The 230,686-nt window shown below is 55.3% G+C and carries 225 protein-coding genes, 7 tRNA genes, 4 other RNA genes and 15 pseudogenes (2 of these 251 only partly in view); 82 read left to right on the forward strand and 169 right to left on the reverse strand.

Features of this window, described 5'->3' with window-relative positions:
• On the forward strand, positions 1-709 hold the 3' portion of the coding sequence (locus GTU79_RS18990) for an O-antigen ligase family protein (protein WP_214513268.1). It extends 179 nt beyond the left edge of the window; 709 of the gene's 888 nt are visible here — the last part of the coding sequence; its start codon lies beyond the left edge, outside the window; it ends in the stop codon at positions 707-709.
• Positions 710-913: 204 nt separating this feature from the next.
• Here the strand turns inward: GTU79_RS18990 and GTU79_RS18995 are convergent, their stop codons facing one another.
• From GTU79_RS18995 to lrhA, 30 genes and pseudogenes are all read right to left on the reverse strand, one after another.
• Complete coding sequence (locus GTU79_RS18995) at positions 914-2,182, reverse strand: nicotinamide mononucleotide deamidase-related protein YfaY (RefSeq protein WP_203523479.1); 1,269 nt, start codon at positions 2,180-2,182, stop codon at positions 914-916.
• 64 nt (positions 2,183-2,246) lie between these two features.
• Complete coding sequence (gene menE / locus GTU79_RS19000; RefSeq protein ID WP_203523480.1) at positions 2,247-3,626, reverse strand: o-succinylbenzoate--CoA ligase; 1,380 nt, start codon at positions 3,624-3,626, stop codon at positions 2,247-2,249.
• Between the two features lie 38 nt (positions 3,627-3,664).
• Positions 3,665-4,667 (reverse strand): annotated as a pseudogene (gene menC / locus GTU79_RS19005) (o-succinylbenzoate synthase).
• Positions 4,667-5,524: a 1,4-dihydroxy-2-naphthoyl-CoA synthase gene (menB, locus tag GTU79_RS19010; protein WP_132927270.1), complete on the reverse strand. Its 858-nt coding sequence runs from the start codon at positions 5,522-5,524 to the stop codon at positions 4,667-4,669. Before menB ends, menC begins: the two are co-directional and overlap by 1 nt.
• A gap of 11 nt (positions 5,525-5,535) precedes the next feature.
• A pseudogene (menH, locus tag GTU79_RS19015) lies at positions 5,536-6,305 on the reverse strand (2-succinyl-6-hydroxy-2,4-cyclohexadiene-1-carboxylate synthase).
• Positions 6,302-8,006, reverse strand: a pseudogene (gene menD / locus GTU79_RS19020) (2-succinyl-5-enolpyruvyl-6-hydroxy-3-cyclohexene-1-carboxylic-acid synthase). The pseudogenes menH and menD overlap by 4 nt, the downstream one beginning before the upstream one ends.
• A gap of 148 nt (positions 8,007-8,154) precedes the next feature.
• On the reverse strand, positions 8,155-9,519 hold the full coding sequence (menF, locus tag GTU79_RS19025) for an isochorismate synthase MenF (RefSeq protein WP_420854194.1): 1,365 nt from the start codon (positions 9,517-9,519) through the stop codon (positions 8,155-8,157).
• A gap of 193 nt (positions 9,520-9,712) precedes the next feature.
• A pseudogene (gene elaB / locus GTU79_RS19030) lies at positions 9,713-10,034 on the reverse strand (stress response protein ElaB).
• A 115-nt stretch (positions 10,035-10,149) separates the two neighbouring features.
• Positions 10,150-10,452 (reverse strand): c-type cytochrome, encoded by a 303-nt coding sequence (locus tag GTU79_RS19035; RefSeq protein ID WP_132927262.1) that lies wholly within the window; start codon positions 10,450-10,452, stop codon positions 10,150-10,152.
• Positions 10,449-10,961: a TlpA family protein disulfide reductase gene (locus tag GTU79_RS19040; protein ID WP_132927260.1), complete on the reverse strand. Its 513-nt coding sequence runs from the start codon at positions 10,959-10,961 to the stop codon at positions 10,449-10,451. The genes GTU79_RS19035 and GTU79_RS19040 overlap by 4 nt, the downstream gene beginning before the upstream one ends.
• Positions 10,939-11,664: an ABC transporter ATP-binding protein gene (locus GTU79_RS19045; protein WP_132927258.1), complete on the reverse strand. Its 726-nt coding sequence runs from the start codon at positions 11,662-11,664 to the stop codon at positions 10,939-10,941. Before GTU79_RS19045 ends, GTU79_RS19040 begins: the two co-directional genes overlap by 23 nt.
• 3 nt (positions 11,665-11,667) lie before the next feature.
• Positions 11,668-12,780: an ABC transporter permease gene (locus GTU79_RS19050; RefSeq protein ID WP_165934308.1), complete on the reverse strand. Its 1,113-nt coding sequence runs from the start codon at positions 12,778-12,780 to the stop codon at positions 11,668-11,670.
• 49 nt (positions 12,781-12,829) lie between these two features.
• Positions 12,830-14,119, reverse strand: coding sequence for an ABC transporter permease (locus tag GTU79_RS19055; RefSeq protein WP_214513269.1), 1,290 nt, complete (start codon positions 14,117-14,119; stop codon positions 12,830-12,832).
• Between the two features lie 3 nt (positions 14,120-14,122).
• Positions 14,123-15,514 carry a Fe-S-containing protein gene (locus tag GTU79_RS19060; RefSeq protein WP_214513270.1) on the reverse strand — a complete coding sequence of 464 codons (1,392 nt, stop codon included), beginning with the start codon at positions 15,512-15,514 and terminating at the stop codon, positions 14,123-14,125.
• Between the two features lie 101 nt (positions 15,515-15,615).
• Entirely contained in the window at positions 15,616-16,140 is a 525-nt protein-coding gene (locus tag GTU79_RS19065; RefSeq protein ID WP_132927250.1) for an iron transporter, read from the reverse strand.
• Positions 16,141-16,263: 123 nt separating this feature from the next.
• Positions 16,264-18,216 (reverse strand): FTR1 family iron permease, encoded by a 1,953-nt coding sequence (locus GTU79_RS19070; RefSeq protein ID WP_214513271.1) that lies wholly within the window; start codon positions 18,214-18,216, stop codon positions 16,264-16,266.
• A 321-nt stretch (positions 18,217-18,537) separates the two neighbouring features.
• Positions 18,538-19,995: an NADH-quinone oxidoreductase subunit NuoN gene (nuoN, locus tag GTU79_RS19075; protein WP_214513272.1), complete on the reverse strand. Its 1,458-nt coding sequence runs from the start codon at positions 19,993-19,995 to the stop codon at positions 18,538-18,540.
• Positions 19,996-20,001: 6 nt separating this feature from the next.
• Positions 20,002-21,537 carry an NADH-quinone oxidoreductase subunit M gene (gene nuoM, locus GTU79_RS19080; RefSeq protein ID WP_132927244.1) on the reverse strand — a complete coding sequence of 512 codons (1,536 nt, stop codon included), beginning with the start codon at positions 21,535-21,537 and terminating at the stop codon, positions 20,002-20,004.
• Between the two features lie 147 nt (positions 21,538-21,684).
• Positions 21,685-23,529 (reverse strand): NADH-quinone oxidoreductase subunit L, encoded by a 1,845-nt coding sequence (nuoL, locus tag GTU79_RS19085; RefSeq protein ID WP_132927242.1) that lies wholly within the window; start codon positions 23,527-23,529, stop codon positions 21,685-21,687.
• On the reverse strand, positions 23,526-23,828 hold the full coding sequence (nuoK, locus tag GTU79_RS19090) for an NADH-quinone oxidoreductase subunit NuoK (RefSeq protein ID WP_132927240.1): 303 nt from the start codon (positions 23,826-23,828) through the stop codon (positions 23,526-23,528). The genes nuoL and nuoK overlap by 4 nt, the downstream gene beginning before the upstream one ends.
• On the reverse strand, positions 23,825-24,385 hold the full coding sequence (gene nuoJ / locus GTU79_RS19095) for an NADH-quinone oxidoreductase subunit J (RefSeq protein ID WP_132927238.1): 561 nt from the start codon (positions 24,383-24,385) through the stop codon (positions 23,825-23,827). The genes nuoK and nuoJ overlap by 4 nt, the downstream gene beginning before the upstream one ends.
• Positions 24,386-24,395: 10 nt before the next feature.
• The gene (gene nuoI, locus GTU79_RS19100) at positions 24,396-24,938 is read right to left on the reverse strand and encodes an NADH-quinone oxidoreductase subunit NuoI (protein WP_203523487.1); all 543 of its coding nucleotides are present in this window, start codon (positions 24,936-24,938) and stop codon (positions 24,396-24,398) included.
• Positions 24,939-24,952: 14 nt separating this feature from the next.
• Positions 24,953-25,930 (reverse strand): NADH-quinone oxidoreductase subunit NuoH, encoded by a 978-nt coding sequence (nuoH, locus tag GTU79_RS19105; protein ID WP_132927234.1) that lies wholly within the window; start codon positions 25,928-25,930, stop codon positions 24,953-24,955.
• Positions 25,927-28,656 (reverse strand): NADH-quinone oxidoreductase subunit NuoG, encoded by a 2,730-nt coding sequence (gene nuoG / locus GTU79_RS19110; RefSeq protein ID WP_203523488.1) that lies wholly within the window; start codon positions 28,654-28,656, stop codon positions 25,927-25,929. The genes nuoH and nuoG overlap by 4 nt, the downstream gene beginning before the upstream one ends.
• Before the next feature lie 106 nt (positions 28,657-28,762).
• Positions 28,763-30,112, reverse strand: coding sequence for an NADH-quinone oxidoreductase subunit NuoF (nuoF, locus tag GTU79_RS19115; RefSeq protein WP_203523489.1), 1,350 nt, complete (start codon positions 30,110-30,112; stop codon positions 28,763-28,765).
• The gene (gene nuoE / locus GTU79_RS19120; protein ID WP_243701539.1) at positions 30,109-30,642 is read right to left on the reverse strand and encodes an NADH-quinone oxidoreductase subunit NuoE; all 534 of its coding nucleotides are present in this window, start codon (positions 30,640-30,642) and stop codon (positions 30,109-30,111) included. The genes nuoF and nuoE overlap by 4 nt, the downstream gene beginning before the upstream one ends.
• Positions 30,643-30,644: 2 nt before the next feature.
• Positions 30,645-32,444 (reverse strand): NADH-quinone oxidoreductase subunit C/D, encoded by a 1,800-nt coding sequence (nuoC, locus tag GTU79_RS19125; RefSeq protein WP_132927228.1) that lies wholly within the window; start codon positions 32,442-32,444, stop codon positions 30,645-30,647.
• Positions 32,445-32,541: 97 nt separating this feature from the next.
• A complete protein-coding gene (locus GTU79_RS19130) occupies positions 32,542-33,222 on the reverse strand; it encodes a NuoB/complex I 20 kDa subunit family protein (protein ID WP_132927226.1) in 681 nt (226 codons plus the stop codon).
• Positions 33,223-33,237: 15 nt separating this feature from the next.
• Positions 33,238-33,675: an NADH-quinone oxidoreductase subunit A gene (locus tag GTU79_RS19135; protein WP_132927224.1), complete on the reverse strand. Its 438-nt coding sequence runs from the start codon at positions 33,673-33,675 to the stop codon at positions 33,238-33,240.
• A gap of 656 nt (positions 33,676-34,331) precedes the next feature.
• Positions 34,332-35,273 carry a transcriptional regulator LrhA gene (lrhA, locus tag GTU79_RS19140; protein WP_132927222.1) on the reverse strand — a complete coding sequence of 314 codons (942 nt, stop codon included), beginning with the start codon at positions 35,271-35,273 and terminating at the stop codon, positions 34,332-34,334.
• 1,029 nt (positions 35,274-36,302) lie between these two features.
• Between lrhA and GTU79_RS19145 the strand changes: the two genes are divergently transcribed.
• Both GTU79_RS19145 and yfbR read left to right on the forward strand, forming a co-directional pair.
• Positions 36,303-37,523: a pyridoxal phosphate-dependent aminotransferase gene (locus tag GTU79_RS19145; protein WP_214513273.1), complete on the forward strand. Its 1,221-nt coding sequence runs from the start codon at positions 36,303-36,305 to the stop codon at positions 37,521-37,523.
• 9 nt (positions 37,524-37,532) lie between these two features.
• A complete protein-coding gene (yfbR, locus tag GTU79_RS19150) occupies positions 37,533-38,135 on the forward strand; it encodes a 5'-deoxynucleotidase (RefSeq protein WP_132927218.1) in 603 nt (200 codons plus the stop codon).
• A gap of 90 nt (positions 38,136-38,225) precedes the next feature.
• Here the strand turns inward: yfbR and GTU79_RS19155 are convergent, their stop codons facing one another.
• From GTU79_RS19155 to yfbV, 4 genes are all read right to left on the reverse strand, one after another.
• On the reverse strand, positions 38,226-40,058 hold the full coding sequence (locus GTU79_RS19155) for an SLC13 family permease (RefSeq protein WP_203523491.1): 1,833 nt from the start codon (positions 40,056-40,058) through the stop codon (positions 38,226-38,228).
• Between the two features lie 148 nt (positions 40,059-40,206).
• A complete protein-coding gene (locus GTU79_RS19160; RefSeq protein ID WP_253073373.1) occupies positions 40,207-40,824 on the reverse strand; it encodes a sugar phosphatase in 618 nt (205 codons plus the stop codon).
• A gap of 61 nt (positions 40,825-40,885) precedes the next feature.
• On the reverse strand, positions 40,886-41,380 hold the full coding sequence (locus GTU79_RS19165) for a YfbU family protein (protein ID WP_132928069.1): 495 nt from the start codon (positions 41,378-41,380) through the stop codon (positions 40,886-40,888).
• A 157-nt stretch (positions 41,381-41,537) separates the two neighbouring features.
• Positions 41,538-41,993: a terminus macrodomain insulation protein YfbV gene (gene yfbV, locus GTU79_RS19170; RefSeq protein ID WP_132927212.1), complete on the reverse strand. Its 456-nt coding sequence runs from the start codon at positions 41,991-41,993 to the stop codon at positions 41,538-41,540.
• A 354-nt stretch (positions 41,994-42,347) separates the two neighbouring features.
• Here yfbV and GTU79_RS19175 point away from each other — a divergent pair, with 354 nt between their 5' ends.
• Positions 42,348-43,550, forward strand: a complete 1,203-nt coding sequence (locus GTU79_RS19175; protein ID WP_214513275.1) for an acetate kinase — start codon at positions 42,348-42,350, stop codon at positions 43,548-43,550.
• Between the two features lie 81 nt (positions 43,551-43,631).
• Positions 43,632-45,779 carry a phosphate acetyltransferase gene (pta, locus tag GTU79_RS19180; RefSeq protein WP_203523494.1) on the forward strand — a complete coding sequence of 716 codons (2,148 nt, stop codon included), beginning with the start codon at positions 43,632-43,634 and terminating at the stop codon, positions 45,777-45,779.
• Positions 45,780-46,217: 438 nt separating this feature from the next.
• Here the strand turns inward: pta and yfcD are convergent, their stop codons facing one another.
• Both yfcD and yfcE read right to left on the reverse strand, forming a co-directional pair.
• Positions 46,218-46,790, reverse strand: coding sequence for an NUDIX hydrolase YfcD (yfcD, locus tag GTU79_RS19185; RefSeq protein WP_203523495.1), 573 nt, complete (start codon positions 46,788-46,790; stop codon positions 46,218-46,220).
• A gap of 87 nt (positions 46,791-46,877) precedes the next feature.
• On the reverse strand, positions 46,878-47,429 hold the full coding sequence (gene yfcE, locus GTU79_RS19190; RefSeq protein ID WP_203523496.1) for a phosphodiesterase: 552 nt from the start codon (positions 47,427-47,429) through the stop codon (positions 46,878-46,880).
• A 170-nt stretch (positions 47,430-47,599) separates the two neighbouring features.
• Between yfcE and GTU79_RS19195 the strand changes: the two are divergent.
• Positions 47,600-48,221 (forward strand): annotated as a pseudogene (locus GTU79_RS19195) (glutathione binding-like protein).
• 183 nt (positions 48,222-48,404) lie between these two features.
• Positions 48,405-49,310 (forward strand): TIGR01777 family oxidoreductase, encoded by a 906-nt coding sequence (locus GTU79_RS19200; RefSeq protein WP_203523497.1) that lies wholly within the window; start codon positions 48,405-48,407, stop codon positions 49,308-49,310.
• Positions 49,311-49,326: 16 nt separating this feature from the next.
• On the opposite strand, the gene hisP is transcribed toward GTU79_RS19200, so the two are convergent.
• The 14 genes and pseudogenes from hisP to pdxB form a co-directional block, all read right to left on the reverse strand.
• Positions 49,327-50,100: a histidine ABC transporter ATP-binding protein HisP gene (gene hisP, locus GTU79_RS19205; protein WP_132928068.1), complete on the reverse strand. Its 774-nt coding sequence runs from the start codon at positions 50,098-50,100 to the stop codon at positions 49,327-49,329.
• Between the two features lie 29 nt (positions 50,101-50,129).
• On the reverse strand, positions 50,130-50,834 hold the full coding sequence (locus GTU79_RS19210; protein WP_214513276.1) for an ABC transporter permease: 705 nt from the start codon (positions 50,832-50,834) through the stop codon (positions 50,130-50,132).
• On the reverse strand, positions 50,831-51,517 hold the full coding sequence (locus tag GTU79_RS19215; RefSeq protein ID WP_132927196.1) for a histidine ABC transporter permease HisQ: 687 nt from the start codon (positions 51,515-51,517) through the stop codon (positions 50,831-50,833). Before GTU79_RS19215 ends, GTU79_RS19210 begins: the two co-directional genes overlap by 4 nt.
• A 76-nt stretch (positions 51,518-51,593) precedes the next feature.
• A complete protein-coding gene (gene argT, locus GTU79_RS19220; protein WP_203523498.1) occupies positions 51,594-52,376 on the reverse strand; it encodes a lysine/arginine/ornithine ABC transporter substrate-binding protein ArgT in 783 nt (260 codons plus the stop codon).
• A 344-nt stretch (positions 52,377-52,720) separates the two neighbouring features.
• Positions 52,721-53,296 (reverse strand): UbiX family flavin prenyltransferase, encoded by a 576-nt coding sequence (locus tag GTU79_RS19225; protein ID WP_132927192.1) that lies wholly within the window; start codon positions 53,294-53,296, stop codon positions 52,721-52,723.
• 147 nt (positions 53,297-53,443) lie between these two features.
• Positions 53,444-54,961, reverse strand: coding sequence for an amidophosphoribosyltransferase (gene purF / locus GTU79_RS19230; protein ID WP_214513277.1), 1,518 nt, complete (start codon positions 54,959-54,961; stop codon positions 53,444-53,446).
• Positions 54,962-54,994: 33 nt separating this feature from the next.
• Positions 54,995-55,481, reverse strand: a pseudogene (gene cvpA / locus GTU79_RS19235) (colicin V production protein).
• A 190-nt stretch (positions 55,482-55,671) separates the two neighbouring features.
• Positions 55,672-56,487, reverse strand: coding sequence for a cell division protein DedD (gene dedD / locus GTU79_RS19240; RefSeq protein ID WP_203523500.1), 816 nt, complete (start codon positions 56,485-56,487; stop codon positions 55,672-55,674).
• The gene (gene folC / locus GTU79_RS19245; protein WP_203523501.1) at positions 56,477-57,745 is read right to left on the reverse strand and encodes a bifunctional tetrahydrofolate synthase/dihydrofolate synthase; all 1,269 of its coding nucleotides are present in this window, start codon (positions 57,743-57,745) and stop codon (positions 56,477-56,479) included. The genes dedD and folC overlap by 11 nt, the downstream gene beginning before the upstream one ends.
• 72 nt (positions 57,746-57,817) lie before the next feature.
• Complete coding sequence (gene accD, locus GTU79_RS19250) at positions 57,818-58,738, reverse strand: acetyl-CoA carboxylase, carboxyltransferase subunit beta (protein WP_132927183.1); 921 nt, start codon at positions 58,736-58,738, stop codon at positions 57,818-57,820.
• A 209-nt stretch (positions 58,739-58,947) separates the two neighbouring features.
• Positions 58,948-59,601, reverse strand: coding sequence for a DedA family protein (locus GTU79_RS19255; RefSeq protein ID WP_203523502.1), 654 nt, complete (start codon positions 59,599-59,601; stop codon positions 58,948-58,950).
• 41 nt (positions 59,602-59,642) lie between these two features.
• Complete coding sequence (gene truA, locus GTU79_RS19260; RefSeq protein ID WP_132927179.1) at positions 59,643-60,464, reverse strand: tRNA pseudouridine(38-40) synthase TruA; 822 nt, start codon at positions 60,462-60,464, stop codon at positions 59,643-59,645.
• Positions 60,464-61,474 carry an aspartate-semialdehyde dehydrogenase gene (locus GTU79_RS19265; RefSeq protein ID WP_203523503.1) on the reverse strand — a complete coding sequence of 337 codons (1,011 nt, stop codon included), beginning with the start codon at positions 61,472-61,474 and terminating at the stop codon, positions 60,464-60,466. The genes truA and GTU79_RS19265 overlap by 1 nt, the downstream gene beginning before the upstream one ends.
• Positions 61,475-61,491: 17 nt before the next feature.
• A complete protein-coding gene (pdxB, locus tag GTU79_RS19270) occupies positions 61,492-62,625 on the reverse strand; it encodes a 4-phosphoerythronate dehydrogenase PdxB (protein ID WP_203523504.1) in 1,134 nt (377 codons plus the stop codon).
• A 303-nt stretch (positions 62,626-62,928) separates the two neighbouring features.
• On the opposite strand from pdxB, the gene flk reads away from it, so the two are divergent.
• Positions 62,929-63,963 (forward strand): flagella biosynthesis regulator Flk, encoded by a 1,035-nt coding sequence (flk, locus tag GTU79_RS19275; protein ID WP_203523505.1) that lies wholly within the window; start codon positions 62,929-62,931, stop codon positions 63,961-63,963.
• A gap of 99 nt (positions 63,964-64,062) precedes the next feature.
• On the opposite strand, the gene fabB is transcribed toward flk, so the two are convergent.
• Positions 64,063-65,274: a beta-ketoacyl-ACP synthase I gene (gene fabB / locus GTU79_RS19280; RefSeq protein ID WP_203523506.1), complete on the reverse strand. Its 1,212-nt coding sequence runs from the start codon at positions 65,272-65,274 to the stop codon at positions 64,063-64,065.
• A 155-nt stretch (positions 65,275-65,429) separates the two neighbouring features.
• Here fabB and mnmC point away from each other — a divergent pair, with 155 nt between their 5' ends.
• Positions 65,430-67,448, forward strand: coding sequence for a bifunctional tRNA (5-methylaminomethyl-2-thiouridine)(34)-methyltransferase MnmC2/FAD-dependent 5-carboxymethylaminomethyl-2-thiouridine(34) oxidoreductase MnmC1 (gene mnmC / locus GTU79_RS19285; protein ID WP_203523507.1), 2,019 nt, complete (start codon positions 65,430-65,432; stop codon positions 67,446-67,448).
• 16 nt (positions 67,449-67,464) lie between these two features.
• On the opposite strand, the gene GTU79_RS19290 is transcribed toward mnmC, so the two are convergent.
• The 7 genes from GTU79_RS19290 to prmB form a co-directional block, all read right to left on the reverse strand.
• Entirely contained in the window at positions 67,465-69,528 is a 2,064-nt protein-coding gene (locus tag GTU79_RS19290; protein WP_214513278.1) for a TonB-dependent copper receptor, read from the reverse strand.
• Positions 69,529-69,846: 318 nt separating this feature from the next.
• Positions 69,847-70,122 carry a YfcL family protein gene (locus GTU79_RS19295; RefSeq protein WP_132927165.1) on the reverse strand — a complete coding sequence of 92 codons (276 nt, stop codon included), beginning with the start codon at positions 70,120-70,122 and terminating at the stop codon, positions 69,847-69,849.
• Positions 70,123-70,132: 10 nt separating this feature from the next.
• Positions 70,133-70,708 (reverse strand): elongation factor P hydroxylase, encoded by a 576-nt coding sequence (locus GTU79_RS19300; RefSeq protein WP_214513279.1) that lies wholly within the window; start codon positions 70,706-70,708, stop codon positions 70,133-70,135.
• Positions 70,709-70,722: 14 nt separating this feature from the next.
• Positions 70,723-71,523 (reverse strand): sulfite exporter TauE/SafE family protein, encoded by an 801-nt coding sequence (locus GTU79_RS19305; RefSeq protein WP_203523510.1) that lies wholly within the window; start codon positions 71,521-71,523, stop codon positions 70,723-70,725.
• A gap of 95 nt (positions 71,524-71,618) precedes the next feature.
• Complete coding sequence (gene mepA / locus GTU79_RS19310) at positions 71,619-72,446, reverse strand: penicillin-insensitive murein endopeptidase (RefSeq protein ID WP_214513280.1); 828 nt, start codon at positions 72,444-72,446, stop codon at positions 71,619-71,621.
• Positions 72,447-72,451: 5 nt separating this feature from the next.
• A complete protein-coding gene (gene aroC, locus GTU79_RS19315) occupies positions 72,452-73,537 on the reverse strand; it encodes a chorismate synthase (RefSeq protein ID WP_203523512.1) in 1,086 nt (361 codons plus the stop codon).
• 83 nt (positions 73,538-73,620) lie between these two features.
• Positions 73,621-74,553, reverse strand: a complete 933-nt coding sequence (gene prmB, locus GTU79_RS19320; RefSeq protein ID WP_132927155.1) for a 50S ribosomal protein L3 N(5)-glutamine methyltransferase — start codon at positions 74,551-74,553, stop codon at positions 73,621-73,623.
• 180 nt (positions 74,554-74,733) lie between these two features.
• On the opposite strand from prmB, the gene smrB reads away from it, so the two are divergent.
• Positions 74,734-75,264, forward strand: coding sequence for an endonuclease SmrB (smrB, locus tag GTU79_RS19325; RefSeq protein WP_203523790.1), 531 nt, complete (start codon positions 74,734-74,736; stop codon positions 75,262-75,264).
• Between the two features lie 27 nt (positions 75,265-75,291).
• Here smrB and sixA read toward each other — a convergent pair whose 3' ends face one another.
• From sixA to ccmA, 12 genes are all read right to left on the reverse strand, one after another.
• Positions 75,292-75,774 (reverse strand): phosphohistidine phosphatase SixA, encoded by a 483-nt coding sequence (gene sixA / locus GTU79_RS19330; RefSeq protein ID WP_214513281.1) that lies wholly within the window; start codon positions 75,772-75,774, stop codon positions 75,292-75,294.
• A 1,191-nt stretch (positions 75,775-76,965) separates the two neighbouring features.
• Positions 76,966-77,262 (reverse strand): YfcZ/YiiS family protein, encoded by a 297-nt coding sequence (locus GTU79_RS19335; RefSeq protein ID WP_132927151.1) that lies wholly within the window; start codon positions 77,260-77,262, stop codon positions 76,966-76,968.
• A 155-nt stretch (positions 77,263-77,417) separates the two neighbouring features.
• A complete protein-coding gene (mlaA, locus tag GTU79_RS19340) occupies positions 77,418-78,176 on the reverse strand; it encodes a phospholipid-binding lipoprotein MlaA (RefSeq protein ID WP_132928066.1) in 759 nt (252 codons plus the stop codon).
• 34 nt (positions 78,177-78,210) lie between these two features.
• Positions 78,211-79,422 (reverse strand): c-type cytochrome biogenesis protein CcmI, encoded by a 1,212-nt coding sequence (gene ccmI, locus GTU79_RS19345; RefSeq protein ID WP_203523791.1) that lies wholly within the window; start codon positions 79,420-79,422, stop codon positions 78,211-78,213.
• The gene (locus GTU79_RS19350; RefSeq protein WP_203523514.1) at positions 79,422-79,886 is read right to left on the reverse strand and encodes a cytochrome c-type biogenesis protein; all 465 of its coding nucleotides are present in this window, start codon (positions 79,884-79,886) and stop codon (positions 79,422-79,424) included. Before GTU79_RS19350 ends, ccmI begins: the two co-directional genes overlap by 1 nt.
• Entirely contained in the window at positions 79,887-80,441 is a 555-nt protein-coding gene (locus GTU79_RS19355; protein WP_203523515.1) for a DsbE family thiol:disulfide interchange protein, read from the reverse strand. It lies immediately after the preceding gene.
• Positions 80,438-82,402, reverse strand: coding sequence for a heme lyase CcmF/NrfE family subunit (locus GTU79_RS19360; protein WP_132927145.1), 1,965 nt, complete (start codon positions 82,400-82,402; stop codon positions 80,438-80,440). Before GTU79_RS19360 ends, GTU79_RS19355 begins: the two co-directional genes overlap by 4 nt.
• Positions 82,399-82,911 carry a cytochrome c maturation protein CcmE gene (gene ccmE, locus GTU79_RS19365; protein WP_214513282.1) on the reverse strand — a complete coding sequence of 171 codons (513 nt, stop codon included), beginning with the start codon at positions 82,909-82,911 and terminating at the stop codon, positions 82,399-82,401. Before ccmE ends, GTU79_RS19360 begins: the two co-directional genes overlap by 4 nt.
• The gene (gene ccmD, locus GTU79_RS19370; RefSeq protein ID WP_203523517.1) at positions 82,908-83,153 is read right to left on the reverse strand and encodes a heme exporter protein CcmD; all 246 of its coding nucleotides are present in this window, start codon (positions 83,151-83,153) and stop codon (positions 82,908-82,910) included. Before ccmD ends, ccmE begins: the two co-directional genes overlap by 4 nt.
• Entirely contained in the window at positions 83,150-83,887 is a 738-nt protein-coding gene (locus GTU79_RS19375; protein WP_203523518.1) for a heme ABC transporter permease, read from the reverse strand. The genes ccmD and GTU79_RS19375 overlap by 4 nt, the downstream gene beginning before the upstream one ends.
• 45 nt (positions 83,888-83,932) lie before the next feature.
• Positions 83,933-84,592 carry a heme exporter protein CcmB gene (ccmB, locus tag GTU79_RS19380; RefSeq protein WP_203523519.1) on the reverse strand — a complete coding sequence of 220 codons (660 nt, stop codon included), beginning with the start codon at positions 84,590-84,592 and terminating at the stop codon, positions 83,933-83,935.
• Positions 84,580-85,221 (reverse strand): cytochrome c biogenesis heme-transporting ATPase CcmA, encoded by a 642-nt coding sequence (gene ccmA, locus GTU79_RS19385; protein WP_203523520.1) that lies wholly within the window; start codon positions 85,219-85,221, stop codon positions 84,580-84,582. The genes ccmB and ccmA overlap by 13 nt, the downstream gene beginning before the upstream one ends.
• A 340-nt stretch (positions 85,222-85,561) precedes the next feature.
• Here ccmA and GTU79_RS19390 point away from each other — a divergent pair.
• Together GTU79_RS19390 and GTU79_RS19395 are read left to right on the forward strand one after the other, a co-directional pair.
• Positions 85,562-85,636, forward strand: a tRNA-Arg gene (locus tag GTU79_RS19390).
• A gap of 165 nt (positions 85,637-85,801) precedes the next feature.
• Positions 85,802-86,971 (forward strand): tyrosine-type recombinase/integrase, encoded by a 1,170-nt coding sequence (locus tag GTU79_RS19395; protein WP_203523521.1) that lies wholly within the window; start codon positions 85,802-85,804, stop codon positions 86,969-86,971.
• A gap of 5 nt (positions 86,972-86,976) precedes the next feature.
• Here the strand turns inward: GTU79_RS19395 and GTU79_RS19400 are convergent, their stop codons facing one another.
• The 11 genes from GTU79_RS19400 to GTU79_RS31515 form a co-directional block, all read right to left on the reverse strand.
• Positions 86,977-87,360 carry a HumD family translesion DNA polymerase gene (locus tag GTU79_RS19400; protein WP_203523522.1) on the reverse strand — a complete coding sequence of 128 codons (384 nt, stop codon included), beginning with the start codon at positions 87,358-87,360 and terminating at the stop codon, positions 86,977-86,979.
• 259 nt (positions 87,361-87,619) lie between these two features.
• Positions 87,620-89,737, reverse strand: coding sequence for an SGNH/GDSL hydrolase family protein (locus tag GTU79_RS19405; protein WP_214513283.1), 2,118 nt, complete (start codon positions 89,735-89,737; stop codon positions 87,620-87,622).
• 122 nt (positions 89,738-89,859) lie between these two features.
• Entirely contained in the window at positions 89,860-90,114 is a 255-nt protein-coding gene (locus GTU79_RS19410; protein WP_214513284.1) for a prophage tail fiber N-terminal domain-containing protein, read from the reverse strand.
• A 14-nt stretch (positions 90,115-90,128) separates the two neighbouring features.
• On the reverse strand, positions 90,129-93,326 hold the full coding sequence (locus GTU79_RS19415) for a TipJ family phage tail tip protein (RefSeq protein WP_203523524.1): 3,198 nt from the start codon (positions 93,324-93,326) through the stop codon (positions 90,129-90,131).
• A gap of 56 nt (positions 93,327-93,382) precedes the next feature.
• Positions 93,383-93,979 (reverse strand): tail assembly protein, encoded by a 597-nt coding sequence (locus GTU79_RS19420; protein ID WP_203523525.1) that lies wholly within the window; start codon positions 93,977-93,979, stop codon positions 93,383-93,385.
• Positions 93,916-94,659: a C40 family peptidase gene (locus GTU79_RS19425; protein WP_203523526.1), complete on the reverse strand. Its 744-nt coding sequence runs from the start codon at positions 94,657-94,659 to the stop codon at positions 93,916-93,918. Before GTU79_RS19425 ends, GTU79_RS19420 begins: the two co-directional genes overlap by 64 nt.
• A gap of 310 nt (positions 94,660-94,969) precedes the next feature.
• Positions 94,970-95,440: a hypothetical protein gene (locus GTU79_RS19430; RefSeq protein ID WP_214513285.1), complete on the reverse strand. Its 471-nt coding sequence runs from the start codon at positions 95,438-95,440 to the stop codon at positions 94,970-94,972.
• Positions 95,441-95,538: 98 nt separating this feature from the next.
• Positions 95,539-96,243 (reverse strand): phage minor tail protein L, encoded by a 705-nt coding sequence (locus tag GTU79_RS19435; protein ID WP_203523528.1) that lies wholly within the window; start codon positions 96,241-96,243, stop codon positions 95,539-95,541.
• A gap of 27 nt (positions 96,244-96,270) precedes the next feature.
• Positions 96,271-96,489 (reverse strand): DUF1327 domain-containing protein, encoded by a 219-nt coding sequence (locus tag GTU79_RS19440; protein ID WP_203523529.1) that lies wholly within the window; start codon positions 96,487-96,489, stop codon positions 96,271-96,273.
• Between the two features lie 602 nt (positions 96,490-97,091).
• Positions 97,092-97,373, reverse strand: coding sequence for a hypothetical protein (locus GTU79_RS19445; protein WP_214513286.1), 282 nt, complete (start codon positions 97,371-97,373; stop codon positions 97,092-97,094).
• 631 nt (positions 97,374-98,004) lie between these two features.
• Positions 98,005-98,265 carry a toxin-antitoxin system HicB family antitoxin gene (locus GTU79_RS31515; RefSeq protein WP_214513287.1) on the reverse strand — a complete coding sequence of 87 codons (261 nt, stop codon included), beginning with the start codon at positions 98,263-98,265 and terminating at the stop codon, positions 98,005-98,007.
• Between the two features lie 170 nt (positions 98,266-98,435).
• Between GTU79_RS31515 and GTU79_RS31520 the strand changes: the two genes are divergently transcribed.
• From GTU79_RS31520 to GTU79_RS31530, 3 genes and pseudogenes are all read left to right on the forward strand, one after another.
• Positions 98,436-98,537, forward strand: a complete 102-nt coding sequence (locus GTU79_RS31520; protein ID WP_420854195.1) for a hypothetical protein — start codon at positions 98,436-98,438, stop codon at positions 98,535-98,537.
• Positions 98,538-98,567: 30 nt separating this feature from the next.
• Entirely contained in the window at positions 98,568-98,774 is a 207-nt protein-coding gene (locus tag GTU79_RS31525) for an ORF6N domain-containing protein (protein ID WP_420854114.1), read from the forward strand.
• Positions 98,775-98,830: 56 nt separating this feature from the next.
• Positions 98,831-98,971, forward strand: a pseudogene (locus GTU79_RS31530) (ORF6N domain-containing protein); the annotation flags it as partial.
• An 837-nt stretch (positions 98,972-99,808) separates the two neighbouring features.
• Here the strand turns inward: GTU79_RS31530 and GTU79_RS19460 are convergent.
• Positions 99,809-100,291: a hypothetical protein gene (locus GTU79_RS19460; RefSeq protein WP_203523533.1), complete on the reverse strand. Its 483-nt coding sequence runs from the start codon at positions 100,289-100,291 to the stop codon at positions 99,809-99,811.
• A gap of 119 nt (positions 100,292-100,410) precedes the next feature.
• On the reverse strand, positions 100,411-100,743 hold the full coding sequence (locus GTU79_RS19465; RefSeq protein ID WP_203523534.1) for a phage tail protein: 333 nt from the start codon (positions 100,741-100,743) through the stop codon (positions 100,411-100,413).
• A 68-nt stretch (positions 100,744-100,811) separates the two neighbouring features.
• Between GTU79_RS19465 and GTU79_RS31535 the strand changes: the two genes are divergently transcribed.
• On the forward strand, positions 100,812-100,985 hold the full coding sequence (locus GTU79_RS31535) for a YnfU family zinc-binding protein (protein WP_214513288.1): 174 nt from the start codon (positions 100,812-100,814) through the stop codon (positions 100,983-100,985).
• A 147-nt stretch (positions 100,986-101,132) separates the two neighbouring features.
• On the opposite strand, the gene GTU79_RS19475 is transcribed toward GTU79_RS31535, so the two are convergent.
• From GTU79_RS19475 to GTU79_RS19550, 16 genes are all read right to left on the reverse strand, one after another.
• Positions 101,133-104,354, reverse strand: a complete 3,222-nt coding sequence (locus GTU79_RS19475) for a phage tail tape measure protein (protein ID WP_203523536.1) — start codon at positions 104,352-104,354, stop codon at positions 101,133-101,135.
• A gap of 42 nt (positions 104,355-104,396) precedes the next feature.
• Positions 104,397-104,627: a phage tail assembly chaperone gene (locus tag GTU79_RS19480; RefSeq protein ID WP_203523537.1), complete on the reverse strand. Its 231-nt coding sequence runs from the start codon at positions 104,625-104,627 to the stop codon at positions 104,397-104,399.
• A gap of 20 nt (positions 104,628-104,647) precedes the next feature.
• A complete protein-coding gene (locus GTU79_RS19485; RefSeq protein ID WP_203523538.1) occupies positions 104,648-105,094 on the reverse strand; it encodes a phage tail assembly chaperone in 447 nt (148 codons plus the stop codon).
• Between the two features lie 38 nt (positions 105,095-105,132).
• A complete protein-coding gene (locus GTU79_RS19490; protein WP_214513289.1) occupies positions 105,133-106,074 on the reverse strand; it encodes a phage tail tube protein in 942 nt (313 codons plus the stop codon).
• 5 nt (positions 106,075-106,079) lie between these two features.
• Positions 106,080-106,490, reverse strand: a complete 411-nt coding sequence (locus GTU79_RS19495; protein ID WP_203523540.1) for a phage tail terminator-like protein — start codon at positions 106,488-106,490, stop codon at positions 106,080-106,082.
• A gap of 9 nt (positions 106,491-106,499) precedes the next feature.
• Positions 106,500-106,958: a hypothetical protein gene (locus GTU79_RS19500; RefSeq protein WP_203523541.1), complete on the reverse strand. Its 459-nt coding sequence runs from the start codon at positions 106,956-106,958 to the stop codon at positions 106,500-106,502.
• Complete coding sequence (locus tag GTU79_RS19505; protein ID WP_203523542.1) at positions 106,959-107,315, reverse strand: hypothetical protein; 357 nt, start codon at positions 107,313-107,315, stop codon at positions 106,959-106,961.
• The gene (locus GTU79_RS19510; protein WP_203523543.1) at positions 107,315-107,797 is read right to left on the reverse strand and encodes a DnaT-like ssDNA-binding protein; all 483 of its coding nucleotides are present in this window, start codon (positions 107,795-107,797) and stop codon (positions 107,315-107,317) included. The genes GTU79_RS19505 and GTU79_RS19510 overlap by 1 nt, the downstream gene beginning before the upstream one ends.
• Before the next feature lie 43 nt (positions 107,798-107,840).
• A complete protein-coding gene (locus GTU79_RS19515; protein WP_203523544.1) occupies positions 107,841-109,049 on the reverse strand; it encodes a major capsid protein in 1,209 nt (402 codons plus the stop codon).
• 15 nt (positions 109,050-109,064) lie between these two features.
• Positions 109,065-109,835, reverse strand: coding sequence for a hypothetical protein (locus GTU79_RS19520; protein ID WP_203523545.1), 771 nt, complete (start codon positions 109,833-109,835; stop codon positions 109,065-109,067).
• Between the two features lie 80 nt (positions 109,836-109,915).
• A complete protein-coding gene (locus GTU79_RS19525; protein WP_203523546.1) occupies positions 109,916-110,980 on the reverse strand; it encodes a phage minor head protein in 1,065 nt (354 codons plus the stop codon).
• Positions 110,964-112,370, reverse strand: coding sequence for a DUF4055 domain-containing protein (locus GTU79_RS19530; RefSeq protein WP_203523547.1), 1,407 nt, complete (start codon positions 112,368-112,370; stop codon positions 110,964-110,966). Before GTU79_RS19530 ends, GTU79_RS19525 begins: the two co-directional genes overlap by 17 nt.
• Positions 112,370-113,932, reverse strand: a complete 1,563-nt coding sequence (locus GTU79_RS19535) for a terminase (RefSeq protein ID WP_203523548.1) — start codon at positions 113,930-113,932, stop codon at positions 112,370-112,372. The genes GTU79_RS19530 and GTU79_RS19535 overlap by 1 nt, the downstream gene beginning before the upstream one ends.
• Positions 113,929-114,579: a hypothetical protein gene (locus GTU79_RS19540; RefSeq protein WP_203523549.1), complete on the reverse strand. Its 651-nt coding sequence runs from the start codon at positions 114,577-114,579 to the stop codon at positions 113,929-113,931. The genes GTU79_RS19535 and GTU79_RS19540 overlap by 4 nt, the downstream gene beginning before the upstream one ends.
• 55 nt (positions 114,580-114,634) lie before the next feature.
• Complete coding sequence (locus tag GTU79_RS19545; protein WP_214513290.1) at positions 114,635-115,051, reverse strand: hypothetical protein; 417 nt, start codon at positions 115,049-115,051, stop codon at positions 114,635-114,637.
• The gene (locus GTU79_RS19550; protein ID WP_214513291.1) at positions 115,002-115,415 is read right to left on the reverse strand and encodes a hypothetical protein; all 414 of its coding nucleotides are present in this window, start codon (positions 115,413-115,415) and stop codon (positions 115,002-115,004) included. The genes GTU79_RS19545 and GTU79_RS19550 overlap by 50 nt, the downstream gene beginning before the upstream one ends.
• 231 nt (positions 115,416-115,646) lie before the next feature.
• On the opposite strand from GTU79_RS19550, the gene GTU79_RS19555 reads away from it, so the two are divergent.
• Complete coding sequence (locus GTU79_RS19555; RefSeq protein ID WP_203523552.1) at positions 115,647-116,042, forward strand: hypothetical protein; 396 nt, start codon at positions 115,647-115,649, stop codon at positions 116,040-116,042.
• A 54-nt stretch (positions 116,043-116,096) separates the two neighbouring features.
• Here GTU79_RS19555 and GTU79_RS19560 read toward each other — a convergent pair whose 3' ends face one another.
• The 24 genes and pseudogenes from GTU79_RS19560 to GTU79_RS19675 form a co-directional block, all read right to left on the reverse strand.
• Positions 116,097-116,303, reverse strand: a complete 207-nt coding sequence (locus GTU79_RS19560; RefSeq protein ID WP_203523553.1) for a hypothetical protein — start codon at positions 116,301-116,303, stop codon at positions 116,097-116,099.
• Positions 116,304-116,358: 55 nt separating this feature from the next.
• Entirely contained in the window at positions 116,359-116,931 is a 573-nt protein-coding gene (locus tag GTU79_RS19565; protein WP_203523554.1) for an Ig-like domain-containing protein, read from the reverse strand.
• Complete coding sequence (locus GTU79_RS19570) at positions 116,928-117,464, reverse strand: lysis protein (RefSeq protein ID WP_203523555.1); 537 nt, start codon at positions 117,462-117,464, stop codon at positions 116,928-116,930. The genes GTU79_RS19565 and GTU79_RS19570 overlap by 4 nt, the downstream gene beginning before the upstream one ends.
• Positions 117,439-117,735, reverse strand: a complete 297-nt coding sequence (locus GTU79_RS19575) for a hypothetical protein (protein ID WP_203523556.1) — start codon at positions 117,733-117,735, stop codon at positions 117,439-117,441. The genes GTU79_RS19570 and GTU79_RS19575 overlap by 26 nt, the downstream gene beginning before the upstream one ends.
• On the reverse strand, positions 117,735-118,361 hold the full coding sequence (locus GTU79_RS19580) for a glycoside hydrolase family 19 protein (RefSeq protein ID WP_203523557.1): 627 nt from the start codon (positions 118,359-118,361) through the stop codon (positions 117,735-117,737). The genes GTU79_RS19575 and GTU79_RS19580 overlap by 1 nt, the downstream gene beginning before the upstream one ends.
• Complete coding sequence (locus GTU79_RS19585; RefSeq protein WP_203523558.1) at positions 118,358-118,636, reverse strand: hypothetical protein; 279 nt, start codon at positions 118,634-118,636, stop codon at positions 118,358-118,360. Before GTU79_RS19585 ends, GTU79_RS19580 begins: the two co-directional genes overlap by 4 nt.
• Positions 118,633-119,025: a hypothetical protein gene (locus tag GTU79_RS19590; protein WP_203523559.1), complete on the reverse strand. Its 393-nt coding sequence runs from the start codon at positions 119,023-119,025 to the stop codon at positions 118,633-118,635. The genes GTU79_RS19585 and GTU79_RS19590 overlap by 4 nt, the downstream gene beginning before the upstream one ends.
• A gap of 852 nt (positions 119,026-119,877) precedes the next feature.
• Positions 119,878-120,711, reverse strand: a complete 834-nt coding sequence (locus GTU79_RS19595) for an antitermination protein Q (protein ID WP_203523561.1) — start codon at positions 120,709-120,711, stop codon at positions 119,878-119,880.
• The gene (locus tag GTU79_RS19600; protein WP_214513292.1) at positions 120,708-121,349 is read right to left on the reverse strand and encodes a recombination protein NinG; all 642 of its coding nucleotides are present in this window, start codon (positions 121,347-121,349) and stop codon (positions 120,708-120,710) included. The genes GTU79_RS19595 and GTU79_RS19600 overlap by 4 nt, the downstream gene beginning before the upstream one ends.
• Positions 121,346-121,783, reverse strand: coding sequence for a recombination protein NinB (locus tag GTU79_RS19605; protein WP_203523563.1), 438 nt, complete (start codon positions 121,781-121,783; stop codon positions 121,346-121,348). Before GTU79_RS19605 ends, GTU79_RS19600 begins: the two co-directional genes overlap by 4 nt.
• Positions 121,784-121,899: 116 nt before the next feature.
• Positions 121,900-122,151 (reverse strand): hypothetical protein, encoded by a 252-nt coding sequence (locus GTU79_RS19610; protein ID WP_253073375.1) that lies wholly within the window; start codon positions 122,149-122,151, stop codon positions 121,900-121,902.
• Between the two features lie 303 nt (positions 122,152-122,454).
• Positions 122,455-122,928 carry a hypothetical protein gene (locus GTU79_RS19615; RefSeq protein WP_203523565.1) on the reverse strand — a complete coding sequence of 158 codons (474 nt, stop codon included), beginning with the start codon at positions 122,926-122,928 and terminating at the stop codon, positions 122,455-122,457.
• Entirely contained in the window at positions 122,925-123,350 is a 426-nt protein-coding gene (locus GTU79_RS19620; RefSeq protein WP_203523566.1) for an HNH endonuclease, read from the reverse strand. The genes GTU79_RS19615 and GTU79_RS19620 overlap by 4 nt, the downstream gene beginning before the upstream one ends.
• On the reverse strand, positions 123,347-125,596 hold the full coding sequence (locus GTU79_RS19625) for a DNA cytosine methyltransferase (protein ID WP_203523567.1): 2,250 nt from the start codon (positions 125,594-125,596) through the stop codon (positions 123,347-123,349). Before GTU79_RS19625 ends, GTU79_RS19620 begins: the two co-directional genes overlap by 4 nt.
• 275 nt (positions 125,597-125,871) lie before the next feature.
• Positions 125,872-126,341, reverse strand: a pseudogene (locus GTU79_RS19630) (class I SAM-dependent methyltransferase); the annotation flags it as partial.
• Positions 126,338-126,550: a hypothetical protein gene (locus GTU79_RS19635; protein ID WP_203523568.1), complete on the reverse strand. Its 213-nt coding sequence runs from the start codon at positions 126,548-126,550 to the stop codon at positions 126,338-126,340. The gene GTU79_RS19635 and the pseudogene GTU79_RS19630, both read right to left, overlap by 4 nt.
• Positions 126,540-126,836, reverse strand: a complete 297-nt coding sequence (locus tag GTU79_RS19640; RefSeq protein ID WP_203523569.1) for a MarR family transcriptional regulator — start codon at positions 126,834-126,836, stop codon at positions 126,540-126,542. Before GTU79_RS19640 ends, GTU79_RS19635 begins: the two co-directional genes overlap by 11 nt.
• 21 nt (positions 126,837-126,857) lie before the next feature.
• Positions 126,858-127,397 (reverse strand): replication protein P, encoded by a 540-nt coding sequence (locus GTU79_RS19645; protein WP_203523570.1) that lies wholly within the window; start codon positions 127,395-127,397, stop codon positions 126,858-126,860.
• Complete coding sequence (locus GTU79_RS19650) at positions 127,309-128,283, reverse strand: DnaT-like ssDNA-binding domain-containing protein (protein WP_203523571.1); 975 nt, start codon at positions 128,281-128,283, stop codon at positions 127,309-127,311. The genes GTU79_RS19645 and GTU79_RS19650 overlap by 89 nt, the downstream gene beginning before the upstream one ends.
• Positions 128,284-129,021 (reverse strand): GIY-YIG nuclease family protein, encoded by a 738-nt coding sequence (locus GTU79_RS19655; protein WP_214513293.1) that lies wholly within the window; start codon positions 129,019-129,021, stop codon positions 128,284-128,286.
• Complete coding sequence (locus GTU79_RS19660; protein WP_203523573.1) at positions 129,021-129,758, reverse strand: DUF1627 domain-containing protein; 738 nt, start codon at positions 129,756-129,758, stop codon at positions 129,021-129,023. Before GTU79_RS19660 ends, GTU79_RS19655 begins: the two co-directional genes overlap by 1 nt.
• Positions 129,759-129,877: 119 nt before the next feature.
• A complete protein-coding gene (locus GTU79_RS19665) occupies positions 129,878-130,027 on the reverse strand; it encodes a hypothetical protein (protein ID WP_214513294.1) in 150 nt (49 codons plus the stop codon).
• 38 nt (positions 130,028-130,065) lie between these two features.
• Positions 130,066-130,626 carry a toxin YdaT family protein gene (locus tag GTU79_RS19670; RefSeq protein WP_203523574.1) on the reverse strand — a complete coding sequence of 187 codons (561 nt, stop codon included), beginning with the start codon at positions 130,624-130,626 and terminating at the stop codon, positions 130,066-130,068.
• A 2-nt stretch (positions 130,627-130,628) separates the two neighbouring features.
• Positions 130,629-130,859, reverse strand: coding sequence for a transcriptional regulator (locus GTU79_RS19675; RefSeq protein ID WP_203523575.1), 231 nt, complete (start codon positions 130,857-130,859; stop codon positions 130,629-130,631).
• A 102-nt stretch (positions 130,860-130,961) separates the two neighbouring features.
• On the opposite strand from GTU79_RS19675, the gene GTU79_RS19680 reads away from it, so the two are divergent.
• The 22 genes from GTU79_RS19680 to GTU79_RS19785 all read left to right on the forward strand — a co-directional run bounded on the left by GTU79_RS19680 (position 130,962) and on the right by GTU79_RS19785 (position 142,650).
• Positions 130,962-131,360, forward strand: a complete 399-nt coding sequence (locus tag GTU79_RS19680) for a helix-turn-helix domain-containing protein (protein WP_203523576.1) — start codon at positions 130,962-130,964, stop codon at positions 131,358-131,360.
• An 81-nt stretch (positions 131,361-131,441) separates the two neighbouring features.
• Positions 131,442-131,765 carry a hypothetical protein gene (locus GTU79_RS19685; RefSeq protein WP_214513295.1) on the forward strand — a complete coding sequence of 108 codons (324 nt, stop codon included), beginning with the start codon at positions 131,442-131,444 and terminating at the stop codon, positions 131,763-131,765.
• Positions 131,737-132,066 carry a hypothetical protein gene (locus tag GTU79_RS19690; RefSeq protein ID WP_203523578.1) on the forward strand — a complete coding sequence of 110 codons (330 nt, stop codon included), beginning with the start codon at positions 131,737-131,739 and terminating at the stop codon, positions 132,064-132,066. The genes GTU79_RS19685 and GTU79_RS19690 overlap by 29 nt, the downstream gene beginning before the upstream one ends.
• An 889-nt stretch (positions 132,067-132,955) precedes the next feature.
• Entirely contained in the window at positions 132,956-133,228 is a 273-nt protein-coding gene (locus GTU79_RS19695) for a hypothetical protein (protein ID WP_203523580.1), read from the forward strand.
• Positions 133,229-133,316: 88 nt separating this feature from the next.
• Positions 133,317-133,445 (forward strand): host cell division inhibitory peptide Kil, encoded by a 129-nt coding sequence (gene kil / locus GTU79_RS19700; RefSeq protein ID WP_253073376.1) that lies wholly within the window; start codon positions 133,317-133,319, stop codon positions 133,443-133,445.
• On the forward strand, positions 133,442-133,627 hold the full coding sequence (locus tag GTU79_RS19705) for a DUF1482 family protein (protein ID WP_203523581.1): 186 nt from the start codon (positions 133,442-133,444) through the stop codon (positions 133,625-133,627). Before kil ends, GTU79_RS19705 begins: the two co-directional genes overlap by 4 nt.
• 65 nt (positions 133,628-133,692) lie before the next feature.
• On the forward strand, positions 133,693-134,163 hold the full coding sequence (locus GTU79_RS19710) for a hypothetical protein (RefSeq protein WP_253073377.1): 471 nt from the start codon (positions 133,693-133,695) through the stop codon (positions 134,161-134,163).
• Complete coding sequence (locus GTU79_RS19715; protein ID WP_203523582.1) at positions 134,160-134,309, forward strand: hypothetical protein; 150 nt, start codon at positions 134,160-134,162, stop codon at positions 134,307-134,309. Before GTU79_RS19710 ends, GTU79_RS19715 begins: the two co-directional genes overlap by 4 nt.
• A complete protein-coding gene (gene exoX / locus GTU79_RS19720) occupies positions 134,293-134,952 on the forward strand; it encodes an exodeoxyribonuclease X (RefSeq protein ID WP_203523583.1) in 660 nt (219 codons plus the stop codon). Before GTU79_RS19715 ends, exoX begins: the two co-directional genes overlap by 17 nt.
• 1 nt (position 134,953) lies before the next feature.
• Positions 134,954-135,622 (forward strand): P-loop NTPase family protein, encoded by a 669-nt coding sequence (locus GTU79_RS19725; RefSeq protein ID WP_203523584.1) that lies wholly within the window; start codon positions 134,954-134,956, stop codon positions 135,620-135,622.
• 7 nt (positions 135,623-135,629) lie between these two features.
• Positions 135,630-136,325, forward strand: a complete 696-nt coding sequence (locus tag GTU79_RS19730) for a hypothetical protein (protein ID WP_203523585.1) — start codon at positions 135,630-135,632, stop codon at positions 136,323-136,325.
• A gap of 66 nt (positions 136,326-136,391) precedes the next feature.
• On the forward strand, positions 136,392-138,092 hold the full coding sequence (locus GTU79_RS19735; RefSeq protein WP_203523586.1) for an exonuclease family protein: 1,701 nt from the start codon (positions 136,392-136,394) through the stop codon (positions 138,090-138,092).
• The gene (locus GTU79_RS19740) at positions 138,089-138,340 is read left to right on the forward strand and encodes a DUF4060 family protein (RefSeq protein ID WP_203523587.1); all 252 of its coding nucleotides are present in this window, start codon (positions 138,089-138,091) and stop codon (positions 138,338-138,340) included. Before GTU79_RS19735 ends, GTU79_RS19740 begins: the two co-directional genes overlap by 4 nt.
• Positions 138,337-139,596, forward strand: coding sequence for a hypothetical protein (locus tag GTU79_RS19745; RefSeq protein WP_214513296.1), 1,260 nt, complete (start codon positions 138,337-138,339; stop codon positions 139,594-139,596). Before GTU79_RS19740 ends, GTU79_RS19745 begins: the two co-directional genes overlap by 4 nt.
• Positions 139,589-140,464: a hypothetical protein gene (locus tag GTU79_RS19750; protein WP_203523589.1), complete on the forward strand. Its 876-nt coding sequence runs from the start codon at positions 139,589-139,591 to the stop codon at positions 140,462-140,464. The genes GTU79_RS19745 and GTU79_RS19750 overlap by 8 nt, the downstream gene beginning before the upstream one ends.
• Before the next feature lie 4 nt (positions 140,465-140,468).
• The gene (locus GTU79_RS19755) at positions 140,469-140,819 is read left to right on the forward strand and encodes a hypothetical protein (RefSeq protein WP_203523590.1); all 351 of its coding nucleotides are present in this window, start codon (positions 140,469-140,471) and stop codon (positions 140,817-140,819) included.
• Positions 140,816-141,061 carry a hypothetical protein gene (locus GTU79_RS19760; protein ID WP_203523591.1) on the forward strand — a complete coding sequence of 82 codons (246 nt, stop codon included), beginning with the start codon at positions 140,816-140,818 and terminating at the stop codon, positions 141,059-141,061. The genes GTU79_RS19755 and GTU79_RS19760 overlap by 4 nt, the downstream gene beginning before the upstream one ends.
• Entirely contained in the window at positions 141,058-141,396 is a 339-nt protein-coding gene (locus tag GTU79_RS19765) for a hypothetical protein (RefSeq protein ID WP_203523592.1), read from the forward strand. Before GTU79_RS19760 ends, GTU79_RS19765 begins: the two co-directional genes overlap by 4 nt.
• Entirely contained in the window at positions 141,393-141,809 is a 417-nt protein-coding gene (locus tag GTU79_RS19770; RefSeq protein ID WP_203523593.1) for a hypothetical protein, read from the forward strand. The genes GTU79_RS19765 and GTU79_RS19770 overlap by 4 nt, the downstream gene beginning before the upstream one ends.
• A 2-nt stretch (positions 141,810-141,811) precedes the next feature.
• A complete protein-coding gene (locus tag GTU79_RS19775) occupies positions 141,812-142,195 on the forward strand; it encodes a DUF7446 family protein (RefSeq protein ID WP_203523594.1) in 384 nt (127 codons plus the stop codon).
• Positions 142,182-142,379, forward strand: coding sequence for a hypothetical protein (locus tag GTU79_RS19780; protein WP_203523595.1), 198 nt, complete (start codon positions 142,182-142,184; stop codon positions 142,377-142,379). Before GTU79_RS19775 ends, GTU79_RS19780 begins: the two co-directional genes overlap by 14 nt.
• A 55-nt stretch (positions 142,380-142,434) precedes the next feature.
• The gene (locus tag GTU79_RS19785; protein ID WP_203523596.1) at positions 142,435-142,650 is read left to right on the forward strand and encodes a helix-turn-helix transcriptional regulator; all 216 of its coding nucleotides are present in this window, start codon (positions 142,435-142,437) and stop codon (positions 142,648-142,650) included.
• Positions 142,651-143,555: 905 nt separating this feature from the next.
• Here the strand turns inward: GTU79_RS19785 and GTU79_RS19790 are convergent.
• From GTU79_RS19790 to GTU79_RS19800, 3 genes are all read right to left on the reverse strand, one after another.
• Positions 143,556-143,918, reverse strand: coding sequence for a hypothetical protein (locus tag GTU79_RS19790; protein ID WP_214513297.1), 363 nt, complete (start codon positions 143,916-143,918; stop codon positions 143,556-143,558).
• Positions 143,915-144,589, reverse strand: a complete 675-nt coding sequence (locus GTU79_RS19795; protein ID WP_214513298.1) for a hypothetical protein — start codon at positions 144,587-144,589, stop codon at positions 143,915-143,917. The genes GTU79_RS19790 and GTU79_RS19795 overlap by 4 nt, the downstream gene beginning before the upstream one ends.
• Before the next feature lie 150 nt (positions 144,590-144,739).
• Positions 144,740-145,012, reverse strand: coding sequence for a hypothetical protein (locus GTU79_RS19800; RefSeq protein WP_214513299.1), 273 nt, complete (start codon positions 145,010-145,012; stop codon positions 144,740-144,742).
• Between the two features lie 1,458 nt (positions 145,013-146,470).
• On the opposite strand from GTU79_RS19800, the gene GTU79_RS19805 reads away from it, so the two are divergent.
• Together GTU79_RS19805 and GTU79_RS19810 are read left to right on the forward strand one after the other, a co-directional pair.
• Positions 146,471-146,965, forward strand: a complete 495-nt coding sequence (locus GTU79_RS19805; RefSeq protein ID WP_203523601.1) for a hypothetical protein — start codon at positions 146,471-146,473, stop codon at positions 146,963-146,965.
• Between the two features lie 1,368 nt (positions 146,966-148,333).
• On the forward strand, positions 148,334-148,831 hold the full coding sequence (locus GTU79_RS19810; protein WP_203523602.1) for a trypsin-like peptidase domain-containing protein: 498 nt from the start codon (positions 148,334-148,336) through the stop codon (positions 148,829-148,831).
• 46 nt (positions 148,832-148,877) lie between these two features.
• On the opposite strand, the pseudogene istB reads toward GTU79_RS19810, so the two are convergent.
• The 3 genes and pseudogenes from istB to GTU79_RS19825 all read right to left on the reverse strand — a co-directional run bounded on the left by istB (position 148,878) and on the right by GTU79_RS19825 (position 152,033).
• A pseudogene (gene istB / locus GTU79_RS19815) lies at positions 148,878-149,657 on the reverse strand (IS21-like element helper ATPase IstB).
• The gene (gene istA, locus GTU79_RS19820; RefSeq protein WP_203524015.1) at positions 149,657-150,835 is read right to left on the reverse strand and encodes an IS21 family transposase; all 1,179 of its coding nucleotides are present in this window, start codon (positions 150,833-150,835) and stop codon (positions 149,657-149,659) included. Before istA ends, istB begins: the two are co-directional and overlap by 1 nt.
• Positions 150,836-151,136: 301 nt before the next feature.
• Complete coding sequence (locus tag GTU79_RS19825; RefSeq protein ID WP_214513300.1) at positions 151,137-152,033, reverse strand: LysR family transcriptional regulator; 897 nt, start codon at positions 152,031-152,033, stop codon at positions 151,137-151,139.
• A 536-nt stretch (positions 152,034-152,569) separates the two neighbouring features.
• Between GTU79_RS19825 and GTU79_RS19830 the strand changes: the two genes are divergently transcribed.
• The 5 genes from GTU79_RS19830 (at position 152,570) to frc (GTU79_RS19850) (ending at position 158,772) form a co-directional block, all read left to right on the forward strand.
• Entirely contained in the window at positions 152,570-153,892 is a 1,323-nt protein-coding gene (locus tag GTU79_RS19830) for an OFA family MFS transporter (RefSeq protein ID WP_214513301.1), read from the forward strand.
• 54 nt (positions 153,893-153,946) lie between these two features.
• A complete protein-coding gene (gene oxc / locus GTU79_RS19835) occupies positions 153,947-155,692 on the forward strand; it encodes an oxalyl-CoA decarboxylase (RefSeq protein WP_203523603.1) in 1,746 nt (581 codons plus the stop codon).
• A 19-nt stretch (positions 155,693-155,711) separates the two neighbouring features.
• Positions 155,712-156,989 (forward strand): formyl-CoA transferase, encoded by a 1,278-nt coding sequence (gene frc, locus GTU79_RS19840; RefSeq protein WP_203523604.1) that lies wholly within the window; start codon positions 155,712-155,714, stop codon positions 156,987-156,989.
• Positions 156,990-156,994: 5 nt separating this feature from the next.
• Positions 156,995-157,432, forward strand: coding sequence for a PAS domain-containing protein (locus GTU79_RS19845; RefSeq protein ID WP_203523605.1), 438 nt, complete (start codon positions 156,995-156,997; stop codon positions 157,430-157,432).
• Between the two features lie 92 nt (positions 157,433-157,524).
• Positions 157,525-158,772, forward strand: coding sequence for a formyl-CoA transferase (gene frc, locus GTU79_RS19850; protein WP_203523606.1), 1,248 nt, complete (start codon positions 157,525-157,527; stop codon positions 158,770-158,772).
• A gap of 1,171 nt (positions 158,773-159,943) precedes the next feature.
• Here the strand turns inward: frc (GTU79_RS19850) and GTU79_RS19855 are convergent.
• Positions 159,944-160,285, reverse strand: coding sequence for a hypothetical protein (locus tag GTU79_RS19855; protein ID WP_203523608.1), 342 nt, complete (start codon positions 160,283-160,285; stop codon positions 159,944-159,946).
• Positions 160,286-160,533: 248 nt separating this feature from the next.
• On the opposite strand from GTU79_RS19855, the pseudogene GTU79_RS19860 reads away from it, so the two are divergent.
• A pseudogene (locus GTU79_RS19860) lies at positions 160,534-161,012 on the forward strand (carboxymuconolactone decarboxylase family protein).
• A 202-nt stretch (positions 161,013-161,214) separates the two neighbouring features.
• Positions 161,215-161,271, forward strand: a complete 57-nt coding sequence (gene azuC, locus GTU79_RS31540; RefSeq protein WP_420854196.1) for a stress response protein AzuC — start codon at positions 161,215-161,217, stop codon at positions 161,269-161,271.
• Positions 161,272-161,445: 174 nt separating this feature from the next.
• Here the strand turns inward: azuC and iraP are convergent, their stop codons facing one another.
• The 3 genes from iraP to alaC all read right to left on the reverse strand — a co-directional run bounded on the left by iraP (position 161,446) and on the right by alaC (position 164,419).
• On the reverse strand, positions 161,446-161,748 hold the full coding sequence (iraP, locus tag GTU79_RS19870; protein WP_203523611.1) for an anti-adapter protein IraP: 303 nt from the start codon (positions 161,746-161,748) through the stop codon (positions 161,446-161,448).
• A 380-nt stretch (positions 161,749-162,128) separates the two neighbouring features.
• Entirely contained in the window at positions 162,129-162,989 is an 861-nt protein-coding gene (locus tag GTU79_RS19875; protein ID WP_214513302.1) for a CPBP family intramembrane glutamic endopeptidase, read from the reverse strand.
• A gap of 188 nt (positions 162,990-163,177) precedes the next feature.
• Positions 163,178-164,419, reverse strand: coding sequence for an alanine transaminase (gene alaC, locus GTU79_RS19880; protein WP_203523613.1), 1,242 nt, complete (start codon positions 164,417-164,419; stop codon positions 163,178-163,180).
• Positions 164,420-164,897: 478 nt separating this feature from the next.
• On the opposite strand from alaC, the pseudogene GTU79_RS19885 reads away from it, so the two are divergent.
• Both GTU79_RS19885 and GTU79_RS19890 read left to right on the forward strand, forming a co-directional pair.
• Positions 164,898-166,573, forward strand: a pseudogene (locus GTU79_RS19885) (LytS/YhcK type 5TM receptor domain-containing protein).
• 36 nt (positions 166,574-166,609) lie between these two features.
• Positions 166,610-167,343, forward strand: a pseudogene (locus tag GTU79_RS19890) (LytR/AlgR family response regulator transcription factor).
• 621 nt (positions 167,344-167,964) lie between these two features.
• Here the strand turns inward: GTU79_RS19890 and glk are convergent.
• Together glk and GTU79_RS19900 are read right to left on the reverse strand one after the other, a co-directional pair.
• Positions 167,965-168,927, reverse strand: coding sequence for a glucokinase (gene glk, locus GTU79_RS19895; RefSeq protein WP_214513303.1), 963 nt, complete (start codon positions 168,925-168,927; stop codon positions 167,965-167,967).
• A gap of 146 nt (positions 168,928-169,073) precedes the next feature.
• Positions 169,074-169,775, reverse strand: a complete 702-nt coding sequence (locus GTU79_RS19900; RefSeq protein WP_203523617.1) for an aspartate/glutamate racemase family protein — start codon at positions 169,773-169,775, stop codon at positions 169,074-169,076.
• A gap of 226 nt (positions 169,776-170,001) precedes the next feature.
• On the opposite strand from GTU79_RS19900, the gene mgrA reads away from it, so the two are divergent.
• Positions 170,002-170,991: an L-glyceraldehyde 3-phosphate reductase gene (gene mgrA, locus GTU79_RS19905; protein WP_132927087.1), complete on the forward strand. Its 990-nt coding sequence runs from the start codon at positions 170,002-170,004 to the stop codon at positions 170,989-170,991.
• An 81-nt stretch (positions 170,992-171,072) separates the two neighbouring features.
• On the opposite strand, the gene GTU79_RS19910 is transcribed toward mgrA, so the two are convergent.
• Positions 171,073-172,308 (reverse strand): Nramp family divalent metal transporter, encoded by a 1,236-nt coding sequence (locus GTU79_RS19910; protein ID WP_132927085.1) that lies wholly within the window; start codon positions 172,306-172,308, stop codon positions 171,073-171,075.
• 383 nt (positions 172,309-172,691) lie between these two features.
• On the opposite strand from GTU79_RS19910, the gene GTU79_RS19915 reads away from it, so the two are divergent.
• Complete coding sequence (locus GTU79_RS19915; RefSeq protein ID WP_132927083.1) at positions 172,692-173,876, forward strand: NupC/NupG family nucleoside CNT transporter; 1,185 nt, start codon at positions 172,692-172,694, stop codon at positions 173,874-173,876.
• Positions 173,877-174,057: 181 nt separating this feature from the next.
• Here the strand turns inward: GTU79_RS19915 and GTU79_RS19920 are convergent.
• The 3 genes from GTU79_RS19920 to gltX form a co-directional block, all read right to left on the reverse strand.
• Positions 174,058-174,133, reverse strand: a tRNA-Ala gene (locus tag GTU79_RS19920).
• Between the two features lie 44 nt (positions 174,134-174,177).
• A tRNA-Ala gene (locus tag GTU79_RS19925) sits at positions 174,178-174,253 on the reverse strand.
• Positions 174,254-174,380: 127 nt separating this feature from the next.
• A complete protein-coding gene (gene gltX / locus GTU79_RS19930) occupies positions 174,381-175,790 on the reverse strand; it encodes a glutamate--tRNA ligase (protein ID WP_132927081.1) in 1,410 nt (469 codons plus the stop codon).
• A 249-nt stretch (positions 175,791-176,039) separates the two neighbouring features.
• On the opposite strand from gltX, the gene GTU79_RS19935 reads away from it, so the two are divergent.
• From GTU79_RS19935 to GTU79_RS19975, 9 genes are all read left to right on the forward strand, one after another.
• Positions 176,040-176,115: transfer RNA gene (locus GTU79_RS19935), tRNA-Val, on the forward strand.
• 52 nt (positions 176,116-176,167) lie between these two features.
• Positions 176,168-176,242, forward strand: a tRNA-Val gene (locus GTU79_RS19940).
• A gap of 42 nt (positions 176,243-176,284) precedes the next feature.
• Positions 176,285-176,360: transfer RNA gene (locus GTU79_RS19945), tRNA-Val, on the forward strand.
• A gap of 16 nt (positions 176,361-176,376) precedes the next feature.
• A tRNA-Lys gene (locus GTU79_RS19950) sits at positions 176,377-176,452 on the forward strand.
• Positions 176,453-176,496: 44 nt separating this feature from the next.
• Positions 176,497-176,623: non-coding RNA, RtT sRNA (locus GTU79_RS19955), on the forward strand.
• Positions 176,624-176,667: 44 nt separating this feature from the next.
• Positions 176,668-176,794, forward strand: a non-coding RNA gene (locus GTU79_RS19960) — RtT sRNA.
• A gap of 44 nt (positions 176,795-176,838) precedes the next feature.
• A non-coding RNA gene (locus GTU79_RS19965) (RtT sRNA) lies at positions 176,839-176,965 on the forward strand.
• A 44-nt stretch (positions 176,966-177,009) separates the two neighbouring features.
• Positions 177,010-177,136, forward strand: a non-coding RNA gene (locus GTU79_RS19970) — RtT sRNA.
• Positions 177,137-177,512: 376 nt separating this feature from the next.
• The gene (locus GTU79_RS19975) at positions 177,513-178,529 is read left to right on the forward strand and encodes an alpha/beta hydrolase (protein ID WP_203523618.1); all 1,017 of its coding nucleotides are present in this window, start codon (positions 177,513-177,515) and stop codon (positions 178,527-178,529) included.
• 188 nt (positions 178,530-178,717) lie between these two features.
• On the opposite strand, the pseudogene GTU79_RS19980 reads toward GTU79_RS19975, so the two are convergent.
• The 14 genes and pseudogenes from GTU79_RS19980 to GTU79_RS20045 all read right to left on the reverse strand — a co-directional run bounded on the left by GTU79_RS19980 (position 178,718) and on the right by GTU79_RS20045 (position 194,779).
• Positions 178,718-180,237, reverse strand: a pseudogene (locus GTU79_RS19980) (DHA2 family efflux MFS transporter permease subunit).
• Positions 180,238-180,249: 12 nt separating this feature from the next.
• On the reverse strand, positions 180,250-181,464 hold the full coding sequence (locus tag GTU79_RS19985) for an HlyD/EmrA/EmrK family protein (protein WP_203523794.1): 1,215 nt from the start codon (positions 181,462-181,464) through the stop codon (positions 180,250-180,252).
• A 20-nt stretch (positions 181,465-181,484) separates the two neighbouring features.
• Positions 181,485-182,948 carry an efflux transporter outer membrane subunit gene (locus GTU79_RS19990; RefSeq protein WP_214513304.1) on the reverse strand — a complete coding sequence of 488 codons (1,464 nt, stop codon included), beginning with the start codon at positions 182,946-182,948 and terminating at the stop codon, positions 181,485-181,487.
• A gap of 15 nt (positions 182,949-182,963) precedes the next feature.
• Positions 182,964-183,347, reverse strand: coding sequence for a MarR family winged helix-turn-helix transcriptional regulator (locus tag GTU79_RS19995; protein ID WP_214513305.1), 384 nt, complete (start codon positions 183,345-183,347; stop codon positions 182,964-182,966).
• Positions 183,348-183,864: 517 nt separating this feature from the next.
• Positions 183,865-184,593 (reverse strand): 4'-phosphopantetheinyl transferase family protein, encoded by a 729-nt coding sequence (locus tag GTU79_RS20000; protein WP_203523621.1) that lies wholly within the window; start codon positions 184,591-184,593, stop codon positions 183,865-183,867.
• 66 nt (positions 184,594-184,659) lie between these two features.
• Positions 184,660-185,511 (reverse strand): ethanolamine ammonia-lyase subunit EutC, encoded by an 852-nt coding sequence (gene eutC, locus GTU79_RS20005; protein ID WP_203523622.1) that lies wholly within the window; start codon positions 185,509-185,511, stop codon positions 184,660-184,662.
• Entirely contained in the window at positions 185,508-186,905 is a 1,398-nt protein-coding gene (locus GTU79_RS20010; RefSeq protein WP_203523623.1) for an ethanolamine ammonia-lyase subunit EutB, read from the reverse strand. Before GTU79_RS20010 ends, eutC begins: the two co-directional genes overlap by 4 nt.
• Positions 186,906-186,918: 13 nt before the next feature.
• A complete protein-coding gene (eat, locus tag GTU79_RS20015) occupies positions 186,919-188,304 on the reverse strand; it encodes an ethanolamine permease (protein ID WP_203523624.1) in 1,386 nt (461 codons plus the stop codon).
• 261 nt (positions 188,305-188,565) lie between these two features.
• Positions 188,566-190,077 (reverse strand): ABC transporter substrate-binding protein, encoded by a 1,512-nt coding sequence (locus tag GTU79_RS20020; RefSeq protein ID WP_214513306.1) that lies wholly within the window; start codon positions 190,075-190,077, stop codon positions 188,566-188,568.
• 11 nt (positions 190,078-190,088) lie between these two features.
• The gene (locus tag GTU79_RS20025; protein ID WP_132927063.1) at positions 190,089-191,099 is read right to left on the reverse strand and encodes an ABC transporter ATP-binding protein; all 1,011 of its coding nucleotides are present in this window, start codon (positions 191,097-191,099) and stop codon (positions 190,089-190,091) included.
• Positions 191,100-191,103: 4 nt separating this feature from the next.
• On the reverse strand, positions 191,104-192,093 hold the full coding sequence (locus GTU79_RS20030) for an ABC transporter ATP-binding protein (protein WP_203523626.1): 990 nt from the start codon (positions 192,091-192,093) through the stop codon (positions 191,104-191,106).
• Positions 192,090-192,935: an ABC transporter permease gene (locus GTU79_RS20035; protein ID WP_132927059.1), complete on the reverse strand. Its 846-nt coding sequence runs from the start codon at positions 192,933-192,935 to the stop codon at positions 192,090-192,092. Before GTU79_RS20035 ends, GTU79_RS20030 begins: the two co-directional genes overlap by 4 nt.
• On the reverse strand, positions 192,932-193,870 hold the full coding sequence (locus GTU79_RS20040) for an ABC transporter permease (protein WP_132927057.1): 939 nt from the start codon (positions 193,868-193,870) through the stop codon (positions 192,932-192,934). Before GTU79_RS20040 ends, GTU79_RS20035 begins: the two co-directional genes overlap by 4 nt.
• Positions 193,871-193,879: 9 nt before the next feature.
• Entirely contained in the window at positions 193,880-194,779 is a 900-nt protein-coding gene (locus GTU79_RS20045; protein WP_203523627.1) for a proline iminopeptidase-family hydrolase, read from the reverse strand.
• Positions 194,780-194,995: 216 nt separating this feature from the next.
• Here GTU79_RS20045 and GTU79_RS20050 point away from each other — a divergent pair, with 216 nt between their 5' ends.
• Together GTU79_RS20050 and GTU79_RS20055 are read left to right on the forward strand one after the other, a co-directional pair.
• On the forward strand, positions 194,996-195,754 hold the full coding sequence (locus GTU79_RS20050; RefSeq protein WP_132927053.1) for a LuxR family transcriptional regulator: 759 nt from the start codon (positions 194,996-194,998) through the stop codon (positions 195,752-195,754).
• Positions 195,755-195,847: 93 nt separating this feature from the next.
• A complete protein-coding gene (locus GTU79_RS20055) occupies positions 195,848-196,747 on the forward strand; it encodes a proline iminopeptidase-family hydrolase (RefSeq protein ID WP_203523628.1) in 900 nt (299 codons plus the stop codon).
• A gap of 119 nt (positions 196,748-196,866) precedes the next feature.
• On the opposite strand, the gene GTU79_RS20060 is transcribed toward GTU79_RS20055, so the two are convergent.
• Complete coding sequence (locus GTU79_RS20060) at positions 196,867-197,277, reverse strand: hypothetical protein (RefSeq protein WP_132927049.1); 411 nt, start codon at positions 197,275-197,277, stop codon at positions 196,867-196,869.
• A 117-nt stretch (positions 197,278-197,394) separates the two neighbouring features.
• Between GTU79_RS20060 and GTU79_RS20065 the strand changes: the two genes are divergently transcribed.
• Genes GTU79_RS20065 through GTU79_RS20090 form a run of 6 tightly spaced genes read left to right on the forward strand, consistent with a single transcriptional unit; the run spans position 197,395 to position 202,205 of the window.
• Entirely contained in the window at positions 197,395-198,426 is a 1,032-nt protein-coding gene (locus tag GTU79_RS20065; RefSeq protein WP_253073378.1) for a putative B6 ABC transporter substrate-binding protein, read from the forward strand.
• Positions 198,427-198,480: 54 nt separating this feature from the next.
• Positions 198,481-199,746 carry an ATP-binding cassette domain-containing protein gene (locus GTU79_RS30700; protein ID WP_253073379.1) on the forward strand — a complete coding sequence of 422 codons (1,266 nt, stop codon included), beginning with the start codon at positions 198,481-198,483 and terminating at the stop codon, positions 199,744-199,746.
• Positions 199,725-199,940 (forward strand): hypothetical protein, encoded by a 216-nt coding sequence (locus GTU79_RS20075; protein ID WP_214513307.1) that lies wholly within the window; start codon positions 199,725-199,727, stop codon positions 199,938-199,940. Before GTU79_RS30700 ends, GTU79_RS20075 begins: the two co-directional genes overlap by 22 nt.
• Positions 199,934-200,179 carry a hypothetical protein gene (locus GTU79_RS20080; protein WP_214513308.1) on the forward strand — a complete coding sequence of 82 codons (246 nt, stop codon included), beginning with the start codon at positions 199,934-199,936 and terminating at the stop codon, positions 200,177-200,179. The genes GTU79_RS20075 and GTU79_RS20080 overlap by 7 nt, the downstream gene beginning before the upstream one ends.
• Positions 200,176-201,273: a putative B6 ABC transporter permease subunit 2 gene (locus tag GTU79_RS20085; RefSeq protein ID WP_203523629.1), complete on the forward strand. Its 1,098-nt coding sequence runs from the start codon at positions 200,176-200,178 to the stop codon at positions 201,271-201,273. The genes GTU79_RS20080 and GTU79_RS20085 overlap by 4 nt, the downstream gene beginning before the upstream one ends.
• Positions 201,273-202,205 carry a putative B6 ABC transporter permease subunit 1 gene (locus GTU79_RS20090; RefSeq protein ID WP_203523630.1) on the forward strand — a complete coding sequence of 311 codons (933 nt, stop codon included), beginning with the start codon at positions 201,273-201,275 and terminating at the stop codon, positions 202,203-202,205. Before GTU79_RS20085 ends, GTU79_RS20090 begins: the two co-directional genes overlap by 1 nt.
• An 89-nt stretch (positions 202,206-202,294) precedes the next feature.
• On the opposite strand, the gene GTU79_RS20095 is transcribed toward GTU79_RS20090, so the two are convergent.
• Positions 202,295-203,209 (reverse strand): LysR family transcriptional regulator, encoded by a 915-nt coding sequence (locus GTU79_RS20095; RefSeq protein WP_214513309.1) that lies wholly within the window; start codon positions 203,207-203,209, stop codon positions 202,295-202,297.
• A gap of 165 nt (positions 203,210-203,374) precedes the next feature.
• Between GTU79_RS20095 and GTU79_RS20100 the strand changes: the two genes are divergently transcribed.
• Positions 203,375-204,601, forward strand: a complete 1,227-nt coding sequence (locus GTU79_RS20100; protein WP_214513310.1) for a YbfB/YjiJ family MFS transporter — start codon at positions 203,375-203,377, stop codon at positions 204,599-204,601.
• Here GTU79_RS20100 and GTU79_RS20105 read toward each other — a convergent pair.
• The 3 genes from GTU79_RS20105 to zipA form a co-directional block, all read right to left on the reverse strand.
• Complete coding sequence (locus tag GTU79_RS20105) at positions 204,587-204,802, reverse strand: DUF3820 family protein (protein ID WP_132927044.1); 216 nt, start codon at positions 204,800-204,802, stop codon at positions 204,587-204,589. The genes GTU79_RS20100 and GTU79_RS20105 overlap by 15 nt on opposite strands.
• A 20-nt stretch (positions 204,803-204,822) precedes the next feature.
• Positions 204,823-206,853 carry an NAD-dependent DNA ligase LigA gene (gene ligA, locus GTU79_RS20110; RefSeq protein ID WP_203523633.1) on the reverse strand — a complete coding sequence of 677 codons (2,031 nt, stop codon included), beginning with the start codon at positions 206,851-206,853 and terminating at the stop codon, positions 204,823-204,825.
• 91 nt (positions 206,854-206,944) lie between these two features.
• Positions 206,945-207,922, reverse strand: coding sequence for a cell division protein ZipA (gene zipA / locus GTU79_RS20115; protein WP_203523634.1), 978 nt, complete (start codon positions 207,920-207,922; stop codon positions 206,945-206,947).
• Positions 207,923-208,143: 221 nt separating this feature from the next.
• Here zipA and cysZ point away from each other — a divergent pair, with 221 nt between their 5' ends.
• The 5 genes and pseudogenes from cysZ to crr all read left to right on the forward strand — a co-directional run bounded on the left by cysZ (position 208,144) and on the right by crr (position 213,026).
• Positions 208,144-208,905, forward strand: coding sequence for a sulfate transporter CysZ (cysZ, locus tag GTU79_RS20120; protein WP_203523635.1), 762 nt, complete (start codon positions 208,144-208,146; stop codon positions 208,903-208,905).
• Between the two features lie 126 nt (positions 208,906-209,031).
• A pseudogene (gene cysK / locus GTU79_RS20125) lies at positions 209,032-209,984 on the forward strand (cysteine synthase A); the annotation flags it as partial.
• Positions 209,985-210,405: 421 nt separating this feature from the next.
• Entirely contained in the window at positions 210,406-210,642 is a 237-nt protein-coding gene (locus GTU79_RS20130; protein ID WP_253073380.1) for an HPr family phosphocarrier protein, read from the forward strand.
• A 70-nt stretch (positions 210,643-210,712) separates the two neighbouring features.
• Positions 210,713-212,439, forward strand: a pseudogene (gene ptsI, locus GTU79_RS20135) (phosphoenolpyruvate-protein phosphotransferase PtsI).
• A 41-nt stretch (positions 212,440-212,480) separates the two neighbouring features.
• Complete coding sequence (gene crr, locus GTU79_RS20140) at positions 212,481-213,026, forward strand: PTS glucose transporter subunit IIA (protein WP_214513312.1); 546 nt, start codon at positions 212,481-212,483, stop codon at positions 213,024-213,026.
• Positions 213,027-213,094: 68 nt separating this feature from the next.
• On the opposite strand, the gene GTU79_RS20145 is transcribed toward crr, so the two are convergent.
• The 8 genes from GTU79_RS20145 to GTU79_RS20180 all read right to left on the reverse strand — a co-directional run bounded on the left by GTU79_RS20145 (position 213,095) and on the right by GTU79_RS20180 (position 221,179).
• On the reverse strand, positions 213,095-214,429 hold the full coding sequence (locus GTU79_RS20145) for an ATP-binding protein (RefSeq protein ID WP_203523637.1): 1,335 nt from the start codon (positions 214,427-214,429) through the stop codon (positions 213,095-213,097).
• Positions 214,429-215,109, reverse strand: coding sequence for a response regulator transcription factor (locus GTU79_RS20150; RefSeq protein WP_132927024.1), 681 nt, complete (start codon positions 215,107-215,109; stop codon positions 214,429-214,431). The genes GTU79_RS20145 and GTU79_RS20150 overlap by 1 nt, the downstream gene beginning before the upstream one ends.
• Before the next feature lie 237 nt (positions 215,110-215,346).
• Positions 215,347-216,225, reverse strand: a complete 879-nt coding sequence (gene cysM / locus GTU79_RS20155) for a cysteine synthase CysM (protein ID WP_203523638.1) — start codon at positions 216,223-216,225, stop codon at positions 215,347-215,349.
• Between the two features lie 158 nt (positions 216,226-216,383).
• Positions 216,384-217,475 (reverse strand): sulfate/thiosulfate ABC transporter ATP-binding protein CysA, encoded by a 1,092-nt coding sequence (cysA, locus tag GTU79_RS20160; RefSeq protein WP_203523639.1) that lies wholly within the window; start codon positions 217,473-217,475, stop codon positions 216,384-216,386.
• Positions 217,472-218,341: a sulfate/thiosulfate ABC transporter permease CysW gene (gene cysW, locus GTU79_RS20165; protein ID WP_132927018.1), complete on the reverse strand. Its 870-nt coding sequence runs from the start codon at positions 218,339-218,341 to the stop codon at positions 217,472-217,474. Before cysW ends, cysA begins: the two co-directional genes overlap by 4 nt.
• Positions 218,341-219,174: a sulfate/thiosulfate ABC transporter permease CysT gene (cysT, locus tag GTU79_RS20170; RefSeq protein WP_203523798.1), complete on the reverse strand. Its 834-nt coding sequence runs from the start codon at positions 219,172-219,174 to the stop codon at positions 218,341-218,343. The genes cysW and cysT overlap by 1 nt, the downstream gene beginning before the upstream one ends.
• Entirely contained in the window at positions 219,174-220,199 is a 1,026-nt protein-coding gene (locus tag GTU79_RS20175) for a sulfate ABC transporter substrate-binding protein (protein WP_203523640.1), read from the reverse strand. Before GTU79_RS20175 ends, cysT begins: the two co-directional genes overlap by 1 nt.
• A gap of 389 nt (positions 220,200-220,588) precedes the next feature.
• A complete protein-coding gene (locus tag GTU79_RS20180; RefSeq protein ID WP_203523641.1) occupies positions 220,589-221,179 on the reverse strand; it encodes an RpoE-regulated lipoprotein in 591 nt (196 codons plus the stop codon).
• 202 nt (positions 221,180-221,381) lie between these two features.
• Here GTU79_RS20180 and GTU79_RS20185 point away from each other — a divergent pair, with 202 nt between their 5' ends.
• Entirely contained in the window at positions 221,382-221,774 is a 393-nt protein-coding gene (locus GTU79_RS20185) for a YgiW/YdeI family stress tolerance OB fold protein (RefSeq protein WP_203523642.1), read from the forward strand.
• A 38-nt stretch (positions 221,775-221,812) separates the two neighbouring features.
• Here GTU79_RS20185 and GTU79_RS20190 read toward each other — a convergent pair whose 3' ends face one another.
• A complete protein-coding gene (locus GTU79_RS20190; RefSeq protein ID WP_203523643.1) occupies positions 221,813-222,238 on the reverse strand; it encodes a GNAT family acetyltransferase in 426 nt (141 codons plus the stop codon).
• Positions 222,239-222,579: 341 nt separating this feature from the next.
• Between GTU79_RS20190 and amiA the strand changes: the two genes are divergently transcribed.
• From amiA to tkt, 5 genes are all read left to right on the forward strand, one after another.
• Positions 222,580-223,455, forward strand: a complete 876-nt coding sequence (amiA, locus tag GTU79_RS20195) for an N-acetylmuramoyl-L-alanine amidase AmiA (RefSeq protein WP_253073381.1) — start codon at positions 222,580-222,582, stop codon at positions 223,453-223,455.
• A 94-nt stretch (positions 223,456-223,549) separates the two neighbouring features.
• The gene (gene hemF / locus GTU79_RS20200; protein WP_203523645.1) at positions 223,550-224,473 is read left to right on the forward strand and encodes an oxygen-dependent coproporphyrinogen oxidase; all 924 of its coding nucleotides are present in this window, start codon (positions 223,550-223,552) and stop codon (positions 224,471-224,473) included.
• Positions 224,473-224,922, forward strand: coding sequence for a YaiI/YqxD family protein (locus GTU79_RS20205; protein ID WP_132927004.1), 450 nt, complete (start codon positions 224,473-224,475; stop codon positions 224,920-224,922). The genes hemF and GTU79_RS20205 overlap by 1 nt, the downstream gene beginning before the upstream one ends.
• A 146-nt stretch (positions 224,923-225,068) precedes the next feature.
• Positions 225,069-226,019 (forward strand): transaldolase, encoded by a 951-nt coding sequence (tal, locus tag GTU79_RS20210; RefSeq protein ID WP_132927002.1) that lies wholly within the window; start codon positions 225,069-225,071, stop codon positions 226,017-226,019.
• A gap of 14 nt (positions 226,020-226,033) precedes the next feature.
• Positions 226,034-228,028, forward strand: a complete 1,995-nt coding sequence (gene tkt, locus GTU79_RS20215; protein ID WP_203523646.1) for a transketolase — start codon at positions 226,034-226,036, stop codon at positions 228,026-228,028.
• A 4-nt stretch (positions 228,029-228,032) separates the two neighbouring features.
• Here tkt and GTU79_RS20220 read toward each other — a convergent pair whose 3' ends face one another.
• Positions 228,033-228,740: a phage antirepressor KilAC domain-containing protein gene (locus GTU79_RS20220; RefSeq protein WP_243701535.1), complete on the reverse strand. Its 708-nt coding sequence runs from the start codon at positions 228,738-228,740 to the stop codon at positions 228,033-228,035.
• 250 nt (positions 228,741-228,990) lie between these two features.
• Positions 228,991-229,569, reverse strand: coding sequence for a GDP-mannose pyrophosphatase NudK (gene nudK, locus GTU79_RS20225; protein WP_203523647.1), 579 nt, complete (start codon positions 229,567-229,569; stop codon positions 228,991-228,993).
• A 302-nt stretch (positions 229,570-229,871) separates the two neighbouring features.
• On the opposite strand from nudK, the gene acrD reads away from it, so the two are divergent.
• Positions 229,872-230,686, forward strand: the beginning of a protein-coding gene (gene acrD, locus GTU79_RS20230; RefSeq protein WP_203523648.1) for a multidrug efflux RND transporter permease AcrD. 2,353 nt of this gene lie beyond the right edge of the window; only the first 815 of its 3,168 coding nucleotides appear in the window; its start codon is at positions 229,872-229,874; its stop codon lies off the right edge, out of view.

Consider the following 230,686-nt stretch of genomic DNA (forward strand, 5'->3'; position numbering starts at 1 on the left):
TGCGTTAGCCTTTGTGCTGGCTACCGGTTATGGTCTTTATCAGATTCATCACGGTATGGACCGCATTGCCCTAAGCACCAATCGCGCAACCATTGCGGCCTATATTTACTCTGCATTGTCTATTCTTCTTATTTATCTGCTTCTGATATTCAAGAAAACCGTCAATCACCATATGACATTAATGGCGGTGATCACCATCTCCTTCCTGGTTATCATCATGATGGGCACCCGCGCCGCAATACTTGCGCACCTGTTAATGATTTCGCTGATGATGTTGTTCCATTTCCGCAAGATTTACCTCAAACCCCTGCTGATCGTCATGGTGCTGCTGGGGTTTGGCGTGGGTATGTCTTATGGCAAATACATCAAGCCGAAGATTGAACAAACCGACAGTGAAATAGCGCTTTACCAAAACGGTAACGACCAATCATCACTGGGCTCCAGGTTCTCGTTATGGTATGTCGGCCTGAATATATTCTCTCAGCATCCTTTTGGCAATACCGTTGAGGGGCGCCACATGCAAGCCGCGGAGATCATCGTCCACGATCCGGGTAACAGAACCGCGATGGAATATATCGACACGCACCTGCACAATGAACTGCTTGAAGCCGCCTCGCTGCAAGGTATTGTCGGCCTGCTGACCGTGGTGCTTTTTATGTTTATATCATCAGTCAGTCGCTGGTGGGAAAGAATACGCCAATGCTGCTGATTGGCTGCTGCATAATCGTTTACGGTCTGTCGGATGTCTTGTTAGTCAGCTCAGAATCGATACTGTTTTTCATGGTATGCATTGCCCTATTTACAAAAATGCCGCCGGTGAAAGCAAGCGCGGCACCCAACCCCGTCAGCAGCAGATTGATTCGGCACGCCAACTGACGGGGTTATAGCATCTATAATTGAATACAGAAAAAAATTACGCCAGGGTATCGGTCGTTCGTATCCAGCCGTGATCGGCGTAGACCGGCCAGCCATTGAGCCAGCGGCGCAGCATGTTCAGCGCCATCAGCGAGACCACTTCCTGCCGGGTTTTGAGACCGTGCCGCTGTATATTGATGGTAAAAGTGACCGTTTGGGCATAACTGCGATCGGGAGTGTGCAGCGCCAGGCTAAGCCGTTCCTGTTCCAGGTTACCTACCGCCAGCGCCAGCTGCGCGCCATGTCGGGCGGCCAGGTCTTGCGCCTGCCGGGCCAGTTTTTGCAAAGGAGAAGCTTCTTCTGCGGAAGATTGCCGCGCCCCGGCCGGATTCCTATCCGCACTCTTATCGGCGCTATCGGCGCCCAGGGAGGACAGCCATTCACCGCTGACCACCGGCATGCCGGCGCTTTGGCACTGCCAGGTCAATAAGCCGGCGGTGAAATGTTCGCCGATGGCCAGAGTCAGTCCGAGCTGGCGCAGCCGTCCGGCCAACTGGGTGGGTAAATCGTCGGTGCCTTCGTATATCGCGCTTTCACCGGCCACCGCCCTGACCTGTTGCCAGGCCAGCTCCATTGCTTCCCGCTCGTGGGCCGGGCCGGTGAGTTTCAGTTCGATGATCGGCATGGAGGAACGGTAGCCCAGAACCACCTCTTCAGGTAGCGGCATGCCGTCGAGCTGGCTGGCCAGCTCGCTTTCCGCGCGCCCGAAAGTGGTTAGCCGCAGGCACAGCGGCGGATCGGGCAGGTCGAAACGCTCACGCAGCCGCGGCACAATCTCTTGCGCCACCATCACTTTGAATTCAGACGGCACGCCGGGGGTGAAAAACATCAGGCAGCGATTCAGCTGCAACGCAAACCCGCATGCGGTGCCCACCGGGTTGTCGATCATCTCCGCATTGGCGGGGATCAGCGCCTGCTTGCGGTTGCTGGGGGCCATGACCCGTCCCCGTTCGGCAAAATAGGCTTCTATTTTCGCCAGCCATTCGGGATGCTCCACCAGTTCTTCCCCGGCCGCCGTGGAGGCGGCCAGCGCGCTCAGATCGTCGCTGGTGGGACCCAGGCCGCCGTTGACAATGAGAATATCCGCCCGCAGGCTGCGTTCGGTCAAGGCCGCCACCAGTGCGGACAGATTGTCGCCCACGGTCATGCGTGCACTCATCGGCAGGCCCTGTTCAAACAGATAATTCGCCAGCCACGCCGCATTGGTATCGACAATCTGTCCATGCAGAACTTCATCGCCGGTGCACAGCATTTCTACCCTAAGCATTATCTTCTCCTGTAAACCCCATACCGTCACTTTAGAAAGCCGGACCGATAAACACAACCTTTCTTTAGGGATTTATGGTGAATTGCGCCGCGACCCAATCCATGATACTGCGGCGGGAAATTTTAATGCCGCCGCCGCCAAGGGTGTCAGGCAGCGTAAAATAAGCCGCCGGTCGCTGCCAGGGCGCCAGTTGCGGATCCAGCCAGGCGCGCAATTGTTCAAAGGGCGTATCTCCTTCCACCACCGCCACCGGGCGCTGGCCGAATTCCTCGTCCGCCACCGGCACCACAAAGGCCTGGCGCACGCCGGGATGAATAGCCAGTACGCGTTCAATGTCCTCCGGCTGGATACCCTCGCCGCCGCAGATAAATAAATTGTCCAGCCGGCCGGAAATATGCAGCTCGCCGTCCACAAACCTGCCCCGATCCCGCGTATGGAACCAGCCGTCGCTGTCGGTAAAGGGAATCAGCCGTCCCTGCTGCCAGTAACCCGACGCTATGCTGCCGCCGCGCAGCCACACTTCGTCATCCACCAGCCGCAGCTCCCGTCCCGTCAGAGGCATGCCTACACCCGGCGAGGCGTCGGCGCGTTTGGCGCAGACCGTCGAGGCGAACTCGGTGAGGCCGTAGCCGCACCAGCAGCGGATCCCCAACGCTTCGGCCTGCCGGGTAAGGTCCGGCGGGATCATCGCTCCGCCCAGTAAGACGTCTTGCAGGCTGAGGCCGGCCATGTCGCCCTTTAACAGGCGCCACAGCTGGGTAGGTACCAGAGAGGCGTGACTGCAGCCCGCCAGCGCCTGCTCCAAAGGCATATCGTCCGCCACTACCAGCGTGGCGCCGGCCGCCAGGGCGCGCCAGACGATACCCTGGCCGGAAACATGGCACAGGGGCAGCGAGAGCAGCCAGCTGTGGCGATGCTGAAAATTCATCAATGACAGGACACCCTCCGCGCTGGCCAGATGGGCGGCGAAGGTGTGGGCCGCCGCTTTCGGCAGGCCGCTGGAGCCGGATGTGAGGGTCAGCGTGGCCAGGCGATTGATCTGCCAGGGGATCCTGGCGGGGGAGCCCACGGACGACGGGCTTATGGCCAGAGGAGTGATACCGTCCGGCCAGGAAAAATGCGCCCCGCACCAGCCAAAATCAATGTTCAGGCCGGGCAGCAGCCGGGCCAGCAGATCCGGCGGCAGCTGGGGGCTGAGGGGAATGACCCGGGCGCCGCACTGCAGAACGGCCAGATAAGCCAGCACCAGCTCCAGCCGGTTTTTTCCCCGCAGGGCCACGCCGCAGCCGGCCGTGACGCCGGCCTGCTGCCAGGCGGCGGCCAGTTCATTGATCCGTTGCGCCAGTACGCGCCAGCTCCATTGAGCGGCAGGGGTACGCAAAGCGATGCTGTGCGGAGTATGGTGCGCCCAGTAATGCCAAGGCCAGTTATCAAAGCTTGTCATGGTGTTATTCATCTTGATTCATGAAGAAAACCGCTCCCTCAGGATGCGCGGGCGATAGTGTGCAATTGCGCGGGGGACCGCAACGGCAGCAGGCTGCCGGGCCAGCGGCGCAGCAGTTGCGCTCCCAGCAGCGACAGCGTATCAAGCCCAGGGGGGACGCCGGGAGTCAGAACTTGCGACAGACGGGCCAACTGGGTCAGGCCCAGGCTTGATTCAATGGAAGAACTTATCACCGCCGTTAAACCCGCCTGCCGGGCCTGGTGGATTAAACGTTCGCATCGCCGCAGGCTGCCTGTGAGAGTGGGTTTGATGATAACCGCCGCCACGCCCGGCTGCGGCCGCAAAGAAAATCCCTTCGCGCACCGTCTCGTCCCAAGCGATAGGGATGCCGCTGTCGCGGGCAAACGCCAGAGATGCGGCGGGAGTGGCACAGGGCTCCTCGATGAAATCAATCCGCCCCCGTAAAGACGGGTCTAATCCTGCGGCAAAGGCGGCGGCGGCGGCGGCGGTCCAGCTGCGGTTGGCATCCAGGCGTAAATGCAGCCCGGGCAGCGCCGCCAGCATGCCGTTCACCTGGCGGCTCTCTGCACCGCCGTCCGTCAGGCCCACCTTGACCTTGGCCAGCCGGCTGTCCGGCAAAGCGGTCAAACGGCGGATGAATTCATCGCTGTCGCCGCTGCATAAAGGCACCGCAATAGAGGGAGCCTGCGGGGGAAGGCAGTCTTCCAGCTCCGCCAGGGCACAGCTGAGGCCGAATGCCACCGAGGGCGCAATGCGCTGCGCGATGTCTTCGCCGCCTGAGAGATCCGCCAGGATGGAGGCGCCGGCAACCCAGCGCCGCATCAGCAATAGCGCCGCCTCGGCGGCCTGAGGGAGGGTCTCCCGGCTAAAGCCGGGCAGCGGCGCTATCTCTCCGTCGCCGGTGCGGTGATCCTCCTCAAGGCGCACCACCAGACCGTTGCGCTGTCGCTGATGCTGTCCGCGCAGCACCACGCCGGCATGCAGCGGCAGGCTATAAGCCAGCAGCGTCCCGCGGCGCATCAAGGGTTCCGTTTGAACCTGGAGAAATCCGGCTGCCGTTTTTCCACAAAGGCATTACGGCCTTCCTGGCCCTCTTCCGTCATATAAAACAACATGGTGGCGTTGCCCGCCAGTTCCTGCAGCCCTGCCTGTCCGTCGCAATCCGCATTGAGGGCGGCCTTCAGGCAGCGCAGCGCCATGGGACTGTTTTGCAGCATTTCACGGCACCAGCGCACAGTTTCCTTCTCCAGTGAAGCCAGCGGCACTACGGTATTCACCAGCCCCATGTCCAGCGCCTGCTGCGCGTCATACTGGCGGCACAAGAACCAGATTTCCCGAGCCTTTTTCTGGCCGACGATGCGGGCCATATACGCCGCGCCCCAGCCGCCGTCAAATGATCCCACCCGGGGACCGGTCTGGCCGAAAACGGCATTATCCGCCGCCAGGGTGAGATCGCACATCATATGCAGCACATGGCCGCCGCCGATGGCATAGCCCGCCACCATCGCCACCACCGGCTTCGGGCAGGTGCGTATTTGCCGTTGGAAATCCAGCACGTTCAGGTGATGCACGCCGCTGTCATCTTTATAACCGCCATAATCCCCCCGCACTTTCTGGTCGCCGCCGGAGCAAAACGCCAAATCCCCTTCTCCGGTGAGGATAATCACCCCGATCCCGTCATCATAGCGGGCGTCCGCCAGGGCCTGGAGCATCTCCTTGACCGTCAGCGGGCGGAAGGCGTTACGCACCTGGGGACGGTTTATCGTGATTTTGGCGATGCCGTCGGCGGATTTCTGATAACGGATATCCACGAAGTCACCGCTGCAATCGCGCCAGTCCACCGGGGCATACCATTGTTCTTCACTGGGTTTAAGCATAAAGCGTTCCTTTAGTATAACGGGGCAAGCAGGGATAAAAGTTCTGCGGCAAAAGCCGCCGGCTCGGCCCGGTGGGCATTATGACCCGCACCGGGCACCAGGGAACAGGGCAGGCCGCCCTGCCGTGCCAGCGTGGAAAATTTGGCGTCCCGTTCGCCGCACAGATAGCCGAAGGGCAAACTCAGGGTCTGGAGCGACGGCATTAAATCGGGCTGGCGCGCCAGCGAAGTGGCGTCCAGCATGGCCGCGATGGCGGTTCCTGGTTATGGCGGCGCAGCGCCACCAGTTCCCGGCGCTGCGCGTCGGATAAATCGGCGAATACCGGTTGTCGATACCAGTCGTCCAATACCTGCCCCAGGGGCTGCTGGGCAAAACGCTGCGCCCAGGCGCGATCGTGTCGCAGACGGTCTGCCCGGGCTTCCGGGCTGGCCAATCCCGGATGCGCCCCTTCCACAAACACTCCGCGCAACCCCGCCGGACGATCCCGGCAGGCATGGTAAAGGGCGATACGGCCGCCAAGAGAGTAGCCGATAAGAATATAGCGTTCGATGTCCAGGGAAGCCAGCGTCTGCGCCAGCCCCTGCGTGACCTCGGCGAAACCTTCCGGCGACATGGAACAGGACGCGCCATGGCCCGGTAAATCCGGCGCCGCCATCGGCCAGCCATCAAAATAGGGTAACACCGGCGCCCAATCATCGCCACTGCCCAGCAGACCGTGCAGCCAAACCAACCAGGGCCGCCCGGCCTCACCGGGCCGCAGGCGATTCACGGCCCACTTCATACCGCCGCCATCCCGGCCACCAGGCTCCGGAACCGGTCGGCTCCCTCATGGGGCGGCACCGCCAGTTCAATCAGCGTGGCGGCGCTCCCGGCCGGCTGCCGCCAGGCATCGGCCAGGCAGCTTTGCAGCGTGGAGAAATCCGGCGGGCTGGCATAATTCAGGCCGAACAATGCCGCGGCGTGGCGGAACTCCACCTGCTGCGGCATAACGTAATAATGTTCCCGTACCGCTTCATGGGTCGGCAATAGGGAGAATATCTGGCCACCGTTATTGTTGACCACCAGGATGACCGCCGGCGCGGTGGTGTGGCGAAACAGCGCCAGGGCATTCAGATCGTAAAGCGCCGATAAATCCCCCACCACGGCCAGCAGCGGCCCGTCGCCGCCCCGCAATACGCCGGCGGCGGTGGAGAGCAAACCGTCGATACCGCTGGCGCCGCGGTTGCCGAATACCGGATAGCACGCAGGCAATTGCCCCAGGGCGTCCACCAGCCGAACCGCCAGGCTGTTGCCGATGAACAGCCGGCCGCCGGCGGGCAGCAGCTCCGCCAGACGGTGCGCCAGCTGAATTTCCCCAGGGCTTCGGTCATCGCCGCCCGGATATGGCGGTGCGCCCGGCGGCTTAACGCTTCCAGCGGCGCGGCCCAGTTCTTGTTGTCCCGTGAGGACGGGGCCGGGAAGGATGGCAGTCGAGCCAGGCGCCGACGGGTGTATGAAAACGCCGGCCGCGGTGATGCGCCGGATCCAGACGGCCCGGCAGCGGATCCACCAGCCAATACTCCCGCGGCCGGCACTGAGCCTGCCACTGCAGCAGGCGCTTGCCGGTCAGGCTGCCGCCGAACTGAATCACCAGTTCCGCCTGTTGCAGGCACTCTCCGGCGGCCGGGTCGGCCAGCCACAAATCGGCAAACGGCAGCGGCTGCCCGGTTTGGGACAGGACATCGCCAATCAGCGGCCAGCCCAGCTCAGCGGCCCAGGTCGCCAGACGCCCCCCCTCCTCCGCCGGTATACGCCCGGCGACAATGACCCCTTTGCGCCGGCGCCAGCCTTCCCAGTCATCCTCAGGCGAGGTCTGGGCCTGCGCCGGGAGCGGCACCGACAGCCAGGGCCGGTCATCCTGCCACCACTCCCCCAGCGCCGACGACCAGGGATCCTCATCGTTCTCTTCGGGCCCGTACAGAGGTTCGGCAAACGGACAGTTGACATGGACCGTTTCACGGGCAGACAAGGCCTGATCGAGGGTGGATGCCAGCCAGCCCGCCGGAATATCCGGCGTCGGACGGGGCAGGTTTACCGACCGGCCGGCAAATCCGGCAAACAAGCCGGGTTGGCGGATGGCCTGGTTTGCGCCGCAATCAATCAGTTCCGGCGGCCGATCGGCGGTGAGCATAATCAGCCGTTCGCCGGTGAGGCTGGCTTCGATCAGCGCCGGGTAGAGATTGGCCGCCGCGGTGCCGGAAGTGACGATAACCGCCACCGGCTGGCCCGTGGACTTGGCCAGTCCCAAAGCCAGATGTCCCAATCCGCGCTCATCGAAATGAGTGTGGCGGACAAGCCGCGGATGCCCGGCGGCGGCAAGGGTCAGCGGGGTTGAACGGGAACCGGGCGCAATGCAGATATGCCGCACGCCGTGGCGGGTCAGGGTTTCCAGCACTACTCTGGCCCCGCGCCGGGTTAATTTGGTGGATGACGCTGCGGGCATCGCGGTTTTTTGTCAGGAAAGAAAAACGACCCAAAGGAAGGAAAAAACCGTCCCGCCGAGGTGGTCAGGACATAAGGGGGACAGGATTGGTATTCCCGGCCTCCCGGCAAGCCGCCATTATAAGCACGTACCGCCGGCGGGGGGGTAGTTAAAAAAAACACACAAACCCCCCCCCCCGCGGGTGCAGGGGCCGCGGCGGAGAGCGGGGTGCCCTGCCCGCGGCTTTATTTTCAATTTCCCGCCACTCTTGATCCGCATCGGATCCTTCCACGATACCGGCGCCGGCATAGAGCATGACGGATTGGTTCTCCACCTGAGCGCAGCGCAGGGAGACGCAGAACTCCGATTGCGCCAGGGAAAGATAGCCCGCCGATCCCGCGTACCACTCCCGCCCGAACGGCTCATGGCGGGCAATAAAGCGCCGGGCGGCGTCACGGGGCAGCCCGGCCACCGCGGCGGTGGGCTGCAGCATGGACAGGCAGCGGACATCGTCCCGGCAGTTGAGCTGCGCCATAATGGTCCGCCGCAGGTGCTGCACGGTGCGCAGGCTGATGATCTCCGGCGGCGTGACGTCAAGGGAAAGAGCGGCCGGATGCAGCCGTTGGCAGATATCATCCACCACCAGCAGATTTTCCCGTTGATTTTTATCGTCGTTCATCAGCCAGTCCGCCAATTCGGCGGCGGATGACGAAGGCCCGCCGGCGGCGACGGTGCCCGCCAGCGCTTCGGTATCAAGCCGGTTTTCCCGCCGGCGGTAGAGCCGCTCCGGGCTTGACCCCAAGAACGCCCGCCCGGGAGACCAGCACAGCATGTAGTGATAGCAGTGATGGTTAACCGCCTTGCTGGCGGCCATCAGGGCGGCGGAGCGAAGCTTGCCGCTCAGCACCAGACGGGTGCGGCGCGCCAGCACCACTTTGGCGAATTGCTGTTCCCGCAGAGCCGTCAGCGCCCGGGCGATCATCTGCCGCCACTGGGGACGTTCAGGCTGATGAGCGGCGCTGATTTCACCGGCGGCAAAGGGGTCCAGTGGCCCGGCGCCAGGCAATCGGGCCAATTGGGCCAATTGGGCGGCACACAGCCGGGCATCCTCCAGCAGGGAGCCGTCGCTGGCCAGATTGAGGATTAACTGATGGGATTGCCGCTCGCGCTGCCAGGTAATCCGGGGCAAAAACAGATAGCTCTCCGGTTCGCCTTCTCCATGACCGAAGGCGTTCAGGCCCCAAAGGCGCAGCGTATCGCGGGCCGGATGGGCGGCTAAAAAGGCCTGTGCCGGCGCCAGGCGGTTGAATATCTTCACGCCGCCGCACGCCGCCGCCTCCAGCTCGCCGTCGCGATGCTGCCAATAGCATTGGGGATAAAGGGGCACGGCGTTCAGCCAGTCCAGCATGGGCACGTGCACGCCGGGCGTCCAGGGCAGGCTGATGGAATAGACCCCCGGTACGTCGGGTATGGTCCCCGCATCCATATGCTGTTGAAGAGCTGATTGAAGTAACGGCAGCATAAGCACCCGCATAATTATTCCCATTATCCCTCACGTTGCAGCCGTGCCGGCGGCAACCCGAAAGCTATTGGGTATATTAGCTAATTATATGAGTATGGATTATACGGTCGGTCATGCCAAAAACGAAAGGAATGCTGGTAGATATGCATCGATTAGCAGGTATTTACATGAAGGCGGCTGGCTCTTTCAGCCAGCCGGCGGAACGTTAGCGGCGGGCCAGCAGCAAACCCAACACCACGACCTATCGACGCGCCGATACCCACGCCACGCCAGGGATTTTCCTGCACGTATTCATCGGCGCGGTAGACCGCCTGTCGGGCCCGATAATAATAATTATCCGACGCGCGGCTGATGCGCTTCTTGACCTCGTCCAGCGCCGCTTCGGCACGGGTCTTCAACTCAACATATTTTTGGTCCGCCTTATCGCCGGAATAAGCCAAAACCTCTTCCAGGGTATCGGACAACAATTGCACGTCGTCGTCCACATGTGTTTCATGTGGTTGAGTGGGATCTGTTGGGTTAACCATAACTGTTCTCCGTGTTCTGATGAAAGACCGATGCTATAACTATAGTCAAGTATTTCAATAACCGAGGAACATTTCCTGCCGGATCATTCTTAAAATCAACCCGCTATGGCCGCCGTCAATGTTTAAGGGTTTGAATGTAATCAGCCAGCCCCTGGATATCCTCATCGGTCAGGGTGGTTTTGGCCTGATGTTCGGCGCCGCTGGTTTCGATTTTGCCGTCCCGGCGGTCGGTCAAGCCGGATACCAGCTGGTCGCGGGATAAGGAAATCAGCGGCGGCGCCTTGCCGAATGCCTGCCGGTCAGCCTTGCGGCCATGGCAATCGGCGCAGCTCTGGCTGTATTTCAGCGCCCCGTCGACGGCTGAGAAGGCCGGCGCCGCCGCGCAGCACAGCAGCGCGACAGTAATGATTTTTTTCATGATTTTCCTTGTTGCGCCTGCCGGAACATGGCCGCCAGCGCCGGTTCACCCTGCATGCCCTGGTGTACTTCCACCACCTTGCCCTGCCCATCGATAAGATACGAGGTGGGCGTACCAATCACCTGATAACGTTCTTTGGTAATGCCGAGCTGGTCGCGCACCACCGGATAGCTCAGATGCAGTTGGCCGAGAAAAGGGGCGATGTCCGTCTGCTGCGGATCGGTATTCACCGCCACCACCACCAGGCCGCTGCCGTTGCCATAGCTGTCGGTCAGCTTTTGCAAAGCCGCCAAATCCGCCGCGCATCCGCCGCAGTCTGCCGCCCAGAAGGTTAAATATACCTGTTTACCGTGCCATTTTTCCAGTGCCGCCGGCTGCCCGCGTAAATCAAACGCCGCCAGGGACGGAGCTTTAGCGCCAATGGCCACCTGCTGTTGGTCTTTGCAGCCGCCCAGGGCCGCCGCCAGCGCCAGCAGGCAAAACAGATTAACCGCGCGACGCCAATTCATGATGATTATTCTCCTCGCCAAGATATTTACCGTGCTGCAAGCGGATGATGCGATCGGCGAAACGCCCCAGTTCCGGATTATGGGTCACCATGACGATGGTCCGGCCCTGACGGTGCAAATCCGTCAGCAAATCCAGCACCCGCTGTTCATTTTCTTCATCCAGGTTGCCGGTGGGCTCATCGGCGAAAATAACCGGCGGCTCATTAACCAGAGCCCGGGCGATACAAACCCGCTGCTGCTCGCCGCCGGAGAGCTGGCTGGGCAGATGATCCACCCGCGCCCCCAGGCCCACTTGCTCCAGCACCGCCCGGGCGGCGGGTTCGTCCACCACGCTGTGGTAGTGCTGCGCGAGCATGACGTTTTCCAATGCGGTGAGAAACGGAATCAGGTGAAACTGCTGGAATACCAGGCCTATCTTGTCGGCGCGGAAATTGCGCCGCCCTTCTTCGTCCAGCGCGGCGGCATCCACGCCGTCCAGCAGCACCTGCCCTTCGCTGGCGGTATCCAGGCAGGTCAGGATATTCATCAGCGTGGTTTTGCCGGAGCCCGAGGCCCCCATAAAGGCGACAAATTCACCCCGGCGGATGCGGATATTGATATCTTCCAGCGCCGTGACCTTGCCAAAGCGCTTAAAGAGATGCCGCGTCTCGATAACATAATCCGCCGCGGGCTGAGGTTGTATCAACCGGATGGTTGAAGCCATGTTCTATTCTCCTTTCAGGACCAGAGCCGGGACGACATGCAAAGCACGCCGCACCGGGACAATGGCCGCAACAGCCGCCACCAGCAGGGACAACACCAGGGTCAGCGGAAAAACCGGGGCGCGCAGGGCAATGGATGCGTTGAATACCGCATGGCCCAGGATCTGCGCCAGCACAAAGCCGATAACCACGCCGCAAATCACCGCCGCCAGCGCGATAATGCCGGTTTCCGCCAGCATTTGCAGGGTAATATCCCGGGCGCTGGCGCCCAGGGCCTTTTGCAGGGCGAATTCACGGGAGCGTTCCCCCACAATGGCCATCAGCGTGGTATTGACGCATAACGACGACAGAATCAGGATCACCGCCGATACCAATCCCATCAAGCCTTTGATCTTATCCAGCACCTGGCCTTCGGACGCCGAGACCTTCAGGATCGGCCGCACGTCCAGCTCCGGGTGCTGCCGTTGCAGCCGGCGCGCGAAAACATCCACCTGGCCGAGATCGTTGTTGACGCTGAACATAGCATCGCTGATGGCTCCCGGCTGGTGCAGCCACTCCTGCGCCAGATCCAGATTTAAAATCAGCATATTGTCGGTGGCGTCGCCGGCTTCAACGATGCCTTTGATTTGCAGGCTCTTGCGCTTATTGCCTTCCACCAGGGTCACGGTATCGCCGAGCTTGACGTGCAAAATATCCGCCAGTTTGATACCGATCATGGCATGGCGATCGTCAAAATTGACGCCAATCCAGTCCCCTTTGACCTGCCAGTAGGGCACCAGCTGCTGTAGGGAATCGAACCAGACCCCCATCAGCACTACTTTTTGCAGTTCGGTGCGCGCCATGCCGTACAAATAGGGGCTGGCGGCATTAATCAGCCCCGGCGGCGCACCGTCGATAACCGGTTGCAGTATCGACGCCGGCAGGCTGTCGCCGTGACCGGGGCCAAGATAAAAATTCGCGCCGAAGGTGCGCAGTTCCTGGCTCATTTTGGCGTTGATATCAAAATACACCGATGCCATGGCGGTAACGATGGCCGCCCCTACCGTCAGGGCGGCGAACACCACCGCCACCCGCTGCAGGCGAAGCCTCAGGGCACGCAGCACCAGCAGCCAGAACATGGAACCGCCTAGGGCGGATTTGCGCGCCGCCGGCCTGGCGAGGGCGGAATCAATTGCCATACAGCACCTCCACCGGATACATCTTGCCGATGCGCCGCGCCGGGAACCAGGTGCCGATGACCGCGATCAGAATGGCGATCACCAGCACGCACGGCACCACCACCCAGGCAAAGCTCAGCGGGACGCCGAACAGCATCAAGCCGATGGCTTTCGCCAGTCCCCAGCCGGCAACGCAGCCCAGCAGGCCGCCCAAGGCGCCGCTCATCACCGCCTCCAAATAGAACAGCAGCATAATCTGCCATTGATGCGCGCCAAGCGCCTTCATCAGGCCGATTTCCCGGGCGCGCTCCATGATGGTGCTGGTCATCAGCGAGGCAATGCCCATCGCCGAGGCCGCCAGCGCCGCCAGCGTCACCACCGCCAGCAGCAGTTGGATTTTTTCGATAACCACCCCTTCCGAGGCCGCCACCTGCCAAATGGGATGCACCACCGAGCCGGAAATCGCCTCTTCCAGCTGATGAGCGATGGAGGAGACGAAGGCGGTGCAATACCAGCGGTCATAATCCGCCGCCGACAGGCCGTCAAGATTGTCCCGCGCCCGCCGGGAGAGCGCGTTCTCCGGCCCCGTCAGCGCCGACCCCCGCACCGCCTGCACCTTGCCCGGTAATCCCAGCAACTGCTGGACCACCGCCAGCGGCATGACCAGGCGGCCCTCTTCATCGCCGCCGCTGGTCAATACGCCGCTGATGCGCACCGTCACCGCCCCGTGGCTACCCTTGAGGGATAAGACGTCGCCGGTTTTCCAGCCGCTGCGCTGAGCCAGCTGTTTGCCTATCAAGGCTTCCGGCTGCCGCCCCGCCGCCACCGGTTCGTGGGGATACTGCCCCGCCACCCGCCAGTAGGGACTGATGACTTCCTGTCCGGTATGGTAATCCATCTCATCCGGCACGTTTACCGGCTGTGAGAAGAAGGTGCCCAGCACCGGCACCGCGGTATCGTTAACCGTCACTTCGCCGTTGAGCAGCGGCGCGAAGCCGACGATATTGTTACGCCAGAAAATATCCTTGATACTGGGCAGTTCGGACTCATCGATCAGGTCCTCCCCGGACAGCGGCACGGCGCGCTGGCCGAACATTACCGGCAGCGCCGCCTGGCCCGCCGGTTCGATCAGGATATTGGCGCCATAGGATTTCAATTCCCGCGCCATCTTGTCGCCGATATCAATAGAGACCGCCAGCAGCGCCGAAATCAGCCCGGCGGCGAGGAATACCGTCAAAACCGCCAGCGATTTGCGCCGGATATTTTTACACCACGACTGCCGCAACATACGCCACAACATAGGCTAATCCTCCGCCGCGCCGCTGCCGGTGGCCGCCGGCACGAATAGGGTCGGTTGCCCACGGAAACGGTTGTAGTTCGCTTCGCTGGCGAAGAAGTACATTTTCCCGCCGTAACTGTATTTGTATTCAGCCTGAGTATTGGTCAGTTTGCTGCCGTCCACCGGGTCGGACACATGCAGCGTCATCACGGTGGTAAAGTAATTCACCCCCGCCACCAGCGCCGGTTTGCCGATGGTCAGTTCTTTATCGTCATTACGCCAGTGGGCGATGGGAATAGGATTGCAGCCCCCCGATTTACCGATGGAGGGAATGAAGATATGCACGCCGCAGGCGACGCACACCACCTGGTTGCCTTCCATCACATACCCCTGATCGCCGCACAATAGGCAGGCGTCAAAGACGACCCCGAGCCGCAGCCTGTCGGGATAACGGTTAATGACCAGAAAGCGCACCGCTTTCCCGTCGTCCGCCACCCAGACAAAACGGTGCAGCTTGCCGTCCCGTACCTGTTGCAGGGGGATATGCACCAGCCCGTCGGCGGCCAGCGTCACCGGCACCGCTTCCGATAAACGCGGCGGCTGGGAGGCCACAAGATCCCAGTACAGCTGGCCGGCCACCACCAGCACAGCCGCCGCCAGCAGGCTGCCGGCGGTGCGGCGGGCGTTGCGGTAGCGGGCAATCCCCTTGCGGCGAAGAATAGGCTCGACCTGACGACGGTATTCACCACGCAGGCGCACCAGGATCGGCAGGTAGCCGGCCATCAGCAACGCCATCGCCGCCGCGCTGAGATAATTCAGCCAGGGCGCGCCGTTGGTGACATGGGCGACAAAGCTCAGACGGGGTTTCGTCAAGCCGATGGTTTCCAGCTTCATCAACAGCAGAACGCACTCGCCGCTCAGGGGCAGCAGCAGCAGCAGCGATAATATTACCAGCAGCGGCCAGCGCCAGGCCGCCAGCCGCCGCACCACCATGGCGGTCATGATGGCGCTCAGGGCCAATACCACCACGGCGCACGCCACCGCGCTGAGATTCAACAGCAAATCAGTATTGATGACCCCTGAAGACGTCAATGCGCTGAGATTGGGATCGGCGCCCCAATTCAATGCCGCACCGGCCGGCAGCAGAAACTGCCAACCGTAGCCGATACGGGCGGAATAGGTGAACTGACTCGCCAGGAACAGCAGCAGTAAAATAAATTGCAGCACGGCGAGGGTCAGTTGCAGCGGCTGGCCGGCGCGCAGGTAAATCCCCGCCAGGGTCCCGGCCGCCAGGGCCAGTAAATTTACCCATACCAGCCCGCGCAGGGAAGGCGTTGGCCGACGGACCCAGTTCAAACCGCAGAGCAGAGCCACCGGCAGGAAAGCTTGTAATACGGTAACGAAAAAATAGTTCATGAAGCCTACTCAGAACCGGTAATCATTGTGCGGTGGTCCGGCAGGCCACTGCGACAGCGAAAACAGAACACGACCGCCAAGGCGGTCGTGACTGGAGAGTATTATTTCAAGCCGACGTATTTAAACGTATAACTCACGTCGAACGGTTTCCACCACGGACCGACACCGGTTTCAGCGTCGGTATGGCGGTACATGCCGGCCTTCGGCGGCGGCTCGATATGGAAAGTCACTTTATAATTACCCACGCCCATCATTTTGACATTTTGGCCGTAATGCGGACCATCATTGGCCACCATTGCCATAAATGTACCGTCTTGTTTCGCACCGGTATCGGTGTTCACCAAAGAGTAGCCAATGGTCAGGTAAGGCATCCATTCACCGGCGCCAAAACCGTTCTGATTGCCTTTCACCGCGTGGATATCGGTTTCAAGATGGACATCGGCCTTGGCCGCTGGCAAGCCCATGCCGCGAGGCTCCATCTCGATGGGTTGTAAATAAACCGCTGCGATTTCCATGCCGTTCATGGTGATAGGTTCACCGGCCGGATGCTCGGCGGCCATTACCGCCGGGGCGACTGTAAAACCGGTAATAACCATCGCGGTTATCAACCCTTTGTTCATCATCATCTATCTCATCCTCAAGTCATATCCGCCATATTTCTGGTTGCAGCTGCGTTGGCTTTCCTGCAACTCGAAGTATTTAGGGTAAATACCCGTTACTTCAATTGGGTATAATTGTTATAAATTGCTCTACACTGCTTCATGCCCGGGTATCTCGGTACGGGAACGGCGACGCATCACCCAGAGGGCGAACAGCGCGGCCAGTACCAAAACTGCTTGCGGAGCCAGAGTCTCCAGATAGGGGTAAATCCCCAACAGACTAATTTGCGGCATATTCTTTAATAGGGTCGGTTCGAATAATTTTCCTTCGATCAGCTCCAGAACCCCCTGGCCGGCAAATACGAACGCCATCAGATACATAAAACCGCCGGTAAACATAAAAAACGGCTTAAGCGGCAGTTTCACCACCGTATAACGCATCAGCACAAATACCAGCAGCACCACGACGCATCCCCCCAGGAATCCGACCAGTATGGACATAGGGCCCGCCACGCCGGCGGAGTCACCAATCAGCGCGTAATAGAACAGTACGGTTTCCGCTCCTTCACGGTACACCGCCAGAAAACTGGTAAACCACAGGCCGGCCAGTGAGCCGCTGGTTAGAGACAAAGAAAGCTTGCCTTCCAGATAGGCCTTCCAGTGCCGCGCCTCCACCTTGGAGAGCAGCCAATAACTCATAAAGAACAGGGTCACCACCGCCACCATCATGGTGCCGCCTTCCAGCAGTTCCCGATTGGCGCCGGAATTGGCGAACATCCACTGGAAAAGACCCGCGGTGACGAGGCTTGCCAGCAATGCCACCCAGACCGATTGATTGATCATCGGCAGTTTGTCCTGATGTTTGTTTTTCACCAGGTAAGCAATAATTGCCGTTACGATTAACAGCGCCTCCAGCCCTTCCCGCACGATAATCAGCAGGCTGTAGATAAACAGGCCCCAATGGCTTTCCTGCCCGGCCCCCAGCATATCCACTGCCTTGGACAGGTTCTGGCCCAAGGCATCGGCCTGCTGTTGCACCTGATCCAACGGCGCTCCGGCCTTCATCAGGCTGACCAGACGGGTAAAATAGCCTTCCAGGGCGGTTTTGAACGCCGTATCGCGGGAGCCGATTTTATTTTCCATGCCGCTGGCTTCGAAGTGATCGAAGTACGCGTCCTGAATCGCCATCATGCCCTCTTTGCCTTGCCCCGCCCGGTATTGGGCGATGGCGGCGGCTACCGCGGAATTGATATCATCGCTCACCTGCCGCCAGTTGGCATCCGGCGCCGCGTCCGCGCCAGCGCTTGCCGCCGCGCTGCCAGCGGCGGCCGGTACCGGCGCCGTTACCGGCTGATCCGGACGGGTGGTGGGCAGGCCCGGCAGAAGATCTTCGATATTCTGCAGCAGCGTGGTGTCGGCGTAGGCCATGGCGGTCATCTGATCAGGCTGGGTCGCCAGGGTGATCAACGCGGAAAATTGCTGATTGATATCGGCGGCCTGCTGCGATGAGCGGTTATTACGCACCGACATTTCCATTTCTGAGTTTTTAAAGCCCTGGAAAAAGGCTTGCTGCACGCTTTGACTGGCGGCGTCATACTGACCCTGCTGGTACTGCGTCACCGCGTTCGCCAGAAAATCGTCAATGACCTTGAATTTTTGCTGCCAGTAAAGGGCAATCTTGTCGTTACCGTAGACCGAGTTCTGCGCCGTGGCCACCAAGGGTTTCCCGCCGGTCAATATGGGCAATACATCCGCCAGCTCGCCTTTAAGGGTCTCGATTTTCCCCTGCACGTCGGACAGCGGCTTGCCGTCGCTGATCATCTGGCGGATTTCGCCAAACTGGCTTTCCATTTGATAGCTTTTCTGCGCTGAGGTATTAATGCGAATCGGTCCTTCCAGGTTTTCGAAAACCTCGAAATAGGCCATCTGCACTTCACGGCGCGCGGCATCTTTCTGCTGCTGCTGATAAAGTTGGGCGGTAGTATCCAGACGACCCTGGATATCGGTTATCCAGGCTTTGTAATCATCCGCCGACCAGGCGCACGTAACACCGAGCAGCCAGATCAGGGCACACAGCAAAAATTTCGGCAAGGAGGTGAACATTGAACCAATACCAAACGTCAATGAGATTTATTTGCATTATCACCGAACCGCACGAATAAACAATGATTAGGGTCAAGAAAGGTTTTTTTAACAAAAATTTTTTGAAGGGAATTGTATCTGAATGCGGCAGGCCCGCCGCATGCCGGGCTGACAGCGCAATTCACTAAAGCTGAACCGTGCGTGTTAAAGGGAAACCGTGCCGATGGGGTCGAAGCGGGCGTGGTTTTACCGCCCGCCCGAGCGCCCCATGGCGCGGTAAGCCCGCTATCACCGTACGTGCAGCGAGCGAAAAGCAATCCCGCGCCGCAGGCGCGGAACTCATCACATTATCGGCTGCGCCAGCCGCACTATCGCTATCAGCGGCTGCGGGTAGATCCCCAACAGCAGCACCAGCAGCGAGGAGATCAACACCACCACCCCACCGGCGGTCAACGCCCAGTTGCTCGGAGTATCGCGGCGTAATCTTTCCGGCGGGCTCAGATACAGACTGACCCTCACCCGCAAATAGTAGTAAAGGCCGATGGCGCTCCCCCCCACCACCGTGCCGGTCAGCCACCATAAGTGGGCGCTGACGCCGGCGGCGATAATATAGAACTTGCCGATAAATCCCAGCGTCATCGGAATCCCCGCTAATGACAGCATCATCACGGTCATCACCGCCGACAGGATGGGCTTATGCCAGAACAGCCCGCGATAGGAGAAAAGCGAATCGGCATCCGGCCCGGTGTAAGGACTGGACATCAGGCTGACCACGCCGAAGGCGCCCAGGCTGCTAAAGAGATACCCCGCCAAATAAACCCCGATGGCCTCCATGGAAAGCAGATGCGCGTTGACCGCAATCAGCCCCACCACCATATAGCCCAGGTGGGCAATGGAGGAATACCCCAACAGCCGTTTGATATTGCTTTGACCCAGGGCCATCAGGTTACCGAACAGGATGGAGAAAAAGGCGATAATGCCCAGCACCAGCCGCAGCGCGCTGCTGTCGGTGACCGGCGCGTACAGGAACAGCCGCATCAGCACCGCAAAAATCGCCACTTTGCTGGCGGTGGCGAGAAACGTGGACACCGGCGCCGGCGCCCCCTGATACACATCCGGCGTCCACAGATGAAACGGCACCAGCGAGAGCTTAAAGCCGATACCCACGATCATCATGCCCAGCCCCGCCAGCAGCAGCGGCTGTTGCAGCATGGCGGCGTTGAGCTGATGGCCCAGGGCGACGAACGACAGGTTGCCGGTATCGGCATACACCAGCGCCATGCCGAATAACAGAAAGGACGAGGCCGCAGCGGACAGCAATGTGTATTTGATACTGGCTTCAAACGGCCGTTTTTGCTGGTAGGCATAGCCAATCAGGCCGAACAGCGGCAGCGAAAGCAGTTCAATGCCCAAGAACATGGACGCCAGATGGGTGGCGCCCGCCAGCAGTATGCCGCCCATGGCGGCGATCAATACCAGCAGATAGAACTCGTCGCGGTTACCGGGATAACCCGCCAGCCAGGGATAGGCAAAGGTGCTGGTGGCCAGGCTGGAAAACAGCACCAGCGCGGTATAGAACACCGAATAGCCGTCCGAGCGAATCAGCGGCGTGACGTCCATGGCGCCGGCATAACCGACGAAAAAGAGTGAAAGCAATGCCACGTTGAGGCCGATGACCGTCAGGGTGGCGTTGACGAAATGGTTGCGTCGCCACGCAATGCACAGCATCACAACCACCACCGTCAATCCGACGATCAACAGCGGCAACAGTGCGATCAGTTGTTGAGGAGTTATTGTCATGGCGAATTACGGCCTTGTTGTTGTAAAAGTTGAACCAGCTTCGTTTATCGAGAACCAGTGCTGTACGTTGCCCATTGCCGCCTGAGAGGTTTGCAGCACCGCCTGCGGGAATATTCCCAGCAGCACCAGCAACACCGCCAGCAGCAGGATGATCGACAGCTCGCGCACCGTCATTCCCGGCAGGATGTCGGTGGATTTGGCCGGACCGTAATAAGCGCGCTGCATCATAATCAGCGAATAAACCGACGCGAACACCAGGCCGAAGGTGGAAATCACCGTGATAACCGGTACCACCGGGAAGCTGCCGAAAAGAATCAGGAACTCGCCGACAAAGTTACCGGTTCCCGGCATACCCAGGGTGGCCACCGCGAAGAACAGCGACAAGGCGGGAATCAGCTTCAGGCGGCCCCACAACCCGCCCATTTGCCGCATATCGCGGGTATGCAGGCGTTCATAAAGCTGTCCACAGATGATAAACATCCCGGCGGCGGAGAGGCCATGGGCAATCATCTGCACCACCGCCCCCTGATAAGCCAATTGGCTGCCGCTGTATATCGCTATCAGCACGAAACCCATATGGGACACGCTGGTATAGGCAATCAGGCGTTTGATGTCGGTCTGGATGAATGCCATCCAGGCACCGTAGAAAATACCTATCACCCCGAGCCACATGGCGATGGGGGCGAATTCATGGGAAGCATGGGGAAACAGCGGCAGGCTGAAGCGCAGCAGACCGTAGGCCGCGGTTTTCAGCAGTATGCCCGCCAGGTCGACGGAGCCGGCGGTGGGCGCCTGGCTATGCGCGTCCGGCAGCCAGCCGTGCAGCGGCACCACCGGCATCTTTACCGCGAAAGCCAGGAAGAATCCCAGCATCAGCAAATATTCCACCTGGGAAGACATGGGGGTATGCAGCAGATCTTCGTAATTGAAGGTCCAGACGCCGGTGGCGTTGTAATGGACGAACACCAGCCCGATGATGGCCACCAGCATGACCAGTCCGCTGGCCTGGGTATAGATAAAGAATTTGGTGGCGGCGGCGATACGGGTTTTGCCGTCCGATGCCCGATGTCCCCACAGGGCTATCAGGAAATACATCGGCACCAGCATCATTTCCCAGAAGAAGAAAAACAGGAACATGTCGATAGCCAGGAACACACCGATAACGCCGCCGAGGATCCACAGCAGGTTAAGGTGGAAGAACCCCTGGTAACGCTGGATTTCACGCCAGGAACAGAGAATGGCCAGCACCCCCAGCAGCGCGGTCAGCACCACCATCAGCAGGGACAATCCGTCCAGCGCCAGATGGATGGAAATACCGAAGCGCGGTATCCACGGCAGCACATATTCAGATTGCCACTGGGGCAGCCCCTGCGCTGAAACCAGTGAATAATTGCCTTGCAGCCACAGCTGCAGGGAGAGCGCCAGTGTCAGCCCCATGGAGATCACGGCAATCCAGCGCGGTACCTTGGTACCGAATCGCTCGCTTTGCCAACACAGCAGACCGCCAATGAAGGGGAAAAGTATTAGCCAAGGTAGTAGCATGGCGTTATGCGTCCCTAAATTGAAAAAAACCCGAAAACTTGCTGTCGAACGAGAAGGTGTTCTCCCCTCCCGCTCCGCGCATGTCGTCATCACCATTTATTTGTCAGACGACTTTCCGTTAACCGATAAAGCGTTATCCGGACAGCATCAAACGAAAATCAACAGCGCCACCACAATCACGGCGCCTAAACTCATCGAGGCCGCATACCAGCGCACCTGGCCGTTTTCACTCAGCGTCAGGCCGCGGCCGCCCCAGCGCGCCAGCACCGCCGGGGTATTCATCAAGGCGTTCAGCGGATCGCGCTGCAGCAGTCTGGCAATGCCCAGATAGGTTTGCACAAACACTTTGTCGTACAGCCAATCGAAGCCCCAGGCGTTAAACCACCACAGGGTGAGCAACCGCCCCGGCGCGCTGGCGGCGATGGATTTCACCAGCCGGCGCTCGCCGAGATACAGCCAGGCGGCAATGAGTATACCGACGATCACCAGCAGACCGGAGACGATTTCCAGCGTCATTTTGCCGTCCTCGCCGCCGCGGATATCCGGCAGAACCCCCGCCAGCGGCGGCGTAATCAGCGCGCCGATAAAGGTGGACAGCACCAGCAGCACCAGCAGCGGCAGATGGTGGCTAATGCCTTTGCCGGCATGGGCCTTGATTTGCTCTTTACCGTGAAAGACGATGAAAATCATGCGGAAGGTATAAATGGAGGTCAGAAACGCCCCCACCAGGCCCGCCAGCATCAGGTTGTTATTGCCGTTGAGCAGGGCGCCCCAAAGGATTTCATCTTTACTGTAGAAACCCGCGGTGACGATGGGCAGCGCCGACAGCGCCGCGCCCCCCACCAGAAAGCAGATATACACCAGCGGAATGGATTTGCGCAGTCCGCCCATCTTGAAAATATTCTGCTCGTGGTGACAGGCCAGGATAACCGAGCCCGACGAGAGGAACAGCAGGGCTTTGAAAAACGCGTGCGTCATCAGGTGGAAAATAGCCGCATCCCAGGCATGTACCCCAAGAGCCAGGAACATGTAGCCTATCTGGCTCATGGTGGAATAGGCCAGGACGCGTTTGATGTCGGTTTGCACCAGGGCGGCGAACCCCGCCAGCACCAGGGTGATGGCGCCGACGATGCCCACCAGGTGCAGCACCTCGGGGGCCATCAGGAACAGGCCGTGGGTGCGGGCAATGAGATAAACCCCGGCGGTGACCATGGTGGCGGCGTGGATCAGCGCCGAGACCGGGGTCGGACCGGCCATGGCATCCGCCAGCCAGGTCTGTAACGGCAGCTGCGCCGATTTACCCACCGCGCCCCCGAGCAGCATCAATGTCGCCAAGGTGATGGCGGTTGAACCCGCCGCCATATGCTGCGGCGCCAAGACCACCATTTCGCGGAAATTCAGCGTGCCCAGCTGGGTAAACAGGATAAACAGGGCAAAGGCCAGCAGCACATCGCCCACGCGGGTGACGATAAAGGCTTTCATCGCCGCCGCGCCGTTTTTCGATTCGGTGTAATAGAAGCCGATGAGCAGATAACTGCACAGCCCCACCCCTTCCCAGCCGAGATACATCAGCAGCAGGTTATCCGCCAGCACCAGCAGCACCATGCTGGCGATAAACAGGTTGGTATAGGCAAAAAAACGCGAATACCCCTCTTCCCCGCGCATATACCAGGCGGCGAACAGATGGATAAGAAAGCCGACGCCGGTAACCACCGACAGCATGGTGAGGGACAATCCGTCCAGGCTCAGGGTGACGGCGATATTGAAGTTATCCACCGACATCCAGGTCCAGAGCGGCTGGTTGAACACCGCCGCGCCGTCGCTGCGGGTGCCGAGGAAATCAATGGCCACCCACAGGGTGGTCAGCGCGGCCAGCAGTATGGTGCCGACCCCCACGATAGCCGAAGCGTTTTCTCCCCAGCGTCCACGGGAAAACGCCAGCAGCAGGAATCCCAGCAGGGGAAACAGAATGGTTAAGTAAAGTAGGTTCATCCGTGCATCTCGCTGACTTTATCAATATTCAGGTTTTGACGGCGGCGATGCAGCTGTAGCAGCAGTGCCAGGCCGATGCTGGCCTCGGCCGCGCCAAGACTGATGGCCAGAATGTACATCACCTGTCCGTCGGCCTGTCCCCAATAGCTGCCCGCCACCACAAACGCCAGGGCGGAGGCGTTGATCATGATCTCAAGCCCCAGCAGCATAAACAGCAGGTTACGGCGAATCAGCATGCCCGTTAAACCGAGAACAAACAGAATGGCGGCCAGAATGAGTCCGTGGGAAAGCGGGATCATGCTTGTTCCTCCGATTTTCTTTTTATGGCGTCGGTGATTTTCGGACCCTTGGACAGGGCATCCACGTCACGGTCTTCACGTCCCAGATGGAAGGCCACCACCAAACCGGCCAACAGCAGCATGGAAGCCAGTTCCACCGCCAGGACGTAAGGCCCGAACAGCGTGATGCCGACGTTTTTCGCACTGATCATCTCGCCGCTGATGCCGTGATCGGCAGCGCCGTAAATACCCCGGATGAGGGTCCACAGCAGCAGCAGCGACAGGATTCCCGGTCCGATCCAGGCCGAGGGCGCCAGCCAATCGCGCTCCTGCCGCGCCGTGGACGCCCCGAGATTGAGCATCATCACCACGAACACGAACAGCACCATGATGGCGCCGGCGTAGACAATAATTTCCAGCGCCCCGGCAAAGTAGGCGCCCAGCGTAAAAAACACGCAGGCGATAGCCAGCAGCGATACGATCAGATACAGCAGTGCGCGTACCGGATGGGTGTGGGTAATCACCCGCAGCGTGGCCAATATGGCCACCAGACCGGCTACATAAAAAGCGACTTCCATGCTTAACTCCTTAGGGCAGCAAACCTTTGACGTCGATGGGTTTGGCTTCGTTTTCCGCGTCGCCTTTATCTTTCCCGCCAATCGCCATGCCGGCCATCCGGTAAAAATTATATTCCGGATACTTACCCGGCCCCGAAATCAGCAGATTTTCTTTTTCATACACTAAATCCTGACGCTTGAACTCGCCCATTTCAAAATCCGGCGTCAGCTGGATTGCCGTGGTGGGGCAGGCTTCTTCACACAAACCGCAGAAAATGCAGCGGGAGAAATTGATACGGAAAAATTCCGGATACCAGCGTCCGTCCGCGGTTTCCGCCTTTTGCAGCGAAATACAGGCCACGGGACAGGCCACGGCGCACAGGTTACAGGCGACGCAGCGCTCCTCGCCGTCGGGATCGCGGGTCAATACGATGCGGCCGCGGAAACGGGGCGGCGGATTGACCGGCACGTCGGGATACATTTGGGTTTCGCGTTTGCTGAACGCTTGCATGCCAATCATCCAGATACTGCGTAACTGGGTGCCGCAACCAAAGACCAGCTCTTTTAATGTCATGGTTTTTTCACCCCTTATTGAGCGTTGTACAAGATGACCGCCGCCGTCGCCAGCAGGTTCAGCAGCGTCAACGGCAGGCAGAATCTCCAGCCGAAAGCCATCACCTGGTCATAACGCGGACGGGGTAGCGCCGCGCGGATCAGGATGAACATCATCATAAAGAAGCCGGTTTTAATGGCGAACCAGATAAAGGAGGGTAAAAACGGTCCCTGCCAGCCGCCGAAAAACAGCGTGACTATCAGGGCCGACACCGTCACGATACCGATGTATTCCCCGACAAAGAATAAACCGAACTTCATGCCGGAATATTCAATGTGATAACCGTCCGCCAGTTCCTGTTCGGCTTCCGGCTGGTCGAAGGGATGACGGTGGCACACCGCAATCCCGGCCAGCACGAAGGTGGCGAAACCGAAAAACTGCGGAATGATATTCCACAAATGCGCCTGGGAGGCGACGATGTCCCCCAGTTTGAAGGACCCGGCCCGCGCCACCACGCCCATGAGCGACAGTCCGAGGAAAACCTCGTAGCTCAGGGTCTGCGCCGAAGCGCGCATGGCTCCCAGCAGAGAGTATTTGTTATTGCTCGACCAGCCGGCGAACAGCACCGCGTATACCGCCAGACCGCCCATCATCAGAAAGAACAGCACGCCGATATTGAGATCCGCCACCACCCAGCTGGAACTCACCGGCACGATGGCGAAGGAGAGCAGCAGCGCGGTAAAGGCAATCACCGGCGCCAGGGTGAATATCATTCGGTCGGCGAAGGGCGGGATCCAGTCCTCTTTAAAGAACATTTTCACCATGTCCGCCACCAGCTGCAGCGAGCCGCCCCACCCTACCCGGTTCGGTCCGTAGCGGTTCTGGAACAGCCCAAGCAGCCGGCGTTCGCCAAAGCTCATGAACGCGCCGCAGGACACCACCACCAGTAAAATCACAATCGCTTTCAGCACGGCAATAATGGCGTCAATCACATCCGGTGTTAACCAACTCATAGTGCGGCCTCCCGCAGATTTTCAACGGTTTGTCCCAACCACACCGGCGGTATGCCCGGCAAACCCAGCGGCAGGCCAATCTGACCGACGGTCAGGCCTTCGCTGAATCGTACCGGCAGACGCACCGACTGGCCGGCGCAGGTAAACTCCAGCAGCGTGCCGCTGTTGACCCCCAGATGCTCGGCGTCTCGACGGTTGAGCGCCACATAAGGCGCCGGCATCCGCTCCTGGATAACGGCCGACCGCTGCGAGGTTTCTTCGCTGCCGAACAGATGATAATAAGGCGCGATACGCCACCGTCCGTCGGATGGCGGGGAGAATGCCGCCGGAACGTCAGTGAAGTAAGCCAGCGCGCCGTCGCCGGGTTCCAGCAAACGCACGCCGGGATCGCCGTGGCGCAAATGGCCGCCCACTTCATCCTGGAATTTATTCCAGGCCTGCGGCGAGTTCCAGCCCGGCGCCCAGGCGAAGGCCACCTGTTTGCTGTTGCTGTTCGGGCCGCTGCTGCCTTCCATGGAGAAGGCAAACATGGTGTCCTGATCCTGCGGCTGACGGGGTTCGTGCACGTCGATATTGGCGCGCATGGCGGTCCGTCCGCTGTAACGGTGAGGCTCGCGGGCCAGTTTTTGGCCCCTGACGCGGAAACTGGCGTCCGGCGCGGCCTGGACGATACCCGCCAGCTGCGGCAGCGCTTCGGCGCAGGCGGCGATGATGTGGTCGAACTGAGTCCAGTCCACGTGGCGATTCAGATAAGTGGAGTGCAGAGAGTGCAGCCAGCGCCAGCTTTCCAGCATCACCGTCTGGCTGTCATAATAAGCCGGATCAAACACCTGGAAGAAGCGCTGAGCCCGGCCCTCCTGATTCACCAGCGTCCCGTCGCTTTCGGCGAAACTGGCCGCCGGCAGGATCAGATCCGCCTTATCCATAATGGCGGTACGCTGGTGGTCCACCACAATCAGGTTAATGGCCTTCTCCAGCGCGGCGTCGATACGCGAGGCCGCCCCGTGGCGATAGAGATCGTTTTCCAGCACGATAACGCTGTCCGCCCCACCGCTTTCCAACTGCTCCAGCGCGTCGTCCAGGGAACCGCCGCCCATCATCGCCAGTCCCATGCTGTTGGCGCTTGGGGCGACAAAGGTAATGCCGACATCGGCGCCGCGGCCTTTCAATGCACGGGCGATATTGGCGGCGGCGGCGATTACCGCTTCGCTGCCGGAGCTGCCGCCGGAAATAATCAGCGGCTTACGGGCGCCGGCCAGGGCCTGCACCGCAATGTCGATTTTGGATTTCAGTCCGTCGGCGAGATCGGTCACAGCCGGCGCGCCGTCATCCAGGGCATGGGCAATGGCGAAACCGAGCCGGGCCTGATCTTCCGCCGGCGCGCAGTAGGTCCAGGCAGAGAGATCATCGAGCTTGGTGCTGTCGACATTGGTGACGAACAGCGGATAGCCGGCGCGCTGACCGATGGTTTGGATAGCGGCAATCTGCCAGTCGGCGACTTTCTGCGCCGCAGCCATCTCGCGGGACTTGCCCTTTACCGCCTGGCGCACGGCCAGGGCGATGCGGGCGCCGGTCTGGGTCAGGTCTTCCCCGAGCACCAGCACCGCGTCGTAGCTCTCGATTTCACGCAGCGCGGGAGTACGGATGCCGCTGTCGCGCAGCACCTTGAGCATCAGCGCCAGGCGGCCCTGTTCAGCGGCGGAAACGCCGCTGTAAAAATTCTCGGCCCCCACCAGCTCGCGCAGGGCGAAATTGCTCTCTACGCTGGCACGCGGCGACCCGATACCGATCATCTTTTTGGCCTGCCGCAGCGCGTCGGCCGCACCTTGCATCGCCTGCTCGGCGTTCAGGGCGATCCAATCCTCGCCGCGGCGCTGCAGCGGCTGGCGGGGACGATCTTTCAGATTAACGTAACCGTAGCCGAAACGGCCGCGATCGCAGAGGAAATAGTGATTGACGCTGCCGTTATAGCGGTTTTCGATACGGCGCAATTCGCCGTAGCGTTCACCGGGGCTGGTGTTGCAGCCGACGCTGCATTGCTGGCAGATGCTGGGAGCGAACTGCATATCCCATTTGCGGTTGTAGCGTTCGGAATGGGTCTTGTCGGTAAATACCCCGGTCGGACAGACTTCCACCAGATTGCCGGAGAATTCGCTTTCCAGCGCCCCATCCTGGGTACGGCCGAAATAGACGTTGTCATGGGCGCCATAGACCCCGAGATCCGTACCGTCGGCATAATCTTTATAAAAGCGGACACAGCGGTAACAGGCGATACAGCGGTTCATCTCATGGGAAATAAACGGCCCGAGATACTGGTTGCGATGGGTCCGTTTGGTAAAACGGTAGCGGCGGAAATTCTGCCCGGTCATCACCGTCATGTCCTGCAGGTGGCAGTTGCCGCCCTCCTCGCACACCGGACAGTCGTGGGGATGATTAATCATCAGCCACTCCACCACGCTCTGGCGGAAATTTTTCGCTTCGTCATCGGCAATGGAGATAAAGGTGCCGTCAGACGCCGGCGTCATACAAGACATCACCAGCCGGCCGCGGGTGTCTTCGGCGTTTTGGTATTGCTTGACCGCGCACTGGCGGCAAGCTCCGACGCTGCCCAGCGCCGGATGCCAGCAAAAATAGGGAATATCAAGGCCAAGCGACAGACAGGCTTCCAGCAGGTTGTCCGCCCCGTTAACCTCATATTCCTTGCCGTCTACATGAATGGTAGCCATAGTCAGCATGCTTCCGTGTGGCCCGTAAAACCGCGGGCGTTAATCAAAAATGCGTCTTGTGCATAACAGGGTCGCCCATGCCCTTTGGCGGACAACCTCTGCAGGGTTACCAACGCGCTTTCAGCAAATTTGGCTGTACACCGGCAATAGCGCGGGTATTACCGATATGCTGCGGTGCAATTCCCGCTTCGAATTCTTCCCGGAAATATTTAATGGCGCTTTGCAACGGTTCCACCGCACCCGGCGCATGGGCGCAGAAGGTCTTGCCCGGGCCGAGGAAACGGCAAAGCTGCTCCAGGGTTTCGATATCCCCCGGCTGCCCCCGGCCGTTTTCCAGCGCCTGCAGCAGTTTCACGCTCCAGGGCAGGCCGTCGCGACAGGGCGTGCACCAGCCGCAGGATTCGCGGGCGAAGAACTCTTCCAGGTTGCGCGTCAGGGACACCATATTGATTTCATTGTCCACCGCCATGGCCAGCGCCGTACCCAGGCGGCTGCCCGCTTTACCGATATGCTCGAAGTCCATGGGCAGATCAAGATGATTCCCGGTAAGGAAATCGGTGCCGGCGCCGCCGGGCTGCCAGGCTTTAAGGGTCAGGCCGTCGCGCATGCCGCCGGCATAGTCTTCCAGGATTTCCCGCGCCGTAATGCCGAAGGGCAGTTCCCACACGCCGGGATTTTTAACCCGGCCGGAAAAGCCCATCATCTTGGTGCCTGTATCGCTGCTTTTGCCCGCCGTAATGCCCTTGTACCATTCAACGCCGTCGGCAACGATGGCCGGTACATTGCACAGGGTTTCCACGTTATTGACGCAGGTGGGTTTACCCCAGGCGCCGGACGTGGCCGGGAACGGCGGCTTGGAACGCGGATTGGCGCGACGGCCTTCCAGCGAGCTTATCAATGCGGTTTCTTCTCCGCAGATATAGCGGCCGGCGCCGGTATGCACCATCAGCTCGAAATCAAACCCGCTGCCCAGAATGTTCTTGCCAAGATAGCCGGCCTCGGTGGCCTCGGCGATGGCGCGGCGCAGATTGGCCGCCGCTTCGATATATTCGCCGCGCAGGAAAATATAGCCGCGATAGGATTTCAGGGCGAAGGCGGCAATGAGCATGCCTTCCACCAGCAGATGGGGCAGCTGTTCCATCAGCAGCCGGTCTTTATAGGTACCGGGCTCCATTTCATCCGCATTGCACAGCAGATAGCGGATATTCATGGAAGGGTCTTTGGGCATCAGGCTCCATTTCAGCCCGGTGGAGAAGCCGGCGCCGCCGCGCCCTTTCAGGCCCGAATCCTTTACCAGGGCGACAAGATCGTCCGGCGATATCCCCTTCAGCGCCTTTTCCGCGCCGGCATAGCCGTTCTTGCCGCGGTATTCGTCCAGCCAGACCGGCTGGTGGTCGTCCCGCAGGCGCCAGGTCAGCGGATGCGTTTCAGCAGTTCGTATAATCTGTTTGGTCATCGATACTGCTCCAATAGCGAACCGATACCTTCCGGCGTCAGATGAACGTGCGTATCATCGTCGATCATCATGGTCGGCCCCTTATCGCAATTCCCCAGGCAGCAGGTGGGCAGCAGGGTAAAACGCCCGTCCTCGGTGGTCTGGCCCGGCTTGATATTGAGGGAGTGCTCCAGCGCGGCCTGAATGCCCTGGTAACCGGTGATATGGCATACCACGCTGTCGCAATAGCGGATGATATGCCGTCCCACCGGCTGACGAAAAATCTGGCTGTAAAAGGTGGCGACCCCTTCCACATCGCTGCCGGGGATGCCCAGCACCTCGGCGATGGCGTCAATGGCGCCGTCCGGCACCCAGCCTCGCTGCTTTTGCACAATCTTCAGCGCTTCGATGGAAACGGCGCGGGCATCTTCGTAATGCTGTTTTTCATGCTCGATGGCATCGCGCTCGAGGGCGCTCAGCACAAAAACCTCGGCCGCGGCCGGCTGGCCGGATGCAACGGCCTGTTCATGGGTGGCTTTAGATTCTGGCATAATTAGCGGTCCACATCTGACATAACAAAATCGATACTGCCCAGGTAAACGATGAGATCGGACACCAGGCTGCCGCGAATAACCGAGGGTATTTGCTGTAAATGCGGGAAACTCGGCGTGCGGATACGGGTCCGGTAGCTCATGGTGCTGCCGTCGCTGGTCAGGTAATAGCTGTTGATCCCCTTGGTGGCCTCGATCATCTGGAAGGATTCATTGGCCGGCATCACCGGTCCCCAGGACACCTGGAGGAAATGGGTAATCAACGTTTCGATATGCTGCAACGTGCGTTCTTTGGGCGGCGGCGTAGTCAGGGGATGATCCGCTTTAAACGGCCCCTCCGGCATATTATCCAGGCATTGCTGAAGGATGCGCAGGCTCTGGCGCATCTCCTCCACTTTGAGCATGACGCGGCTGTAGCAATCGCTGATGCCGTCGCCCACCGGCACTTCAAAATCAAAATTTTCATAGCCCGAATAGGGCCGCCATTTACGCACGTCGAAGGAGATACCGGTGGCGCGCAGCGCAGCGCCGGTAACGCCCCAATCCAATGCCTCCTGGGCATTGTAGGCGGCGACGCCCTCGGCCCTGCCGCGCAGCACGCTGTTCTTCAGCGCCGCTTTCACATAGGAGTCCAGGCGTTTGGGCAGCCAGTTGAGGAAATCGCGCAGCAAGCCGTCCCAGCCGCGGGGCAGGTCGTGGGCCACGCCGCCGATGCGGAACCAGGCCGGATGCATGCGGAATCCGGTAATGGCTTCCACCACGTCATAGATTTTCTGGCGATCGGTAAAGGCCAGGAACACCGGCGTCATACCGCCGATATCCTGAATATAGGTACTGATGTACAGCAGATGGCTGTTGATGCGGAACAGCTCGGAGAGCATGACGCGAATGACGTTTACCCGGTCCGGCACCACAATACCGGCCAGTTTTTCCACCGCCAGCACGTAAGGCATTTCATTGACGCATCCCCCCAGGTATTCCACCCGGTCGGTGTAGGGAATGTAGCTGTGCCAAGACTGCCGTTCACCCATTTTTTCCGCGCCGCGGTGGTGATAACCGATGTCGGGAACGCAGTCGACTATCTCTTCGCCGTCCAGCTGCAAAATGATGCGGAACGCCCCGTGGGCGGAGGGATGGTTCGGACCGAGATTCAAAAACATGAAGTCTTCGTTCTCCCGGCTCCGCGTCATTCCCCACTCCTCGGGTTTAAAGGTCAGCCCTTCCATTTCAAGATCCTGCTTCTGCTTGGTGAGCGTGAAGGGATCGAATTCGGTGGCCCGCGCCGGATAATCCTTGCGCAGCGGGTGGCCTTGCCAGCTTTTGGGCATCATGATACGCGTCAAATGGGGATGGCCGTCGAAGGTCATGCCGAACATTTCCCAGGTTTCACGTTCATACCAGTTGGCGTTGGGAAAAATCTTGGTGACGGTGGGCAGGTGCAGATCGCTTTCCGACAGCGCCACCTTAAGCATGACGTCCCGGTTCCGTTCAATGGAAATCAGGTGATAAAACACAGTGAAATCCGCCGCCGGCAGGCCTTCGCGGTGAGAGCGCAAACGCTCGTCCACGCCGTGGAGATCGTACAGCATCACATAAGGCTTCGGCAGTTTTTTCAGGAACAGCAGGACGTCGAGAATCTGCTCGCGTTTGACCCATACCACCGGGATACCGGTACGGGTGGGTTGTACGGTGAAGGCTTCCGGGCCGAAACGGTCACGCAATTCGCCGATAACCGGATCATCAAGGTGATCGCGGGTTTGCCAGGCCGGCTGGGCGAGGTTTTGCGTCATCAACTCTGTCATAGTTTTTTTCACCAAATTAAGGCTATACCGGCGTCATGCCATTGTGCGCGCTGACTGATTATGGCCGACAAATGTCGTGTTGATTCGCGCTTTAAAACTAAATTTCGTCGGGGGAACGCAGGTTGGTCACCGCGATTCTTTCACCCTGCTTACGATCGCGCTCCGCCTGCATATTGGCGCGATAGACCCCCTGGTCACCCACCACCCAGGACAAGGGACGCCGCTCTTTGCCGATGGATTCCTTCAACAGCAGCAACGCCTGGATATAGGCCTCGGGACGCGGCGGACAGCCGGGAATGTACACATCCACCGGCAGGAATTTGTCTACTCCCTGCACCACGGAATAAATGTCATACATGCCGCCGGAGTTGGCGCAGGCACCCATGGAAATCACCCATTTGGGCTCCAGCATTTGATCATAAAGGCGCTGGATAACCGGGGCCATTTTGGTGAAAGGCGTACCGGCAATGACCATGAAGTCCGCCTGGCGAGGAGAGGCGCGGATAACCTCGGAACCGAAGCGCGCCACATCGTGCACCGCGGTGAAGGAGGTGGTCATTTCCACGTAGCAGCAGGAAAGGCCGAAGTTATAGGGCCAAAGAGAATTACCGCGGCCCCAATTCACCACATCGTGCAATACCGTTTCAAGCTTGCCGAGAAAGACGCTGCGATTGACCTGACCCTCCATGGGATCGGCGACAATTTCCTGTTTTTGCAGCGGATAGCGGTCATTCCCGTTATCACCGTCCGGATCAACCCGGGTAAGTGTATAATCCATTTTTTTGCCTCGCTGTTACGGCTGTCGACGTTGGTTTTCGGCGATGGGGCCGGACCGGCGCAGACGCAGGGAACGCTCTGGCGTCCAATCCAGCGCGCCAATCCGCACCAGGTAAACCAACCCCGCCAACAACACTAAAATGAAAACGGCTGCTTCGCAAAAGCCGCCCCAGCCCACTTCACGGATGGAGGTGGACCAGGCGTACAAATACAATGCTTCCACGTCGAAAATGACGAAAAACATGGCAACCAGGTAATATTTGGCCGAAAGCCGCAACCTTGCGGTTCCAACGGGATCGATACCGGATTCAAACGGGACGTTTTTCGAGCGGGCATGGGCTTTTCCGCCCAGTAGGTAACCGCCGGACAACATAAAACAGCAGAGACCGGCGGCGCCAACGAAAAATACGGCAAGCGCCCAGTAATGGGCGGTGACTTCAGTGGTTATTGACATTCTCTTTGCTTACTCATCAAAAGTGGCGTTTTGCAGCCTGCTCTTTAACGGCAGTTCGACTCACCACATCGATTTATGGGAAGGATTTAAAAAACCGCATAGTGCTGCAGCCACCGGCAAACACAGTCATTATGTGGGGTTTTACTCCTTTGCATAACCTTTGTCAACTTGGACAAAGGAAACTTCATAGTAATTTACACCTGCAATATCTTATTAACATTTGATGCGTATGCTCGCCGCTTAATCGAGTCAGTAAACGACACGAAAAGGGAATCCCTTGTTCGGCGATTGCGTAACCTGAAAGACACTATACCATTTTCACGAGAAATCATGTTATTCCGCGTTTTGGTAAGGGCAAAATATGATCCAGGACACAATTTTGCAACTTCCAGGAGTGAAAGTTGCACCATATGTGCGCCTTGCAACGATTTTTTTTTCAGAAACAACGTTTTGATTTTTATTTGCATGAATAAAGGGATGCTTAACATTGCCGACGCAACAAAATCCGGTGCCGGAATGCCGCAAGGATAAATTAGGTAGAGAAAAGTGGAGGTAATAAGCTTTATAATCAAATAAAAATATATAATTGATATTTTAATAAATTTTAGTAGATTAAGCCCCATTAATCAGGGGCTTAATTAGACTACTCAACACAGCTACTCATCACTGACGGTAAAGCTTTCTCCCTTCCCTTCCCCGTTCACTGCCCGTGGCAGAACAGGACTATAAGAACCGTTGCCGGCATTGATCGCGCTGAAAATCGCCATAGCCAGCTCATTTTCGCATTGAGGATTTTTACAGAGCACATACTGAGTGTCGGGCAAAGACGGCAATCCGTCGCTTTGCCCCAGTACCCGTAAATCCGCGCTCATCATCTCCACCGGCCGCGCGGTGACGCCGAGACCCGCTTTAACCGCCGCGCGGATAGCCGCCAGGGTAGACGCACTGTATGCGATACGCCATGGGATACCCGCATCTTGTAGAAACTCTATAGCCTGGGTCCGAAACGGGCTTGGCTCATCGGAAACCACCAGCGGGATCACATCACCGGGACTGAAACGGTAATCGGCGGCGCAATACCACAGGGTGGGAGAAGTACGCAGAGTGACATGGGAATGTTTTCCTTCACCCAGCGTAGTGATAGCCAAATCCACTTCTCCGCTGTTAAGCATTTCCTGCATCTGCGGGCCGCGTTTGACACAGACATCGATTGACAGCTTAGGGTATATCCTGGTGACCCTGCTGAGCAGGAAAGGCAGTATGGAGTCAGCCGTATCGTCCGATGCGCCGATTGTCAGCGAACCTTGGATATTACTGTACATAAGCGACGTACAGGCCTCGTCGTTGTAAAGTAAAATCTTCCTGGCATAACCAAGCAATTGAATCCCGTGTTCGGTCAAAAGCTTGTTCCGACCATGACGGGCAAACAATTCTTTTCCGACAAGCTGTTCTAATCGTTGCATCTGCTGGCTGACGGCCGATTGTGTTCGGCATACTGAAGCTGCTGCGGCCGCAAAGGTGTTGAGATCAGCGACGGCAACAAACGTTCTCAATAAATCAAGATCTAGATTGAGCACTGGACGATTTGCATTGGTCATAATATTGTCTTCACTTATGAATTCTAATTACACACTACTACCCTGGCGTTCAAAAATCGCATTTCCAAGCTATTACTGTTATGCACGTATCCCCACAGCCTTAACAGCAAAATCCGGGGTCGTTTCGATAACCGATACGCACTTTAATCTTGCGGAGACTTTGCGATTTACATGCAAAGTTCACACATATATAAATGGTAGCCAGCATCGTTGAAACATAGCGCCCATAGTGGATAAAAGGCTAAATTTCGCAAGGATATCATCTACATAAAGCTAAATGTAAAACAAAGAAAGGCTTAACGTTAAACTAAAACTTAAATGTAATTAATTAAATGGCATGCTAACTTCAATTTCAAATGTTGAATATTAGTGGCTAGGTCCAATTTTTTATCCCAACCCGCTTTATTTACATAAATTTTTCTTAACTATTGTTTCTTCGGTAAAATATATCTCATGGCAAAATTTTCTTACTGGTAAATGTATACCATAAATAGCTACCTTAAACGAAACAACAATAATTTGTAAGCATCAAAAGTTGACCTTTATTTTTCAATGGGAAAGTGCTCACATGCCGATGAAGTAGAGATACTTTACTTGGGTGAAAATGTGATAAGTATCATGATACCTGGCTTCATCTCGACCCTTTGCGCTAAAAGGAATGCGAAAGGGATATTTACGCAATTTTTCTTAACATCTTAACCGCTGGTAACTAGACCGGTCGCCAACCGACCTCTTTTATCAGAGTAGACCCTATTCGCCATCATTAGTATATAAAATACTCAAACCGTGAAACCAAACGGAATGTAAAGATTATCACATCAGAATAATATATCTAATGATTAATATTTTATGGCTTTTTAACTGAAAAAACGGTTAATGTAAAATTCTCTGTTGACATCCTGTTTTCAGCCTGAACATTACCGCTATTGACGCCCTGAAACCTTCAAAAGGACAAACCAGTGGAGTACATTATGCAGAATGCGCGATTTCCCGGTTAAAATACGTTTTCCCTGCATAAGGCATAATATCGTGAGCACTAGCGTTGAAAAATCCAGTAAATTGGAAAATGTTTGTTATGACATTCGGGGCCCGGTGCTCAAAGAAGCCAAGCGTCTCGAAGAAGAAGGTAATAAAGTCCTTAAGCTAAATATCGGTAATCCCGCTCCGTTCGGTTGTGAAGCGCCGGACGAGATGTTAGTGGATGTGATTCGCCATTTGCCCACCTCGCAGGGCTATTGTGATTCAAAAGGCCTCTATTCGGCCCGTAAAGCCATCATGCAGCATTACCAGGCACGCAATATGCTGGATATCACCGTTGAAGACGTGTATATCGGCAACGGCGTATCCGAGCTCATCCTGCAATCAATGCAGGCGTTGCTTAATACCGGTGACGAAATGCTGATACCCGCCCCTGATTATCCGTTATGGACCGCGTCAGTAGTGCTGTCCGGCGGCAACGCCGTACATTATCTCTGTGACGAAGGCGCCGGTTGGTTTCCGGATCTGGACGATATCCGCAAAAAAATTACGCCGCGCACCCGGGGACTGGTGATCATCAATCCCAATAACCCCACGGGGGCGGTCTACAGTAAAGAAATGTTATTGGAATTGGTAGAGATAGCCCGTCAGCATAACCTGATTATCTTCTCGGATGAAATCTATGACAAAATACTTTATGACGAGGCGCAGCATCATTCAATAGCCGCCCTGGCGCCCGATCTGCTTACCTTGACCTTTAACGGCCTGTCAAAGACCTATCGTGTCGCCGGCTTTCGCCAGGGCTGGATGGTACTGAACGGACCGAAAAAACAGGCCAAAGGCTATATTGAAGGACTCGAAATGCTGGCGTCCATGCGGTTATGCGCCAATGTGCCGATGCAGCATGCCATCCAGACCGCGCTGGGGGGCTACCAGAGCATCAGCGAATTCATTATGCCTGGGGGACGGTTATACGAACAGCGCAACCGGGCCTGGGAACTGATTAACGATATTCCCGGCGTATCCTGCGTCAAACCCAGCGGTGCGCTTTATATGTTCCCTCGCATCGATGCCCGTCGTTTCAATATTCTTGACGATCAGAAATTGGTACTGGATTTGCTGCTGGAAGAGAAAGTGCTGCTGGTCCAGGGCACGGCGTTTAACTGGCCGTGGCCCGATCATCTGCGCATCGTCACGCTGCCAAGGGTGGATGTGCTGGAAAGCGCCCTCGGCAAATTCAGCCGTTTTTTGCAGAAATACCATCAGCAATAAGAGCGAGTTATGAACCAAAGCCATTTTTTTGCCCATCTGTCCCGGTTGAAGCTGATTAATCGCTGGCCGTTAATGCGTAACATCCGCACCGAAAATGTATCTGAACACAGCCTGCAGGTGGCGTTTGTGGCCCATGCCCTGGCGGTGATCAAAAACCGCAGGTTCGGCGGCCGGCTGAATGCCGAACGCATCGCTTTGCTGGCGATGTATCACGATACCAGCGAAGTACTCACCGGCGACATGCCGACGCCGATTAAATATTTCAATGCGCAGATTGCCCATGAATACAAAAACATCGAGAAAATCGCCCAGGGAAAGCTTATCGAGATGCTGCCGGAAGAGCTGAGGGAGGATTTCCGGCCGCTGATTGACGAGCAATACTATGCCCCGGAAGAGAAAGCAGTGGTGAAACAGGCGGACACCCTTTGCGCCTATTTAAAGTGCCTGGAGGAGATTTCCGCCGGCAACAATGAATTTACCCCGGCCATGGCGCGGCTGGAGAAAACCCTCGAAGAGCGTAACAGCCCGGAAATGGACTATTTTATGACGGTGTTTATTCCCAGCTTCAGCCTCTCCCTGGACGAAATCAGCAACCACGATTCGCCGCTGTAACGGCTATGCCGGCCCGGCCGGCATAAATCTATCGGGAATGCATTGCGTGGCAATGGTGGCCGGAATGAAAGCGTCTTGAGCAAGCCTTAATCAGAAGGGAAAGAGCACCGGCACCAGCAGCACGCTCGCCGCCATCACCAACAGGGTGAAAGGGACGCCGAGGCGGAGAAAGTCGCCGAATTTATAGCCTCCCGGCGCCAGCACCAGGGTGTTTACCGGCGATGAAACCGGCGTCATGAAAGCCGAGGAGGCGGCGATAGCCACAATCATGGCGAAGGGATACGGGGACACCGACATTTCATGGGCGGCGGCCACCGCGATGGGCGCCATTAGTACCGCCGTGGCGGTATTGGAAATGAACAGTCCGATGACCGCACAAAGGACAAACAGGCTCAAGAGCATCATATGCGCTCCCGCCCCGCCCGATATGTCCATCAACAAACGCACCACCAGCTCGACGCCGCCGGTCTTTTGCAGGGCCAGGGCGAACGGCATCATGCCGACGATAAGAATCAGGCTCGGCCAATGGATGGCGCGGTAAGCGCTTTCCATATCGATACAGCGGAACTTTCCCATCAGTACACAGGCGATAAGGGCGGCGATGGGATTGGGGATCTGATCGGTGAGCATCATCGCCACCATCAGCGCCAGGCAAAATAACGCATGGGGCGCCTGGCTCACCGCAGGTGCCACGTCGTCTACTTCTGCCGGCAAATTGAGCACGATAAAATTGTATTTTTGCATCTGCAGCTGGCGGATAAGCTTCCAATCGCCGATCACCAGCAAGATATCCCCTAGCGTCAGCTCTTCGTCGATGAGTTTACCGGTCATCGCCTCGCCGCCACGGCGGATACCCACCACGTTGAGCCCGTATCGGCTGCGAAAGCCCACCTGACGCAGGCTTTTGCCCAGCAATGCGGAGTCAGGAATCAGGCTGACCTCCGCCATGCCGACGTCCCGCGCCTGTTCGGAAAAATATTCGCCCCGCAGGATCATCGGCTCCAGCAGCTGTTCGCTGCAAAATTGCCGTAGTCCCGCCTCGTTGGCTGAAATATCCACTAACAATACATCGCGCTGCTGCAGCTCGGTATTACCCCCGGCGCTGATCATCACCCGGCGGAATTTGCGCCAGCGCTCTATACCCACCACGTTGGCACCGTAGCGATCGCGCAGCCGGAGATCGTCCAGTCGCTGCCCGATCAATGGCGAACCGGGCCGCAGCGCCAGGCGCCGCGCGCGTCCGCTCAGTTTGTAATCATGGATGAGATCGCGGAATGTCCGGCGTTTCCACCGCTCACGCTCCGGGTCGCTGTTGTTGCCGTTTAGCCAAAAACGCGCTACCAGCATGTAGCCGATACCCATGATCAACACCATGATACCGATGGGAGTAACGGCGAAGAAACCAAATCCCCGCGCGCCGTCCCTTACCAGTTCGCTATTGATTACCATATTGGGCGGCGTCGCCACCAGGCTCATCATGCCGCTGATAAGGGCGGCAAAACTCAAGGGCATCATTAGCCGGGCGGGGGACGTTTTCATGCGCGCCGCGACGCTCAGCACCACCGGGATGAAAATAGCCACCACGCCGGTGGAACTCATGAACGCCCCGAGGGCGGCCACGGTGATCATCAGGAAAATCAGCATGCGGGTTTCGCTTTTGCCCGCCGCCCGCATCAGCCACTCCCCCATTTGATAGGCTATGCCTGTGCGCACCAGTCCTTCGCCGATGACGAACAGGGCGGCGATAAGCAGCACGTTGGGATCGCTGAAACCAGCGGTGGCTTCCGCCAGCGTCAGCGTGCCGCTGAGCACAAAGGCGATAATCACCAGCAGCGCCACTACATCCATGCGCACTTTGCCGGTGGTAAACAACAGGATGGCGATCAACAGCAGGACGAGCACCCAGATGAGTTCATTAGTCACGACATTGTCCCTGATGATGTCGGTATCTCACGTGTTTCAGTCAGCGCGCTCTCCCTTTAACAGGCTCGTTGCACGTTCGGTGATAGCGGGCCTAGCGCGCCGTGGAGCCCTCGGTTGGCTCGACCCCATGCCGCGGACGGGGATTTCGTCAGGCAATGAGGCTGACCCTGGCGCCGTCGGCTTCACGCTCGATTCGCAGCTGCTCCAGGGAAGTGAGCAGCATGCCCACGGCATCCTTTTGCGGCGTTTGGGCCGGCGGGTTAACCGCAATCACTGGACAACCGGCGGCCAGTGCGGCCTGGATGCCGGCGATGGCGTCTTCCACCACGATGCATTCACGGGGCGCGAACCCCAGCTTTTCCGCCCCCAGCAGATAGGCGTCCGGCTGAGGCTTGCCCCGCGCCACCTGCTCGGCGGTAATCAATACCGCCGGAGCCGGCAGATTGCCGGCCCGGATGCGGGCGGAGGCCACCGGCATCGTTCCCGATGTCACGATGGCCCAAGGAATATCCAATTCATTCAGGCGGTTGAGCAGCGCCACCGCGCCAGGCAACGCCGTCACGCCGTCGATACACTCCGCTTCAAATTTTTCCAGGGCGAGGAATTCAGCCCGCAGCGTCTCCTCACTGGCACCCGGCATAAAATGACGCAATGAGGTAATCGCCTGTTTCCCATGGATAAAGTCAAATACGTCCTTAACGGAAACGCCTTTGCTTTTGGCCCAGTTACTCCAGGCTAACTCCACCACCGGTAATGAATCAATCAAGGTTCCATCAAGGTCAAACAAAAACCTCTACAAAGCACTGGCATATCTCCGGATTAAGCCGTCAGGCATTGATGATTTGCGTAATTTCAACCGCGCTCAAATGGTATTGACGCGGGCAGGATTGCCAAACGGCGAGCATGCGCAGGTATTTATCCCACATTTTGGTCTGGGCATTAAATCCGTGCGTGCCGGAATCGAAGTGGGTGTAGCGCCCTTCGGTAAAGACCATAAAACGAACATAGGCCAGGTAACGGGATTCCGTGGCGGCATCGAAACCCAGGAATGATAAACGCCGTTCATCAATATCCTGGCGATCTTTCAGATTGCCCCAGGACACCTGCAGGGCGTGATGCATTTCCATAATATCGATAATCGTGCGGCAGACATCTTCGCTTAATTGACCGAAATCCCGGTCCAGTTCGGCCATCTGCAAGCCGTATCCGCGCTCCACAATGGTCTGCTGGCGGCGGTAACGCTCGGCATTATCCGGATCCAGCATGATCATGATTTTATACTGGTTCGACAGAATAAGCCGCTGGGCGTTTGTCATCTCCATCATCCACTCCTGATTTTGTACCTTGAATCGCCTAAACTATCCCGTCGTTAGCATGTCATAATGCTGGCGGCGACGGTATCGGAAGCCGGCGCTTTTTTTGATTTAAGACAGCCGATGATGAAATATCGGCCCGCTGTAACAAGAAGCGGGCACGAGGTTATAAATCGTCTAAAAAAGCTTTGTCGAGCAGCTTGAAGGCGCGTTTGAGAACATCCGCCAGCATCTGATAGGTGGGCGCGCCTTCCACCGGCGCCATGGCCTGCCCTGCTTCGGTAAGCTGGTGGCGCACTTCGTGGAACCAGTGCAGCAGGGTCGGCGGCAGCGGCGTGACCGAGCGCTTGCCCAGCCACCAGAGCCCTTGCATCGGAAGGCTGCAGGCGAAAACGGCCGTCGCCACCGCTGGACCGAGCTGTCCGCCGAGGGCGATTTGCCAGCTTAGCGTGAAGACGGCCACCGCCGGCATAAAACGCACGGCGAAACGGGTGGCGGTGATCATCCGATTTTCCGGAAAAAGCGGCGCCAGGCGTTTGTCGGTCGGCCAGGTTTTCATATAGTCTTGTCCGCGCTGGAAGATTTTATACCAGCTTACCGAACCGGAGGGGATTGTCGCCATAGCGGACCTCAACTTTACGAATAAAAATTAAATTTTTTGTGCAAAAACACAAGATAATTTTAGAACATTTAAATATATTTTGTCTTTGCTGCCGGCAGTCGTTATCCTTGTTGCCGTCTCGCGGCGGGATAAACCGGCCCCGGACTGCAGGCTTTCAGTATCCTCCGCCGGCGGCGGCGAGGGAATAGGTAAAATTACGTTTCAAAAAAAATTGATTAACTTCAACTATTTTCGATTTCATGTCAAAAAAATGACCTTTGGCATGATGTTAATCATAAATCTCAATGGGCTAATGCGCTACGCTTTAAGACTGATTGATGATTTATTAACCATGCACAACACATAGGTACTTCCATGTCGAGTAAGCTAGTACTGGTTCTTAACTGTGGCAGTTCATCCCTTAAATTTGCCATTATCGATGCTGCAAGCGGTGAAGAATTCCTTTCCGGCCTCGCTGAGTGCTTCAACCTGCCGGAAGCGCGCATCAAGTGGAAGATGGACGGCGCCAAACACGAAGCTGAATTGGGCGACCGTGCCGCACACAGCGAAGCATTACGCTTTATAGTTAATACAATTCTGGCGCAAAAACCAGAATTATCGGCACAAATCACCGCCATCGGCCATCGCGTCGTCAATGTCGGCGAAAAATATACCAGTTCCGCCGTCATCACGGACGCGGTGTTGCAGGCAATCAAGGATTCCATCCCGTTTGCGCCGCTGCATAACCCCGCCCATATCATCGGCATTAACGAAGCACAGAAGAACTTTCCGAAACTGGCGAAGAAAAACGTGGCGGTTTTTGATACCGCGTTCCATCAAACCATGCCGGAAGAAGCCTATCTTTATGCCCTGCCGTATTCCATCTATAAGGAACACGGCATTCGCCGCTACGGCGCCCACGGTACCAGCCACTTTTATGTGACCCGTGAAGCGGCCAAATTCCTGGGCAAGCCAATGTCGACGGTTAACCTTATCACCTGCCACCTGGGCAACGGCGGTTCGATCACCGCGGTGCGCAATGGCGAAAGCGTGGATGCCTCCATGGGACTGACTCCGCTGGAAGGCCTGGTGATGGGCACCCGCAGCGGCGATATCGATCCCGCCATTATGTTCTATCTGCATAATGCCATGGGGATGTCGGTTGATCAAATCGACCATATGCTTACCAAGGAATCCGGCCTGCTGGGCCTGACCGGCGAAACCAGCGATATGCGCTGGGTCATCGATAATTACGCCGCTAAACCGGAAGCCAAGCGTGCCATGGACGTGTTCTGCCATCGGCTGGCAAAATACATCGGCTCTTATACCGCGCTGATGGACGGCCGTCTCGATGCGATTATCTTCACCGGCGGCATCGGTGAAAACGCGGCGATGGTCCGCGAGCTGACCCTTAAGAAACTGTCGCTGCTGGGCTTTGAAATCGACCAAAAACGCAACGAGGCCGCCCGTTTCGGCAACAGCGGCATTATCACCACCGATACCAGCCGTCCGGCCATCGTGATCCCGACCAATGAAGAGTTGGTCATCGCCCAGGATGCCGCCCGTCTGACCGCGTAATGATTTCACCGTTCCGCCGCAGGCCTTCCCCGGCGGAACACTTGTTTGACCAACGAGCAACCGTATAAAAGAGGTTTAGCCGTGTCCCGTACAATCATGTTGATTCCCACCGGCACCAGTGTCGGACTGACAAGCATCAGCCTGGGTGTCATTCGCGCCATGGAACAAAAAGGCGTGCGACTCAGTGTCTTCAAACCGATCTCACAGCCCCGGTCCGGTGACGATGCACTTGATGCCACGACCAATATCATCCGCGCCAATTCCACCATTCCCTCCGCAGAACCGCTGCGGATGAGCCATGTGGAATCGCTGCTGGGCTCCAATCAGCAGGATGTGCTGATGGAAGAGATCATTGCCCGCTATCATGACAATACCAAAGATGCGGAAGTGGTGCTGGTGGAAGGGCTGGTCCCGACCCGCAAGCATCAGTTCGCCAACGCGCTGAACTATGAAATCGCCAAAACCCTGAATGCGGAAATCGTTTTTGTGCTGTCATTGGGCAATGATTCTCCCGATCAGCTGAAAGAACGGATTGAACTGGCCCGTTCCAGCTTCGGCGGCAGCAAGAATAAAAACATCATCGGCGTTATCGTCAACAAGCTGAACGCGCCGGTGGACGAACAGGGCCGGACCCGTCCTGATTTGTCCGAAATATTCGACGACTCCAGCAAGGCCAGCGTCACCAATATCGATGTCAAGCAGCTGTTCGACAACAGTCCTTTACCGATACTGGGCGTCGTACCCTGGAGTTTTGAACTGATCGCCGTGCGCGCCATCGATATGGCCAAGCATCTGGGCGCCACCATTATCCATGAAGGCGACATCCAGACCCGCCGCGTCAAATCAGTAACGTTCTGCGCCCGCAGCCTGCCGAATATGCTGGAACATTTCCGTCCGGGTTCGCTGCTGGTGACCTCCGCCGACCGTCCCGATGTCCTGGTGGCGGCCTGTCTGGCGGCCATGAACGGTGTGGAACTGGGCGCCATCCTGCTGACCGGGGGCTATACAATCGATCCCACCATCAACAGCCTGTGCGAACGCGCATTCCAGACCGGCTTGCCGATGTTCAAGGTCAATACCAATACTTGGCAGACGTCCCTTAATCTGCAAAGCTTTAGCCTGGAAGTCCCCGCTGACGACCATAGCCGTGTGGAAAAAGTGGCTAACTACGTGGCCGGCCATATCGACAATACGTGGATAGAATCCCTGACCGCCAGCTCCGAACGCTCACGCCGCCTGTCACCGCCTGCTTTCCGCTATCAGCTTACCGAACTGGCCCGCGCGGCCGGCAAACGTATCGTGATGCCGGAAGGGGACGAACCCCGCACCATTAAAGCCGCAGCCATTTGTGCCGAACGCGGTATTGCTCACTGCGTGTTGCTGGGCAACCCGGATGAAATCCATCGCGTGGCCGCCGTGCAGGGCGTGGAACTGGGCAAGGGCATCGAAATCATCGATCCGGAAGTCGCCCGTGAGCGTTATGTGCCGCGTCTGGTTGAGCTGCGCAAGAGCAAAGGCATGACTGAAGTGGTAGCGCGCGAACAGTTGGAAGACAACGTTGTGCTGGGCACCCTGATGTTGGAACAGGGGGAAGTGGACGGGCTGGTTTCCGGCGCGGTCCATACCACCGCCAACACCATTCGTCCGCCGCTGCAGTTGATCAAGACCGCCCCGGGCAGTTCGCTGGTATCCTCGGTGTTCTTTATGCTGCTGCCGGAACAGGTTCTGGTTTACGGCGACTGCGCCATCAACCCGGATCCCACCGCGGAACAGCTGGCTGAAATCGCCATTCAGTCCGCCGACTCCGCCGCCGCTTTCGGTATCGAACCCCGCGTGGCGATGATTTCCTACTCCACCGGCACCTCCGGCGCCGGCAGCGATGTGGAAAAAGTGCGCGAAGCCACCCGTCTGGCCAAGGAAAAACGTCCTGATCTGGTGATCGACGGTCCGCTGCAGTACGATGCGGCCATTATGGCCGATGTGGCGCTGTCCAAGGCGCCGAATTCGCCGGTAGCCGGTAAAGCCACCGTGTTCATCTTCCCGGATTTGAACACCGGCAACACTACCTACAAAGCGGTTCAGCGTTCCGCTGACCTTATCTCCATCGGGCCGATGCTGCAAGGCATGCGCAAGCCGGTGAACGATCTGTCCCGCGGCGCCCTGGTGGACGATATCGTTTATACCGTCGCCCTGACCGCCATTCAGTCAAAACAGGCTGAAAGCAAGTAAACGCAGTTGCCATGACATGACGCCGGCGCAAGCCGGCTTTTTTTTTGCCGGGCGTTCCCTCAACAGGTTCGCTGCACGATCGGCGATCGCGGGCCTACCGCGCTGTGGGGCGCTCCGGCGGGCGGTAAAACCACGCCCGCTTCGACCCCATCAGCACGCTCTCCCTTTTACACGTTCGCTGCACGATCGGCGATCGCGGGCCTACCGCGCTGTGGGGCGCTCCGGCGGGCGGTAAAACCACGCCCGCTTCGACCCCATCAGCACGCTCTCCCTTTTACACGTTCGTTGCACGATCGGCGATCGCGGGCCTACCACGCTGTGGGGCGCTCCGGCAGGCGGTAAAACCACGCCCGCTTCGACCCCATCAGCACGCTCTCCCTTTAACACGTTCGCTGCACGATCGGCGATCGCGGGCCTTGCGTGCGGTGTCGGCGACGGTTATTGTTCGGCGGGCTTTTCCTGCGTCGGGGAAGGGGTGAGGGGCTTGCCGTGGCTTTGCTGGTTATTGCGGCTCATCCACAGGGAAAGGGCTTTGAGCGAGTCTGGGGTAAACTCATCGCAGCGGGCGGTGATCTCTTCCGGACGCAGCCATTTCACCGCTTCCACTTCCTCGGCCTGCAGGGCGAAAGGACCATGGGAAACGCAGCTGAACAGCGCGCCCCATACCCGGCAATGCTCGTTTTCAAAGTAGAATACGCCGTGCTCGGCAAAAGGAACGCCGGCGATGCCCAGCTCTTCCTCCGCTTCGCGGCGGGCCGATTCCAGCATATTCTCGCCGCTTTGCACCACGCCGCCGGCGGTGGCGTCAAGATAACCGGGGTAGAAATCCTTGGTCTCGGTACGGCGCTGCACCAGGATATTGCCGGCGCCGTCATGGACCACGATATAGCTGGCACGATGGCGCAGGCGTTCGGCGCGCATCTGCTGACGGCTGGCCTGGGCAATGACCTCATTCTCTTCGTTGACGATGTCAACCCATTCAATACCCGCAGCCTGACTCTGTTGCACCATCTTTCGAATCCCTTGTTATAAGACGCGGAAGAGCCGCGCACCTTTTGTAAAAATTTGAAAAAAAATCCTACCGAGATCCGTCATAAATTAGTGGTTAATCGCGACTTGCGCAATAGTTTCGCTCGTTTCCAATGAAACTACCCGCAAAGTGCCGTTTTCCAGCAGGCCGTAGCTGGGGGGAAAACCGCCCTTGGGCAAACTCACCGACCCGGGATTAAAGCAGATTATCCCTTCGGCTTCTGCGGCCTGGGGAATATGGGTATGGCCGTAGGCCAGTACATCGCCCTGGCGCATCGGCGGACGGGCGTCGGGATTATACAAATGGCCATGGGTTAAAAACAGCCGGGTCCGCTCCAGCAACACCTGCTGCCATGGAGCGGTAATGGGGAAGTTCAGCAGCATCTGGTCGACTTCGCTGTCGCAATTGCCGCGGACCGCGATAATCCGGTCAGAGTAATTATTTAACAGGGCAGCCACATCCGCCGGGCGATACTCTTCCGGCAGCGCGTTGCGCGGGCCGTGATAAAGCAGATCCCCCAGCAGTATCAGCCAATCGGCCCGGCTGGCGTCATAGGCAGCCAGCATTTGCCTGGCGCCGGTCAGGGAACCGTGTATATCGGCGGCGAACAGCAGTTTCATTTACCTCTCCTCACGCTTGATGACAGGACAAGACAGTTATTATGGCCTAGCTTAACAAACTTCTCGGACCGGGTAACGATTCGGTTGTGAATGCCTTTAGGATGCGTTCCAGAGATATTTGTTTTAGAGTGTCTAGCGTTGATGTCAATACACGGCGACAAGGAGGAAATATGATTGACCTGTATTACGCCCCTACCCTAACGGCCATAAAATCACCCTTTTTAGAAGAAACCGGCCTGCCTTATCAGATTCACCCCATCAATATCTCGGCAAATGAACAGTTTTCCCCGGCATTTCTCGCCATATCCCCAACAACAAGATTCCGGCCATTGTGGACCGTGATCCGCCGACGGCGGCGAGCCGCTGAGCCTGTTTGAATCCGGCGCCATTTTGCTTTATCTGGCGGAAAAAAGCGGCTTATTGCTGTCAAAGGATCTTCGGGAGCGGCAATCCACTCTGCAGTGGCTGTTCTGGCAAGCGGCGGGATTCGGTCCGATGCTGGGGCAAAACCACCATTTCAATCACTTCGCCCCCAAGCCGGTGCCCTATGCCATTGAACGTTACCAGGTGGAAACCGCGCGGCTGTATGGTGTTCTCAACCGGCAGTTGCAGCAACATCCCTACCTCGCCGGCGAGCACTACAGCATAGCCGATATCGCCACCTATCCCTGGGCGGCGTCCCATCAGCGTCAGCGCATCGATCTGGCGGACTATCCTGCGGTGCGCCGCTGGTTCGACCTTATCAAATCCCGCCCCGCGGTGGAACGGGCGTACCGGCTGGCAACCAGATAAAACATCTCCCTCGCGTTTCGTCCCCTGCCGGAACGCGTCATTTACCTGATCGGCGGTCGCTTTTTCCCGCCGGGGGGTAGCTAAATTCTCAATTAGCGGTGACGAAGCACTCATTTCTGCCGCAATATGTCCTATGATTGAACCATAACGGTATGGCAGAACCGGTGCGACAGGGGAGCGAAGATGAAGATATTGGTTACCGGAGGAACCGGATTGATCGGGCGGCATCTGATAGTCAGACTGCTGGCGTTATCACATCGGATTACGGTGTTGACCCGCGATGCGCCCCGCGCCCATCAAAAACTGGGCTCGCATATTACCACGCTTACTTCCCTTACGTCCTGCGGCAACCTGGATGAATTCGATGCGGTTATCAATCTGGCCGGCGAGTCCATTGCGGAAAAACGCTGGACCCCGGAACAAAAGGACCTGCTGTGCCGCAGCCGCTGGGATATTACCGAGCGGCTCAGCCAGTTGATAAACCAAAGCGATAATCCGCCCTCGGTCTTTATCTCCGGGTCCGCCGCCGGCTTTTACGGCAATCAGGATCAAATACTGGTCACCGAAGACGAGCCGCCGGCGGATGAGTTCTCCCATACCCTGTGCGAACGCTGGGAGGCCCTGGCGCTGGCGGCGCAAAGCGACAAAACCCGGGTGTGCCTGTCGCGCACCGGCGTGGTGCTGGCTCATGACGGCGGCATGCTGAGCAAACTGTTGCCGCTGTTTAAAATGGGGCTGGGGGGGCCGGTGGGCGACGGACGCCAATTTTTATCCTGGATTCATATCGAGGATATGGTCAATGCCCTGCTGTTTTTGCTCACCACGGATAATCTGCGGGGTCCGTTTAACCTGGTATCCCCCTATCCGGTGCATAACGAACAGTTTGCCGCGACGCTTGGCGAGGTATTGCACCGGCCTGCGGTGATGCGCGCGCCGGCGAGAGCGGTGAAACTGCTGCTGGGAGAAGGCGCGACCCTGGTACTGGGGGGACAGCGCGCCGTGCCTAAACGCTTGGAGCAGGCCGGGTTTGTCTTCCGCTACAGCGAGCTGCGCGCCGCCCTCGAAGAGATCGTCGCCTCGGCGGCCTAGCCGCGCCGCCGGGACGTTATTTCAGCGCGCCGGAAAGGAACTGCTGCAGGCGCGGGCTTTTCGGATTACCGAACACCTCGGCCGGCGGCCCCTCCTCTTCGATAACCCCCTGATGCAGGAAAATCACGTGACTGGAGACGTGCCGGGCAAATTCCATTTCATGAGTCACCACCACCATGGTTTTACCCTCCTCCGCCAGTTTTTGCATGATACGCAGGACTTCCCCCACCAGTTCGGGATCGAGCGCGGACGTCGGTTCGTCAAACAGCAGTACATCGGGCTCCATCGCCAGCGCGCGGGCAATGGAAACCCGCTGCTGCTGTCCGCCGGAGAGATTGATGGGATATTTCGCCCGGGCGCGCTCGTCTATACCCACTTTATCCAGGTAGCGGACCGCCCGGTCATGGGCTTCCCGTTTGCTCAGGCCCAGCACCTGCACCGGCGCTTCCATGACATTTTCCAGCACCGTCATGTGGCTCCACAGGTTGAAATGCTGAAACACCATGGTCAGGCGGGTACGCAGCAGCTGCAGCTGCTTTTTATCGAAAACCTTGAGCTGGCCGTCATGGTCGCGCACCATGTGGATATCGACGTTATTGACGCTGATAGACCCTTCGCTGGGCTTTTCCAGGAAATTGATACAGCGTAAAAACGTGCTTTTACCGGATCCGGAGGATCCGATAATGCTGATGACATCCCCTGCCCGCGCTTCCAGGGAAACCCCCTTGAGGACTTCCTGATCCCCATAGCGCTTGTGCAATTCTTGAATCAATAACTTAGTGTCTTGCATATCGTTACCCATAGTCAGCGCCTTAGGGATTATTGCGGCTTAACGTGTCGCAGCCAGCGTTTTTCCGCCTGTTTGAACAACCCGATCAGCACGAAAGAGATCATCAAATATATCACCGCCGCAATGCCGAACGCATAAAACGGTTGGTAAGTCGCCGCATTGATATCCCGGGCGATTTTCAGCACGTCGGGCACGGTGGCGGTAAACGCCAGCGCCGTGGAATGGAGCATCAGGATCACTTCATTGCTGTACGCCGGAATGGCCGAACGCAGGGCCGAAGGCAGAATGATGCAGCGATAGAGCTTGAACCAGGTAAAGCCATAGGCCCGGGCCGCCTCGATTTCGCCGCTGGGCACGCCGCGGATAAATCCGGCGAAAATTTCCGTGGTATAGGCGCAGGTATTGAGGGTCAAGGCCAGGACGGTACAGTTCAGGCCGCTGCGAAAAAACGTATTGAGGAACTCCGTGCCGCGGATAAAGTCCAGACTGTACATGCCGGAGTAGAACACCAGCAACTGTACATAAAGCGGCGTACCGCGAAAGATATAGGTAAACAGCCAAACCGGAAACCGGAGCCACGGCAGCGGCGATACCCGCGCGACCGCCAGAAAACCGCCAGTATCCCCCATGACCACCGAAGAAACCAGTAGCCAAAGGGTAATGGCCAGACCGGTGAAACGATAGCCGTCGCTCCACAATAATGCATGGCCGTATTGTTGAAGAATCTCAATCATAGTTCGGCCTTTTTAACACCGTGGGAGTAGCGGCGCGTCAGCCACAGCAAAACCCCGTTAGACAACGTGGTAAATATCAGATACACCACGCCGGCCACAATGGCGAAATAGAACGGATGGAAAGTGCCTTTACCGGCCAGCTGGGTGGTTTTCACCACGTCTTCCAGGCCCAGCAGGGACACCAGGGCGGTGGCTTTGAGGATAACCTGCCAGTTGTTACCGATGCCGGGCAAGGCAAAACGCATCATGGCGGGAAACATGATGCGGCGGAAAATTTGCCGGCTGGACATGCCGAAGGCCGTAGCCGCTTCGATTTGCCCTCTTGGCACCGCCATGAAGGCGCCCCGGAAGGTTTCGGTGAAATAGGCACCGTAAATGAAGCCCAGGGTAATGATGCCCGCCGACATGGGATCGATATCGATCTGATCCATGCCCACAGCCTCGGTCACGCTGTTGAGGGCGATTTGCAGGCCGTAGAAAATCAGCAGCATCAGCACCAGATCGGGCACGCCGCGGATAAGCGTGGTATAGCCTTCAAAGATGCCCGCCAGCACACGGCTTTGGGATAGCTTTGCCCCCGCGCCGAAAAGACCGATAACCACCGAGAGCAAAACGGAGCTTATCGCCAGTTCGAGGGTGACCAGGGCACCGTTAAAAATAAGTTGTGCGTAGCCATAAAACATCGATCATATCCTGTCCTGGCGGAGGATAAAAACAGATATGCCCGCAGCGCTGGCGGGCATACCGCGTATGACAGGATTAACCGCCGTAAACGTCGAAATCAAAGTATTTCTTGGCAAACTTGTCGTATGTGCCGTCTTTGCGCATATCGGCAAAAGCTTTATTCAACGCGGCTTTCAGATCCGTTTCATCTTTACGCAAGCCCATACCGGTACCCACGCCAAAGAATTTATCGTCTTTCACCGACGGACCGGCAAAAACATAGCCTTTGCCCGCGGGCTGTTTCAAGAAGCCTTCGCTAGCGGCCACTTCATCCTGGAACGCCACATCGATACGGCCGGCGGCGAGATCGGCATAAATCAGATCCTGGTTCGCGTAGGCCACCACATCGATACCTTTGGGCTGCCAGTTGGCGTTGGCGTACGCTTCCTGGGTCGAACCCTGCAATACGCCCACGCGTTTACCCTTCAGGGAATCCAGCGTCGGGGTGATATTGGTGCCGGCTTTGGCAATCAGGCGCGCATCGGCGGCATACAGTTTGTCAGTAAAATCAATTTCCTGCTGGCGTTTTTCGGTAATGGACAAAGAGGAGATGATGGCATCGATTTTTTTGGCTTTCAAGGAGGGAATCAAGGCATCGAAATCACTTTCCACAAAGGTGCACTTTGTTTGGATACGCTTACAAAGTTCTTTCGCCAAATCGATATCGAACCCCACCAGCTGACCGCTGGAATCCTTGGATTCAAACGGGGCATAGGTGGGATCGGTGCCTATCTTGATGCTTTTTGGTACCGCCGCGAAAACGCTTCCGGCGCAAGCCATTGCCAATATAAGAGGAAGAACTTTAACCAGCTTATTCATACATTACCCTCTGAATTTTTTAATTAGATAGACCCTGTGATGTTTTCAGGCTTTTCCAGGCTTTTCAGGCTGATTAACTGCACTTTCCGTGCCATTTTAATCATCGGCGCCGCCGCCCTAGACAGGGCGGCGTAAAGAGACCTTCCGTCTCCTTTTCGACGGCATCCTGACCGGGAATAGCGCAAGCCGGTTCCGGATTGCCTAAAAAGACATCACACTTTGCACCATGATTATACACAGCATGATCATTATTGGTGCAATGTTATAAGAACGCGCCATCAGGCAGCGTCCGCGGCAAAAGCCAAGGCCGTAAAATGGAACCGTCGGCCAGCTGGCGCGGCGGTTCAGGAGCCCTGCCAGCGGGCAAACAGGTCGTGGGGAAGCTCAATGTCAAATTGATCCAGCACCCGGTTAACCGTTTGATCGATAATATCCTGCAGGGAAGAGGGTCGGTGATAGAACGCCGGCACCGGCGGCATGATTACCGCCCCCATTTCCGCCGCGGCGGTCATTAAGCGCAGGTGGCCCAGATGCAAAGGCGTTTCGCGCACGCAGAGCACCAGGGTGCGGCGTTCTTTTAATACGACGTCCGCCGCCCTGGACAACAGGCCGTCGGTGTAGCTGTTGACAATGGCGGACAGGGTTTTCATCGAGCAGGGCAGAACCGCCATGCCGGCGGTTTTAAACGAACCGGAACTGATACTGGCGGCGATATCGCGGCTGTCGTGCACCTCGTCAGCCAAGGCCTGCAGATCGCGCACGCTATAATCGGTTTCCAGCGCCAAAGTCTGGCGCGCGGCGTTGCTCAGCACCAGATGGGTCTCGACACCCTCAATCGATTTCAGCACTTGCAGCAGCCGTACGCCATAGATTGCCCCGCTGGCCCCGGTAAGGCCCACAATCAGTCGTTTTTTCGTCATACCGGAAGTTGTCCCCATGGCGTGTGCCCTAAATAAAAACACCCGGAGCGTTTAACCGCCCGGGTGCGTGAAATTTTGCCCTCTCCGGCGGCACGGTATGCCGCATGGTAGGGCAGTCTTTAAGCCAATGCACCGGGAAGGCGTGGATCAACCTTCGTTATACATTTCCAGATTTTCCACTTCATTCTGCATCCGGACCGCTTTGGCGTCATCATTACGCAAGGATTCCAGATAGTCCAGATAGCGCTGATCCACATCCTTGGTGACGTAAATGCCGTTGAACACCGAGGATTCAAACTGCGCAATATCCGGGTTATCCTCGCGCACCGCCTGTTCCAGGTCGCTAAGATCCTGGAATATCAACGCATCGGCGCCAATCAGCGTGCGGATTTCATCCACCTCGCGGCCGTGGGCAATCAGTTCGGTGGCGCTGGGCATATCGATGCCGTAGACATTGGGAAAACGGATTTCCGGCGCGGCGGAGGCCAGATAGACGTTACGGGCCCCAGCCTCCCGCGCCATTTCCACGATTTGCTCGGAGGTGGTGCCCCGGACGATGGAGTCATCCACCAGCAGCACATTCTTATCGCGGAACTCGGCGCGATTGGCATTGAGTTTGCGGCGCACCGATTTGCGGCGAACCTGCTGGCCCGGCATGATAAACGTCCGGCCGACATAGCGGTTTTTCACAAACCCCTGACGATAGGGCAGATTCAGGATGCGGGCGATTTCAAGGGCGATATCGCAAGACGTTTCCGGAATCGGGATCACCACGTCGATATCCAGATCTTCCCATTCGCGGGCGATTTTCTCACCCAGTTTCTGGCCCATGCGCACCCGCGCGCTATAAACGGACACTTTATCGATAAAAGAATCCGGGCGGGCGAAATAGACATATTCAAACAGGCAGGGATGGTTCTGCGGGTTTTCAGCGCACTGGCGGGTAAACAGCTGGCCTTTTTCGGTGATGTACACCGCTTCGCCAGGAGCCACGTCGCGCAGGAATTCAAAACCCAGGGTATCCAGCGCCACGCTTTCCGACGCCACCATATATTCGTTGCGTCCGTCGGCCAGGGTGCGTTTGCCGATCACCAGCGGACTGATGCCGTTGGGATCGCGGAACGCCACCAGCCCGTGGCCGATGATCATTCCCACCACGGCATACGCGCCGCGGATCTGCTGATGGGTCGCGGCCACGGCGGCAAAGATATTGTCCGCTTCCAGGGGATAATCCGGAAACCGGTCCAATTCGCTGGCGAAAATGTTCAGCAGAATTTCCGAATCGGACGTGGTATTGATATGCCGGCGCCCTTTATCGAACAGCTTGGTACGCAGCTCATGGGCATTGGTCAGGTTGCCGTTGTGGGCCAGGGTGATGCCGAACGGGGAATTGACATAAAAGGGCTGGGCTTCGGAAGCGCTGGAACTGCCGGCCGTGGGATAACGGACATGGCCGATGCCCATGTTGCCTTGCAGCCGTTGCATATGCCGGGCTTCAAAGACGTCTTTCACCAGGCCGTTGGCTTTGCGCAAACGAAAGCAGTTCAATGCATCGATGGTGACGATGCCCGCGGCGTCCTGCCCACGATGCTGAAGCACCGTTAACGCGTCATAAATCGACTGGTTGACCGGCATAAAACCGGCGATACCGACAATACCGCACATGTAGTCATTTCCTCATCAGCGTTACCGGAGCGATTAATGCTTCGGTAAAAAACTCGACGTGCTTGCCAGATAGTCAAAAAACCATCTGATGATACCGCTGAACTGCGGTATCAGCTCCGACTGATGCCAGTCAGCGCTTTGGGCAAAGCCGGTGAAGGTGTCCAGAAAGAACAGGATCGCCGCGACGATCAAGATGCCCCTGAGTGCGCCGAAACACACCCCCAGCACCCGGTCAGTGCCGGATAACCCGGTCCGCTCCACCAAAGAGCCAATCACGTAATTGACGATTGCCCCGACTATCAGGGTCGCCACGAACAACAGGGCAATCGCGATACCGTTGCGAACAAGCTGATCTTCAAAGCGGGTAAAATAGACTGCGAGATATACATAATAGTGGCTGGCGACAAAAAGCACATCCCCAGGTTATTAACGATAACGCTTCCCGGATAAACCCGCGAATCAGGCTTACCAAGGCTGAAAAGGCAATGATGCCGATGATGACATAATCAACCCAAGTCATGCGTACATCCCATGATAATCCGCCCCGACAACTGGTTCGCGGCGAATTCTATCAGAAAACGAAAACGTTTGCGCACCGGAATTCCGTCCTGTCATTAAATAAATAACGGCGATTAAAAAAAGCCGCCCGCCGCAGGAAGATAGAGCGGAACGGTGAAAAAGCCGGCATTTTTGCTCCGCTCCTCCCACGGTTAACGTACCTGATAGGCACGCAGCTGGCCGCTCAGGCCGCTTAGCTGATTCATTTCCGGCAGCGCGCCCTGCAGCTTATCCTTTGAGGCGTCCGGTCCGACAAAGATCCGGGTAATCTGGCCCGCCACCGGTTGGGACGGCACGGTATAGACCCGATAACCCGACAGCCTCAGCTTGGCGGTGATTTCAGTCACCTTGGCGGCGTTTTTCAACGCCCCCAGCTGTACCACCCAGGCCTGGCCCTTCGGCGCCTGTTCGGTGGTTTGCTGTGCTTCGGGCTTCGGCGCCGGCGCGGCGGGTTTCGGTGCCGCGGCCACGGGCCTGGGCGCCGTATCCTCCGCGGAGGGCGCCGGCTTGCTTTCCGGTCTGGCGATTGGTTTCGCCGGCGCCGTTTGAGCCGCCGGGGACGACGGTCTGTTTTCCGGCTTCACCGCCGGCTTGGCCTGCGCCGGACGGGGCGCCGGTTTCACCTGCTCCTGACGCGCGGCGGGCGCATCGGGCTTTGGCACCACAATGGCGGGTTGTTCAGGGGCATCGGGGACCGGCGTCGCCGACTGCGACTCCCCTGCCGGGGCGTTGTTAGCCTGCTCCACGGCAGCCCCCGCCCCTTCCGGCGGCTGGCTGGGCAACGCCTGGTTGGCCTGGGGAGACACCTCGGTTTCATCGGTATCCCCCGGTTTGGGCACCAGGGGGATGGCGGCGAATTCATCCTGATAATGCTTCTTTTTGCCGTCCAGCAGGCCCGGCAGCACTATAACTCCCAGCGCGACGATGATAATGGTGCCCACCAGGCGGTTTTGAAATTTACTCGCCACGTTGTTTCTCCGCGTTAACCACCGCCAGGACCGGCGCAACGGTATGAAACGACCCGAACACCAGTATGCAATCCGCCGGATCGGCGTCCTGCAGCGCCTGGCGCCAGGCATCGACCACGTCGTCGAACCGGCGCGCCCTGTCCAGATGGGCCGCTACCTGAGCCGCGCTGGCGCCGCGCGGCCCGTCCAGGCCGGCGCAGTACCATTCGTCCACCTGTCCGCGCAGGCAGTCCAGGGTAGCGGGAATATCCTTGTCGGCCAGCATGCCCACCACCGCCCGGACTTTACCCGCTACCGCCAGCTGCGAGAGCTGGGCGGACAAATAGCCGGCGGCATGGGGATTATGCGCCACGTCGAGGATACATAAAGGATGCCGCCGCACAATCTGGAAACGGCCCGGCAGGGACGCCGTCTCGAGTCCATGGCGGATGGCCGCCTCGTCGTACTTGAGAGACGAACGCCGCAGGGCGGCCAGGGCGGTGGCGGCATTGGCCAGCGGAATCGCCGGCAGCGGCAGGCCGGTGTATGAAACTTCTTCGTCACGCCAGCACCAGCTGTCCTCATTCCGTTCATACCACCAGTCGCGATCGCGGCAGTACAGCTTCGCCCCCACGGTTTGTCCGTAGAGGTCGATAGAGGACGGACGGTCCGGCTCACCGATTACCGCCGGTTTGCCGCCGCGCAGGATGCCGGCCTTTTCCCGGCCGATGCTTTCGCGATCCGGTCCCAATAATTCAGTGTGGTCAAGACCGATGCTGGTGATGACCGACACATCCGCATCGACGATATTGGTAGCGTCCAGGCGTCCGCCCAGCCCGACCTCGAGGATAACCACGTCCAGACGCGCCTGTTTAAACAGCCACAGGGCCGCCAGGGTGCCGAATTCGAAATAGCTGAGGGAGATGTCGCCGCGGCCTGACTCAATAGCCGCCATGGCCTCGCTGTGCCGCGCTTCGGGCAATTCTTCGCCGCGGATACGCACCCGTTCGGCATAATGCAGCATATGGGGCGAGCTGTAGACGCCGACGCTATAGCCCGCGGCCTGCAAAATCGTTTCCAGGAGACGGCAGGTGGTGCCTTTGCCGTTGGTGCCCGCCACGGTGAAAACCCACCGCGCGGGCCGCAGCAACTGCAGGCGGGCGGCCGCCGATCCTACCCGTTCCAGGCCCAGATCGATGGTTTTGGCATGCAGGCGCTCAAGGTAATAAAGCCACGCGGCCAGCGGCGACGTGGCTTGAGGAGTAAGAAGCTTTTCCATACGTCCCGTTCATTGACTGTACTTATTTACTAAAAAGCCCCGGACCGATTGCAGCGGCGGGCTGAGTCTCGGTTATACCCCGTCCTGATGCTCCTCGGGAATGAATTCTTGTCGCGGTTCCGGCATATGGGTGGCTTCCGGCTGGGGCCGGTGGGTAAATTTGGCCAGCAGACCGGCCAGTTTCAGGCGCAGCTCCGGCCGGCGCACGATCATGTCGATAGCCCCTTTTTCCAGCAGGAACTCGCTGCGCTGGAAACCGGCCGGCAATTTTTCCCGTACCGTCTGCTCTATCACCCGCGGACCGGCGAAGCCTATCAGCGCTTTCGGTTCGGCGACGTTCAGATCGCCGAGCATGGCCAGGCTTGCCGAAACGCCGCCCATGGTGGGATCGGTCATCACGGAAATATAGGGTAAACGCCGGGCCCGCAGTTTTGCCAGGGCGGCGCTGGTCTTCGCCATTTGCATCAGCGACAGCAGCGCTTCCTGCATGCGGGCGCCGCCGCTGGCGGAAAAACAGATCAGCGGACATTCGTCTTCCAGCGCCTGCTCCACCGCCCGGACGAAACGCGCGCCCACCACTGACGACATGGAGCCGCCGATAAAGGCGAATTCAAACGACGCGGCCACCACCGGCATACCGTATAACGAGCCTTTCATGACCACCAGGGCGTCTTTTTCGTTGGTGGCCTTCTGGGCCGCCGCCAGGCGATCCTTGTATTTTTTCGAATCTTTGAATTTGAGAATGTCCCGCGGTTCGAGCTCGCTGCCCAGCTCCACTTCGCTGCCTTTATCCAGGAAGGAGAGCAAACGCGCGCGCGCGGTCATACGCATATGGTGATCGCATTTGGGACAAACCTCCAGGTTGCGCTCAAGCTCCGCACGATATAAAACCTGGCCGCAGCTATCGCATTTCGTCCAGACGCCTTCAGGGATATTCGCCCTGCGCGCCGGGGTGATAGTGCTCTTATTGAGAATTCGTTCAATCCAGCTCATCGATAACCTTTCTGTCTGAACCTGGCAAGCGCCAGTCCGCTATTCATAGTAAGACCACTGAGCGGGCATAACATTCGCCGCCATCTTCCGCAGGGGAAAGGAATGGTCTTTGAAAATGTTGCCCATTAAACCATAACCGCCAACGAGTTGGGATAGAAAACTCTGCCCGATGCGTATAATTCACGCCTAACGCAGCGGTAAAAAGCGCATTATCCTCGCCGTGCGGCCCGCCGGTGCCGCCACACTTCTATCAGACCGGGCAATACGGACAGTACGATAATGGCCACAATCAGTAAATTAAGATTACTCTGCACCACCGGCAAATCGCCGAACAGATAGCCGGCATAGGTGAACAGGGCAACCCATAACACGCCGCCGGCAATGTTGAACAGGGCGAAATGACGATATGACATATGTCCCATGCCGGCCACAAACGGCGCGAAGGTGCGGACGATTGGCACAAAACGGGCCAGGATAATGGTTTTGCCGCCGTGGCGGGCATAAAACCCGTGGGTTTTATCCAGATAGCTGCGGCGGAAAATCCTGGAATCGGGACGGCTGAACAGCTTTTCGCCGAACAGCCGTCCGATGGTGTAGTTGATCGCATCCCCCAGCACCGCCGCACAGGCCATCAACAGCGCCATCAGATGCACATCCAGGCTGTTGGACGGCAAGGCGGCCAGCGCGCCGGCGACGAACAACAGCGAGTCTCCCGGTAAAAAAGGCGTCACCACCAGGCCGGTTTCGCAAAACAGAATCAAAAACAGGATGGCATAAATCCAGATGCCGTACTGCGCCACCAACTCCGCCAAATGAACGTCAATATGCAAGATAAAATCTACGACAAAATGGATCAATTCCATATATAACCGTCCCCGGACGCGAAAAAGGTATCAATAAAATGTTATTCCGCCAAAAACAACGGTCCCAAGGCCGGCACGGGCAAAGCAAAGCTCGCCGGATAATCCACCGCCACCAAATATAAGCCTTCCGCTTTGGCGGTAGCCGCCGCCAGGGTTCTGTCGCGGGCCGCCAGCAGCTCTTCAATCCAGCCCTCCCCCTGGCGCCCGCACCCCACTTCCATTAGGCTGCCTACAATATTACGAACCATATGATGCACGAAAGCATTCGCTTTAATATCCACCACCACATAAGCGCCCTGACGGGTGACCGTTAAATGTTTAACATTGCGCCACGGGGTGCGGGATTGGCACTGCATTGCGCGAAATGACGTGAAATCATGCTCTCCCAGCAGGCAGCGCCCGGCCCGTTCCATTTTATGTTCATCCAGCTGATGATAAAAATGCGTCACGCCGCGGGACAATATGGCCGGGCGATAAGGATGATTATAAATAATATAGCGATAACGGCGGGCCGTGGCGCTAAAACGCGCGTGAAATTCCGCCGCCACGCCGGACACCCAGCGCACCGCCACGTCCGCCGGCAAATTGGCGTTCACTCCCAGGGTCCAGGCGGCATCCTCGCGACGGGCGCGGGTTTCAAAATGCACCACCTGGCCGGTGGCGTGCACGCCGGCATCGGTGCGACCGGCGCAAAACACCGTCACCGGTTCGTCCGCCACCTTGGACAAGGCCTGTTCCAGGCAAGCCTGGATGCTGACCACCTCCTGCTGCCGTTGCCAGCCGTAAAAACGGCTGCCGTCGTACTCAATGCCCAGCGCGATTTTCATCGGCGCCGAGGCGAATCCCGATACCGCCTGCGACATTAATTCAAATACTCCGTTACCAGAAGCTCCGCGGTGAGCAACGCCATCAGCGCGCCGCCGAAGCGGACATTATCCGCCACCGACCAGAATTGCAGCAAATCCGGCATACCGTAATCGTTGCGCAAACAGCCGATGCTCAGTTGCACCTGTCCGGACGCATCCTCCACCTGGGTAGGGTAATCCTGCTCTTCGCTGACGCTCAGATGTTCACCGCTGTCCAGCAAATCGCGAGCCTCCCCCGCCCCCATGGGACGCTGGGTTTCCATATGCACGATTTGCGCGTGGCCGTAAAACACCGGGGCCTGGACCGTACCCACTGAAATGGGCAGCCCTTCGTCCAGCCATATCTTGCGGACCTCGTCCACCAGGCGGCGCTCGGTTTGCACGCTGCCTTCTTCATCCGGCAACAGCGGCAGCAGATTAAAGGCCAGCTGCCGGCTGAAAAATCCCGGTTCGGTGGGCAGCCCGTTCAGTAAACGCGCGCTCTGCCCAGCCAGGGCATCCACCGCCGATTTGCCCTGCCCGGACACCGACAGCAGGTTTACCACATTCAGACGCGCTAACCCGGCCTGTTCGGTCAAGGGCTTGATGGCCAGCAACAGCTGACTGGTCAAACTGTCCGCCACCGCCACCAGGTTGCGGTTGCGATAGTCCGCCAGCACCTGGTCGTTCACGCCGGGCACCACCAGCGGCACATCCGGCTCAAGGGCATACAGGCCGCTGCTGTCGATAACCAGGCAGCCCGCCGCCGCGGCCTGATCGGCATAGCTTGCGCTGGCGGCGCTGCCGGCGATAAAAAACGCCAGCTGCGCCTGCGACCAGTCGAACTGCGCGGCATCTCCCACCAAATAGCTTTTGCCGTCATAACGCAGCGTCTCGCCGGCGCTTCGCTCACTGGACAATAAATAGAGTTCCCCTACCGGAAACTGCCGTTCCTGCAATAATTCCAGCAACGCAGTACCCACTGCGCCCGTCGCACCCAGTAGGGCGATATTCCAGCCGTCAGACATGATGTTCTCCAGAAAGGTTAAGAATCCGCGGGGACGGCGTTAAAACCGAGATCCCGTAACAGACCGATACTGACGGGGTCATCGCTTTCCACCCGCAGCGACGACCACTCGCGGCGCTCCTGATACTGCCGGCGCAGCCGATCGAATTCTCCCGGCACGGCCGCTTGGCGCCGCAGCGGCGCGTCATCGCGGCGCACATCATACACCAGATGCGCCAGCCGCCTTAGCATCCCTTCGTCCACGGGCCCGTGTATCCGCACCCGTTCAACCGCCGGAGCCGGCAGCAGCCGCTCCAGCGGGGCATGCATCGGCGTGCCGAGAAATTGGCTGTAAGCCTCGTAAACCTGGGTGGTGCCGCGCGCTTTGCCTTCCAGAGAGTAGCCGGCGATATGGGGCGTGCCGATATCCACCCGGCCAAGCAGCGGCAGAGACAGCGCCGGCTCCGGTTCCCAGACATCCAGGATAACGCTCAGCTTCTTGCCCCGTTCCAGGGCGGCCAGCAGGGCGGCATTATCCACCACCCCGCCGCGGCAGGCATTAACCAGGATCCGTCCGTCCGGCAGGGCCGCCAGCAGCTCATCGTCCACCTGATGCCAGGTCTGATAGGGCCCGGAACGGTTCAGCGGCGTGTGGAAGGTCAGCACATCCGCTTGCGCCACCAGTTTTTCCAGCGGGTAAAACGGACCGGCGGCGCCGCTGGCGGCCAGGGGCGGGTCGCACACCAGGGTACGTACGCCCAGTGACATTAAACGACGGTTCAACCGGCCGCCGACATTGCCCGCCCCGATAATGCCGATGGTTTTATCCTTCAGGGCAAATCCGTCCCGCTCCGCCAGCCACAGCAGCGAGGAAAAAACGTACTCAACCACCGCCACCGCGTTACAGCCCGGCGCCGCGGAAAAGCCGATGCCGGCGCCGGTAAGCCACTCCTCGTCCACATGATCGGTGCCCGCGGTGGCGGTGCCGACAAATTTCACCCCGCTGCCCTGCAGCAGGCCGGCGTTCACCGGCGTAACGGAGCGCACCATCAGCGCGTCGGCCTCCCGCAGCTCCTCGGCGGTGATGTGACGCCCGGCAACCGGCCGCACCTCCCCTAACCGGCTGAACAGCTCTTGGGCGTAAGGCATGTTTTCGTCCACCAGGATTTCCACATCGGGCTCCGTCAGCCATGAACAGGCTGTCATTGAATATAAAAAAGGAGAATATTCTGCCACTGAAAGCCATGGAAACCCAATGCTAACATGCAAAATTTCAGCACAACCTGTTACCGAGAGCGCTGCATGAAGCGGTTTTTTTTTCGACGCCGCACCCATTAACAGCAGAAAATGCCTTCCTGACGCTTGCTGCTACCCTATAATTGTGCGACTTGTTATTATTCGCCGCACTATTTTCAGACGCCCGCCGATATGACCGGGTTGAATGGCAGCAACCCTCTCTACGAAAGGATGAGTCATATGCAACCTCTACAAGGTCCCGGCAACCCGGTCCCGGGGGAACAGCCACAGGGTCGGATGGGCGCTCCGTCTGTTGTGCGGGACGCTGACAGCCCGCTCAGCACCGCGCAACGCACCGCGCTTGAACGGCTGATAGTCAAAATCATGGCGCTGAGCAGCAGCAAGTCGCCCGAAATCTGGGCCGCTCTACGCCATCAGCTGAATATATCCGGCGAGGGAGAACTGACCTCAGGTCAATTCCTGCCCGCGGAACAATTGCTGCAAGGGCGTCTCGATCAGGCGCAGCAGACCCATGCCGGCCGGCAGTTGATGCAACAGTTAACCGACCTGCTGCCACAGGGCAACAACCGCCAGGCGGTGAGCGATTATATCCGGCGGGAGTTCGGCCATACCGTCCTGAGCCAGCTGGATCCCGAACAGCTGCAGCAGGTAGTGGAACTGTTGCAACAGGGCCGGCTGGACATTCCCAAACCGCAGCAGGCCGCCATCTCGGACCGGACTCTGCTGCCCGCCGAGCACAGTGCTTTGAATCAGCAAGTCATCCGGCTGGCGGCGGTAACCGGCGAATCGCCGACGGATACCTGGCAGAGCCTGATGACCATGATGGGGTTGAAGGCCGGCGATCCTATTCCGGCTCGCCATTTTCCCCTGCTGATGCAGTTTGTCCAGGGCCATGTGACACTGTCACAACAAGCCTCACCCACCCTGGCAACGGTACAGGCCACCCTGAAACAGCCCACCAGCAACGATGAGCAGCAGGCGATTGAAGCCTACTGCCTGCAGCATTTCAACGCCACCGCGCAAAGCGTGCTGACGCCCGCCCAGGTCAGCGCGGTGATGCAGTTCCTGTTTATCTACCGCCTGTCGCGTACCCAAAGCCAACACCAAACCACCGACGGTCGCCTGCTGCAACCGGCCATGAATCCCCTGATCGCCACCGAACCAAGGGAACACACCGTGGGTATCGCCAAAAGCCGCTGGGCGGTGGTGCTGGCGCTGCTGGCGGTATTAGTGCTGATTTGGCTGCTGATTTAGCGCCGGGCGATTGTTCCTGCCATAACAAAAAACCACCTTCGACCGGTGACGGTATCCAGGTGGTTTAGGTTTGATGCCGGTGGAGGAAAGCCGACCGGTTTATTGATATTTACGCATCACCAATGTGGCGTTAGTGCCGCCAAAACCAAAGCTGTTGGTCATCACGGTGGTCAATCGGCGTTCGGTGGGCTCGGTGATAAGATTCATGCCTTCCGCCTGGGGATCCAGCTCCTCGATATTAATGCTCGGCGCAATAAAATTATGCTCCAGCATCAGCAGGGTAAAAATGGTTTCATGCACCCCCGCCGCCCCCAGCGAATGACCGGTCATGGCTTTGGTGGATGAAAACGCCGGCTGGTTGCTGCCGAAGGTTTCGCGAATGGCCCACAGCTCTTTCACATCCCCTACCGGGGTAGATGTGCCGTGGACATTCAGGTAATCAATGGGCGTATCGACATTTTTCAGCGCCATTTTCATACAGCGAATCGCCCCTTCCCCGGACGGCGCCACCATATCGGCACCGTCGGAATTGGCGCCGTAGCCGATCACTTCGGCATAGATATGCGCACCGCGGGCCAGCGCATGCTCCAGCTCTTCCACCACTACAATGCCGCCGCCGCCGGCGATGACGAAACCGTCGCGATTGACGTCATAGGTGCGCGAGGCTCTGGCAGGGGTTTCATTATAGCGGGTGGACAGCGCGCCCATGGCGTCGAATTCACAGGCCATTTCCCAGCACAGCTCTTCACCGCCGCCGGCAAAAACCACATCCTGCTTATCCAACTGGATCATTTCCACCGCATTGCCGATGCAATGAGCAGACGTGGAGCAGGCGGAACTGATGGAGTAGTTGACGCCGCGGATTTTAAACGGCGTCGCCAGACAGGCGGACACGCCGGAACCCATGGCTTTGGTAACCATATAGGGGCCGACGCCGCGCAGGCCGCGAGCGCGCATACCGTCCGAACCGGCCACCTGATTACGCGGCGAACCGCCGCCGGAACCCACGATAAGGCCGGTGCGGTCGTTGGAAACGTCTTCGGGACTCAGTCCGGAGTCCTGGATTGCCTGTTCCATGGAGAGATAAGCATAAATTGAAGCATCACTCATAAAGCGTGCAATTTTCCGATCGATGAGCCCGGTAGTATCGAGTTTGATATTGCCCCAGACATGGCTGCGCATGCCCGAATCCTTCAATTCCTGAGAGAAAGTGATTCCGGAGCGGCCTTGTTGCAGGGAGGACAGAACTTCTTTCTGGTCGTTCCCGATACTCGATAAAATTCCCAGGCCGGTAATCACTGCACGTTTCATTTAATACCTCTTGTATTTATATATGAGATTCTGTGTGGCACTTTAGCTTACAGTTGTACGCTGAACAAGTCCGATCAGACGAAGTTTGCAAAATTTGCGCCCCGAAGCACACATGGTTAGAATCGCTTCACTCCTTGATAAATGAGGCTATCGCCTTGAATCCCGCCCCTATCGGCCATGCGGTGCTTAATTGGAACGAACAGGGTACACCTGTATCCCGACAATTTGATGACGTTTACTTTTCCAATCAGGACGGGCTGGAAGAAACCCGCTATGTTTTTCTGCGGGGCAACGGCCTGCCAGCGCGTTTTACCGGGCATCGCCGGGCGTCTTTTACCGTGGCGGAGACCGGTTTCGGCACCGGTCTGAATTTTCTGGCCCTATGGCAGGCATTCCATCGGTTCCGCCGGGACAATCCTGACGCAATCCTGCGGCGGCTGCATTACGTCAGCATTGAGCAATTCCCTCTGCGGGTCGCCGATCTGGCGCTGGCCCACGAACGCTGGCCGGAATTGGCCGATTACGCATCCCCATTGCGTGAATCATGGCCGCCGGCCATCGCCGGCTGTCACCGGTTGATCCTGGACGGCGGCGCGGTGACGCTGGACCTGTGGTTCGGCGAGGTGAACGAAGTACTGCCGGGACTGGACGACAGCCTGAACGGCCAGGCGGACGCCTGGTTCCTTGATGGCTTTGCTCCGGCGAAAAATCCCGCCATGTGGAGCGATAGGCTTTTTCAGGCCATGGCACGCCTGGCCGGGCCGCAGGGAACTTTTGCCACGTTTACCGCCGCCGGGTTCGTCCGGCGGGGATTGCAGGCGGCGGGATTCAAGGTCGACAAGCTGACGGGTTTCGGTCAAAAACGGGAAATGCTGTCCGGACAGCTTTCTGCCGTCGCCCCCCGGATCAACGGCACGCCCTGGTATCACCGGCACAGTCCGGCCGAGCCGCAGGAAGTGGCGATAGTCGGCGGCGGTATTGCCGGCGCGTTATGCGCGGCGGCATTGCAGCGGCGCGGAGCAAGGGTTACCCTCTATTGCGCCGACGACGCCCTGGCTATGGGTGCCTCCGGCAACCGCCAGGGCGCGTTGTATCCCTTGCTCAATATTGAGGACGAGGCGCTGACGCAATTTTTCGCCGCCGCGTTCCCCTTCGCCAGTCGCTGCTACCGGGAATTCGCGCGCCAGGGCATTTCGTTTGAACATCAATGGTGCGGCGTAACGCAATTGGCCTATGATTCGCGCAGCGCCCGCAAGCTGCGCGACATCCTGGCGCTGGGTTTGCCCGAAACCCTGGTGCGCGGCGTGGAGAGCGGGGAGATGGAGCAGTTGACCGGACTGGCTACCGGTACCGGCGGCATCACCTATCCCCAGGGGGGCTGGCTCAATCCGGCGCAGCTGATAGCCGGTATAGTGGAAAGGGGCCGGCAATACGGCATGAGTATCCATTACGGGCACCGTGCAGAACGTTTGGAGCCCACCGCCACCGGCTGGCAATTGCAGTTCGCTCATGGCGTCTTGGCCAATCATGCCGTGGTGGTGCTGGCCAACGGCCATCATTTGCTGCAGTGGCCGTTCACCAGCGCCCTGCCCCTCACCAGCGTGCGCGGGCAGGTGAGCCATATTCCCGCCGTACCGGCGCTGAACGCCCTGAAACAGGTGCTCTGCTATGACGGCTACCTGACGCCCGCCAGCCCCGGCTACCAGACCCACAGCCTGGGCGCCAGCGCGGTGTGGCATGATGAAAGCACCGATTTCAGCCCCGCCGAGCAGCGGCAGAATCTGGACCGGCTTACCGCCTGCCTGCCGCATCAGGCATGGACCGGCAGTGTGGATATCCATCATGACCAGGCGCGCTGCGGCGTGCGCAGCACCGCGCGGGACCATATGCCCATGGTGGGCAATGTGCCCGATTATGCCGCTACGCTGGCCCATTACCGGCACCTTCCCCAATTGCTGGAGAGCGGCGGCGCCATCGAACTTGCCCCCCACCACGCGAATCTCTTTATGCTGGGTGCCCTGGGCTCGCGGGGACTGTGCTCAGCGCCGCTGGCGGCGGAAATCCTGGCGGCGCAAATCTTCGGCGAGCCGCTCCCCGTTAGCCGGGAGCTGTCGGCGGCACTAAGCCCCAACCGCTTCTGGGTAAAAAAGCTGTTGAAAGGGCGTGAGCTTTGAGCCAACGCCATGAGGTTCAAAAAGAGACGTTCAGTTTCGCCCATACCGTTCGGCCCGGTTCATTCACCGGCTCGTTGGCGGAATAACCGAAACCGCTGTTGCCCGCCAGGTTCAAGTGCTCGCTATAGCGTTTATTAAAGATATTGTCGATGCCGCTGCTTATCTTCACCTGTTCGGTCAGCTTGAACGCGACGTTGGCCGACAGTACGCCGAAACCGGCACCGGCATCAAAGTCCTTCCCCACCACGTTGCCTTCATTCAAGGCCACCCTACGCTGGGCGCTGACAACGCGCCATAACCCGGCGGCGCTCCATTGCTCTCTTTCATATACCAGGCCCACCCGCGCCTCCAGGGGCGGCATCTGCGGCAACGGCCGGCCGTCACGGCTATTTTTGCCCCATGAGTAGGCCAGCGCGGCATCGGCTTTCCACCGTTCGGTTAACGGATATTCCAGTCCCACTTCCCCGCCCATAATGACCGCATCGGTATTATCGGCCTGGCTGCGGTTGGCGTTTTGCGGATCGTATTTGATAAGGATGAAGTCGTTGACCCGCCCCAGGTAAGCCGAGATCCATCCATTGTATTTTGCTCCGCTGTAGTGGGCGCCGATATCAATCTGGCTGGTCTTTTCACTTTTCAAGTTAGTGAAAGGGGCGCCGCCGCCGGGCCCGGCAGAGGGAGAAAACAGCTCCCAATAGTCCGGAAAGCGCTCGATATAGCCCAATCCGGCATAAAACATGAACGGCAGCGCCGCCGGCCGGTGTTCGTAACGGACAAAACCGGCGGGGGTAGCGGCAGATCGGGATTGCTGGTTTTCAAAACCGTATTTTTTCCCCCGGTGCCGATCGATACGCGCCCCGCCGACATAGCGGCTCGTCTCGCCGGCAAACCAGGTCAGTTCGCCAAATGCGCCGTAATGCGCAAATTGCGCGTCTTTGAACCAGGTCCGGTCGGTTTTGCCGCGGTGGCTATCGGCTTGCATATCCACGCCCGATTGCAGCTTGAGGTCCTGCCATAGCCAGTCGGTGACGACGCGCCCGCCGACGGTGCGCCGATCCAGGTTTTTGCGTTTGGCGGCGCTCACGGCATGCCGCATTGATTTGCAGCAGCAAGCCGGTGGTTTGGCGGGGGTACGCAGGGTGGTATTGTCCATAGCATGGTGGGCATAGCCGTAGTAGATCTGCGCGTCCAGTTTGTCCAATATCCGGCCGATGTCATGCTTCTCGAAACGGGCGCCGAGGCGCTCATGCCTGAACTGCGAACCGTCCATGCCACGGCCGGCATAGCTGGCCTCGCCGTCGCCCTTGCCGCCGCTGAACTCCACCAGCGTGTCGGCATCCGGCGTCCAACCCAATACCGCGTCCCCGCTCCATTTATTCCAGCGGGACGGAACACGCCGATACGCACCGTCCCTATAATCCCCGGCCCGCGACTGCGTGCCGATCAACTGCAAATAGCCCCGATCGCTCCCCAGGCGAGCATCGATATTTTTATCGAGGCGCCGGTTGGATCCTGCCAGCAGGCCGGCATCGGCCCCGGCCATGCCTTGATCAAAACGGGGACGGGTCCGTTCGAATCGCACGACGCCCGCCGAGGCGCCGGGACCCCATAACACCGTTTGCGGTCCTTTTACCAGGGTCAAGAGGTCAAAGCTTTCCGGTGAAATATAGGCGGTAGGCGCATCCATGCGGCCGGGACAGGCGCCGAGGACTTCCGCTCCGGAGGCGAGTATCTTCAAGCGCGAGCCGAACATGCCGCGAAAGACCGGATCGCCGTTGGTCCCGCCGTTGCGGACCTGGGAAAATCCCGGAACGGTTTTAAGGTAGTCAGCGCCATCGCTGGCGGGAACCGGCTGGCGCGGCGTTCTGGGCGAGGTAACCACCGTCAGGGGAGAACCCCGCGGAGCGGTAACCGTCATGACCTCCGCATCCCTGTTTTTCCGCCGCGGATCGTCGCGCTCTTCCGGCAAGACGGGCTGTGCGGCGGCGCCATTGAGCGCCGCCAGGGTGAAAATGGGCACCAGACGGACAAAACCGCGATATCCGGGCAGGTTTTTAGGGAGAGAGAATTTGATAAACATCAACTTTCCTTATTTGTAAACGTCCTTTGACCAACGGTCGGTGGATACAGGCCGAAGAGATAATGGCAATGCCGGGGAAAGAAGCCGGTTCGCCAGGCGGAAACTCCGTTCCGGCCGTTTTCAATCAGCGGAAGAGCCGCCTGGATAACCTGACCACAGCTGTGGTCAGGCGTGTTAAGGCGAATCGCGGGACAAGGGATCGGGAAAGATGAAACCGGCCGGCAAGAAAGCGCTAACCACAGGGTGGGAATTTTACGTGATTAACGGCGCCGGCGGGCTAAAAACTTCAGTTTCGTTTACCTTTGGTAAGCGCAATGTTCAGATTTTTGCGCGCTCATACAGCTTGTGCCACATACCCAGCACCAATGCCTGATCCGGCGGCGACAGTTCACCGTTGCCGATGGCTTTGTTGATACCGCCCTGTACGCGCTCATGCAGGGCCTCCAGGGTATGCTCATTGTTCTCTTCGGCTTCAGCGACCGCAAGCGTCAGATGGCCTCGCAGGTAGCCGCCGGCAAACAACTCGTCATCACTGGCGTGCTCCACCATATCGTCAATTATCGCCAGGATACGCGCTTCAAAATCTGCGATCATCAAATGTCCTCTATTGATTATTCTGCGCCGAAAACGCCGCGGGATCGGCGGGATGGCGAAACAGCGCCGGTGTCAGCGGCCGGGTATGGTAAAACGACTGCAATGCCCCGATAAAACGCCCTGCCCGCCGCGGGGTACCGCGGGACAGATAGTCCATGACCTGATGGTGCACCCGGCCCTGGAAAGCGATGCGATCCGGTTCACAGTCGCCACTGAGATTATCGCAGCTGACATTGAAGGGAAAGTCCGCCGCGACACAAAACAGCCACTCCAGCGCCTGCGGCCTGATTTCCACCTGCTCGAACCGCTGCTGGGTCGGCGCGTCCCGTCCGTCGGGACAATACCAATAGCCGAAATCCACCTGCAGACGGCGGGACGCCCCGGCAATGCACCAATGGGAGATTTCATGCAGCGCGCTGGCATAATAGCCATGGGCGAACACAATGCGGTGATAGGGAATCAGTTCATCGGCAGGCAGGTAAATCGGCTCCTCATCGCCCTTGATCAGACGGGTATTGAGGCTGTCGGCGAAACATCGATTGAATATCTCAATCAGCTGCTGGAAATGATGGGTTTCGGTTTGCATGATCTCGTTATGTTTTACCAATGGGAAGTCAGCCACAGCATGATGTCGGCGCCATGGCTGTCATAAAGGAGCTTCAGGCTCATTAAAAATGATACTGCCACAATCATCGGGCGAATCAATTTTTGCCCTTTGGTCAAAACCATGCGGGCGCCCAGCCGGGCCCCGAAAATCTGGCCGGCCAGCATGACAAATCCTACGCTCCACACCACTTTACCCGCAAGCATAAACAGTATCAGGCCGCCAAGGTTGGAGGTGAAGTTCAATACCTTGGCATGGGCGGTGGCTTTGGCCAGATTAAAACCACTCAGGGTCACATAGGCCAGGGCATAAAACGAACCGGCGCCAGGGCCGAAAAATCCGTCGTAAAAGCCTACCCCGCAACCGGCCACGAGGGCGAACGGCCAGGCGGACAAGCGACGCTGCCGATCCTCCTCGCCGATACGCGGCATCAGCAGAAAATAGAGGCCGATGCCGATGACCAGCAGCGGAAGGATCTGGCGCAGCAATCCGGCCTGCAGGTGCTGAATCAGGATAGCGCCGGTCATGGAGCCGAGGAACGTCATGGCGATGGTCAGTTTTTGCCCGCCCAGATCCACCGCCCGTTGACGAATAAAATAGAGGCTGGCGGAGAAAGAGCCGCCTACCGATTGAATTTTATTGGTACCCAGCGTTTGCGCCGGCGAGAGTCCCACTGCCAGCAGCGCCGGCAGTGTGATTAATCCGCCGCCGCCGGCAATGGAATCAATAAACCCCGCGAAGACCGCCACGCCGAACAGCAATATCAATACCGGGGGTGAAACCGCTAACCAATCCATGTTTTTTCCGTGACTCTTTTTCCAAGCCGGCAGCGGCCGGCGATACCGCCGGCCGTCTGAAAACGGCACGGCGCCGGCGCGCCGTCGGCAGCAAATTATTCCGCTCCCAAGGGGTTATCCAGCAGTGCCTGACACGACGGCGGTAGCGGCGGCGGCGCCTTTTTCACCGGCGGCTTGCCGGGTTTGGGCGGCAGGAACCAGCTTTCCAGTTCGGCGCCGCAACCGTCGCCCGCCGGCGGCGGAGCCTGATCCTGGCACTCCCGGCTATCGGCAGGGCAGCGCAGGCGCACATGCATATGGGCACGGTGGCCGAACCACGGCCGCACCTTGTTCAGCCAGGCGCGATCCGGCCCGGCGACACGGCACAGCTGCTTTTTAATAGCCGGATTGACAAAAATACGCGTCACATCGCTGTCCTGGGCCGCCAGCTTAATCAGCATCATGGTTTGCGGCTGCCACAGGCGCGGATTGACGTCCCGTCCGTTGGCCGCCACCAAATCCAGCGGCTGCGGTTTTAGCAATTCCTGCGCCGTCCAGCGCTGACGCGGCGTCTGCAGCCAGATATCCGCATCCAGCCCTGACTGATGGCTGGCATGGCCGCTGCTGAAGCGGCCGCCGGCCGGCATCGCCATGTCCCCCACCAGTACTTCCCCCAGCCCCAGATTCCGGACCTGGTTGCTTAACCGCACGATAAACAGCAGCAGATCGGGATGGCCGAAGTAACGACGCTGATCCGGGCGCAGCACCTGATAGTTCGACGCCTCCAGCTGCAACGGCCGGGCGCCGACAATACAGCCGTTGGCGAAAGCGCCGATAGCCTGCGGACTGCCGGCCACCGGTTGGGTTATTTTTTGCCAGGGAGTGGGAACGGCCAACGCATTGAAAGCCAGCGCAGCCAATAACCCGACTATCCATTGTCGCATTTCATTTACCACCGGGGCAGGGTTGGGACGACATCGCCGTTTTGCGCGCGCTGCCGTAACAGATGATCCATCAGCACGATGGCCAGCATGGCTTCGGCGATGGGCACCGCACGGATGCCGACGCAGGGATCGTGGCGCCCGCGGGTCACCATTTCCACCTGTTCGCCCTGGCGGTTGATGGTACGGCCGGGCACCATGATACTGGAGGTGGGTTTCATCGCGATATGGGCAATGATGGTTTGCCCGCTGCTGATTCCACCCAGCACCCCGCCCGCATGGTTACTGACAAAACCCGTCGGCGTGATTTCATCGCGGTTTTCGCTGCCGCGCTTGGTGACCACGGCGAAACCGTCGCCGATTTCCACCCCTTTTACCGCATTGATGCTCATCAGGGCATGGGCCAGATCGGCATCCAGACGATCGAATACCGGCTCACCCAGGCCGGCCGGCACCCGCTCGGCCATTACCGTTACCTTGGCGCCGATGGAATCGCCGTCTTTTTTCAGGTTGCGCATCAGTTCGTCCAGCGCATCCAGCTTATCGGGATCGGGACAAAAAAACGGATTTTGCTCCACCTGTTGCCAATCTTTCAGCTCACAGCGGATATCGCCGATTTGCGCCAGATATCCCCGCACCAGGATGCCGTGTTTTTGCGCCAGGTATTTTTTCGCAATCGCCCCCGCCGCCACCCGCATAGCGGTTTCACGCGCCGAAGAGCGGCCGCCGCCGCGGTAATCCCGCAGGCCGTATTTCATTTCGTAGCTGTAATCCGCATGGCCCGGACGAAACAGATCCTTGATGGCGCTGTAATCCTGGGAACGCTGATCGGTGTTTTCAATCAGCAATCCGATACTGGTGCCGGTGGTGACCCCTTCGAACACCCCGGAGAGGATCCGCACCTGGTCCGGCTCGCGCCGCGCCGTGGTATAGCGTGAGGTGCCGGGTCGCCGCCGGTCGAGATCGTGCTGCAAATCCGCTTCCGTCAACGGAATGCCGGGCGGAACGCCGTCCACCACGCAGCCCAGCGCCGCCCCGTGGGATTCACCAAAGGTCATGACGCGAAATAATTCGCCAATACTGTTCCCTGCCATCGGGACTCCTTTGTTTAACCAGAATAAGTAATCAACCTGAGCTGCACGTTTATCAGTAATCTGTCAATAAATACCGATACCTATCAGTCCCTATACAGTGCAAAGGTTTCGCTGCAGGCCGCCAGCTGCGCCCGGGTCAGCATAAAGACGCCGTCGCCGCCGTTGTTGAATGTCAGCCAGGTGAAAGGAATGTCCGGATACTGCTCCAAAAGATGGACCATGCTGTTGCCCACTTCGCAAATCAGTACACCGTCTTCGCTCAGGTAGTGCGGCGCGGCGGAGAGAATACGGCGCACCAGCTTCAGACCGTCGCTGCCCGCCGCCAGGCCTAACACAGGTTCCGCCCGGAACTCCTGCGGCAGGTCGCTCATGTCCTCTTCATCCACATAAGGAGGATTGGTGACGATCAGATCGTACTGTAACGCCGGCAGCTCACGGAATAAATCGGAACGAATGGGCGTGACCCGCTGATCCAGGCCATAGGATTGGATATTCATTTCGGCCACCGACAGCACATCGCCGGAAATATCAACCGCATCCACCTCCGCTTCCGGAAAAGCAAATGCGCAGGCGATGGCGATACAGCCGCTGCCGGTGCACATGTCAAGAATATGCGTCGGCGGTTTGGGGAGCAACGCCTGGAATCGATTGTCTATCAGTTCGCCGATGGGGGAACGGGGAATCAGCACACGCTCATCCACATAAAACTCCAGTCCGCAAAACCAGGCTTTATTGGTCAGATAAGGTACCGGGATACGCTCGTTAACCCGCTTGACCACCCGCTCCACAATACGGTAACGCTCACTGGAGGTCAGCCGGGAGTGGTACATCTCCTCCGGAAAATCCAGCGGCAGGAACAGGCTCGGCAGGACCAACAGTATCGCCTCGTCCCAGGAATTATCGGTGCCGTGACCGTAAAAAATCTGCGCGGCGTTAAACCGGCTGACCGTCCAGCGCAGCAGATCCTGTATCGTATGCAGCTCGGCCGCCGCTTCATCCACAAAAATTTTGTCCAATTTGCTCTCCGCAAGGGCGATGTCATCTTATCTGCCGGTTAGTTTGCCATGAAGCGCCTCACAAAGCAGCAGGCACAACCGTCCCTGGACGGGTCGCAACGCACTTTTTTGCCGGAAATTTTCGCCGTTAAGGGAAAAGAGAGGGTAGACTTGCTAAAAATAGCAATTGCAGAGTGGGGAATGAAAAAAAGATATCAACTGGCCGAAGAGGAACGCCATCTGTTTCGCGAGTCCATAACCGGTACCAAACCCTTGCGGCAGGATACCGTTAAACCGCCAAAGCCTCGGCTGAATACCAATCATCTCCCCGCCCGGCGATTGCTGCATGAACAGGTGGACGCCAGCTTTTATTTTTCCGATGAGTTCCAGCCGCTGCTGGAGAGCGAAGGTCCGGCCCGCTATATGCGTCCTGACGTCAGCCCCTATGAAGTGAAAAAATTACGGCGGGGTGATTATATACCTGAATTATTTCTCGACCTGCACGGCATGACCCAGGCCGAAGCCAAGGAAGAACTGGGCGCCCTGCTGGCCGCCTGCCGGCGAGAACACGTACACTGCGCCTGCGTTATGCATGGCCACGGCAAACATATCCTCAAACAGCAAACGCCGCTGTGGCTGGCGCAGCATCCGGACGTCCTGGGTTTTCATCAGGCGCCGAAAATGTTTGGCGGCGATGCCGCGCTGCTGGTGCTGATCGAGCTGGACGAATAGCGCCGACCCGGTAGGCTACAACCGGGGTCAGACCTTCGCCAGTAATTGCGCCGGGCTGATTTGCCAGTTCAATACCCCATTGCCGTCCGCCGGATCCAACTCCACGCAGGCCACCGCCGAGGTGGCAAACATCGGCGCCTGCTCCGTGGGACACAGATCGGCCACCAGGTAACCCACCAGCGGCAGATGAGAAATCACCAGCACGGTGCCCAGTCCTTCGTTGGCCAGCGCCTGCAAATAACAGCAAATCATGGCCACATCGCCGCCCGGCGTCAGCTCCGGCAGGGTCTCTTCACCGTCGGGCAGCACCAGTTCCTCCCGCACGACATCCAGCGTTTGCCGGGCGCGCAAATAAGGGCTGACCAAAACACGATCGGTATCGATAATCTTGCTACTCAACCAACTCGCCATCAGGTGTGATTCATCACGGCCACGAACAGTTAAAGGTCTTTCAGCATCACTGGCGGCTTCTAACGCAGCGTCGCCGTGCCGCATAATCAAAACTTGCATAGTGCACCGTTGTTGTTTGACAAAAACGCCATGGGGAAACAGGTTTTACCGTATTAAGCCATGCTGTCGCTAAATCTAGATCCTATGACAACCTGAAATACGCATAGCTAACCGTCCCCCCGAAGCGACCGGGCATTGAGAGCTCGAAATCACGTAATAAAACGCTGCTTTTTACATCAATACCCACTAGGTAGTCAACACATCGAACACAGATGCCCCTCCCGAAAACAAAATGTCATAACAAAAACGTCTACTGAGTGTAATGGCTATTAGCATAAGACAACGCTTTCAGACAAAGGTGCGCGTTAAGTAACAGTTTTGCAATTGACACTTGCCGACGCCCCCTGGACGCCCTTTCGGCCCATCGCAACCCGGCCGCGGATCAAACCGGCTCCGGCCGGGAAGAGGTTTCGGTTGCATGGCGATATTTAATATTCATAAAAAACAATCTGCGGACAAACGAGCACAGCCGGCAAAGATGCCTGTCCGCCCGGCGCCGGTACGTATTTTTATTGTATTGCTAATTAACTTGACGCAATAATCTGACCTGTATCAGTCAAGTTTTTATCGCCGACACCATTTTGTCAATAACGTCAACTTGCAATAAATAACATTCATGACTAACGATACGGGGCTTTATCGGACCAGGCCAGGCGCATATTATACCCGCAGGCTTCTATTGCTATTTCATCCTTTCAATTGCCGTAAAGGCATAATTCAAAATATAGCATGCCGTCGATAACCTGCATCATTCTCGATCCATTGTGGCTGGCCGAGGCGTCTTTACCGTTTCGCTTCCCACCGGCCGGTACTTCTCCGGTACTTCTCCAGTACTTCTCCGGTACTTCTGCCGCCCCGTCGCTTTTTCGGGTATATTCATTCGCCGGCGCCGGACGTATTACATCACGGCATAGCAGGCCCGCTATTTCGAATAACGACTTAATTATCTTTATTAGGAATTGAATCATTTTATCCGCACGGTAAAACATATCAATAATTTTTCAAGCGCTGTTCACCAGACACTCTATAGAATTTCAAGTGAGTGAAATAGCGGGCATGGGATTTTAGTGATCGGTAAGCAAACTTACGAAACTCACGGGACTTGATATTGCAGATATAACATTAAAGCTGAAAAAATAATAAGGTAAATCCGATAATCGCGGTCCGTTTGAGGACCGCGATATCAGGAAATTAGCGCAACCCGAGCTGGAATATCAGGCTTTCAGCCTCACAGCTGAAGTTAAAATCGGCCGTTAACGCCACACCGCCTTCAGCAGGCTCGATGCGACTGGTTATCTGGCAAGGATCGGATTCCACCGCGCGGGCTTTTTCCGTCAGTTTTGCCAGCATGGCTTCAGCCTGGTGGCGGTCCGCATAGACCTGGCTGAAAGATGCCTTGCGATCTTCGTTGTCGATAATGGTGCCGACATCGACACAACAGCAGGCGGCCGTTTCTTCAGCGCTGCATTTATTGATTGAATGAGCCATCGTTTTTTCTCCACAGGATAAACCTGTCTGACAATAATAACCTTACAAAGTATCTGTGCTTGATTATACGCTTCCCGGCAAGATGATAACAGGGATAAACCCACCGCCCCTGGCTTATCGCCGTTGCATTAAGGGCGGAGGCCGGACCTTATCCGCTACGGCGCATCGATACTCTTCAGATCGCCTTGTATCGCCTGCGCGTTCGGGTTTTCCTGCGGCACCAGACGGCCGCCGCTGGCCAGGAAATCGTGCCGCTGGAAATAAGCCGCGCGCACCAGGGCGTACGGGTCGGCGGAGTTACGCAGCAGACTGTCCGAATCCAGCAATTCGGCGCGGGTTTCGATGCCCTGGAAGACAAATTTGCCGATGCTCATCCACCAGGTAAGATAACTTAGGGCCGGATAGAAATTATCCGCCAGGCCGCCGATATCTTCCCGAGGCGTAAAGCTGCCGTAAGCGGGCAGCACCACATACGGACCGTATCCTACGCCGTAGGTGCCAAGCGTCGTGCCAAAGCGCCTGGGCTGCTCCTTGGCCAGCTTGGGATTCGCCATGGAGGCCACATCAATCAGCCCGCCCATGCCCAGCAGGGTATTGAGGAAGAAGCGGTTAAAATGAATCATGGCTTCGTACGGCTTGCCTACGGCGAAGTAGTTTACCATGGACGCCGGTTCTTCAAGGTTGCTCAGGAAATTGCTCAGTCCGTTACGGGCCGGCATCGGCACATAATCGCGCCAGGCCACCGCCGCCGGACGCACCACATAAGGATCAAGGACATTGTAGTTGAAATTGAACATTGTCCGGTTGAACCCTTCCAACGGATCAGATCGTTTCTGAGCCGACTGATCGGTTTTACTGGCGCACCCCAGAATCAATATAGTGGCCAGCGCCACGCCTGACAGGCGGTAATTCATCATTCGACTCCGTTTTAATTTATTATGCCCGCCTCTAGGGCACTTGTTGATCGATTTGCACGGCAATCCGGCCGGCGCCATTGAAATCCTGTACAGCACTCTCGCCAAACCACTCTCCCGGTTTCGCCTCGGCGGTACCGTCTAAAGAGAGTCTGACCCGTACTTTCAGCTGAACCTGGGCGGAAAGTAAACGCTCCGGCATCATGGCGTTGCCGTCGTCGAGAGATAACGATAATGGAAAGCGACTCAGCGGTAACGTTTTTATCGCCACCGGCTGCGGACTTTTACCGTCGGTAACCGAGATAATCACGACGCCCCGCAGCGGTAATCTATCGGCTATCGCCGGCGCGGGCGTAACGGTAACATCGAGTTTAGCCGTCTCCTGGCCGGTTTGCTCACGGGCCAGGGCGATACTGTGCTTGATAGCCTCCACATGAACATCGCCCGCGGGCAATAATGTCAACAAACGCTGCCACAGTATAATAGCCTGTGAGAAATTATTCTGCTGATACTCACTGACGGCCAGCAGATCCAGCGTCGGGATATCGTCCGGATGACGCTGCGCCATCTGCCGCAGTAGCCGATTGCCGTCCAGGTTGTCACCCGCATCGGCGGATCGGGTCAGCACATCGGCATAATCGAGCTGGATGCCCTCGTCGTCCGGCGCCAATCGCCAGGCCCGCTCGAAAGCATGGGTGGCCATGGACGCGTCCTTCAATACCACCCCGATCCGCCCGAGAATCAGCCAATCCTGCACATTGTCCGGCCGCCGCTGCAGCGACGCGCGCAACCCCACCGCAAAATCCGACAGCTCGCCGGGCGTCAACTGCCGGGCCCGGGGGTCCATGATGCGGGCGCGCAGCGCAGGCAGTTCAGCCACCGTTTGCCGCCAGCGCCAAAGCTGCCCCAAACCACCGGTACCCGCGTAAAGACCCAGCGTCACCACCACCAGCGCCACCACTCCAGGTAGCAGCGCCCAGGCGCTCGACGTGCGCCAGGGCGCTTGCGGTACCGGCGGAATATCCGCCAGCAGGTTTTGCTGTAAATCTTCAATATGACCGGAGCGGTGGTCGATCACGCCCTCCGCTTCCTCATGGGCCAGCTCGTCCAGGCGCCGCCGGTAAAACAGCGTATTCTGACCGTCTCGGGTCAACGCGCCGGGACGGGAACCGTGGCGCAGGGCCGGCCATACAAACGCTCCCCCCGCCGCCGCCAGCAGGACCAGCATGGCCACGCCCAATGCTATCATGATTGCTTCCCGTCCGGTTTATCCAGCAACTGCTCCAGGCGCCGCCGCTCATCGGATGACAGCGGTTCTGCGCGGCCGCCGCGCCGCGCGGCCTGTAATACCACCGCCAGACCGCCTAACATCACCACCAGCAGAGGGCCAAGCCATAACATCAGCGTCAGGGGATTTACCGGCGGCTCATAGCTAACAAAATTACCGTAGCGCGCCACCATATAATCGATAATCTGCCGTTTAGTCCGGCCCTGCAGCATCAACTGGTAGACCTTGGCGCGCATTTCGGCGGCGATAATCGCATCCGAATCGGCAATGCTGTTATTCTGGCATTTCGGACAGCGCAGCTGCTCGGTTACTTCGCGATACTGCTGCTCTTGCGCCACGCTGTTAAAGTGCCGGGCATCAATGGCGGCGCCGGCGGCGGTGCTGCACAGCAGCAGAACCGTTAACAGATTGCGCAGGATCATTCAGGCTCCCCCGGCATATTTTTCATAGAGCGGCCGCACTTCCCGCTGCCAGACCCCGGCATTCATATCCCCGGCGTGCCGATAGCGGATAATACCCCGTCCATCAATCAGAAAGGTCTCCGGCGCGCCATACACCCCCAGATCCAATCCCAGCATGCCGTCGCCGTCATACAGGCTCAGCGCATAAGGATTGCCCAGGGTATTGAGCCAGTTCACCGCTTTGAGCCGATCGTCTTTATAATCCATGCCTACCACCCTAATACCTTGTGCCGCCAGAGTATTAAGGAATTGGTGCTCTGCCCGGCAGGTGGGACACCAGGTGGCCCAAACGTTCAGCAGCAGCGGCTTACCGTCGCGCAATACCGATTGATCGTATTGCTTCGCCGGATCGTCCAGAGACTGCAGAGTGAAAACCGGCACCGGCTTGCCGATAAGCGCCGACTCCAGCAAAGTTGGGTCATCGCCATGGGCGTTGCGGGTCAACTGCACAACAAAGCTCGCCGCCAGCGCCAAAAACAGGAGCAGCGGGACCAGCAGCAGCAATCTGGTTTTCATTGCTCACCCGACTCGGACAACCGGGACTTTTTCTGGGCGCGATAACGGGGATCCGCCAGGCAGCACGCGCCGCCGGCCGCCATCAATAAACCGCCCAGCCAGATCCAGCGGACAAAAGGTTTGTAATAGAGCCGGACCGCCCAGGCGCCGTCATCCATTTCCTCACCCAGCGCCGCATACAGGTCGCGGGTTAAACCACCGCTGATGGCCGCTTCAGTGGTGACGGTCCGGCTCACGCTGTAATAGCGTTTTTCCGCCTGCAGCCTGGCCTCCGGCTTGCCGTTATGCGTCACGTCGAAGACCGCCGCCGCGCCGGTGTAGTTCGGCCCGGTCAGGCTTCGTAAAGCCTGGAAACTGAACCGGTAGCCGCCGATGTCCGCCAGATCGCCGGTTTTCATCCGTATATCCCGTTCCAGACTGTAATTCTGGCTGAAGGTGATGCCTATCACCGTGACCGCCACCCCCAGATGGCCGAGCACCATGCCCCAGTGGCTAGGGGTCAGATGAGCCAGACCTCGCCAGAACGAGCGGCGATGGCCGGCGCGCTCCCGTAACTCCATCAGGGTCAGAGTCATCACCCAAAGGGACATCATCAGACCGGTTACGGTCATGCCGCGAATGTCATCTCCCATCAGCCGGGGCAACAATAACGACATGGCCAGGCAGCCCGCGAACGCCCATGACAGGCGCTTGATCCATTTTTTTGCCTCATCCCGCCGCCAGCGGATAAGCGGACCAATCCCCATCAGCAGCGCAAACGGCGCCATCAGCCAGGTGAACATACTGTTAAAGAACGGCTCGCCGACGGAGATACTGCCCATGCCTAACTGTTTATGGATCAGGGGCAGCAGCGTACCCAGTAGTACCACCAGCATTGCCGCCATCAGCAGCACGTTATTGCTCAGCAAAAAGGTCTCGCGGGAGAACAGCTCGTTTTGCGCCCGGCTGCGTACTTTGCCGCCCTGAATGGCATACAGCAGCAGCGAACCGCCGATCAGCAGCACCAAAAATGCCAGGATAAACATCCCGCGCGCCGGATCGGAGGCAAAGGAGTGTACCGACACCAGCACCCCGGAGCGCACCAAAAACGTCCCCAGCAGACAGAGGGAGAAAACGGTAATGGCCAGCAGCACGGTCCATGATCTGAAGGTGCCGCGTTTCTCGGTCACCGACAGGGAATGCAGCAGCGCCGTGCCCGCCAGCCAGGGCATAAACGAGGCGTTTTCCACCGGATCCCAGAACCACCAACCGCCCCAGCCCAGTTCGTAATAGGCCCAGGAGGAGCCGAGCACGATGCCTAAGGTCAAAAAAATCCAGGCGGCCTGAGTCCAGGGACGCGACCAGCGCGCCCAAGCGGTGTCCAGACGACCGGCGATAAGAGATGCGATGGCGAAGGAAAACGCCACGGAGAATCCCACGTACCCCATATACAGCAGCGGCGGATGAAAGATTAACCCGATATCCTGCAGCACCGGATTCAAATCGTGCCCGTCAATGGGATAATCCGGCAGGGTACGGCTAAAGGGATTGGAGGTGAGTAAAATAAAGGCGAGAAAACCGGTATTTATCATCCCCATCACCGCCAGCACCCGTGCCACCGCCTCGTCGGGCATACGGCGGCTGAACAGCGCTACCGCCAGCGTCCAGCAGCCCAGCAGCAGCACCCACAGCAGTAACGACCCCTCATGGGCGCCCCAGGTGGCGGCAATGCGGTAATATAGCGGCAGGCGGGTATTGGAATTATTCACCACGTAAATCAAGGTAAAATCATTGACCACAAACCCGTACACCAGACAAATAAAGGCCCCGCTGATGCACACAAACAGTCCGCAGGCCAGCGGACGCGCTGTCGCCATGAGCCTTGCATCCTGACGCGCCGCGCCCCACAGCGGATAGATGCTCAATAACAGCGCCAGCGCCATAGCCAGGCAGAGCAGGAAATCACCCAATTCGGGAATCACGGCGTCACCTTCGTTTGGATAATACTGAAGCTGCCGGAAGCGGAGCGCGAGCCAACGGAAGGAAGAATGGCCGAACTTTTCACGTCTTCCGCCACTTCGGGCGGCGTGTAATTTTCATCGTGTTTCGCCAGCACCTCCTTCGCCTGCACCAGATTACCGGCCTCCAGCACACCCTGCGCCACCACTCCCTGCCCTTCCCGGAACAGATCCGGCAGGATACCGTCATAACTTACCGTAATCGCACCGGCGGCATCATAAATTTTAAAGGTCACTTTCAGGGTTTGCGCATCCCGCCGCACGCTGCCGGGCATGACCAGGCCGCCGATGCGTAGACGCTGGCCGATATGCGGCAAAGCATGCTGCTCGCCTTTACCCAGCAGCATCTCACGCGGGGTATAAAACAGGTCGATATTGGAACTCAGCGCATACAAGAAAAGCGTCACGGCAAGCGCACCGCCCGCCAGCATGCCGAACAACAGATAGAGGCGGTTTTTACGGCGAGGATTCACTGGCTATTCCCCCGTTGCGGGGCGGCGGCGCTGTGCGGCCCGGGGGCTGATGCGCTCTGGCGGATACGCCGCAGGCGCGCCTGCCGGCGACGGATTTCCGCCAACAGGGCCCGGCGCTGCCACAGGGTATGCACGATTAACGCCGCCAGCGGCGCCAACGTCGAGGCCACCGCCAGCCAGACATAGAAAGCATACCCCCCCATGGCAAAAAAAGCCGTCCAGGAACTGAATGCGGGGTTCATGACGCACGTCCCTTTGTCGCCAATGCCACTACCCAGGGACGATGGCATTCTTGCCGCAGTATCAGATTGCGCAAACGCATCAGCGCTAGTGTCAAGAAAAACAGCAAATAACCGAGGATGGCCCAGCGCAGCGGGGTACGCATACTGGGATCAATGCTTTGCTGCATATGGCTAGAACCCTGATGCAGGGTATTCCACCACTCCACCGAATAATGAATGATGGGAATATTCACCACGCCCACCAAGATCAGAATACCGGCGGCCCGCCCGGCCAGGCGCCGATCTTCAAAAGCGTTATATAACGCGATGACGCCCAGATATAAAAACAGTAATACCAGCTCAGACGTCAGGCGGGCATCCCATACCCACCAGGTACCCCACATAGGCTTGCCCCAGGCGGAGCCGCTCACCAGCGCAATAAAGGTAAATACCGCGCCCACCGGCGCCATCGCCGCCGCCGCCAAGTCCGCCATCTTTATTTGCCAGACCAGGCCAACAGACGCCGCCAGCGCCATCGCCATATAAATTCCCATCGACCACATGGCGGCGGGCACATGTACATAGATGATGCGAAAACCATTACCCTGCTGATAGTCCGCCGGCGCAAAACCAAATCCCCAGACCCAGCCCACTATCAATGAGCCCGCCGTGGCCAGCGCCAGCCAGGGAATCAGACCGCCGCACAGCCGGTAAAGCCGCTCAGGCCTGCTCAATTGATGCAACAATTTCCACATGCAACATTGTCCACTGTCAAAACCATCCAATCGCCGCGGTGAAATTCATTGCAACGTTACGCGTAACGCCGCGGCGGCGGCAACAGGCGCCAACATGACGCTTAATACCAGGAATGCACCCAAGATCGCCAAAAAACCGTCAATGGGTAAACCCTGCGCCGCGTTATCAATGGCCGCGGTAGCGAAAATCAACACCGGAATAAACAAGGGTAACAATAATAAACTCAGCAAGACACCGCCTTTGCGTAAGCGGAGGGTTAATCCCGCGCCCACGGCTCCCACCAGGCTCAGCGTCGGCGTACCCAGCAACAATGACAGCGCCACGGCCCGCCATGTGGCCAAATCCAGGGACAGCAGCAGCGCGGCCACCGGCGACAGCAGCAGCAGCGGCAAACCGGTCACCAGCCAGTGCGCGCAGACCTTGCCCAGCACCGCGATGGGAAGAGGCAACGGCAACAACAGCAGTTGCTCAAGGGTGCCATCATGAAAATCCTCCCCAAACAGGCGCTCCAACGATAAGAGACAGGCCAGTAAGGCCGCCACCCAGATGATACCGGGGGCGATACGACGCAGTAATTGCGGTTCCGGCCCGATCCCCAAGGGAAACAAGGTTATCACAATCAGAAAAAACCACAGCGGATTGATAATATCGCTGCGGCTGCGTAATGCCGAGCGCAAATCGCGGCGAACAATCAGCCAGAACATGGCGTCTCCCGTACCGGCATCAAGGCTATCTTGCGTATCGCCACCGACGCTGGGGGAAGCGCCTGATGGGTGGTAAGCAAAACCATACCCCGGGCCGCGCTGTGGCCGGCGAACAAGGACATCAGCTGCGCGGCGCCCTGTTTATCAATGGCGGTGAAAGGTTCGTCCAGGATCCACAAACGGGCCGGACTCAGCCATAAACGCGCCAGCGCCACCCGCCGCTGCTGGCCGGCTGACAAGCCGGCGGACGGCAGTTCCTCGTATCCCAGCAATCCCGCCTGCTCCAACGCCTGCCAAACGGCTTTTTCGTCCCGCTGACCGCCGCTGGCCGCCTGGTAAAACGCCAAATTCTCAAAAGGCGTCAAAGCAAGTTTGATGCCGGCTTGATGCCCGATATAAAGCAGATCCCGATGATAGATTTCACGCACCAGGCTGATATTTTCTTGCCCCCAGCAAACCTCCCCGCGCTCCGGGCGGGCGAGTCCTGCCAAAATACGCAGCAGGGAGGTTTTGCCGGCACCGTTGCCGCCTTCAATCTGGAGAATGTCCCCCGGCTCGACCCGAAAGCATAAACGGGAAAAAAGCTCGCGATCGTCGCGGATACAGGCCAGGTTTCTTGCTTCCAGCATCGGAAACTCAGCTCTTCATTAACAGGAACGCCATCATAGCACAGGCAACCGAAGCGGGAAGTTCGCCATCGATGTAATCACTTCAACCAAGAGGCTTATTGAATGAAATCAATAAATGCATCGAAGGCAATCCCACCCTGCCTGGCCGGCACTCTACTTGATTTACCCGCATAAATGGCTATGGCGCGTAACGCCCGGCCCCCTGATAACCGGCCGGCGCCAGCCGGTTATCAGGGGGCGGAAAATGTTTTTTTCACCGCCATTGACGACGGAATAAGCAATCGAATCGTTAAGTGCTTATTTTCGGGACCGAATCGGGTATAATGCCGTCCGCTATACGGTCCTCGTAGTTAAACGGATATAACAAGCCCCTCCTAAGGGCTAGTTACAGGTTCGATTCCTGTCGGGGACACCACTGATAGCTCAACTGACATCTACCCACATCAACTAATTCTCTTCAAACCCCCGTTGCACCTGAAATCAAACTCAACCGAACTCAACTGAAATAACTTCCAATCAACAATCATGTGGGGGTATTATCCGGGGTATCCCAAAACACCCCGCCCCAGGATACCCCCACATGCCCTTATCAGTACGCCAAATTGAGACCTTAAAACCTCAAGAAAAGCCTTATAAGCTGGCAGACGGTGGTGGCTTGTTTTTGCACATCACCCCCACCGGAAACAAATCCTGGCGATTAAAATACCGCTTTGAAGGAAAAGAAAAGCTGATGACGTTCGGTCTTTTCCCGGCCATCACGCTTGGTGAAGCGAGAAAACAGAGAGATAAAGCGCGGGCGTTACTTGCTGCTGGAGTTGATCCGTCTGAAGAAAAGAAGTCGCGCAAAGCTGAATCGCTCGTTACGTCAGGCAACACGTTCAAGTCGATTACCCTGGAATGGTATGACAGCCGTAAACGCACTTGGTCAGAGAAATACGCTGGCGAAATGATTAGCATGTTCGACAAAGACATATTCCCGTTTATCGGAGACACGCCAATTACCGAAATAAAGCCTCTGATGCTGTTGGGGGTATTGCGAAAGTTTGAAGAGCGCGGGGCAATGGAGCGGGCAAGGAAAGCCCGTAGGCGATGCGGTGAAGTATTTAGATATGCCATTGGTACGGGCAGGGCTGATTATAATCCAGCTCCAGACCTTTCAATAGCTTTGGGTGCGCCAAAGCCTGGGCATTATCCATTCCTCCTTGAATCGGATTTGGGGGTATTTAACCAGGCACTGGCAGCATATGGTGGGGGTATTTTGGTAAAGGTCGCCACACAAGTTTTGCAACTCACCGGCCTTAGAACAGTGGAACTTAGAGAGTCTCGTTGGTCATTTATCGATTTCGAGAATGCAATATGGGAGATACCCCCAGAGTTGATGAAATCGCGCCGCCCGCACATCGTTCCAATGTCCCGGCAGGTGATCGCGCTTCTTGAATTCCTGAAGCCTATCACGGGTAATTATTCCTATATTTTTCCAGGACGTAGCAATAAGAAAAGGCCAATCAGTGAAAACTCAGTACTAGGAGTAATAAAACGGATCGGATTTGACGGAAGAGCCAGCGGCCACGGTTTCCGTCACACTATGAGCACTATCTTAAACGACCATGGGTTCGACTCCGACTTGATAGAGCGCCAACTCGCGCATATTGACCGCAATAAAGTCCGGGGTATTTACAACCACGCACAATACCTCGACAAGCGCCGGGAGATGATGCAATGGTACGCCGATTACCTCGACGGGCTTTAATAACCTCACATCCCCGGACAATCATCAAACTCCTCTCTCATCATATCGTTGATCACATACGTCACCACACCCCAGCACTGCAACCCCTCATCATCAGGTTCAGGCATCGGCAGCAGCACTCCTGGAGCATCCAGTTTCTCCAAGCCGCGTTCCGGGTAGATTTTAAACCGGCGCACTGCTAATTCTCCGGTAAGCTCAACGACCACGATTGTGCCGTCTACGGGAGTCAAGGAGCGATCAACGACTAGAATTGCACCCTGGTATATCCCGGCACGGTAAGAGCCCTCCTTGGCTCGCATGAAGTACGTGGCAGCGGGGCGGGCGATGCACAACTCATCCAAGCTGAGCGATTTTTCTTCATAATCTTTTGCGGGTGATGGAAAGCCCATAACGCATGCCTCTAGTACTGTTCATGCATACAGTATAAGCAGTAAATTTTAAGCATGTAAACAGGCCAAACAGCAGTTAAACGCAACGCATTGAGCGCTGGGAGATTTTAGTTTTGCGGAGCTTTTCGCATTGTCGTGAACACGACTGGACGCAGCAGAGGATATTTATTAATGTCCGGACCGTGCATAACGCACGAAAATTTCTCTTATTTTTTCCATTGCATAGTCATCAACTACGGGCCTACCCTGGCCCGCTTTTTTAATTGAAATACACTGATTGTCCGTTAGCCTGAGCGGTTCCCCACACCACCTTATATGTACCCGCGACGGTAAACAACTGCTGAACGACTGCGCCACCAATTGTGACTGTGACATTATTTGCTGTCAGTGAAACAATTGCTTTCCCGCTGACGATTGTCACGGTTACAGCAATGGCAGGCTGGGTAGCGATTGAGCCATTTGTCACCGAATAAAGCGATGATAATATAGGATTGTAGACGGCCGCGACGTTATTCAACGTCGAGTCATTACGAGCAATAAATTTTAAACTGTACTGGACTGCGGCACTAAAACCAGTCGTTGACGTTGTCACGGTTAGATCGAACAGAACCCCCAGGCCAACCTTTCCCAGCCCAATATTGAGCGCAGGCGTAGCTAAATGTACGCCCCACGTCAGAGTAAATGTCGCACCAGTCCCCGCGCCAGGTGTGGATGATTGTGATACAGGATTGGTTGGTAATGAACTGGATGATACGCTGCCGGCACTGGTGACCGAAACTGCGGTAATAACGCCCGAACTAACCGTTGTTACTGTCAGAACGACGCCATTCCCCAGGCTGATGGTGTCGTTGACGGCATAACCCGATCCACCGGCAGCAATGGCTGCGGCGCTGACACCGCTTAGCCCGGCCACGATTGAGAGTGGTACATCGCCAGCATTGTCATAAACAGGCGTTCCGCCCCCACCCGCAAATGCTACCGGACCCGGATCTGGCAATGAGCATGGGACGCCCCAGCTTTCAGCATAGAATTGCGCCAGTTTTGCGTTACCCGTTGCGTTCGGGTGAACCCCGTCCGCCATCCAGCCTGCTGCATTGGCATACGCATAATCTCCCAGCGCGTTTCTAACATCGACAAAAGCGCAACCCTTCGCGAGTGCGACCGCTTTCTTGATGGGGTAAAAATTTGGCAGGTTGGTAGTGGCCCAATCTGACGATTCGTTTGACTGAATAATCATATTAGCCATGGTCGGAACCGCTGCCTGATTTGCTGTGATGATGGCTTCGATTGCTGCCTGATGTTGTGCAGGTGTCTGCCCTGTTCCAATAACCCTATCGTTCATGCCGCCATTCAGCATATAGGCGGCCGGTGCGAGCAGAGACAACCACTGCTGGCGAATCGACATATCTTGCGCAGCGACATCAGCAAATTTACGGCCACCAAGAGCAAGACTTCCTTGTAGATACCCACGTGGATAAGATGAATTTTTAAATAGTCCGCCGAAAACGCAGGTTGGCTTACCATCAGCGGTGGTGTAAACCACTAAGTCAATTTGTGATGTAACTAATACTGATATATCAACATGGCCTATAAAAATTGATGTGGCTGGGGTAGAGCCGTTATAAGCGGTTTTACTGGTATCGACAATTATCGTGGAGAAGGCACCACCTGACCCGGTTATAGTAAAAACACCGCCCTCAGGCTGGATCCAATACAATATTCGCGTTTCAGTCCATTTATTCAACGGGCCATATCTGAAAAACTCCGCACCGGTCCCAGATTGACAATACTGTCCATAGCCACCGGGGGCATATTGTCCATAAATGCCATCTGCTATCGAAATCGTAGACCAACCGGAGTTTTGATAGTTCGCACCCTGATCGACCGAGTAACTATAATCAAAAGCCTGATACCCTGGACCGCCATCACCAAATGCCGCGCGCATAATTTTCTGAAAATGTGTTCTCCATGTGGTGCCGTAGGCTCCTTCGCTTAGGGAGTCTGCCTCCATTATGCATAGCCCACCAGAGTTAAAAGGAATTGGCTGATATTTTAGGGTCGGAATGCCACGAAAAACATTCAGACTGGAATCTATTCCAACGGCACTATACCAAACACGCCCGGTATCAGTAGCTACCCCACCAACATTCTGGAAAATGTTAAATGTATAATCAGTATTCGTAGAGAAAACATAGCATAACCCATCAACCGATATAGTCCCGGCTGTTATAGCAGCCTGAGCTAGAGCAGAGGTTGCAAATGTATTGCGAGCTGAAATTTGTGCTGATTCAGAATAAGCTTGGGCGGAATCAACATATGGCTGAGCAATAACTGAAATTGTTGAAGGTAATGATGTAAATAACCCATCAATTTGCATTTTAGTGTTCACCACACTATCTGCATATTCTTTTGCTTGACTGACATAAACATTGGAAAGATTAGCTATTATATCTTGCAGTGTTTGCAGAGTTGCTCCACCCTCTAGTAAAAGAAAATTATTCAGGGGCCATCTGGCGAATCTGGATATATATTTATGTTGCCAACAATAGCACTCGGTTGTCCATATGCTGAAATTGAGACCTGATACTGCCCCACTTCTGCCGAAATAGAATAATTACCGTTGGCGTCCGTTACGGTTTCCGATTCGAGCTGAGCGACAACAGCCGATGAAGTCGCAAGGGCTTTCAAGTTAATGCTAACGCTGGGCAAAGCATTGCCGTCAGGCGCGGTTAATACGCCAGAGATTACTGTCATGAATTGACTCCAAATTAATATTGAGCTGACCAGTCCGAACCGGTATCACGGCATGCGACCATTATTGCAGGACCGGCAATCATTGTTCCCCGATTGACTTTCGTAACTCGTATCATGATATCCATTTCCGTTCCGGCTGGGACAGAGACAATCGCACCGAAACAGCCGTTTGCTGAACTAGCCTGGCTATTTAAATATGGCGTTTCGATTGTTGCTGAGCCGATACTGACGTTATTGGCAAATATTTCGACAGATAATGAACCCGGACCTAATGCTGCCGCGCCAATACTCATCGGGCCGACGATAGTCAGCACTCGGTTAACATATTGATTGGCAGTTAAATTTCTATGAAAATCCTGCGTATGCGTTGAATTTCCGTTCGGGTCAGTAATACCAGTTAAATCTATTGCATTATTGGCTGCGGTACCTCCCGATATTTGTGCGGCGGTCAGTGTCCCCAAGATAGTGCAGTTTTGCGCAATGGTGACGTTCTGGAATGTACCCGCTATGGCATTGACTTCACCGCTAATAACCAAGCGATTATTATTGCCATCCCAATAAAGTTTTCGCTGTAATGTACTCGGGTCGGTAACGGCAAACCAATTCGCTAGAATATCTACCACTGAAGAGCCAGGCGATGTGGAAATCGCTATGCCGGATATTTTCCCCTCGTTATTAACCACCAGATAGGCGCGGTCAGACAACAGGCCGACAGCAGAGGTATTCACCGCGACTTCCTGTGACAGATCACGCGCCCATTCGATATCGGGAATGGCATCACTAATGACCGTCATGATGTCAGTGGCGTCTTTTTTGGTAGCAATGCTGCCGGTCACCAGGGCTGAGCGCCCGACATTATTAACGGCCCTCACTGCGTACCAGTAGGTCGTTAACGGCGACAGGCCGTCGTCCAGAAATTCATAGCCCTGCCCGACATAGTTCGCCATGGCGAGAGCCTCGCTTTGGCTCGCGCCGCGGTAGAACTGATACCGGGTGCCCAGCGTCACCACACCATCAACGACCGGAACAATCTTGATGCTGAAGTTCGTGCTGTAGAGCGACAAAGATGACGGAACCAGCGGCGGCCCGATGGTCATATCGACTTCGGACTCTTCTCCAAGCTGGCCGGCGGCGTTCATGCCGCGAATAAACACCGAATAGCTGCCCAGCGACAGGTTGCCGACAGTGTATTGCATGTCAGCCGTATTGGCCTTAAGCACAACCACATCGCCGCCGGCATCATGGCGGACCAGTCTCAGGTTGAACGTGATGCCAGTATAGATTTTTGCCACATCCCAGGTGATGCGGATCTGGTAAACATCATTCGCCACGGAATCATCGATGGCGATATGTTCCGGAGCTGGAATTGAACTGCCGTATAGCGTCGTAGTGGGAGTATCGAACTGCTCGCCCAGATCCACTTCGGCTTGTTTGTTCGGGTCATGCTGCAATGCGGTAATGCTGTATGTGCCATCATCAACATTATCGGTTATCGCCAAACAGCGGAATAACCGGGTCGAAAGGCTGCTTTTGGAAATGGTGAATATGCCCCATTTGCGCAGCCCGGCCGGCGCGCTGGCCAGAGTTATCTGGCTGCCTGCAACGGGTGCGGCAATCTGGATTTTCACCATAGCGGCCGCGTCGTTCAAATAGGAAAAATAGGCCGTTTCAGTTTCGGCAATTTCCACCGGCGCGTCGAGCGTGACTGACGTACCCGAAAACGCTATCACGCGGCCACCCATGCGGGCGCCGGCATAGTCATTGTCCGCCACGGTAATGATGTCGCCGGGCAGGTTATTAAGCCCGTCTCGGCCCACATCAAACGTGACCGTTTGGGTTTCGAGCTGCTCAGTTTTGAGGATCCAGCGCCCTACCCGGTTCGCCTGGCCTCGAGAGGTGCAGCCGAAAGCCGTCACCTGTGACACATTCAGGCCATAGCGGGCAATCAATGAATCGTCAGAGACGTACTCGATATCTGAACCCCAGTCGTTGTCCGGGTTGACCCAACTGACTTGTATCGCCGTGTGGCGCGCTTTACGGGCGCTGGAGGCGTATTTGAACGAGCCGTCAACCACGTTGGCGTTCGTGTAGGCCCACACCGGGTCGACGGGCCTGTCCTGAACGACAGTCATCTGCAAGCCGTCCCAGATTGGCATTCCTCGGAACGAAGAGGCCAGATCGTTCAGGACGTCATAGGCCGCCCGCTGGTCAGTGATATACAGATTGCAGGCAAAGCGCGGCTCTTGGCCCCCGAAGCCATCATCAACCAGTTCATCGCAGAATTGCGCGATGGCATACATCGCCCATTTATCACAGCCGAACTGTCCGAGACGCTTTCCCAGGCCATATCGGGTATTGGTGACCAGGTCGTAAAATACCCACGCCGGGTTATCTGTCCAGGCGTTTTGAAAAGTCCCATTCCATAACCCGGCATACGTGCGGGCCACCGGGTCGTAATTGCTCGGGACCTGGACGATAAGCCCTTTCATGTCGTAAGTGCGGGCCGGGATGCCACTGAACTGGCCGGTATAGTCAATCGTCGTCCCGACTATAGCGCTGTTCGGATAGCTCAGTTTGGCGTCAATGATTTCGGTATAGCTGCTGAAATAGGTCCCGTTTTGCAGCTTCGTTGAAGTGCTATCTACCTCCTGGCGCACCACTCGGAAAGACCAGGGCGTGTGTCCGGGCGCGTTGATGATGTGCGATTCGAGATACTGGCTGGTCGTTTTGCCGGTAATAGTGATGTTGTCTACGGTGTCCCATGCCTCAGCAGTGTTTTGTATCTGGATCTGCATATGAACGGTGGCATAATTCAGATCGCCGTCATCATCTTGCGAAAGCAGAGAGTCAACACCCAGGGTCAATCGCACCCGGTTAACATCCGCGTCCGTCACAGTCTTCACGATGGGCGTTGCATAAACCAATTCCGTGCTGACGCCGATTTCGTTCTCGACGTCCGAATAGCCGGCCAGGTACGCCTGATCCTGCGTTCCCGAGGTCCATTTGGCATCGACGCCGGTAAAATTGGCATTGCCGTTGGAATCAAGGACGGGAGTGCCGTTCTGGTAGAAGGATTTCATCCCATCCACCGGGCCATAAATCGGTCCTACGGAAATCAGGTCGATAATCTGTAGGCGCTGTTTCGTTTTAAGATTGTCCGCCTGCTCTGTCGGCGTATGCGCGCTGCCACCACTACTACTGCTGCCGCCCATGGATTACTCCCATAACAAAGGCCCGCCGAAACGAGCCCGATAAATGCCTGAAAAGATTAACTGCTGGTCACGTCAGTGATTAAGCCCTGCGAGATTACGTGCGAGCCGACGCGCATCCGGCCATAAAGCAACGGTACCGGATCGCCCTGGCCCACCACGTTTTCAAGGGATGAGAAGTAGTTATTGGCCGCGCCATTATCAGCGCTGGATGATGAGCTTGTTTTGGGCGTTTTGGCGAGCATCTGGGCGACGCCGCCTAGCATCATTGCTCCGCCGATCTGCATCGCGTACGGCCCCCACGCCGCACCGCCTAATGCCTGTCCAAATGGTGTAAATGTGCCTATTGCTCCAATAACTACCAACGCCGCGCCAAGGATGGTCTGAAACAAACCACCATTTTTCGCGCCGGCGACAACCGGCGTAATGCGGATTTCCGTTTTTCGCTTCAGGCGGGCGTGCATTCCCTTATCCAAGGTATCCATATCGAGTTGCTTCTCACCGACGCGGACCTTGTAGCGACCTTGGCTGATGTGCTGGCGTAGCCCTGGGATCTGGATGAGCAATGCCCTTAGCGCTTCCGCCCCGGTCTCTACCTCGAGTTTGAACTCGCTGCCAAATCGTTTAAGATCCCCGTAAAATCTGACTTTTGCCATTTTTGATACCTCCAGGTGGAATGTGTGATTTTTTGCCAAAAGCCGCCGAACACGTCGCGCTTACTGAGCGCGTTGGGACGTTGGTGCAAAATTTGTTGATTGCCGATATAGATTGCCGAGTGGGTTGCTTTGGGAACGTTCTGGCCGGCCAGGTCCAGGCACATCAGGAAAACATCACCTGGTAATATCTCGGCATCATCGCCCAGCCGGACGAAGCCGCCGTCGGCCATGTTCTCGAAATATAAGTCCTGCCCGTTCGCCCACCAGTTGTCTTGCCGGTCAAAGTCCGGCAAATCGTGGCCGCACAGGTGATAGGCGTCGCGCATGACCGTATAACAGTCCATCACGCCATGCTCAAACTTACGGCCCAGCAATGGCGGCACGCAGCGAAATTTGTGGACGGCGCCGTCGCAGACTAACCACCAGGGCAAGCCGGATCGGCATTGTGCGATACGGTCGGCTTCGCTCAGGAACGGAACGCCGCCTGGATGACTATGCACTACCGCCGTGATCTCGCCTTTGTCCTCGCAATCGGACCAATCGTCCGGATGGATTTCAAAGCTTGATTCCGGTGCGCTGGCCACGTTCCGGCACCGGACATACTCGTCGCCCACCACCAAGCCGCAGCACTCTGCCGGAGCGCATGCCAAGGCATGAGCCAAAATGTCATCTTCTATCATGGGAGTCCTGTAACAAAAACCCGCCGAAGCGGGTTCTCTTAAATTATGATATTGAGATTCTTATCGACTTTTTCCGTAGTGTTTTGGTGCTTAACTCAAGGATTTTAGCGGCATCTTTCGTTGATAATTTTGACCGTTTAAGAGAACATATGGATTTCGCCGCCGCACTGGTTTTGCAATTGCCTCATCCACTTCCGAGCCTGCATTCAAACGGTTGTAAAGCGTTGATTCTTTGATATTGTATTGTTGCCACGCATCACTTATTGTCATGGTTTGTCCAAACGCAGTGATGCGATGATTATTCCTTTATTTATCCCTGCTCTTTGGCGGACGCCCACCGGCAGTTTGATGGTTCGTAATTTCCGTTTACATCTATCCTTTCGATAGTACACCCATCTGGACGGTCACCCATATCCTCTGCGAATAATAATGAATCCTTCCACCGCTCACATACTTTTATCCCACTTCCACCATAATAAGGATAGTCTTTGCACTTTTCATTATTACAACGTTGTTGGATTGATCTCCATGAATGATAGCCGGAATATTTCTGAATTGATTTTCCTCTATATTTTTTAGATTTTATTTCTTTGAGAAGGCATCCACAGGATTGCCTATTTCCAGATTTTATTACACAAAGCATAACAATTCTTTCATTACCGCATTCGCACCTGCACAGGACATATCTTTGTGGGTTCGGTTTTAGATGTATTGGTTGTGGCACTTCTTTTATGACCGTGAGTCGTCCGGATACCAAGCCAACTATAAGTTGCTGCTTCATTTAACCTCCGTAGTAGGTTGCGTAGATTTGGTTCCGGCAATACAGTCTACGTCTGTACTTTCGGGAGCGACCCTAGCCGGAGCGTCCATTATTTCAGTTTATTTCACTTTGTTCGCAGCAGGATAGCCCCCGTACGGTAAGACGCCCGCGCTGCCAAACCGAAGTTTGCATGACGCCAATCGCTTGCCGCACTTATCTTTGCTACTGTCAGATGTCGGGATATCGAATTCATCCGCCACCGGGCCGCCCGTGTAGCTGCAATCAGCAGACCGGTAAACCCATGAACAAACGTCGGCCAGAATTGTCCGCGTTGGCAGCAACGCGCCGTCACTTTCTGATGGCAGGCAAAGCGTGTAGGAAACGAACTCAGTTTGCAGGTTGGCGCACTGCTCAATCACGTAGCGCGTTACTGATTCCTGCGTCGGATCGGCCTGTGGGTTGCCGTTGGGATAGTTCACAACATCGAGGTATTGCTCGTACACCTGGCGCCGGGTAACGATAGCGCCCACCGCATCGTCATAATCCTGGTTTATGCCAGTTATCAGGCCGCTGATATTGGCAAGGGTGAGCGTTGGCCGATTACTCGTACCGGTACCGCTTACCTCAAAGCCTGACGCCTCTACCGGGTATGGCTGGTAGGTTTCGCCCTGCCACACCACCGGCTGCAGGCGGCCGTTCAGCCCGGAGTGGAACCGGTAGATATCGCCGCCGAATTCCGTTAGATCGACTTCGAATAGTTCCAATAGTGCGGGCTGCTCAATCTGTGTGACGTCGATTCGCATCGAGTCTGGGATGTCACGCATATACTTTCCTTCACGTCAGGCTGCTTTCTACAATTCGCTCGCTATTTCTTTAATAAGCCCTTTGGCTGCTTTAATGGATTCTTCTTCATAGAATTCCATGCTTTTCCCTTCTGTGCGATCAATTACAATTTGGAGATTGGCAACCGACAGTAGTGGTAATTTGCTATAACCTATTGCAACGCTAACCTCAATATGGTCATCATTTGGATTTATTAAACCTATTGAAAACTCAAATTTTTGTTCCATGATTATTCCTGCCTTTCGGCTTTGGTGATAAAAACCCGGCGCGGTGGCCGGGTTCATTGATGACTGGACTTATTATTTACAAGTAGTGATAGCATCATCTATCTTGTGCGGCGTTAGATATGGTGCTCGTTCATATAATTTATATGTAACGCCTTTCTCTGTGGCCGTAATATCAACAACGGCATCAACGCCAGCCGTAGAGTTTGGGAGCATGATAGCTATACCGTTTTTATTGGAACTGACGTTACAGAATAATGTGTCTCGCCCCATTTCCCGGCAATACAAGCAGCATAATCATTGGCTGATTTGCTACTTTCGCCAGTAAGTATCGGTGTACCCCTCGCAGGTCACTTACCGTTGCGCAGGAAGTTAGAAGGGTCATGAAAGCGATGATCGGAATTTTTTCATTACAGTTTTCATAACAAAAATCCTTTAATAGTAAATCAATATTGACACATTTCGCTTTACATAAATGTCATATCTATTTTGCATTTATTTTGCTCTTATGAGGCCATATAGTTTAAGCATATCGGATAGAGATGTTTTATCTTTATCATCAAACGTTTCGTCAGAATAACTATCTTTCCCATAAAATCTAACAGTTATTTCTTTATCCTTAGTGAATTTTTCAAAAAATTCAACAAATCGTCATTCTTTATTGGGGAGTATGTTTCAATGGTATAGCCAGCAACGACATGTCTGTCAAAATCAACAATTGATGACTGATACTTATCGCTGCCTGATAAAATTGTAAACTTGTTCGCAAAGAGCCACTCTGTATTCATATATTTAACAAATAGAGAAACATCTACTCTTGAATCTTTAACTATTAACGTAGCGCTAAGTGGTGCTGCTTCTAGTGGATTTCTATCTACCTGCAACACATATATAGCATTATCAAATTTATCGTATTTAATAGATTTATTTTTAGCAATTTTGATATTTCTAAATCATCCTTACTGTCATCAATAGCTTTCAATAACACAACAAGTGACTGTAATTCATCTTCTCTATATTCAATTTCATTGTTTAACAAAATTGTTATGTATCCATCTTTAATTTTTATATTTTTACTTGAATATTTGAATTAGAGAATAAAGGTTTGCCAATAGATTTTTAAATTCTTCTAATTTTGTTTGACTGTAAAACCCCGTAATTTACAGGCTCCTTATTTACCACATGTAATAATAGTTTTCTCCATTATCTACCACTACCTTTTATAATCTTTATCATCAGATGACAATGTTATTATTTCGTCACCATCAATATAAAATTTTCTGTTTTGTATTTTTTGTTGTTACAACTCCATCGCATCGATCGCCTTTGCGAAAACAAAATTCAGTATAACCAAGATCGTCAGCTAACGGCCTTGCAAAACAAATATCTCCGCTCCGTTAGAATTAAACTTAGGTTTCTGGGTCTCGGAAGAGGCTAGTGGTGAAAATAGGAACAAACAAATAAATAACATAGTTGAAAATCTACGCATCACATCCCTTAATGTTGCAGAATGTGACATCATATCATCGCTGTAGCGCAAGTGAACGCAAAACTACTTATCTGCAAGCTTTTTTCAAGACGATCAAGGCGCTTAAGGATCTCTGTGTACTGAGAATCTACTATCACCTCATAATCATAGGGATGATAGCTATCCACCATAGCCTCTATAGCCTCAACAACATAAGCATTTACGGATTTTCGATTTATCTCCGCTGCCTTTTGAAGCCTAGTTTTTAGGTCAGGCGGCAATCGGATGTTTATCTGTGGATCTCGCGCCATATTTCACCATCTTTGGAAGTTATTGACATGGTAGCCAATGGCTATTAGATTATCAATGGTAGCCACTGTCTACCACACTAAGGAGGAGTTATGACGCAAGGTCCCCGACCGCCCCAAGTAAACATCAGGATGCCTGATTCTCTCAAGAAATCATTGCGTTTACTGGCAAAATTAACAATAGGTCCACAAATTCTGAAATCGTACAAGCATTAAGCGAGTATGTATCACGTAATAGCGAAGCCCCGACTACTGGTAATAGCCGGGGCCTCTGATTTGTCCGGATCCAGCAAAGGAAAACGAACATGACTAATTTAGCAAAAGCCACAGCAAGTAGCACGCAAACTGCTGATGTTTCGTTGGCAAATTTGCCATCTCTTACCCATAACACCGTTCCGGTTTTAACAACAGAATTGCTTGCGAAGCTTTACGGCACTGATGCTGTTCGCATTCGGCAAGGGTATTCACGCAATGTTTCTCGATTCATCGAAGGAAAGCATTTTACAAATTAACTGGTTCAAAATTAAGGGCCTTTAAGAACGAAGTATCTTTAAACGACTTCGTTAAAATTGCGCCAAAAGTTAACCACTTACTTCTCTGGACCGAACGCGGCGCAGCTCGCCACGCCAAGATGCTGGAAACCGACCAGGCGTGGGACGTCTTCGAAAAATTGGAAGATTGCTACTTCAGCCAGAAAGAAAAGCCGACGGAAGAACCCGTATCAGCCAAAACGCGCCAGTCCACATCAACGCAACTGATCCCACTTCGCCAGACCGCCGAACGGCTGATTGCCACCGGCCTGGGCAATATTTATCCCGACATCTGGAAACTGGTCCATCAGCGCTTTGACGTTGAACACATCACTCAACTTTTGCCAGACCAAATCGGTGAAGCCATCGACTACCTCAATGCGTTGGAAGGTGACTATATCAAGCGCGAAAAAGCCCCGGTCAAATCTAAAGGCAGTATATCGCCGCGCATGGACAGGCGCGTGTTGCTTTATCTGGACGCTAATGGCGCCGTGGTTAATACGCTTCCTCTGCGAGACGATGAAATCACGCTGACATTGAACTCATTCACAGAGTTGATGCGCCGCAGCGGCTGGATTGTCTGCCGCCGGGAAGACTTTGCGGTAAAGCTCTCAAACCTTTTGATCTGAATATCTCGCGGGCCCTTCGGGGCCTCTTTTGACACACGGGAATCGCCCCGGAACGCAAATCGTGAGACGTCAACGAAAAAACCCGCGGTTAAGTGGACTATGGTTTTCTGTCGATTTCTTTGTGAGTACCGACTAGCCTAAGTAAGGCGACGTCACCCTCGATTTCAAAGCTCATCTTATGGCTATGGTTAGGGGTGATATGGATTGTGTAAACTGGAGGCTTATTATTTCCCTGAAGTTTTTCTAACCTTAATCGCTTGGGCTGCGGATTTTTGACCAGATCTTTCAGGGCCGACTTGAGGTGTTCTTTGATGCCTGGGGCAAGCTTCTTAGCGCTTGCCCGAAATGAATTGTAATAATCCAAGTCAACTGCCCGAATTGTCTTGATCATAATGATGTGAAAAAGGCATCAATCTCCTCAGAGGAGGAAATGGGGTTGCTTTTCCCCTTCGGCAGCATGTCAACGTTGTGCTCCATGACGGCCCACCGGATAGATTCTTGCTGATCAAAAATTTCTTTAAACGTCTGGATTGCCTCTTCAAGCACAACCGGAAGATTATCATGCTGCTCGCAACCAGCGTTGACAGCGGGCTGGCACTCAACAAGGCTATGGTACATCTTGGAAAGCATTTCCTGAGCTTCGTCAATCAAAGATAGGACGCTCTCGTCAATTACATGTTTAGCTTTGCCGATTTCAATAAGAATAGTTTCACCGTATTCGAGCTGCGCTCTTACTTCGTTGGTGATGCGTTTTAACTCGGATTCAGCTGCATCTAGTTTCTTCAAAAAATCCAGTGGCCGAGCTGAATCTACATCAGGCGCAGATGCATAAAAGCTGATTTTTCCAGCAATATTGTTACCTGTATGCATAGTGACCTCCTAGCCGGGCTGTGGAGTTTACACCCAAAGTATAGCCACGGCAATCAGCCAACTGTCAAGACATGTCGTTCGTAAATTGTGAATCTTCTACACAGCCTTTTCGGTCCAGTCTAAGCAACAACCTCCTGAAATGTAGCCGTGAGCGTTTCCCAGAGCCCATTAATGGTGCGCGTCCAGGTTGCGCACTTAAAAGTACGGTTAATCCATTGATCCTGCGCTTTCCACGTGAACGCCTCGACGGCCCCGCGGTCAGTTAGGAATCGCTCAATCTCATCAACATATTCACGTTCACCGGTAAACGTCAGCGAGTACGAGCGCAGGTCATGATGGATGCCGTTCTTCTGGCGCTGCTCATAACCGTCGCCGTAGCTCACTACCCTGACCAGCGGCGCGGCGGTGCCGGTAAAATTGTCCTGGTCAGGTAGCCATTTAAATTCGTACATCCGATCACCTTCCCGAGTTTAGGCCGCTGATATCTTTTAGGCTCTCACGCATAAAAGAAGGTGCTCCTATGAAATTAGGCGATATCGGCAAGTGGGCAGGTAAGATTGAGACCCCGATCACGTGTCCGAAGTGCGGACATCAGTTCAAAGTAAAGCTTTCTCGGGTGGCAGGATTGAATAATTTCACTTGCCCCAACTGCAACGTCTTGTTCGAATTCGAAGATAAGCCCGCAGGAAAGTAACGCATAGACCGCTTCGTTTAGTTTTCATTGCCAATGGGTTCGAGTAAGGACACAAGCTCATCGACCTGTTCCTGGAGTTTATCGTACCCGACAAGTTTTACATGACATTCCATAATGCCTCCGAGGGCGCTATCTGCGCCCTATCTGTTATGCCAGCAGGCCACCATCACGTTTCTGGTTCACCAATGCGCTGTTTATCCGGCTATCGACCATCTTTTGCAGCGTCTTTAGCAGAGTGGCGTTGTTCTGCTGTTGCTGGTCATTCGTATTGCCGCGCTGATCAACATTGAGGGTGATCGGTGCGTTGATGGTTGTGCCTGAGGCGTTACTACTGCCCTTCGCACGAACGCCCAGAGAGCCATCCGAGCCACGAGAAAGCGGCAAGATTGCTTCCGGCCCAGCCTCGCCCATGACGCCCCCGCCGGCGGCGAAAGCGAATAGCGTTGGCCGGTCAACCACACGCCCACTGTAAGCACTCAGGCTTGGCGAGTCATAAACGCCGCCTTTGGCGTTCAGGCTAAGGCTCTGATTGGCGCTGCTGGAAATTGCCGTGCCCGCGTTAGCGCCTGACGAAGCGCCACCAGCACCGCCGAATAAGCCAGACGCGATGCTTACCACACCTTGCAGGAAAGAGGATTCCGCGCTTTTGATGGCGATCCGCGCCAGGTCATTCAGGACTGACGTGGCGAAGCTGGAAAAATTCAGCTTACCGGTAGTGACAAACGAAACCAGCGCATCCTCCATGCCGCTGAATGCGTCGGTGAAGGCTGTTTTCGTCTGGCCGGCGATATCTTTGGCCGAGTCGAGATAATTTTGATACGCCTCGCTTGCGCCGACACTCCATTGGCTTTGTAATTCGTCAAGCTTGGCGTAAGAATCACTCTGGAGTTTCAGCCGCGCCGCCAATTGCGTTTTAATATTGGCAGTCTCTTGCTTGTATGCGTCAGAATCCAAGGCATCCTTAGGCGTGGCCTTATCAAGCTGTTCCTGGTAGCGCTGATATTCCGTATAAATACTTTTAGTGCTATCTACCCGCTGCGCCTCTTTATCTCCAAGGCCAACCGCGGCTATTTGTCGAGCATATTGGTCAGCTGCGCCATTATAGGCCGATGCCATGGTGTCGTTGAGCTGCGCGGCGCGCTCTTGCAGCTTGATAATATCCTGTTGCTGCTTGGCCTGTTTTTCCAAGGCGGCCAGCTTATCAAATTCAACCTCAAGGCCCGCTTGATTCGCCAGAAGACTCTTTTGATCTGCGGTGAGGATAGATTTGCCTTGCAGATCGGCGATTAACTGAATGAAGGCGAGCCGCTTTTGTTCCCATGTACCCAGTTTGCTTTCTGAATCAACCTGGCCTTGCAGAGAGGCTTCTTGGCCCTGCATTTCCAGCAGCATGCGCGTGGCTTGATTATCAGTGACCGCCTTTGCTTTTGGTGTTTTTGGATCTTTATACTTATCGTTGATCTGCTGGACCATGTCGTCATAGGTGAGTTGCTTACCAAAGGGATCGGTTGGCAAAACGCCATGGTTCTGCATGTTTTTATTTAACTGCTCAATGTCTTTCTGGCGCTGCTGGGCTTTAGTCAGCACCGCGGTATAGAGAGCATCGTTAGATTTGGTGGCCTGTACCGCCTGGTCGTTATAATACGCCGTGGCTTGATTGCTGGCGGCCTTGTTCAGGTCGCGCTGGTTGGTCAGCAGCGCGCTGCTCAAATCGTTCTGGGCAGCGATCAACTGCTCTTTCAGCCTAGCCTTTGCGTTGGCGACGCCGCCGGTCAGCATGCCGCCCTGCGAGGTATCAATCGAGTCCAGGCCGGCCAGGCTTGATTGAATGTTGTTGACGGTTGCGGTGGCAGTTTTGATTTTATCCGCCGGCGTTTGGGCCCGGCCGATATCCATCATAGCGTCCCACGCGCCCTTAGCCGCCCGGGCGACTGCATCCCATGCAGATTCGAGCGCGCCCATGTTGTTCTTCACATCATTGGCGGCATTCAATTCTGCGGTGGCGTACGCGCTGACAGCGACAGCAGCCGCCTGCTGGGTATTGCCCTGGCGCTCCAGTGCGGTGATCTGCTCATATACCGCGGCGGTCAGGTAGTGATATTGGTTGTTCAGAGATTCAGATGCGCTGACCGGGTCCTGCTCTAACCGCTGAAACTCGGCGATGGTCGCATCAATCGCTTTGCCGGTTGCATCCTGCATCGCTACGGCCGCCTGGGCGACCGATTTCAATTGCCCGCCGCTGAACTGACCAGAAGACAGCGTATCGGACAGCGCTTTGGCGGCCTGCGACGTGGTGCCAACATTCGAGCTGATGGATTTGGCCATGTCGGCCAATTGGTCAGCGGAAACGCCGGCATACCGCCCGGTAGTGATGATGGCCTGGTTATAGCCATCCATTTCAGCGTTGCCCTGCTTAAACGCAATGGCCAGTGCTGTGGATCCGACAACTGCTGCTGTTATCGCAACCGTGAGAGGATTTAATGCTGCGACTAACCCTATTGCATACCGGCCAGCTGCTGCGAATGCGTTGCCAATCCCGCCGAACGAATCCTTAATCTGACCGCCTTGCTGAATCGCGATGAGCCATACCGGCATTCCTGATGCCAGGGAGGTGACCACGTCCGTGATCTGCATCGGCAGATAGCGTAATGCCTGAGAGTACTCTTTGGCGCTGAGTGTGGCGGCTTTCACCGTCCCGTCCTGCTGGGTCAATTTCTGGATATAAGGGGCAACTTCAGCGGTAACGCCGAGCTGCGCGGCCTTGTACTCCAGCAACTGAGCCGTGGTCATGCCCATCGTTTCAGACTGTTCTTTCAGTCTGGCGATGAAGGACGCTTTGGTTGCCTGCTCCTGCATTTCAGCCTGGGCGGCTTCTCGCGCGGCGGCAGCTTCAGCCTTATGGCCCGTTGTCGCAGCGGCCGAGGCTTGTTCAAGCTGGATGCGATAGGCGTTAATTTTGTCGGTATAGTTATCGTATTCTTCTTCCGGGAGTAAACCAGACGCATTGAATCCCTTCAATTGCTCCTGCATTGCTTCGAGGCGAGCATACGCGCCAACGACAGGATCAATTCTTCCTAACAAGGACTCCAGGGCTGCTTGTTGGTCGGCTAAATTTGAATTAACTGCTTTAGCTGTCTTTGCCGCATCCTGAGCGCCGCGGTTCATTGCCGCTGTCTGGTGAGTATAGATGTCTGTACCATCAGCTGCGAGGCTCGCTGATTTGTAAACATCGGCAAATTCAGATGATAACGAATTAACGGCGGTCTCGGCCGAAACGCTGGCAGCGGTCAGGTTATCCAAAGCATCAGCCGCTTTCGCTACGCCATCCTGCGTAACCTTGATTATCAAGCTGCCTGTTTCTTGCGGCATGTGCTTATCTCCGGGCGATAAAAAGCCCGGCGAGCGCCAGGCTTATAACTTGGGAATGTCTTTCATGACCTCGAAGGCCATGTCCATGATGATCTCGATTTCCGCCGGGGTCGGCCGGTTGCCGGTTAACTCCGTCCAGGCCTTCACTTCGGAAAACGTCAACTCGCCGCCGGACCCGCGCATCAGGTCGATAAACCAGCCCCAGAGATAACCGGTTCCTTCAGGCAGGTCAGGCGGGTCAATCATGGCGTCCGGCGTGATGCCTAATTTCATCGCGGCGTGGTAATGCTCCCTTAGGCTTTTGCCGTCTTTTTGCCGCTTGTCGAGCTTTCGTTGGAAGGCGGTGTATCGGACGAGACCGGCGGCTTTTTTTTGAAAAACTCCGCCCGGTTGGCGGCAAAATTATTCACGCGCTCTTTGATGTTTGGCGATTCAGTAAGCAACAGGTTGAGATTATCCGGCGTGAATTCTTCTTCCAGTGACCAGCCGATGATTAGCGCCTGGAATTGCCTGAACTCAGCGTCTTCGTCAAATTTCTTAACAAAAGCCTTGTCCTCCAACTGCGCTTTGGTCAGCTCAAATACAGCCCGACTGCCGGCGGTCTTTGCGGCGCGGAATTCGTCGCTATCGATGCCCCGCACCAGCAAATATTCCTCGGTGGGTGTGCCGTCCGGCAGCAGCAGGAACAGCTTTTTGCCTTCGTTGGCTTCGCCGCGGGTGGCGAAATCGCTTAATTTCATTGAATGCTCCAGTGAGCCCGGCGGTACCGGGCAATCGATTAGGCTTCCACTACGGGAACGCGGGTGATCTGCAACAGAATGCCGGTGTCTTTGGTTGCGAAAGCGGTGTAATTGAATGTCAGCGCCTGGAATGCGTCGGCTTCCGCCAGCGCCTCGGACGTGAATTTGATGCGCGGCAGCAGGAACGTATACGCGCCGGCCGCACCGCTTAACGTGAACTCCAGGGAAATGTCCGCGTTGTCATAGAACATCTGGGACAAGTCCTCGTCCTGGTAGAGGAACGTGATTGACCCGGTCGTGGCCGCATTGGTTGAACCGCTGGCCGCAACGCCGCGCTGGCCGTAGACATGCGACTGAGAAATCCCGTTATCCATATTGAGCGATACGGACGTGACCGCATTGCTGGCAACGCCATTCACTAAAATGGTCGCGGTCAGCGTGGCGTTTTCGCCGGTAGAATCGAACGGATCGTTATTGGCCGGCTCGGTGTAGGTCGCTCCGGTAATGGCGGTCGCGTCATACAGCACCGATGCGCCCATGATGCCGAAATCAGCCGTCACGATGGCGTTGGGCGTGGCCGTCAGTGCCAGCGTATTGACCAGGCAGCCCGGGTAACGGCGCAGCGTGTTGATATCCGATTGCTTGTGCTCAATCGTGAACGGCTTTTTGGTAGAGCCGATAACCAGGACATCCGCGTCCCACGAACTGAACATTAGGCTTTGCAGCAGATAATCGAAATCCGCATAGGCAAATTCAGTGTTCAGCGTGCCGGATGAGCTTTCCGAACCACGGCCCGAAAATAACGTTTTACGGTTATTTCGCACCTGGTTCGAGCTCAGCGCATCGCGGGTCAGCGTTAATTCACCAGGTGTTTTCGGTATGCGGATGAATGCGGGCGTCGCCGGGGTTGTGCCTTCAACAACTTCAGGCACCATCCAGTAATCGACCTGTTTGGCGCCGGCGGCAGTGATCATAGCCATAATTCTTAGCTCCGTGTTTCGTATGATGACCAGTAGAACGTCAGATGAGCGACCGCCCAGCCATCTTCAGGCTGCGGATCGGTGTAGTCGCGGTTTTTGATAGTGACGCGGGTGTTGTTGTAAGTGAGAACGGTGCCGATTTTGAACTGCGCCCGCAGCGTGTCGAATATGGCCAGCATGGCGCCGCTGACGCCCGCGCGGATTTTGCAGACGACATCAACCTGGAAAAATCCCGATATCGAATCCAAACCGCCCGGGCCATACGACAGCGCGTCATCGCCCGCAGGTGAAAAGAAGAAACGCAGATAATCGCCATCAGGCGGATCGAATGCTTCAAGCGGCCAGGCCACCGGCAGAGACAACGCAGCGGCCGCCGCTATCATGCGCGTGCGCAGAGCTGATGAGATGTCCTTCACGGGTTTCCCTTACTTTATGAGAACCATAGCCTTGTTGAGGTTGGTGTTGATGCGCGCCATATTGCGACGAACCATGCCTGCAGGCGCTTGGGTGGAATACCCGCCGATGGTGTGCGGCCCGTTTGCCGGATTGCCGTCTTTGTCCTTCCATTCGCCATACTCTGCAACCTGCGCGTAAGGTAGGTTATTCGCCAGATAGACGGTGAAATCCATTTTCTGAGCCAGCACAACGGTTGTCATTTTTTCGACGGTTTGCGAGCCATCAGGATCGACGCCGTCAAGCTGCGCTGATGAAGGGGAATCAGCTGTAGCCAGCCAATTGGCCCGCAATCGTCCGCCGCCAATCTCTTGCACTGGCGTATCAAGGATAACGCCGCGAAACAGCGCTATAGTGGCCTGCTTGCCAACGTTTTCAGTGCGCTGGATAGTCTCGCCAGCCCATTTGCCTATCGAAGCGGAGAATCCCATTTAGCGCCTCACTTGCAGCTGATAGCAGAGCGTCACGTCAGCGGGTGTTTTGTCGCTGATATTGATGATCCGCCATTTGGTTGTGCCGTCTTGCAGGGAATCGCCGATAAGCGGGGCGGTCGCCGCGGTGATGGTGACCTTCTTATCGCTGGCCAGGATGAGGGTGCCGTCGACTTCCAGCCGGTTGAAGTCCTGCACCACGCCGATAACCGGCAGCGATTGCGGCGGCGAAGTAGTAGCATCGCCGGTCACCGGGTCGATAACGGAAGTGCCGGCGCGCTCCAGGGACATCGTTTTGCCGTACTTCGTCAGCAGCCGGGTGTCCAAGGCTTGCATGCGGGTATAGAAAGCGGCCATCAGGAACGACTCGCCGTCGCGTTGATGGCAAATCCATTCCCCATTGCCAGCCCGCGCAATATCGCCATCACAGCCGGATACGTTGGAGTGAAAGAGGTGTTATCAGCTACAGCATATGTCACCGACACCACACCTGATACAGCCTCTGATTTCACCGCAGCCTCACGATTCGCGCCGAGCAGATCCCCGGCTACAGCTTCGACAGCTAACATGCATTGAGCGGTGATCAACTGTCGTGGAATCTCTGTTTCAGGGTAGTAATGCCCATCGAATAAAACCCCAGAGCGCGGCCACGGTAACGGCTGGCTAAGGGTGGTGCGATCCCCATACCAATTCATCCCGTTCAGATAATCCATTGCCTGCATCAGCAATGGTTCGGGACTTGCTGGGGCGTTGATGCCCCGGCTGGATAAGAATGAGGTTAAATCATCCGCGGCGGCATAGCTGTTAAAATCCGGGGATGTTGGGTCGGTGATTAACATCTAAGCCTCCAAATGAAAGGGGCCGAAGCCCCTGAGGTAAACTTTACGCAGCGACTACAGTCACCGCACAGACTGCCGTTTTGCTGCCGTCAGTCGTGGTCACGGTGATGTTCGTGGTGCCTGTTGCGACGCCAGTAACAACGCCCGTAGTCGGGTCAACCGTAGCCTTTGCCGGTGCGGAAGAAGCGAACGTTACAGCCTTGTTGGTCGCGTCTTCCGGCGAAACGGTCGCAAACAGTGTCATATTTGCGCCGACAGCGATGGACGCCGTGGACTGGTCCAAGGTAACGCCGCTGACCGCAACAGGCGCGACAGTCAACTGGATCATTACGCCAGCGGTAACTTTGTTGCTTGTGGCGTATTTCTTCCAACTATTGGCCGTACCAATCTTCGTCAAATCAGGATTAGCCCCGCCCTGGACTGTATCCCAGCTATAGCCCAGCAGATCGATATTAACGGTGCCTTCCGCCCGGTAGCCGATGCCAAGGTTTTCCTCATCGTTTATGGGATAAGAACGAAAGCCAGGCGCCTGCGACTCGGTAATAACGACCGCGTTCGGCAGCAGGCCAAATATCGCATCGATTGGCGCGGTATCGGTGACCAGTACCGGCTTGCCCAGGGTGCCAGGCTGCCCACCATATACAACGACGCCCGCTTCTTCATAAACCTTCTCAGCGATAGCCTGATCGATAATGTCGAAATACGTCGCGGAGTGCATGACGAACAGGGCAATGCGGCCAAACTTATCGCCATACTTGCGCATACCCTTGGTCAATGTCTTCTTGCCATCGGTTTCAATATCGGCTGAAACGACCATATCCGCATTTGCGCCGATCGAAGCGCTAAGTGCCTGGATGGCGTATTTTACGAATCCTTCCAGGGTGGCATCGGCAACATCAACGCCTACCACTTCGGAGAATTCAGATACGTCACGCCCGCGGCGCTTGAATGCCTCTTCCGTGGTCTGGTAAGGGCCATATTTCCACGGCGCTTTAACACCGACAGATTCGCCGGCGCCGATTTTCTTACCGGCGACCTTGCCGGTGGAATTCACATCACGATGTTCAATCGTGCCGCCGAGCTGATAAAAAGCACGTTTACGGAAATCGCCTTCGATTAAGGTGTTATCCAAGACAATGGCGCCATTCGATGAGGCGTTGAACACGTCGAGGTTATCCTGTCGGCGCTCCAGGTATGCCGTTTGAGCCAGATCATCATAAATGATCAGGTCCGAGTTAACGGTGGTAGTCATGGTTTCTGTTCCTTGTTACTTGGGAAGCCTGAGAAATTCCTGCTGTCCGTGCTGCCGGATATAGTCGGCTTTATCGGACGAGGACATCGCTGATCGTTTGAGTTGCCCGCCTGATGGTTTGTTATTTCCCGCCCCGGTGCCTTGCGCCGGTGGCCAGAGGTGAGGAGCAACATCTTTTAGGGATTCCACCCATTCACCAGGTGACAACGGCGTTTTGCCGTCTTTCCCCAGCAGAGCGGTCCCTTCTTTATCAACGGCTACGGCCTCGCCTTCCTCGTTGACGGTAAATAAACTTTTGGCGCGAAGGATTATGTCATCCGCCGCACCGGGTAATGCTCCAGCCTTTATCGCAGCAGAGCGAATGGAATCGCCCAGAACGCGATCGCTGAATTTCTTTGCGAAGGACTCAGCTTTTTCAGCCCGGTCATTCGCGGCTTTGAGCTTTTTATCAACATCACCGCGCAAACGCTCGGTGCGTTTATCCAGCACTTCGTCGATTTTCCCGGCCGCGATAAGCTTGGCTTCTTCGTCGTCGGAAAATCGTTGCAGGATGGTTTTAACCGCATCCGGATCGATGCCGTCAAACCGTTTCAGATTGTCGCCTTGCTCTTTGAGCTTGCCGAGCAATTCTGAATTTTTGGCCTTCAATCCTGTGACGGACTCATGGATCTTCGAGTCGATGATGGCCTGTATTTCCGGAGTGATTTCGGGTTCGGCTGCGCCACCGCTCCCATCACCTTCACCGGCTGCCGCATAGTATTTGTAAAACATATTTCGGAATAGCATGCTGTCCCCTTGGGATTGTTGCGGGGCCTTGCCCCATAAAAAAAGGCCGCACAATGGCGACCTTACAAAAATCGGATTAATTAGATTCCGGCGCGGTTAAACGCTTCGGGCGCCAGTTGCCGCATCTGATCCAGGGTAAGTGGCTCAAAATTCTTGTCGAGCTGCAGCGCTGCGAATTTCTCAGCGCTTAGGCCGCCATCACGCAGCAACGTGGCCCGGGTCTTGCCTATGGCGTTATCTTGATAATCATCAGGCTGGCGCTCCAGCCACTGATAATACGTTTCACTCGACGGGACATAGCCATTGGCCGAGGCCCGCGTCTCGCCCTCAGTCAGGATGTCATTGAGCGCTGAATCTGCCAGCACAGGAACAATTTTTGAACGGCATCTAAGGTGCATGGGCGGGCGCGGGCCGACATTTATCAGGTATACCGTTCCATCCAGTGAGCGACAAATTACTGTCGTTTTGTTATCCAGGGTCGCAACGAATTGGACCTTCTCGATTACATCGCCGTTTGCCGCGAAAAAAGCTTCGCTGGCCACAGACGATGTGTGCTGTATCGCCGTCCTGGCTATCGCGTCGGCGTTCTGGACGTACTGGCCGATGATGCCGTCGGCGCCGTTAAGCTTTTTCGTGCCGCGAAGCGCCGTAGTCAGTTGCTGTATCGTCTGGCCTTCATTCCACGCTCGCAGCACCGCGTTATTCGCCGCGGTGAGCGTTACCGTCTCCCAGTCTTTGATGAAGGGGTCCAGCAATAACTGGCCACGCCAGTTCCGGACGGACATCGGCGTATTGTCGAGCAAGCGAATGATTTTATCGGTATCGGGGATAACCAGTTTCGGCATGCCGGCAATCGACATCAGCGACTGATATTCAAGATTGGCCACTTCGCCGGAAATCTGGTTGCACAGATCGCGCAGCTGCTGGCCGTACGCATCAACCGGCAGCGCCATGGCCTTAGCCAGTAATTTCGATATCTCGTCGCGCTCGCCCATCGTGCCGATGATGCCGTCATAGTCCTGCAGCACATCGCCGGCGGCAGAGCGCAAATCCTTCAGCAGCGTTTGCAGCTCTTTCCCTTGCCCGGCTTTGACGCGCTCAATCAGCGACTGAATAAGAACGGCATTGTCATGTAGTTGTGTCACTGACAAAGCCTCCTAACCCGGGCGCCTCCTGGCTTATCTCATCCAATACATCTTGTGGACTAATTGACGGATCCACGACATCCATAAGCTGCAGCGAGTGAACCATGTCGACACCGCGAATTGCCCGACTCTGCCATGCGGCCACGAGCGCCGTAATGAGGTTGGAGTCAATGACTTTAGCGATGAATTCCTGACTGATCTGATAGCTGACTTTGGCGTCTTTCTGGCCCATGTAGCGAGCGCACCAGATGAGCGCCTGGGTGTAAGCCTCGGAAACGTTCGAGCAGCACATCCCAAGTACAGACGTCGCCGCTGTCTGGTCGCCGGTGGCCTGCGTTGCCGTTTTCACAGCGCTGTTTTGTTCTACCAGCCTGGCGCCGAGCGCCACCATGTAATCACGCTTGCTGTCCATGCCCTCTTTTGCCAGCATATTCGGCTCAGCCTGCGCATACGCAAAGACGCCATCCAGCGGCAGCATAATAGGGTTGCGAGAGCCCAGCTTAACGCCTGATTTTTCAAGGTGATCCCGCCACTCGGTATCGAGGCCCGAAAGATACGGCTGAACCTGCCCGCAGAAAAATAGGCTGTCTTCATAATCCGCTGAATTACGGTAATGCCCGAGGTTGATTTCAGTCAGCGGATACAGCGGGGAGTCATCTATTGTCGGGTCATTGTTTTGCGCGCCGACGAACGTAAACGGGATTTCGTCCCATGCGCCGCCAAACAGTCTACCGGGAAAATATTCTTCCGTAATGGCGTAAACACCGGTTACGTCAGTGCCCGTTTTAGTCCAAACCCGACATACAAAATTGCCGTTTTCTATGGCTAATTCACGGTATTGAATGCGGTCGACAAATCCGTACCCGTCCGGTTGCTCAATGCATTCCCTCAACACCACCAGGATCAGCTGGTCTCGGCCATTAACGCGAGTGGTGCGCCAGTTGATAATATTCTCTGTTGGATAGCTCAGAATAATGGCGCCGCTCAAATCTTTGCTGTAATCGACATAAAGCCCATGCCGTCCGGTTTCCAACACCGATTCCAGCGTTGATTGTGATTGCTGATAGACGCTGCCACCCGCGCCATCGGCATTCGTTTTCAGATACTCCATTTTATCGGACAGCGTGACGGCCGGTTCTCGGCGGTAGGCCATGCCGATCATGCCGTTTTTAGTATGGCCAGTGATGGCATAAAAGACGGCGCGTTTTAGATAATCCTCGTTGCGCCGCTTATTTCGGGCCGATTTGTCTGTCGGGTCAATTTCGGGCAGATATTTGCGCCCTTTCGCCTTAACCGCTTCCGGGCCTTTGCAAACATCACGCACCGTTTCCCAGAGCGGAAGTGCCGCCTTATATTCCGGGCGGATGAAGGTAATGTCGTTATTGGCCATTAGAATGTGGTTTCCATATTGATATCAAAAGCCGGCTTAGGCGGATTGTGCAACACGCGGTAACGGGTGCCGTCCCAGTCGTGGTCTTCCTGGTCGGTATCAACGTCATCAGAATTTTTGTCATCGCGAACCAGGACGGGAATGCGGCTGATCCAGCCACGGCAGCAATCAAAGACGTAAAAAGCGGGTTTTTCCGGCATGCCTGATTCTGTCGTTTTGCCCTCTACCACCGCTTCGAGCATGTCAGCGAACAGGGAAGCGCCGTTAATTCGTGACCCGGGTTTTTTATTCGCCTCTACCCATTTAACGCCCTGGTGCTCCATTTTCTGCGCGATGGATAACTCTTCGTCGCCGGTGTTATAAATTGCACCATCCGCGGGGCCAGGAATTACTTTATTGCAGATTCCGGGGACAATATGCATTTGCCCTTTCCCGCGCGTTTCTTCCGGTTCCGGCAGGTCCTGGCCGGCCAGCCGCGCATCGACCCATTTCACGCCTTTGGCGACGTTGGTCGATGACATATTTAGGCCTTTATTCAGTTCGTCAGGCGGACAGCCGTACCATTCACCAATGAGGATCAGTGAGCCTGCCGGCGGGCAGAATTTCTTTCCATCCGGCAACGTTGCTTCGGTCCCGTCCGTCTGCGCCCACCAAAGATTCGAAAATGGTTTCGATTCGCCCCAGTCGTGCGAGCGATCGACTGTCCATGAATCTGGTATGTGAAACGGCCTGATAACGTGCAGCGCGGCATCCCATAAATGGTCGAACCGGCCGCCGCTGGTTACATCCCATGAGCCCTCGACCCATGCCTTGCGTTTATTTGGGTCCTTGATATTCATCAGGCCGGCGATATAAACCGGATCGAGGTAGGGATTTTCTTTAAACGAGCCGTGGATAGCGACGCGCGTCAGGGTGATCGGCTCTTCCTGGCGCGTCTGCGGGTTTGGGACCATCTGCGTCTGGCGCACTATCGTTCCGCGCGGCGCCGGGTCGATGAAGCGCTTTTTGACCCACGTATGGCCGATGCCAAACGGGTTCGTTGTGCTGAAAGTCTCCAGCGGGATATTGGGCAGCAGCGAACCGTCTTTACGCGGATAGTTTTCTGGCCGGAATGATGACCGCCGGCAGGAAAACATCGATTCGTAGAAATCGGAATTTGGCTGTTTTGTCAGCTCATTGAAACCAATGAACGGGAATTCCTGCCCGTGGTAATCCCAGTAATCAGCCTCTTCCTTGCCGAACCGGAATAGCAGCTCTTCGCCGGTTGGCCATATCCAGCGCAATTCTGATGCCGACGCGAGGAAGCGGGCGCCATCCTGAAATAGGCGATACATGCGCTTCGACTGGGTAATGATATCCGCGAGGTTCTTATATTCCGTATCGAAGATGACACCGCGCCAAAACGTGCCGTATCCAAGCCCGACAATGCGCCGGAAGCGGGCGAGCTGCGCCGCTGTCTTGCCGGGCCCGCGCGTTCCTTCGAAGAGGATTTCATCACAGGGGCAACTCAACGCCAGCGACTGCGATCCGGGCAAAGGCTTCCAGACAACGTGATAACTCATTTGCCTAGAACCTCGCTTTGCTGTTTCTGAGCGGCTACCTCCCATTCTTCTGCGCTATCACAGCTCGGTACCGGCATGATGTTGTGAACGCCGTTCTTATCGCCATCGTCGTGATCGATGCCGTAAGCTTGCCGTTCGAGTGCGACCAGGTTCTTAAGCGTGTCGGAAAGGTCTTTCATCGACTTGACGCGCCCGGGCATGCTGATGATTTTCTGATAAAGGTCATTGAGCTTATCGGTGCCGTTGTCGTCCGGAGTACGCATCAACTCGCCCAGTTCTGCCAGCGCTGCAGTATCACCGGTTTCTATTTCAAGTTCGTCAAGCAGCATATTCGCCAGGCGGCGAGCGCGGGAAATATCGCCGCGGTGCTCCATGCGAACACTGGCAACTATCTCGGCATTAGCCTCAATAAGTACGCGTTCTGAAAGTGCGCTTTCACTGCGTACCTGACTGCGTACCTCTTTTTTGCGTACCAAATCATCGGCACGACTTTTAATCTTTGCTGCCAAATCTCGGGACCAGTCGTCCCGCTTAGCGCGCTTACGAATAGCGCCTTCACTGACACCATGGGCAGCACCGATCTCCCTTAAGGACAGCAAGCCAGCCCGGTAAGCCGACTCGATGGCCTCCCAATCTGGTTTGGTCATTGTTCGTTCCTTTATTTCTCTTTGCTGGCTTCATAGTGGTCCACCATGAAGTCGTTCACCTGCCGTGCTTGGCCTTAATCAGCGGCAGGAATCTTTCCACTATGCGCTGAACCAGATAGCAGAAGGTCTCGTTTGTCTGGTCATTCGGTGTCGGTAGGCCAACGATGCTGCATATCTCAAATGCCACATGGGACGCCTCATGCGCCAGGGTGGCCGCCGAACCATTGAAGACACCCAGCATGATTGTCCTGCGGTCTTTTGCTCCACGCTCCAACTCAAAGCCGTCATAGCCGCTAAAATCAAATTCTTCGCCTGTCAGCTTTTGATGTACTTCGTCGCCTGTTCTCGGTCTCGTAGCAGCACGATACGGGCGCAATTGAACAGCGGCGTTCGCATTGATGGCGGTTTTGATTTCTTCATGGTTACCACGCTTTGTGAGTAATAAAAACCGCCCGGAGGCGGTTGATTTCAATCAATAGGGCTAGGTGGTGGATCTGCTTTTTGATTTCCTCATCAACATTGAACGCGGATAGCGGCTCAGTCGATGCGACCATGAAGTATTTTCCGTCTTTGGTTTTGTGCTTGGTGATGAAGTAGGCATCATTCAATGGGAGCGTAATCTCTGCTTCAGTATCGCGCCCATAAAATTTAGCCATACGCTGGCTCTTGGCTGGTAATTGTAAAATAACATCTTCCTTCAGGCCATTCCAGACTTCGCCATGCCTTATGCCGCCCAAGATAAGGTAGTCAACATACTCTTCTTCCTGCATTTGCATTCCTTTAATAGATATAGGTATAAGCACAATACCACTGGCAATGGGCATTACTTTGTTCATGCGCACATTCTTCTGCCATGGCCTGCGCAGCCACTATGAGCCTGTAACTGGCGGCATTCGCTGTTTGCTGAAATCCCGCGCTCAGCAGAATAAGAGGAGCTGCGTCATGGCTAACGGGGTACGCGTTCGACAGCGCGGCGATGAGTAGGGTAGTGATATAATTTTATGATTAAAGTGTAAAATTCGGTTTATGATGCAGGGAATCAACTTACATAAGCTAAGGAAGACAGTATGAAAACTGCCACCTATCTTTTGTTGTTACTCATTCCCTTCGGGTCAATATCAAAATGCTTGGTAGTAGGTAATTTCAAAGGAATGTCAGCCACTATTTATTCGTCACCACCAGGGAGTCAGTATAGATATTCAGAAGATGGCATGACCAAACAATATTTTGCTGTCAACACTGACCCCAAAAATCCAAGCGTTACGCCCGGTGATTTAATTTATGCGCAACTGAGCGAAAACGCGGTTATAGGATTAGTCACAGGAAATAATCAAACAAATATTGAGACTTGGGTCATTTCGACCGATCAAAAGCATGTCTACTATACGCAATCCCGCTCTGGGTTTGGTGATTTCGATGGTTCGAAGTCTTTCATAGGGGATGTAGTTGGCCCATGTAAGTAATCACTGTCAGAGCCCATCAGGAAAAGGTGATGGGCTCTTGCGGTGACTACCGCTTTATTCGGCAGGCGTGAAATCAACGAAGTAATCTTTACCTACCTCAAATTGTTCCAATGCCGGCGGGTTGCTGATGGTCATCGAAATCTGACCGCTGGGCGTCCATTTTGACCACGATTTGTTACCTTCGCCCATTACCGCCGTTAATGTAACGAGCTGCGTATTGGGGTCAGCAGCGTAACAACGGAACTTTGCACGTACAGCCATGAGTTTCCCCTTGTAGATTTTTAGTTGGCGCCCATGAGCAGACGCGGTGGAGTGATTACAGGAATTTATCTTTCAGCGCCACCAGTGTGGCCTCGGCATTAGCGCCCAGCACAGACACGCCATGCTCAACGAAAGCAGCGAATGCCTCAAAATCAGCCCGCGCTTTTTCGAGAGGCGACAACGCCGGAGCGGCGGGCGCCTTGGTACCATTTATAGCCGCGGCGTCAATAGTCCCGACGATAGTGGTATTGCCAACCTCAACAACGCGTTTCGGCACCTCCGGCACGGCCACGAATTCCAGATTAACGGATTGCGACGCGGTTCCATCGGCCAGGGTTGCGGTGAACGTTATCGGGCCGGCTGCCGTGTTGGTAATGTTGACGGTGATCTGGCCGTTCGCGTCGGTCTGAGCGGACGCCGGCGTAACGGTACCGGCATTCACGCCAAAATTGACAGCTACTCCAGCAACCGGCGTTCCGCCGCTACCGGCGACATTAACCTGAACGGAATTGGCGGCAACGCCGTCAGCGACCTGCCCGTTGAGCAGCACAGCAAGAATTAATTGAGGCATTGGTTTATCCTTCGAATCGTTGAAGAGGCGTTTCAGCCCGGCTAAGAATTTATTCATTTCGTTGCGCCCTGGAGGCAAACATTCCGGATATAGGATTGCAGTCCGCTTACTTGGCTGGTGAGAGTGCTGAGTCGCTCGGTGAGAGTGAAATAATCCCGTTGAGCGGCGTCATCCAGTCGGGCGGTGGCTGCATCAGTTCCGCCGGCGGCGGTGGCGGGGTCGGACACTGACTTGCTATTACCTGCGGTACAGGTGGCGTGGAGCTGCAACTTACGCCTGCCAGCGGCAAGATCAGCGCGCAGAGCATCATTCTGAGTTTTCGCATTCGCTAAGTCCTGGTGATATTTCGTGTCGATGCCCGCTGCGGCCTGTTCCGCCGATTGCTGCTTTGCGAGCGCCTGGGCTAATTGAGCAGTCGCGGCATCGTCCACGGCTTTTCTGTAGTCGTCGGATGCCTTTTGAAGCGTGGCGATGTCCTGGTCTTTGCGAAGGCCCTCAACATACCAGCCCCCAGCGAACGCCACACACATCAGCGCCAGGAATACCCACAGCCGCCAATACGTTTTAAGGGTGAGAAATATTGCCGTCATGGAGTCCGCCCGGGGTTTGTGGTGTCATTGCATCGCTGACCGTGTCGATTCGTTTCTTTTCGAGGTCGTGGTGTATGCTTTGCCGCTTGCCGATCTGGTCGTTGGCGATGACCGCTGCAAAATAGGCAATGAGCATAGTGTCGGTCAGGGTGCCCTTGTACGCTTCCCAGCCAAGTACAGCGGTCACCGTGATGAAGCCAAGGCCCTTCATCCATTTGCTTAATGAGGGGCGCTCATCACCGGAGCTGTTGAATATGTCGAGCATGGGCATCAGAGGAGCGCCTTCCTCGCGATTTGATATCGGGCCTGGCGGTCCGGTAAGCCATTCAGGCCGCCATTAATCCGCCTGGTAAGGCCAATCATGTCGCCGATATCAGCGTACCCGTTGCACTTATTCGCCTGCCAGAACCAGCCGGCGGAGCGGGCAGCATTGACATCCTGCAGCAGCAAATCCGGATCCCCGACGACATCCACGTCCAGCGCGGCGGCGCATTCAAAATAGTTGTCATAGAACGTGACTTGTTTCAGCCCACGCCCGCGGTAAAGCCAGCCGTCGCCATCATGGGTATTCCCATAACGGCCGCCGTAAACGATGTTGGCAATTTGCTGCTGGCGCTCGAGGGGTACCGTTTTCTCTCCGGGCTGCCGGCCCAGGGTGGCGCGCTGTGCGTCGGTGAGCCGGGTGCCGAATATCGCCAGTCCGGCAATGGAATAATTGAACGACTCGGACAACTGGCTGAATCCGCCTGACTCGGTACCGATTTGCGCAATGAAGGCAGCCTGGCGCAGGGCGGTATCGATACCAAATTCCACCATTGCGTCGGTGAGCGGCTGAAACCAGCGCGCAGCTAACCCGGCGCTGAGATTAGCCGCCTGTTGAAATTGATCGGATGTCATTTTTTATCCTTCGATGCGTCTATCTTGTCATCGACCTGACCGACAGCCTGCTTAATCTGTTCGACCTTTGCATCCCGCTTATCGGCTCGGCGCGAGTAATCAGCGCGGATGGCTGAAATCTCAACAGAGGCTCTGTTGCTGGCAATAATCAGCCCAACGGAGAAACCACCGAAAAAGCCGGCGGCGGCTATTAACGACAAAACAAACCAGGTTTGCCAGTGGCGCTTAAATTCTTTCTTTGCGTCTTCGGTGATAGTGTTCGCTGTTCCGGTCATTGATTGGCCTCCAGCGCCGTGCGCAAGCGGCTGACCTCTTGCGTGAGTGATTGATTTTGCTGTGTCAGTAAATCGACTTGTGCGGTCAGGCTGTTATTCTGCTTGGTTAGAATTTCAACCGAGTTTTGAATTATCAGTAGCCGGGCGTCCATTTCGGCTATTTGCCGCCATTGCCCTATGCGTTCTTTATTCGCTGCGTCCCGTTCTTCTTTTAATGTTTTATTTTCTTCTTTCAGCTCTGCGAGCATTTCAACTTCCGCCTTGCTGCCTGCAATATCCGCTGAATCTTTCGCCCGCTGTTTCACGAACCACATGCCGCCGGCTACCAGGGAGACGAAAGCCGTCCCAATACTGGCCCATATGCCCGCAGTAGTTTGAATGTCGGCCATAGGGTGCCTTATGCTGATATTGTGATGTCCACCCGGAGGCGGTGAGGAAAAGGGATCGTCTGCGCTGCCGTAGGCGCAATAGGTGTGAGTGGTTGTACGTCAGATTTGGCGACGCAGACGAAAATGATAATTAATCCTATATTCCAAGAAATTTACTGTGCAAATATCAGGATTTCGCATGTACTGTAAGTTAGCTATGTTTGGAATTCAGCCCATACGAATGCCGGTACGTGCACTTAGAATCAGCTTGTACGGCTGTTTATCTCTATAAAGGAAAAATCATGTCTGAACTTGAAAATGATGTTATTTGGTTAAAATTCTCGAACGAGTCAAAGATTCAAATATTGGCAGTGAGGCTTTACAGGAATCACTGATAAATACTCTAATAATCAATCAAATACTCAGATATTTTAAAAATAAGCCGGAAACATCAGATATTGTTAATCACATCTTTGCTCAGATACAAAAATCAGTTACTAAAATGGAAAAAGGGCAAATAACAACTGACCCGCGTATAAAAAAGCTTTTGAATCAACTTTAGAAATACTCAAACCATTAAAGAATTAACATTTTCTTAGAAACCGATTTATTTTTGTTGCAATTAAGTTGAAGTCAACATTTCCAGGAGAGTTAAATGTCATATTTAGCTCTTCAAATTTTCCCAGTATCTGGATCAGCTCTAAAGAGTAATGGTTTTCTTAGTCCCTTAACCATAAGGCCGTACCGTATTGCCGCCCTTAAAATGCAAAACCCCACCGGAGCGAGGTTTAGAATTTCTATGCTGTTCAACGGGCTTTAAAATCCCATCGTTGGCGTTACGTTAGTCCATTTCACCCAAAGCTGCAATAGGTTTTAACGGGTTATGTTTTCGAGCGCAGCGCCCGCTTCGCTCTCCTCCTTATGGCACTGCGTTATCAGGTCCTCATAAAATGGCTTTAATGTGCGTGACCAGGTTTGTTGCGGTATGTCCAGGCCGATGCCGGCGAGCGCGCGGCGAACTGTTTCGGCGGGAATGCGGGAATAACCGCGGCCCTGGCATTTGCTGCAGGTCTTGTATGCGGGGATCCCGCCCTGCTCCGCTGTTTTCTCTTTGTCCACCACCTCGCCCCGACCGTTGCAGCGGCAGGAATTGCTGACCACTTTTTTACCGTTGCAGGTCGGGCATACCCGGCGGGTGATATCGTAATAGTTGAGCTTTGCCAGCATTTCACGGCCCGGCATCTGCTCAATGCTGGCGGGCAAATCCCCGCGCTCAAACATTGATACTGTTTCCCGCGTTGCGGCAAGCTTGTTCATGACAAACTGTCGTTCTTCAAGAAAGCCCTCCCCGCCGCAACTTTCGCACGTCCGGACGCTGGCCGCACTGCGGGCGTAGTCCTGATAGGCATAAATTGCCAGTAATCGCAGAGCCGGGCGCTTAACGTCATCCGAAAGCTTTTCTACTGCCCGGCACCGGTGGGCCTGAGATAGTGCGTAATGGTAAAGGTATTCCAGTGCGCCATCCGGCTTGCTGATACCCTCCTTGGACAAAAATAATTCGATACCCGGGCGAGCCTGCAGCCCGACCAACCCCAGGGAGGCCATGACATCAGTGATTGTGAGCGAATCGGAAGCCGTGGCCCTGGAGGTATCGCCAATGTGCATGCTTTTAGGTGAAAAAAACTTTGGTAATGATTCGAGTTTCAAGCGGCATCCTCCCGGTTCGCCATGAGAAATTTACGTTTTGCCTTATACTCGTCCCGGATCCGCTGGTAATCTTCAATGCGATAGCGCTTGGGCTCATGCGGACCCTCGAGCCAATCGACATAATCCTGGCCGAATTCGGCGATAAGATTTTCACGGTATTGCTGGCTGACGGTGTGATTTTTGCGTGTGTAGTGCCCGGCGCCGCCATTGCACCTTTTGCATTGCCTAAAGGCATTTTTTTCTTCGAAGCGCAGCTCTGGATGTGAGCCGACAGAAAGGAAATGGCCGCAATCCCATTTGCCGCCATGCAGGTCTGGCGGATTGATGTCACCGCAGCTGATGCAGGGGCGGTCAAAATCGCGCTCACGGATATAAGCATTGAATTCGTCTTGTGCCCTCTTCATCCATTCCGATTTTGTCGTTAATTTGTCCTTTCGTTCCCGCCAGGCGGCGCGCTCTTCTTTCTGCTGGTCGCGCTGACGCTGCTTTGCAAGCTGCGCGGCTTTCGCCCGAGCCTTTTCGGTTTGCGCCCGGCCATATTCCGCCGCACAGGTGTAAGTGCAGACAATTTGCCCCTCGCGCACCGGAGGGACCCATCCACGGCACCATGCGCATTTCCGACGAGTGGGTTTTTTCATGCCATCCGCCCAAAATAATCATTCGTATAGCGCACTTCGCGCAGCCGAACGCCATGGCCAACCGCCCACGCTTGGGAGTATTCAATCAGGCTGTTCATACGACGGATGCCCATTTGAGCGGTGCTCTCGCGGATCGGGACTAATTCGCCCTCGATGCCGGTAATCACTTCGCCGGGTTTGCCGGTGGCCACTGCATGGCCTGAGACCAGAATGGCTTTCCAGGAGACAAGCGGCCTGGTCTGGCTGGCAAAAATGATGTGCTGTTTTTCCAGGTCGCCGCATAACGCATGAAACAGGCTGTTTTGTGGAAGCGTGCGATCGGGATCGGAGAATTTCACCACCAGGGGGAAATTGGCATCCGCCGGCAGCGCTTTGATGTACTCGATGAGGTTGCGGCGGACATTGTCGTCGCGCAGATAGAAGGTTGCCTTCATGCGTCACCGCCAGGGGTAACCGCAGAATGCAAAAAATCGCTGGCGTCGTTAAACGTCAGTCGCTGGGGATTTATGCTTTGTGACTGCGCCATGGTGTTCTCCAGTGGCGCAGCAGGTCAGGCTTGTTCAGGGCCTTGATTTAATAGTATCAGAAATTTAAGTGACTTTGTAACCGGCTTTTCAAGCATTTTCGTGAAGAGCGTTGGAGTGCCGATTACCTCATCATCCCGGAGCGGCAGGAACAGTATTTTTGTAGCATGACGGTACATTACTGACCTTTCGCAATCAGGAAAATCAGCGAAAGTGGCCACAACGGTTTTATCGACGCAGCGCACTACGGCATACCCAGAGTCTGGTAAATCATCCATAAGAGGCACAATAATCACCGATTAACTGTATAAATATACAGTAATTATTATCGCCAATTCATTGCAATTGCAACGAAAAATTACCCTTTCCTTAACCTCTTTGGCGACAGAAATCACTTTTACTGATCGAAATTATGCATTTACGAAATCGAAGGTTGTCCGGTCATGGCACAGATCCTTCAATAACTTTTAGCTTTTCCCCGACCGGGATAATGGGGTCTAACGGGTCCGCGACACTGCGACGGCCCGCCGCGAAACGGGCATGGCAGCATTGACATAACATGGGTAACTTGCCGTCATAAATCATTTGCTGCTACCCCTGAGCGCCTTCACTTGCTCAAGCCTTTCAGTTAAAAAAGCCAATTCCTGACCAGCCTTATAAATTTGTGCACTCAGATCGCTTAATTTGAACTGTTGAGTTCTCACCCGTGCCCGGCAGTTGAGTTCCTCCTGTTTGAGCTTTTCCAGTCCAGTGCGGTGATCAGTAATTTCCCGGCGTAATGTTTGCAGCTCCCAGTCAACCTTCGTCTCTCCGTCTGTGACGGAATTGATCCAATCAAACGGATCAACCACAGCGCCGCATGAGCGGCACGTTAATGTGCGAAGATGATCGTCAACCAAAATCTTTGGATGGGTACACCAGCGATTTTTGCTTTTCGCGTCTGGCGCTTTTACAAAATTGCGCATTTCCTTGATGTCGGCATTGGCATCAAATCGCTTTGTGAAAACCAGTACGTTATCGCTGTCGTCTGGAGGTAAATCGGATTCATCGCTCATGCGGCCTCCGATTTGGCTTTATATCGCTCGAACCAGAAAACAACTGGCGACGGAGTTACTTGAATTTGCCCGAAGCGTTCAGCGGTGCGGAAATTGACGGAATATGCACGGGCGCGTTCAGCTTGAGCGAAAATTTCATGCCTAAATTCTTCGAGACTGAACCCGCCCTTAAATAAATTGCAGGGTGCGCATGCCGGAAAGAGATTTTCAAATGTATCCAGATGCTCATTCATCAATTCGCCAGTAGCCCGGAGTTTCCATACCCCCTTTGCGCGGGCTTTTTGGTCTATTTCAAGTATCCGCCCGACTTTTTCAACGTGGTCTGCGTGCCACCCTTTCTCGGATAACTTGCAACCGCAATAAGCGCACCGGCCACCGAATTTTTGCTTAAGTTCTTCCCGCTGCTTTTTTGATAGCTTCATGCCGCTTCCTCGGCCTTGGCCTGGCAGAGCTCTGGGATATTAGCCCGGACTAAAGCTTCAGCAAACGGCGGCGGGACGGCGTTGCCGCAGCGGGCGACCTGCTGCTCTTTCGTGTATTTTTTGCCTTTGTAATCCTGATCGATGACGTACCACGCCGGAAATCCCTGGGCGCCATAGAGTTCGGGCGGTTGCAGCATACGTAGGGTGATATCCACCAATGCCCACCAGGCACCCTGATAGCTCATCAAAACCGTATCGGCCGGTTCGGGGAAATGCTCGGGCAGGTATTTATGCAGCAGATCTGCGCACTGGCGGGCCTTTTCCCGGTGCTCCGTTGACAGGCAATCGGCCGGCACATTGACGACCTGCACTACCCCCATTCGGGCTTTGGCTGTAAGGGTGTGCACCGGTTCATCAACGCCCTGCGACTGGCCGCCGCAACTGTAATATTTGACGACGTAGGCTGTTACAAGCCGCTGATTGCTGCCGGCCGACGTTATTGTGGACATCGGCGCGTCGGCCGCGTGGCCATCGCCATCGTAAAACCCGCCATTAGCCTGCTCGAAGAATGCGGAAGTTAACGCGCTCGGTACGCTGCTGGCGGTTACTGTATTTAGCGGGGTATCGAGAGAGCGGACACCGTCACTCCAGCGTTTGGCGCCGGTACCGCACTGCTCGCCGTGGCCCATGTCTACTAGATTGCCGCAAATCAGGGCCTGTTCCCCGCGGTGCGCAGCCGTTATAGTTGGCAGCGGATCTGCTGGGGTGGTGCCTGGCCGGTCGCCGTGATGGGTCAAATGTGCCAAGTGTGCGGACACAAGGGCATGCTTATTGGCAGCAACGACAGTTCCCAGCGGAGCATTGATGTCCTGCGCCCGCGGTTGCTGGCCTTCGCGTTCGCCGTAGCCGATAGTTATCAGATGGGCGCCGACCAGCGCAGATTTTCCGCCACCGCCAGCCGTAACCGTGCCCAGCGGTTCATCGGCGCCGTGCCCTACGCTATTCCCCATGTCACGCTGGATATGCGCAGTGACCAATTCAGCGCCGACGAGCGCATGGTGCCCACCGCCAGCTGTAATTGTTGATAGCGGTTGGTCTATATCGTGGCCGGTGAGGTGTGCGTCACTGGTGCCGTGAAGGGAAACCAGCGACGGCGCAACAACCGAGAAATGTCCACCTTTGACCTGGGCGCAAAGCGTCCGCAATGGCTCATCCACCGGCATCGTCCGCTGATTGCTGGCATTGGCGTGTTCATTCAGAAACGGCGCGAGCACAGGTTTCACGACGGCGCGATGATTTTCCGTGGTAAGCGTGCCGATTGGCTGATCTACGGGGGCCGGTTTACCGCTATATTCCGAACCGCCCGCGCCGACGATGAACGGCTCTGTGTTAGTCAGGACATGGCGCCACAATCCTTTTGCGACACGACGTAGAGTATTATCGGCCAGCGCCTTTTTGCGTTCGAAAATACTCGGGCTCGGGATTTTCCAGTCAATGATTTCAGCTGCAGTGTGGAACGGTTGAAATTTTCCGCTTCGAACTTCTGGCGATTTTCTGTCACCATGCGTTTGTTTCGGCCAAGCAATCGGCCGCCCATCACAACGCATCACCATAAAGAACCTTTCCCTGATAGTCGGCGTCCCCAGATGACTGGCGCGCAATTCCCGATATTCGACGTCATAACCGAGTCCGGCAATGAGCCGGCGTCGATCCTCACTATCTGCGGCAATACCGAGGACTTCGCAACATTCATCCAGTGCAGGATGATCAGCGGCAATGCCGGTCGTCAGCATCGCTACAAATGCCGCAAAGGTTTCACCTGCCCGGGCCGGGTCAGGTCTGTGTGTACCGTCAGCCATGGTCAAAAGTGGGCCCCAGGTTTTAAACTCTTTGACGTTTTCGAGTATGCCCACCCGAAAATGGGTATCTAACGCCCAGCGAACAGAGACCCAGGCCAACCCCCTGATTTCTTTTTTGACGGGAGTGGCGCCCTTTGCCTTGCTAAAATGGCGACAATCAGGCGAAAACCAGACCAGGGCCGGGCGCCGGCCGCCGCAGGCAACCACGGGATCAACGTCAAAAACGTTTTCGCAGTAATGCAACGTGTCGGGGTGGTTTGTCATATGCATATCGATCGCGTTTTGGTCGTGATTGATTGCAATGTCCACGCTGCGCCCGATCGCCATTTCTATACCCGTACTGGCACCGCCACCACCGGCAAAATTATCAACAATAATTTCTCTCACGCTGTTGCTCCCATGGCTGCGGTTAATTTGACGGTCTGTTGGATGATGGCGTCGGTGGTCATACCGTCTAATTTCATGCGATTAATGTGACTGCGGATTTTGTTTTGCAGATCTGCCGGGAGACTGCCGGCAGCCGGTACCTGGTCGAACAGGAAATGGACCTCGGCCGGCCAGACGGTTTCCGGTACATCCGGTTTCAGTAGCGATTCAAGTTCGATAATGCGTCTGGTGGCGTATGCCAGCAGGGGATCGGATTCGGGTTTTGCTGTAGATTCGTCCTTGAGAAAGGTCATCCAATGGGTGTCTGACCTCTTGCCGGACTTATGCCCCACCACCGGCTTATGGTCAGTCAGCGCGAGAATATGACTCACCGAAATATGTGTTTCGTTCCATTTAAATATCAGTACGCCGCCGGGCCGCAGCACCCTGAACGCCTCACAAAATCCGGCGCGCAGGTCCGCCTGCCATGTCTCCTTATTCAGCACACCGTATTTTGCTCTCATCCAACTACCCCCCCTGCGCGGGCCATATGCGGCGGGTCAAACACCACCAGGCTGAAAGTGGAATCGGCGAAAGGAAGATGGCGAAAATCGGCTATCAGGTCAGGGCGAATCTCCAGGGCCCGGCCGTCACAGAGTGTATGACTTTCGGCCCTGATATCGACGAATACGGCCCGGTCATCATCATGATCAAACCAGAAGGCACGGCCGCCGCAGCACATATCAAGAATTGGCGGATTTTTCATAAGTCATTTGCCGCCTGAGTGAAAGCGCGATCGATTTTATCAATCGCTGCCACGCATGCCGTACGAACGGTTTTCTCGTAACCTTCGGTCATCTTGACGTTCGATATGTCAGAACGCATGCCGATAGTCACTTCGCCGATGAATACCTCTTTGACGTCGCCCTGGATTGAAACCCTGACAACGACTTTCGGATCGAGATTATTTGGCATGCTCGCCCCCTTCCCTCACCAGGGATATTCGGCGGTTGAAAAAGTCCACCATGCGGTTAACGCCATATGCTTCTTGTGGAGATTTATCCTCAATGATCCCCGGATAAATTTGCTGACGATTACCATCCAATCTGACGGAAATTTTTCCATCTTCCTTCAGCCGTTTAATCGCCTCATTGACAGCAGATTTACACAGACCGAGTCCTCGGGAAATTTCTGCGGAAGTAGAACCTTCATGGCTTTTTATAAAACGTGTTACGCGCTGTTTCGTTGATAGTTCGGTCATTGGTCAAATCTCGATTTTTGGTTATTTACAAAGCCCTGCTGCTTTGCGACGCAAATATTCCGCATATAGCAATTGCGCCGGCGTCGGCCCTTCCGGATGCCGGGGCGGAGCTATCTGGCGCCGAATTGGCGGCACGCTCAGCCCGTTTTTAATATGCTTAATCCACTTAGTGAGGAGTTTTTCCGCTAGCCGCTCAAGTTCTCCCTCGGTCATGCGTCGGCCGGCGCGCTGCATTTCGATGCAGATGTGATAGAGCACAGGATGGCGCCAGGGATATTCATCTGCTCCGCCGTAGCGATAAGATTCTTTGACCCATTTTTTGTGCTCTGACAAAATACCGTAGACAGTGAGCCCAAGCGGGTTCGCACCGGTAGCGGCAACCAGCGAAACGAATTCAGCTAAGTCAGGCGGCCAGGTATTGCCGGCGGCGCATTTTTCGAGGCAAGCCTGAACGACTTGACCAATCTCATTTTCAGTCAGATGACCAATCGTCGCTGCCCAGGTCGATGTAGGTATCGCCCCGTTCTTGGATATCCACCGGTCGCTGTAAATCTCGACCATGGCCTGCCACAGCCTGGACAAAATCATCTCCGTGTCGCTCGGCTGTGGCCTGCCGGAATTTCTGCATTGCTCGAGATTCACCACTGTGCTGGAGGGTTGCCTGGTTCGGTTTTCCATTGGGTGCCCCTTGTGATTTTTGGTTGAGTGCTTGACGGCGTTCGTACAGCACACTGTCGGCGAATTTCTGTTCCCACTGAACGTGGTGGAATACCTTGCCCTCGGCTTGCCAGTACGTCACGAAGCGAGAGAGCTCGGCGTCTGTGTAACCTGGATCAGGTCCGTCAAGGATTCGGTTCCAAACCCCGGCCCGTCGCCGAAAATCCTGAGAGGGTCTCCAGGCAGTGTGCATGGAGAATTTACCGATGGGTTCATCGACCTCAGGAATAAACTCCGGCTGAACAGGTTTGGGGGGTGGGGTTGGATCTTGCAAAACATCCCCATCGGTTAAAATTTTGACTTCGCCAGAGAGAGTGGTTTTATCCTTTCCCTGATCCATTCCCTGATCCATTCCTACAGGTACTTGTCCGGTATCAGTACCGTACTCATACGGTAATAACTCTAACTCTTTGATTTTACTTTCTTTACCTTTATTCACCACTTGGTGTTTTGTGAAATTTTTAATTAACCCAAAATGCTTGCCGTCAGGAGCTGAAAACATGGATAAATAACCATGGTTTGAAAGCTCCCGTATCATTACGGTAATAGGAACGGAAGGTTCCCGTAGTGGGAAAACGGCAGCCTTTATGAGTTTTGGGTTTGCGTTGAAGTATCCTTCATCGTCAGCATAATTCAGCAAACCAATTGCCAATAAGCACGCACATTCCGACGCTTCAGCCAAATCCTCGTCTGTCCAAAATTCCGGTTTGATTGTGCGTATACGAGCCATTTAGAACTCTCCGGATTGTTTTGAATCGTATGTTTGGTTATTTTTGTTTCTCTGACTCCTGTAAAGGTATTTTTCATATCGTTGGTAAAGCTCGCTAACAATCATCTGGGCGTTTCCGTTATGCAGAACAAGGGAACGACCATCAATATTTTGTCTCTTGAGGATTAAGGCAGATAATCGAATAAGCCCTTCCGCTGCAGCATCCGCGTTTCCAAAAATCTCTATCCTCAATTCTTCAAATAAATACCGTAGATTCAGTTTTGAGGGTTTATCAAAAGTAATGATCTGATAATTATCAGCTAACGCCTCTACATTTGACTTTCTTTCTAAAAGCCCAACATCAATGAAGGCCGTGTTAATTTCTTCAATTGAGCATCGAAAAAATTCTCTTGATTGATTAATCCTTGCCGAACTCAGATGTTCGTGAATTCTTTCCTCGTCACTGCGGGGATCATTAGAGAAAAAAGCTAATTCGACTTTATAGGGCAAAGGAACGCCCGTGCCGTGCGATATTTCTGCCGCCCTGGATTCCGGGTCGGTTGTGGTCATCCCTATTTTATAAAGCCCAGGCATAGCTTCATTGCTAAGGACGTACACCCACCCGCAAAGAGTAAAGCTATCCGGAATGGGCAAGGTGGTGGCGCATTCAGTAATATAATTAATCGGTGCAATAGGCTCAAAATGATGATTTTCTTCATCATCGTTTTGAGGGAACGGATTTGTGTCAAAGAAATCCATTACTCGCCATCCTTAGCGTCAACTGATGGCGCCGGGCCGGCCGCCATCGCCGCTAATGTGCTCTTGTAATTATTCAGTACCCGCAATGCTGCTCGGCACTTCTCCAAGCGCGCAAGGCGGTTCTTGGTGCGCGAAATTTCCTTCCCGAGCTCGCGCAATGTTGGGACTTCTATGGCCACAGAGGGTTTCACGAAAACGGGAATCGAATCGATAAATTCCGCCTCACTTTCACCCGGGCCGGCTGGCTGTTCATCAGGGATTTTTGCCGTGATTACTATCGGCGGCAGTTCGACAAAGCCAGGGGGGATATCGGGTGCTTCGGCTGGTTGCTCTGGTTGCTGTTCAGGCAGGCAGTAATAAAATTTGCCATTGTCGTTTCGGCGCAATACCTGGCCCCGGTTGAGAGCCACTTCAAGAATTGAGGCTATCCGCCTGGCGGTTGTGCCAGTCATCTGCGCCAAACTCTCTGCAGTTTGCGGTCCTTCACGGGTAATAATTGTAATGAGGTTATTGGCCGTAATCGCTACTTGTTCAATACGTTGCAAGGGAATTGGTGCAGAAACAGGTATTTCGGCAATCGGCAATTGCCAAAGACCATTCACCTGACAGATTTTCCCAAGGTCTTCGTGTTCGCGCAGCATTTCAAGCGCGGGGCGAATATCTATCTGCATTCGGGCGGCGATGTCCCGCGTGGTCGCCTTTTCCATCTTCCCGATGACATCCAGTAAAGTTTCCATTGGATCCCCTGTTGTTTATTTATTGGCGCCGGCGCGGTGCAATTGCCGCTTTGGGCTTTTGCTTTCTTGCCGGCAGGCCGTATTTTTCTGCCCACAAACGCGCATGCCTGAGCACGTCGTCATAGATGCGCCCTTTCCCGCTGCCCTGTGACATGCGCCGATAGAGGGCGATAGCTTCGTCTGCCCCCCCCCTGCGCAATTGCCGGGGTGTAGCCCTGCTTGACCAGGGCTTCGCGGACGTTCTTTTCGATAAAGGATTCCCAACTCATTGGATGGTTTCCTCGTATGGTTTTTGGTCAAAACTCGATTACAAACAATTTCCGAACAGGGCCGCGACGCTGGCCATTACCACGCTCCATCGCTCTTTTGGCGCCAGGCGGACGAGCGACTCTATGCCCTCCCGGATTTCTTTCTCAAGCTCGCGAACGGGCGCGCCCAGCAAAGATGCCCTGCTCGCTTCGGCGCATTCTTTCGTAGCCTCGGCGACGCGCACCAGGCGGTCATCCGGCTCAATGATGTCGGCGCGAAATTCAAGCGGGAGCACCTCGACAATGGCCGGCGTGAGCATGGCGACATAACGGCGGTACCGCGGGGAATCGCCGTCTATCCAGCGAAAGATTTTTTGGGCGTTGCGCTGGTGATTTTCATGGAACCGAATTTCCTCGCCTCCCTGCTCCCGCCAGGCGATGACAATCTCGGCCGCCACCGCTTCTTTGCTGCGCCACTTCGCCGCCCATGCACGAACAGCGCAGCGGATCTTTTCGTGCGTGACGCCGTGACTTTTGGTGATGGGTGTTGCAGTTTTCTGATTGCTGTAAATCAACCTTGTCAGGCGGTTGTCGTTATCATTCAATGGGCTGGCGCGCATAGCTATGACTCCTGTTGTTGTGGAACCCCGTCAGTAGAATTGGGGTAAAGGTCTGGGCGTAGCTCATGAGGAGTTACACCGGTTAAATGAAAAATCGGGAAGACGTGGTCTGATGGAATTACACCGTTGTAACGGTTCTTCCAGTGGCTTATTGCCATCGGTGAAAGTCCGAGTTTTTCGGCCAGCCGGCTGGCATTACCCGCTTTGCGTATGGCCTTATCTAATGCATTCATACTTCACTCCCATGGGTAGACATCGAGATTAAACAATATGTTTATATAAATGTCAACTTTATGAGATTTCTACGATGTAAACTTTTGGTTTAAACTCACGGCATGAAAGAAAATAATCACCAGACAGATCATCCGCAGATAAAGCGACTAAGCGAACTGATGGAGTTGAAGGGTATCTCTAAGGCTGAGATGGCCCGAATCGCTGGTGTCAGCCCGCAATCAGTCAACAATTGGTTCTCTCGAGGAACCGTTGGCAAAAGCTCAGTTCTGAAACTGTCTGATGCACTTGGTGTTTCTGTTGGCTGGCTGTTGGGTGAAGAGGTTGATGAAGAAAACGGCCTTAGGCCCCGCGAACTGAAAATGCTGGAACTCTTTCGCCAGCTACCTGACACTGAACAGGACCGCATGATCGATCTGTTCCAGCTCAGGTTAAAAGAACTGGATGAATATATGGAGAAATATCTGCGGGGACGGTATAAGCCGGTAGGCGATGAGTTATAGTCATCGAGACCAAGATACGGCTGGTGAAGATGGGGATAGCGGGATTTTTAGGAAATGACAAACAAAATTTAGGGTAATAAAATGAGCAAAGAGCTAAAATTAATGAAGAAATCAGATAATTTTATATCTGCTATTGTCGATTCAACGTTCACTATCCCAGCAAAAATGGGTGCCGAAACTTTCTGCACTATACATTTCGTCAAACACGTAATGGATCTCAACTTGGATGACAAAGGTGACTTTGTTGGTAATGTTTCTTTAAATAAAGAAATCATCGCCTCAATGACACTAACAAGGTCTCATGCGGAAGAATTATCTAGCATAATCACTGCCCAACTTGCCATCCTAGATGACGAAGTAGCAAAAGAGGCTCATAATGTACTCAATATATGGTCCTATTGGTAGCGCGGGAACGAAAAGTATTATTGTTCCATTCAACATTAACCTCTATGCTGGCAGTGATCATAGAGCATCTGTTACCTCGGCTCACTCTAACGCTCAGACTGACCATTCAGTCGTTGTTACCAAGCACACAGGGGCATCAATGGATATGTTTTTCGTTCCGCCCGAACGCACTTCTGCTCAATTCAACTTTGATCTTGTAAGGATGAAAGCCCACGTTGAAAGTGACAATTTACAAATTCCTGATAACATTCATTCTGTTGAAGAACTCGATGCTTGGTTGATGGGGCTTGATCTTGAATGATTGTCACGTTCGGCGTCTTGTTTGCAAAGGAACTACAAAATTTCCCACCCGAGGATAGGAAAAAATACTTATCTTTGTATCTCATGTTAGACATGTAGGAATGGTTAATCTCGAGGGAAGAAATAAATCCTCTGAAGATGTAAGTAAAAATGACTTTAATTTCGTTTCAAAAGTTAAATATGCACAAATGTATTGTTTGTGGCATTACCATATCGGTATAAAATTTTACGATAAAACAAATAGATATGGTGATAGAACATCAGAATATGTATTGCATTATAGGAAAATAACTTCAGAAGAAATGAAGATAGTCGATTTTCAGTGCATCCCCCTTTTCGACCACCAGGCGCTAGCTATTTAATCTAACCCACACACATAAGCCCGCCCTCGCGCGGGTTTTTTATGCCTTAAATCCTCCCCCCACTTCATCCAGCCTATCTGCCGCCAGAAAAAGCGACTCTTGTCTTTCCATGCAAATTTAAACTCATTATGTTGACATTATTATAAACATTGTGTTTAATAACTTTCAACGCAGTAACGAGTCATCCAGGCAGGACGCCCACGCAGTAGCTGCCGGCGGCACACGAACCACCGGATGAGATGGCAGACACAAACGCGCAGCAGGTCAAAACAATGTTCCGCCAGCCGGGCGACAACGGCCAGAGGGGAAAATGGCAAATTTTCTAATGCTCCATCAGTGCTGTGTCACTCATGACGACGATTCGCTGGGCGGATCCCATATTGAACTGGAATGCATTTTTGTTAATGCCGATCTCATTGAAACCATCACAACCGGGATCAATTCGAATCTTCAAATGGCGTCGGGGGAATGTTTGGAAGTGAAAGAGAAACCCGGCGAAATCATCGAACTAATCCATGGATCGCGGCCATGAGCAAACTCCGTTTTTTCGCATATTGCCCAGACGATGGTTTTGATGTCTTCGAAACGGCTAAACAGGCAAAAGCCGCCGCTGAGCAATGGATTGATTCTTATCGCGGAGATGCCGTCGACGGCTGGTCGGAAGAAGTCGATCAGGTCTGCTGGGGCGAGATTAGAGAAAAGGCCACTCAAGTTGGCCGCCGTCCAGCAACCGAGGAAGACGCTACCTCTTGCGATTACTTTTGCGACTACCAGCTTCAACGAGTGGGGAGAAGGTCATGAGCCGCAACGGCTGGCATTCCCTGTCCATTCTGATGCTCATCATGACAGTGGTTTATATCGCGCTGGGGATGATGGTCTGGTGGCTGAAATGAAGGGCAAAGCGGCCATGGCCGCCGCTGCGCGCAACAAAGCGGTTATCGCCCGGTTTTTGGGTGATGAAAAAATGTGGCGAGAAGCGCTGGTCAAATTAGGCCAGGCGATGCGGAGAGTTCAATGAATACGTTATTCGCACTGGTTATCAGCATTTGCAGTACGCATGGCGCCTGCACTGACGCTGTTGTCGATGTCTACCCGTCCGAGGCTGTTTGCCGGCAGGCGGCGTATGAGCAGCGCATTAATGGTGCCTGCTATCCGGTCGACGGCATTATGCATCAGATAGACGAGCAGCCGACCCAATAACGCAAAAACGCGCCGAAGCGCGTTCTTCCGCCGGTCAGCCGACCAAAGCTTTCCGGAATCGAGTTTTGACCAATAACCACACCCAAAGGCGCATTCACTGGCTAAGGGGATTCTACAACCTGTTGGAGGGAAATGCCACCATGCAGCCATACCAAACATTAACCCGGGAACGCCTCGCAGAGCTGCCGACCGGCGCAAAGCTGAAGCTGGGCACGTACGTTGTCGAATTCATTCGCCGCGGCGCCATGCAGTTCCCGGACGGCCACGAAGAAACGTTCGTGGAGTACATCGACAGCCGGGGAATCGCCGGCAGCTTTGAAGAAAGCATTTTCCTGCAGTCCGCTACTGAGCACCTCGACGCCGTACGCTGCGCAAACTGCAACGCGCTGCGGGCGAAAGCGGATTGCATCACTCGCGTGATCGCGTTTTATCGCGATATCCGTTATGTCCAATTTTGCGCTGACAGCGATTGCGCAAAAAGCTATTTCGCTCGCCATCCCGGACAGGTCCCCACGCCGCGCCGGAGGATTTCATGAACAGCGATGTCATGGTGCTGATCGCCCTGCTCTGCCTGCGCAACAGCGTGACGCCACGGGAACTGGATGAGCTGGCGCACCAGCTCGCCGCATTCGATGCAATCAACGATGCCCGAACCGGGAGGGAATATGTTGCGTGTAATTGACACAGAAACGACCAGCCTTGAAGGCGGCGTGGTGGAAATTGCCAGCGTCGATATCGTAAATGGCGTCATCTGTAACCCGATGAGCGACCTGGTTAAGCCGCCTGAACCGATTTCGTTCGAGGCCATGGCCATTCACCATATCACCGAGGATATGGTAGAGAACGCCCCGCTAATCAGCGATGTCATCGACCGGTACCTGGGCGCCGACGCGTACGTTGCTCACAATGCAAAATTTGACCGTTCTAAACTGCCGCAAATCGATGCGCCCTGGATTTGCACCCAGAAGCTGGCCCGCAAGCTTTTCCCGGCCCACGCCAGCCATAGCAATCAGTACCTGCGATACAGCTTGGGCCTCAAGCCGGCGGTACCGGAAGGCCTGTATGCCCACCGCGCGCTCTATGACTGCTACGTCACGGCCGAACTGCTGATTTATATGGGCAGCCTGGCGAAGTGGACCATGCGCCAGATGCGCGAAATCTCCAACGCGCCATCCCTGCTGCATACCCTGCGGTTCGGCAAGCACAAGGGGAAGTCCTTCGACGAGATTGCCGTTATCGATCCGCAGTATCTGCGCTGGTTGCTGGGCTCCAGCGATCTAGACGAAGACCTGCAGTTCACCATTCGCCATTGGCTGGGGGCGTGATATGGGTACTCCCGTTTTAATCCTGGGTGATTCCGGCGCCGGCAAAAGCTACAGCCTGCGCAATTTCAAACCGGATGAAGTGATCTTGCTGCAGTGCATACCCAAGATTTTGCCGTTCCGCGCCACCGGCTGGCACCTGCACGGAAAGCTGTTGCCGGATGGCACAAAGCAGCGCGGTAACGTTCTGCGTATGGATGACTGGGAACAGGTCCAGGACACCATCAACCGGATGGTGCTTTCGAAGACACGCCAGGTCCTGATCATTGATGATTTCCAGACCGTCATGCAGCACGAAAATATGATGCGCGCTTACCAGACCGGATACGGGAAATTCACCGAAATGGCCGATCACATATGGCGAATCATCATGGCGGCTACGCAGCTGCCGGACGGATACCGGGTCTATTTCCTCGCCCACACAGAGGAGACGGAAGGAAAGATCCGAATGAAAACGACCGGAAAAATGCTAAATGAAAAATTAACACCCGAGGGCTATTTCTCTATCGTCCTGCGCGCCATCAAGAAAGACGGTAAGCACGTCTTTTTAATCAAGGGCGATGACAACGACACCGCCAAAGCACCGCCCGACCTGTTCCCGGGCATGACCGAAATCGACAACGATCTGAAAGCGGTCGATGTCGCCATCACTGAATTTATGACTGAACTGTGAGGAAACCATGAATCAACCTATGAGCTTTGCTTGGAACCCCGAAGGCGCCGAAATGGCGAAGAAGGCCGGCGCCGCCAGTGGCATCAGCGAAACTGGCGCCTACGAAGGCACCATAACTTCCGCCATATATACGTTTGGCAAAGACGGAAGCCAATCGCAGGCGCTGGAATTGAGCTTCGACTCAAACGGTGCCAAGGCTAATTATCTGCGCATAAATTTTGTGGGTAAGGATGGTCAACCGACTTTTGGGATGGGGCTGATTTACGCGCTGATGTGGGTCGTTCAGGTTAAAAACCTGCAACCCGTCCAAGTGCAGGGTGAGCAAGGTACTGAATGGACCTGCCCCAACATCATCGGTAAAAAGGCCGGTCTCTTCCTTCAGAAAACCCTCTACACCAAAAATGACGGTGCCGACGGCTACCGGTTTGAGATCCGTAACGTCTTCCAGCCCGGTACACGTCGCACGTACGCGGAACACTCCGAGAATGCGCCGGCGGAAGATATCGCCGCTCTCGAGGCTTCAATGAAAGACCGAGACGAACGGCTGAAAACTCCGCAGCACTCAGGCCCCCGCGGCAACGTTCAGGGCAATCCCTATGCTGCACAAAATGGAGTCCCGCAGTCGCGACTGCAGCAGGCCGCAAATCAGCACACGGCGGCCGCCGGGCAGATGTCTGAGTTCGACGACGATATTCCCTTTTAACTTATTGATTTTAAAGTATTTAAATTGAATAAATCGAGTATTGACCAATAAACATAGGAACACCAAATGCCTACATATTCATTTCTCATCAAGGGCCGGGCTAAATCTGAAAAGAAAAGCCTGTTCTGCTGGTTCGAAAGCAAATCTGATTCCCGCGCCGAGCGGGAAATTATGAATATCTTGGAAGATGCCGACATTGCCACCGGCCGCGGTGCTGATTATCAGTTGCCGGTCCGTATTGATTTTCCGGTTTTCGATGACCTCCCAGTTGAGTATTCACTCGATGAAACGTGGTTCGATCGATACGACTTAGCTGAGGACGGTCGCACCTGCCGTAAAATTATGGTAATGCCGGCGGCACCAGCGGTATCGGCAGTACCCACGGTTAACGACGCGCCTTCTGTACCGGAGGTGCCGGCATTCGCTCAAAACATGGCAGTGCCGCAGGATGAATCCAGCGCGCCGGCCGCCAGCCGCCATATTGTCACGATCACCGCACAAGATGCGACTTTTGTTCAGCGCGTGCTCGGCGCGTGGCTCTACGGGGCGTTCACTGAAATACACACCGATCAGTGTGTGGCTATTACCAGCCTGCAGCACGACATGGAAGCCACATATCCGCAAAATGTTTTGTTGGCGTTAAAAAACATCCCTCAATTGCTGCACTGTTTCCCTGAGACAATTTTCGATCTGGTAGATGCCATAAAAACAGTCTGGCCAGCAAGCGATAAATCGCCAGAGCTCGCCCATCTATTGTCGTTCGCTACTGAATGGGTAAACTCGCACAATAACGCTCATGAACTAAATACGGGGAAAGTGCCCACTCGCGACGATATCACCGCGCGCTGGATTGAAAAGCAAAAAACCACAGCACCTGTAACGCCTGCGTATCCTGCCGCGCCGGTGCCCGCAGCGCCCAAACTGGACCGGCCAGCCGGGTTCCCGTTCACGCTCGACTCGCTGGATATTGAGATCGCCTGCGCCCTGTTGCCGATGGATTTTGATATCCACGAAATTCCGGGGCCGATTGCGCGCCGCGCTAAAGAAATGGTAGCCAATCGCGAGGAACCGTGGCGGCAATGGAGCCAGAAATTGCGCAAAGTCGATGGCATTCTCGATCACTCGAGAGAAACTATTTTCTCGCTGATCCGCGACGCTGTTCCAGACGTTCATCTAATGCCTGGATCTCATCAGGCATGGATTGATTACCGATTAAGTACAGAGTCCGCCATCAACGAAGTCAGCAATAGCGTGAATACCTTGCTGGATAGCCCTGTTTTCACCACCGACGGGCCGGCTGCACAGCCGGAGGTCAAAAACCTGGGCGACGGTAAATTTTCCGTTGACGGTTTGGCAGAGCCAGAACGCGAAGGCCCCTTCTATCTGAAAAACCCGAGCACCGGGAAATGCCGCCAGATTTATAACCAGGTCAATCTGCGCACCCTACTTGCAATGGGCTATATCGAGATCACTTTTGAGGAATACCTCGATGTGTCGTTTACCGGTGAGGTAGAAGAGATTGAGAGCGCCCCTAATGCGGAGAACACCGGCAATGTGCAGATGGAAAAGACGGATAGTCCTGAAGGCGAAAATGGCTTTCAATTGCCGGCTGGCGAAAGTAATGATGCGCAGCAGGAAGTGCCGGCCCTCCCCCTGATCGCGCTGGACAATCTTGAGCACCGGATCGCCCTGGTTGAAAAGAAACTGGCGTACCTGGGCAATATCGGCATCGAGTTTCAGCACATCGAGCTGGAGTCGTTCGAATGAAATTAATCATCCGTGACACCAAGTCACCTCTCGCCCGGCGCGCATGCCGGGCGGCGCTGGCCGAACACCACGACAAGTTCGGCAATTACGGTCTGCAGAAGGTCCATACGGAATATCGCGTGGAGGTGGACGGCATGATCATCACCGTCGAGGTTGTTAATCGCTATGCCAGCTACGTGGCCACCGCGCGGAATGGATTCCGCCGGCTGCGCAACCTGCCGGGCCAGGCATTCATGGGGGCGTTATGAGAAAAACTTTAACTCCAGAAGAAATTGAAAAATTACGCACTGGTGCAAAATGGGATTGCACTTTTGGACGAGTGACGATGACCAAATTACTCGACCACATCGACTCCCTGGATAACGCAGACAAAATCCAAGTGAGGGCCATCGATAATTTGAAGGCGAAAATTGATGGCCTAGAGGTTGAACTCGCACACCGAAATACGCCGTCGGGTGACCCTGTGGGGTACTTTGCATATAGCGAAGATGGCGGCTATGAGGAATTCGCTACTCAAGAAGAGGCTATAGCGTGCGCCAAAGGCGATATCGATACCGCTCGCGGGGATTCTTGCGATGGCTGGCCTGACAGCGTTAACTCCATTGTCTGGGGTGTCGTCATGCAGCGCGCCACGCAAACCGGGCTGCGTGAAAAAGACGATAACGATAATGTGGCGACTTATATTACTGAGGTTTGTGATTATGATCTGCTCCCGGCCATCACTTCGACCCCGCAGCCGATTAACGCAACGCACGACCTGAACGTGCATGAAAAAATGCGGCTGATTGAATTCGCTGAGAAATATATTCAGCGGCAAAGCACAATAATGTCAAAACTGCCGACAGACATCTGCCAGGAAAAATTGATCGGCATTGCCCTGGAGGCACTGAATGCGCCGCCAGCACCAGCCACCGGCATTAACGCAAACCACAGCGACCCCGATTTATCGCCCGGTGATTATTCCGTAAATATCAGCACCAAGGGCGGCGCGGTGATCATAAATGGAGCGCCTGTAGCATCTGTCTTGCTGGATACCGCCAAGATTCTCGATACCCCATTCCTTGAAGGTGATTCGATTTATTGGCAATTGGTGACCGGATTGGTCGACCAAGAAAATGAGCAAAGAGAGATATTCGCCGCTGAAATAGTTAGGGCCATTATCAATGCCGCTGGTATGCAACCGGTTAGCGCGGTGCCCGTTGTTTTCACCCCAATTCTCACTGAACTCGAACGCGCCATGCGTAAATTCCCCACATGGCCGACTGATCCCATCCATGCAAGCAAAATTCTTGATGAGGAAGTTGGAGAGCTGAGCAAGGCGGTTTTGCAGGCTACTTATGAGCCGCACAAATCCGGACCTGCAGAAGTTAGGGCCGAGGCGATTCAGGCTGCAGCAATGGCTATTCGGTTTATCGCCAGCCTGCATAAGTACCAATATGTCCCATCGGCGCAGCATGAACAGCCGGCATTAGCCAACGGCGATAAGGCGGTGGACCATGTGTAAGCAAAAGCTGATTGGGCAGTGTCAAGGTGTTATCGCTTTCTTTGAAGCGCATGTTGCATTGAGTACAGAACAACAATTCTTACTTGATGTAACTCGCGTCGCCCTCGCCTCGCTGACGGCTGAGTCCTATACATATCTCGGCGCGAACGTAGCTGAGCGTTTGGAAAGCATGGCTGATGATCAGCGCCCTGGTTCGGAGGCTCAAAGAGATTTGCGAGCAGCTGCGACAGCCTGGCGCAAGCATATTGATAGCCAGGGCATTCGCCCCGTCGAATGGGGTGCGCCAAAAACCGTCCGCCAATTAATTCAGCAATTGCAAACTCTGGATCCTGACCTGGAACCGGTCGCGCTGTTGCGCATGCCGGCAGATTTCCGAGACGGACATGCCTATCGGCAGATCCCGATTTTGATTTCGTTTGAAAAAGTGGACGGACCGTGGCTGGCCCCATACAAGGGTGATGGCCGAAAAGTTTTGGCGTTCTGGTCCAAACCCGATCCGCGCGATGTTGGCGAACAGGGTGAGTTACTCACTACACCGCCCACAGCAAGCCGGGTGCCGGATCGCTTGCTGCTGAATAATATGGCCTACATTGCGGCTTACAGTATTCAGGAAATGGATCATTGGAAGCGGGATCGCCTCCTCTCCTGGGCTGACGCCATTATTGAACGTGCCAAACACACTTGTGCCACGGCGCCAGCAGCAAGCCGGATTCCGGATGATTTAAGCGAAGGTGCAAGGCAGTTTATTTTTGACTGGTTGGATGGCTGTGCTGATGCGTGCAGGGAAAATGATCCTGACGTAGGGATATTTCCTAACTATGAAGTGGCTGACGAAATTGATGCATTCCGCTCACAGATGGAGGGCTAGACCAATGTCTGAAACCAATATTGAACGCATCCAGCCAGTAAAGCCGCAGCGTGATGCGTGCGGGTGGTGGACTCACCCAGACTTTCCCGAACCAGCGGATGGCAATGAATATCCCCTGCCTGGTGAGTTCGAAGCATGGTTAGAGGCAAATGGTGTCGAATGCTCCGCCCGGCTGATGGACGAGGAGGTTGAACCGGGTAGCCCTGAGTCCCTGGCGTGGGAAAACTTGGACTGTGATTGCGCCGCCTGGAGCCCACAATCGCCGGAGGGCGAAGGCTGGTTCCTTGTGTCTATCCACGACACCGAAGACGGGCCGTGCGCTGTCTGGCTGCGCCGTAAGGACGGTGACGCATGATTAAGCGCCCATCATTGAAAAAACTCCAAGCCGAATGCGATCGCTTCAATGCAGCGGTGCCGGTAGGCAGCAAGGTTCTCGTTCAGCTCGACAATCACGATGAACCCATGGAAACGACGACGCGATCGGCTGCTGAAGTGCTGAGTGGCCATTCCGCTGTCGTGTGGCTCGATGGTGTGCGCGGTTGTTATTTGCTGTCACGCATTAAGCCGGTTGCCAGCAGCGCGGAGGTCAGTTCATGAAAGAGAACAAAGACGATTTGGTTATAAACATTGCGAACGGGGATTCGCTGTTTGAGAGGGGTGTTAGACCAGGGTGGTTCATTAAAACCTGGGGCTGTTCGATCTGGTTTGAAGTGCAAAATGTCTGGGACAACATGGCAGTCGCTGCGAGTCGAGATCCACACGACAAAACGGACATTTACATGAGTGGACGCTTGATGAACAGCATCGTTCAAGCCAGCAAAATTCCGACTAATTGCGAGTGGATACGTTTGAATCGAGAGAAGGGTTTTTTCGACAAATTCCACCCAACCGATGGTCCAGTCATCAAATTTACCAGCGCGGAGGGTGAATGATGGCGAAATCTCTTAAAAAGCCACGTGTTCAATTCGCCTGGCGCGAATGCCGCGTTGAGTTGGTGGCTAAGGCCAAACGCGCGGATGGCGCAATCCTGCCAGAGGGATTGCAAGGTGTCGTCGTCGGCTCCGGCCGAGGGTTTACGGTGCAGTTTGATGCCTGTCCCCATTGCGGCGTGTCACTGCAGATGTCGCACGTCCGCCCTGAAGGCCTGAATATCCTGGCGATGCCAGAGGCAGAACCGGCGCCAATGGTTTGCACCTGCATCAAATGCGGCTGCACGGATGACCATGCCTGCGTCGATGAAAATGGCGTTGCATGCCATTGGGTGAAAGTAGACCGTGCCGCCGGCACCGGCATCTGTTCGCAGTGCGCGCCCGAATGGGTAGAAAAATTGGCGGAGGACATATAGCCATGGCTAAAAATATTCACATCGGTTTATCACCGCTTACCGGGACTATTTTTGCTGGTACAGCAAAACCCATGAAGGGCGGCCCGGCCGGCGCCATGCAGTTTACTGGTGAGAAGGTCGATGTTACCGATCTCGCTCTCGGCGCTGTAGCGCAAAAACTCGCCATGGAGGGCGGGGTAGCCAGTTTTACCATGGTGGATGGCCGTACCTTGCAACTGCGAGCTGAGTACATAGCGAAACCAGCCGCGCCCATTGTGCGCCGCTGCCCGCGCTGCGGCTCATCGCTGGTAACAACCGAACGGCGCCCAAACGGCAATTCAACATGCGACCAGGGCCATATATTCCCGACGGCAAGCGCGAATGGTGGTAGCCATGGCAAAAACTAAAACGCATACGGGCGTTGTGGTGCGCAGCACTGGCAAATACCAGGTGAAATTGAGCATGACCCCCACGACCTGGGCGGTTTCCTCTCACGAATATTATTACCGGGAAACCGGAATTCGCGGTGGAGGGATGGGTGGCCGGGCCCGGTTATTGCTCGACAGCATTAAGCAAATTTCTAAAGGCTGATTTCACAAAATCAATATTGCGCCGGCGACATTAGCCGCCGGTAGCGAGGTGATGCATGACTGAACAAACCGATGAACTATTGCCAGGCTCATTGATCGATATGAAATTCATCACTCGCGATTCAGGGATGACATTTCAGTGGTTTTATCGCATGATTAAGAAAAATGAATTCCCTGCCCCAATTAAGCTTGGCCGATCCTCCAAATGGTATTATGGCGAATATTCGCAATGGAAATCTGACCGGGCTAAAAGATCTCGCAATGCGCCATGAAATTTCAATCGGGGTACATTTGGGGTATCCTCGAAAACCAATCCTCTCTGAATCCCCGTTATAACAGCATTTCTACGGATAAATATGATGTCTGTCGGGGACACCACTGATAGCTCAACTGGCATCTACCCACATCAACTTTTACCCTTCAACCACCCGCTACACCTGAAAACGAACTCATCCCCGGCCAATCATCTAACTCTTCCCGCCTCATATCGTTGATCACATACGTAACCATTCCCCAGCAGACCCCTATACTTCAGTTATACGTTTTACAAAGACGACACCATGTGCCGCCGATCCGCTCAATTTGAAACACGCGAGGAATACCTCGAATTCCTGAACGCAGGCGTTGAAGTCGCTGGCGCACTGGATGGAGATCCTATCGGCAGGTACAACGTCGCGCCAGGCACTCGCGTTCTGCTGCTGAACCAGCGCTAAGACAAGCTGTATCTGGATACCGTTACATTGATGTTGATTCCATGCAATAGCTTATAATATTGTCTAGATTGCCCATTGAGCAAAGACGAAATTAAGAGCCCCGCGCAGGGTCCTTAATTTATATTATTCACCTGAAGACGATGCATTTTTGCTATAGTTGTAGAAGTTTTAATCAAATCATATGCAGTATCTGCATATACACTATTCACAACAAATTTACTAAATTAATTTGATCCTCATAAGAAGCGTCAGAATAATATTCTCCAACATTATTGACTGACGCCATCATTCATCTTTGCAATGATTTAATTTCATCTTTCATTAAATTTATAAGTCATTTTAATCTCCATTATGAAGTTATTGCTGTTGAACCGACTGTACCAGAGCTTAACCATTGCGTACCATCCCAAACAATACCGATAATTCCACTTGCAGTAGGCAATAGATAATTCACAACATCTCCTTTATGGGGTAGATAAAAGTTGATAAATTTGCCACTTTATTATAATCAGTGGAAGGATTTCCCACAATCCAACCATTGTTTTAATATTGATTGGTCCTTTACATGCACCCCAACTTACCATTGGTGCAGTAGTTGAGTCAGAACGATTGTTATTAATATCGCATATTTCTAATAATGCCGAAATTAAACGAAGACCAAATGTAGTTGCATTATTGTTAATAACATTATGTGTAATGCTACCAAACCGACTTGGATTATTAAAGCATGCTATAAAATTATAATGAGCAGTTAACCCTGCGGCAGCAATATCTTGATTTCTATAAACAACATTATATGATATTTCAAAATTTTGTAAAGAATTCATATAAATAGGATGACCCCTCCCACCATAAATGAATCCGGTAATGCTGCCCATGTATTCCCATTTAATTGCGCATGAAGTTGGCCGCCTAAAGTGACTGACCCAACATTGTGAAATACATTAGAATTAAATGTTATGCTTTTAATTTGACCATTGAAGTTAATTGTAAAGGGACCAGAATATTGATTATTATCAACGTTCCATAGGTTACCACCACTATCATTGGTGCCGAGTTGCATTGCTGTAGTGCCAAGATTTATGAACGTATTATTAGTCATTCTCAACACATCAGTATTAGTAATTCTTATATGTCCAGTAGTATTAACCATATCGGCATTAAATGTTATTGTATTACCAACAAATTCAGTCAAATAAATTGTATTTGTTGTTAATTGATCACATAGAGTTGCTTGATCAAACAGATTAAATCTACAATTGGTTATTCTATTATGTCCTTTAGAATTTACAATAGCATGGGCATGCCTACATGTAATTGTTGCTCCATCCATAATAAATATTGAATTTGGATAATTACCACTAAAAGAACCATTAGCAACGGTAGAATCTTGAAAATAATAACCTCCTTGTGGATTTATTTTATAAGAACATTCAGCTTTATCAAAATTCCACCTTGTACGAACATATTTGACGCATTTATTAATGGCAAATAACAATTAGTAGACATACAATTCAACACTTTAACACTTGTAGTATTTTCACTTTTATACCTAGAACGTATCCAGACACAGACACATTTTCAAATGTAACATATTGGGTTGTATCAGCATCTTTTAATAACAGGCCAGAAGGATCAGTTACAGTAGTTATTCCAGGGGTACTTTGGAATTAGTATTTACTCCCATTGGATATTCTGCATAACATCCTATATATCCTACTAAAGTTCCATTAATAACAGCTCCTGTTTCAGGAGAAACAATAGAAGGATCACAGATATACACTTTCGTATTTATAAATTGTGAATTTTGCACTTTACCATTAGCACATCCCCACATGAAACAACCACTGCCAAATGAATCGGATTTTAATGTATTAGTAAGACGATTAATTAATTCATTAGCCGCAACATCTTTAACCAATACATTATCAACATAGGGGCCATTACAATTTCGGAAACGTAATGCATTTCCCCAACAATTTTGAAATGTACAATTACGTACAATAGGGTAAAACTCCCCATATATCTAACATAGTAGTGCCACAACTATAAGGGGTTGGGTGAGGCCCAACACCCATTGTTGCATAAGTATTACCGCCTTTATTAGCCTGATTTGAATAATCAAAGGTAAACCCTCAATAATGAATGAAGGAAATAATCACCTCGTCCATAACCTGTGGGATCAGCACCAAAAATAGTAAGGCGGTCTCACTTGAATAGTTAGTGGTTGTAATATCTATCGGTATTGGATCTACATTTTCCCAAATTATTTTACATCCATAACCTGTAATTGTAAATGAAGGACCATTCATTGCTGTAGTAGCATATCTCATTGTTCCTAAATTAACAGTCCCTTTCGGAAAAATAAGGGTTCCACCGTTTGTTATAATATAATCAAAAGCGGCTTTTACATATATCCCCTATCTACCCCATCACCGGTGACTCCAAACCATGTTGCATTTACTGCTGATTTTACTGCCCTCCTCCAGATATAATCATCGTTTACCCTAAAATAGTACCTCCGTCGTCATCCGATGTTGCGTCGGCCGTATAAATAAGTTCTCCACCACCACATTCCAGTCCGGGAAAATAGGATGCAAGAGATATTCTGGTACCCGATGTCGATGTTGTTACTCTTAAAGTTGCAACACTGTCTACCTGGCCAATAAAAGATAACCCTGTAGTTGATGCTAAATTAAGTGCCAATGCTGCGGAGTCATTAACAACCCAAGCCCCGGAGCGATAGATTTTATAAACGTTATCCGTTGTGCTGAAAACTCATCTCCTTCGATTGCCGCTGCGGGGTCCGTTGCGCTTGGAGCCAAATTATGCACTATTCTGGCTTCATCTGCCGTAAATCGCTCCTCTACCGTGCCGATGCTGGTATTGACTAACGTTCCCCGCTAGATGATGACAGTTCCGTTGACAACGCGCCAATAGCAGCTGTTAATTCTTCTTGAGTAACGAGATCACTGTATTCTTCAGATGTCGGGATCACACCGGTGACTGATATCGATGTTGGCATAACCTACCTCCAAATGGTGCTGTCAATGAAGGCAAAGCCTCCAACTGGAAGAAGCTTTGCTTTGCGGTCATATACGAACTACTGTATATAATTACAGGCTATGCCACCGGGTAGGATTTGTGAAGCAATAAAACTACATTTAAACACAACGCATTGAGAAATTGAGAAATTTAGCCGTTTCGGTATGATGAGATCCTTTCCATTAGGTTCCATTTGCTGCGAACGTTTGGGCCATACCCTGGCCTTTTTAACCCTCTCGCTAAGACATACTCTGATTTTCTCCCATCTCAATCACTTTATCCTTCAATGAGAATATCGTTAAATTTCCGAATGATTACCGAGTAAGGAAAAATCATGCCAGGTATTCCTTTGCTAGATATCAATAATCTGTCAGATGTAAGCGATGCCGCCACGGCGCGGGAGAATTTGGATGTGTATGACAAGGATGAAGTTGACAATCCCTCTTGGAGCGGGCGGGAAAGCGGTTCGATAACGGACGATACGACAGAGCAGCTTGGACTAAAGCTTCCCGCCATAAGCAATTCATTAAGTACTGATGTGGGAAGATTGCGGGATGCGTTAGGAGGTATTGATATATTTGCCACTTCAGTTATAAAATTAATGGACCTGTTTATTTATCCTGACGCTTATTATCAAACAGCGGATGGCGATGATTGGCAACCAGCACTTACAAGAGCGAATGCCTATGCTGTCGAGAATAACCGAGTGCTTATCCTCCTGAGAAAATATCAGGTTCTCAGCACATGGAATCTGACTAGCGGTACAAATATATATACTACTGATGGTGGCGGATTATTTACGCTTCCAGATACTCCTATAACGCCCTGAAATCATCTAATACAACGAATATAACTATTACAGGTTTGAATGTAGATGGAAGTGTAAGTGCAGCCATTACGACAAAAAATTCTACACGCGCTATAAGATTTATTAACGTTGAAGGGTTATACTTGAAAGAATGTCGTGCAGGAAACTCTACTGATTGATGTCTCTATTGAAACATGTATGACCGTCAGAATATACGATACCACAATTTATGGAGGTGGTAGAGGATTACCAGGGGACGCGACGGAATTCATATTTTGGACGGAACAGATGTAGTAGTTGATCGTGCAGATATTGATTCCGGCCACGATTGTGTTGGTATCACCTCTGAATACCTTGGGACAAAAACATAACAATTCGTCATATCGTTGGTAAATCTGATTTTGCTTCTGTTGTCATTTATAATGAGGAAGCGCCTGGAGGAACGTATGCATCCATGCCTTGCAGCAATCTCGATATTAGCGACGTAAAGACTACCAATGACACCATCGCTAGGGATGTTATCAGAGTCATTAAGTATGGTACAAACTCAGTTATTAATAATATTATTATAAGTAAGGTGAGGGTTATGCTTTTAGTCATGCATTATATGTTTCAGGCGTGACAAAACTAAGGCTTCATGATATTCAGGTCCATAGCACTCAAGTACATGGTATTTATATTTCTAATTGCCAAGATGTTGAAGGAGAAGCAGAGGGTCATCTGATGTATCAAATACAACCTACCAAGGAGTGAGCATATTTAATTGCAGCCGCGTATATGCTAAATATATAAGCAGCAATTCGAATGGGTTCGGTCTGCAACTGAATGGAGTAACAAGGTCTGTAATAAAACCATTTTGTCTCAATTGCGGCGCTGGTTTGTTTTCCTCGAATACTGGCGGAGGTGCCAGGGTCGTAAACTGCACCGATGTCATCCTATCGCGAGAAATGAACTAAAGGTCAGTTTACTGAAAATAATTGGGTAGAATCTACCTTTGAAGCAAAACCATTTTCGGCAAATATAGTCAATATCAAAATGAGAGTTTTAAAGCCATAATTATCTATTCAGTTTTAAAAGAGGGCTCCAGGATTGCAAAGATTAAGATTTGGTTAAAATTTCATCAATTTTTTGTACATCATACAAATCTCAGCTATCTTTAACGAGCCGGAACCCGTGCAGCAACGGCGTTGAGGCTTGGCCAACATCGAGCCTGACCCTGTTGACAGAAGTTCGGCAATAAAGAACCCCTTTGACCCTCCCAACTATAGCCACTGAGTCTGGATGACCTTTGTTACAGCCTGTATTCGCTTTCCGGTTACAACGATAAAATGCCGATAAAGGCGGATTATCAACCGGTTATACATTCGCTTCTGACTAAAGGTTCTTGATATGACCAAGACTCTGATGATTGTCTTTATGGGCCAAACGCTTCTAGCTTGTAGCGCCGTGGGGCAATACCACGTTGACAAACAGGCCGAGCAAAAAGCAGATTTACACTTCATTGGCATCCCGCTTCTGGCCGGCGCAGTGGGTTCAAGTTTCCCGATAACGGAAAATTACAGTCTGACAGCGGGTCATGTCGCCAGGATAATGATGTTAGAGGTTAAAGCCTACAATCCTCTGTGCGACGTGGCGCTGATCTATCAGGACAATCATGGCAAGTCCATTCCCCAATTGGCCCCAGCCACTACGGGAGAGCATGTCAAAATGTATGGCTATAACGCATATACCACCGAGCCCACTTCGTCCTCCGGCGCTATAGCCGCGTTTGGCTGGTGGGCCAAGCCAAAACAGAGCTGCTACGTTGCTCTCAGTAGCGCGGGCGGCATACAGGGTATGAGCGGTGGTCCGGTTTATACGGATGATGGCAAGGTGTCAACATCGTGAAGTGGTGGCCCCTTTTCAACGTTTCCGTTGTCCACTGTTTATCGTTTTAACGTCCGCTCATTATCGCGTCATCTGACGCACTCTTTGCCGATAACATTCCTGCCTTGCGTTTATCTTTCAGCCGGTAACTTTGCCCCTTTATATTGACCGTGGTTGAGTGGTGCAGTAAGCGGTCCAGGATCGCCGATGCCAGCACGTTATCGCCGAACACTTCTCCCCAGTCCACGAAGCTTTTATTCGAGGTCAGTATGATGCTCGCTTTTTCATAACGCCGATTCAGTAGCCGGAAGAACAGGCTCGCCTCTTCCCGCGTCATCGGCAGATAGCCGATTTCATCCAGGATCAACACCCGGCTATAGCTTAACAGTTGGATCTGCCTCTCCAGGCGGTTTTCTTGTTTGGCCTTGAGCAGCGTTGCCATCAGTTTATCCAGCGGCGTGAACAGCACCCGGTGACCGCCATCCGCTGCTTTGACGCCCAGGGCCACCGCCAGATGGGTTTTCCCACCCCGGCGGACCCAGCAAGATAACATTTTCATTGCGCTCCACGAACGCCAGTCCCGCCAACTCGCGGATCACTTTGCGATCTATTCCCGGCTGGAAGGTGAAGTCGAACTGCTCCAGCGTTTTATCCAGGGTAACCGGGCCTGCTTGAGCCGTGATTCCAGGCCCCGGCTACGGCGCCCGTTCCATTCCTGTGACAAGGCGCGGATCAAGAACTCCCGGTAGTTCAGTTCTTCTTTCGTGGCCTGCTCCAGCAGGTTTTCCACCGCGCCGCTCAGATGGTCCATTTTCAGCCGGGTCAGTAGGTTTTCCAGTTCGTTCATCACTGTAGTCCCTCATAGGCATCCAGCGGTCGTTGCTCTACCTGGCAGGTCCGCTGCCACAGCGCCTGGTGATGTTCCGGCACCGTCTGCCATCCGGCGGTGGCCGGTGACAACGGATGGCGGGCGATAAGCTCGTCATTGCCGTAGACGCGTAACTCGTCGTCCAGGGTAATGCGTACCGTAACCTGGCGCCCGCACCAGGCTTCGGGCAGGCTGTAGCGGTTGCCCCGCACGTCGATGTAGCCATCCCAGGCCGCTTGGCGGATATCGTGATAACTCGTATCGAACGGACCGGCGGGCAACGGTTGCAGGGCGGTTTTTTCCGCCTCGAACCGTTCTGCCGGTGTCTGATGGAACTGGCGCAGGTCGCGTTGATCGGCCTCTTGCGCCAGCCACTGGGTCAGGAGCTGATTGACGTGCGCAAAACTGTCGAACCGGCGATAGTGAACGAAGAAGTTGTGTTTCACATAACCCACCATGCGCTCCACTTTCCCTTTGGTCCTGGGCCGGTGAGGCCGGCAGGCGCGGGGGATAAAGCCGTAGTGCTTCGCCAGCGACTGGAAGCCGGCGTTGAAGATAACCTCGCCGGTATTATCGTGTTTGAGCACCGCCGCCTTCTGGTTATCAACCAGCACGGTTTTCACGCAGCCGCCGAAGTAACCGAACGCCTGCACCAGCGATTCGTAAGTGTGCTCCGCATCCTGGCAGGGCGCGGCGAAGACATGAAAGCGGCGCGAGTAGCCCAGCGTATTGACGGCGAAGTTGATTTTACATGGCAGGCCCGCCACTTCTGCTTCCACTTCACCCCAGTCGTGCTGCAACTGATAACCGGGCTGCGTTTCGAAGCGGACGGTTTCACGACCATGCCGGAGTCGGCGTTTGGGCTGGATATATTCCCGCAGCACGGTGGTCCCGCCACCATAGCCTTGCGCCTTGATTTCCTGGAAAATCACTTGCGCGTTCCAGACATGTTCACTCAGGCGCATATCGATAAAAGCCATGTAAGGTTCAAGTTTGCTCATACGCCGTCGTGAAGACGTCCGGCGAGGACGTTCAGGCTCGGACAGGTGCCGCCTGACCGTGCGTTCTGAGCAGCCAATCTGACGGGCAATGTCGATAATATAAGCGCCATGAATGCGCATTTGTTTTATCATTAGGTGGTCCTCTCTGCTTAACATGGCGCTTCCTCTTTCGGTGTCGGAACCTTAAAGAAAGACCATGTTGGGTGGAGTGGACAACTTTTCCGATGAATTACGACCTTATATCAGCGATGCCGACAAAGGTGGTGGGAATATTTACCGCAACGCATCCTCAAAGGAATCAAACCATATTTGTTCCTTATCAGGAGATTGCCCGCTGGGTCAGCTTGGAAACACGTAGCTGATTCAGATGACTATCCAGGGTCTATTTGGGCCGACCATGACCCATTTTTTTTAAGCCGGCTAAACATCCCTTATTGATTGTCAGGGAGCTGCCGTCTCAGGTCTGGCACCAATTTTGGATTAACGTCCATACCGCAGTCGCCGCCGGGGAGAGCGAACGATTGCGCCGGCGCGCCAGCTGCAGGCGCCGGTTCTCCAATGGCCACAGCTGACGTGTAGCCAGGCCGGACCCTTCAAGGGATGACAAAGCCAGTTGTGGGATGACCGAAACCCCGATACCAGACTGCAAAATACGAAATATTGTTGTTACATGTCCCAGTTCCTGAATGACTCGGGGAGTGACGCCATGACGAATCAACGCATTATCGATCAAGGGCCGGCTACCGGAGGCATAATCCAGTAACACCAGCTCCTGATTCTGCAAGTCACTCCAATTTACCTGTTTCTGACGCGCAATCTCGTGGGTCTCAGGCAGCACTAGACAAAAGGGTTCCTCCATGAATGTCTCGGTGTAAAGATCTGAGGGCACGGAAGGCTCGATAATCACACCAAAATCAACTTCGCCATTCACCACCATCTGTAAAGTCTGTTGCTGCACCTGATCATGTATTATCAAATTGATTTGTGGATAATTTTCCACAACCTGCGTAATGCAGTCAGGCATAATTCCTGCTGAAATAGTCGGGCTGGTGGCCACATGCACCAGTCCACGGTGCCGCTCGCTCCGGAGCTGGGCATTAGACAGCGTGTTGGCGAGTTCACCCATTAAATGGCGAAGCTCTTCCGCCAGATCGGCCCCCTCTTTCGTCAACAGAACCTCCCGGGTGGTACGATCAAATAATCGGATCCCCAGCTCATTTTCCAGCTCACCGATACTGTGGCTCATGGCTGATTGCGTCAAAGAAAGCATGTTGCCCGCACGGCTGAAGCCATGATGATCGGCAACCGCTAAAAAAATACGTAACTGCCTTAAAGATATATTTGAGATATTCATGATTTAAAATCATCGATAGAGTAAAAAAAAACATTTCCCCATTCGGTTTCCATGGGTCTTAATAAACACCAGAAACAGGATGAAGAGCCTTGGTGTTTCGATACTAATTAAATAATCATTAAAATTATTAGAAACACCTCTCAAATTTATTTAATAAAACGCAAAAGAAGAAAGAAATGATGAATAAAACAGTGACGGGCGCCCATAGTAACAGATGGATTCCATTTTGTTATTAATGCGCTACAGTTGAATAACATTCAAAACCGGAAATTTAAAATATTGCGGTTATATCAAACCATTCTGATTCGCTATGTAAACGGGTCAATAAATATCGAGGGATTTGCAGAATCCTGTGTTTCATTCAGTAGAGCTGAGCACAGTTTCCGCTGGCGTGATACTGCATATTCAAGTTAATGAGTATAAGCGTTGAGTGCAACACACTGCGAATAAGCTGTCATTTCTTTCGTTGAATGTTTCCTTGCGTGTTTCACTTTAAACCTTATGTTTTAAAGCTTCCTAATTTAGGAGATACTGTTATGAGTGAGACTATAACTACGCAGAATCGTACAAACAAAGAAATATTAGGTTTCAGCCGATGGTGGCTTTTTGTGTTGGCTTTCTTGGCAATGTCTGTTATTAGTCCTTATGAATATGCCTGGTCGGTTATTGCGCCGCATTTTGCAAAAATCTATGGCTGGCAGCCAACTAAACTTTCGTTGATGTTTACTACGTTTGTCATTTTCCAGGCATTCGGTACATTGCCTGGAGGGATTCTACGCGACAAGTTTGGACCAAAGATTGTTTCTGTCGTCGCCGGCATCGTTTCGGGGCTGGGCATTCTGATCTGTGCATATGGCCAAACTTTCTCTTATGGCATCATTCTCATTGTCTGGTGTATCGGTTGTTTCTTCTGCGGATTCGTCTACAACGCGGCGGTGACGACCTGCAATAAGTGGTTCCCTGACCATAGAAACATCACAATAGGTATCATATCCGCTGCTTTCTCCTGGGGTGCCATTCCTTTTATTTTTCCTATTCAGGCTATACCAGACAGTGCCCCGGACAGTACCTTTTTTAGCGTGATTTACGTTATGACTGCGATTATCGCTGGCGTCATTATCATCACCGGCCTTTTTATGAAGGATCCGCCGAAGGGTTGGAACCAATTTGCGCCGTCGATGACCGCCAAGAACAAAACGGCAAAACGACCTTGCGACAAGCAGTACAGTATGGGGGAAGCAATGCGCACGTGGCAGTTCTGGATGTTGGTTGCCTCTTTCGTTTTAGCCTCATCAGCGGGTTTGACCTTTATTTCTAATAGCATCAAATTTGCAGCAGCGTTCCACTTCAGTGTGACTGCGGGAACGGTTGTAACCGTTGGGATTGCCATTACCAGCGGTCTAAGCCGAGTTATTGGCGGTTGGATTGCTGATAAAATTGGGGGCGGCAAAACGATGACGGGTTTTTATATCCTTTGCGGCCTGTTTTCGCTGGTAGCGCTGTTCTTTGCTGAAGCAGGCAGCTCAACGGGCTTTATCAGCAGCTGTATTATATCCATCTTCTTCTGGGGGGCGCTGTACTCGCTATTTGCTTCCATCGTAGGCTATTACTATGGCGAAGTCGCTTCCGGATCCAATTATGGCATGTTGTATGCCACAGCCAAGGGGCTGGGCGGGATATATGGCGGTGTGCTATCCGCTTATTTAATTACCACCTATGGTCATCCTTTCACCATTATCGTCTCTTCAGTGATGGCTTTACTTTCTGGTTTCATTCTCATTCCGCTATGGAAACATCCTCCCGTCTGGAAGGAAGCGGATGGAATATTGATCTCAACGCATTTTACGCACAAAGCATAAACCACCTGGATTTATTACAGAACCTAATAACATAGCAAATTAAAGAGAGTCACTATGTCTTCTATCAGCGAAATTGACACCGAAATTGATGCAGTATCTGAAACTCCTGTATTGATTGACGGATTTCATCTTTTCCTCGATGCGCTCAAACTGAACGACATCAATACTATCTTCGGCTTGCCTGGAATCCCTATTACCGATCTCCTGCGTATGGCCCAGGCTGAAGGCATGCGTGTTATATCATTCCGTCACGAGCAGCATGCCGGTAACGCTGCGGCGGCAGCGGGTTTCCTAACCGGTAAGCCAGGCATCTGCATGACTGTTTCCGCCCCTGGCTTTCTGAATGGCCTGACCGCCCTGGCCAACGCGACGACCAACTGTTTTCCCATGATTCTGATCAGCGGCTCAAGCGAGCGCGAGATAGTCGATTTGCAGCAAGGCGATTATGAAGAAATGGATCAACTTGCCATCGCCAAACCGCTGTGTAAGGCCGCCTTTCGCGTGCTGCATGCGAAAGATATCGGCGTAGGTATTGCCCGGGCTATCCGTGCGGCCGTATCCGGCCGTCCCGGCGGGGTCTACCTGGATCTGCCGGCCAAGCTGTTCTCGCAAACCCTGCCGCTTGAGGCAGGCCGCGGATCTTTGATTAAGGTGGTAGACCCTGCGCCGAGACAGCTGCCCGCACCTGACTCGGTTGCGCGCGCGCTTGATCTGCTCAGAACCGCCAAGAGACCGCTCATTCTGCTGGGCAAGGGAGCTGCCTACGCGCGCGCTGATGCCGATATCCGCGCGCTGGTGGAAAAAACCGGCATCCCCTACCTACCGATGTCCATGGCCAAGGGTCTGCTGCCGGATACCCACGAGCTGTCGGCCGCAGCTACGCGTTCCTATGTATTGCAGGAAGCCGATGTGGTTCTGCTGGTGGGTGCCCGCCTGAATTGGCTGCTCTCCCACGGTAAAGGCAAGACGTGGGGACAGGAAAAAGGGCCGAAAAAACTCATACAGATCGATATAGCCCCCACCGAGATTGACAGCAATGTGGCCATCGACGCGCCGCTCATAGGCGACATCGGTTCTTGCGTGAGCGCCTTGTTGAACGGCATCGGCAGCGACTGGGCCAAACCATCCATTGAATGGACCGGCGCCATCGCAGACCGCAAGGCGAAAAACTTCGGCAAGATGGCCGTTACATTGGCTGCCCGTCCGTCGCCAATGAACTTCCAGAGCGCACTGAGCGTAGTGAAAGCGGTAGTCAAGGACAATCCGGAAGCCATTGTCGTCAGCGAAGGGGCCAACACCCTCGATTTTGGCCGCAGCATCGTGGACATGTACCTGCCGCGCAAGCGTTTGGATGTGGGAACGTGGGGGATCATGGGCATAGGTATGGGCTTCGCCGTCGCGGGCGCCGTAGTGACAGGCAATCAGGTTATCGCTATTGAGGGCGATTCAGCCTTCGGCTTCAGCGGCATGGAGGTTGAAACCCTCTGCCGGTACAACTTGCCTGTGTGCATCGTCGTGTTCAACAACAACGGCATTTACAAAGGTACTGACAAGAATGGCTCTGGCGGGGCCGATATGGCGCCCACGGTATTCGTCAAGAACGCACGCTACGACATGATGATGCAGGCTTTTGGCGGCGTGGGCGTGCAGGTCGCCACCACCGATGAGTTGCATAACGCCATGAAAGAGGCAATCGCCTCCGGCAAGCCGACGCTTATTAATGCCGCTATCGACGAGACGGCCGGCACCGAAAGCGGCCGTATCACCAACCTGAACCCCGCTAAAGCGATCAGGAAATAAAGACTAAGGAGATTATATTATGAGTAATAACAAAAGTTTACCTTTGGCCGGCGTTAAAATCATCGACTTCACCCATGTTCAAGCCGGCCCTGCGTGTACACAAATGCTGGCCTGGTTCGGCGCGGACGTGATCAAAATCGAACGTCCTGGCTCAGGTGACATAACCCGTAATCAATTGCGCGATATTCCCAATGCGGACGCGCTTTATTTCACCATGCTCAACAGCAACAAGCGTTCACTGACGCTGGATACCAAGAAGCCCGAAGGCAAGGACGTCCTGATTAAGCTAATCAAAGAGAGTGATGTGATGGTTGAGAACTTCGGTCCCGGCGCGCTGGATCGAATGGGTTTCACTTGGGAATACATTCAAGAACTGAACCCGCGCATGATTCTCGCCTCTGTTAAGGGTTTTAGCGAAGGTCATCATTACGAACACCTGAGGGCCTATGAGAATGTTGCACAATGTGCCGGTGGTGCAGCCTCCACCACCGGCTGGTGGAAGGGAGAAAATTCCGGTCCGACAATTTCGGCGGCGGCATTAGGCGACAGCAACACCGGCATGCACTTGGCCATCGGAATCCTTACCGCCTATATTGGCCGCCAGAAGACCGGCAAAGGGCAGAAAGTCGCCTGTGCCATGCAAGACGCCGTACTCAACCTCTGCCGTGTCAAGATGCGCGACCAGCTTCGTTTGGACAAAGTGGGCTACCTGGAAGAGTATCCGCAGTACCCCCATGAACCCTTCACGGACGTCGTACCGCGCGGCGGCAATGCCGGCGGCGGCGGCCAACCTGGCTGGATTCTCAAGTGCCTGGGCTGGGAGACCGATCCTAACGCTTACATCTACTTTACGGTACAAGACCTGGTATGGACCCCTATTTGCGACGCGATAGAGCGTCCGGAATGGAGGGAAGACCCCGCCTACACGACGCCGAAGGCGCGTCAGCCGCACATTATGGATATTTTTGCCGCCATTGAACATTTCATTTTGACCGCGGGCAAGAACAAGTATCAAGCGGTGGATTATTTCGGTAAGTTCGGCATCCCCTGTGCGCCGGTGATGTCGATGAAAGAACTGCTGCACGATAAATCACTGCTGGCGAGCGGTTCCATCGTCGAGGTACCGCACAAAGTGCGCGGCAGCTATTGGACCGTCGGTTGCCCGATCAAATTCTCCGATCTCAAGCCTGAAGTGACCGCCTCGCCGCTGCTGGGTGAGCACACCGACGAAGTGCTGGCTGAACTGGGCTACTCAAAAGAGCAGATTGCGGTCATTCACACATCCAAAGCAGTATAAGCGCCATGGCACTCACTCTAGAGCAGTTCCTGACGGTGATTGGCGACGCGGTCGTTATTTCCGATGTTTCCGGAACCATCACCGCCTGGAACCCGGCCGCCGAACGGTTGTTCGGCTTCACCGCCGGCGAGGCGTTAGGCGCCTCGCTCGACATCATCATTCCCGAGCGGCAACGCCAGCGGCACTGGTCTGGCTACTACCAGACCATGCATACCGGCATGACGAAGTACGGTACATCACTTCTTCAAGTGCCGGCCTTAAAGCGTGATGGCAGCACCATTTCCATCGCGTTCACCGTGGCTTTGCTGCCTGGGGAGGACAGCAAGCCTGCGTTAATCGTCGCCGTCATCCGCGATGAGACCGCCCGCTTCAGTGAGGAACGCGCATTGCGCAAACGTCTGGCCGCAGCGGAAGCCGAGGTGCAATCTCAGTCGCCTTCGTAGCAGGCGGCTTATTAGGCGGACCGGCCGTGTTGGCATGCTCTCAGGGTGAGCAAAACGGATGAATATACGGAATTAATTCGAGGGAAATTTTCATGAGCAAGGCATTGGACGGGATAAGAATTATAGATTTTACCCATGTGCAGTCCGGCCCGAGCTGTACCCAGTTGCTCGCCTGGATGGGCGCCGATGTGATCAAGATAGAGCGCGTCGGCGAGGGGGACGCGACACGCAAGCAATTGCGCGACATTCCCGATGCGGACAGTCTTTACTTTACGATGCTTAACCACAACAAACGTGCGATCACGCTCAACACCAAGACACCCGAGGGCCTACAGGTGTTAGACAGCCTCGTCAAACGTTGTGATGTGCTGGTTGAGAACTTTGCTCCCGGCGCGCTGGACCGCATGGGTCTAACCTGGGAGCATATTCACGCCTCCAATCCACGCATGATCCTCGCGTCGGTCAAGGGCTTCGGGCCGGGTCGCTATGAGGATTGCAAATCCTATGAGAACGTAGCGCAATGCGCGGGCGGCGCCGCGTCAACCACCGGCTTCGACGATGGACCGCCGGTGGTAACAGGTGCGCAGATCGGCGATTCCGGCTCGGGCCTGCATCTCGCCCTTGGCATCGTCTGTGCCCTTTACCAGCGTCACGCTACCGGGCGCGGACAAAAAGTGTCGGTGTCAATGCAAGACGCGGTGCTCAACTTATGCCGTGTCAAACTGCGTGACCAACAAAGGCTGGAACGTACCGGTGTGCTGGATGAGTATCCACAATTCCCCGATGGCCACTTTGGCGAGGCGGTGCCCCGTGCCGGCAATGCCTCCGGCGGCGGCCAGCCGGGATCGATTCTCAAATGCAAGGGGTGGGAAACCGACCACAACGCCTACATCTACTTCATCACCCAAGCAGCGGTCTGGCCGGCGGTGTGCAAAGTGATCGGCGAAGAGAGTTGGGCTGAGGACGAAGGCTACAAAACGCCCGCCGCCCGCCTGCCCAAATTAAAATCGATCTTCGGGCGCATCGAGCAATGGACCATAACCAAGACAAAATTCGAGGCTATGGAAATTCTTAACCATTATGACATACCCTGCAGCCCGGTTCTCTCAATGAAGGAGATTGCCGAGGATGACGCCCTGCGCGCCAATGGCACTATCGTCGAGGTCGATCATCCGGTACGTGGCAGATACACGACGGTTGGCATGCCCATTAAGATGTCTGACAGCCCGGTGGACATCACCTCTTCGCCCTTGCGCGGCGAACATACGGTTCAGGTTTTGCGTGAGTTGGGCTATGGCGACGAGGCGGTGGCGGCCCTGCGCAACAAAAACGTGATTTGATAAGGAGTAGTGTTGATATCAGGGTTATCCACACAGGCGTAGTCGCTTGTTGCTTAAGTAGATTACGCCGTTCCTTGAATGAATAATGTCCCTTCTTTCACTGATAGTTCCAACTGCCCTTTTATCTTTTGGCCATCTTTAGCCCGCAGACCGGCGGGCACCGCCATCGGCGCCGATGGGAGCCAGGCCTTCACCGGCGACCCCGCCATGTCCATTACATTCCATGGACATTTGCTCTCAATGAGATACAATGAGTAAATTATTTTTTTTATTTCTTTGATATGAATAGATTATTTTATCGTTATGTATCCGTTGGGATAGTCAATACGTTAATACACTGGGCGGTTTTGCGATAATCCGTCATGAGTTTACTAACAACCAAGCCATATGCAACGTCATCGGCTTCTCCTTCGCCGTGACGTTCTCATTTTTGCCAACGCGAAATTCACATTCAAGCGCAAATCGACGATAAAACGTTACATTCTTTTGTCGGCTTTTGGGATTGATGAGTATTGTTTTCGGCCTGATCGCTGACACGTTCAATATCCAAGGGCTATATACGCTGATTTCGTTCTCAATATTCAGTTTGATTTGTGGTTTTTATATTCAAATTATATCGTTTTCAAAGGAAGTAATGATTAGCTTGTTTTATCGGGGCATAAAATCCCGTGAAAATAATTCAATGGAAACATCGTGAAGCCAACCTAGGCCGATTTATTATCATAGGCTCAAGGCAGGCTCAGGGCATATTACCCTAGATAAAGCGATAATGTAGCCTAAAATTTCGATTTGTTAAGGCATTTTTCTTTTGATATAATCGCCTAAAATATGAACACCGGATGACTGCGATGCTGCCAACCTTGAATTTTATCAATGAGTTACTTCGTCTCCTTCACCATCTATTTTAGCCCGTATTTATAATGCAAATCTGCTTTACATTGATAGCACAGAAAAACGCTCGCAGAAACATGATAAAGAAAACCATACTCTATGGTGGGTCTGTATATCGGAAACTCGTCGAAATATAACGGTGACATTTCATTGCAAATAATACCTTGAGGTCAACAAAATAACCCGATAGATTTCCAGAATATAATAATTTCCTATTTTAATCCATAGCCAGGTTATTCGTTTTAAATAGCCCGCGATATTATTCATTTCCAAGATTCCTTTATTGATAATCAGCCTGGGTCATTGTCCTTTTCCCGTCCGTTCTGGAACAATTGAAGACTATCAGCGCGTTCTCTTTCCACAGTTTAAGGGTATAAAGTACGCCGGAATCGATGATTACCTTGGCGGGGTAGTTGCCGATGGACGAGGTATAGGTTTCATTCCCTTGGTTGCGGCATTCGCTAAAATCCATAGCGGTGTCATCGATTGTTACCGCCGGACCGACCTTGGGAAGCTTTCCTTTTGAATACAAAGTAGTGAGATTTTCTTTCGTATAGGTAACGCTGGCGAAAGCAGGCACCGCCGTGACTATTAATAACAATGCAAGTATCAATGTCTTCATAAGGGGTTTCCGGGAAAATTTTTCACATCATAGCATTCCATGGCAAAACCGCCAGATAGCGCGTTTGAAGCATGGCGTATCGAACTCATTCATGGCCCAGGCGTAAACGCGGTTCTTGTCACTGTTGCCCGTTTTACTTCTACCGCATAGTGGCACTGGGCGTTAAAACAGTTCTGGTTTGGCCGCTATACCTTGAATGGCGATTTTCTCAGACCAGTGCTTCACAAAAATTTTGAATAGGTAACGATATGAGTCAACGTTTAGATTACTTCAAGCTGTCGGCCGGATTTGCCGGGAAATATCTCGACTTCAATGCGGCCCTGGCCGCCAAACCCGTCATTAAAGAATTCAGCCACCTGGTGACCATCCGGGCTTCGCAAATCAATGGCTGTGGGTTTTGCCTCGACATGCATGTCAAGGAAGCGAAAATTCATGGCGAGCGTGAACTGCGTTTATACCATATTGCCATTTGGCGTGAGTCAACGCTGTTTACGCCAAGGGAAAAGGCCGCATTAGAATGGACCGAGGCCTTGACCACCCCCTCAACGCACGGCGTCAGCGACGTCATCTATGAAGCGGTGCGCGCGCAGCTCTCCGAAGCAGAGGTGTCGGATCTCAGCTTTTAATCGTTGCCATCAATGGTTGGAACCGGCTGAACGTGGCGTTCAGAACGGTCCCGGGCTCAGCGGACGCCGCCTTTGGATTGAGTAAGGCCGGGTTAAATTAACTCTGAACGGCACCAGTCTTCCTAAAGCCCCTGATACCCGCAAATACATGTCTGAATGGATAGAAACAGCAAAAAAATTGTGATGCACATCACATAAACTTGATTTTATGTGACGCAGATCATACTATTAATGCGTAGACGACATTCATATTACATTGCCAAACGGGCTGGACAGATGAAATTACGTAACTTGTTGAAAAAAATGCTGGCTTCATATCTTAACACTGTAAAAGATGTGCCGCCTGGCGCGATGTTTTAAGACCACACATATAAAAAAAGCTGCTGCGGCAGCTTTTTTTATGCTTCTACCCCGCTGATGCTGCTTTTTCCCGCCTACTTTCTCTTTGCGGAAGTATTAAGCGTCTATCGGGGGGGAACCTGCTCCGGCCATCACGTCGCTACGCAATGGCTTGGTTAAGGGATCAAACCCGTTTTACGAGTTCTCGGCGTTAGCTTCCTCACCATTCACTTCAACGAATTGCGAAACCGAAATCAAGCGGACAAAATGCGACAACAGCAAATCAACGTCCGTTTGCAGTATTTCTTCGCTGGCGCTGGCAGCGGACAGTATGGCTTTTTCAATATTGGTCGCCATTACTGGAGAGCTTCCTTTACCCACGGTTAGCATTAGCGCGGCTAAAAGAAGGGACTGAGCCTCGACTTGCGCTATCAAATCCTTGGTAGCGGCATCAACTTTCGCCAATTTTCTCAGGATATCAATGACAAGGTTTTGCATATTATATTTCTCGAAAAAAAAAAGGCGGTAACGACACTGTCACAACCCAAACATAGCCTGATCATGATACTCTTTTAATGATTAAGATCACATCCACGGACTGTAAGTATTCACATCAAAGCTCTCCCAATCACTAGATCCGTCCGGTTCTGCTACCTTTCGCGAAGATGAAACTCTGCTGCCAATCATACTAAACATTAAATTATCTTATGTAATAACATCTCCTTAATCATTCTTTCTGCGAAACAACTTTTCAGCCGGGATTAAAGAGCGCCAGCGATAAGGAGCTATCTCCAGGCGAGTTTTTGACGATTCGCTTCTAAGGGTTTCTTCCGGCCGGGAAAAGGTGATCGCTTGGGCAATGAGAAGGTCTGGGGATGTTATATGACGCTATAAATTTGACAAAAGTTTATCCGCCGGGCCGATAAAAGGATAGGTAAAAATAACAGATGTATCAGATTAAGCAGGAAATGAAACAACGTCGAAACCCATAATTTGCCGCTCCATAACCAGGCCAAACCATAAATAACTCCGGCCAGGGTGGCAAACAGTACCAACATCCAGCCGCCGGCTGTATGCGCCAACCCGAATAGCAGCGACGATACGCCCAGGGCAATGGCGGGATTATGAGTCCAGTCCTGTAAACGCTGCATCAGATAACCACGAAACAATGCTTCTTCCGCCAGGGCGACAAAAAAAAAGTTGGACAGAATAAACCAACCCAGCCAAGGGGGAAAATGGGGCTCAACACGAAGCCCGCCAAGCAGGGTCGCCAGACAGAGCAAGGCAAATATGCTCAGTGCCAGTCCCGCCCAATAAAACCAGCGTGGATGCGTCGGCACTGGTCTTGATAACAATGTGGGCATACATGCCAGCAGCAAGACCGGCACCAATGCTTTATCAATATTGAGATACAAACTGAATCGGGCGCTCAAGGGACCTATGGCTATATTGTCGACGACGCGGGGATTATGAAAACCCGGGAACAGGTGCATAAACAATCCCAGACTGCAAAGTAAAAGAAGGACTTCGCCGCCGACGGTGAATGCTCGGCTGCTGCGGAAAAAATTTTTAGCCGCCGCCGTCAATAGGAAGAAAATCAGCGCCAGTATCGCCGGCCAGCCCAAAATCTTTTCATACACCGCCAGGAGCAAGGCCGTGAAAAAAACAGCCGCGGTGATTCGCCGATCCAAACGGGGGAAGGCTCCGCAGGTGAGTGCGGCGGCCAGAAGTACCCACATAGCGTTGCATCCTATAAAATAATAAAAAACGAAGCGGAATAGTCAATAATGTGGGATGAATTGTAAACCGGACGGCAATAGTGCTTTTACAAGCCGGATTTCTGCGTAATGAATTCTTTATATTGATGAGCTGGAGCCTAACAGGAATATCTAATGGCTCAACCGGGCATAGCCCGGTTGCAGTATTCTCATAATGCCTGATCGGCGACGTGTTTGGCGGAACTGGGTTTCAATTGCCCGTCGGCGCGGAACATGGCTTTGATGCCCCGCACCGCCTGCCGGATACGATCCTGGTTCTCAATCAAGGCGAACCGGACGTGGGTATCGCCGTAATTACCGAAACCGATCCCGGGGGAGACACAGACCTTGGCCTCCGACAGCAATTTTTTGGAGAATTCCAGCGAACCCATGGCGGCATAGTGTTCCGGGATTTTCGCCCAGACATACATGGAGGCCTTGGGATTCTCCACCATCCAGCCCGCCTCATGGAGACCGCGCACCAGCACGTCCCGGCGCTGGTGATACTGTTCGGCGATATCCAGCACGCACTGCTGGTCCCCTTCCAGCGCGGCGATGGCGGCCACTTGCAGTGGTGTGAAGGTGCCGTAATCGTGGTAACTTTTAATGCGCGCCAGCGCGTTGACCAGTTCGGCATTCCCCACCATGAACCCGATGCGCCACCCCGCCATATTGTAACTTTTTGACAGGGTAAAGAATTCCACCGCAATCTCTTTAGCGCCCGGTACCTGCATAATGGAAGGCGCTTTCCAACCGTCATACACAATATCGGCATAGGCCAGATCGTGGACCACCAGGACCCCATACTGGCGCGCCAGCGCCACCACCCGCTCGAAAAAATCCAGCTCGACGCATTGAGCGGTGGGATTTGAGGGAAAGCCGAGGATCATCATTTTCGGGGTGGGAATGCTTTCACGAATGGCCCGCTCCAGCTCGCGGAAAAAGTCCACGCCCTCCACCAGCGGTACGGAACGTACCTGCGCGCCGGCGATCACCGCGCCATATATATGAATGGGGTAGCTGGGATTGGGCACCAGCACCGTGTCGCCATGATCAAGGGTGGCCAGCATCAGGTGCGCCAGGCCCTCTTTCGACCCGATGGTGACAATTGCTTCGCTATCAGGATCGATCTCCACCCCATAGCGATCGCCATACCAGCGCGAAATCGCCCGCCGCAAACGCGGAATGCCCCTGGAGGTGGAATAACCATGGGTATCTTCGCGCTGAGCCACGGTGCAGAGTTTTTCCACGATGTGCGGCGGTGTCGGCCCGTCGGGATTGCCCATGCTGAAATCGATAATATCTTCACCGCGACGGCGCGCCGCCATTTTCAGCTCGGAAGTGATATTAAATACATAAGGGGGGAGACGATCGATGCGTGTAAAACGCCGTGGTGAACCGGATTCGGCCATAATTTCCTCAATGTACGTTAGCGCCCGGACCATCCGAGCGACGCTGACCCTATTTAAGGTCTGGTTAAAACCTATCCCAGAATCAGCGGCAATACAATGGATAACCGTTCCGCGTCGGTACAAGAGAATATTCGTCGGCGGTTCTTTCTCCGGGGCAGAACTAAGATACCGGTTAAGGCCGGCTTTATTGTCGAACGTGCTTTGTTTAGCGGTTAAGGGAAACTTTTTACGCTGTAGATACAAAAGCGCGGACATTAAAAGAGGTAAAAAACGCAATCCCAGACAGCATAATTTCCTCTTTTCAGCGTCTAACTCACTCTAGTTAAAGCATAATCGGGGAAAATAGGCTTCCTCTTTATTTTACTCAAGTTTCCTCAATTATATTTTCTTCACGCGAATCCCGGGACGGCGCGGCTGGAACATTGACCGCCTTTTGCTTATAGTAGCGGCAGTACTGTTAGATGAGCGGGACGGGGTTGTGAAAGAGATGTTTGATATGCTGCTGGCGGTCTATGAACGCGCGGCATTAATGTTGATTTGTCTGTTTCTATTGACCAGAACCCGTCAATTTCGGCAGCTATTGCAAAAAGAGCAGCATACCGGCCAGGAATTGCTGGCGGTCACCGCCATCTTTTCCCTGTTCGCGATTTTCAGCACCTATTCCGGTATCCATGTGGAAGGCTCGCTGGTTAACGTACGGATTATCGCGGTCATGTCCGGCGGTATCCTGTTCGGCCCCTGGGTCGGCATTACCACCGGCATCATTGCCGGCGTACATCGTTATCTCATTGATATCAACGGTCCCACGTCGGTCCCCTGCCTTATCAGCAGCATAGTGGCGGGGTTTGTTTCCGGCTACATCAAATTAAAAATCATTAAAGAGCATCGCTGGGGGATCGGCATCATCGGCGGCATGCTCTGCGAGTGCCTGACCATGCTGCTGGTGGTGCTGTGGGCACAGCCGATGTCGCTGGGGCTGGATATCGTATCTAAGATTGCGATGCCAATGATCCTGGGCGGCGTCAGTATCGGCATGATTGTGCTGCTGGTGCAGGGGGTGGAAGATGAAAGAGAAGTGATTGCGGCGCGACAGGCCAAGCTGGCCCTGGATATTGCCAACAAAACATTACCCTATTTCCGGCATATCAACAGTGAATCCCTTAATACCATTTGCGATATCATCCGCACCGATATCAAGGCCGACGCGGTGGCCATCACCAATGAGCACAATATTCTGGCTTATGTCGGTGTTGGCGCCGAATTTTATAACATCGGCCATGAAATCATCAGCGATATGACCAAAGAGAGTATCCAGAGCGGCAAAATCACCATCAAGAATAATGATGAGGCGGAACGTACTCCGCAAATACATTCTCTGATCATTATACCCCTATGGGAAAAAGGCGTCGTGACCGGTACGCTGAAAATTTATTATCGCCATGCCCATCAAATCACCAATTCCCTGAAGGTTATGGCCATCGGCCTGTCGCAGATTATCTCGACCCAAATTGAGGTTTCCCGCATCGAACAGCTGCGGGAAATGGCCGACCAGGCTGAGCTGCGGGCGCTGCAAAGCAAAATCAATCCGCATTTCCTGTTTAATGCCCTGAATGCCATTTCATCGTCTATCCGCATCAATCCGGATACTGCCCGCCAGCTTATTATCAATCTTTCACGTTATCTGCGCTATAATCTGGAGCTTAATGATGCCCAGATTGATATCAAAAAGGAGCTTTATCAAATCCAGGATTATGTCGCCATTGAGCAGGCGCGGTTCGGCAGCAAATTGAGCATCATTTACGATATTGACGAGGAATTGTCTTTTTCTATTCCCAGTCTGCTGATCCAACCCTTGGTGGAAAATGCTATCGTCCACGGTATACAGCCTTGCCGAGGTAAAGGGGTAGTGGTGATTTCCGTCAGAGAAGACGGCGGACGTATTCGCATCTCGGTGAAGGATACCGGCAACGGCATCAGCCAAGAGGTGATTGAACAGGTGAAGCGCAACGAATTACCGGGTAAAAAATCGGCCTGCTGAATGTGCATCATCGCGTATCGTTATTATACGGCGAGGGTCTCCATATCCGCCGTCTTGAACCAGGCACTGAAATCTGGTTTTACATTCCCCATAAAAGCAATAAGCTGGCCGCCTGACAGCCGGGATTTATTGTTCAGAGAAAGCGAAACCGTATGAAAGCCGTTATTGTCGAAGATGAGTTCTTATCGCAGGAGGAATTGAGCTATCTCATCCGTAAACACAGCAGTCTGACCATTGAAGCCACCTTTGAAGACGGCCTGGACGTGCTGCGGTATTTACAGGGCCATGAAGTGGATGTGATTTTTCTGGATATCAATATTCCCTCTCTGGATGGCGTTTTGCTGGCGCAAAGCATCAGCAAATTCATTCATAAGCCGCAGATAGTTTTATTACCGCCTATAAAGAACATGCCGTGGAAGCTTTTGAGCTGGAGGCCTTCGATTACATCCTCAAGCCCTATCAAGAATCGCGCATTGTCACCATGCTGCAGAAACTGGAAGCGCTGCTTGCCGCTCCCGCCGCTACGCTCCCCAGTAGTAACAATTCCTCTTCTGACCGCCATTCCATAAATTTGCTAAAAGACGAACGTATTATTGTTACCGATATCAATAACATCTACTATGCCGCGGCACAGGAAAAAGTGACGCTGGTGTATACCCGTAAAGAAATTTTCACCATGCCGATGGTGATCACCGAATTTTGCACCCGGTTGCCGGAAGCATTTTTCTTCCGCTGCCATCGATCTTACGTGGTGAATTTGACGAAAATTCGCGAAATCGTCCCGTGGTTTAACAATACCTATCTGCTACGGTTAAACGACCTGGATTTTGAGGTGCCGGTGAGCAGAAGCAAGGTCAAAGCCTTCCGTCAGCTAATGCGGTTGTGAATAAAGCAGACAGCGCCTCATGGCACGCTAGGCCCGCTATCACCGGACGTGCAACGATCGTGTTAAAGGGAGAGCGCGCCAATGAGGTCGAATCGGGCGTTTTTGTCCGCCCGACCGAGCGCCTCATGGCACGCTAGGCCCGCTAGGCCCGCTATCACCGAACGTGCAATGATCGTGTTAAAGGGAGAGCGCGCCAATGAGGTCGAATCGGGCGTTGTTGTCCGCCCGACCGAGCGCCTCATGGCACGCTAGGCCCGCTATCACCGAACGTGCAATGATCGTGTTAAAGGGAGAGCGCGCCAATGAGGTCGAATCGGGCGTTGTTGTCCGCCCGACCGAGCGCCTCATGGCACGCTAGGCCCGCTATCACCGAACGTGCAATGATCGTGTTAAAGGGAGAGCGCGCCAATGAGGTCGAATCGGGCGTTGTTGTCCGCCCGACCGAGCGCCTCATGGCACGCTAGGCCCGCTATCACCAAACGTGCAATGATCGTGTTAAAGGGAGAGCGCGCCAATGAGGTCGAATCGGGCGTTGTTGTCCGCCCGACCGAGCGCCTCATGGCACGCTAGGCCCGCTATCACCGAACGTGCAATGATCGTGTTAAAGGGAGGCTGGGCGCTTTAAAGCTCGCTGCCCATCAATTGCCGCAAATGGGCGCCGGCACCCATCAGGCCCGGCTGCTCATGGGTAATCAGATAAACCGGAATGGCGGCCAGATAACTTTTGAAACGGCCCTTATCCTCGAAAGCCGCCCGAAACCCGGACGCACGGAAAAAATCCTTAAAGCGCGGCACCAGACCGCCGGCAATATACACCCCGCCAAAGGTTCCCATGTTTAGCGCAAGATTCCCGCCGAAGCGGCCCATGATTTCGCATAATACCGACAACGCGCGGCGACAGTCGGCATCAGAGCCGTCAATGGCCCGAGCGGTGACCTGCGATGGACGTAAATCTTCCGGAGTCCGGCCCTCGGCGAACATCAGGCTGCGGTAGATATTCACCAAGCCCGGTCCGGACAGTACCCGTTCGGTCGAAACATGTCCCCGTACGGCATGCAGTTGGGTCAGAACAGCGATTTCATCGTCGCTGCCTGCGGCAAAACCCACATGCCCACCCTCGCCGGGCAAACTTATCCAGCGTTTGTCCTGACGCAGCAAATGACAGACGCCCAGCCCGGTACCCGCGCCATAGACCACGATCGGTCCCGGCCGGGGCTTGTCGCCGCCGAATTGCTCCACATCAGCCTCGCCTAAGACCGGTACCGCCATCGACACGGCGGTAAAATCATTGATAACTTCCAACAGCGCGAAACCGAGGTTCGCTTTCATCTCTTTGATGGAGAAGGTCCAGGAATTATTGGTCATCTCCACCCGATCGCCGGTAATGGGGCAGGCAATGGCGATACAGGCTTCGGCGGCGGCAACCTTCTGCGCCTCGAGATAGTGCCGGATCACGGCTTCAAGGGTGCTGTATTCCTGGGAAGAATAGGTATGGATATGGGAAATTGCCCCGCTGTCCACATCGCACAGCGCCAACCGGGCATTTGTCCCGCCGACATCACCCACCAGGGCGTATTTAGTCATTATATTCAAGGCTCCACTTACTTTGCACATTGCCGTAGGGCAAACGTCGGACAAAAAGTATAAATAATAAAATAATGATACCAGTTATAATAACCATTGCTATATGTTGGCAAAGCTTTAAATAGGATGAGCCTTCCATCCTCCTCTTACCCTTCGTCTCCCAGCGCAAACGCAACGGCCGAGGCGGCATGAATCGCCGTAGTATCGAACAAGGGTACGGCGGCGTCGTCCTGACTGATTAACAATCCTATCTCGGTGCAACCCAGAATGAGCCCCTCAATGCCTTGGCTCTCAAGTTTGGCGATGATACGTGCATAAGCCTCACGGGATTCGGGACGGATCCGGCCAAGGCATAACTCCTCGAAAATCACCCGGTGGATAATATCGCTGTCATGATCATCCGGAACCACAACCTCGATACCGTGGGATTGCGCCAGCCGTTGGCGGTAAAAATCCTCTTGCATGGTGAAGCGGGTGCCCAGCAATCCCACCCGGCGCAGCCCTTGACGGTTTATGACCCGGCCGGTGGCATCGGCGATATGCAGCAAAGGCAAGGTACAAGCCTGTTCTATATTATCCGCCACTTTATGCATTGTGTTGGTACATAACACAATAGCCTCCGCGCCCGCCTGCTGTAACGCTACCGCTTTATCCGCCAGCAGTTGCCCGGCACGGCGCCACTCCCCGCCGGCCTGCATTTGCGCGATGTCGGCGAAATCCAGGCTGCAAAGAAGCAGGCTGGCGGAATGCAAGCCGCCCAGCCGCTCGCTAATCCCTTGGTTGATCATACGATAATAGGGTAAGGTAGATTCCCAGCTCATGCCGCCGAGCAGTCCGAGCGTTTTCATGGCATTGTCCTTTTGATCCCGGCGGCGGTATACGGCCGGGCGGATTATACATCACAGAAAAAATAATTTAACTGAATGTATCCTTGTCACAGGTTGAGTTCAATGTCCGCATCAGCTTGAATTGAGAGCTTTAAGATTACAGACACCCAAAATGTGATCGCCTACCGGGCGGCGGCGGTCAATAATGGCTACCCTACCGTCCCGCTTAATGATTTGAGGAATTTGTATGGTTTATTTGGCCAGTCCTACCCGTTATGAGGACATGGTTTATCGTCGCTGCGGTGCCAGCGGCCTTGAGCTTCCGGCGGTGTCACTAGGACTGTGGCATAATTTTGGCGATATAACCCGGTTTGAAAACAGCCGCAATATGGTGCGTCGCGCTTTCGATCTGGGTATTACCCATTTCGACCTTGCCAATAATTACGGGCCGCCTCCAGGTTCGGCGGAAGAAAATTTCGGCCGTTTGCTGCGTGAGGACTTGCATCCCTACCGCGACGAGCTGATCATTTCCACCAAAGCGGGTTACACCATGTGGCCGGGGCCTTACGGCGATTGGGGATCTAAAAAATACCTGGTATCAAGCCTTAACCAGAGCCTGCGGCGCATGGGCCTGGATTATGTGGATATCTTTTATCACCACCGTCCCGATACCGCCACGCCGCTGCTTGAAACCATGACCGCCCTGGATCTGCTGGTGCGCCAGGGCAAGGCTTTATATATCGGATTGTCGAATTACCCGGCGGAGCTGGCCCGGCAGGCATTCAAGATTCTGCAGGATTTGGGCACCCCGTGCCTGATACACCAACCCAAATACTCGATGTTCGAGCGGTGGGTCGAACCGGAATTACTGGATGTGCTGGCGGATTCCGGCGTTGGCTCCATCGCCTTCTCACCGCTGGCGGGCGGTCTGCTTACCGATCGTTATCTGGACGGTATTCCGGAGGATTCGCGGGTGGCTACCGGCAGTCATTTCCTGACCAAGGAACGGCTGGATAGCCGGACGATGGATAAAGTGCGCGGGCTGAACGCCATCGCCCTTGCCAGGGGACAAAAATTGTCGCAAATGGCCTTGGCCTGGATACTGCGCGGCGACCGGGTGACATCGGTACTTATCGGCGCCAGCAAGCCGGAACAAATCGAGGATGCGGTGGGCATGCTGTCCAACCGCGAGTTCAGCGCAGACGAACTGAGCCAGATAGACGCCATCCTGGGCTGACGACAATCGCCTCACAACACGCCGTCAAAAAAGGCCCGAACATAGTCCGGGCCTTTTCAATGATTATTGCCGGAGCAGGGTTTATGCCAGCGCCGTACACACCAGCAGGTAGATATTCAGCGACACCACCACCACCACGATGCACCAGCCGATAATCTTCACCAGACGGGTATTGACCATCTCATTCATCAACTGCCGATTGCCGGTAAAGACCAGCAGCGGTACCAGCGCCAGGGCGATGCCGAAACTCAGCAGCACCTGGCTTAACACCAGGATTCGGGTGGGATCCAAACCGGCCATGATGACGATAAAAGAAGGCAGCATGGTGACAAGACGACGCACCAGCAGCGGAATATGGAAATGGACAAACCCCTGCATCACCACCTGCCCCGCCATGGTGCCCACCACGGTTGAGGAGAGGCCGGCCGCCACCAGGCTCAGACCGAACACCGTCGCCGCGGTATGGTTCAACAGCGGCGTCAGAGTCAGATAAGCTTCGCCCAGATCGGAAATACCGGCATGTCCGCTGAAATGGAACGCCGCGGCCGCGGTGGCCATCATGGCCAGGTTAACAAACCCGGCGGTGGTCATGGCGATAGCGACATCCAGTTTGGTGGAGGAATAACGCTGGGCTCGGGTGCCCTTCATGGCGTTCTGCGTCAGCGACGAGTGCAAATAGATAACATGGGGCATAATGGTCGCACCCAGCACCCCGGCCGCCAGAAACACCGAGTCGGCGTTCGGCAGGGTGGGAATCAGCATACCCCGGCCCAGCTCGGCGATATTCGGTTGGGAAAAAAACAGTTCGGCGATATACGCGGCGGCGACGAATACCAGCAACCCGCCAATCACCACTTCAAGCGGTTTCTGGCCCCGGTGCTGCAGCATGAGGATCAGGAAGGTGGCAATGCCTGTTAATATCGCGCCCTGCAGCAGCGACACCCCCAGCAGCATCTTGAAGCCGATGGCGGCGCCGACAAATTCCGCCAGGTCGGTGGCCATGGCGATAATTTCCGCCTGGATCCAGTAAGCCCACACCGCCGGACGCGGAAACCGGTCACGAATATGCTCGGCGAGGTTTTTACCCGTGGCGATGCCCAGTTTTGCCGACAGGAGCTGGATAAGCATGGCCATAAAGTTGGCCCAGACCACAACCCACAGCAGACGATAGCCGAAGCTGGCCCCGGACTGGATGTTGGTGGCGAAGTTACCCGGATCGATGTACCCGATAGCGGCGATGAATGCCGGCCCGAGCAGGGACAGCTTAATCTTTCGCCCAGAGCTCTTTACCTCATCAACGGTTCGGCTATTCAACATATCGGTTACCCTTATGATCCATCGAGTCAGCTTCATCGTACCCAAACGATAATAATTATCAAGTGCATTTGGAACGTTTCAGCTTATCTCTGTGATAGATGACGATGATGAGCATATAGGGCGTTAATAACCCAATCTGATGGCAGTTGCATCCCGCGCTGGAGATGATGTAGAGCGTTTTTTGGGCTACTACCAAATGTTAGCACATCAAAAACATATATGGCTACAATTATAACAATTTTTTTAATTACATCTCTAACGACCTGTGCCTGACCTAGGTTGCTAGATGATTTTTCTATATTTGCAACTTATAACTCGTTTTTAATGCTGCCGTTCCATAGAATAAGCGGCGAATTATTGCATGGCTTACGATTGGAGCTTCTATGTCCCGGATTTTTCATTTTATTCTCGCCCTTGTCGTCGTGGCGATTTTAGCATTGCTGGTCAGTCGCGATCGTAAAAACATCAGACTGCGCTACATTGTTCAATTGCTGGTGATCGAGATTTTACTTGCTTATTTTTTCCTCAACTCATCGATAGGACTGGGGTTCGTTCAAGGTTTTTCCGCATTATTCGATAAATTATTAGGCTATGCCGCCGAAGGGACCGGCTTCGTTTTTGGCAATATGAACAAACAAGGACTGGCGTTCTTTTTCCTGAACGTTTTATGTCCGATTGTTTTTATCTCGGCGCTGATCGGCATTTTGCAACATATCCGCCTGCTGCCCTGGATTATCCGGATCATCGGTACCCTGCTGTCCAAGGTTAACGGCATGGGTAAATTGGAGTCGTTCAATGCCGTCAGTTCACTGATCCTCGGCCAATCGGAAAATTTCATCGCCTATAAAGATATCCTGGGCAAAATGTCTGAACGCCGGATGTACACCATGGCCGCCACCGCCATGTCAACGGTGTCGATGTCCATCGTCGGCGCCTATATGACCATGCTTCAACCGAAATACGTGGTGGCCGCCCTGGTATTGAATATGTTCAGCACCTTTGTGGTTTTATCGCTGATTAACCCTTACCGAGTCGAGAAGGAAGAAGAGCTGCAGATGAGCAATCTGCACGCGGGACAAAGCTTCTTCGAAATGCTGGGGGAATATATCCTGGCGGGTTTTAAAGTGGCTATCATCGTCGCGGCCATGCTGATTGGTTTTATCGCCATTATTTCCGCTATCAATGCGTTGTTCAACGTCATCTTCGGCATCAGTTTCCAGGGGATATTGGGTTATATCTTCTTCCCGTTCGCCTGGGTAATGGGCGTTCCCGCTCATGAAGCGCTGCGGGTCGGCAGCATCATGGCCACCAAACTGGTATCCAATGAATTTGTCGCCATGATGGATCTGCAAAAAATCGCCGGCCAGCTGTCGCCGCGTTCGGAGGGGATTCTTTCGGTGTTCCTGGTCTCTTTCGCTAACTTTTCCTCCATCGGGATAGTGGCCGGGGCGATTAAAGGCTTGAATGAGCACCAGGGCAATGTGGTTTCGCGCTTCGGTCTGAAGCTGGTCTATGGATCCACTCTGGTTAGCGTGCTGTCCGCGGCCGTTACCGGGCTGGTCATGTAATAGCGAATAAAAAAATCGTTATCATTAGGGCCGCAAGACCCGTTGGGGTCGGGGAAACCTGACCCTTTTTTTATACTTATTTTTGAATACTATTTGGCACCTACCTGGTGCATCCGTGGTTATTTCGAATCAGTACAGACGCAAAAAAACCGGCCTGAGCCGGTTTTTTTTCACATTTAATTGGTGGAGCTAAGCGGGATCGAACCGCTGACCTCTTGCATGCCATGCAAGCGCTCTCCCAGCTGAGCTATAGCCCCAACGTACTGCTTTTCAGAATCACGATTCAAACCAATCCTGCGATTGGTGGAGCTAAGCGGGATCGAACCGCTGACCTCTTGCATGCCATGCAAGCGCTCTCCCAGCTGAGCTATAGCCCCGTTCCATACATATCGTATTCTGTGGACGGGGCGCATGATATGAAACCCGGCAAACGGTGTCAACGGCTAAATGTATTAAACGCATCAAACGCTGAAAAAGCCGCCAAATCAGCGGCTCCGAACCGGTTTATTGTTCACGCCGGGTAATAAACGCCAAGGCCATGTCAATTCGTGCCAGGGTGCGGGCCCGGCCTACCGCATGCACCGTCACATCCAATGCCGGCGATTGGCCGGCGCCGGTGACGGCGACCCGCAGCGGCATCCCCACCTTGCCCATGCCCACTTCAAGCTCCGCTGCGGTCTGCTCGATGGCCTGGTGAACCAGCTCCGGCGTCCAGTCGGTCAATGCGGCCAGCTTGGCGCGCGCCAGCTCCAGCGGCTGCCGGGCAACCGGCCGCAAATGCTTCTTGGCGGCGTCGGCATCGAATTCCTCGAAATCCTGATAAAAGTAGTGGCAGGAAGACGCCATCTCCTTCAGGGTCTTGCAGCGTTCCCCCAGTAGGCCAATCAGCGCCGTGAGCTGCGGGCCATTGCTGGTGTCGATACCTTCTTGCTCCATATGCCAGAGCAAATGGGTGGCCACATACTCCGCCGGCAGATGATTGATATAATGATGATTAAGCCACAGTAACTTTTCGGTATTGAACGCGCTGGCGGACTTGTTGATATCTCCCAGGCTAAACAGCTCTTTCATCTCGCCGATGCTGAATATTTCCTGATCGCCGTGTGACCAGCCCAGACGCACCAGATAGTTCAGCAGCGCTTCGGGCAGGAAGCCATCGTCGCGATACTGCATCACCCCAACCGCCCCGTGGCGTTTGGAGAGTTTTTTGCCATCGTCCCCCAATATCATCGAAACATGGGCGTACTCAGGCACCGGCGCCCCCAGCGCTTTCAGGATATTGATTTGGCGCGGGGTATTATTAATATGGTCTTCGCCCCGGATAACATGGGTGATTTCCATATCCCAGTCATCGATCACCACGCAAAAATTATACGTGGGGGAACCGTCGGTGCGGCGGATAATCAAATCGTCCAGTTCCTGATTGCTGAACTCGATGGGCCCGCGGATTTTATCGTCAAAAATCACCGAACCCTCTTGCGGGTTGGCAAAACGCACCACGCACGGCTCATTCGCGTCATGATGCTCATGGCTGTTGCGGCAACGGCCGTCATAACGGGGCTTTTCCCCTTTAGCCATCTGCTCTTCACGCAGCGCTTCCAACCGTTCCTTGGAGCAGTAGCATTTATAAGCGGTGCCTTGTTCAAGCATCTCATCGATAACCGCGTTATATCGGTCAAAGCGTTTGGTCTGGAAATACGGACCTTCATCCCAATCCAGATTAAGCCAATTCATCCCATCCATAATGGCATCAATAGCAGCCTGGGTTGAGCGCTCCAGATCGGTATCCTCGATACGCAGCACGAACTCGCCGCCGTGATGGCGGGCAAAAAGCCACGAATAAAGAGCGGTACGGGCGCCGCCGACGTGCAGATAGCCGGTGGGGCTGGGCGCAAAACGGGTTTTAATTTTCATTGGGGATATTGCCTTAATCACGCTTGGCTGACAGTGGGAAGCGCGGCTTCCCACCGTATATAAAAAGTGGACAATATTCTACCACTCCCCCTCGATTCCTCAACGCCGTTTGACTTTAGCGGCGTTTTTTACCTATATTCCGGTAGCGGCAAGTCAATTCTTGACTAATTTTACGACGAACACACTTTTTACTTTGAAAAACCGTTGACTCACTTGGCAGTATCCCTATAATGCGACACCACACGGCGGGGGTGATTAGCTCAGCTGGGAGAGCGTCTCCCTTACAAGGAGAGGGTCGGCGGTTCGATCCCGTCATCACCCACCACTTCATTTTGGGTGGCTCCGCTGTGAAATAGAAGTAATACGCTGTAAGAAGTGGGTGATTAGCTCAGCTGGGAGAGCGTCTCCCTTACAAGGAGAGGGTCGGCGGTTCGATCCGTCATCACCCACCACTTCTTAAGTCAGTATTGTTTTGATTTTCGGTTTTCAGAAATGGGTGATTAGCTCAGCTGGGAGAGCGTCTCCCTTACAAGGAGAGGGTCGGCGGTTCGATCCCGTCATCACCCACCATTTCTGATCTTTAAGTGGGTCGTTAGCTCAGTTGGTAGAGCAGTTGACTTTTAATCAATTGGTCGCAGGTTCGAATCCTGCACGACCCACCACTTTCAAATAAAAACTCTCCCCGGCAAATGTTCGCTTTACGCTTATATCGCACGAGTCGTGCTGGATGAGAACCTGCGCAGGTTCGAGCCGAGCGAAGCGAGACAGCGTTGCCGTATGGCAACGACCCGCAGGGCGAGGCCAAAGGCCGAGTCATCCTGCACGACCCACCACTTTCAGATAAAAACTCTCCCCGGCAAATGTTCGCTTTACGCTTATATCGCACGAGTCGTGCTGGATGAGAACCTGCGCAGGTTCGAGCCGAGCGAAGCGAGACAGCGTTGCCGTATGGCAACGACCCGCAGGGCGAGGCCAAAGGCCGAGTCATCCTGCACGACCCACCACTTTCAAATAAAAACTCTCCCCGGCAAAAGTTCGCTTTACGCTTATATCGCACGAGTCGTGCTGGATGAGAACCTGCGCAGGTTCGAGCCGAGCGAAGCGAGACAGCGTTGCCGTATGGCAACGACCCGCAGGGCGAGGCCAAAGGCCGAGTCATCCTGCACGACCCACCACTTTCAAATAAAAACTCTTCCCGGCAAAAGTTCTCTTTACGCTTATATCGCATGAGTCGTGCTGGATGAGAACCTGCGCAGGTTCGAGCCGAGCGAAGCGAGACAGCGTTGCCGTATGGCAACGACCCGCAGGGCGAGGCCAAAGGCCGAGTCATCCTGCACGACCCACCACTTTCTAAAAACACTCCTTTGCAGCCCACTACCTCAAACCCTTAGCAAGATGAAATCCGCAGACAATTCTTATTGCCGGCATTTTTAACCTACTGATTTATAATCATATCCTTACCTGCCATAAAAATGTTTGAAACTTATCAATTAAATATCTTGCTATTTAATAGCGAACTATTTAAATTAGCTTTCATTGGATGCACAACGGCAAAAGGTGAAGTGAAAATTTTCCCTCAGCGCTTAGTGTAAACGTTGCAGGTATAGCTCTGATTAACTAAATAGCACACTACTAATTTCCAAAATACTTAATTGAGAGCAATACAAGAAGCTTACTCGTCGCCTGGGCGACATCACATTCACTGACAGAAGGAAATTCACCATGTCCAAATTAGCCACAATTTTCACCGCCTCCCTGCTGACCATGGGAATGAGCAGCGCCTTTGCCGCGACCCAGCTTCCCGCCGCCGATCGCCAGGTGCAATCGTTCCTGAACGTACTGAACGGTTCCGGCGGCAAACCCATGGAACAGCTTTCGCCGAAAGAGGCACGCCAGGTTCTCACGGACGCCCAGGCCAATGCCAAGCTGCCGCCGGCCGACGTCTCGGATAAGACCATTACCGTCGACGGGCAGGAAATTTCGCTGAAAATCGTTAAACCGGTAGGCGCCACCGGCACATTACCGGTATTTATGTTCTTCCATGGCGGCGGCTGGATCCTGGGGGATTTCCCTACCCATGAACGCCTGGTGCGCGACCTGGTGGTGGAATCCGGCGCGGCGGCGGTATTTGTGAATTACACCCCCTCGCCGGAAGCGCATTATCCGGTGGCCATTAACCAGGCATACGCGGCAACCCGATGGGTAGCGGAACATGGCGATGAAATCGGTGTGGACGGCTCACGCCTGGCGGTAGCGGGCAACAGCGTCGGCGGGAATATGGCAACGGTGGTTTCCCTGATGGCGAAAGAAAAAGGCGCGCCGAAGATTCGCTTCGAAGCCTTAATGTGGCCGGTAACGGATGCCGACTTTGATACCGGCTCCTACAAGACCTACGCACAAGGCCATTTCCTCACCCGCAATATGATGAAGTGGTTCTGGGACGCCTATACCAAAGATGCCAAACAGCGCAATGACATCCACGCCTCACCGCTGCGCGCCACCGAAGCGCAGTTAAAAGGCCTGCCGCCGACGCTGATTCAAACCGCCGAGCTGGATGTACTGCGTGATGAGGGGGAAGCCTATGGCAAGAAGCTGAATGCCGCCGGCGTTGACGTAACCGTAACCCGCTATAACGGCATGATTCATGACTTCGGATTGCTGAATCCCTTGAGCCAGGTCCCGGCGGTACGTTCACAGATCCTGCAGGCCGCCACCGAACTGAAGACCCACCTGCAATAACCCCAGCCTAAATAGCGGCCATACCGGCCGCTATCTCAGAACGTACAAAGAGCGTGTTAAAGGGAGACCGCGGCAATGGGGCCGGAGCGGCCATTGCCGGCCGCAAAGCGCTCCATGCCTCGGTAGGCCCGCCAGCACAGAACGTACAGCGAGCCGGTTAAAGGGAGACCGCGGGCGAAATGAAGAACCTAATGCCCGCCCCCGCCGCCCTGGGCGACAAACGGCGGTTTGGCCAGAAATATCACGATCACCAGCGAAAAGAAAATCCAGCCCAGAAGGGTGAAATAATCGACGGTGGACATCATATAGGCCTGCCCTTCCACCAGCTTGTCCAACTGCGCCATGGCCCTCTGGCTGCTACCCCCCAGCTGTGCAATGTACGACTGCGTATTCTGGCTGTAAGGCGTGATATTCTCCACCAGCTGCGCATGATGGAATATCTCCCGACGCTGCCAGATCCAGGTGGTCAGAGAGGAGGCAAAACTCCCTCCCAGCACCCGCAAAAAGGTCGCCAAACCCGAACCGTCGGCAATCTCCCGCGGCGCCAGGCTGGACAGCAGAATACTGGTGGTAGGCATGAAAAACAGCGCAATGCCGATACCCATAAAACCCTGGATCATCGCTATATGATAATAATCCACCATGGTATTAAAATCGGCCCGCATAAAGCACGATACGCCGATCACCAGGAACGATCCCCACGACAGCAAGCGCAAATCGAACATATGGGCATAACGCCCCACCAGCGGCGACAAAAGGACCGGCAATACACCCATCGGCGCCGCCGCCATCCCCGCCCATACCGGCGTATAGCCTAATTGGGTTTGCAGCCATTGCGGCAACAGCAGGTTTATGCCGAAGAAACCGGAATAACCCAACACCAGCGCCAGGGTTCCGAAAGAGAAATTGCGATAGCGGAACAGTCGCAGATTGACAATAGGATGTTTGTCGGTGAATTCCCAGATGACCAGCGCTATCAGCGAAACCGAAGAAATTATCGTGCCGGCGACAATGAAATTGGAACTGAACCAATCGAGATCGTTGCCTTTGTCCAGCACCACCTGCAATAAGCCCACCCCCAGCACCAACAGCCCCAGGCCGATATAATCGATAGGCTGATGCTCCACCTCTTCCGGCCGTTCCTTCAACTGGGTGAAAACCAGCATGGCGGCGAAAATACCGATGGGCACGTTGATAAAAAAGATCCACGACCAAGAGTAGTTATCGGTAATCCAGCCCCCGCCAGCGGCCCGATAATGGGCGCCACTACCGTCACCATCGCCAGCAGGGACAGCGCCATTCCCCGCTTGGCCGCGGGGTAAATGGACAACAGCAGGGTTTGCGCCATGGGATACAGCGGTCCGGCGAAAAAGCCCTGCAGCGCACGGAATATCACCAATTGCGTCATGCTTTGGGAAATACCGCACAGAAACGAGGTGATAATAAACAGTATCACCGAAGCCAAAAACAGCTTGGTCTGGCCGAAACGCCGGGACATCCAGCCGGTCAGCGGCAATGCGATGGCGTTGGATACCGCAAACGAAGTAATAACCCACGTCCCTTGATCAGAGCTGACGCCCAGATTGCCGGAAATGGTCGGTAAGGCCACATTGGCAATCGTGGTATCCAGCACCTGCATAAACGTCGCCAGCGACAGTCCGATAGTGGCCAGGACCAGGCTGGGCGGACGAAATGATTGATCACTCATGGCGGCCCCGCATTAATTTTGCCCCTGACCGGCAACCCGGGCCTGCTCGCCATTTTCATGGATGATGCGCGCCACTAAACTGTCAGCCTCTGCCAACTGATGATCGTAAACATCGGTGGCAAAACGCGGTTTTTCCTGAGGATGCGGTGCCAGCACCGGCCCGTCCTGGTTATGCAAATCCACGGTGACATTGGTGGATAAGCCGATACGCAGCGGGAACTTTTCCAGATGGTCCGGCTCCAGGCGGATTCGCACCGGTAAGCGCTGGACGATCTTAATCCAGTTGCCCGTGGCGTTTTGAGCCGGCAGCAGGGAAAACGCACTACCGGTACCGACGCCAAGGCTTTCCACTTTGCCGCTATAGCTCACCTTGCCGCCGTAGAGATCGGCATCGATTTCCACCGGTTGGCCGATACGCATGTCCACCAGTTGGGTCTCTTTGAAGTTGGCGTCGATCCAGATCTGGTCGAGGGGAACCACGGCCATCAACGGAGTGCCGGGCTGCACGCGGCTGCCCACCTGAACCGACCGTTTCGCCACGTAGCCGGTCACCGGCGCCACCATGGTGCTGCGTTCATTATCCAGGAAAGCCTGGCGTAACTGCGCGGCGGCCGCTTTGACATCGGGATGGCTGCTGATGGTGGTATCGTCCACCAAGGCAAAGGTCGTGCTCAATTGCTGTTGCGCCGAGGTCAGCGAGGTTTCCGCCGAGGTCAGCGTATCGCGGGAATGGGACAGTTCTTCCTGGGAAATCGCCCCGTCCCGCGCCAGGTTGGCGCGGCGCTGATAGTCGTCCTTGGCGCGCTGCAATTCAATTTTACGCGCGGCCACCTGGGCCTTGTAATTGTCCACATTGCTGTATAATCCGCGGACCTGACGGACCACTTTCGCCAGGTTGGCCTCGGCGCTTTGCTGTCTCACCCTGGTATCGCTGGGATCCAGGCGCACCAGCACCTGCCCTTGCTTCACGAAATCGCCGTCGTCCGCGGCAATGGCGGTTACCGTACCCGCTACCTGGGGAGTGATTTGCACTAAATTGCCATTAACATAGGCATCGTCGGTATTTTCAAAAAACCGTCCATGGAACCAGTAGTAAAGGCCGAAGCCTACGACGGCCACAATGATTATCGCCAGCAATATCAACAACAGCAGTCTGCGTTTACCCGGCTTCGCCCGCGGGGTCGCAGGCGTTGCGTTTTGATCTGCTTGTTCAGAATTGGAATTCATCTCAGCCATAAAAATTATTCTCAGTGTGCTTGATTTACGGCCACGGTTTGCGCGGCGGTCGATGGAACGGAAGAGTTGAAACCACCACCCAGCGCCTGCATCAACAGGATAGCGGTATCGGTACGTTCGGCATTCAAACTGGCCAGTTGACGCTGGGCCTGGATGAGCTGTTGCTGCACGCTCAACGCATCGAGATAATTGCCGACCCCGGCGCTATAGCGCTCCATAGCGTTTTTCCATGAGTCATTGGCGATATCGCAGGCGCGCTGCTGCTGTTGAATCTGAACCGCTAACGAACTCAGGCGGGTAATGGTGTCGCCGATGTCCCCCAGCGCATTCACCAGCGACTGGTTGTATTGCGCCACCGCCAGATCGTAATCGGCGTTGCTGCCGGCCAGGTTCGCCCGCAGGCGACCGCCGACAAAGATAGGCAGGGATATGGCCGGCCCGACGCTGAAATAGCGGCTTGGGGCGCCGAAGAAGGCATCTCCCAGCAGCGATTGGGCACCCGCCGCCGCGGTCAGATTAAGATTGGGATAGAAGGCGGTACGGCTGACCTTGATGTCTTTGGTTGCCGCTTCTACCCGCCAGCGGGCCGCCACCAGATCGGGCCGGCGGCCTAACAGTTCCGCCGGAAGCCGGGCCGGCAGGGTTACCGCCGCCGGAGCAATCAGATGCGGACGGGGTATATTCATTGCCCGGTCCGGTCCCTGTCCAAGCAACACCGCCAGGCGGATACCGGCCGCGCGCACCTGCTGCTGGGCGTCGGTCAAGGTGGATTCCGCCGAGGCTTCCAGGCTCTCGGTTTGCTGATATTGGAATTTACTGTCCAGTCCGGCGGTATACCGTTTGGACGCCAGATCCAGCATGGTATGGGTACGCGCAAGATCCTGTCTCGCCAAATCTTCCATCACATAGGCCTGGCCGAGGGTATTGTAGGCGCGGGCGACATCGGCGGAGAGGGTAAGGCGCGCGGACTGTCTGTCCACCTCGCTGGCGTTGGCGCGGCCGACGGCGGCTTCCCAGGCGGCACGCTGGCCGCCCCACAGATCAAAGGTATAATTGAACTGCGCCGACAGATCCCGCTCGGTGAAATACTCTTTCCCTTTACCCTGCGGGTCTTGCACCTCGGACAGCCGCTCACGGGTAATGCCGCCGCTGGCGTCCAGGGTCGGCATGCGGTCGGCCTGCGCCGACATGACCGCGGCGCTGGCCTGGCGGGCGCGGGCATCGGCCACCTGCATATCGGGGCTGGATTGCAACGCCTGCTGAACCAGGATGGCAAGCTGCGGGTCGCCGAGGCTGTTCCACCAGTCCGCCGCAGGCCAGGCCGCGGTGGAGTGCGGGATCGCCGACAAGGTACGATCGCTTTGTAACGTCGAGACGTCCAGCGTACGGCCTTCGGTATGTAAACCATTAGGCAAAGCACACCCCGCCAGAACGAATGAACAGAGCAGCGGTAATAAACGAATGCGCAACGGCATGGTGAAATTTACTCCTTAACTATCGGCAAGAACCGCCAGCTTTTTCAGCAGGCGATCAAATTCATTGAGTTCGGCGGGCGTCAACGGAGCTAACAAATCATTAAAGGCTTTGACGGCAATCCCGCCGATTTCCTGGCAGAACAATTGCCCTTTTTCGGTCAAGGCCAAGTGGTGCTGGCGACGGTCGGCGGTGCTGCGTACGCGCATGATCATGTTTTTATTTTCAAGGCGATCGAGCATGCGCGACATGGCGCCGCTGTCCAACGATATGCAACGGCAGAGTTCCGCCGACGTACTGGCCCTTTTCTGATTCATCAGCAGCATAACTTTGAATTGCGCCGCGGTAATTTCGTAGGGCGCCAGGTATCGTTCTAGAAACCGGTCTTTAGCACAATTCAACCGGTTGATGTTTCTTCCCCAAGTATAAACGGTATCAACATCATCTGAGGTAAAGTGACTCATGAAATCTATGCCTAGGCAACTATTAGGCTGGCAACTATACCGCCTGGTGCAGAGGTAAACAACAGTCAGTTTTGTAACAAAATGTATTTTAGCGAGCGTTGAAAACGGTGCCGGTTTTCGGCGTAGATTACCTTTAAGCCCAGTCGCTGCGGGCTTTGAGACTTTTTATTCCGGCGTCGCGGCACCGGTAACAAAACAGTTCAACGTCACGACGCTGACGGTCATGACGGCGGGACTGAAATAGCCTGACCCGCTGATTATCCCTTATCCGACGGCGACACGGCAACGCAAACGGGCAGAGGCTACCCTAGGAAAAGCATGAATAATCAATTATCCCCTCCCGCCGGCGAAAGAATAAACAATGGTATACCCAAACGGCAGGCGCGCCGGCACAGCAATGGCCTTTATATCGGCGGCCGCGGGAAAAAATTGAGCAAAAGCGGGAAAATCAATCTCAGCCCACCGTCAGCAGGGTCAACACCTCTTGCGGGGAGAGGGCATAAGCGCAGTCAAAACGCATCCCCACCGGCAGATGCGGCGCCAGCTCTGTGGTCAGTTCAAGGCTGATTCGCCGATCGGTCAGTTGGATAACCCTGGCATCCAGAAAGTCGAAATAGCGTTTGACGTGCGGATAAAGCGCCTTAAACAGGCTCTCTTTGGCGGAAAAGGCCAGCGTCAGGCCAGCGGTAAAGGGCAGCGACGCGCTGTCCAGCAGTTCGCGCTCCCCGGCGGCGATGATGCCGGGCCACAAGGTCGGCGTCCGTGCGTCGGCAATCATGGTCTCCACGTCAATACCCACCCCGGCCCACCCTTGCTGTGGGAGCAATCGGCCGATACACACCGCAAGGGTTTCATCGTGAGACAAGGAGCCTTGTATCGATTCGGGCCAGCAGGGGGCACGATCCGTCCCGGCCAGCAGCGGGAATGAACCGGCCCCCAACCCGCGCAGCACCCGCGCGGCAACGATCCGTCCGGCCAGATACTCGGACCGGCGTTTGCGCGCCGCGCCGGCGATGGAAGGCGGCAGCGGAATGTCATGCAGGCCGTAATCGGCATCCCGATAGCTCAGGGTATCGAACCGGCAGTGCCAGAGGCTCAGATGCAACGCCGGATCGACAAGATCGGCAGGACCGAACGGCAAGCCTTCGGCCAGAGACAGGATATACGGCGCAGGAAGAACCATAAAATAAAAACGTCCTCAAAATCACCTGGAGATATTCACCAGTATATCTGTCATCTTGATCCATCATCACAATTTCGCCGGCGGAAGATGCGGTTCCTCCTGGCCGAACAGCGGTTTGACCACACCGTACAGCGCCGGGTTGTCGCTTTCATCCTTAAGCCCGATGCCCGATAAACGACGATGCCGGGACTGCTCCAGCAGCCACGCCAGCTTGAAGGCCGCCTGGGGATAATCCAACCCCTCGGGCCGGATATTGGAAATACAGTTGCGCTCCGATTCCAGGCGCCGGGTATTGGGTCCCCAGGTAAAATAGATCCCCAGGCTGTCCGGCGAGGACAGGCCGGGGCGTTCGCCGATAAGTATCGCCACCGTTTTGGCCCGGAGGCACTCGCCGATGTCATCCCCCAATGCCACCCGCGATTGATGCGCCAGCACCACCGGCGCCGGCTTGAGGCCGAGGACAGCCAGATAGGGCAGCAATGCCCGGATAAACGGCACCGCCTGCCGGTGAACGGCCTTGGAAGATAGGCCGTCCCCCACCACCAGCAGCAGGTCGGCCTCTTTATCAGGATATTCCAGCAGCATTCGCCGACTGTCATCGCCCAGCCTGCGGCCGAGATCGGGCCGGCATAAAAAAGTCTCCCGGCTAGTGGCCGCGCTGTGCACCGTCAGGGTAGTCAGGCCGTCCGCCGCCAACCGGGCCGCCAGCGCCTCGCTATCGAAGGGTTGGTGCACCGCATCGCGGGCCTGGGCATGGGCCAGGCCGAACTTCAGTACTTCCCGCGTCGGCAGGCTGGCGCCGGCGCGGCCCAGGGCGATACGGGCCGCGGTGAATTCCCGCAGGCTTTCCCATGGATTATCGTGAATCACATTACCCACCGGAAATTTGCCGGCCAAGGGCGGATCGATTTTACTCATAGCTCACTCCCGCCGCCCAGATGGGGTAAATGCTGCAATAGCGGATGCCGGCTGCCGGTATCGCGCAGCCGCCCGTCGGCATCGATGATTTGCATGCGTTTCAGCCAGTCGGAAAATTCCGGCGCGTGCTTGAGTCCGAGCAGTTCACGTATATACAGCGCATCGTGAAACGACGTGCTCTGGTAGTTGAGCATAATATCGTCCGCCCCCGGCACGCCGATTAAAAAGGTCAGCCCGGCGGCCCCCAGCAGCGTCAGTAAGGTATCCATGTCATCCTGATCGGCTTCGGCATGGTTGGTGTAACAGACGTCGCACCCGAGGGGAACCCCCAGCAGTTTACCGCAGAAGTGATCTTCCAGCCCGGCGCGGATGATCTGCTTGCCGTCATAGAGGTATTCCGGCCCGATAAATCCCACCACGGTATTGATCAGCAGCGGCTTGAAGCGCCGGGCGATGGCGTAGGCCCGTGCTTCGCAGGTCTGCTGATCGACACCGTGATGGGCATTGGCGGACAGGCAGCTGCCCTGCCCGGTCTCGAAATACATGACGTTATCACCCAGGGTGCCGCGCCGCAGGCTTAACGCCGCCTGCCTGGCCTCCTCCAGCAGTGCGAGGTTGATACCGAAGCCGGCGTTGGCCGCCTCGGTTCCGGCAATGGACTGGAAGACCAGATCCACCGGCGCCCCGCGCTCAATCAGCTTGATGGTATTGGTGACATGGGTCAATACGCATGACTGGGTGGGAATGGCGAAGTGGCTGATCACATCGTCGAGCATATAGTTGAGTTTTTCCAGCAGCGGCAGGCTATCGCTGGCCGGGTTGATACCGATTACCGCGTCGCCGCAGCCATACAGCAAACCGTCCAGCATGCTGGCGGCGATTCCTTTCAGGTCGTCGGTGGGATGGTTGGGCTGCAGCCGCACGCTCATATGGCCGGGTAGACCGATGGTATTGCGAAAGCGGGTGATCACCCGGCATTTTTTCGCCACCAGAATCAAATCCTGGTTGCGCATGATTTTGCTCACCGCCGCCGCCATTTCCGGCGTTATGCCGGGCGCCACATAGGCCAGGCGGGCGCTGTCGGTGCGCTCGGATAGCAGCCAGTCGCGAAAATCCCCCACCGTCAGATGGGAAACCGGGGTGAACGCCTCCTCGTCATGGCTGTCGATAATCAGGCGCGTGACCTCATCCTCTTCATAGGGGATCAGGGGTTGCTGCAAAAAAACGCGCAGCGGCAAATCCGCCAGCGCAATACGCGCCGCCATACGCTCTTCGGCGCTGGCGGCGGCAATCTCCGCCAGATAATCGCCGGAGCGCGGCGGCGACGCCTTGGCCATCAGGTCCCGTAAATCGGCGAAACGATAATGACGATGGCCTAATGTGGCTTGAAACATCGCTCCTCCCGGATTACTCCGTTAACGTCAACTGTGCATCCGGCGCCGCCCGGTCGCGGGCGTGGCGGGTCAGGCGGAAATAAGCATAACCCAGCAGCATCATGACGGCGAAAATCATGAACAAGAGCTGGTTATAATAAATCATGGCCACCAGGCAGATGACCGCCATCACCAGCGCGAACGCCGGCGCCAGGGGGTACATGGGCGCCCGGAACGGCCGGGTCAGCCGCGGCTCCAGACGGCGCAGCCTGAATAGCGACGCCATGGAGATAATGTACATCACAATAGCACCGAATACCGACATGGTGACGATGTTTGCCGTCAGGGGCTGGCCGCCGATAATAATCAGCGAATCGGAAAATATTGCCGCGATACCCACCACGCCGCCGGCGATAATGCCCCAATGGGGCGTGCGGAACCGGCGGTTGACCCTGGAGAGGGGTTTTGGCAGATAACCGGCGCGCGCCAGGGCAAAGATCTGCCGCGAATAGCCCATGATGATACCGTGAAATGAAGCGATAAGACCGAACAATCCCAGCCACACCAGCATATGCAGCCAGCCGCTGCTGCCGCCGACAATGATTTTCATCGCCTGGGGCAGCGGGTCGTTGATGTCGGCAAGCTTGGACCAGTCGCCGACGCCGCCGGCAAAGATCATAACGCCAAGAGCCAGCACCGTCAGGGTTAAAATACCGCCGATAAATGCCCTTGGAATGGTGCGCTGGGGGTCTTTCGCTTCCTCCGCCGCCATGGACGCCCCTTCTATGGCTAAAAAGAACCAGATGGCAAAGGGAATGGCGGCGAAAATACCGGAAATCGCGCCGACGCTGAAGTGTTCCGCGCCGGCCCAGCCGCCGCGGGTAAAATTGGCAAAATCGAATCCCGGCGCCACGACGCCCATAAAGACCAGCAGTTCGAATATGGCCAGCAACGTGACCAGCAGCTCAAAGGCGGCGGCGATACCGACGCCGAGTATATTGAGTATCATGAACACAACGTAGGCCCCCACCGCCACCCATTTGGGCTCCACCGCCGGAAACTGGACGTTGAGATAGGCGCCGATTGCCATGGCGATGGCCGGCGGGGCGAAAACGAATTCCACCAGGGTGGCGAAGCCGGCGATAAAGCCGCCGGTGGGGCCGAAGGCACGGTGGGCATACGCGAAAGGACCGCCGGCGTGGGGAATGGAGGTGGTCAATTCGGTGAAACTGAAAATAAAGGCGCAGTACATGGCGGCGATGGCCAGGGCGGTAATCAGGAACCCCAGCGTCCCCGCCTGGGCCCAGCCATAGCTCCAGCCGAAATACTCACCGGAAATAACCAGACCGACCGCGATACCCCAGAGATGAAAACTCCCCAGCGTGCGTTTCAGTCCGGGTACCGTTTTGTTGTTTTCCATGGCGATGTCCTTTGATACGTAAGTATTTGTAAATTGCAAAGGTCATACCAATTTAGGCAATGATAAGACAACCGGCTGATTTAATAGAATTTTCAATATGATAATAGCATACTTCACCGTTTTGACCGTCGGGCGATAACAAGACCGCCCTGTTCCGGTGCGTCATTTTACCCTTAACCAGCGTCAATGGCCTGCGGCGGTGCACGCAAAGCAAAGACGACCGTCGCCGCGCGGGGGATCAGCATGGTTCCCCCTTGCTGATTACAGTTTTTCGGTATCTTCCAGGGTGAAACGGCCCAGGGGATTTTGATCAAAATTCTTGATGTTCTTGCGGCTGACGTTGCGGTACGGGCTGTAAAGATCGATCCAGTTCACATCCGCTTTCGCCATTTTTTGCAGATCGATGTACATCTGCTTGCGCTGGACCATATTCATTTCCACCCGGGCGGCGGCCACCAGGGCCTTCACCTTTTCATTATGATAACGGGTCATATAGTTCATATTGGCGTCATGCCCCAGCACAAAGGTGGTCTTCTGATCGGGATCGAGAATATCGTTGGTCCAGTACATCACCGAAATATCATATTCCCCCGCCACCAGCATGTCCCAGCTCTGGCTGGGATCGACTTTTTGCAGGTCTACCGTCACCCCGGCCTTTGCCAGTTGCTGTTGCAGCAGAATGGCAATCTGTTCATCCACCTCGTCGCCGGCGTTTACCACATATTTCAGCTTAAGGTCCGACGCCCCGGCGTCTTTGAGCATCTGTTTGGCTTTGGCCGGATCATAGGGGCGGCTGAGATTGTCGGCATAATGGTATAGCGCGCCCTCGGGAATATAGGAGTTGGCTATGGTGCCGAAACCGAAGGTGACGGTATCGACAATGGCTTTTTTGTCGATGGCGAAATCCAGCGCCTGACGAACCTCTATCTTGCCCAGCGCGCCGTGCTCATGGTTAATCAGCAGATGGTCCTCGCGGGTTGAGCGATCCAGATGAACGTCCAGATTGGGATCTTTTTGCAGCGACGTAATGCGCGAGAATGGCACCGATAGGGCGGCATCCAGTTCCCCCGCCTGCACCTTCAGCATACGGGTATTGTCATCCGGCAAGGTGAGCCACTCGACGCCATCCAGCTTGACGCGATCCGCCTGCCAAAAGTAGGGATTTTTCACCAGGACCACTTTCTCGCCGCGGTTCCACTCCTTCACGCTGAAAGCCCCCGAGCCGACGGGTTTTTCCGCAAAGGCCTCCTCCCCCATGGATTTGACGATCTTTTCCGGCAGTACCGACACATTGGGCAGGGCCAGCTGCGACAGGAAAGGAGCCGACGGGGTTTTCAGCGTCACCACCAGCGTATGGGGATCCGGCGCTTCGGCTTTGTCGATGATGCTATAGGAATCGCGCCATAACGATCCTTCGTTGTCGCGAATGCGCAGCAGGCTGAATACCGCATCCTGGGCGGTCACCGGCGATCCGTCCGAAAATTTGGCGTCGCGTAGTTTAAAGGTATAGACCTTGCCGTCCGCGGAGATTTCCCAGCTTTGCGCCAGTCCCGGCTCCAGCCGGGTGCCGCTTTTATCCACCCGCACCAGCACATCGAACACATTGGAGAATACCCAGTTATCGGCGTTTTGCGCCGACTTGATGGGATCAAAGGTGGTGCTGTCCTCGCGACGACCGATGGTGAGGACACCGGCGGCTTCGGCCAGCTGGCTTACCGCGCTCAGCGCCAGAAGTACCCCGGCGGCGACGATAGTAAAATGCTTACACTTCATGAATCATTACCTCAGTCAAAAGGAACGGCCGCCTCGCCGGTATTTCTGTCCAGCACACAGGCAAAGGCATGATCGGCAAAATGCCGGGTTTCGGGTGTCGGACCGTGCCGGCACGACGGTCGGGCATAAGGACAGCGGGGATGAAATGCACATCCCGCCGGAATCGCAATGGGGCTCGGCGGTTCGCCGCCGAGGGGCTCCGCCGGCAGCGGCAGATCGGGGTCAATATCCGGGATGGCCGCCACCAGGGCGGCGGTATAGGGATGGCGCGGCAGGCTGAATACCTGTTCGGCGGGCCCCTCCTCCACAATCCGGCCCAGATACATCACCGCCACCCGGTCACACAGGCGGCGGACAATCGCCAGGTCATGGGCGATAAACAAAATCGCCAGCCCCATTTTTTCCCGCAGGTCCATCAGCAAATTAATGATTTGTCCCTGGATGGACACATCCAGCGCGGCGACGCACTCATCCGCCACCATCAGCCGGGGCTCCACGGCCAGGGCGCGGGCGATGCCGGCCCGTTGGCACTGCCCGCCGCTCAGGGCTCCGGGACGGCTGTCCGCCTGTTCGGGGGCCAATCCCACCAGGGCCAGCAGCTCGGATACCCGCGCCGCAACGGCCGTCTCCGGCACCTTGCGGTGAACCCGCAAGACCTCGGCGATGGCCGCGCCAATGGTCTGGCGCGGATTGAGCGAGGCCAAGGGATCCTGGAAAATCATCGCCGTTTGCCGGCGCAGACGCTGTATATCGCTGGTCAAGCCATGGGTGACCTGAAGGCCGTCAAAGCGCACGGCGCCGCCGCTGCTTTTTTCCAGTTGCAGGATGGCACGGCCCAGCGTGCTCTTGCCGCTGCCGGACTCCCCCACCAACCCCAGGGTTTCACCGGGATAAATGCGCAATGAGACGCCGTTTACCGCATGGACCCGCGGCCGGTTCCAGCGCAGCGGATTGCCGCCGGACAGCGGGAAGGACACCTTGAGGTCATCCACCTCCAATAGCGGATAAGGTTTGCCGGTCATCACTTCACTCCTCCCACCGGGTTAACGGATAAAACGGCATATGGCAGGCGGCCTGATGCCCGGCATCGTCCCGCATCGGCAACAGCGGCGGCTGCTCCGTCCGGCAGGCGCTAACGGACCTGGGACAGCGGGGATGGAAACGGCAACCTTGCGGGAAATTGTTTGCCGACGGCGGCTGGCCGACAATGGTATTTAGCCGTCCGTCGCCACCGGTGCCGGTAGGCTGGCAATCAATCAATCCGCGGGTATAGGGATGCAGCGGCCGGCTCAATACCGACCGCTTGGCGCCGACTTCGCACAGCCGGCCGCCATACATCACCGCAATGCGATCGCAGGTCTGGGCGACGATGCCGAGATCGTGGGTGATCATGATAATGGCCAGGCCGAGGCGGTCGCGCAGATCCATCAGCAAGCGCAGAATCTGCACCTGTACCGTCACATCCAGGGCGGTGGTGGGCTCGTCGGCTATGAGGATTTGCGGCTCGCAGGACAATGCAACGGCAATCATCGCCCGCTGACGCATGCCGCCGGAAAATTCATGTGGATAGTGGTTAACCCGCCGCTGCGGATCCGGAATACCCACCTGACGCAATAAATCCACGGCTTTTTCCCGCGACTCGCGGCCGCCGGCGCCAAAAAAGCGTCGGCGGCTTTCGGCGATTTGCTCGCCGATGGTCATCACCGGATTGAGGTGGCTGGCCGGGTTCTGGAAAATCATCCCCAGCCGGTGGCCGCGAACGGCGGACATCCGCCTGTCGTCCAGGGTCATGATATCGGTCTGGCCAAGCCACACCTCGCCGCTTTCCTGAACCAGCCCTTCCCCCGGCAGCAGGCGCAGCAACGCACGGCAGGTAACGGTCTTGCCCGAGCCGCTCTCCCCCACCAGCCCGAGCATCTCGCCGGCGCTGAGATCGAACGATACCCTATCCACCAAACGGATCCCCTGCCTGTTAACCACGGTCAGGTTGCGCACCCGGAGCACCGGCGCCCTCATGGCCGTTCCCCCAGCTTATCGCCCAGTCCGTCCGCCAGCAGGCTAAAGCCCATGGCAAGCAGCACAATGGCCAGCCCGGGGAAAGCGGTAATCCACCAGGCGGTGGTAATGAAGCTTTGTCCTTCGGCGATCATCACCCCCCACTCCGCCACCGGCGGCTGCACGCCCAGACCCAGATAACTCACCGCCGCGCCGTTCAGCAGCACCAGGACGCAATCGGACATGGAAAACACCACGGAGCCGGTTAAGGCGTTGGGCAGCAGATGACGGAACAGGATGCGCCGGTGACTGAAACCGAGGCTGCGGGCCGCCAGCATAAAATCGCTGTGTTTCAGGATCAGTACCTGCGAGCGCACCAGACGGGCATAAGAAACCCAGCCCACCAGCGCCATGGCAATATAAAAGCTGCCCAGTCCGGGGCCGATAATGGCAATGATCGACAACATCAGCACCAGGAAGGGAAACGCCAGCACAATATCGATGATGCGCATGATCAGGGCATCCAGCGGGCCGCCGGCATAACCGGCGACGGCCCCCGCCACCGTACCGATTAAAAACGGGAACAGCACGCCCACCAGGCAGATTTGCAGATCCACCCGCGCCCCCCAGATCACGCGCGCCAGGATATCGCGGCCAAAATTATCGGTGCCGAAGAGATGGGGCCAGCCGGGGGCCAGCAAACGGGCCGCCGGGTCCTGGTATTGCGGATCAAACGGCCCGACCCAGGGAGCCAGTATCGCCAGCAATAGCCAGAATGACAGCATGGCCATACCGACCCGCAGCGCGGTGGGTTTTGACAGCCACCGGCCCGGCAGATGCTGCAACGTCGCGGCAAGCGTCATAATTTCACCCTCGGGTCCAGCGCCACGGTCAGTAAATCCGCCAGCAGATTCACCGCCACGGTGGCCAGGGCAAATACCATCACCACCCCCTGCACGACCATATAATCGCGGCTGAAAATCGCCTTCACCAGCAGCTGTCCCATGCCGGGAATCGCAAATACGCTCTCGATGACCACGGTACTGCCGATAAGCCAGCCGATATTCACCGCCAGCAGGTTTACCGTGGGCACCAGGGAATTGGGCATCACGTGGCGCCAGAAAATCCGCCCCTCTTCCTGACCGCGCGCCCGGGCGGCGGTGACGTAATCCGCTTTCAGCTCCGCCAGCAGGCTGGCGCGCAGATTGCGCGTCAGTACCGCCGACAGGGCTAGCGCCACGGTTAAACAGGGCAAGACCATATGATGAAGTTGTTCGAGCCAGTCGCTGCCGTAACCGGATACCGGAAACCAGCCCAGCGTGACGCTGAACAGTAAAATCAGCATGATGCCGAGCCAGAAAGCCGGAAAACCCAGCCCGGCGGTGGACAGCAGCCGGATCAGCTGATCGGCTGCCTTGCCCCGTTGCCGGGCGGCCGCGGCCGCCAGCGGCACGGTCAGCAACAGCGCCAGCAGCACGCTGCCCAGGATCAGATACAGCGTCGGCTCGATACGGGACAGAATCAGCTTGCCGGTATCGACACGGTAAACAATGGAACGCCCCAATTCTCCCTGCAGCAGGTTTTTCAGGAAATAACCGTATTGCACCCACAGCGGCTGGTCGAGACCGTACTGTGCGCGAATACGGGCGATGGCCGCCGGCGTGCTGCGCACCCCCAGCAGGATCCTGGCGGGGTCGCCCGGAATGGCCCGTACCAGCATGAACGTGACGATGCTGATGCCCAGCAATACCGGTAGCAGTTGCAGCGGACGGAATAGGACAAATCGGTAACGATACATAGGATTGCCCTACTCCCCGCCGCGGTTTTGCTGCCGGCGGAGAAAATCCAGCAACACCGGGTAATAGGCCTGCGGCTCTTCGTAGAACGGCATATGGCTGCTATTGGGGAAAACATGCAGTTCCGCCTGCGGCAAACCCTGTTTCATCCTCATGGCGCAGGCCGGGGTCAATTCGTCGTGCTGGCCGGTGGTTATCAGGCAGGGCACCTTGATGGACGGCAAATCCGCCGTGCGGTTCCAGTCTTTTAGATTGCCGGTATACAGGAATTCATTGGGTCCCTGCATGGCGACATAGGGCGCCATGTTCCAGTCCGACAGCGATCGGGCAACGGGGGCCGGCCACTTATCGAGACGGCAGACGTGGCGATAGTTGAGCAGGGTAATGGCCGCTTGGTAGGCGGGATGTTCCAAGGTGCCCATGGCTTCATGCCTGAGCATCATCGCCACGGTCTCAGGCCCGAGGGAAGCCCGCAGACGATGTAACTCCTGGATGAGATGGGGCATATCCGCCGCGGTATTTTCCAGGATCAGGCTCTTGATTGCTTCGGGATGGTGCAAAACCACCTCAATACCCAGCCAGCCGCCCCATGAGTGACCAAGCAAATGCACCTTGCCCAGATTCAGTGCCTGCATGACGCTGTACACTTCTCGTACGTATCGCGCCATGTCCCACAAAGCCGGTACATCGGGACGATCGGATTGCCCGGTGCCCAATTGATCAAACGCCACCACCCGGTAGCCATGAAATTTCAGGCAGGAATGCGCCTCGCGCAGATAATCGCAGGGCAAGCCGGGGCCACCGTTCAGGCACAGCACCACGTCGTCGCCTTCGCCGAATTCATAAGCCGCCACGTGGTAGCCGTCGACTGCGATCCTATGCTGTTTATCCGGTGCCAGTTCGCGCCACATACTTCCCTCCGGTATGATTTTCGTCGGCCAAAGCCGCGCCGTCCGATGTTTCTTTTACGCTACGCATAAGCCGCCGGGCTGAACAGTTAGTAAAAATGCTAGGTTTCACCGGCGGCCGTGGCACCCTAATTGCATCATGCCCTCTACGGCAATACCGGGTTTGCACGATCCATGCCCGTCTTTTTACTCACGGGTGATTTCGTAAAGGGTGAACCAATGAATATGATATTTGAAAAACCGGGACAAACGGCCCGGCAGCAGGACAGCCTTGATGCCGCCTTCGACGGCTTGTTTGCGCAAAGCGCCCGGCTGGGTATGGAAGCATTGATTTATGATTACACGCCGGTACCGCGCTCGCTGGAAGGGGAACTTATCACGCCGTCGCTGCTGCGTATGAGCAATGTCCCGGCGGATATGGGGCGGTTGTGGTGTGAAAGCGGTTATTACCAGGTGGACCCGGTGCAATTGTATGCGCTGGATACCTGCGCGCCGTTTGTCTGGTCCTATCAGCGCCCCGATCGCACCTCGCTGCGCGGCATCATTAGCGAACGGCACCAGCCGGTGACCCATTACATGTGCGATAACAATATGCCCTGCGGCGCCACGGTGCCGCTGCACCTGCCCCGGGGCGGTTTCGGCACCCTTACCGGCATCGTTGGCCAGGCCGGCCATGAGCGCGATCTGTCCCATGTATTGGCGGATTTAAGCCTGCTGGCGCATACCTTCCAGGAGCAGATTTATCCGCTGTTCGATCAGCAGATCCTGACCTGCCGTTTTGTCAGACTGACCAAACGGGAACGGGAATGCCTGAGCTGGTCAGCGGAGGGATTGACCGCCAAAGAGATCGCCCGCAAACTCTCCCGGTCTATTGCCACCGTTACCTTGCATCTCAATTCGGCGGCACGCAAGCTGGGCGCCGGTAACCGGGTCCAGGCGGTGGTCAGGGCGATGCATTACCGGTTGCTGGACAGCTAACCCCGCCGGCACAACCTAGCATTTTTTCTAGCTATCCCCCGGCGAGCGGGCTGTTTTACCCTAGGTTATCCCCGACCGACAGGTAAAACAGCCATGTACAGCGTCACCGAAGGCTTTGCGCCATTTAGACAATACCAAACCTGGTACCGCATCTGCGGTGATCTCCATAACGGCCAGACTCCGCTGGTGGTGGCCCACGGCGGCCCCGGCTGCACCCATGACTATGTGGATGCCTTCCGCGATATCGCCGGCAGCGGACGGGCGGTTATCCATTACGATCAGTTGGGTAACGGACGTTCCACCCATCTGCCGGGGGCGGATCCCGCCTTTTGGCAAGTCGCGCTGTTTCTGGATGAATTGGATAACCTGCTGGACCATCTGGCCATCAAGGACAACTATGCGTTGCTGGGGCAGTCCTGGGGCGGCATGCTGACGGCGGAACATGCGGTGCGACGTCCGGCCGGGCTGAAAGCGGCCATTATCGCCAACTCGCCGGCGTCGATGGAACTGTGGCTGCAGGCGGCGGCCCGTTTACGCGCCGGGTTGCCCGGCGAGGTTCAGGCCTGTTTATCGGCCCATGAGGCCGCCGGCACCCTGGACAGCGAAGAGTACCGCCAGGCCACCCAGGTATTTTATCAGCGCCACGTTTGCCGCCTGGCCCCCTGGCCCGAAGAGGTGAAACGCACGTTTACCGCCATGGATGAAGATCCTACGGTGTACCATGCCATGAACGGACCGACGGAATTCCATGTCATAGGCACCATGAAGTCCTGGAGCATTATCCCGCGGCTGAACCGGATCCAGGTTCCCACCCTGTTGATATCCGGTCGCTACGACGAGGCGGCGCCGGAAGTGGTGCAGCCCTTTATGGATCATATTGCCGACGCCGAATGGGTCATTTTCGAGCACTCCAGCCACATGCCCCATGTGGAGGAGCGCGCCGCGTGCATGGCGGCGATTAACGGTTTTCTCAGCAGACGCCTGGCGTCCTAACACCAGGCCGGATGTATAGCCGCCCACCGGCGGCGCAAAATATTTACTCCCCCGCCCTACTTTCATCCTGTTCCCCGAAAGCGCATGATATTGCGCGCTGAACGGTGTGGACATCCCCCTTAATCCGGCCGGCAGGCCACAGATCCGGCAAGGCTTGCACAGGTGAGGGCAATCGATTGCGGACGTTCTCCCCGCCCGGTGGGCAGGATAACCTCGCTGCGGGTTTGCCAGGATTGACCTTCGGCGCCGCACCAGATGCGCTGCACCGGCATCCGGTCCTGATGCTCGTTAAGGATAATCACTTCGCCGCTGGCGAGATTTTTCCATAGCGGCGCGGAGATTTTTTTGCCGGCCGCCACCCGGCCCAGATCCAGGGAATACCAGTGGGCGGTGGTAGCCTGGCAATCCAAGGGGGATGTGCCGCCATTGCCGACGGTAAGTGAAAAAGGCAGCAGGCCCTGGGCGCCGCGCTGGCTTTCAGCCGGTTCACCGGCATAGATTGCGGTGGTGAAAAATAAAAAACAGGACAATACTAGCCCCTTTGCTTTCATTGCATCCTCGTGTAAGAACTGGTCTGCCGGACGGAAAGCAACAGGAAAGAGCGTATTCGCTGCGTTGTCAATCATATTATTTATTAAGGAAAAAGCATGATGGTGAAGAGGTGGTTAAAATATGCAACCCTGGCGTCGGCCATGATAGCGGGGTGTCCGGCGACGTTCGCTGCGCAAATCAGTTCCATTGCGATATTAACCCCCGAACCCGGCACCGATTTCGTCTGGAATCAGCAGGGGATCGCCGCCGCCAAGGCGGCGGGCGCCAAAGAGGGCGTAAAAGTCCAGGTGGCGGAGAATCTCGGTTACGGCGATGTGCGGCCCACTCTGCGCGATTTGGCGGATGACGGGGCGCAGCTGATTATCGCCCATGCCAGCGGCTACAACCAGGCGGCGCCGGAAATCGCGGCGCAAACCAAGATTGCGGTGGCGGTGACAGACAGCCCGTCGTCCCTGAAAGCCGGCAAAGTAGCGGACTATACCGTCAGCGGGCAGGAAGGAGCCTATCTGGCCGGCACCCTGGCGGCTAAAATGTCCCGCAGCGGCATTGTCGGCATCGTGGTGTCCGGCGAACCGCCCGCCTGGAACGCTCAGGCCACGGCGTTTATCCTGGGGGCCCGTGCGGCCAGGAAAGACATCAAAATCCGCTATGCGGTCATCGGCCCGGCGGCCTACAGCGATGCCGCCGGCGGCAAGCGGGTCACGGCATCGGTTATTGCCGCCGGAGCGGATATCATCTTCGGCCAAGGCAACGGTTCCAGCTTCGGCATGCTGCAAGCGGTGGAAACCACCCCGGCGGCGGACGGCGGTAAAGTCTATTTCATCGATGTGGTGGGCGATAAATCCAGCATTGATAAAGGCAATCTGCTCAGTTCGGTATTATGGAATTTAACGCCGGTCTTCACCGCCATGATTGAAGACCTCAAGCAGGATAAATTCGGCACCCACAACTATAAAACCTCCCTGGCGGACGGCTCTATCAGTCTGTTGAAAACCAAACATATCCCCGAGGACATCTGGCAAAGCGTCAATCAGGTGCGCGACGAGATAATCAGCGGGAAAATCACCGTACCGGCGGATTACGACGCTAAAACGCTACACGACCTGCTGGCGGCAAAAAGCGAATAGCCCTGTTGCGGAACGTGCCATCCGCCGCGCTCCGGCCAATTAACAAAAGAGAGCATGATGAGCCAGAACCTGCCGGCAACGGCATCTCCCGTTGTGACCGTCCATCGGCTCACCAAGCGATTCCCCGGTATCGTCGCCAATGATGGCATCGATTTGGCGTTATGGGCCGGGGAAGTGCACGTGCTGCTGGGAGAGAACGGCGCCGGCAAATCCACCCTGGTGGCGATGCTGGCCGGTTTGCAACGGCCGGATGAGGGCCATATCGCCGTTAATGGCCGGAAAGAAGTCCTACACTCCCCGCGCCGGGCGCTGGCGCTGGGGATCGGCACGGTATTTCAGCATACCATGATGGTGCCCGGTTTAAGCGTGGTGGACAACATTGCCCTGGGCGATCCCTGGTGGCGGCGGCCGGCCCGCGGTTTTTACGCCGGCCGGGTCGGGCAGATAGCCCGGGATATCGGGGTGCGGGTAAACCCGTTCGCCCTGGCGGGGTCGCTGTCGCTGGGAGAGCAGCAGCAGGCGGAGATCGTCCGCTCCGTGCTGCGGGGCAGTCGGGTACTGATACTGGATGAGGCCACCGCCATGCTGACGCCGAAGAACGCCGATGAACTGGGTCAACTGATGCGGCGGCTGGTGGCGCAGGGTCTGGCGGTGGTGTTTATTACCCATAAGCTTAACGAGGCCCTGGCCTGGGGCGACCGGATATCGGTGCTGCGCCGGGGACGCAAGGTGGGAGAAATCCCGCCTCAGCGCCTGAAAAACCTGCCCCCGCAACAGGTCACCGGCGAAGTGATGCAACTGATGTTCAATTTATCCGCCGATGACGGCGACACTACCCCTGTTGGTTCTCCCTCGAGTACCGGGAACGGTGCAATCCTTGACGGCTCCTCGGCAAATGAGATGCCGACTGCTGCAAGCCGCCTCGCGGCCATCGGGAACGATGATACCGCTTACGACGCGCGCGCCGGGAAAAATGCCGATACCAAGGACACATTCGACGTCCATGTCGCCGCCGGGCCGGTGCTTGCAGTCCAGGCACTGGCGGTGAACGATGCGTTGGTTCCCCTGAGGGACATTAATCTTGAGGTGGCCGCCGGGGAAATCGTCGGCATTGCCGGTATTGACGGCAACGGACAAAAACAGCTGGCGGAGGCGCTGGCGGGTCAGCGCCCTGGCCGGCGGCCGGATTTTGCTGGCGGGGAAGCCATTGAACAGCTAAGCATCGGCCAGCGGCGCAAGCTCGGCCTGCGATATGTCACCGACGATCGGCTGGGTGAAGGCACCGTGGGGTGTTCCCGGTGTCTATCAACCTGCTGTTGAAACAAATAGGCGAAGCGCCTTTCTGGCGACGGGGCATTGAACAGCCGGAGGACATAGCCCGCCATGCTCGTGAGCGTATTGCCGAATATGATATCCGCACCCCGGGAGTTGATACCCCATCGGCAAATTATCCGGCGGCAATATTCAGAAAGCGCTGCTGGCCCGGGAACTCGGCGGCCCGGCCCGGATGGTAATATTTGCCAAACCCACCCACGGACTGGACGTACGGAATATGACGGCGGTCCGCGAGCGGATACGCCGGTCGGCCCGCGCCGGAATGGCGGTCATTCTGATCTCCACCGATATGGAGGAGTTACTGGGGCTGGCGGACCGCATCGGGGTGATGTCCGGCGGCAGAATTGTCGGCATGGTGGCCAAGGGACCCCGCGCCCGCAGCCAAATCGGCGAACTGATGAGCGGAATAACGCTATGAGCGGCCAATCCGAAGGTGCTCGTGCGCTGTCCCGCCGCGGGCCGGCGCTGGCCCGGTTGAAAAATGTCTTGGCCCAGGTCGGCTGGTCTGTGGGACCGGTCATTATCGCCCTGCTGATCACCGGCGGCCTGCTGCTGCTCATGGGCGTCAATCCCCTGGAGTATTATGGTTTTATCCTGCGCAAAGGGCTGCTGACCCCGGTGGGATTCCAGGCCACGCTGACCCGCATGGGGCCGCTGCTGCTGATCGGCGCCAGCCTGATTGTCGCGTTTCGCGCCGGATTGTGGAACCTCGGCGGCGACGGGCAGTTTTTATTGGGAGCGGTTCTGGCCTCGGCGCTGGCGGCGCCACTTGATAGCCTCGGCTCGCCGGTCTGGCTGACATTGACAGCGGGGCTGGCGGTAGGAGCGGTGATGGGGGCGCTGTGGTCGTTATTGCCCGCCATGCTCAAAGCCTGGCAGGATATTAACGAAATCATCACCAGCCTGATGATGTCATTTTTAGGCGTTTCCCTGGCGAACGTGCTGGTGAAACTGGTGTTTTTCGATGCCGGCACCACGGTGCCGGAGACCCGAACCCTGCCCTACGGGCATCGTCTGCCGCCTTTATTCGGCACGGACATTTCCAGCGGCCTGCTTATCGGTCTGGCGGCGGTTATCGCGGTACACGCCCTGATGAGCCGCACCGCGTTCGGTTTACAGCTGCGCACTATCGGCGCCAATCCTCGGGCGGCGAAACATGCGGGCTTGCCGCTGGGGCTTCTGACCATGGCGGTGTTCGCCCTGTCAAGCGCCCTGGCCGGCCTGGCGGGGGCGGTGGAAGTGCTGGGCATCGAGGGCAATGTGCGGGCGGACTGGAACCCGGCTTACAGTCTGGTGGTGGTACCGCTGGTATTTCTGGCCCGGTTCAACGGTTACGGCACCATCGCCTTTGTGTTTGTTTTTTCGGTGCTGTCTATCGGCAGCGAGAGCGCGGCGCGCCGGATGGGCGTACCCAACCATTTTACCCTGGTGACGGTCGCCATCCTGCTGTTCGTGTTCGCTCTGCTGGAGATGGCGGCGCAGCGGCGGCGCGACAGGGACGGGAGTCTGTGATGGATCTACTGAGTCAGGGGTTTTGGAGTTCACTGCTGCTGGGGGCCATTGTCGCCGGCGTGCCGCTGCTGCTGGCGGGGCTGGGGGAACAGTTGTCCGAAAAGGCCGGGGTGCTGAATATCGGCCTGGAAGGCATGATGCTTACCGGCGCGTACCTGGGGTTTTATATTGCCTGGCATACCCAGTCCATGAGCCTGGGTCTGCTGGCGGGCGCCCTGGGCGGTATGGGCGTCGCCGCGTTGATGTCCCTGTGCTGCGTCTGGCTGCGCCTTAATCAGATTGTGATCGGCATCGCCCTCACCCTGGGGGCCGAAGGGGCCACGGCCCTGCTGCAATATATCCAGTTCAGCCGCACCTATCCGCGGCTGGGAAGCGTCGATACCCTGCCCCTGCCCCTGCTATCCCATATTCCCTTTATCGGCCGGATACTCTTCAATCAGCCGCCCATTGTCTACCTGGCCATCGCCGCCGTGGCGCTGTTCGCCCTGATCTACCGTTATACCAACCTGGGATTGTCCCTGCAGGCCGCCGGCGAAAAACCCGTCGCCCTGGATGCCGCCGGGGTGGATGTGCTATGGATCCGCACGCTGGCGGTGCTCACCACCGGCCTGCTGGCGGGCGCGGGCGGCGCGTTTATGTCGCAAATCGGGGCGGGGATATTTGTGCCTTACATGACGCAGGGCAACGGTTTTATCGCCATCGTGCTGGCGATGCTGGCGCGCGGCAGGCCGTTATGGGTGCTGGGAGGGGCATTATTATTCGGCGCCTGTTTATCCCTCACCACCGCCCTGCAGGTCCTGGGCGTGGCGGTGCCCACCGATGTTATCCAGATGCTGCCGTTTATTGCGGTGATGCTGGTACTGTTAATCTTCGGACGACGGGCCAATCTGCCCAGCGCGCTGGGTACTCCGTATATCCGTGGATCTCGCTGAGGCAAGGGGAGTTGCGGGCACTGAGACGCCGTATTCATTGCAGGGTCGCGGCTCGGTTTTTCACCGTACATTGTCTGCCGCAATTTAATTTACCGCGATGTATTGTCCTGCGCCAGGCGGGATAACGTCTCATTAATCGTGGCGGTCATGGCATCAAGGGTTTTGGTCAGGCTCCCCAATCCATTCACATGCACCAGGCAAAGGCTTATCGGCTGCAAAAAATCCTGCACATCAACGATACTGACCTCGTATTTGCCTGTCCCATGGTAAAGAAATTCCCGCGATATCAGGCCCAGCCCCAGGCCGGAGGCGATAAAACGCAGCTGTTCGTCAATGCTCTGCGATTCGACGCAGATACGCATATCAACGCCGCGGCTATGCATCTCGCGGACAAACGCATCCCGGTAGCCGCAGCCTTTGGCGTTCAAGATCCAATTTTGTCCGCTCAGCCCGGCCAGGGTGGCTGAACCGGTAAAGGCCGGGGCTTTCCTGCTTTGAATAACCACGGCATGCAGGGTGGCCAGGGATCGGACCTCAAGGTAAGCGGGAGGGCGGACACCGGCGGCGAACATCACCACAGCGGCGTCCACCTGGGCGGCATCGATTTTCTGCAGCAGGCCGGCGGTCCAGTCAGAACACAATTGCACATCAAGGGCGGGAAATTCGGTTTTTAATCGGGTCAATAACGACAGCGAAACCACATCGCCGATGGCGTGAGTCACACCGAGCCGCAATGTGCCGGTTGGCTCGCTCTCCACGTTGGCCAGCGCAAACAGCTCCTCGGCGTTACGCAACAGTTCCCATGATCTGGCATGGATACGATGAGCCGACGGTGTCGGTTTAAGGGGCTTGCTTGACCGATCGAATAATGCGCCGCCGAGCGTGACTTCCAATTGTTGAATGCGCCGCGACACGGCGGACTGTGTCAGCGACAGCTTATCCGCCGCCTTACTTAACGACTGCCCTTCGAATACCGCTAAAAACGCCCTCAAGCCATCAATCATTATGCTTATCTCGAATATTAGAGATGAAAATCTTACGCTTGATTCATATTAGTATCAACCTTACCTTGAATGGGCGACGTTTGACGCTGCCTGGGGGTGCAAATAGACCCTCTTTAACAATACGGATTCATAACGGTTTTCAGCCATTCCTTAGGACACAATAGTATGCCGACTCAGACGATGTCCCATACCCCCGGCCGAAAAACCATCGGGGGTTACATATTTTCAGGCTTATGCGCCAGTTTGGTGAGCATCGGACTAGCCCGTTTCGGCTACGCGCCGCTGCTTCCGGTCCTTATCCAGCAGCATTGGTTTCCCGCCGGAGACGCCGCTTACCTCGGCGCCGCGAATTTGGCCGGTTATTTATTGGGCGCGCTGGCGGCCCATCGATTGATCGGCCATGTGTCCAATGTCACCGCGCTGCGCCTGATGATGGTGTTGGCCACGGTTGCATTCCTGGCCTGCGGGTTTCCGGTATCGGTGGCGTGGTTTTTTGGCTGGCGGCTTCTGTCGGGCGTCGCCGGCGGCATCATTATGATACTGGTGACCGCCACCATACTTCCTCATGTCCCCGGCACGCGCAAGGGATTGGCAAGCGGCGGGATTTTTCTCGGGATGGGACTCGGCATCGCCGGCTCCAGCACCCTGATTCCGTTTTTACTGCACATGGGATTACGGGAAGCCTGGTTCGGACTGGCGGCGCTGTCCGCGCTGTTTACCGCGGCGAGCTGGTTCGGCTGGCCGCCCTCGTCGCCGCTGACCTTAAACAGTTCGGGGAAGAACGCCAAGACTCACGGCCCGCATCGTTCCAACGCCGCTTTTCGCCTGTTCTACCTGGAAACCGCATTAATGGCCGCCAGCCTGGTTCCGGGGACGGTATTTCTGGTGGATTTCATCACGCGGGAACTGGGCGCCGGGGCCGGGGCGGGAGCTCGTTTCTGGATGTTATATGGCGTCGGCGCAATTTTCGGTCCGCCGTTGTACGGAGTACTCGCCGACCGTATGGGGATCCGTATATTTACCCGGCTGGTTTTGCTGCTTCAGGGGCTGGCTGCCGGCTGCCTTTACCATACCGGCAGCTATACGGTGATTGCCTTATCAACCCTGGTCATCGGCAGCTTCGCCACCGGCGTGGTGCCGGTATTTCTGGCCAGGACGCACGATTTGATCCCCCACGACACCGGAACGCAAAATGTCGTCTGGGCCCGGGTGACCATTGTCACCGCAGCATCCATGGCCGCTGCCGGCTACGCCTGCTCGGGGATCCTCAGCATCTCCGGAGACAACCATCGGCTGCTGTTCCTGAGCGCCGCCATCACGCTGCTGCTGGCGTTGGTCATCGGCCCGCTGGTGAAAAGCCTCAGGCTCATTCCGTTGCTATTTCCGTTTTAGCGGCTTGATAAGCCCCTCCAGCCCCTCGATTTTAATCGCCAGGGTGATGGACATCAGCTCACCCAGCCGGCCGGCGGGAAATTCGCCCTGCCGGGCGAACCACAGCAGGTACGGCTCGGGCAAATCGATAAGCGCCCGGCCCTGGTATTTACCGAAGGGCATTTCGGTATTGGCAATGGCGACCAGATCTTCTTTTTCCATTTTCCCCTCCCGGCACCGCGTTATTCACCCAACAGGCGCATCATTTCCGCTTCATCGATAACCTTGATATTCAACTGCTGGGCCTTGGTCAGCTTGGAGCCGGCCGCTTCCCCGGCAATCACCAGATTGGTTTTCGCCGAGACGCTGCCGCTGACCTTCGCCCCCAGGGCCACCAGGCGATCCTTGGCCTCATCCCGCGACAGGCCGGATAACGACCCGGTCAATACCACGGTTTTGCCGGCAAAAGGATGGTCGATGTCCCCGGCCGCAGGGGCCATCACCGGCGCCGGCCAGTGAATGCCGATCTCCGGCCCGATAAGCTCGGCGATAACGTCCAGATTATGCTGCTCTTCAAAGAAATTACGCACATGAGCCGCCACTATCGGGCCGATATCCTGCACCGCCACCAGGTCTTCGATGTCAGCGGCATACAGTGCGTCCAGGGTTTTAAACTCCGCCGCCAGGCTTACCGCCGTGGCTTCCCCTACTTCGCGAATCCCCAGCGCGTAAAGGAAACGGGCAAAGGTGGTCTGTTTTGCGGTTTCCAGGGCTTCCACCAGGTTTTGCGCCGACTTGGGACCCATGCGTTCCAGGCGCGCCAGGCTCTCTTTTCCAAGACGGAACAGATCGGCGGGGGTTTTTACCAGTTCGCGCTCCACCAGCTGTTCGATGATTTTATCCCCCATACCGTCCACATCAAGGGCCCGGCGTGAAACAAAATGCTTCAGCGACTCTTTACGCTGGGCCCCGCAGACCAGGCCGGCGGTACAGCGCGCCGCCGCTTCCCCCTCCACCCGTTCCACGTCGGAGCCGCACACCGGGCAGTGGGTGGGGAATACCACCGGCCGGGCATCCGCCGGCCGCCGGTCCAGCACCACACCCACCACCTGCGGAATAACGTCCCCGGCGCGGCGGATTATCACGGTATCGCCGATACGTACCCCCAAGCGCTCGATTTCATCGGCGTTATGCAAGGTGGCGTTGCTGACCATGGCCCCGGACACCAGCACCGGCTCCAGACGAGCCACCGGCGTGATGGCGCCGGTACGGCCCACCTGGAACTCCACATCCCGCACCCGGGTCATTTGCTCCTGGGCCGGGAATTTATAGGCGATGGCCCAGCGCGGCGCGCGGGCGACGAACCCCAGGCGCTGCTGCAGGGCCATGGAATCCACTTTAATCACCACGCCGTCGATATCAAAACCCAGCGACGACCGTTCTGCCTGAATCCGGCGATAGAAATCCAGTACCTGCCCGCTGCCGGTGCAGCGCTCGATACGATTGCTCACCGGTACGCCCCAGGTCTTGAACAGCTGCAAACGCTCCCAGTGGCTGCCCGGCAGTTCGCCCTCTTCAAGCAGGCCGACGCCATAACAGAAAAATGTCAGCGGGCGTTTAGCGGTAATGGACGGATCAAGCTGTCGCAGGGAACCGGCGGCGGCGTTACGGGGGTTGGCGAAGACTTTTCCCCCCTCCCGAGCGGCGGTCTCATTGAGCTTACGAAAACCGTCTTCGGACATGAATACTTCACCGCGGATTTCCAGGCGGCGGGGAATGGCTCCGTTGCCGTCTCGCAAACGCAGCGGGATGGTGCGGATAGTGCGGACGTTGGAGGTGATATCCTCGCCGGTGGTGCCATCGCCCCGCGTTGCGGCGCGTACCAGCTCACCGTTTTCATACAGCAGGCTCACCGCCAGGCCGTCCAGTTTCAGTTCACAGCAAAACGTCAGATCGTCATCGCTTCTCAGGCGATCCATCACCCGTTTGTTAAAGGCCAGAAAGCTCTCTTCGTCGAACACATTATCCAGGGAGAGCATCGGCACTTCATGGCGGACCTGGCTGAAAGCGGTAAGCGGCGCTCCGCCGACCCGTTGAGTGGGGGAATCGGCAGTGAGAAACTCCGGATGCTGGGTTTCAAGCTCGCGTAATTCCGCCATCAGCCGATCGTATTCCGCATCCGGCACTTCCGGTGCATCCAGGACATGGTACTGATATTCATGATGACGCAGCTGGGCGCGCAGCGCGTTGATTTTTTGGTCGATCTGTTCCATAGCTCACCGTCAGCGAAAAAAACCCCCGCAAGCGGGGGTTATTATGACCGAATCGTTAAAACGTAAAAACCGGCTCGAAAACCTCTTAACCTCAGGCGCCGTTCTTCACCTCAAGCACCTCGCGGATCCGCGCTTTGTACGTATCCAGCTTCTGCGGCGTCAGCATGCGGCGCTCATCATCCAGCACCACGCCGCCGCAATCATCGGCGATACGCTGCGCCGATTGCAGCATGAGTTTAAAGTTCTGATTAGCGTCGCCGTAGGAAGGCACCATCATGAACATCGACACGCCGGGAGTGGTGAAGGAGCCCATTCCTTCCGGATCGAAAGACCCCGGTTTCACCATATTCGCCAGGCTGAACAGTACCGGGCCGCTGCCCGCCGGATTGAGGTGGCGGTGGAAAATATTCATTTCACCGAACTGCAATCCCGACTGCAGTATGCTTTGCAGCAGCTCCTCGCCGCCTATGAGCGTGCCGTTGTGAGCGGCGACATGCAGCACCAGCACCGTCTCTTTGCGTTTAACCGGTTCCGCCGGCTCCTGCGGCGAACGGCGCTCTTCCCCGGCGGGGACCGATGCCGACGACGTGGGGACATGCCTGAGGTCATCGTCGCCGAACAGCTCCGGCTGATGGGCCGAAGCCGCCGGCTCCTCGGCGCGGGCCGATGCGCGCTTGGCGAAAAAGGATTTATGGCGGGGTCTCGGCGCGGCCGCGGGCTCTTCGTCTTCTTCCGACGCGTCATCCAGCAGGGGATCGAAATCCGATCTGGAACGCGCCGGCGTTTTTAACACCTCCGGCGGCCTGGAATCATGTTCAGGGGTATCAAATTGCCCAAACGAAGGTTCGTCGGTTCGCAGCTTGGTAACCCGAACCTCGCCCACACCTTCGTCACGCTCTTCAAGCGGAGGCTCGTCCTGTTCCTGACGATCTTGTTTCAGTCGTTTAACCGGTCGATCGCGAAAAACCGATGAGCGCTCTTTACGGCTGGTCCACAGGCCGTGTAATAGCAACGCTATGATAGCGATCGCACCAACAACGATTAATATCAGACGCAAATCCTGCATCATTGCCATCTCAGTTGTTCTAATTCATTGCCAACGCGGCAAACATTTACTCTCTTAACTCTATTTGCCTGCGTAGACAAGTGCAAGTCCGCACGGTACTTTCTGACAATAAAGATAGCGTCAGCACATTTTTGCTGTTTTTCGAACAAAAGTCCCAAAACAGCAGAATTTCATGATAACCCATACACCAATTTTTCTTTTATCGGTGAGAAAACGGCGAAAAAATGCTTAACGACATAAAATCCCGTAGTGGCTTCCATTATTTTGTCCGCGGATGGCGATTGATTACCCTGCCCGGCATCAGGCGATTTGTCATTCTGCCGCTGCTGGTGAATATTTTACTGCTGGGGGGCGCTTTCTGGTGGCTCTATTCCCGTCTGCACCTGTGGATCCCGCAATTGGTGGAACATATGCCCGCCTGGCTGCACTGGCTGGGCTATATCATCTGGCCGCTCTCCATTCTGGCGGTGGTTCTGATCTTCAGCTATTTTTTCAGCACCGTGGCCAACGCCATCGCCGCCCCGTTCAGCGGCATGCTGTCGGAGCAGTTGGAGGCGCGGCTGACCGGCCGGCGACTGCCCGACAGCGGGGTGGTGGCGCTGCTCAAAGACTTGCCCCGGGTCATGCTCCGCGAATGGCTGAAGCTGCGCTATTACCTGCCGCGGGCGCTCATACTGCTGATTCTGCATTTTATCCCTGTTTTCGGCCAGACGGCGGCGCCGGTGCTGTGGTTTTTTTTCGGCGCCTGGATGATGACCATACAATATTGCGACTATCCTTTCGATAATCACAAAGTCGGTTTCGCGGCCATGCGCCATGCGCTGCGGCGCCATAAAATCCGCAATATGCAGTTCGGCGCCATGGTGGGGATTTGCACGGCGATTCCGGTGCTGAACCTGCTGATTATGCCGGTGGCGGTTTGCGGCGCCACCGCCATGTGGGTGGAGAGCTATCGTGACGAATTCACCAAACCCATGGGACAGTGAACCTGTTCTTAAAACTTATGTCTTAATAACATATCGATATACTTTTCTTTCACTTCCGTCATCAACCTGAAAGGGTATGCTCTGATTATCATTCCCTAGATTGGCATAAACAGTAAAGGATCGGTCATGAGCAATATTTACGAAGATAATTCCTATACCATCGGCCACACCCCGCTGGTACGTTTGAACCGCATCGGCAACGGCCGCATCCTGGCCAAAGTGGAATCACGCAATCCGAGCTTCAGCGTGAAATGCCGTATCGGCGCCAACATGATCTGGGACGCGGAAAAGCGCGGCGTCCTGAAACAGGGTGTGGAACTGGTTGAGCCCACCAGCGGCAATACCGGTATCGCGCTGGCTTATGTCGCGGCGGCGCGGGGTTATAAACTCACCCTGACCATGCCGGAAACCATGAGTATCGAACGTCGTAAATTGCTCAAGGCGCTGGGTGCCAACCTGGTGCTGACCGAAGGCCCGAAAGGGATGAAAGGGGCCATTGCCAAGGCCGAAGAAATCGTCGCCACCGATCCCAAGCGTTACCTGATGCTGCAGCAGTTCAGTAACCCGTCCAATCCAGCCATTCATGAACAAACCACCGGCCCGGAAATCTGGGAAGACACCGACGGCGACGTGGATGTCTTTATTGCCGGGGTAGACACCGGCGGTACCATCACCGGCGTGAGCCGCTATCTGAAGAACACCAAGGGCAAAAAGGTGATTTCCGTGGCGGTCGAGCCCACCGATTCACCGGTGATAAGTCAGGCGCTGGCAGGCGAAGAAATCAAACCCGGTCCGCATAAAATCCAGGGCATCGGCGCCGGATTCATCCCCGACAATCTCGATTTGAGCCTGATTGACCGCGTCGTCAAAATCACTAACGACGAAGCCATCAGCACCGCGCGCCGCCTGATGGAAGAAGAAGGCATCCTGGCGGGTATCTCCTCCGGCGCCGCCGTGGCCGCTGCCCTCAAGCTTCAGGAAGACGAAGCGTTCGCCAACAAAACCATCGTGGTGATCCTGCCCTCTTCCGGCGAACGTTATCTGAGCACCGCGCTTTTGCGGATCTGTTCACAGAAAAGAACTACAGCAATAAGTGTACGGCTCTTTGCCCACAATCCACCTCTAATAAGCACCCTTCCGGGTGCTTTTTGTGGACTGGATCATATTTTGCCCCTGCATAACTGATTTTGTTGGCTCTGCCTTGTATTTAAGCGGACAATTATTTCGATGTATGAAATTAATCAGGCTATTAATTGTTCTTGTAGCTGAATCGATTAATGCCCTATAGATTTTGATTAAAAACGGCATAATGATCGGTAGCGTAACGGCATAACAAAGCCTTCACAAGATTTAGCCAGAAATGCTTTTATACCGTTTTTGCTCGCATACATCTTCGCCTTTGTAACATACTCAGGCACTAACCATATAGGCTAAAGTCCGCCTTTAAGCTAAACTTTAGCCCCACAACATTGATATCATCTAATAAGTTGGGGAAACATAATGTTCCAGCAAGAAGTTACAATTACTGCACCTAACGGTCTTCATACCCGCCCCGCCGCACAATTTGTAAAGAAGCCAAAGGCTTCGTTTCCGACATCACGGTTAGTTCCAACGGTAAAGCGCCAGCGCCAAAGCCTGTTCAAATTACAAACCCTCGGCCTGACTCAGGGCACCGTCGTTTCCATTATCGCCGAAGGCGAAGACGAACAAAAGCGGTTGAACACCTGGTTAAATTGATGGCAGAGCTTGAGTAATCCCGGCTCGGTCTTTTAAGTCAACGCGAGATATGAGTGAGTAAGGTAGGGTTATGATTTCAGGCATTTTAGCATCACCGGGTATCGCCTTTGGTAAGGCGCTCCTCCTGAAGGAAGATGAGATTATCATCAACCGGAAGAAAATTCCTGCCAGCCAGGTTGAGCAGGAAATCGAGCGTTTTCTGGCCGGGCGTGCCAAAGCATCCGCACAGCTGGAAGCAATTAAAACCAAAGCCGGCGAAACCTTCGGTGAAGAAAGGAAGCAATCTTCGAAGGCCATATCATGTTGCTGGAAGACGAAGAGCTTGAGCAGGATATCATAGCCCTTATCAAAGACGAACTCGCGACGGCGGACGCCGCCGCTTATAACGTTATCGAGACCCAGGCCAAGGCGCTGGAAGAACTCGACGACGAATATCTCAAGGAGCGCGCCACCGATGTCCGCGATATCGGTAAACGGCTGCTGAGGAATATCCTCGGCATGCCGATCATCGATTTAAGCTCGATCAGCGAAGAAGTCGTGCTGGTGGCCACCGATTTGACGCCGTCGGAAACCGCCCAGCTCAATCTTGATAAGGTGCTGGGGTTTGTCACCGACCTGGGCGGCAGGACCTCTCATACCTCCATTATGGCCCGTTCCCTCGAACTGCCGGCAATCGTGGGCACCGGCAGCGTCACCAAGTCAGTGAGCAATGGTGATTATCTGATTTTGGACGCGGTGAATAACCAGGTCTATATCAATCCGACGCCGGAAAAAATCGAAGAACTCAAGGCGCTCTACAGCCAGTATGTGCAGGAAAAGACCGAACTGGCCAAACTCAAGGACCTGCCCGCCATTACCCTTGACGGCCATCAGGTGGAAGTCTGCGCCAATATCGGTACCGTGCGTGATGTGGCCGGGGCGGAACGCAACGGCGCCGAAGGCGTCGGCCTGTACCGCACCGAGTTCCTTTTTATGGACCGCGATACCCTGCCCAGCGAAGAAGAACAATTCCAGGCTTATAAAGCCGTGGCGGAATCCCTGTCCACCGGCTCCATCATTGTGCGGACCATGGATATCGGCGGCGATAAAGATTTGCCCTATATGAACCTGCCCAAAGAAGACAATCCTTTCCTCGGCTGGCGCGCCATCCGCATCGGGCTGGATCGCAAGGAAATGCTGCATGCGCAGCTGCGCGCCATTTTGCGGGCCTCCTCGTTCGGCAAGCTGCGTATCATGTACCCGATGATCATTTCGGTAGAGGAAGTGCGCGAACTGAAAGGCGAATTGGATCTGCTGAAAGATCAATTGCGCGGGGAAGGCAAGACGTTTGATGAAGAAATAGAAGTAGGCGTTATGGTGGAAACACCGGCCGCCGCCACCATTGCCCACCATCTGGCTAAAGAAGTGGATTTTTTTAGTATTGGAACAAATGACTTAACGCAATATACTCTGGCGGTGGATCGCGGTAACGAATTAATTTCGCATCTTTATAACCCAATGGCTCCCTCCGTGTTGACATTGATCAAACAGGTTATCGACGCATCCCACGCGGAAGGTAAATGGACCGGTATGTGCGGCGAGCTGGCAGGTGACGAACGTGCTACACTACTGTTATTAGGGATGGGACTGGATGAATTCAGCATGAGTGCTATCTCTATCCCGCGCATCAAGAAAATTATACGTAATACAAATTTTGGTGATGCAAAAGCGTTAGCAGAGGAAGCTTTAGCTCAGCCTACCGCGGAAGAGCTGATGAATCTGGTGAATAAGTTCATTGAAGAAAAAACGCTCTGCTGATTTCACGACGCTGACCCGATATAAATGCTTAGGAGAAGATCATGGGTTTGTTCGATAAACTGAAATCTCTGGTTTCCGATGATAAGAAAGACACGGGAAGCATTGAAATTGTTGCACCACTATCAGGTGAAATAGTTAACATTGAAGATGTGCCAGATGTCGTTTTCGCTGAAAAGATCGTCGGCGACGGTATTGCCATTAAGCCCAGTGGGAACAAAATGGTGGCACCGGTGGACGGCACCATTGGTAAAATTTTTGAAACCAACCATGCTTTTTCCATCGAATCGGACAGCGGCATCGAGCTTTTTGTCCATTTCGGCATCGATACCGTTGAGCTAAAGGGCGAAGGATTCAAACGTATCGCCCAAGAAGGTCAGCGCGTGAAAAAAGGCGACGTGGTTATCGAGTTTGATCTCCCGCTGCTGGAAAAAAAAGCAAAACCCACTCTGACACCGGTGGTCTTTTCCAACATGGATAAAATCAAGAAACTGATCAAATTATCCGGTAGCGTCGTAGTAGGCGAACCCCCGATCATCCGCAATAAAAAAAAACCGCCGGCAACCGGCGGGTTAACAGCAACGTTGTGAAATCTTGACCAGCGGCGGCACTCACTATAATCACAGTGAGTGCCGTTTGCGTTTTTGCATGTGCATGGCTAACGCCAATGGGGAATGCGGATAAGGATCAACAGCCCGCCGCCGGGTTCGTTATGCGCTTCCACCTGTCCGCCATGAGCCAGCGCCACTTTGCGCGTGATGGCCAGTCCCAGACCGTAGCCTTTGCCCGCCTGGGGGGAATTCACCCTGACAAAGGGGTCGAAGATGCTGGACAGTTTGCTCTCATCCACCCCTGGGCCTTGATCGCTCACCGTCACCACCAGCCAAGCATCTTCCCGGGTCAAGGTTACCGTGACCTGCTGACCCTGGGTGGAAAAACGCAGCGCATTGCGCACGATATTTTCCACCCCGCGCCGCATCATTTCCGCATTACCTTTGACGGTATAATCCTCCGGCTGATGGGCTATCAGCCGGATTTCCACTCCAGGGACCTGCGCCTCGTAGCGGGCGTCATTCACCACCGCCTCAAGCAGGCCCAGCAGGTCAAAATAGTCTTCCCCCGGCGTGCCCTGGTTTTCCGCACGGGACAGCGCCAGCAGTTCGCCGATCATCCGGTCCAGCCTGCCGGCTTCATGTTCAATGCGATCCAGCGAAGAGCCGACATTTTTCGGATTCTGGTGCGCCAGTCCGATAGCCAGCTGCAACCGGGCCAGCGGCGAGCGTAGTTCATGGGAGACATCGTGCAGCAGGGCCTCCCTGGCGCTCACCAGCACGTGCAGCCGCTCGGCCATGGCATCGAAATCCCGGGCCACATCGGTTATCTCATCATGGCGGCGGCGCATCACGGGATATAAACGCACCGTTAGATCTCCCTGGGCCACCCGGGCAAAGGCCCGGCGCAACTGCCGCATCGGCCGCGTCAGGTTCCAGGCCAGCAATAGGCTGAACAGCAATCCCACCGCCATGCCCAGCCAGAACAGCGGGCTGGGCATATGTAAAATGCTGCCGCGCGAACCGGGATGGGAGGACCGGCGCAACGATTGGATATCGTAGCGCAGTTGATACGCCCGGCCGTCGGGCAGCGTCACCTGCCGGGTAATGAAAGGCTCGGAAAAACGGCTTTGCTCCGATGGCGCGACGTCTGTGCCGGCAGCCGGACTTAAGCCGGGAGCCGGGCCGAATGAAAAGAATTGCCGCTGTGGGGCCGGCCAGTCGGCCATCAGGGCGTTCAGCGCCGGCAAACCGCCGCGGGCCATAACCGAGGCCGCCGAAGCTAACTGAAGCTCAGCCATGCGCCTGGCCATGCTCTCTTCAGGGGGTTCATGATGGCTGCCGTACAATGAAAAGCCCGCCCACAGCAGCTGGGTTATCAATAAAAATATCAGCCAGAATCCCAGCAGGATTTTCCAGAATAACCGTCCGCGGGTGCTCATTAACGGATCCGGTATCCTATGCTGCGTACCGTTTCAATGCTCAGGCTGCTGTCAGCCAGCAGCGCAAGCTTCTGCCGGATATTGCTGATATGCACATCCACGCTGCGATCGTAAGCCTCGCGGCGGCGCCCCAGCCCTTTTTCCGATAAATCGTCTTTCGATACCACGCGATCCGGCGTGCGCATCAGCAATTCGAGCAAATTGAATTCCGACGCGGTAAGGTCGAACGACTTGCCCTGCCAATGGCTGCTGCGCGTGGCCGGGTTTAACACCAGGTCGCCGTAAACCACCGCGCCCGCATCGGCCGGTTCCTCATGCTGCTCGTCAAAACGGCGCAGCACCGCCCGCAGGCGCGCCACCAGTTCACGGGGATAGCAGGGTTTGGGCATATAATCGTCGGCGCCCATTTCCAGCCCGATCACCCGGTCGATATTGTCCCCTTTGGCGGTCAGCATGATGATGGGGATTCGGCTGTCTTTACGCACCAGCCGCAGCACATCGGTGCCGCTCATGTCCGGCAGCATGATGTCCAGGATCATCGCGGTATAGTCACCTGACAACGCGCCCGACACGCCCTGTTTTCCCGTCGGGACCCATGACGTGGCAAACCCCTCGGCGGTAAGATAATCGCTCAGCATCTTGCCCAGTTCCTTGTCATCATCAACCAGTAAGATATTCATATTCGTTCTCCATTGAAGCCGCGACTGATTAAGGTATGCCCCGGCACAGCATAAATAACCAGAGTGTATGCTATGACCTGATAATGGCGCCGGCGTTCCAGGGATTATAGACTTCCTGTTACAATTATCGCGGTAATTACATTATTGTGGGCAGACATCATTTTTCCGCCGCCACGTCAATGGCGGCATGAGGGTATTACCGGGAGCGTGCGGGGGATACAGCAGCGACGTTGCTCATTAAAACACGCCGGTGGAAAGGTAACGATCGCCGCGATCGGCAATGATGGCCACAATCAGGCCGCCCGGCCGCTCGGCGGCAATCCTCAGCGCTCCCGCCACCGCGCCGCCGGAGCTGACCCCGCAAAAAATACCCTCTTCACGGGCCAGCAGGCGCATGGTCTCTTCGGCTTCGGATTGTCCGATATCCAGAATCCGGTCCACCAGTTCCGGACGGAATATTCCCGGCATATAGGACGGCGGCCAGCGGCGAATACCGGGTATGGCGCTACCCTCCTCCGGCTGCAGCCCGATGATCTGCACCTCGCCGCGCCGGCTTTTCAGAAACCGGGCGACGCCGGTGATGGTGCCGGTGGTACCCATGCTGGAAACAAAATGCGTTACCTTCCCCTCGGTTTGCCGCCAGATTTCCGGCCCGGTGGCCGCGAAATGCGCAAAGGCGTTGTCCGGGTTATTAAATTGATCCAATACGCGGCCCTCGCCCCGGCGCTGCATCTCCTGCGCCAGATCCCGCGCGCCCTCCATGCCCTGTTCCCGTGGCACCAGTATCAATTGAGCGCCATAGGCCCGCATGGCCGACTGCCGCTCCATGCTCATATTATCAGGCATCAGCAGCGTCATCCGGTAACCTTTCAAGGCGGCGATCATCGCCAGGGCGATACCGGTATTGCCGCTGGTGGCCTCGATAAGCCGGTCGCCGGGAATAATTTCGCCGCGCAGCTCCGCCTGTTGAATCATCGCCAGCGCGGCGCGATCTTTCACCGACCCGGCGGGGTTATTCCCTTCAAGCTTGACCCGGATATCACAGCCGGTTTCCCGCCCCAGGCGCTGTAATGCCACCAGCGGGGTATTGCCTATGCATTGCTCTAGTGTTGTCACGGCCGAATTCCGATAAAGACCAGCGGCCATCGGGCCGCATTGAAGGGAGTGGGCAGATCGCGAAAAATCATGAGTTATCAATAATTCATAAAATACATCAATTTTTATAATATCAGATTATATATAAAATAAAACCGGTCCCGATGGCGCGGCCCCGGTCAGGCGCTTTCGGCCAGCGCCATGGATTGCAGGGCCTTATCGCCGACGTACAGACGGGCGTTCCGGCCGCTCAGATAATAACGTTCGCCTCTGTGCGGCGGCATGGTGCCGGCCAGCGGCAATACCACGCTCAGGGGCTCATGATGCCAGCCCGCCGGCTGGACAATGAGCTGCCAGTAATGGCCGCGGGGACTGATATCGCTCACCACTACCGGCAGTTGGCAGTGTTCACCGGGCTGCGAGCTGATTTCCATCTCCCAGGGGCGCAGGAACAGGTCTATTTTGCCCTGGTATGCCGGCGTATAGGACAACGGCCAGTGGTAGCCGCCCACATGGATTTGCGACCCGCGGATCTCCCCGTCAAGGCGGTTCACCTCTCCCATGAACTCCAGCACAAACCGGCTGGCCGGTTCGCGCCACACTTCCGCCGGCGTACCCACCTGCTCGATATTGCCCTGGCTCATCACCACCACCCGATCCGCCACTTCCATGGCTTCTTCCTGATCGTGGGTTACAAAAACGCTGGTGAATTTCAGATCGTCGTGCAATTGGCGCAGCCAGCGGCGCAGCTCTTTGCGCACCTGGGCATCCAGCGCGCCGAAAGGTTCGTCCAGCAACAGCATCTCCGGCTCCACCGCCAGCGCGCGCGCCAGGGCGACCCGTTGTTTTTGCCCGCCGGAGAGCTGCGAGGGGTAGCGATTGGCCAAATGGCCCAGTTGCACCATCTCCAGCAGCCGGGCCACCTTTTGCCTGATGGCGGCGCCATTAGGACGTTCGCGACGCGGCAGGACGGTCAGGCCGAAGGCGATATTGTCGGCGACGGTCATATGGCGGAACAGCGCATAGTGCTGGAAAACAAATCCCACCTTGCGATCCCGGGCGTGAATATGGCTGACGTCCCGGCCGCCGAAGCGCAGGTAACCGCTGTTATGATGCTCAAGCCCGGCAATGATGCGCAATAAAGTGGTTTTGCCGGAACCCGACGGCCCCAGCAGCGCCACCATTTCGCCGGTCGAGATATCAAGGGAGATGTCGTTCAGCACTTTGGTGCTGTCGAAATATTTGCTGATGTGATCAATCTCGATACTCATTGAGGATCCTCCTGTTGAAGATGGGCCTGCTGGCGCGCCAGGCGCCACTGCATGCCGCTCTTGAGGAATAACGTCACCATTGCCATCAGCGTCAGCAGCGCGGCGGCGGTAAACGCCCCGACGGTGTTGTAATCCTGATGCAGCAATTCAATCTGCAGCGGCAAAGTATAGGTTTCGCCGCGAATGGAACCCGATACCACCGCCACCGCCCCGAATTCGCCAATGGTGCGGGCATTGGTCAAAACCACGCCGTACAACAGCGCCCAGCGGATATTGGGCAGCGTGACGCGGCGGAACATTTGCCAGCCGGACGCCCCCAGCAGGATCGCCGCTTCATCCTCCTCGCTGCCCTGGCTAAGCATCACCGGCACCAGTTCACGTACCATAAAGGGGCAGGTCACAAAGATGGTGACCAATACCATGCCCGGCCATGAAAACATCAGCTGGATATTATGATTCTCCAGCCAGCCGCCAAGAGGGCCGTTGACACCGTAAAACAGCAGGCACAGCAAGCCGGCCACCACCGGCGATACCGCAAAGGGAATATCCAGCAGGGTCAGCAGCAATTGCCGGCCGCGAAAGTTAAAACGGGTCACCAGCCAGGCCAGCAGCGTACCGAACAGGATATTCACCGGTACGCAAATCAAGGCTATCAATACCGTTAGCCAAATAGCGTGCAGCATGTCCGCGTCACGCAGATTCTTCCACACCGCCACCAGCCCGTCCCCCAGGGCGGAGATAAAGATAAAGCCCAGCGGAATCACCAGTATCAGCAGCGAAATCACCACGCCGGTGCCTATCAAGGCCCACTTGGCCCAATTGGTGCGGGCGCGCACGGCGCCGTTGAAGACGGGCATATCGGCCATCAGTGTCCTCCCAGGCGTCGGCCAAAGCGTGACTGTAATACGTTGATGCCGAACAGCAGGATCAGCGACGCGGCCAATATCACCGACGCCACGGCGCTGGCGGCGGGATAATCGAATTCCTGCAGACGGATGAAAATCATCAGCGAGGTGACTTCCGTCTTCCAGGCAATATTGCCGGCGATAAAGATCACCGCGCCGAATTCCCCCAGGCTGCGGGTAAATGAAAGGGCGGTCCCGGCCAGCAGCGCCGGCGCCACTTCAGGCAACACCACCCGGCGAAAGGACTGCCAGCGGCCGGCCCCGAGGGTTTCCGCCGCCTCTTCGTATTCCGGTCCCAGTTCTTCCAGTACCGGCTGTATGGTACGCACCACAAACGGGATACTGGTGAACGCCATGGCCACGGCGATACCGAGCCAGGTGTAGGATACTTTAATGCCGAACTGCGCCAGCCAGGCGCCATACCAGCCGGTGGTGGAAAACAGCGTCGCCAGGGTCAGGCCGGCCACCGCAGTGGGCAGGGCAAAGGGCAAATCAATCAATCCGTCCAGCAGCCGTCGCCCCGGAAACTCGTAGCGGGTGAGGATCCAGGCCATCAACATGCCGAACAGCGCGTTAAACAGCGCGGCGACGCCGGCGGAAAGCAGCGTCACCTTATAGGCGGCAACCAGCTGCGGACCGGTTATCACCTGCCAGTATTGCTGCCAGGTCATTTGCGCCAGCTGCATCACCAGCGCGCTCAGCGGCAGTAATATAATCAGGCAGACAAACAGCAGACTGCTGCCCAGGCTCAGACCGAAGCCGGGCAGCACGCGTTTGCCGGGCATGGACAATATCATTGCCGGTGCCCTGCCGCGATCAGGCTATCCAGCTCGCCGCCGTCGCCAAAGTGGGTCTTCATCACCTGCGGCCAGCCGCCGAACTGATCTTCCACCCGGAAAAGCTGCACATCGGGGAATTTGTCCTTGGCGGCCGCCATGATGGCCGGGTCGTTGACCCGATAATAGAAACTGGAGATGATCCGCTGCGCCGCCGGGCTGTAGAGATAGTTCAGATACTCCTTGGCGGCCTGTTCGGTGCCGTTTTTCTCAACATTCTTATCCACCCACGCCACCGGGAACTCCGCCAGGATATTGGTCTTGGGGATAATGACCTCGTACTTGTCGTCACTGTACTGATGGCGGATATTGTTCACTTCCGACTCAAAGGAAATCAGCACATCGCCCTGGTTGCGCTCGGCAAAGGTGGTGGTGGCGCCGCGGCCGCCGGTATCGAATACTTCGACATTGGCGAGAAATTTCTGCATCCAGGCGCGGGTTTTCGCCGCATCGCCGCCGTCCGCCAGATTGGCGGCGCCCCAGGCCCCGAGATAAGCGTACCGGCCATTGCCGGAGGTCTTCGGATTCGGGAACACCAGCTTCACATCCCCGCGCGCCAGATCGCTCCAGTCATGAATGTTTTTCGGATTACCCTTGCGCACCAGAAAACCCATGGTGGAATAGAAAGGAGAGCTGTTGTGGGGCAAACGGCTTTGCCAGTCGGCGGGGATCAGGTTGCCGCGATCGTGCAAAATCTGCACGTCGGTAACCTGGTTATAGGTGACCACATCGGCCCTTAATCCCTGCAGGATAGCCAGCGCCTGTTTGGACGATCCGGCATGGGATTGCTTGATGGTCAGCGTATCCCCCGGATGTTCCTTTTGCCATTGCTGCTCGAACGGCGGGTTCAGCGCCACGAACAGCTCCCGCGCCACGTCATAGGAGCTGTTAAGCAGCTCGGTGGACTGCGCCGGAACACAAGCCAGCAATAATGCCGCGATACCGCCCTTTATTGCACGGCCTGTAAACAGCGTTCGATTCATTCTATGCCTTAGTCGGAGTGATGCGGATAGGGTCTTTGAGGGTTAGTTTATTTATAACTGGGGTATAACCTGTAACGGTTTTATATATCCTTTTGTGCTTTGGCAGCATGAAAAGCTATAAGCCCCCGGATGGTGCAAAAATATGACAAACGGCGTGTCCGTTATCGGGGTAAAGCGGCGGCGTTTAACGGCCCATAATCAATGAAGGCGAGCTTGTTGACAAAGTGCTCGGTCGGGGCAAGCTGCCGGATCGTAAACACGCCGTAAATACTTCCTTGTAGGCTCGATCCGCGCGATTACGGCTACCCTCCCTGGTAGCCTGCGCCGCCTTATTGACTCCGAGTATGTTTGTCAGCAATCTGGCGCCACCGTTCCGGTGGCGCCATTTATTATTGTGCGGCGTTAGCCTGCCAGACGATTTTGCTTATCTGCCAGTCTTTCAGGGTGTCGTCGGCGGGCATCAGCGAATCGGGTCCGTGCCAGCTGCCGGTAAAGACGTAGCTCACGTGCGCACTTTGCGGCGCGGCGCAGACCACGCCGTCCTGATCCTCATCCGTGCCCTTGCGGCAGGCGCCGAAGGCTTTACTGTAGAGCGAACTGAAACGGTCGCCGATCTTGACGCCCCATTCGGTGGGCACGGTCTTATCCGCTACCACCACCCGTTCAACCCGGCCGGCGGAAGAACCGTATACCGTCAGTTTCACCTCGTTGTCCTTTACCGCCTGGTAAAACGACCGGATACCGCCGTTATGGGTTTCCATACCGTTGCGCAAACGGTAATCGTTGTTCAACGCTTTATTCAGCGCCTGCTGGTCCAGCGCAGTGCCGGCGTTGATGCCCCCCACCCCGCTGTCCTTAACGGTGACCGCGCTGCCGAACCAGTTAAACGGCGACAGGCTCGACCATGAGAAGTCGGATAGGGTAGAACAACCGGCCAACAGGATGGGTAGCCCGATGACTAACGGGCGTAACTGCTTCATATTTTCTCCTTAAAAACGGCAAAGACGGCATGGATTTCCACGCACCGCCATTGGATACCGCCGGGGCCAAAAAGTGCCATAATTTCACATGCGGCGCCGGCGGTGCGTTAATGTCTGATTTACCCAAAGTTTTTCCTGAAAACTCGCAAACCCTGCCCGCTGTGCCATGCTTAACCTGGCTGAGACAAAGAGAGGATACGGGATGAAAAAATGGGCTATGGCCGCGCTGATTGCGTTTTTTGGACTGCCGGCATTGGCGCAATCCGGCGGCTTTCACGGCGATGAACCGCCTCCGCCGCCGAATAAGCAGGAAAGCGGCTATCGGGGAACCGTGGACGCCAGGCACACCAGCATCGCTTCGGCCAAACGAATGAAGACAAATGCCTGGGTTACGCTGGATGGTCATATCGAAAAAAAGATCGGCAATGATAAATATTTTTTCCGCGACGCCACCGGTACCGTTCTCCTGGAAATTAGAGGGGATAAATGGAACGGCCAGGAAATCAAGCCCAAAGATCTGATCAGCATCAGCGGACGCCTGTTGAAAGATCGCCACGGAACCCATATCAACGTCGGGCGAATTCTGAAACAATAATGTTATCCCGCCGGGGCCCGCAGCACTGCGGCCCCCGATTAATATTCCTGATCCACAATCAACCGCTTACCCAGCGTCACGCTGTCCACCAATTCGTAGTCCAGCTTTTCATACATACCAATCACCGCTTCGTTATCCTCCCGCACCATCAGCTGGATTTTCGGGCAACCGCGGGCGATAAGTTTTTTCTCCAAACGGCTGATGAGCGCATTGGCAATACCGCGCCCGCGAAAATCCGGATGTACGCCGAGATAATAAGCTGAACCGCGATGGCCGTCGTAACCGCCCATGACGGACCCCACCACTTCTCCCGCCACTTCGGCGACCATAAACAAATCGGGATCGTAATTCAATTTCCGTTCAATATCCATTTCCGGATCGTTCCAGGGGCGCAATAAATCACAGCGTTCCCACAGCGTAATCACTTCTTCAAAATCGTCTTGGCGAAATACACGGATTTCCATAGCTGACCGCCGTTATCTCAGATAATAAACTTACTATACCCTTAATAATTCGAGTAGCAGGAAGGCGGCGACGCAGCGGCCCCGAAGGGGCGAAGCCCATGGAGGGGCCGAGTATTGCCAACGCGCCTGCAACTTGAAGTATGACGGGTATAAATTGAATATCACGTTATTTCCCATAAAGGCAAATAACATTATCCCGCGCAAGACCTTTTACCGCCGGGGCAATTAAAGCGACCGGGCAATAGATGGACATAGTTCCTTTGTCGCTCCTTTCGCGGGACTATGTTATACCCTAACATTTCCGGCCTGTTTTCAGTGAACTATCCCTCATTATTATGGTAATGAACAAAAATCATCGCGAATCCCTGCTTACTGTTCTACAGAGCCGCCGTCGGCTATTGCTGTCCGGCCTGGCCATGTTCGCCATGGCTAACCGTTCGGTCATGGCGGCGGACGGCCTGCTGCGCACCGGCCAGCCTCAGCGGAAAGACGCCGGCAGGCCCCGCTGCGTCATGATAGATCCCGGCCACGGCGGCATCGACCCCGGCGCAATCGGCCATCTGGGTATCGAGGAAAAACACGTGGTATTACGCATTGCCAATAAGGTTCGGGCCAACCTGGCGATGCAGCCTCATATTCAAACCAGACTGACCCGTGAACAAGACGAGTTCATTCCCTTATTTCGACGGGTCGAACTGGCGCAGGAACACCGGGCGGATCTTTTTGTCTCCATCCATGCCGATGGCTTTACCGACGCTTCCGCAGCCGGCGCATCGGTTTTTGCCCTGTCCAACCGCGGCGCCAGCAGCGCCATGGCCGCCTACCTTTCCAATCGGGAAAATGCCGCCGACGACGTGGCGGGAGCAAAATACAAACAACAAGATAATTACCTACAGCAGGTCCTGTTCGATCTGGTGCAAACCGACACCATCAAAAACAGCCTGACGCTGGGCCGCCATCTGCTCAACCATATCCGCCCGGTCCACCAGCTGCACAGCCAGCATACCGAGCAGGCGGCTTTCGCCGTGCTCAAATCCGCATCGATGCCCTCGGTGCTGGTGGAAACGTCTTTTATTACCAACCATCGGGAAGAGCAGTTGCTGGAAACCACTGATTTTCAGGATCGTATCGCCCTAGCCATCAGCAAAGGAATAATGGATTTTTTTGACTATTACGACGCTCATGAACGCCATTTCACCAGTAATAGCGGAGGTTGACCGGCGTTACCCATTAGGCATGGCCCCAGCAGAAGGTTATACTGGATACCGTTTATAACGTATAACGGCGCGCCATCAACCATGAGTGAGTTGAATGAATCAACCCGATATTGAGCATATCAAAGATTATCTGCTTGCTTTACAAGACCGGATTTGCGCCGCCCTGAGCGGCGAGGACGGCGGCGCGGCGTTCAAAGAGGACATCTGGCGGCGGGAAGAAGGCGGCGGCGGACGCAGCCGCGTTTTGACCGGGGGCAGCGTGTTCGAACAGGCCGGCGTCAGCTTTTCCTACGTGTCCGGAGAAACGCTGCCCGCCTCCGCCACCGCCCACCGTCCCGAACTGGCCGGACGGGCTTTCCAGGCGCTGGGGGTTTCGCTGGTGGTCCATCCCCTTAATCCCTATGTCCCCGCCAGCCATGCCAATGTTCGTTTTTTTATGGCCGAAAAACCCGATGCGCCCCCCGTCTGGTGGTTCGGCGGCGGTTTTGACCTGACGCCGTTTTACGGCTTTCGCGAAGACGCGGAACACTGGCACCGCACCGCCCGCGATCTCTGCGCCCCCTTCGGCGAAGAAGTGTATCCCCGCTATAAAGCCTGGTGCGACAGCTATTTTTTCCTCAAGCACCGCAATGAAGCGCGCGGTATCGGCGGACTCTTCTTTGACGATCTGAACCAACCGGATTTTTCCCGGACATATGCCTTTGCCCGCGCCGTCGGAGAAGGTTATCTCGACGCTTACCTGCCCATCGTTCAACGGCGCCGGCATTTGCCCTGGGGCGAGCGGGAACGGCAGTTCCAACTCTACCGGCGCGGACGTTACGTTGAATTCAATCTGGTATGGGATCGCGGTACTCTCTTTGGACTACAATCCGGCGGACGTACCGAGTCTATCTTGATGTCCATGCCGCCGCTGGCGCGCTGGCAGTACGATTACCATCCGGAGCCAGAGAGTCCGGAAGCCGCACTGTACCGGGATTTTTTACCGGCGCGCGATTGGCTGTCACAGAGGGGGAACTAATGGCTATTTGGGTTGACGCCGATGCTTGCCCCAAAGTCATCAAAGAAATCTTGTTTCGCGCCGCACAGCGCGAATCCATCCAGACCACGCTGGTGGCCAACCAGACGCTGGCGGTACCGCCGTCACCCTTTATCCGCACCCTGCGCGTAGGCGCCGGGTTTGACGTAGCGGACAATGAAATCGTCCGACGCGTCGGCGTGGGCGATCTGGTGATCACCAGCGATATCCCGCTGGCGGCGGAGGTGATGGGGAAAGGCGCGGTGGCGCTCACTCCCAGGGGAGAACGCTACCGGCCTGAAACCATCCGTGAACGCCTCACCATGCGCGACTTTATGGACACCCTGCGCGCCAGCGGCATCCAGACCGGCGGGCCCCCGCCCCTCAGCCAGCGGGAACGCCAGGAATTCGCCCGGGAATTGGATCGCTACCTGCAGCAGTCAAGAGGATGATCGTTATAAGCGACCCGCCATCGGTTTCAACCATCAAAATAATCAGAAAAAGCGCATTTCATTCTCCGTCTTGTTGAGGCAGTGTTATCCTTTAGTTAACTCTTCCTTCAACAAGATGTACCATATCTTCCTTCATGGAGTTGAGAATGAACCAGCTAGAAGCGCTAAAACAATTCACCACCGTTGTGGCCGACAGCGGCGATATCGATTCGATCCGCCATTACACCCCGCAGGACGCCACCACCAATCCGTCATTGATCCTCAAAGCCGCCAGCCTCACCGCCTATCAGCCGCTGTTTGAAGACGCGCTGGCCTACGCCCGCAAGCAGGGCGGCACGCGGGAAACCCAAATTATCAATGCCAGCGACAAGTTAGCGGTGAATATCGGCGTGGAGATCCTGAAAAGCGTGCCGGGGCGAGTCTCCACCGAAGTGGATGCCCGGTTATCGTTCGATCGCGGCATGTGCGTCGCCAAAGCCCGCAAGCTGGTAGGCCTATACCATGAACAGGGGATCGATAAATCCCGCATCCTGATTAAGCTGGCGTCCACCTGGGAAGGCATCAAAGCGGCGGAAGAGCTGGAGCGCGAAGGCATCAACTGCAACCTCACCCTGCTGTTCTCCTTCGCCCAGGCCCGCGCCTGCGCTGAAGCCGGGGTTTATCTTATCTCCCCCTTCGTCGGCCGCATCTATGATTGGTATAATCAGCGCAAGCCCCTGGACCCCTACGATGTTGAACAGGATCCGGGCGTAAAATCGGTGCGTGCCATCTATGAATATTATAAACAGCATCGCTACCAAACGGTGATCATGGGCGCCAGCTTCCGTAAAACCGAACAAATCCTGGCGCTGGCCGGCTGTGACCGTTTAACCATTTCCCCGGCGCTGCTGGAAGAGTTGCACAAAAGCGACCTGCCGGTAGAACGCAAGCTCACGCCGTCCACCACCGGGCTGCATCAGCCGGCGCCGCTGTCCGAACCCGAGTTCCGCTGGGAACACAATCAGGACCCGATGGCGGTGGACAAGCTGGCCGAAGGCATCCGTCAATTTGCGGTAGATCAGCAGAGCCTGGAAGATCTCCTCTCGGCAAAACTCTAATTCGCGGAGCCTGTATGACTACACGTAAAGTACTGGCCAACGCCATCCGCGCATTAAGCATGGATGCGGTGCAAAAAGCCAATTCCGGCCACCCCGGCGCGCCGATGGGCATGGCCGATATCGCCGAAGTCCTCTGGCGAGACTTTCTGCAGCACAATCCCGCCAATCCGAAATGGATGGACCGGGATCGTTTCATCCTCTCCAACGGCCATGGCTCGATGCTGCTTTACAGCCTGCTGCATCTTACCGGCTATAACCTGCCGATGTCCGAACTGCAAAACTTCCGCCAGCTGCACTCCAAAACGCCGGGCCACCCGGAATACGGCTACACCGATGGCGTTGAAACCACCACCGGCCCCCTCGGGCAGGGCATCGCCAACGCGGTGGGTATCGCCATCGGCGAACGTACCCTGGCGGCGCAGTTCAACCGTCCGGGCCACGATATCGTCGATCATTATACCTATGTCTTTCTCGGTGACGGCTGCATGATGGAGGGGATCTCCCACGAGGTTTCCTCTTTGGCCGGCACCATGAAACTGGGCAAGCTGGTGGCGTTCTACGACGACAACGGCATTTCCATTGACGGCCACGTGGAGGGCTGGTTCACCGACGATACCGCCAAACGGTTTGAAGCCTACGGCTGGCACGTGGTGCGCGGCGTGGACGGCCATGACAGCGACGCGGTAAAGAGCGCCATTGAACAGGCCAAGGCCATTACCGACAAACCCTCGCTGCTGATGTGCAAAACCGTTATCGCCTTCGGCTCGCCGAACAAGGCCGGTACCCATGGCGCCCACGGTGCGGCGCTGGGTAACGACGAAGTAGCCGCCACCCGCCAGCATTTGGGCTGGACCTCGCCGCCGTTTGTTATCCCGCAGGAGATTTACGACGCCTGGGACGCCAAAGCCGCCGGCGCCGCCCGCGAGGCCGCCTGGAACGAAAAATTCGCCGCCTACGAACAGGCCTACCCGGAGCTGGCGGCGCAGTTCAAGCGCCGCACCGAGGGTCGACTGCCCGATGACTGGCAGCGGCAAAGCCAAGCCTATATCGAAAAGCTACAGGCCAACCCGGCCAAGATAGCCAGCCGCAAGGCATCGCAAAACGCCCTGGAAGCATACGGTCCGCTGCTGCCGGAGCTGTTGGGCGGTTCTGCCGATCTCGCCCCCAGCAATCTGACTATTTGGTCGAAGTCGGTTCCCCTGGCGGAGGATCCGGCGGGCAACTATATCCACTACGGCGTGCGCGAGTTCGGCATGACCGCCATCGCCAATGGTATCGCCCATCATGGCGGCTTCGTACCCTATACCGCCACCTTCCTGATGTTCGTGGAGTACGCCCGCAACGCGGTGCGTATGGCGGCCCTGATGAAAGCACGGCAGATTATGGTCTATACCCATGACTCTATCGGCCTGGGGGAGGACGGCCCAACCCATCAGCCGGTGGAACAACTGGCCAGTCTGCGTCTGACGCCGAATATGAGCACCTGGCGGCCCTGCGATCAAGTGGAAACCGCGGTGTCCTGGCAGCAGGCCGTTCAGCGCCATAACGGCCCCACCGCGCTGATTCTTTCCCGGCAGAATCTGGCCCAGCAGGAACGTACGCCGCAGCAGTTGTCGGATATTGCCCGCGGCGGCTATATCCTCAAAGATGCCGACGGCGCCCCTGAGCTGATTATCATCGCCACCGGTTCGGAAGTTGAACTGGCGGTATCCGCCTGGGAAAAGCTGAGTAAGGAAGGCCGGAAGGTGCGGGTGGTATCGCTGCCCTCCACCGATGTATTCGACCTGCAGGATGCGGCATATCGCGAAGCGGTGCTGCCGGGTACGGTATCGGCGCGGCTGGCCATTGAAGCCGGTATCGCCGATTACTGGTATAAATATGTGGGATTGAAGGGGGCCATCGTCGGTATGACCACGTTCGGCGAATCGGCACCGGCCGAGGCGCTGTTTGAAGCGTTTGGCTTTACCATTGAGAATGTCATGGAAAAAGCCCGCTCCCTGCTGCATTAAGGCGCTATGCCACCGCGCCCCGCAAGCTTTCAGCCAGATACTCGGCCCACAGGCCGGCTATCCACTTCACCCCCTTTACGGTGAAGCGCGTCTGGGAAAAGGGATGGCGGCTTTCACTGGTGCCGGTATGGACTTCAAAACGTCCGGCATCCAGGTGCTGCCGATGAGGGGTCAGCACGCCGCCTAGGCGGTACATGATTTGGCGCTCCAGCAGGAACCGCCGAAAATCCGCCTCTTTGACCTTCAGCAGCTTGCAGACCTGGCGAAAGCCCATAGCCTCTTCCACCACGACATAGCGATCAAAAAAATCCGCTTTCGGCGCGATGAGGGCCACACGCCTTTCCAGGGCCTGGCGCCGCTCATACTCCTCGGCCCAGGCACGGGCGGCCACCGCCGGATTGGTAAAATCGGGCAGGTCGTGCTGCAACTCCCGTTCATGCCAGCGGTCGAGGACCAACGGCGTGAAGGACGGGGACAAACGCGCGATGACCATCAGCGAATCCCTCTTGTTCAACTGATATTCCTGACGGATTTTCCCCTCCCGCTGATAGTCCGATGTACATAACGGCTGGGGGAATCGCCGGCTGGTTTCCAGGCTTTTGATCAGGCGCGTCACTTCGCCATGAGGGGTCCCGGTCAAGTCGGCCAGTTCACGGCTGCTCATCGAGACCGTTTGATGAAGGGTTTCAAAACCCGCTGCGGATATCTTCATCTCGTTCACCACTTAGTGTCGGAAAGCTACAGCTCCTCATAGGGAGTTGGTTAAATATACAACACTACTGTGTATATATCCAGCACTGCGTTACAGGTTCAGGTAATCCCTGTGCATTGTCCATGGGTGCCAAGCGCAGGCACCGAGGGCTTTACGGGCTATAACGCACAGGTTTGATCATGTTTGAACAAGGTATTGATAGCGATTTACCCAATCATCATTCAGACAATAATCCCAACGGGACGCTGACTTATGCCTTTAACCACCCCTTTAATTGGGCATGCTGCAACAGCATGATGGTTTTTCCGTCCCGGATGCGTCCGTCCCGCACCATTGCCAGGGCTTCGCCAAAGGTCAATTCCACCACCTCAATATCCTCATCCTCAATGCCGCCGCCCTCATTATCGCGGCTGGACTCGTCATATTCAGCGGCGAAGAAATGCACAATTTCGGTTACGCCTCCGGGGGACATATAGGCGGAGAACAATTTCTCCACTTTACCCACGGCGTAACCGGTTTCTTCTATCGCCTCGCGCCGGATGCACTCTTCCGGCGAATCGTCATCCAGCAAACCGGCGCAGGTTTCCAGCAGCATCCCGGTGGGATTGCCGTTCATATAGGTAGGCATACGGAATTGGCGAATCAGCACCAGCGTATTTTTCAGGCTGTTATACAACAAAATAGTGGCGCCATTGCCCCGGTCATAGACTTCGCGCATCTGCTGTACGGCGGTGCCGTCTTTTTTTTGCAGGCTGAATACCAATTTGCGCAGTACGAACCAGTGATCGGATAACAACTTATTTTCCAGTATTTTAATTTTCAACGGCATAGCGCCCTCTATAATCCGACAGAATGCGATGTAAGTGTGATCGGGATCATAACTCAATGTCCAGCATAGACGGGAGCGATTCACGGCAAAATCATCAACCGGGTTGAGTAATATAAGAAATAACGGCTTTACCGGGCGGGTATTAGTGACAAAGGAAGATAATGTGCGTTGATCACTTTTTACACTATCTCCTTTTTTCTCCACGTTTTCTCACGTACTAACGCGTAAAGTACTACGGCGATGGCGCCTCGCATGCATGTCGCCTCACAATAACAGACCAGTCGCCTTGAGGTTTAGATTGAATGGCTAACTTTTTTATTGATCGCCCGATTTTTGCCTGGGTTTTGGCAATCATTGTCTGTTTAACCGGTACATTGGCCATTTTTACGCTGCCGATCGAGCAATATCCCAAATTGACGCCGCCTACCATCCGCATCACCTCCAAATATCCCGGTGCTTCCGCCAAGACGCTGGAAAATACCGTCACGCAAATTATCGAACAAAATATGACGGGCCTGGATAATTTGCTTTATATGGCGTCCCAAAGCAGTAACTCCGGACAGGCCACCACCACGCTGACGTTTGAGGCGGGGACCAATCCCAACGAAGCCATGCAGGAAGTGCAAAACCAACTGCAGGTTGCGCAGCACCGCTTGCCCCAGGCGGTTCAGACCCAGGGGATTACCGTCACCAAAACCGGCGACAGCAACCTGATGATGATAGCGTTTGTGTCCACCGACGGCTCCATGAACAAAGCCGATATTGCGGACTATATGGTGAGCCATCTGCAGGAACCCCTTAGCCGGGTCAACGGCGTCGGCGAAATCGACGCCTACGGTTCGCAATTCTCCATGCGTATCTGGCTAAATCCAGACAAGCTAAACAGTTTTCAACTCACGACCGACGACGTCGTGACGGCCATCGAGTCGCAAAACAGCCAGGTGGCGGTGGGTCAGCTCGGCGGTACGCCATCGGTGGACAAGCAGGCACTGAACGCCACCATAAACGCCCAGTCGCAGTTACAGACCCCGGAGCAGTTTCGCGCCATTACCCTTAGGGTTAACAGCGACGGTTCGGTGGTTACCCTTGGCCAGGTGGCGGATATCGAGCTGGGCTC

Origin of the sequence: Sodalis ligni (assembly GCF_016865525.2) — a bacterium.
Classification (GTDB): domain Bacteria; phylum Pseudomonadota; class Gammaproteobacteria; order Enterobacterales; family Enterobacteriaceae; genus Acerihabitans; species Acerihabitans ligni.

Bases quoted from the DNA above. Each gene is read 5' to 3' on its own strand.
- sixA (WP_214513281.1), bottom strand. From the start codon at position 75,774: ATGCAAGTTTTGATTATGCGGCACGGCGACGCTGCGTTAGAAGCCGCC.
- GTU79_RS19420 (WP_203523525.1), bottom strand. From the start codon at position 93,979: ATGGCAAAAGTCAGATTTTACGGGGATCTTAAACGATTTGGCAGCGAG.
- GTU79_RS19485 (WP_203523538.1), bottom strand. From the start codon at position 105,094: ATGAAATTAAGCGATTTCGCCACCCGCGGCGAAGCCAACGAAGGCAAA.
- GTU79_RS19135 (WP_132927224.1), bottom strand. From the start codon at position 33,675: ATGTCAATAACCACTGAAGTCACCGCCCATTACTGGGCGCTTGCCGTA.
- GTU79_RS20030 (WP_203523626.1), bottom strand. From the start codon at position 192,093: ATGAGGGCGCCGGTGCTCCGGGTGCGCAACCTGACCGTGGTTAACAGG.
- GTU79_RS19825 (WP_214513300.1), bottom strand. From the start codon at position 152,033: ATGAATATCTCAAATATATCTTTAAGGCAGTTACGTATTTTTTTAGCG.
- GTU79_RS31535 (WP_214513288.1), top strand. From the start codon at position 100,812: ATGAAATTAGGCGATATCGGCAAGTGGGCAGGTAAGATTGAGACCCCG.
- eutC (WP_203523622.1), bottom strand. From the start codon at position 185,511: ATGAGTAAAATCGATCCGCCCTTGGCCGGCAAATTTCCGGTGGGTAAT.
- GTU79_RS19530 (WP_203523547.1), bottom strand. From the start codon at position 112,370: ATGGCCAATAACGACATTACCTTCATCCGCCCGGAATATAAGGCGGCA.
- GTU79_RS20185 (WP_203523642.1), top strand. From the start codon at position 221,382: ATGAAAAAATGGGCTATGGCCGCGCTGATTGCGTTTTTTGGACTGCCG.
- GTU79_RS19405 (WP_214513283.1), bottom strand. From the start codon at position 89,737: ATGCAAATTGATGGGTTATTTACATCATTACCTTCAACAATTTCAGTT.
- menF (WP_420854194.1), bottom strand. From the start codon at position 9,519: ATGCGGGTGCTTATGCTGCCGTTACTTCAATCAGCTCTTCAACAGCAT.
- menE (WP_203523480.1), bottom strand. From the start codon at position 3,626: ATGACAAGCTTTGATAACTGGCCTTGGCATTACTGGGCGCACCATACT.
- GTU79_RS19055 (WP_214513269.1), bottom strand. From the start codon at position 14,119: ATGTTGTGGCGTATGTTGCGGCAGTCGTGGTGTAAAAATATCCGGCGC.
- GTU79_RS19670 (WP_203523574.1), bottom strand. From the start codon at position 130,626: ATGCGCGCCAGCCCATTGAATGATAACGACAACCGCCTGACAAGGTTG.
- GTU79_RS19765 (WP_203523592.1), top strand. From the start codon at position 141,058: ATGAAAGAGAACAAAGACGATTTGGTTATAAACATTGCGAACGGGGAT.
- GTU79_RS19715 (WP_203523582.1), top strand. From the start codon at position 134,160: ATGAACAGCGATGTCATGGTGCTGATCGCCCTGCTCTGCCTGCGCAAC.
- GTU79_RS31525 (WP_420854114.1), top strand. From the start codon at position 98,568: ATGACTAATTTAGCAAAAGCCACAGCAAGTAGCACGCAAACTGCTGAT.
- GTU79_RS19805 (WP_203523601.1), top strand. From the start codon at position 146,471: ATGCCAGGTATTCCTTTGCTAGATATCAATAATCTGTCAGATGTAAGC.
- GTU79_RS19810 (WP_203523602.1), top strand. From the start codon at position 148,334: ATGACCAAGACTCTGATGATTGTCTTTATGGGCCAAACGCTTCTAGCT.
- GTU79_RS20080 (WP_214513308.1), top strand. From the start codon at position 199,934: ATGGTAATATTTGCCAAACCCACCCACGGACTGGACGTACGGAATATG.
- GTU79_RS20130 (WP_253073380.1), top strand. From the start codon at position 210,406: ATGTTCCAGCAAGAAGTTACAATTACTGCACCTAACGGTCTTCATACC.
- GTU79_RS19635 (WP_203523568.1), bottom strand. From the start codon at position 126,550: ATGCCAAATAATCTCGATCCGAAAGTCGTTGTCAGGGTTTCAATCCAG.
- GTU79_RS19520 (WP_203523545.1), bottom strand. From the start codon at position 109,835: ATGCTATTCCGAAATATGTTTTACAAATACTATGCGGCAGCCGGTGAA.
- GTU79_RS19040 (WP_132927260.1), bottom strand. From the start codon at position 10,961: ATGAATTGGCGTCGCGCGGTTAATCTGTTTTGCCTGCTGGCGCTGGCG.
- GTU79_RS19660 (WP_203523573.1), bottom strand. From the start codon at position 129,758: ATGGAAACTTTACTGGATGTCATCGGGAAGATGGAAAAGGCGACCACG.
- GTU79_RS20020 (WP_214513306.1), bottom strand. From the start codon at position 190,077: ATGAAGTGTAAGCATTTTACTATCGTCGCCGCCGGGGTACTTCTGGCG.
- GTU79_RS19045 (WP_132927258.1), bottom strand. From the start codon at position 11,664: ATGGCTTCAACCATCCGGTTGATACAACCTCAGCCCGCGGCGGATTAT.
- GTU79_RS19730 (WP_203523585.1), top strand. From the start codon at position 135,630: ATGAATCAACCTATGAGCTTTGCTTGGAACCCCGAAGGCGCCGAAATG.
- GTU79_RS19215 (WP_132927196.1), bottom strand. From the start codon at position 51,517: ATGTTTTATGGCTACGCACAACTTATTTTTAACGGTGCCCTGGTCACC.
- GTU79_RS19355 (WP_203523515.1), bottom strand. From the start codon at position 80,441: ATGAAAACCAGATTGCTGCTGCTGGTCCCGCTGCTCCTGTTTTTGGCG.
- purF (WP_214513277.1), bottom strand. From the start codon at position 54,961: ATGTGCGGTATTGTCGGTATCGCCGGTTTTATGCCGGTCAACCAGTCG.
- smrB (WP_203523790.1), top strand. From the start codon at position 74,734: ATGAAAAAAAGATATCAACTGGCCGAAGAGGAACGCCATCTGTTTCGC.
- GTU79_RS19335 (WP_132927151.1), bottom strand. From the start codon at position 77,262: ATGGCTCATTCAATCAATAAATGCAGCGCTGAAGAAACGGCCGCCTGC.
- GTU79_RS20175 (WP_203523640.1), bottom strand. From the start codon at position 220,199: ATGAATCGAACGCTGTTTACAGGCCGTGCAATAAAGGGCGGTATCGCG.
- GTU79_RS19550 (WP_214513291.1), bottom strand. From the start codon at position 115,415: ATGAACAAAGTAATGCCCATTGCCAGTGGTATTGTGCTTATACCTATA.
- nuoC (WP_132927228.1), bottom strand. From the start codon at position 32,444: ATGACAGAGTTGATGACGCAAAACCTCGCCCAGCCGGCCTGGCAAACC.
- istA (WP_203524015.1), bottom strand. From the start codon at position 150,835: ATGTTAAGCAGAGAGGACCACCTAATGATAAAACAAATGCGCATTCAT.
- lrhA (WP_132927222.1), bottom strand. From the start codon at position 35,273: ATGACCAATGCAAATCGTCCAGTGCTCAATCTAGATCTTGATTTATTG.
- accD (WP_132927183.1), bottom strand. From the start codon at position 58,738: ATGAGCTGGATTGAACGAATTCTCAATAAGAGCACTATCACCCCGGCG.
- nuoL (WP_132927242.1), bottom strand. From the start codon at position 23,529: ATGAACCTACTTTACTTAACCATTCTGTTTCCCCTGCTGGGATTCCTG.
- glk (WP_214513303.1), bottom strand. From the start codon at position 168,927: ATGACTAAATACGCCCTGGTGGGTGATGTCGGCGGGACAAATGCCCGG.
- GTU79_RS20065 (WP_253073378.1), top strand. From the start codon at position 197,395: ATGATGGTGAAGAGGTGGTTAAAATATGCAACCCTGGCGTCGGCCATG.
- zipA (WP_203523634.1), bottom strand. From the start codon at position 207,922: ATGATGCAGGATTTGCGTCTGATATTAATCGTTGTTGGTGCGATCGCT.
- alaC (WP_203523613.1), bottom strand. From the start codon at position 164,419: ATGGCCGAATCCGGTTCACCACGGCGTTTTACACGCATCGATCGTCTC.
- nuoH (WP_132927234.1), bottom strand. From the start codon at position 25,930: ATGAGTTGGTTAACACCGGATGTGATTGACGCCATTATTGCCGTGCTG.
- GTU79_RS19650 (WP_203523571.1), bottom strand. From the start codon at position 128,283: ATGGCTCGTATACGCACAATCAAACCGGAATTTTGGACAGACGAGGAT.
- GTU79_RS19645 (WP_203523570.1), bottom strand. From the start codon at position 127,397: ATGGTCGAGATTTACAGCGACCGGTGGATATCCAAGAACGGGGCGATA.
- GTU79_RS19130 (WP_132927226.1), bottom strand. From the start codon at position 33,222: ATGGATTATACACTTACCCGGGTTGATCCGGACGGTGATAACGGGAAT.
- GTU79_RS19065 (WP_132927250.1), bottom strand. From the start codon at position 16,140: ATGATGATGAACAAAGGGTTGATAACCGCGATGGTTATTACCGGTTTT.
- GTU79_RS20055 (WP_203523628.1), top strand. From the start codon at position 195,848: ATGTACAGCGTCACCGAAGGCTTTGCGCCATTTAGACAATACCAAACC.
- GTU79_RS19580 (WP_203523557.1), bottom strand. From the start codon at position 118,361: ATGACATCCGATCAATTTCAACAGGCGGCTAATCTCAGCGCCGGGTTA.
- tkt (WP_203523646.1), top strand. From the start codon at position 226,034: ATGACTACACGTAAAGTACTGGCCAACGCCATCCGCGCATTAAGCATG.
- amiA (WP_253073381.1), top strand. From the start codon at position 222,580: ATGAACAAAAATCATCGCGAATCCCTGCTTACTGTTCTACAGAGCCGC.
- GTU79_RS19400 (WP_203523522.1), bottom strand. From the start codon at position 87,360: ATGGGCTTTCCATCACCCGCAAAAGATTATGAAGAAAAATCGCTCAGC.
- GTU79_RS19755 (WP_203523590.1), top strand. From the start codon at position 140,469: ATGTCTGAAACCAATATTGAACGCATCCAGCCAGTAAAGCCGCAGCGT.
- GTU79_RS19070 (WP_214513271.1), bottom strand. From the start codon at position 18,216: ATGTTCACCTCCTTGCCGAAATTTTTGCTGTGTGCCCTGATCTGGCTG.
- GTU79_RS19560 (WP_203523553.1), bottom strand. From the start codon at position 116,303: ATGGCTGTACGTGCAAAGTTCCGTTGTTACGCTGCTGACCCCAATACG.
- GTU79_RS19225 (WP_132927192.1), bottom strand. From the start codon at position 53,296: ATGACGAAAAAACGACTGATTGTGGGCCTTACCGGGGCCAGCGGGGCA.
- GTU79_RS19035 (WP_132927262.1), bottom strand. From the start codon at position 10,452: ATGAAAAAAATCATTACTGTCGCGCTGCTGTGCTGCGCGGCGGCGCCG.
- GTU79_RS19060 (WP_214513270.1), bottom strand. From the start codon at position 15,514: ATGAACTATTTTTTCGTTACCGTATTACAAGCTTTCCTGCCGGTGGCT.
- GTU79_RS20180 (WP_203523641.1), bottom strand. From the start codon at position 221,179: ATGAAGCAGTTACGCCCGTTAGTCATCGGGCTACCCATCCTGTTGGCC.
- nuoM (WP_132927244.1), bottom strand. From the start codon at position 21,537: ATGCTACTACCTTGGCTAATACTTTTCCCCTTCATTGGCGGTCTGCTG.
- GTU79_RS20190 (WP_203523643.1), bottom strand. From the start codon at position 222,238: ATGGAAATCCGTGTATTTCGCCAAGACGATTTTGAAGAAGTGATTACG.
- GTU79_RS19535 (WP_203523548.1), bottom strand. From the start codon at position 113,932: ATGAGTTATCACGTTGTCTGGAAGCCTTTGCCCGGATCGCAGTCGCTG.
- GTU79_RS19690 (WP_203523578.1), top strand. From the start codon at position 131,737: ATGTACTCAATATATGGTCCTATTGGTAGCGCGGGAACGAAAAGTATT.
- GTU79_RS19680 (WP_203523576.1), top strand. From the start codon at position 130,962: ATGAAAGAAAATAATCACCAGACAGATCATCCGCAGATAAAGCGACTA.
- GTU79_RS19565 (WP_203523554.1), bottom strand. From the start codon at position 116,931: ATGAATAAATTCTTAGCCGGGCTGAAACGCCTCTTCAACGATTCGAAG.
- hisP (WP_132928068.1), bottom strand. From the start codon at position 50,100: ATGCAAGACACTAAGTTATTGATTCAAGAATTGCACAAGCGCTATGGG.
- mgrA (WP_132927087.1), top strand. From the start codon at position 170,002: ATGGTTTATTTGGCCAGTCCTACCCGTTATGAGGACATGGTTTATCGT.
- nudK (WP_203523647.1), bottom strand. From the start codon at position 229,569: ATGCCGTTGAAAATTAAAATACTGGAAAATAAGTTGTTATCCGATCAC.
- GTU79_RS19915 (WP_132927083.1), top strand. From the start codon at position 172,692: ATGTCCCGGATTTTTCATTTTATTCTCGCCCTTGTCGTCGTGGCGATT.
- yfcD (WP_203523495.1), bottom strand. From the start codon at position 46,790: ATGGTGCAACAGAGTCAGGCTGCGGGTATTGAATGGGTTGACATCGTC.
- GTU79_RS20095 (WP_214513309.1), bottom strand. From the start codon at position 203,209: ATGATTGATGGCTTGAGGGCGTTTTTAGCGGTATTCGAAGGGCAGTCG.
- nuoK (WP_132927240.1), bottom strand. From the start codon at position 23,828: ATGATCCCGCTTTCCCACGGACTCATTCTGGCCGCCATTCTGTTTGTT.
- GTU79_RS20105 (WP_132927044.1), bottom strand. From the start codon at position 204,802: ATGGAAAAAGAAGATCTGGTCGCCATTGCCAATACCGAAATGCCCTTC.
- tal (WP_132927002.1), top strand. From the start codon at position 225,069: ATGAACCAGCTAGAAGCGCTAAAACAATTCACCACCGTTGTGGCCGAC.
- GTU79_RS19875 (WP_214513302.1), bottom strand. From the start codon at position 162,989: ATGTGGGTACTTCTGGCCGCCGCACTCACCTGCGGAGCCTTCCCCCGT.
- ccmA (WP_203523520.1), bottom strand. From the start codon at position 85,221: ATGCTGGAAGCAAGAAACCTGGCCTGTATCCGCGACGATCGCGAGCTT.
- GTU79_RS19770 (WP_203523593.1), top strand. From the start codon at position 141,393: ATGATGGCGAAATCTCTTAAAAAGCCACGTGTTCAATTCGCCTGGCGC.
- GTU79_RS19540 (WP_203523549.1), bottom strand. From the start codon at position 114,579: ATGACCAAACCAGATTGGGAGGCCATCGAGTCGGCTTACCGGGCTGGC.
- GTU79_RS19610 (WP_253073375.1), bottom strand. From the start codon at position 122,151: ATGGATGATTTACCAGACTCTGGGTATGCCGTAGTGCGCTGCGTCGAT.
- GTU79_RS19900 (WP_203523617.1), bottom strand. From the start codon at position 169,775: ATGAAAACGCTCGGACTGCTCGGCGGCATGAGCTGGGAATCTACCTTA.
- GTU79_RS19510 (WP_203523543.1), bottom strand. From the start codon at position 107,797: ATGTTAATCACCGACCCAACATCCCCGGATTTTAACAGCTATGCCGCC.
- GTU79_RS19745 (WP_214513296.1), top strand. From the start codon at position 138,337: ATGAGAAAAACTTTAACTCCAGAAGAAATTGAAAAATTACGCACTGGT.
- GTU79_RS19050 (WP_165934308.1), bottom strand. From the start codon at position 12,780: ATGTTCTGGCTGCTGGTGCTGCGTGCCCTGAGGCTTCGCCTGCAGCGG.
- GTU79_RS20220 (WP_243701535.1), bottom strand. From the start codon at position 228,740: ATGAAGATATCCGCAGCGGGTTTTGAAACCCTTCATCAAACGGTCTCG.
- GTU79_RS19760 (WP_203523591.1), top strand. From the start codon at position 140,816: ATGATTAAGCGCCCATCATTGAAAAAACTCCAAGCCGAATGCGATCGC.
- exoX (WP_203523583.1), top strand. From the start codon at position 134,293: ATGTTGCGTGTAATTGACACAGAAACGACCAGCCTTGAAGGCGGCGTG.
- GTU79_RS19465 (WP_203523534.1), bottom strand. From the start codon at position 100,743: ATGTACGAATTTAAATGGCTACCTGACCAGGACAATTTTACCGGCACC.
- menB (WP_132927270.1), bottom strand. From the start codon at position 5,524: ATGCTTAAACCCAGTGAAGAACAATGGTATGCCCCGGTGGACTGGCGC.
- aroC (WP_203523512.1), bottom strand. From the start codon at position 73,537: ATGGCAGGGAACAGTATTGGCGAATTATTTCGCGTCATGACCTTTGGT.
- iraP (WP_203523611.1), bottom strand. From the start codon at position 161,748: ATGCAAAACCTTGTCATTGATATCCTGAGAAAATTGGCGAAAGTTGAT.
- GTU79_RS19845 (WP_203523605.1), top strand. From the start codon at position 156,995: ATGGCACTCACTCTAGAGCAGTTCCTGACGGTGATTGGCGACGCGGTC.
- GTU79_RS19425 (WP_203523526.1), bottom strand. From the start codon at position 94,659: ATGATAGAAGATGACATTTTGGCTCATGCCTTGGCATGCGCTCCGGCA.
- GTU79_RS18995 (WP_203523479.1), bottom strand. From the start codon at position 2,182: ATGCTTAGGGTAGAAATGCTGTGCACCGGCGATGAAGTTCTGCATGGA.
- GTU79_RS19460 (WP_203523533.1), bottom strand. From the start codon at position 100,291: ATGCATACAGGTAACAATATTGCTGGAAAAATCAGCTTTTATGCATCT.
- GTU79_RS20050 (WP_132927053.1), top strand. From the start codon at position 194,996: ATGAATATGATATTTGAAAAACCGGGACAAACGGCCCGGCAGCAGGAC.
- nuoJ (WP_132927238.1), bottom strand. From the start codon at position 24,385: ATGGAAGTCGCTTTTTATGTAGCCGGTCTGGTGGCCATATTGGCCACG.
- GTU79_RS19620 (WP_203523566.1), bottom strand. From the start codon at position 123,350: ATGAAGCTATCAAAAAAGCAGCGGGAAGAACTTAAGCAAAAATTCGGT.
- GTU79_RS20205 (WP_132927004.1), top strand. From the start codon at position 224,473: ATGGCTATTTGGGTTGACGCCGATGCTTGCCCCAAAGTCATCAAAGAA.
- GTU79_RS19430 (WP_214513285.1), bottom strand. From the start codon at position 95,440: ATGAAGCAGCAACTTATAGTTGGCTTGGTATCCGGACGACTCACGGTC.
- GTU79_RS19555 (WP_203523552.1), top strand. From the start codon at position 115,647: ATGAAAACTGCCACCTATCTTTTGTTGTTACTCATTCCCTTCGGGTCA.
- GTU79_RS19410 (WP_214513284.1), bottom strand. From the start codon at position 90,114: ATGACAGTAATCTCTGGCGTATTAACCGCGCCTGACGGCAATGCTTTG.
- GTU79_RS19790 (WP_214513297.1), bottom strand. From the start codon at position 143,918: ATGAATTCTTTACAAAATTTTGAAATATCATATAATGTTGTTTATAGA.
- oxc (WP_203523603.1), top strand. From the start codon at position 153,947: ATGTCTTCTATCAGCGAAATTGACACCGAAATTGATGCAGTATCTGAA.
- argT (WP_203523498.1), bottom strand. From the start codon at position 52,376: ATGAATAAGCTGGTTAAAGTTCTTCCTCTTATATTGGCAATGGCTTGC.
- GTU79_RS19350 (WP_203523514.1), bottom strand. From the start codon at position 79,886: ATGATCCTGCGCAATCTGTTAACGGTTCTGCTGCTGTGCAGCACCGCC.
- GTU79_RS19265 (WP_203523503.1), bottom strand. From the start codon at position 61,474: ATGTCTGACGGCTGGAATATCGCCCTACTGGGTGCGACGGGCGCAGTG.
- GTU79_RS19305 (WP_203523510.1), bottom strand. From the start codon at position 71,523: ATGGATTGGTTAGCGGTTTCACCCCCGGTATTGATATTGCTGTTCGGC.
- GTU79_RS19985 (WP_203523794.1), bottom strand. From the start codon at position 181,464: ATGAATTCCAATTCTGAACAAGCAGATCAAAACGCAACGCCTGCGACC.
- GTU79_RS19515 (WP_203523544.1), bottom strand. From the start codon at position 109,049: ATGACTACCACCGTTAACTCGGACCTGATCATTTATGATGATCTGGCT.
- GTU79_RS19605 (WP_203523563.1), bottom strand. From the start codon at position 121,783: ATGAAGGCAACCTTCTATCTGCGCGACGACAATGTCCGCCGCAACCTC.
- GTU79_RS19655 (WP_214513293.1), bottom strand. From the start codon at position 129,021: ATGGATTTCTTTGACACAAATCCGTTCCCTCAAAACGATGATGAAGAA.
- GTU79_RS19910 (WP_132927085.1), bottom strand. From the start codon at position 172,308: ATGTTGAATAGCCGAACCGTTGATGAGGTAAAGAGCTCTGGGCGAAAG.
- yfbV (WP_132927212.1), bottom strand. From the start codon at position 41,993: ATGGCGACAATCCCCTCCGGTTCGGTAAGCTGGTATAAAATCTTCCAG.
- cysZ (WP_203523635.1), top strand. From the start codon at position 208,144: ATGCTTAACGACATAAAATCCCGTAGTGGCTTCCATTATTTTGTCCGC.
- ccmB (WP_203523519.1), bottom strand. From the start codon at position 84,592: ATGTTCTGGCTGATTGTTCGCCGCGATTTGCGCTCGGCATTACGCAGC.
- folC (WP_203523501.1), bottom strand. From the start codon at position 57,745: ATGGAAAAGCTTCTTACTCCTCAAGCCACGTCGCCGCTGGCCGCGTGG.
- GTU79_RS20040 (WP_132927057.1), bottom strand. From the start codon at position 193,870: ATGTATCGTTACCGATTTGTCCTATTCCGTCCGCTGCAACTGCTACCG.
- GTU79_RS19685 (WP_214513295.1), top strand. From the start codon at position 131,442: ATGAGCAAAGAGCTAAAATTAATGAAGAAATCAGATAATTTTATATCT.
- GTU79_RS19600 (WP_214513292.1), bottom strand. From the start codon at position 121,349: ATGAAAAAACCCACTCGTCGGAAATGCGCATGGTGCCGTGGATGGGTC.
- GTU79_RS20025 (WP_132927063.1), bottom strand. From the start codon at position 191,099: ATGACCGGCAAACCTTATCCGCTATTGGAGGTGGATGACCTCAAGGTG.
- nuoG (WP_203523488.1), bottom strand. From the start codon at position 28,656: ATGGCTACCATTCATGTAGACGGCAAGGAATATGAGGTTAACGGGGCG.
- flk (WP_203523505.1), top strand. From the start codon at position 62,929: ATGCAACCTCTACAAGGTCCCGGCAACCCGGTCCCGGGGGAACAGCCA.
- GTU79_RS19490 (WP_214513289.1), bottom strand. From the start codon at position 106,074: ATGGCTATGATCACTGCCGCCGGCGCCAAACAGGTCGATTACTGGATG.
- GTU79_RS19585 (WP_203523558.1), bottom strand. From the start codon at position 118,636: ATGACCGGAACAGCGAACACTATCACCGAAGACGCAAAGAAAGAATTT.
- GTU79_RS20085 (WP_203523629.1), top strand. From the start codon at position 200,176: ATGAGCGGCCAATCCGAAGGTGCTCGTGCGCTGTCCCGCCGCGGGCCG.
- nuoE (WP_243701539.1), bottom strand. From the start codon at position 30,642: ATGCCAGAATCTAAAGCCACCCATGAACAGGCCGTTGCATCCGGCCAG.
- GTU79_RS19780 (WP_203523595.1), top strand. From the start codon at position 142,182: ATGGCAAAAACTAAAACGCATACGGGCGTTGTGGTGCGCAGCACTGGC.
- GTU79_RS20100 (WP_214513310.1), top strand. From the start codon at position 203,375: ATGCCGACTCAGACGATGTCCCATACCCCCGGCCGAAAAACCATCGGG.
- crr (WP_214513312.1), top strand. From the start codon at position 212,481: ATGGGTTTGTTCGATAAACTGAAATCTCTGGTTTCCGATGATAAGAAA.
- frc (WP_203523604.1), top strand. From the start codon at position 155,712: ATGAGTAATAACAAAAGTTTACCTTTGGCCGGCGTTAAAATCATCGAC.
- GTU79_RS19435 (WP_203523528.1), bottom strand. From the start codon at position 96,243: ATGCGTGACATCCCAGACTCGATGCGAATCGACGTCACACAGATTGAG.
- GTU79_RS19500 (WP_203523541.1), bottom strand. From the start codon at position 106,958: ATGGGATTCTCCGCTTCGATAGGCAAATGGGCTGGCGAGACTATCCAG.
- GTU79_RS19740 (WP_203523587.1), top strand. From the start codon at position 138,089: ATGAAATTAATCATCCGTGACACCAAGTCACCTCTCGCCCGGCGCGCA.
- nuoN (WP_214513272.1), bottom strand. From the start codon at position 19,995: ATGACAATAACTCCTCAACAACTGATCGCACTGTTGCCGCTGTTGATC.
- GTU79_RS19705 (WP_203523581.1), top strand. From the start codon at position 133,442: ATGAATACGTTATTCGCACTGGTTATCAGCATTTGCAGTACGCATGGC.
- GTU79_RS19440 (WP_203523529.1), bottom strand. From the start codon at position 96,489: ATGGAACAAAAATTTGAGTTTTCAATAGGTTTAATAAATCCAAATGAT.
- GTU79_RS19375 (WP_203523518.1), bottom strand. From the start codon at position 83,887: ATGTGGAAATTGTTGCATCAATTGAGCAGGCCTGAGCGGCTTTACCGG.
- ccmD (WP_203523517.1), bottom strand. From the start codon at position 83,153: ATGAACCCCGCATTCAGTTCCTGGACGGCTTTTTTTGCCATGGGGGGG.
- GTU79_RS19575 (WP_203523556.1), bottom strand. From the start codon at position 117,735: ATGCCCATGCTCGACATATTCAACAGCTCCGGTGATGAGCGCCCCTCA.
- GTU79_RS19640 (WP_203523569.1), bottom strand. From the start codon at position 126,836: ATGACCGAACTATCAACGAAACAGCGCGTAACACGTTTTATAAAAAGC.
- GTU79_RS30700 (WP_253073379.1), top strand. From the start codon at position 198,481: ATGATGAGCCAGAACCTGCCGGCAACGGCATCTCCCGTTGTGACCGTC.
- GTU79_RS19200 (WP_203523497.1), top strand. From the start codon at position 48,405: ATGAAGATATTGGTTACCGGAGGAACCGGATTGATCGGGCGGCATCTG.
- GTU79_RS19675 (WP_203523575.1), bottom strand. From the start codon at position 130,859: ATGAATGCATTAGATAAGGCCATACGCAAAGCGGGTAATGCCAGCCGG.
- eat (WP_203523624.1), bottom strand. From the start codon at position 188,304: ATGGAAAACAACAAAACGGTACCCGGACTGAAACGCACGCTGGGGAGT.
- GTU79_RS31515 (WP_214513287.1), bottom strand. From the start codon at position 98,265: ATGGCGCGAGATCCACAGATAAACATCCGATTGCCGCCTGACCTAAAA.
- mepA (WP_214513280.1), bottom strand. From the start codon at position 72,446: ATGCGACAATGGATAGTCGGGTTATTGGCTGCGCTGGCTTTCAATGCG.
- GTU79_RS19735 (WP_203523586.1), top strand. From the start codon at position 136,392: ATGCCTACATATTCATTTCTCATCAAGGGCCGGGCTAAATCTGAAAAG.
- fabB (WP_203523506.1), bottom strand. From the start codon at position 65,274: ATGAAACGTGCAGTGATTACCGGCCTGGGAATTTTATCGAGTATCGGG.
- yfcE (WP_203523496.1), bottom strand. From the start codon at position 47,429: ATGAAACTGCTGTTCGCCGCCGATATACACGGTTCCCTGACCGGCGCC.
- GTU79_RS19480 (WP_203523537.1), bottom strand. From the start codon at position 104,627: ATGAAATTAGGCATCACGCCGGACGCCATGATTGACCCGCCTGACCTG.
- kil (WP_253073376.1), top strand. From the start codon at position 133,317: ATGAAGGGCAAAGCGGCCATGGCCGCCGCTGCGCGCAACAAAGCGGTT.
- GTU79_RS19785 (WP_203523596.1), top strand. From the start codon at position 142,435: ATGACTGAACAAACCGATGAACTATTGCCAGGCTCATTGATCGATATG.
- GTU79_RS19210 (WP_214513276.1), bottom strand. From the start codon at position 50,834: ATGATTGAGATTCTTCAACAATACGGCCATGCATTATTGTGGAGCGAC.
- GTU79_RS19505 (WP_203523542.1), bottom strand. From the start codon at position 107,315: ATGGCCGCTTTCTATACCCGCATGCAAGCCTTGGACACCCGGCTGCTG.
- GTU79_RS19590 (WP_203523559.1), bottom strand. From the start codon at position 119,025: ATGGCCGACATTCAAACTACTGCGGGCATATGGGCCAGTATTGGGACG.
- GTU79_RS20150 (WP_132927024.1), bottom strand. From the start codon at position 215,109: ATGAATATCTTACTGGTTGATGATGACAAGGAACTGGGCAAGATGCTG.
- GTU79_RS19290 (WP_214513278.1), bottom strand. From the start codon at position 69,528: ATGTTTATCAAATTCTCTCTCCCTAAAAACCTGCCCGGATATCGCGGT.
- GTU79_RS19295 (WP_132927165.1), bottom strand. From the start codon at position 70,122: ATGATCGCAGATTTTGAAGCGCGTATCCTGGCGATAATTGACGATATG.
- GTU79_RS19615 (WP_203523565.1), bottom strand. From the start codon at position 122,928: ATGAGCGATGAATCCGATTTACCTCCAGACGACAGCGATAACGTACTG.
- GTU79_RS20145 (WP_203523637.1), bottom strand. From the start codon at position 214,429: ATGAGCACCCGCGGACGGTTATTCTGGAAAATCCTGCTGGGATTCTGG.
- GTU79_RS19775 (WP_203523594.1), top strand. From the start codon at position 141,812: ATGGCTAAAAATATTCACATCGGTTTATCACCGCTTACCGGGACTATT.
- GTU79_RS20000 (WP_203523621.1), bottom strand. From the start codon at position 184,593: ATGGTTCTTCCTGCGCCGTATATCCTGTCTCTGGCCGAAGGCTTGCCG.
- GTU79_RS19300 (WP_214513279.1), bottom strand. From the start codon at position 70,708: ATGCAAACCGAAACCCATCATTTCCAGCAGCTGATTGAGATATTCAAT.
- mlaA (WP_132928066.1), bottom strand. From the start codon at position 78,176: ATGAATTACCGCCTGTCAGGCGTGGCGCTGGCCACTATATTGATTCTG.
- GTU79_RS19165 (WP_132928069.1), bottom strand. From the start codon at position 41,380: ATGGAGATGACAAACGCCCAGCGGCTTATTCTGTCGAACCAGTATAAA.
- nuoI (WP_203523487.1), bottom strand. From the start codon at position 24,938: ATGACATTAAAAGAGCTGGTCTTTGGTTGCGGCACCCAGTTACGCAGT.
- gltX (WP_132927081.1), bottom strand. From the start codon at position 175,790: ATGAAAATTAAAACCCGTTTTGCGCCCAGCCCCACCGGCTATCTGCAC.
- truA (WP_132927179.1), bottom strand. From the start codon at position 60,464: ATGTCGCAGGCGGTATCGGGATTCGCCTCGGCGCCGATGAAAATCGCG.
- GTU79_RS20090 (WP_203523630.1), top strand. From the start codon at position 201,273: ATGGATCTACTGAGTCAGGGGTTTTGGAGTTCACTGCTGCTGGGGGCC.
- GTU79_RS19725 (WP_203523584.1), top strand. From the start codon at position 134,954: ATGGGTACTCCCGTTTTAATCCTGGGTGATTCCGGCGCCGGCAAAAGC.
- frc (WP_203523606.1), top strand. From the start codon at position 157,525: ATGAGCAAGGCATTGGACGGGATAAGAATTATAGATTTTACCCATGTG.
- hemF (WP_203523645.1), top strand. From the start codon at position 223,550: ATGAATCAACCCGATATTGAGCATATCAAAGATTATCTGCTTGCTTTA.
- GTU79_RS20035 (WP_132927059.1), bottom strand. From the start codon at position 192,935: ATGACGCTTGCCGCGACGTTGCAGCATCTGCCGGGCCGGTGGCTGTCA.
- GTU79_RS19175 (WP_214513275.1), top strand. From the start codon at position 42,348: ATGTCGAGTAAGCTAGTACTGGTTCTTAACTGTGGCAGTTCATCCCTT.
- GTU79_RS20010 (WP_203523623.1), bottom strand. From the start codon at position 186,905: ATGTTTCAAGCCACATTAGGCCATCGTCATTATCGTTTCGCCGATTTA.
- GTU79_RS19415 (WP_203523524.1), bottom strand. From the start codon at position 93,326: ATGGGCGGCAGCAGTAGTAGTGGTGGCAGCGCGCATACGCCGACAGAG.
- GTU79_RS19255 (WP_203523502.1), bottom strand. From the start codon at position 59,601: ATGGAATTGATCCATTTTGTCGTAGATTTTATCTTGCATATTGACGTT.
- GTU79_RS19570 (WP_203523555.1), bottom strand. From the start codon at position 117,464: ATGACGGCAATATTTCTCACCCTTAAAACGTATTGGCGGCTGTGGGTA.
- GTU79_RS19695 (WP_203523580.1), top strand. From the start codon at position 132,956: ATGAGCAAACTCCGTTTTTTCGCATATTGCCCAGACGATGGTTTTGAT.
- GTU79_RS19750 (WP_203523589.1), top strand. From the start codon at position 139,589: ATGTGTAAGCAAAAGCTGATTGGGCAGTGTCAAGGTGTTATCGCTTTC.
- ligA (WP_203523633.1), bottom strand. From the start codon at position 206,853: ATGGAACAGATCGACCAAAAAATCAACGCGCTGCGCGCCCAGCTGCGT.
- nuoF (WP_203523489.1), bottom strand. From the start codon at position 30,112: ATGACCAAACAGATTATACGAACTGCTGAAACGCATCCGCTGACCTGG.
- GTU79_RS20045 (WP_203523627.1), bottom strand. From the start codon at position 194,779: ATGTGGCGCGAACTGGCACCGGATAAACAGCATAGGATCGCAGTCGAC.
- GTU79_RS19665 (WP_214513294.1), bottom strand. From the start codon at position 130,027: ATGAGTTGGGAATCCTTTATCGAAAAGAACGTCCGCGAAGCCCTGGTC.
- cysW (WP_132927018.1), bottom strand. From the start codon at position 218,341: ATGGCCGATATGCCCGTCTTCAACGGCGCCGTGCGCGCCCGCACCAAT.
- GTU79_RS19855 (WP_203523608.1), bottom strand. From the start codon at position 160,285: ATGAAGACATTGATACTTGCATTGTTATTAATAGTCACGGCGGTGCCT.
- GTU79_RS19975 (WP_203523618.1), top strand. From the start codon at position 177,513: ATGTCCAAATTAGCCACAATTTTCACCGCCTCCCTGCTGACCATGGGA.
- yfbR (WP_132927218.1), top strand. From the start codon at position 37,533: ATGAACCAAAGCCATTTTTTTGCCCATCTGTCCCGGTTGAAGCTGATT.
- cysA (WP_203523639.1), bottom strand. From the start codon at position 217,475: ATGAGTATCGAGATTGATCACATCAGCAAATATTTCGACAGCACCAAA.
- GTU79_RS19475 (WP_203523536.1), bottom strand. From the start codon at position 104,354: ATGCCGCAAGAAACAGGCAGCTTGATAATCAAGGTTACGCAGGATGGC.
- GTU79_RS19990 (WP_214513304.1), bottom strand. From the start codon at position 182,948: ATGCCGTTGCGCATTCGTTTATTACCGCTGCTCTGTTCATTCGTTCTG.
- GTU79_RS19830 (WP_214513301.1), top strand. From the start codon at position 152,570: ATGAGTGAGACTATAACTACGCAGAATCGTACAAACAAAGAAATATTA.
- GTU79_RS19395 (WP_203523521.1), top strand. From the start codon at position 85,802: ATGCCCTTATCAGTACGCCAAATTGAGACCTTAAAACCTCAAGAAAAG.